Raw genomic sequence first — 229,097 nt, 5'->3', positions numbered from 1 at the left:
TTATCACCGCAGCAGGGGCCGAAATCAGCCCCGCCGCCTGCATCCGTTCCAATCGCCGCCAGCAGGTCGCCGCCGTCACACCCGCCCGTTCGGCCAGTTGCGCGTTGGGCAAGGCCGGATTGGCCAGCAAATGGCGCAAGATGCGTTTATCGGTATCGTCAACTTGCATGATTTATTCACTTTTTCTAAACTCACGCATGATCTTTCGCATACCGCATGAAATTCGTCAAATAATGCAGGATACACGCCCCAAAAACCCCTATTCTGCCCCCATCAAAGGCGAAAGCCCAAACCAAAGGATAAAACCATGCGCGTTTATTATGACCGTGATGCCGACATCAACCTGATCAAAGACAAGAAAGTAGCGATCCTCGGCTACGGTTCCCAAGGCCATGCCCATGCGCTGAACCTGCGCGATTCTGGCGCGAAAAACCTTGTGGTTGCCCTGCGCGAAGGCTCGCCTTCGGCCAAGAAAGCCGAAGCCGAAGGTCTGAAAGTTATGGGCATCGCCGAAGCGGCCGCTTGGTGCGACCTGATCATGTTCACCATGCCCGACGAATTGCAGGCCGAAACCTACAAGAAATACGTGCATGACAACCTGAAAGAAGGCGCTGCCATGGCATTCGCCCACGGCCTGAACGTACATTTCGGCTTGATCGAACCAAAGCCCGGCGTTGACGTCATCATGATGGCGCCCAAAGGCCCCGGCCATACCGTGCGCGGCGAATACACCAAAGGCGGCGGCGTGCCGTGCCTTGTTGCGGTTCACCAAGATGCGACTGGCAAAGCGATGGAAATCGGCCTGTCCTATTGCTCGGGCATCGGTGGCGGTCGTTCCGGCATCATCGAGACCAACTTCCGTCAGGAATGTGAAACCGACCTGTTTGGCGAACAGGCTGTTCTGTGTGGCGGCTTGGTTGAACTGATCCGCATGGGCTTTGAGACGCTGGTAGAGGCTGGTTACGAGCCTGAAATGGCGTATTTTGAGTGCTTGCACGAAGTAAAGCTGATCGTCGACCTGATCTATGAAGGCGGCATCGCCAACATGGACTATTCGATCTCCAACACCGCCGAATACGGCCAATACGTCTCCGGCCCGCGCATTCTGCCCTACGATGAAACCAAAGCCCGCATGAAAGCCGTCCTGTCCGACATCCAGTCCGGCAAGTTCGTCCGCGACTTTATGCTGGAAAACGCTGTTGGCCAGCCAACGATCAAAGCGTCGCGTCGGTCCAACGACGAACATCAGATCGAACTGGTCGGCCAAAAGCTGCGCGACATGATGCCTTGGATTTCTAAAGGCAAAATGGTCGACAAGGCCCGCAACTGATCTTATAAAAATCGAACTTTCGGGGGGCCGTTCTGGCCCCCCTTTTGTTTTGGGATTGCACAATGACAACACCAACCCGCCGCGACTGGCTGTCTATCCTCTTCCTCGGCGTGGTCTGGGGCGGTACGTTTATGGTCGTGTCCTTTGCGTTGCGCGGCGATGGCCCTGTAACGGTGGCAACGGCGCGTGTGGTCTTGGGGGCCCTAGCGCTCGTGGCGCTTGCCGCTGTTTTGGGTCGCCCCTTGCCCGCACGCGATGCACGGCTTTGGGCGCATCTTATCCCCATCGGCCTTTTGTCCTCGGCGCTCCCGTTCTCGCTGCTCAGCTGGGGCCAAAGCTTTGTTCCATCGGCATTTGCGGGGTTGTCGATGGCTGCCGTGCCCTTGTTCGTATTGCCGTTGGCTTACCTGTTCACAGGCGAAACCCTGACCAAAAACAAGGTGATGGGCTTTGGTCTTGGCTTTGTCGGCACGCTTATCCTGCTCGGCCCCGAGATCGTGACGGGCGGCGCGCTGGTTCTGCCGCGCCTTGCCTGTATCGGGGCCGCACTCTGCTATGCCTTTGCATCCATCCTGACCCGCCGCTGCCCCAAGATTGACCCGATCACCCTTGCGGCCATCTCTTTGGTCATCGGGGCCATTCCCCTGATCCCGATTATGTTGCTGACCGAAGGGATGCCCGTTTGGCAAGGCGGCATTCCCAGCACGGCGATTATCGTTCTGGGCCTTGTCCCCACAGCCCTTGCGGCGCTTTTGCGCGTGTCGGTCATCCGCAGCGCGGGGTCTGGGTTCATGACCCTGACCAGCTATCAGGTGCCTGTGTGGTCGGTCCTCTTCGGGGTCATCATTCTGGGCGAAGATCTGCCCCTGCGGTTTTTCGCAGCTCTGGCCTTCATTCTGACAGGGCTTTTGCTGTCACAACGCCGCCCTGCCCCATCGGCCTAAAGCGGTTTGGCCAAGGTAATGGCCCGCCACAGCGCCAAGGCCTGTGCGGTTTCCGGCACATCATGGACGCGCAAAATATGCACGCCCATCGCGGCCCCGTGCAGCGCCACCGCAATCGACCCAGGCATCCGGTCTTTTGCCACCTCGGCCCCGCCAATCGTCCCGATGAATTTCTTGCGCGATGCCCCCAACAAAACGGGCGCGCCCAGATCATGCAGCCTTGGCAATTCCGCCAGCAGCGCCAAGTTATGCGCCAGCGTCTTGCCAAACCCGATACCGGGGTCAAGGATCACACCCGCGCGCGCAATGCCGCGTGAGGCCGCAAATTCCAGACGTTCGGCCAGATGATCCATCACCTCTTGCACCACATCCACATAATGCGGATCGTGCTGCATGGTCGCAGGGTCGCCCTTGGAATGCATCAAGCACACGGGCACACCGCGCGCGGCCACCAGATCGGCCAATTCGGGGTCATAGCGAAAGGCCGACACATCATTGACCATATCCGCGCCAGCCTCGAGCGCGGCCTCGGCTACCGCGGCCTTGCGGGTGTCGATGCTGATCGGGGTGATGATGCCTGCATCACGGATGGCACGAATGGCGGGGGCGACACGGCTAATCTCTTCGGCCATGCTTACGGTTTCGGCACCGGGCCGCGTGCTTTCGCCACCAATGTCCAGGATATCGGCCGCCTGCATCGCGGCCGCCCGGGCCACGGCCGCCTGTACCGTGGTCACATCGCCGCCATCGGAAAAACTGTCGGGCGTGACGTTCACAATACCCATGATGCGGGGGCGGTCCAACGTCAGACCGCAAATTGCTGGGTATACCGGTTGCATGGCCTAGGCCTCCACCATCCGCACGGGTACGGGCACGGGTGACACAGGGCTTTGCGCGCCAATCACCGCCAATTCCACTGCATCCATCTGCGCGGCCAGCCAAACCGCCAGCGCCAAACCGTCGCCTTGCGGCGGACGCACCGCATCCGTCACCATGCGCGACGGCGCCCAAACACTGATCTGGCCGTTTTTCATCGCCCAATCCAGCTCGGTCCGCGTGCCAACCACAAAACAGCGGGCATCTTGCCCCGCAAGCGCCAAGGCGGCTTGGTCGATCGCCAACAGGTCAATGCGCCGTTGCACCGTGGCATCCGCGCTGTGCGGCACAGGCAAGGACAGCGAGCCACCGGTCAGGATAAGCGGCGCGTCATGGCCCAACTGCGTAATCCATTTCGGCAACTCAGACATGGCCTGCGGGGCAATAAAGGCCACGCGCGGGCGGGGTGCAGGTTCGGCCGTGGCGGGCACAGCGGTTTTGCTCCGCACAATCTCGACCCCCAAATCATAGGGGCCACGGTCAATTTTCTCGATCCGGACAAAGGCGCGCATCGCCTGGGGTTCGCGCAAAATGCGCACGGCAACCCGTTCGGCCAAGGTTTCCAACAGGTTAATCCGCTCGGCACGCAGCTCGTGGCCCACGGCCTCGGTCAGGCGGTCATAGGACAGGATCAAATCAACATCATCGTCCAAAGGCTGCGGCACGGGGGCCACCTCGGCCACAATGTTAAAGCGAACCTTTTGCAGCAACCCGCGTTCCTGCGCAAAAGCCCCGATTTCAACCGACACCACATAATCGCGCACAGAAATGCGGTCAAACGGGTCATCGCCCGCTATGGCAGCGGCGCGGTCGGTCAAAGGGCCAAAAGCAGGGCCGGAATTCAGGGTCATAGCCACTCCGCAGGCAACCTATGTGCCTTGCGGCAATAGCATGTGCCCAAGGTTGCGGCCATGCCTGATCGCGCCCCTTGCAGGACGGGACCCGACATTGCCACCCCTTAAGACGGTTGGCGGTAAAACAGGTGGCTGCCGAATTTCGCGGTATTGGGGAAACGGCGTGCCCATTTCGGGTTCACATTGGTGGTGTGAAAATGCGTGGCCCCTTTGGTCAATCCACGCGGCGCGCCATCCAGCATCAAGCGCGCGATCTTGGCCACTTGGCTGTAGGCCGCTTTTTCGCGGATCGTATCGGCGCGACCGTCACAGGCATACGAAAACTGGCAGCCCTTTACGTTGTCATTGGCACCTTGGCTCACAACGCCGCAAACCGAATTCGGATAGCGGCCACTGTCAACGCGGTTCAAAATCACTTCGGCCACAGCGAACTGGCCTTTGACTGTTTCGCCCCGCGCTTCAAAATACAGCGCCTTGGCAAGGCAGGCAAGCTGGTCGCCGCCCTTCGCACTTGGCTGGGCCGCAATCCAACCACGGTCATAATTAATACGTGTGCCGGTGGCTTTTTGACGACCGTCGACAATCATCTCTTCAGGAAGGGATGCAAGTGCACTTTGCTCGGCCCCGATCAGAGTTCCAAGCTTTTCCGTTGGGCTGTTAGACCGGCTAACAGTCGTTTCGGCTGCCGAAGCGCCAGCCAAAGCAACCAATAGGGCCAACCCGCCCAAGCAGCTTAATCGCACGTTCATTGGTATCGTCCTGGTATCGTTTCAATGCCGTCCCCGCTGCCAGACAAACCAGGCTCCCTCGGGTAACAGGGCGGACTCCTAGACAAAATAATCCCAAGAGTCCACTCCTTGTGGTATTTTTGCCACATTCATAGGCGGAAAATGGAGCATGTCGCGGCAAGAGACAACAGCAAGTCATTGATTAATCAGACTTATCATCCAATGGATCAAGCAGGGCCAAATGGGCTGCGGCAAGCCGTGCAAGGGGCACACGGTACGATGAGCAAGACACATAGTCGAACCCTGCCCTGCGACAAAAGGCGATTGATTCGGGGTTGCCGCCATGCTCGCCACAGATTGAAAGGGTCAGCTTCTCGCGGGTCTGGCGACCCCTCTCGGCGCCGATCAACAGCAATTCGCCCACACCTTCGACGTCAAGAATATGGAACGGGTCCTCGGGGTACACTCCTTGCTGAACATAGGTGTTCATGAACCGGCCCGCGTCATCGCGCGACAAGCCATAGGTCATTTGCGTCAGGTCATTTGTGCCAAAGGACAGGAAGGTCGCATGCTGCGCGATATCGCCCGCCCGCAAAGCCGCACGCGGGGTTTCGACCATGACACCCAGTTTATACGCAAAATCGACGCCCTTGGCATCGCGCACACGCGCCGCCACAGCATCCATCCGCATCTTGACCAGTTCCACCTCACGCTTGGCCGACACCAGCGGGATCATAATCTCGGGCACAATCGACCCGCCGCGCCGCGCCACTTCGACCACGGCCTCGAATATCGCCTGCGCTTGCATGTCGTAAATTTCGGGCAGGACAATGCCCAAACGCACGCCCCGCATCCCCAGCATCGGGTTGAACTCGGCCAGCGCCTCGGCGCGGCGGGTCACATCCGACAAGGGGCGGTCCAGCGCCTCGGCCAATTCGCGCAGACCTTCGCGGGAATGGGGCAAAAATTCGTGCAAAGGCGGGTCGAACAGACGAATACAAACCGGCAAACCCTGCATGATTTCAAAAAGTTGCACGAAATCTTCACGCTGCATCGGCAACAGGCGGGCAAGCGCCGTGGCCCGGTCGGCAGGCGTGTCGGCAAAGATCATCTCGCGCATGGCGACCAGCCGCGCCTCTTCGAAAAACATATGCTCGGTGCGGCACAACCCAATCCCTTGCGCCTCAAAATTCCGCGCGGTTTGGGCATCGGCGGGCGTGTCAGCATTGGCGCGAATGCCAATATCGCGCACATCATCGGCCCAAGACAGCAAGGTCCGGAAGGCATCATCCAGCGCAGGCGGCAGCATTTCAGCGGCCCCCGCCAGCACCTCACCCGTCGTGCCATCGACGGTAATCAAATCACCTTCGACAAAGACACGACCGGATTTCGTAACGAGTCTAAGGTCTTTCGCGTCAAAGCTAAGGTCAGACGCCCCCACAATGCACGGCAGGCCCAAGCCGCGGCCAATCACTGCCGCATGGCTGGTCATGCCGCCGCGTTCGGTCAAGACCCCAACGGCGGAATGCATGCCGCGAATGTCTTCGGGCGCGGTTTCACGCCGCACAAGGATGCAAGGTTCGCCCCGCGACGCGCTTGCTTGCGCCGCAGCGGATGAAAACACGATCACGCCAGTTGCCCCGCCGGGGCTGGCCGCGATTCCCCGCCCCACCACATCGCGGGGCGCGCGCGGATCGACTTGCGGGTGCAAAAGTTCCGACAGTGCGCGCGGTTCAACCCGCAAAATCGCCTCTTCGCGGGTAATGATACCGTCCTTGGCCAGATCCACCGCAATGCGCAGGCCAGCACGGCTGGACCGTGGCACACGCACCGCATCAATTACAGCTAACTTACTGTCATCAATGGTAAATTCGATCTGCATCTCTTCGCGCAGCTTGGCGCGGCAGGCCGATCCTTGGCGTGCAAGGCTTTCAAACACATCGGGCGCAAGATCCTCTAGCGAGGGGCCGCGCGGGTCATGGGTCAGGTAAATCGCATCCTCGCCGCGCGCCTTGATATCGCTGCCTTGGCTTTGGCCCAAAAACCGTCCCGTGACCTGTTCAAGACCCGTGACCGGATCGACAAACTGGATCATCCCGCTGCCGGAAACCCCCTGCCCGATCCCTTGCGCCATACCTTGCACGACCAGCCCCAGTGCCGCATCGGCCGGCGCACCCTTGGACTGGCGCAGCAGGCGCGCGGACGTGCCTTCCCATGCGCGCGCCATGGACCGCAACACATCGGCAAGCTGCTGGGCGGGGTCTTCAGGGAAATTTGCGTCCATCTCATCGCGGTAGGCACGCAAGGCATCGCGCAAAGCCGCAGCCGAAGGTTCGGCAATTTCGAACATATCGGGGTCAAGCCGGGCGACATTAACCGCATATCCTTGCACAAACCGAAGGTAGAGCGCATCTGCCGCCGCTTGGCCCTGCGTTTCAACCAAGGCCGCATGCCGCGCCGCATTCATCCCGATATTCAGCACTGTCGACGGACCGCCCCAATCAGGATTGGCCGGACTTGGCCGGACCGACACCAAGGGGCTATCGCCGAAATGGGCCAAAACCCCATTACAATCGAGCGACCGCCCCGAAGCAATGCCCCGCACCGTTGCCGACGGCAGCGCCACCGTGCGCGGCACAGGCATATCCAGCCGCACCAGCCGCTGCAGGCATTTCGCCCGCCAGCCGTGGCTTTCGGTGGCGATAGTGGCCGAAGGGGTGATTTCGGTGAAGTCGGTGATCGGCTCAAGTTTCTGCACTGCGGCAATCCTGCTTTATTCAGGCGCAGCATACGCGGAATGGGATGTCACGCAAGCGTTTAGGGTGGTTAGCGGGGCCAGCGCCGAGGGTTTCACACCCCCGGACCCAAACCAACCGCCGGGGGTTTCACACCCCCGGACCCCCGTGGGATATTTTTGCCGAAAAGAATGCGGGCAGCAGGTTAGCCTTCGATTTTGGTCAGGTCGGCCACGGGGGCGCAAGCGGCGCGGATGCGGTGCAGCAGGTTGAGGCGGTTGCGGCGGATAACCTCTGAGTCGGCGTTCACCTGCACCGTGTCAAAGAACGCGTCGATGGGGGCGCGGAGTTTGGCGAGTTCTTGCATGGCGGTGGCGAAATCTTCGGCCTCCATCGCGGGTTTGATGGTGTATTCGGCGGCATCGAGGGCATGGAACAGGCCGCGTTCGGCATCGGTTTCCGCGAATTTGATATCGGCCCCGTAGGAATATTCGACGCCGTCCTTGGTTTCCGCTTGGGTCAGGATGTTGTTGGCGCGCTTAAAACCTTGGAGGAGATTGGTGCCGTCGTCAGATGTGATGAAGGCATTGAGCGCGCGGGCGCGGTTGACGAGGAGGGTTAGGTCGTCGTTATTTGGCATTGCGATGCAGGCGTCGATGATGTCGTGGCGGATGCCTTCGTCTTTGAGGAAGACTTTGAGGCGGTCGTGGAAGAAAGCGAGGAGGTCGATTGTATAGGGGAGCATAGTTCTCGCCACACGTTCATCGATGCCCGTATCGGCCAGCAATTCTGGCCTTTCCGCTTGAAGTTTTCTTTTGTCGGCTTCCATCTTAAGTCGCTCAACTTCAAATGGGCTAATACCCAATTCTGACGCGGCTTCAGCAATACCAGACCTGCGCTGTAGGCTTAGCTCACGGTAAAGTCGGTGGTAGTGGTCGATCATGCTTGTTGCGATTAGTGATGCCAATGACAAGCGGGCATTCCCCAGCACCAATCGAATAACCCCCAGTGCCGCCCGCCGCAGCGCATAGGGGTCTTTCGACCCCGTCGGTTTCTCGTCAATCGCCCAGAACCCTGTCAGCGTGTCGATCTTATCGGCCAGCGCCACGGCAACCGACACGGGGTCAGATGGCACATCATCGGTTGGACCCAGCGGCGAATAATGCGCTTTGCAGGCCGCCGCCACAGCCTCGGGCAAGCCAGCTGCCCGAGCGTAATAGCCGCCCATTGTGCCTTGCAGTTCGGGGAATTCGCCGACCATGGCCGATTGCAGATCGGCCTTGGCGACATTTGCGGCTTGTTCGGCCATGTCCGCATCAGCCCCCACAATCGGTGCAATTTCGCGTGCCAAGGCGGCGATCCGCGTGATGCGGTCGGCTTGGCTTCCGAGTTTGTTATGGAAGGTCACGTTCGCCAGTCCCGCGCCCATGCCGTCAAGGCCCACGGCCCCGACAGTGCGCAGATCATTTTCCCAAAAGAATTTCGCGTCCGACAGGCGCGCCGACAGCACCTTGTTGTTGCCTGCCAGAATGGTAGCGCCATAGTCGGCAGTTTCACGGTTGGCGACGGTCACGAACCCTTCGATCCGGCCCGTTTTCGGGTTTTTGACCGAGAAAAACTTTTGATGTTCGCGCATCGAGGTTTGCAGCACTTCCGCAGGCAGGCCCAAAAACGCCTCGCCAATCCGGCCCATCAGCACGACGGGCCATTCGACCAGCCCTGCCACCTCGGCCAGCAACCCCGCATCCGGCACAATTTCCAACCCCGCCGCGAACGCTTGGTTCTGCGCATCTTGCCAAATCGCGGCTTCACGCTCACCTGCGTCCAGCATCACAAAGGCGCGGCGCAGCTTGGCGGTGTAATCCTCAAAACCAGTCACCGTAAGGCGGGCGGGGGCCATAAAGCGGTGGCCATAGGTCGTGTTCCCTGACGTCAGGTGATCGACGGTGATCGGCACAACCTCATTCCCGCCTTCATCCGACAGCACGCAGAGGATGGAATGCAGCGGCCGCACCCAGCGCAACGTCCCCGTGCCCCAGCGCATCGACTTTGGCCATGGAAAATTGCGGATAGCCGCCTCGACCACTTCGGCAATAATCGCAGGGGCCGAACGGCCCGGCTTTTCCAGCACGGCAAAGAACACTTGGCCCTTTTTATCGTCACGAACTTCCAACTGCTCGCGCGTCAAACCCGTTGAGCGTAAAAACCCCTGCAAGGCCGCATCGGGCGCATCGGCTTTTGGCCCTTTGCGCTCCTCGCGCACGGGTTTACTCTCGGCCAGCAGCCCCTCAATCGTCAGAACCAAGCGGCGCGGGGTGGAGAACGCACCCGCCGACGCATAGGTCAGCCCCGCCTCGACCAACCCATCCATCACCAGCTTTTTCAAATCGGCAGCGGCGCGGGCCTGCATGCGGGCGGGGATTTCCTCGGAAAACAGTTCCAACAGCATATCGGGCATGGGTTTATTCCTTTGGTGCGGCAGCAGGTTGAGCAGGGCAACCCTCGGGCGCGGGTTCGCCGTTAAACACAACGGCCCCGCATTTGTTGATCTGGTTCCACGCAAAGGCGCGACCATCATCCATAACGGCAATCACACGGTCGATGCCGTATTCGATGTTTTCCTCGCCCAGATAGGCCACGGCGCGGCCCTGCTCCAGCGCCTCGCCAATCGCATTGGCATCAAAACAGCCAAACCAACCGGGGGCGACCAAGGGGGTGGCGCCGTCATACACGCGGTAGGTTTCGGTCATCATCGCCATGCTTTGCGGCGTGCGGAAACAGGCGCGAAACCGGATGGGCGAACTATCGGCGTCAATCCCTTCGAACCCCTCGATCAGCACGGGTTCTGCGACCCCGTCCATCGTGGTCATGCGAATTTCGGCGGCAGGCGCGTTTGCCTTCACCTCATAATAATAGGCATACATTTGTTGATAATAGATGGCAGCGCCTGCCAATAATGCCGATATCACGATCACACCTACAAAGAGTTTGCCTATCACAGCGTTTCCAATTCGCGACTTGCGGGGGCTGCCCCCGCCGCCTCTGTACGCACAAAGGCATCCGCACAGCGTTTCGCCAAGGCCCGCACACGGCCGATATAGGCTTGCCGTTCGGTGACCGAAATCACCCCGCGCGCATCCAAAAGGTTAAACAAATGGCTGGCTTTGATGCATTGGTCATAGGCCGGATGCGCCATGATAATGCGCCGGCCTGCCGCGTCCACGTCATCCGCGCTCAAAATCCGGTCACATTCGGCCTCGGCATCGACGAAATGTTGTAGCAACATCGCCGTGTCGGCTTGGTCGAAATTCCAGCGCGAATATTCCTGCTCGGTCTGGCGGAACACATCCCCATAGGTCAGCGCAATCGGCGCGTCAGGGTCATTATAGGGCATGTCCATGACGTGATCGACGCCAAGAATATACATCGCAAGGCGTTCCAACCCGTATGTCAGCTCGCCTGAAACCGGATGGCAGTCATGCCCGCCAACCTGTTGAAAATAGGTGAACTGGCTGACTTCCATGCCATCACACCACACTTCCCACCCAAGCCCCCACGCGCCAAGGGTCGGGCTTTCCCAATCATCCTCGACAAAGCGGATATCATGCAGGTCCATATCAATGCCGATGGCCGCCAGAGAGCCGAGGTACAGCGCCTGCAAATCCGGCGGGCTGGGTTTTATCAACACCTGATACTGATAGTAATGCTGCAAACGGTTCGGGTTTTCGCCGTAGCGCCCATCGGTCGGGCGGCGCGACGGCTGCACATAGGCCGCCGCCCAAGGTTTCGCGCCCAAAGACCGCAAGGTGGTTGCGGGGTGAAACGTCCCTGCCCCCACCTCCATGTCATAGGGTTGCAGCACCGCACAGCCCTTGGCCGCCCAATAGGACATCAAGCGCAAGATGATCTCTTGAAAACTGCGGGGCGCATCGGGCATCTGGGTCATGGCAATCCCTTTAGGGGTAGGGCCGTGGCGGCCACGGTCATAGGCATAGGTTTGCGCCCGTTTACAGGCAAAGCCGTGCATAGGCAAAAGGGGGCAAAGGGTCAATGGACCGAAATGCGCTCAAGTGCCACGAAACCTTGCGAAATACGGCCAAAAACGCGTCACACTCTGGTAAAATGTGAAAATTTGTGCTTTCGGACAAGGGTTGCCAATTGTTTTCACCATAACGGGTCCCTCATGCGCCATTTTCTTGCCCTTTTCGCCCTTGTAATCACTTGCCTCAACGGGGGTATCGCTGCGGCACAAGACCGCGCTTGGGTGCAAATAGAGGCACAGCCCACGCTGACTAAAGCCGAAGAGCGCGCCCGCGCCTATGCCGCGGCCTTTGGTGATGTAGCAGGGTTTCAAATGGGGTCGGGTTGGTATGCCATTGCCCTTGGACCCTATGATCCGGACGCAGCCATTGCCCGCCTGCGCGAATTGCGCCGCGACAATTTGATCCCGCGCGACAGCTTTATCGCCTCGGGTGATCAGTTTCGCACAGCCTTTTGGCCGGTTGGCCAAGACCCTGCCCCAGCATCCCTAAATGCGGCACCTGTGATCGCGGCACCCGTGATCGCTGAACCTGGGGCGGCCGTTCCCGAAACCGTCACAACCGAGGCGTTGACGCCTGCGCCCGATGCTGTGGCCCCCGATACATCAACCAGCGCCGCGGTCACCGCCCCAGACGCGGGCCCTGCAACACCCCCAGAAGCGCCTGCAACAGAAACAGTGGTCGTGATCGAACCCCAAGCCGAGACCTTGGCCGAATCGCAACGCGCCGAGGCCGCCCTATCCCGCGAGGAACGCCAAGACCTACAATCAGCCCTGCAATGGTTCGGCTTTTACGACGCCGCCATTGATGGCGCTTTTGGTCGCGGCACCCGCGCATCGATGGCCGCATGGCAAGAGGCGAATGGGTTCGAGGCGACGGGCGTTATGACCACCGCGCAGCGCGCCCAGATCATCACCACCCGCGCCACGATCATCGCCGAGCTTGGCCTTGAAACGGTGGTCGAGGAGGAGGCGGGCATCGAAGTCACCTTGCCCTTGGCAATGGTGGCATTTGACAATTACGAACCTCCCTTCGTGCATTTTGCCGAAAAAGACGGGTCTGGCCTGCGTGTAATTCTCATTTCCGAACCTGGCGACCGTGCGACCCTGCGCGGGCTCTATGACATTTTGCAAACCTTGGAAGTGGTGCCAAGCGCGGGCGACCGCAGCCTGACGGACCGCGGCTTTACCATCAATGCCGCGAATGACGCGATCGCATCCCATGCCTTTGCCGAGCTGAGCGGCGGGTTGATCAAAGGCTATATGTTGGTCTGGACCCCCGCCGCCGCCGATAAGGCAGGCCGCGCTTTGGCCGCGATGCAGGCCAGCTTTAAAACCATCGGTGGCCGTGCGCTCGACCCGGGCCTGGTGTCACTGGATGACGCACAACGCCGCAGCCTGCTGGCCGGTATGGAAGTGCGCAAACCGCGCCTGTCGCGCAGCGGGTTCTTTGTGTCTGACACAGGGGCCGTCCTGACCACGGTCGAAGCGCTGCAATCTTGTGGCCGCATCACCATTGACCGCGACATCGAGGCCAAGATTACAGCGCAAGATGCCGCAACTGGCCTTGCGCTTTTGACCCCGACCAAACCACTTGCCCCCCACCATGTCGCGGCGTTCGAGGCCGGCGCTTTGCGCATTGGCACCGAAGTGGCGCTGGCGGGTTACAGCTATGAAGACGCGCTCCCCTCGCCAACACTTACCTATGGCGCGGTTGAGGATACCAAGGGGCTGGCGGACGAGGTCGGCGTGGCACGCCTGTCGCTGGCATCCTTGCCAGGTGATGCAGGCGGCCCTGTGGTCGATGGGACGGGGGCGGTGCTGGGCATGTTGATGCCCGCCGCGGCCATTGGCAGCCGTGTGTTGCCTGCCGAGGTCTCCTTTGCCGCCGATGCCACCAGCATTCTGGCCATGCTGACTGCCGCAGGCGTTGCGCCGCAAACCGCCGTCCGCCAAGGCGCGCTGCCGCCCGAGGATCTGACCGATCTTGCGACATCGCTGACTGTATTGGTGTCGTGCTGGGAATAACCGCCACAGTACGGCTTGGCCGCGGGTTGTTTTGAGTATTTGTGCAAAGATGAAATCTGCGCGGGTCGCTTAGTTCCGCCAGAACCGCGCCAGAAACAGCACATAGACCGACAACAGTTCCAGCCGCCCCACCAACATGCCCGCAATCATGATCCAGCGTGCGGCGGCGGGAAAGCCGTCAACCGCACCCGTTGGCCCCACCTCGGGGCCAAAGGCGGGGCCGACATTGGCAACGGCGGTCCAAGCGGCCGTAAAGGCGGTTTTGGTTTCTAGCCCCGTCAGCGACAAGGCCACCGCCACCACACCGAATGTCAGAATAAACAGTGTGAAAAACACGATGACCGAGTTGATGACATCATCGCCGACCCGCCGCCCTTCATAGCGCACCTCAAGCATCGCCGAAGGGCTGTGCAACCGGCGTATTTGCACCTTGATGGCCTCAAACAAGATCAGATAGCGAAACACCTTGACCGAACAGCCTGTCGATGACGTACAGCCCCCGATCAGCCCGACCATAATCAGCACCACGAACGGGAACGGCCCCCATGTCGACAAATCCACCGATGCAAACCCAGTGCCGGAAAACGTCGATACAATGTTGAAGCTGCTTTCGCGGATCGATTCCAGAAACGGGCGGTCAAAATGGTACATTTCATACGCAGTCACCGCCAGCGCGGCATAAGCGTTCCAGCGCACATAGGCCCGCACCTGCGCATCGCGCCACAGCGGCGTAAAGTTGCCCTGCATCACCTGCACAAAGCGGATGAACGGCATCGACGCCAGCAGCATGAACACAATCGCCACCACCTCCATCGAATGTGCGAATTTGCCGAACGAGATATCCGAGCTGGAAAACCCGCCCGTCGACACCGTGGTCAGCGCATGAACCACCGCGTCAAACCCGCTCATACCCAAGGCGAAATACGCCGCAGCGCAGGCCATCGTCAGCACAATGTAAATCTGTATCAGCGCGGATGAAATATCCAGCGCGCGCGGCAGAATTTTGCCCAGCGTATCAAACCCTTCGGACCTAAAAAACTGCATCCCGCCGACCTTCATCACCGGCAGGAAAATCAAGGCCACGATCACAATCCCAAGGCCGCCCAGCCATTGCAAAATCCCGCGCCACAGATTCACCCCGGGGGGCATATCGTCCAATCCCGTAAACACCGTGGTGCCTGTCGTGGTCATGCCCGACACCGCCTCGAACACCGCATTGGTAAACGTCGCATCCGGCACACCAAAAATGAATGGCAAGGCACCGAACAGCGGCAACATCACCCATGTCCCCGTGGTCAGGACGAAACTTTGGCGCAAGGTAATTCCATCGCCGCGCTTGGTGCTATTGGCGCAAGACAGCGACAACAACGCCCCGGCAAGGCAGGTCAGGACCGCAGATTCCAGAAACGCCATCCAATTGCCATCGCCGGAAAAATAATCCAGCGCCATTGGAAACAGCATCATCGCGCCCAAAGTGGCGATCAGCAGACCAATAATATATCCAACAGGGCGAAGATCTAACATGCCGCAGACTTGGAACGGGCAGGCGCGGCTGTCAACACTTTGCCGCACCTTGCCCTGTCAACGCCGCCAAAAACTGGGCAAAACAATCACCAAAATGGCCAACAACCCAAGCCGCCCCAGCAGCATCGCCACCGTCATAATCGCAATCGCCCCTTGCGGAAAATCAATAAACGTCCCCGTGCGCAGCACCAAGGGGCCAAAGCCGTAGCCAACATTCCCAAGGCTGGTCCACACCGCAAACAGCGCCGACACCGTATCCACCCCCGTCAGCGACACCGCAACGGTCATAATCCCCAGCAGCAAAATATACCCCGTGAAAAACAGGATCAGCCCGTTCAGCACGTCGTTTTCCACCCGCCGCCCGTCATAACGCACCACCGATACCGTATTCGGGCTGGTGATCTGCGCCAAATGCGCGCGCAGCGCCGCCATCGCCACCTGCACCCGAAACACGCTTAGCCCCGCAGCAGATGATCCCGAACAGGCCCCCACCGTGCCAATCACAAAGGCCACGATCAGCATGAACCCGCCCCATGCCGGAAATGACCCTGAAAAGAACCCCGTGCTCGACATGATAGAGGTCAGGTTGAACAGGCTTTGCCGGAACGCCGGCTCCCACGCCATATCGGTGCGCGCGACCTGCCACACCGTCACCAGCAGAACCGCCACGCCCAACCAGCGCAGATAGGCCCGCGCCTGCGCATCGCGCCACAGCGGTTTCGCATCGCCCTTTATCAATTGCACATAGCGCAAATAGGGCAATGATCCCAACAGCATAAACAGCGTGCCCACATATTCGCCCGCGCCAGAATACTTTTCAAACGACAGATCCGACGGCGAAAAGCCCCCTGTCGCAATCGTCGCGGCACCGTTCACAATGGCATCCAGCGCTGTCATCCCGATCAACCCGTAACTGACTATACAGGCCACCGTCAGCAGCACATAAACCCGCGCCAACTCTACCGCCAAATCGGTCGCACGCGGCAGTTCCTTGCCAAAGGTTTCAAACCCTTCGGTGCGGAAAAACTGCATGCCGCCAACGCGCATCAAGGGCAGAAAAATCATCGCGATAAACGCAATCCCCAGGCCGCCCAACCAGTTCAGCATCCCGCGCCACAGGTTCATGCCCGCAGGCAATTCGTCCAGCCCGAATATCACTGTGGCGCCTGTGGTGGTTATGCCCGACACCGCCTCGAAATACGCGTCCGAAAACCGCAAATGCGGCGCACCCATCCAAAATGGCAGCGCACCGAACACTGGCACCAACACCCAAATTCCCGTAGTCAACAAATACGCCTGTTTCACCGAAAGATTGCCGCGCAAAGCGTTCTGAGTCGCCAAAACAACGCAAATCCCGACAAATCCCGTCACCAGCGCCGCTTCGAATATCCGAAATCCGTTGTGCAGCCCATCGCGAAAATCAACCAAGGCCGGCGCCAGCATTAAAATGGCGAGCACGATCAGGATACGCCCGATCACATAGGCAACGGGGCGTATGTCGATCATAATGCGCCAAGCGGTAATCCTGCGCCTCGGAAACGTCAATTGGCCAAATTTAAGGTCCGGTACGGGGCCTAATTAACCGACGTGAAACAAAGTCGTGAACAGCTTGGGGTCAAGGCTGGTGGCCGCAAACGTCTCGCCAATCGTCAGCACGCTTACCGCATCATGGCTGTGCAGGCTTTCTTGGTGGCTGGCCACGATTCTGAAATCACCCACGCGCGGATCGGCCTGCAATTGCGCGCAAAAACTGCGCGCCGCATCTTCCACGAAAATCGGATGGGCGGCGTTCAATTCGGCAAAGGCCTGTTCATCCTCGCGCTTGACCATCACTTGCGTTTCCGTGGGCACCGCGGCGCGGGCTAGGTCGATCAGGTCTTCAAACCACAGGCATTTGTCGCCCACCAGCTCTACCGAAATCCGCGCCACCGACCGCTGGCTGTGCGGTGTGGCCAATTGCGCCCGCGTGCGGCGCGCATGTTCCGACAGTTCCAGCGAACAGGGGCAGGTGCTGGAATAGACGTAATCCAGATGCATGATGGTTTTGCGCTGCCCGCCCAGATCGACCAGCTCTAGTGCGATGTCGTAATACTGCCAACCCGACAGGCCCGACCGCAGGCTCTCAATCTTCATCGGAAAGGAAAACCGCATCTGGATGCGCGCGTCAAAGCTATCAAGGTCACGCTTGTAATCCTCCAGCGCGCGCTCGATCACCTGGTAGCTAAAGGATTTTTCCGCATAGGCATAAAACGACCGCATGATGCGGCTCATGTTGATGCCTTTTTTCTCGGCCTCAAGACTGACCGATCCGGTGACACTGGTTTCCAGCATCACATCGGCCCCGTCGCGGGTATGATACCCGATGGGCAGGCGGAAATTCGAAATCCCCACATGCTGGATCAGGGTTTTTTCGCCCACGATCAGGCTGGATGGCCCGTTCTGCAAATCCGGCAAACCGGCCTTATACGCCGCATCCACCTTGAAATCCGCCGGATAGGTGTTTGACATTTCGGGGTATCTTACCCCCAACACATCGCCCGCCTGCAACCGCTCCGCCTCGGGCGCATTGGCCGCCCATGCGCGCAAAACCGCAAGCGCCGCTTCGGCCTCGTCGCGGGTCGGGCCCGTATCTACCTTTGGCGCATGAATATTCATTGCACGTCCCTCTTGGGTTCTTGCCCCGACAAACGGGCCATAGGGGGCGATATAGGCCCCCCCACCGAATTAGCAATGCGGGACGGCCCCCCACCCCGCATCCGCCCCGTCATTCTATCAGACCCTTCCACGCTCGGCGAGGAAATACCCGCAAGCAGCCTAAACCGCGGCCAACCCTGCCTGCAAATCCGCAATCAAATCCTCCGGATCCTCCAACCCCACCGACAACCGGATCAACCCCGGCGTAATCCCCAACGCCACCTTTTGCGCCTCGGGCAGGCGTTGGTGCGTGGTGGTATAGGGATGCGTTGCAATCGTCTTGGCATCCCCAAGGTTGTTGGAAATCTTGATAATCTCCAACGCATTCATGAACCGGAACGCCGCCGCCTTGCCGCCCTTTATATCGAACGCCAGCATCGTCCCGCCAGATCCCATCTGCCGCGCGGCCAGATCCGCCTGCGGGTGACTGTACAGCCCCGGATAGATCACCCGCTCCAGCCGCGCATCCCCCTCCAACACCGCCGCCACACGCGCCGCCGCCTCGGCCATCGCGCGACACCGCAAATCCAACGTCGCCATGCCGTTCAGCATAATCCACGCCGTAAACGGGCTCATCGACCCGCCGGTATGCTTCATATACGGCTCTACCACCTTGCGAATAAAGGCTTTCGTGCCGCAAATCACCCCGCCCAGCGCGCGGCCCTGCCCGTCTACATGCTTGGTCGTGGAATACACCACCACATCCGCGCCTTGCGCCACGGCACGCGAAAAAATCGGCGTGGCAAACACATTGTCCACCACCACAATCGCGCCCACCTTATGCGCAATCGCAGACACCGCCTCGATATCCACCAATTCCAACGTCGGGTTCGACATCGACTCAAAGAAAACAGCCTTGGTGTCAGGCACACAGGCCGCCTCCCACGCCGCCAAATCCGCCCCGTCCACAAAGGTCACGCGCACACCAAACCGCGTCAAAACCTCTTCCAGAACATACAGGCACGACCCGAACAGCGCGCGGGAACTGACAACATGGTCCCCCGCCTTCAACATGCTCGTCAGCGCCCCCGACACCGCCGCCATCCCGCTCGCGGTGGCAAAGGCATCCTCGGTCCCCTCAATCGCGGCAATCCGCTCCTCGAACATCCGCACCGTCGGGTTGCCGTAACGAGCATAGATAAACTCATCCTCGCCAGCCTCGATAAACCGCGCCTCGGCAGCCTCGGCACTGTCATAGGCAAAGCCCTGCGTCAGAAAAATCGCCTCGGCCATCTCGCCATACTGGCTGCGGCGGCTGCCCTCATGCACCAGTTGCGTGCGCGTTTTCCATTCTTTCGTCATCGGCGGTCACCCCAACAAAAAGCCCGGCTACCCATAGGTGCCGGGCCAATCCCGAACCCTTTTAGCGGTTTGTTTAACGTGGCCCGCAATCCGGTAACAAAGCGCCACACATTCTAATTACGCCCCCCTGATTAAAACGTCAACGCCCCCTTCCCCTCGCCCGCCCTTTGCGCTTTGATGCCCCAAACAGCCGGAGGCACCCATGCAAAACCCAATCGACCTTTTCTACTGGCCCACCCCCAACGGCTGGAAAATCTCCATAGCGCTTGAGGAAATGGCCCTGCCCTACACGCTGCACCTCATCAACATCGGCGCAGGCGACCAGTTCAAACCCGAATTTCTGAAAATCGCGCCCAACAACCGCATGCCCGCGATCATTGATCCAAACGGACCCGACAACCGCCCCATTTCCATCTTTGAATCCGGTGCCATCTTGCAATATCTCGCCCGTAAAACGGGACTGTTCTATGGCACCACCGAACGGGACCGCATCAGCACGGACCAATGGCTCATGTGGCAAATGGGGGGCCTTGGGCCCATGGCAGGCCAAACCCACCACTTCCTGAAATACGCCCCCGCCATGGACCCGCCCAACGACCTGCCCTATGCCAAAAACCGCTACCGGAATGAAACCGCGCGGCTTTACGGCGTGATGGACCGCCAACTTGCCAAAACAGAATACCTCGCAGGTGATTTCTTCTCGATTGCAGATATCAGTTGCTGGGGCTGGGCGTCGCTATGGGAAGGGCAGGACCAAACCATGGACGATAAGCCCAACCTCGCCCGCTGGCTCACCGCTCTGTCCGCCCGTCCGGGCGTCATCGCGGGCCGCGCCCTTGCCGCAGATTTGCGCCGCGATGTCACCAAGGACAAATCTGCGCAAACCAACATGTTCGGCAAAAAGCCCTAAAACCAATCGGGGGGCCCTCTCGGCGCCCCCCCCCTTTCTGTTCGGTAAAAATATCCCCGCCGGAGGCTCCGCCCCCCGCCCCAAGAACAGCACCGCAAAACCTCAGCGCGGTCGCCGCAAATCCGCATCCTGGTCCGGTTCCGGCGTCAACCAAAACACCGTCCGGAACATCGCCGTCAACAGCACAAGATGCACGATCGGCAAAAACGCATAATACACCATCCACCCCTCAACCGACGTGGCCTTGATCACCGTCTCATTCAGCAAAATATATACCAGATGCAGCACCAGCATCGCTTGCGTCAGCTCACGGGCATAGGGCGCAAACATCTGGCCCGGCCAATAGGCCCGCGTGGTGGAATAACTGCTGTCCAGCGCATCAATCGCAAACAGCAGCACAAAACCTGCACTGATCACGCTTGGCACATGCTGCAACAGCGCGGGGTGCTGCGCCGCAATAAGCACCGCAGCGGGAATCAAAAACGCACCCATCAAACGTTTGCGCGCCGCCCCCGCATCGCTGCGCCGCGCCTCGCGGGCAAATTGTTCGCGCCAACGCAGCGAAAACCGCGCGGCTTGGCACAGCACAAAAGCAGTCACAAACGCCATTTCGGGCGCGTCGGGCCACACCGCCATCAACACCGGATAGGCAATCAGCAATACAGCCGAAGGCAACATGCCGCGCGCCTCGATCATCGGTATTTTCACAAACAACGCTGCAAACACCTGCAACGACATCCAGATACGCCCGTCCATTCCGGCCTCCGTTTTCTGCCTTTGCCTTGGGGTAGGCCGCAAATCGGGCAGCAGTTGGGCACAATTGCGCCTGTGGTTGGGGCCCCCCACCCGCGCCGTTTTCCCTGTGCCAGGTTTTGCAGGAACCGTTTGCAGCCGCACCGTGTTGGTACACCAGCCCCCAAATTCGGGGATTTATACCACGGAGCCAAAGGAAAAGCATTTTCAATGGCGACAGGGCCCACCGCATCCCCCCTGTTCAAACCATTGATCTTGAACCCGAAAAGGCACTTGCGCAAATTGACGACTGGCTTGGCACCGCAACCGTGCTTGCACCGAACATCCTTATCGCGCTGATTTTCACGGGTGTAACGTGGTATGTCGCGCGCCTCGCAGGCTTTCTTTTGCGCAAAGCGGCGGCGACCCGCGGGCGCAGCAATCTGGGCGAGGTCTTTGGCAGTTTTGCGCGTTGGGCGGTGTTTGCCTTTGGCGCGTTGGTTGCCTTGACCATCGTTTTGCCTAACCTGAACCCCGCCGACCTGATCGCGGGTCTTGGCATCGGCACCTTGGCGATTGGTTTTGCGTTCAAGGATATCTTGCAAAACTGGCTCGCAGGGATGCTCTTGCTCCTCAACCAGCCCTTCAATGTCGGGGATGAGATTTCGGTGAACGGGCGCGAAGGAACGGTGGAACGCATCGAAAGCCGCGCCACCCTGATCCGCACCTATGCCGGCCAGCGCGTGATCATTCCCAACGCCGAGCTTTATACCGATGCTGTCCAAGTCATCACCGCCTACCCGACACGGCGCTTGGAAATGGACTTTGGCATCGGTTATGTCGACGACATCGATGCGGCCTGTCAGGTTATGCTGGATGCCGTGTCCGAAATTGAGGGGATAGAGCAAGAGCCCGCCCCCACAGCCTTACCGTGGTCGCTTGATGCGTCATGGGTCACGATCCGGCTGCGCTGGTGGGTCAAATCGAACGGCCCGATCATCGGAACCCGCGTGGCGGTTCTGAAAAAAACGGAAAATCTGCGTTTAACACGGCCGGAATCGAGATCCCGTTTCAGGTACAAACGCAACTCTTTCGCGATGAAACCCCGCCCGAACTGGTCAAACAGCGCGCCGATGTGCTGGCCTCGGGAAAGACCGTCCGCGCGTGATGTGTGCGCTTGTACGCGTTAAAATAGAGTTAATGAAAAATGGAAATCCGTTTTAAATCAAAGTGATGGAAAAATGACCGCGCGCGGACATCAGGCTTCCTCATCGGGTTTTTCAATCCCGTACTTCGCAAAAATGCGGGATTGGGTCATAAAGAACAAAAACAGCGCGGCCGTCAGCCCGAAAGTCTTGAAATTGACCCAAGCTTCGGTCGAAAACCCACGCCAAACAATCTCATTCAACACAGCAAGGGCCGCAAAAAACAAAGCCAGCCGCTTGGTCAAAATTATCCAACCTGCCTGCTCCATTGGCAAAACCTCACCCATCAGCGTTTTCAGATAGGATTCGCCCCGCCACAACCCGAACCCCAAAATCGTCGCAAAAAGGGTGTAGATCATCGTGGGTTTCATCTTGAAAAACCGCTCGTCATTCAACCAGACCGACAGCCCGCCAAAAACCACGACCAAAACCACGGTCATGACCTGCATTTTCGACAGCTTGCCCGTCAACGCCCATAAAATTCCGGTGCAAACCAGCATCAAAGGAATGAACGCCGCCGTGACCACTATGAACCCGTCATAATCGACGCCGCCAAAGGTGAACACCTCCCCCTTCAGCTTGACGTAGCCAATGAAAAACGCGGCCACCGGCCCCAGTTCCAAAAGCAGTTTCAACCCGCCACTGACTTTCCGCTCCGCCATGTACTACCCCATCATTTCCACAATCACGGCCCCCGCCGCGATCAGGGCCATCAGCCCCAGTTGCACTCGTGTTACCCGTTCTTTCAGCACCAGCCGACCAATCAATGCGGCAAAAACAGTCGAGGTTTCGCGCAGCACCGCCGCCTCGCCCACTTTATCAAGCCGCGTTGCCATTAAAATGGACCCAAAACTGAAAAAGGCCACAAACGCACCCAAAACGCCGCGCTTGAACAAAGGCCCCGCCACATCCCGCGTCAGGACCGCCAATTCGCGCCGCATCACCAATGGCATGAAAAACCCGTCCAGCATGAAAAACCACGCCAGAAACGTGAACGGATCATAGGTCGCGCGGATCCCATAGGCATCATAGGTCGTATAAAGCGCCACAAATGCCCCCGTCGCGACCGCATAGCCCAGCGCCTGGACCAAAGTTTCGCGCGCGACCACCACATAGCGCAGGTTGTAGGCGGCCAGCCCGAAAATCCCTGCCAGCAGAACGGCAAGCCCCAGCCATTGCCCCAGCGTGAAATGCTCATCGAACAAAACCATCGCGCCCAGCACCGCAAACAAGGGCCCCGTTCCCCGCACTACCGGGTAAACCACCGTATAGGCGCCGCGGCTGTAGGTCATGGCTTGCAGGTATTTATAGCCCGCATGGATCACCATCGCACCAGCAAAAATGACCCACATATGTGGTTCCGGCCAAGGCACAACAAACAGGGCAAAGGGGGTGGCGATCAGGGCGTAGCTGATATCAATCGCGGTGCGCGACATCCACGGGTCATGCTTGCCCTTTTGCAACGCCCCAAACAAGGCATGCAAGACAGCTGCGAGCAACGCCAAGGCCAAGGCCAGATTATGACCGTCGGCTGTGCCTTCTAAGGCGCGGATCCAGTCGCTCAAACCGTGAAACGCTGGGCGGCCAGCCCCCCGGGATATTTGGATCGAAAAGAAAGGGACTTCATGTATCAAGGCCTACGAGGGCTGCTGCGAAATCTTGCGGATCAAAGGGAGCCAGGTCGTCTATCTGTTCACCGACCCCAATCGCATGTATCGGCAGACCGAATTTATCGGCCAAGGCCACCAACACGCCGCCCTTGGCTGTGCCATCCAGTTTGGTCATGACAAGGCCTGACACATCAGCGAGTTTGAGGAAAATTTCGACTTGGCTGACCGCGTTTTGACCCGTCGTCGCATCCAGAACCAATAAAGTATTATGCGGGGCTTCAGGATCTTTTTTGCGAATAACGCGGACGATTTTGGTCAATTCCTCCATCAGATCCGCGCGATTTTGCAATCGGCCTGCGGTGTCGATCAGCAGCAAATCGGCCCCACTTTCCTGTGCCTTGGTCATCGCATCAAAGGCAAGGCTGGCGGGATCTGACCCTTCAGGCGCCGTCAGCACGGGCACGCCTGCACGGGTGCCCCAGACTTGCAATTGTTCCACCGCCGCCGCGCGAAACGTATCGCCGGCGGCAATGACAACCGATTTGCCTGCGGCCTTGAACTGGCTGGCCAGCTTGCCGATGGTTGTGGTTTTGCCTGAACCGTTTACCCCGACAACCAGCACCACCTGCGGGCGTTTGGCATAGATCGGCATGGGGCGGGCCACGGGTTCCATGATCCGCGCCACCTCATCCGCCAAGGCGCGTTTGATGTCATTGGCGCTGACTCGTTTACCCATCCGCCCCTCGGCGATATTGGCGGTGACGCGCAGGGCGGTATCCACGCCCATATCGGCCTCGATCAACAACTCCTCAAGGCTTTCCAGCATCGCATCGTCAAACTCGCGCTTCACCTCATCGGGGCTTTGGCCCATCAGGCGGCCAAGGATGCCCGGTTTAGGGGCCGCTTGGGGCGCGGGCGCGGGGGCCGAAGCGGGCGGTGGCATGACTGGCACCTCAACCGAGGGCGCTGCGACCTCTGGGCCCGCATCTTCGGCCACCAAAGCCTCCAGCCCATCAGAGATTTTGTCCGACGACCGGAACATCCGGTCTTTCAGCTTTTTGAAAAAGGACATCGGGCCTCCGCCTGCGCAATGGGTTTCTTGTCACCTAGTCAATTCGCGCGGCCATGGAAAGGGGTTAGCCCTTGGGAAACGCCCCATAGCCAGTTGCGCCAAGCATTAACAGGGCTTGCCCCAGCCAATAAGCCGGCCATACAGCCAGCGATAATGTCAGCTTGGCACGGCGATGTCGTCACCACAAACAGCCGCAGCGCAAGGAGCAGATCCGACAGCACAAACAGCGCAGCCCCCAGTCGCAAAACACCGCCCCCCGCGTTTTCCACCAGCAAGATCGCAACGGCTGCCATAATGCCGATCACCACAACATACCCCCGCACAGGCCAGCGCAGCGCACCTGTTTTCGGGGCCAACCACGCCTCGGTCGACAGCATCACAAGCGCCAAACCAACCAATGCGCCAATCTGCATAGGTGACAGGCCCGCCCCGCCAAACGCCCCGCCAGCATCAAGGCTCATGCCCATGATCGATTGTGTCTGCGCCCAAAGCGCCCAAGCATAAATCAGATGCCCAATCGCAAAGGCCGCCATTCCTGCCAAAAACGCGCGATCATTTCGCAGGGCCAGCGCAAAATCACCAGCAGCCCCAAAGGCCAGCCCAAGCCCCATAAGGCCCATCAAAGGGACTGCCTGATGCCAAGCCGCACCCCTCAAAACAACAAGGGCAATCAATCCCGTCGCAGCCGTTTTTACCCACGCGCCGATCACGTTGATCTGGTCAAGCGCGGCCCAACGCATCCAATAGGTCAGAAAGCAGCCAACACTACAAAGCAACAGCATGGTTTCTAAAAGCGAAGGTATCATCACGGGCCTTTCGGGCAGTATGGGCGCACGCCTTAACAAATGCCCAAATGCCACGGGCAGGGCAAGCGGTTGGCGATTTAGCTTTGGCAAAAAATGGTGTAACGTAGCAAAGACCCGATGATTTGGACCTGCCCCATGCCACGAATGCCCCTCTTTGCGATTGCCGCCCTGACCCCCCTTTGGTTGCTAACGCTTGCCGTGCCCTTTGGCGGGCTGTGGGTCGTGTTCGCATTCTTGTACATGGGGGTGTTTACCCTTTTGTTGGACCAATTCGTGCCGATGGTCCTGCCCGATGCGCCCGAAGGGGCCGAGTTTCCGGCGGCCGATGCGCTGTTGGTTGCCTTGGCCTTGGGCCATTTGATCGCCTTTCCTTTGGTCGTTTGGGCGATTGCTGGCCCCAGCGGTTTGGCAATATGGGAGCGTGTTTTGCTGGCGCTGGCAGCAGGGCAATGGTTTGGCCAAGTCTCCAACCCCTGCGCGCATGAGCTTATCCATCGGGGCAACCGCGCGCTTTATGCTTTGGGTGTAACGGTTTACGCGACGATGTTGTTTGGCCACCACGCCTCGGCGCACCGATTGGTCCATCACCGCTTTGCCGCGAGTCTGGATGACCCCAACACCGCGCGGCGCGGCGAGAGTTTTTATCAGTTCTGGCCGCGCGCTTGGGCAGGGTCGTACCTCGCGGGGTTTAGGGCGGAAAGCGCGCGGCGCGGCGGCAAGGGGCTGCACCCCTATGCGGTTTATGCGCTGATTTCGGGCGTGTCCTTGGCGGTTGGGTTTGCGATTGCGGGTGTGGCGGGGCTGTTGGTTTGGCTGGCGCTGGCGGTCTATGGCCACAGCCAGTTGCTGCTGGCCGATTATGTGCAACATTACGGGCTGTTGCGCGCCACGCGGCCGGATGGCAAGCTGGAACCCGTGGACGCGCGCCACAGCTGGAACGCGCCGCAGTGGTTTTCATCGGCCCTGATGTTGAACGCGCCCCGCCATTCCGATCACCACGCACATCCCAGCCGGCCCTATCCGGCGCTGCGATTGCCTGCACGGGGGCAGGCACCCTATCTGCCCTATCCGCTGCCCTTGTGCTGCACCATCGCGCTGGCCCCGCGCCGTTGGGAGCGGTTGATGGCGCGGCGGTTGGACAAATGGCAAACGGAGCTGTGACTGGAATTCCCCCACTGCCCGTGGCAGTCTAATACCAACCCTATCCGTCCGAAAGGCCACCCGATGCGCGCTGTGATACTGTCTTTTGCCCTTTTTGTTGCCACGACAGCCCAAGCCCAAACCACGATGACGGGTAAGGAGTTTGAGGCCTATGCCACAGGTAAAACCCTGACCTATGCCTCGAACGGGCAGGTTTACGGGGTAGAGCAATACTTGCCCAATCGCCGTGTCCGCTGGGCCTTTGTCGATGATACCTGCCGCATCGGCCATTGGTACGAAGACGCGGGCGAGATTTGTTTTGTCTATGAACATGACGCGACGCCGCAATGTTGGACGTTTCAACTGCAAGGTGGCAAGCTGATGGCGCGCTTTGTGTCCGACCTGCCAGGGACCGAGTTGAAAGAGGTAGAGCAGACCACCAATCCACTGGCCTGCACCGGGCCGGATGTGGGTGTGTAACGTCACAAATCGAACATCGGCCCGTGACTTAGTGGCCGTTACAAAACAAAACCCGTGCCTCTTTGCGCGCGAATTTTCACCAATCGAACACTGTTAAAACAGGCTGCCCTGCCCCGCAGGCGGGGCCTTTGGGGGTGTTTTCGGGGACGTGGGTTTGGGTGGCGCGGCCCCTGCGGTCATGCGCCCGTCATGGAATTCAATCTCCAACACCCCTGCGCTCTCGGCTGCGGCCTTGCTGGTAACCACCCCGCCTTCGCCGCGCACAACGGCATAGCCGCGCCGCAATGTCTCGGCATAGCCCAGCGTTTGACGGGTGCGGTCCAAGGCATCCAGCCGTTTGCCGAGATCGGCAAGCCGCAATTTTGGTGCCGCTTGCAAACGTGCATCAAGTGTTGCCAGCTTGTCGCGCGACCGCGCAATTTCGCGCCCCGCATCTGCAAAGGCGCGGTCCAGCGCGGGGGTCAGGCGGGCTGATACCTGCGCCAGCCGCTCCTCCGCGCGCTCCATGCGGCGGGTCTGTGCTTGGGTCAGGGCACGGGCCTGCACGGCCAAACCGTCACGCCTGCGCGCCACCAGATCCAGCAACAACCGTGGCCGCATGGGCCCTGCCACACGGTCCAGCGCGGTGCGCTTGGCAGATGTGGCCAAAACCAGCGCGCCACCCAGACGGCCAGACCACAGATCGAACCGCTGTGCTGCCGCTTGGGTCAGCGTATCCAAACGTGGCAAGGCACGGCCCAGATCGCGCAACCGCTGACCGCGCAGGCCCACCATTTGCACAACGGCCCGAGACAACCGCGCGCCTTGCCCGTCCAGCCCCGCAACCAATTCCATGCGCACCGGCACGGCCATTTCCGCCGCGGCCGTGGGGGTGGGCGCGCGCCTGTCGCTGGCGTAATCAATCAAGGTGGTATCGGTTTCGTGGCCCACGGCCGATATCAGCGGAATGTCACTTTCCGCCGCCGCACGCACGACGATTTCCTCGTTGAACCCCCACAAATCCTCAAGCGATCCACCGCCGCGCGCGACGATGATCAAATCAGGGCGCGGGATCGGCCCGCCCGGCGCAATCGCGTTGAACCCACGGATCGCCGCTGCCACTTCGGGCGCGCAGGCCTGCCCCTGCACGGCCACAGGCCAAATCAGCACATGGCGCGGGAACCGGTCGCGCAAACGGTGCAGAATATCGCGGATCACAGCGCCCGAGGGCGAGGTGACAACCCCGATCACGGCAGGCAAATAGGGCAGCGCACGTTTGCGGTCCGCGTCAAACAACCCTTCCGCCGCCAACGCCTTGCGCCGCGCCTCTAGCATCGCCATCAACGCTCCTGCCCCCGCAGGCGCGATATCTTCAACAATCAGCTGATATTTTGACTGGCCCGGGAAGGTGGTCATACGGCCTGTGGCCACGACCTCCATGCCTTCCTCGGGCCTCACCTGCATTTTCGAAACCTGCCCCTTCCACGAAATCGCGGCGATCACAGAACGATCATCTTTCAGGTCAAAATACATATGGCCGGACGCGGGGCGCGACACACGGCCAATTTCGCCGCGCACACGGACCAGCCCAAACTCGCCCTCGATCACCCGCTTCACGGCACCCGAAAGCTCGGACACCGTAAATTCGGGGGAATTGCCGCTGGGTGTGGCGGGGCCGTCTTCGAACATGTCTGACATCACGCGCCTTCTTGTGATCTGTGTGTCCGCACCCTAGAACGCTTGCCAACAAAGGCCAAGTGGGGCCAAGAGACGGAGGCGCGATGAATATCTTGATTTTGGGCAGCGGCGGGCGTGAACACAGCCTTGCTTGGGCGATCAAGCAAAACCCGAAATGTGACCGGATCATCGTGGCACCGGGCAATGCGGGCATCGCACAATTGGCCGAATGCGCCGACATCAACATTCTGGACGGCGCGGCGGTTGTGACGTTTTGCGAAGAAAACGCCGTAGATTTTGTCGTGGTCGGCCCCGAGGCCCCATTGGCCGAAGGCGTGGCCGATGCAACCCGCGCGGCGGGCCTGCTGACTTTTGGTCCATCAAAAGCGGCGGCGCGGCTGGAGGCATCCAAAGCCTTTACCAAGGAAATTTGCGATGCCTGCGCCGCTCCCACCGCAGGTTACGCCCGCTTTACCGATGCGGCATCGGCGCGCGACTATGTGACCAAACATGGTGCGCCCTTGGTCATCAAGGCCGATGGTTTGGCCGCAGGCAAAGGCGTTATCATGGGGATGACATTGTCCGAGGCGCTGGACGGGATTGACGAGATTTTTGGCGGGGCCTTTGGGGCGGCTGGCGCTGAAGTGGTGATCGAGGAGTTCATGGAGGGCGAGGAGGCCAGCCTGTTCATCCTGTCGGATGGCGTGACCTGTTTGCCTATCGGCACCGCCCAAGACCACAAGCGCGTGGGTGACGCTGACACTGGCCCCAATACGGGCGGCATGGGGGCCTACAGCCCCGCGCCCGTGTTGAGCGATGCGATTTTGGAACAGGCGATGGCACAAATCGTGCGCCCCACAGTGGCGGAAATGGCGCGGCGCGGGACCCCGTTTGAAGGGGTCCTTTATGCCGGATTTATGATCAAGGACGGACAGGCGCGGCTGGTGGAATATAACGTGCGCTTTGGAGACCCCGAATGTCAGGTGCTGATGATGCGGCTGGGCGCGCAGATTTTGGATCTGCTTTTGGCCTGTGCCAAGGGCGAATTGGCTGGCGCGCAGGCGAATTGGGCCGACGATCACGCGCTGTCGGTGGTGATGGCGGCAAATGGTTATCCGGGCGCTTATGCTAAGGGCAGCGTGATCGGCGGGCTGAAGGGCCTGCCCGAGGACAGTTTCAATATGGTATTTCACGCGGGCACAGCCGTGCAGAGTGGCGATATTGTTGCCACAGGCGGGCGGGTGTTGAACGTAACGGCACGGGGCGACAGCCTGCAAGCCGCCCAAGCCCGCGCCTATGCAATGGTGGATGCGATTGATTGGCCGGGCGGGTTTTGCCGCCGCGACATTGGTTGGCGGGCGCTGTGATGCCCTACCTTGGCGCTTGGGCCCTAGGTTGGATTTGAGTATTTTTGCAAAGATGAAATGGCAAGGCGGCGCGAAATGACGCAGGCCTTGCGCCTGTCGGATTTGCCGCCTAAAAGCTGCGCGAACTTTAGGGGTCGGGGGGGATATCCATGCCGCTTCTTGTAATGAAATTCGGTGGCACCTCGGTGGCCGATATGGCGCGCATCAAGAATGCGGCGCTGAAGGTCAAGCGCGAGGTCGAGCGCGGCTATGACGTGATCGTCATTGTTAGCGCAATGTCTGGCAAAACCAATGAGTTGGTGGGCTGGGTCGAAAGCACCTCGCCGCTGTATGATGCCCGCGAATATGATGCGGTTGTGTCATCGGGCGAGAATGTGACCGCTGGTCTGATGGCGCTGACCTTGCAAGAAATGGACGTGCCCGCACGCAGCTGGCAAGGGTGGCAAGTGCCGATCAACACCACATCGGCTCACGCCTCGGCGCGATTCAAGTCAATCCCTGCCGACAATATCAACGCGAAATTTGCGGAAGGCTTCAAGGTCGCCGTTGTTGCAGGCTTTCAAGGGGTTTCCCCCGAAGGCCGCATCACCACCTTGGGGCGTGGCGGGTCCGATACCACCGCCGTGGCCTTTGCCGCCGCGTTCAACGCCGAGCGCTGCGATATTTATACCGATGTTGATGGCATTTATACCACCGACCCGCGCATCACCAACAAAGCGCGCAAGTTGGATAAAATCGCGTTCGAGGAAATGCTGGAACTCGCGTCGCTTGGCGCCAAGGTTCTGCAAACCCGTTCGGTCGAACTTGCAATGCGCTATAAGGTGCGTCTGCGTGTGCTATCCTCGTTCGAGGATACCGATGAAAACTCTGGTACGCTGGTCTGTGACGAGGATGAAATCATGGAATCGAAAGTTGTGTCTGGTGTCGCCTATTCGCGCGACGAGGCAAAGATAACACTGGTCACCGTGGCCGACCGCCCCGGCATTGCAGCCGCCATTTTCGGGCCTTTGTCCGAGGCAGGGGTGAATGTCGATATGATCGTGCAGAACATTTCCGAAAAAGGCGATGTGGGTGCAGTCACCGATATGACATTCTCTTGTCCTGTCAACCAAGTGGCCCGCGCCTGCAAGGCGATGGAAGACGCCAAGACCGCAGGCCATATCAACTTTGAAGAGCTGAATGTCGACAGCGATGTCGCCAAGATTTCTGTCGTGGGCATCGGCATGCGGTCACACGCAGGGGTTGCAGCGACTATGTTTAAGGCACTTTCAAGTGAGAACGTGAATATTAAGGTCATTTCCACCTCCGAGATCAAAATCTCGGTGCTGATTGACCGGAAATATATGGAACTTGCGGTCCAAGCGCTGCATGATGCCTTTGAATTGGAAAAAGCGGGCTAATCCGCGGCGCATATACCAATTCAACGGGGGGCTATGCCAGAACGCAGTGAAAGCGACAGCCGCAAGCTCTTGAAGCGCTTGCGCGACAGTCTTGCCGAACCGGGTCAGGGCCAGGATAGGCTTGACCGCATCACCCATCTGATTGCAGATTCTATGCGGTCCGAGGTGTGTTCGATCTATCTGTTTCGCGACACCGAAACGCTGGAACTGTGTGCCACGGAAGGGTTGCTGCAAGAGTCTGTTCACCAAACCCGCTTGCGTCTGGGCGAAGGACTTGTGGGCCGTGTGGCGCTTAACGGCATTCCAATCAACACCGCCGATGCCCCGTCTGAAAAAGGCTTTCGTTTCATGCCCGAAACGGGCGAGGAAATCTATTCGTCTTTCCTTGGCGTCCCGATCCAGCGGGTTGGCGAAAAGCTGGGCGTGTTGGTCGTGCAATCGCGCGCCGCCCGCCAGTTTTCGGATGATGAGGTGTACGCGCTGGAAGTCGTGGCCATGGTTCTGGCCGAGATGACCGAGCTGGGCGCTTTTCTGGGTGAAGGCGAGGCGCTGAGTGCCTTGCACAAACAACCCGTGATGTTTCGCGGTGCCACTGGCCAAGAAGGCAGCGCCGAAGGCAATGTCTGGTTGCATGAGGCGCGCGTGGTTGTCACCAACCCCGTGGCCGATGACGCGCAGGCCGAACTGGTCCGCATCCGTGCCGCTGTTGGCGAATTGCGGGTGTCGGTTGATGACCTGCTTGCCGCACAAAGCCTTGATAAAGAACAAAAACAGGTGCTTGAGGCATATCGCATGTTCGCCCATTCGCGCGGCTGGCTGCGCCGGATGGAAGAGGATATTCAGGCGGGCCTGTCCGCCGAAGCGGCCGTGGAAAAGGAACAATCCGCCACCCGCGCCCGCCTGTCACAGGTGCCAGATGCCTATCTGCGCGACCGTTTGCATGATCTGGATGACCTGTCCAACCGCCTTTTGCGCATCCTGACAGGGCAAGGGCATGATACCGGCGCCGAAATGCCGGAAAACCCCGTGTTGGTGGCCCGCAACATCGGCCCCGCCGAATTGCTGGAATACGGCCGCAAACTGCGCGGCGTGGTCCTGTCCGAAGGGTCGGTCGGGTCACACGCCGCCATTGTCGCCCGTGCGCTGGCAATCCCGCTGGTCATCCATGCGCAAGGCGTGATCGTCGAGGCGCTGAACGGCGATCCGATCTTGGTCGATGGCGATCAAGGGATCGTCCATCTGCGCCCCGAAGAATCGGTCGCCAAGGCATTCCGCGAAAAAATCGCAATGCAAACGCAGGCGCAACAACGCTATGCAGACCTGCGCGACAAACCCGCCCTTTCGCTGGACGGTCAAACCATAAGCCTGCAAATGAATGCGGGACTTATGGCCGATTTGCCAAGTCTTGAAGGATCGGGGGCCGAAGGTGTGGGCCTGTTTCGGACCGAATTGCAGTTTCTGATCCGCAGCCGGATGCCCAAGCGCGATGAACTCGCCCAACTCTATGCCCGCGTAATGGATGCCGCCCGTGGCCGCCGCGTGGCGTTTCGCACGTTGGATATCGGATCTGACAAAGTGCTGCCCTATATGAAGCCGCAGGATGAACCCAACCCTGCGATGGGGTGGCGCGCAATCCGTGTAGGCCTTGATAAACCCGGTGTTTTGCGGATGCAGGCGCAGGCCCTGATCCGCGCCGCCGCTGGCCGCCCACTGACCATCATGTTCCCTTTCATTACCGAATACGCCGAATATATTAGCGCCCGTGCCCATATCCTGAACCAAATTGACCGTGAGTCGGCGATGGGCCACCCCGTTCCGGCCAGCCTTGAAATTGGCGCGATGCTGGAAACCCCCAGCCTCGCCTATGCCCCCCGTGCATTTTTCGAGGCGACCGATTTCATTTCCATCGGCGGCAATGACCTGAAACAGTTTTTCTTTGCCGCTGACCGTGAAAACGAACGCGTGCGCCGCCGCTATGACACGCTAAACGCGTCTTTTCTTGGCTTCATCCGCCAAATCATCGCGCGCTGCGATGAAACGGGCACGTCCCTCTCTTTTTGTGGCGAAGATGCGGGCCGCCCGGTCGAGGCGGCTGTTCTGGCAGCTATGGGTCTGAAAAACCTGTCCATGCGCCCCGCCTCGATCGGCCCGGTCAAAGCCCTGATCCGTCGCACCGACCTTACCGCCCTGCGCGCCGTCATCCTTGCCGAATGCGACAAAGGTGTCGAAACCATCCGCCCCGCGGTCATGGATTTTCTGGCCAAACAGAACTGACCCACCCCCGATTGGCGGGGTTTCGCCGCCGGTTTGGCGGCCAACCGTCATCTAATTCCCCCCTTCGGGCCGAAAACCATTGAGCATTGCCCCCGCTTTGCCCACACTCCCCTAGGATCACGCTGTTAAAGACGTGACACTTACACCTTGGAGGAGGATCCTATGTCAAAAATGACCGCAACCTTGCGTGGCCTTTTGGCCGGTGCCGTTATCGCATCTGCCCCTGTCGCATCCAATGCGCAAGAATTCATCAACGTCCTGACCGGCGGCACATCGGGCGTCTATTACCCCGTGGGGTCGGCGCTTGCGACGCTTTACGGCGAAAACATCCCCAATGTGCAGGCACAAGTCCAATCGACCAAAGCGTCGGTTGAAAACCTGAACCTGCTGCAACAGGGCAAGGGCGAACTGGCGCTGGCACTGGGCGATTCCGTCAAATTCGCTTGGGAAGGCAACGCCGATGTCGGCTTTAAGGAGCCCCTGTCCAAGCTGCGCGGTATCGCCGCCGCTTATCCTAACTTTATCCAGATCGCGGCAACCGCTGACAGTGGCATCAAAACGCTGGCAGATCTGAAAGGCAAAAGCCTGTCGGTCGGCGCGCCAAAATCGGGCACCGAGCTGAACGCCCGCGCGATTTTGGAAGCCGCCGGCATGTCCTATGACGATATGTCCAAGGTCGAATACCTGCCCTTTGCAGAATCGGTCGAACTGCAAAAGAACCGTCAGCTTGACGCGACCTTGCAATCGGCGGGTATCGGTGTGGCCTCGATCAAGGATCTGGCGACCAACATGCCAACCCAGATCGTTGCGGTCCCCTTGGAAGTTGTCGAAAAGCTGGGCGCGCCTTTCGTGCCGGGCGTGATCCCCGCAGGCACCTATGAAGGCCAGACCGAAGATGTGCCCACCGTGGCCGTGATGAACTTTTTCGTCACCCACGAGGACGTATCCGATGAAACCGCCTATCAGATGACCAAACTGATGTTTGAAAACTTGCCTACCTTGGTTGCGGCCCATAAATCGGCTTCGGCCATCTCGCTCGAAACCGCGCTGACCGGCATGCCGATCCCGCTGCACCCCGGTGCAGAGCGCTACTACCGCGAAGTTGGCGTGATCAAGTAATCTGACCACACGCTTCACGGGGCGGCCTTTGCAACCAAGGGCCGCCCCTTTTTTGACCGCTGGGGAGGGTGGGATATGAATACCAAAACCGAAGAGCCAAGCCATCACGACCCTTTATCCTCGGGGTTCCCCCCGGGCGTCGAAGGCCGCATCCTGTTCTGGATCGCAGTCGCCTTTTCCGCCTTTCAAATCGCTACTGCCGCGCATCTGATTGATTTCGCAAGCCAGATCACCCGCGCCTTTCACGTGGGTTTCCTTGCCCTGCTGGGCTTTCCGCTGCTCGCCACCCTCAAAGGCGGCTCCAAACCCGCCCGCACCTTGGGCTGGTTCATGGCCGCCCTTGGCGTCACCGTGGCACTCTATCAGTGGTGGGAATATGTGCCGCTGATCATGCGCGCAGGCGACCCAGAAACCCGTGATATCGTTATCGGCTGCATCGCCCTGTTCACTGTTTTCGCCGCCGCATGGGCGCTTATGGGCCCCGCTTTGCCCATCATCGCGGGCCTGTTCCTGTCCTATTGCCTGTTCGGCGAATACCTTCCCCGCCCGTTCAACCACCGCGGCTATGACTTTTCCCAAGTCGTCGACCACATGGCCTTTGGCACCGAAGGCATCTACGGCATCCCCGTCTATGTCTCCTCGACCTTCATTTTCCTGTTCATCCTGTTCGGCTCGTTCCTCGAAAAAGCGGGGATGATCAAACTCTTCACAGATGTCTCCCTTGGCCTTGTCGGCCATAAACAAGGCGGCCCTGCCAAGGTGTCCGTCCTGTCCTCCGGCCTCATGGGCACCATTTCCGGCTCTGGCGTGGCGAACGTCGTCACCACGGGCCAGTTCACCATCCCCCTGATGAAATCCTTCGGCTACCGCCCCGCCTTTGCAGGCGGGGTCGAGGCAACGGCCTCGATGGGCGGCCAGCTTATGCCACCCGTCATGGGCGCTGTGGCCTTCATCATGGCCGAAACCTTGGGCGTCGAATACTTTGAGGTAGTCACCGCCGCCCTCATCCCCGCCATCCTCTACTTCGCCTCCGCCTTCTGGATGGTCCACCTAGAGGCCGGCCGCGCCAAGCTGACAGGCCTTGCCGTCAGTGAACTGCCCTCCCCGATGAAAGCGATCCGCGAAGGCTGGTATCTCATCCTCCCCCTCGCCGTCCTCGTCTACCTGCTCTTCTCCGGCTACACGCCGCTCTTTTCCGGCACCATCGGCCTCGCGCTGACAGTCCTTCTGATCCTCGGTGCCGCCGCGTCGCTCAACTTGCCCGAAGGCGTATTCCGCATCATCTTCTGGATCGGCCTCGGGATCATCGCCGCCGCGTTTTTCAAGTTCGGCATCTGGGTGGTCATGTCAGCCATCATCGCCCTGATCGTCTTGAACGCCGCCACCAAAGGCGGGCGCGAAACCCTGCTCGTGTGCCGCGACGCACTGGCCGACGGTGCCAAAACCGCCCTGCCCGTGGGCATTGCCTGCGCCCTTGTCGGCATCATCATCGGCACCATGACCCTGACGGGCGTGGCCAACACCTTCGGCAGCTTCATCGTCTCGGTTGGCCAGGACAGCCTGATCCTGTCGCTGATCCTGACCATGATCACCTGCATCATCCTTGGTATGGGCATCCCCACGATCCCCAATTACATCATCACATCGGCCATCGCAGGCCCAGCCTTGCTGGAACTCGGCGTGCCGCTGATCGTCAGCCATATGTTCGTCTTCTACTTCGGCATTCTCGCCGACCTTACGCCACCCGTGGCGCTGGCCTGCTTTGCCGCCGCCCCGATTGCCAAGGAAAGCGGCCTGCGCATCTCGATCGAAGCGGTGAAAATCGCTGCCGCAGGCTTTGTCATCCCCTTCATGGCGGTCTACACCCCAGCCCTCATGCTGCAACCGGGTGGCCCCTTGGCCGAGGCGATAGGCTTTGTCCCCGCCGTGGCCTATATCGTGCTTAAGGCCGTGCTGGCCATCGGCCTTTGGGGGGCCGCAGTCATCGGCTGGCTCGGCCGTCCGCTGGCAGTCTGGGAACGCCTGCTGGCGGTCGTCGCCGCAGGCACGCTCATCGCCGCCCTCCCCATCACCGATGAAATCGGGTTTGCCCTTGTGGCCCTGTTCGCAGCCTCCCTCTGGTGGCGCAAAAAACAGGCGGCAGCATGAGCGTTTGCCTGATGGTGGGGGCAGCACTCCTGTCCCTGCCAACCCCCGATTTCACCTTGCGCTGGACCCATTCGGTCGAAAAGATCGATTGGGTGGAAAGCTGGAAAATCACCCCGCCAACCCTAACCCTGACCCGCGTGGCGATCAAAGGCTCCGGCGCAGGTATGGAACCGGCAGATGACGCGCGCCTTGAAAACGGCTGGTGGGTCTGGCACCCGATGACCCAATTCCCCAACCTCACCCTCGCCGCCTCGGGTGCCACAGGCGCAGGCTGGCATCTGTGCACCCCAACTTGCCAGGATCTCGGCACCCAATCCGGCCCGCCCATCACGATCAAACCCTGCCCAACCTCATAACCCCTTCCCCTTTCTTTTCGGCAAAAATATCCTGGGGGGAATTGGCCATAAGGCCAAGGGGGGCAAAGCCCCCGCCCCCTAACCCCGCCGCATATAAACGAGGCCAAAATGCCAACACCCACCACAGATTTCGCCATCATCGGCGGCGGCATTGTCGGCCTTGCCACCGCGCTTGACCTGCAATCGCGTCACCCCAACGCCAAAATCATCCTGCTGGAAAAAGAACCCCAACCCGCCCAGCACCAAACCGGTCACAACTCCGGCGTCATCCATGCAGGCGTCTACTACGCCCCGGGCAGCCTCAAGGCCAAATTCTGCGCCCTTGGCGTCACCGCCACCAACGCCTTTTGCGCCGAACACGCGATTCCGACCCAAACCTGCGGCAAACTCATCGTCGCAACCAACGCTGATGAACTCGCGCGCATGGCCACCCTCGAATCCCGTGCCCGCACCAACGGCATCCCCATCGAACGCCTGACAGCCGAAGACGCCCAGAAACTCGAACCCAATATCTCGGCAACAGGCGCGCTCCTGTCCCCCTCCACAGGCATCGTCGACTATGCCGTCATGGCCCGCAAAATGGCGGACATTCTCACCAGCCGCGGCGGTGAAATCCTGTTCAATACCCGCGTCACCGGCGGTATGGAAACGCCGCAAGGCATCACCCTGCACACCACAAACGGCACCCTCTCGGCGGGCAAAGCCGTGTTCTGCGCGGGTCTGCACGCCGACCGCGTGGCACGCGCCTTTGGTGCAGACATTCAGTTTCGCATCATACCGTTTCGGGGCGATTATTTCGCCATCAAGAACCAACCCGATGATCTGGTCCAACACCTCATCTACCCCATCCCTGATCCCGAACGCCCGTTCCTCGGCGTGCATCTGACCCGTAAAATGAATGGCGGGTTCACCGTGGGCCCCTCGGCCGTGCTGGCCGGCGCACGCGAAGGCTACGGCAAGTTCAGCCTCAACGCCGCCGATCTCGCCTCTGCCCTCACTTACCCCGGCTTTTGGAAACTGCTGGCCCGCAACGCAGGCTCGGCCGCCGATGAACTTGCCTCGTCCCTCTCGAAACAACGCTACCTGAAAAAGGTGCAAAAATACTGCGCCCGCATCACGCTGAATGACCTCGCCCCCTATAAATCGGGCGTGCGCGCGCAGGCCGTCGCCCCCGATGGCAAAATCATCGACGATTTCCTGTTCATAGACACCCGCCACAGCCTGCATGTCTGCAACGCGCCTTCGCCTGCTGCAACCTCGGCCATCCCAATCGCAGCCCATATCGCTGATCGCTTGCTGGCAGCACAATGACAGGGCGTCGCACTCTCCTTGCGGCCATGGCGCTGGCCCTGTGTGCCGCAGCCCTCACTTACGTCTTTACCTACCGCGCCAATGAAGTGGCCTTACGTGCGCAACTCGACCAAACGCTGATTTTGACCGCTCGCGCCGTCGAAACCGAAATCGCCCGTTTTGGCTCTCTGCCCGGTATTGCCGCCGAAGATGCCCGCATCCGCGCCGTCATCGCAGCCCCCGGCTACACCGCGAATGTGGATGAGGCGAACCGCTACCTCGCCAAAATCGGCACCTATTCCGGCGCATCCTTGCTGTTTTTGATGAATGAAAACGGCGTCACCCTTGCTGCGTCAAACTATGAAACCGACCTCAGCCTCGTGGGCCGCAACTTCAACTTTCGTCCCTATTTCAAAGCCGCGATGCAGGGCCAGAATGGCCGCTATTACGCCATCGGCACCACCACAGGCGAACCGGGTTATTTTCTGTCCACCCCTGTCACAGTGGGTTCGGCCCGCGGTGTTTTGGTGGTCAAGGTTGACCTGACACCTTTGCAGTCGACATGGCTCAGTGCAGGTCTCGCGACCGCGATCATCGACCAAGACGGTGTCGCCTTTCTGTCGGGCGCGCCCGAATGGCTCTATCGCCCCACCTTGGGTTTGTCGCCAGAACGGCTGGCCCGCATCCGTGATGCACGCACCTATAACGGGGTGGAACTGGTCGATGCCGAAGCCATCTTAATTGGCCCCGACCGTGCCAGATCGGCCAATGGCCCGATGCTGATCCGCGCGCACCCCTTGACCGATGATGGTTGGACCCTGATGGCGGGCAGCCTGATTGCGCCAGTGACAACCACGTCCATCCTTTCGGCACTCGGCGCGGCACTTTTAACCTTCCTCGCAACGGGTCTTGCGAAAATCGCCAATCAACGCCGCCAATTGGTAGCCTTACGTCTGCGCCAAAACGCCCTGCTGGAAACCCGCGTCGCCGAACGCACGCGCGACCTCGCGCATGAGGTCCAGGCCCGCCGCCAAACCGAGGCAGAGCTGCGTGCCGCCCAGGAAGGCCTGATCCATTCCGAAAAAATGGCCGCCCTTGGCCGCATGTCCGCCGCCATCGTGCATGAAATCAGCCAACCCCTCGCCGCGATGGAGGCGACACTGGCCGCCGCCGAACTCGCGCTGCCCGCAGGCGATACATCCAAACCGGACAAAACCCAAAACCGCATCGCAACCGTCCGTGGCCTTGTCCGCCGCATGCAGCGCACGACCAAACATCTCAAAAGCTTCAGCCGCAAGGAACAAGGCGAACTCTCGCTGATCGACATCGCGCAGACCGTTGAAAACGCAATAGAACTTACCGCCCCACGCGCCAAAACCGCAGGTATCGCACCGCAATTTACCCTACCAGACCCACCGCTTTATATCCGCGCGGGGGCGATCCGCATGGAACAGGTCCTCGTCAACCTGCTGCTCAACGCCTTTGACGCGGTCGATGGGCAAACAGACCCGCAGATCACCATTTCCGCCACCAGCGACGGCACAAAAACCACCCTGACGGTCACCGACACCGGCGCAGGCATCGACCCCGCCGACCTGCCCCGCGTGACAGAACCGTTCTTTTCCACAAAAATCACCGGCGAAGGGCTTGGCCTTGGCCTTTCCATCTCGCAGGCCATCGTGCAAGAATTCGGCGGCCAGATCGACATCACCTCACGCTCCGGCCAAGGCACCACCGTCACCGTCACCTTGCCCAGCCCGCAACCCATAGGCCCCGCATGACCATCTTTATCGTCGATGATGATGCCGACCACCTGACCGCCTTGTGTGATCTGGTCGACGTGGGCGGCCATGCCCCAACCGGATTTTTGCGCGCCCAAGATGCCGTTGCCGCCGCCCGCACCGCGCCGCCCGATGCCATCCTGACCGATTTGCGCATGCCAGGAATGGACGGGATGGCGCTTATCACTGCCATCACCGCGCTTGGCCACGACATCCCCATTATCATGCTGACAGGCCACGGCGATGTCACCGCGGCCGTGCAGGCCATCCAAGCAGGTGCCGAAGATTTTCTGGAAAAACCCTATGACGCCCAGCACCTGCTGTCCGTCCTGAACCGCACCCTGCGCGCCAAGGCCACACGGGATGAGGTGGCGCGCCTGCAAACGGAACTTGCCCGCAAATCCGAAACGATTTTGGGCGAAAGCCCCGCCCTTGTGGCCTTGCGAAACCAGCTTTCGGCTCTTGCGCCCCTCAACGTCGATGTCATCCTGACCGGTGAAACCGGCACGGGCAAGGAACTGTCGGCCCGCGCGCTGCACGCAGCCTCGCCCCGCGCGCACGGCCCCTATGTCGCGCTGAACTGCGCCGCCCTCCCCGAAAGCCTGTTTGAGCTTGAGGTGTTCGGCCACGCCGCCGCCGCCTTTCCGGGGGCGCAGGAAAAACCAGGCAAGCTTGAGGCCGCGAATGGTGGCACGCTGGTGCTGGACGAGGTGGAATCGATGCCCTTGCCCGTGCAGGCCAAGTTTTTGCGCACGTTGCAGGAACGCCAAGTCGAACGCTTGGGTGAAAACCACCTCCGCCCACTGGATCTGCGCATCGTCACCACGTCCAAAACCGATCTCCGGCAATGCATCGCTGACAAAACCTTTCGCGCCGATCTGTTTTACCGCCTTGCAGGGGCCGAACTCCGCCTGCCCCCCCTGCGCGGCCTTGGCCCCGATATCGCGCTGATATTTGCCCATTACGCCACGCTCGCCGCCCGTCTCTATGGCCGCGCCGCCCCCGATATCACCATATCGCTGCGCCGTGATCTGCAACGCCACGACTGGCCCGGCAATATCCGCGAGTTGAAAACCGCCGCCGAACGCTTTGCCCTTGGGCTTGGCCTGTCGCTGCCAGATGATGCGCCCAAAGGTGACACCCTGCCCGACCGCGTGGCGGAATATGAGGTTCGTGAAATCACCGCAGCCCTTGCGCGCTATCCGCAATCGGTGGAACGCGCGGCGCAGTCACTGGGCATCCCGCGCCGCACTTTGGCCGACAAAATGACCCGCTACGGGATCAAGGGTTAGGTTTTTCCGATCTTCAGCGTCTTCATTTCCGCTTCAAACGCGCGGCGCACAGGCTCTGCGCCATGCAGCACCGTCAGCCGCAACAGGCCAAAGCGGATATGCGCCAGCTCGCGGTAATGGGTTAAAAACGCTGCATTCAGCCCCGCCCCCGTCAAGGCACCTAAAACCGGCACCGTCTGCGCCGCCAGTTTCTGCCCCAAAACAGCGGCAAACCCCGGCACAATTTTCGCCAGCAACTTGTGCAGTGCAGGCCCCGTCAGGGTCATCCGCGCGCCGATAAAGGACGTGTTAATCCCGTCATCATCGGCCAAAGGCCCGCCGGCCATAAGCACGCGCAGCGCCTCGGCCCGCACTTCGGGCAAGGTGGTGTCAAACCCCTCCTCCTCGGCCGCGCGCAAAATGGCGTGCAAAATCACAGTGATGGTGATCGGCAATTCGGCCAATGCGGTCACAATCCCCCCCGCACCACCAACCGCCCCCGTCAGCGCCGCCAGTGCAGGCGCGCCCTTGGGTCCAAAATCGGGCGCATGGCGCCCATGTTCTGCAACCTTCACAGCGCGGGTCAGCGCATCGGCGGTGATCCGTTCAATCTGGGCCCGAACCCCATCGGGCAAATGTGCCATCTGCCCTTCGATTTTGCCCCCAAACTTGTTGATAATCCGCATCAGCGGCCCATGCGCCTTTAACTGCCGCGCGGCCAACACAGCAATCTCCAACCCCGGATCAGGGGTGGGCAAGGCAGGCAAAGGGTGGGTCACATCTTGGTCCATCCCCCAAAGATAATGCGCCCCAATCGCCAAAACAAGCGGTCAAGCCATCGCGCGCACCACCTCGCCCGCAACTCCGTTCCACGCACCCGTTTGCAATTCAATCCCCAACACACGGTCGGGGTTGGTTGGGGCAGGCATCACCACGCCCTCCAGCTTGGCAAAACCGAACCGCTTGTAATAGGGCGCATCCCCCACCAACAAAACCCGCGCCCAACCCAAATTCCGCGCCCGCTCCAGCGTCTCAGTGATCAAAAGCGCGCCCAAACCTTCGCCTTGCCGTGTCGGATGCACTGCAATCGGCCCCAAAAGCAATATGTCCAAACCGCCAACCTTGGCAGGCCAAAACCGGATGGCGGCGGCCAAAACACCGTCTGCATCCCGCAACACCACACACAAGGGCCCAATTGTTGGCACCCCGTCTCGCAAACGGTACGATGACAACGCCGTCCGCCCCGGCGCAAAGCACAGGTCATAAAGCGCCTCGACCTCCCACAAGTCCGCTTCGGTCTCGTCGTGCATTTGGTACAAGGGCGCCACCCTCCGCTATGCGAAAATCACCCGTTTGACCATCCAAAGGGCTTTGCATCAAAACCCCAAACCCGCACCATTCGCAACCCGTTTTTGCCCTTTCGCAACCGCAACTTGCCGCCTATCCTGCATGTCGGCGCGCAACAGGGGGCTGCGATGAAAACCATGATCGGCGTGATTGGCAGCTCGGGCCTTTATGACATCGACGGGCTGCAAGATGCGTCTTGGGTCACGGTCACAACCCCGTGGGGCCAACCGTCCGATGACATTTTGGTGGGCCGCTTGCATGCCATGCCAATTGCCTTTTTGCCCCGCCACGGACGCGGTCACCGCCTGTCGCCAACCGATGTGCCCTACCGCGCCAATATTGATGCGCTGAAACGGCTGGGCTGCACCGATGTCATCTCTGTCTCGGCCTGCGGGTCGCTGCGCGAAGACTACGCGCCCGGTGATTTTGTGATCGTTGACCAATTCATTGACCGCACCTTTGCCCGCGAGAAATCCTTCTTCGGTGCAGGCTGCGTGGCACATGTGTCGGTCGCCCACCCCACCTGCCCCCGCCTTGGGGCGGCTTGCGCGCAAGCGGCCACAGGCGTGCGCGTCCACAAGAGCGGCACCTATCTGGCCATGGAAGGACCGCAATTTTCCACCCTCGCAGAATCGCAGATGTACCGCGCGTGGGGCGCCGATGTGATCGGCATGACCAATATGCCCGAGGCGAAATTGGCCCGCGAGGCCGAACTCTGCTATGCCTCGATCGCGATGGTCACCGATTTCGACTGCTGGCACCCCGACCACGGCGCGGTCGATGTGGCCCAGGTCATCGCCACACTTACCGCCAACTCCGGCCACGCCAAAGCGATGATCGCAGGCTTGCCTGCGCTGCTCGACCATACCCGCGCGCCTTGCCCCCACGGCTGCGACCGCGCGCTGGACCACGCCATCATGACAGCCCCCACCGCCCGCGACACCGATCTTCTGGCCAAGCTGGATGTCGTCGCAGGGCGGGTATTATAACTCACAGGCCCAACCAATGGACAGCACAATTACCGAGTTCTTTGCCAGCATGTTTGGCAGCCGCGCCATTGAAATCATCGCCGCTACTTGCGGGTTTATCAATGTCGCCCTGATCATCCGGCGTAGCATCTGGAACTATCCATTCGGCATCCTCATGGTCATCCTCTATGCATGGATCTTCTATGACTACCGCCTCTACAGCGATGCGCTGTTGCAAGTATTCTTTTTGGTTATTCAGGTGTTTGGCCTGTTTTGGTGGCTGTCGGGCCGCAATGCCCAAGGCCAGGTTATCGTCCGCTCTATGCCGCCCGCGCAGTTCGGAATGGTCCTTGCCGCAGGGACAGTTGGCGCGGGCATCCTTGGCCTGTTGATGCACCGTTATACCGATGCAAGCCTGCCCTTCGCCGATGCCAGCGTGGCCGCCCTCAGTGTGGTGGCGCAAACCTTGCTCGCCCGCCGCTTCTTGCAAAACTGGTATGTCTGGATTGCGGTTGATGTGCTGGCAATCGGGGTCTTTGCCACCAAAAGCTTGGTCCCCACGGCCACGCTTTACGCGCTGTTCCTCGTGCTGGCCGTGACGGGTTTGCTCACGTGGCAGCGCGCATGGCGAAACGGTACGGCCGTCGCATGACACGCGGGTTCTTGCTGGGCAAATTCATGCCGCCGCATCAGGGGCACCTGTTCATGTGCCAAACCGCAGCGGCTTTGGTCGATCACCTCACCGTGCTGGTCTGCACCTTGCCCGATGATCCGGTCCCTGGCCCTGCCCGCGCGGCATGGATGATGCAACTGCTGCCACACGCCCGCATCATCCATTTTGACAAGGTCGTCCCCCAAGCCCCCGCCGATCACCCCGATTTCTGGCCCATCTGGCAAAACATCTGCCAAACCGCCCACCCCGAGCCTTTGGATTTCGTCTTTGGCTCGGAACCCTATGTTACCCGGCTTGCAGCCTGTCTGAAGACGCGACCGGTAATTCTAGACGCCGACCGGCTGGCCTTTCCCACCTCAGCCACCGCCATCCGCACCGATCCCGCCGCCCATTGGGCGATGATCCCCGGCCCTGTGCGCGCATACTACCAAAAGCGGATTGCGGTGGTTGGCGCGGAAAGCACGGGAAAAACCACGCTGACCGCTGCACTGGCCACGCATTTTGGCACGGTCTACATGCCCGAATATGGCCGCAGCTATGATACCATGCAGCGCCATATCGGCTGGCAACCCCATGATTTCCAACGTATCGCGACCGTTCACACCGCCATGCGCAACGCCCTTGCGCCCCAAGCTGGCCCCTTGCTGATTGAAGACACTGATCCGCTGCAAACCGGCATCTGGGAACAAACCTTGCTGAACACCGACCAGATCACGACCACCCCCTTGCCCTTGGCAGATCTGTACCTGCTGCTTGACACGGGGCTAGCATGGCAAGATGACGGCACCCGCTATCTGGGCGATCCGGTGGCGCGCGAGGCCTTCCAAACCCGCTTGACCGCGCAACTGACAGCGCAAAACGCCAATGTCATCCCGATCACCGACACCGGCCCTGCGCGCCTGAAAACCGCCATCGCCGCCATTACATTCGCTTTCCCCACCTTGTCCGCACCCCAAAGGAGCGTGTTATGAAAACCGTCAAAGACTACATCCGCACCATCGTTGATTTCCCGCACGAAGGGATCCTGTTTCGCGATGTGACCACCCTGTTTGCCGACCCGCGCGGCTTTCGCATGGCGATTGACCAACTGTTATCGCCCTATGCTGGCCTGCGGATTGACAAGGTGACGGGCCTTGAGGCGCGGGGTTTTATCCTTGGCGGGGCGGTGGCGCATCAACTTTCCACAGGCTTTGTGCCAATACGTAAAAAGGGCAAATTGCCGGGCCGCACCATCGCGCAGGATTACAAGCTGGAATACGGCGAGGCGGTGGTCGAGGTCCATGACGACGCGTTTTTGGCCGGTGAAAAGGTGCTGTTGGTTGATGACCTCTTGGCCACCGGCGGCACGGCCGAAGCAGGGATCAAGCTGATCGAACGCTTGGGCGCCGAGGTGGTCGGCTGCGCTTTTGTCGTCGATCTGCCCGATCTGGGCGGGCGCACCAAGCTTGAAAAGATGGGGATGGAGGTTCATGCCCTGTGTTCCTTTGAAGGCTTTTGAGATTTTGCCAGAAACAGGATGGACGGTAACCATTTAGTAACGGATTCGCCCTAAACGTATGGAACCGGGATAACCGGTCGCTGCTTGCGAAACACGTGACCACTTTACCCCAGACCCCAGCCCCGCCGGTTCACCCCGGTGGGGCTAACTTTTTTGGTCTTATGATTGCGCGCGCCAATGTTTGCCGCACAGGCTGGATTAGGCATTTTTGTTAAGATTAAATCAGCGGGCGGCGCGCAAAACAGCACCGGGGTTCATAATGCCATGCGGATCAAGGGCTGATTTGATCGCGCGCATCGCCGCCAGTTTCGCCGGATCGCCGTATTTTTCCAGATCATCCACCTTCAGCCGCCCAATTCCATGCTCGGCGCTGACAGACCCACCGCGCGCGTGGGCCATGTCATGCACCAAGGTTTTTATCGCCGCGCGGCTGTTTTCATGCTGTGCGCGGGCTTCGCCGGGCATCGGGAACACGTTGTAATGCAGGTTGCCATCGCCCAAATGCCCGAAACAATTGATCCGCCAATCCCCCAAACCTGCCAGTGCAGGGCCTGCATCAGTGATAAATCCAGCCACCTCGCCCAAGGGCAGCGAAATATCATGGCTGGAAATCGCACCGATCCGGCGGTTCGCTTCGGGGATGTTTTCGCGCAAGGCCCAAAATTCGGCCCGCTGCGCCTGTGATTGCGCGATCACCCCATCCAGCACCAAACCCGCCTCGGCCCCCGCTTCAAACACCGCTGCCAGCGCCTGCTGCGGGTCCAAACCATCGGGCAGACCCACGTCGATCAGCACCATCCAATCCGGTGCTTCAGCAAAGGGTTGGCGCTGTTCAGGCATCTTTTCTGCCAGAAACGCCAACCCCATCTTTGCAATGAGCTCAAACGCAGAAACAAGCCCGCCCAACTGCGCCTGAGCCAAGGCTAGCAACTCGAGCGCCGCGGCAGGGCTCGGAACCACCATAAACGCCGTGCCCATCGCCGCCGGAATAGGCGCAAGTTTAAGGCTCGCCGCCGTAATCACCCCCAGCGTCCCTTCGGACCCCACCAATAGATTGCGCAAATCATAGCCTGTATTGTCTTTGCGCAGCCGTTTCAGCCCGTGCCAAATGCTACCGTCAGGCAAAACCGCCTCTAGCCCCAGGCACAAATCGCGCGCGTTGCCATAGCGCAGCACATTCGCCCCGCCCGCATTGGTCGCCAAATTGCCGCCAATCCGTGCGGTTCCCTGACTGGCCAGCGACAACGGAAACAACCGCCCCACGCTATCCGCCGCCGCCTGCACCTCGGCCAAGGTCGCGCCCGCCTCAACCACCACAACATTCTCGGATGGATGAACCGACCGCACCGCCCGCATTCGTTCCAGCGACAGGACTAACGGCATCGGCCCTCCATCCATCACCTGCCCCAGCACCAGCCCCGTACCGCCGCCAAAGGGCACAACGCCCACGCGCGCCGCATGACAGGCCGCAATAACCTGCGAGACCTCCGCCACCGAACGCGGCCGCGCTACACCACCGGCATGGCCGCCAACCCGCCCGCGCGGATCGGCCAGATAGCGGGGTTCCACCGCCCCTATCGTGCCGTCTGGCAAAGCGGCGGCCAGCGTTTCCAAAAATGCGGTATCAGCGGGGTTCAGCATGGCGCCTCCTGTTATCACCCCATGTTACCCCGCCCTGTCCTTCCTGTTCTAGGGCAAATACTCCGGCTCCAGCACAATGATCGTTGGCGTTTTCGGCAGGCGCGCCAAGGACAGATCAATCTGGCTGATCCCGGGTTCCACCACCTGAAATTGATCCCCCATCTCGGCCAAAAATGCCGACAGGGACGCGCCTGAAAACCAATGCATCGGGAACACGACCGATGACCGCAACCGCCGCACCACCGTCATCATGGATGGCAAATCAAGGGTATAGCCGCCATCCACCGGCACCATCAGCACGTCCAGCCGCCCAATAGCCGCAAATTGCGCGGCATCGGGAATATGATGCAAATGGCCCAAATGCCCGATGCACAGGCCCGCCACCTCAAAGATAAAAATCGAGTTGCCGTCCTTGCGCAAAACCCCGCGATTCATCACATCGGTCGGCACATTGCGCACCAACACCTCGCCCAGATCCAGATAATGCTCGGCCGCCGCCCCATCGCCCCAACCGGGCAAGACATGCGGCACGCGCGGATCGGGGCGCGCGGTCCAATGCGTGCCATGCGCATTGTTCATCGTCACCACATCGGGCACCGTATCATCGCCACCGATAAATCCGGTGTAATCGGTCACCAACACCTTACCTTGCGGCGTGCGCAGCGCGAAACTTGCATGATCCAGATAGCGGATACGCACGTCGCCCATTGCCACCGGATCTGCAAAGGCCACCCGATGCACAGGCGTGCCCGCATCGGCCAACGCAATGCAATGGCTTGGGACGCGGTCTTGCGCCATCGCAGGCGTGGCAAGCATCAACAGCAAAATATAGCGGATCATTAGCAGCCCCCAATTTCCCAGTGGAAATAAGACTAGCGCCGCCAAACCAAAAGTCACGCGCCTAGCCGACTGCCGTGCGCCCCCGCCGGTCATGGCGCAAATTGGCATACAGCACATGGTTGCGCCACCGCCCCGAGATTTGCAAATAGCTTTGCGCAACACCTTCGTATTTGAAACCCGTCTTTTCCAGCACCCCGCGCGATGCCGTGTTTTCCGGCAAACAAGCCGCCTCGACCCGACTTAGGTCCAGATGGGTAAAGGCATGATGCACCATGGCCTGTATCGCCTCGCGCATATATCCATGCCGCGCAAAAGGTTGGCCGATCCAATAGCCCACAGTTGCCGCCTGCGCAGGGCCACGGCGCACGTTATCCAGCGTGATCGCGCCCAAAAGCTGTGCATCCGACCGCCGGATCATCAACATCGGCAAGGCCGTCCCTTGGGTCTGCGCCCGCGCGGCCCAATAAACACGGTTGGTGAACGACCGCCGTGACAAATGATCATCTGACCAAACAGGTTCCCAAGGGGTCAAAAACGCGGCACTTTCCTCGCGCAACTCGGCCCAAGGATGCCAGTCGCCATGCATGGGCAGGCGCAGCGTCATCCGCTCGGTTTCAATCCGGATCTTGCGGCGAAAGCCCAGCATCAGGCAACAAGCCCGCGCCGGATCTCCTCAAGGCTCGGCGCTTGGGCGACCGGACCGTACAACGCCAGCGCCACATCGGCGCCGATCATTTCACCGGCATAGCGGCGCACATCGGCGGTGGTCACGGCATCAATCTTGGCAACAGCTTCTTCGGGTGATGGCACACGGCCCCAAATCGCCAGCAGCCGCGCAAGGCGTTCCGCACGGCTCGACGGGCTTTCCAGCCCCATCAGCATCCCCGCCTTTAGCTGCACACGCGCACGCGCCACTTCGGCCTCGGCCATATCGCCGCTGGCCCGCTTCAATTCTTCCACCGTGATCGCTGTCAAATCGCCGATTTCTTCCTCGGATGTGCCAGCATAAATCGTGATCTGCCCTGCATCCTCATAGGCCCCCGATTGCGCGAAAATCGTATAGCACAGCCCGCGTTCCTCACGGATTTTCTGGAACAATCGGCTCGACATGCCGCCGCCCAACGCCATCGCGTAAATCTGCGCGATATACACATCGGCAGACCGATACCCCGGCGCGTCAAAGGCCAGCGCGAAATGCACCTGCTCCAGCGTCTTCGTCTCGCGGCGTTCCGAGCCTTTGAATTGCGCAGGCTGGATCAACCCACCAACGCCTGCGCGGCGGTCGCCAAACAGCGCTTCGGCCTGCGCCACAATCGCATCATGGTCCACAGCCCCCGCCGCCGACAGGATCATCCGGTCAGGGCTGTAATGTTCCGCCACAAATCCCGTCAAATCGGCACGGCTAAAGCTGCTCACGCGTTCCGCAGGCCCCAAAATCGTGCGGCCAAAGGGTTGGTCAGGATAGCACGCCTCTTGCAGCCAATCGAATACGATGTCATCGGGCGTGTCCAAGGCCTGCCCGATTTCTTGCAAAATCACATGGCGTTCGGTCTCAATTTCCTTTGGGTCGAACACGGGGTTCAACACAATATCGCCAATCACATCCAGCGCCAGCGCCACGTCATCTTGCAGCACACGCGCGTAATAGGCGGTCATCTCGCGGGATGTATAGGCGTTGATATAGCCACCAACATCCTCAATTTCCTCGGCAATTCGCAGGCTGCTGCGCTTTTCCGTGCCTTTAAACGCCATATGCTCCAGAAAATGCGCAATGCCGTTCTGCTCGGCCCGTTCATGCCGCCCGCCCGCCGTGATCCAGATACCGACGCTGGCCGATTTAAGGCCGGGCATCGCCTCGGTCACAATGCGAAATCCGTTTGGCAAGGTCGTCAGGCGGCTGGTCAATTGGCAATCCCTTCGCGGATATGGGCTTGAAGTGCGGCAAGATCATTGGGCATACGCGTCACACGCTCAGGGCGGTCAAACAAGTCGGCCATACGGTCCGGCAAACCGGGGCGGGTGCCCATCGCCGCCTCAACCGCATCGGGGAATTTCGCCGGATGTGCGGTGGCCAGCGTGATCATCGGGACCGTGCCCAAATGCCCCTCGGCCACCTTCACGCCAACAGCCGAATGCGGGCACAACACTTCGCCCGTATCTGCAAACGCACTGCGAATCGTGGCCTGTGTCTCTGCCTCGGAACAGCGACCCGACGCAAAAGTATCACGCAACATCTCCAACGCACCTTGAGAGATATTGAACCCACCGCCGCGCAATTCAGCCATCAACGCCGAAACGGCCGCCCCATCACGCCCATAGGCATCAAACAAAACCCGCTCGAAATTCGACGACACCTGAATATCCATCGACGGGCTGATCGACGGTTTTACCCCATCCGTCCGGTATTCCCCCGACCGCAAAGCGCGGTCCAGAATGTCGTTCTGGTTCGTCGCGATCACCAATTGCGCAATCGGCAACCCCATCGCCCTCGCAATATAGCCTGCGAAAATGTCACCGAAATTACCCGTCGGCACAGTGAAACTCACCTCACGCTGCGGCGCGCCCAAGGACACCGCGGACGAGAAATAATACACCACCTGCGACAAAATCCTCGCCCAGTTGATGCTGTTCACCCCTGCCAGCCGCACCTCATCGCGGAACGCCAAGTCGTTGAACATATCCTTCACGCGCGCCTGACAATCATCAAAATCGCCGTCCATCGCAATCGCCCGCACATTTGCCTCAGCCGGTGTGGTCATCTGGCGGCGCTGCACCTCGGACACGCGGCCATGCGGATACAGGATAAACAGATCCACATTCGACAACCCGCGAAACGCCTCCATTGCGGCCGACCCTGTATCGCCGCTGGTCGCGCCCACAATCGTGATCCGCTCACCCGATTTGGCCAAGGCGGCCTGCATCATCTGGCCAATCAACTGCATGGCAAAATCCTTGAACGCCAAGGTCGGCCCGTGAAACAGCTCCAGCAAAAAGTGGTTCGGCCCCAACTGCACCAAAGGCGCGCGCGCCGCATGGCCGAACCCCGCATAGGCCTTGGCAATCAACCCGCGAAACTCATCCTTGGAAAAGGTGTCGCCCAAAAACGGCCACATCACCCGAAACGCCACCTCTTCATAGGGCAATCCGGCCAGCGCCGCGATGTCGGCCTGCGTCATCACCGGCACGGATTCGGGCACATACAGGCCGCCATCGCGCGCTAGCCCCGTCATCATCGCCTCGGAAAAGCTCAAAACCGGGGCCTGACCCCGTGTCGAGATATAGCGCATCGTCACGCCCCCCTTATTCAACATTCCGCCTCATACGCCACAGCAAGAGGCCTGTCATCCCCGCCCAGACGAAGGCCAGCAAAAACCACGTGATCGCATAGTTCATATGATCATTCGGCACCGCCGAACTGTCCACCGGCATCGGCTCGATTCCATCTCCGGTCAGCGACCGCGCCACAATCAGCACAGGCTCGGTGTTCAATGCCTCGGCCATCGCGGGCACATCACGGGCAAACCACATGCCGCGCCCCAAATCCGGCGCGGGTGTAAACCCGTCCACCTCTTCGGGCCACACCAGATTGCCCGTCACCTCGACTACCACAACATCCCGCGGCAGGCCCCGCGCCTCATCAGTCAAAAAACCGCGGTCTACCATCACACGGCGGCCTGCATCGGTTTCCAGCACGGCAATCACCCGAAAGCCGGGGCCAATTTGCTTGCGGCTCACCAAAACATCCAACTGATCGCCGGTAAAGCGGCCCGCTACCACGACAGGCAAAAACTTGTCCGCTTCTGCATCCGGCATGGCAGGCAATCCCACAGGCGCTGACCCGATCCGCGCGTCAATCTCGGCCAGAACCGACTCTTTCCACGCCAGCCGCTGCAACTGCCAAACCCCAAGCGACACCAGCACAGCCATCCCGCACAATCCAAACAGTACAGGCACAATCATCCGCCGCATCGTCAAACCCATTTCATCCCGTCCAATACCAAAGGCGCGGCCCTTTCGACCCGCGCCCTGTGTCATTTTGCCTTCATCCAAGTCGGATCAGATTATTGGCCCCAGACATAGATTGAAGCAAACAAGAACAGCCACACAACATCCACAAAGTGCCAGTACCACGATGCCGCCTCAAAGCCGATATGCTGCTGCGGGGTAAAGTGGCCCTTATAGACACGCGCCAAACAGATCAGCAAAAAGATCGTACCGATAAGCACGTGGAACCCGTGGAACCCCGTCGCCATAAAGAAGTTTGCGCCATAGATATTGCCCGCAAACCCGAATGCCGCGTGGCTATACTCATAGATCTGCAACAAGGTAAAGAACGCGCCCAAGACAACCGCCAAAATCAGGCCGTTCTTCATGTCCTTGCGGTTGTTTTCATGTACCAGCGCGTGGTGCGCCCAAGTTGCTGCTGCACCGGAACATAGCAAAATCAGAGTGTTGATCAGCGGCAGGTGCCACGGGTCAAACGTCTCAATTCCAACAGGTGGCCAAGGACCGTCAACCGCTGGCGACAGTGGCCCCATCGGGTACATCGCGTGTTTGAAAAACGACCAGAACCATGCGGCAAAGAACATGACTTCGGACATGATGAACATGATGAACCCGTACCGCAGGCCAATCTGCACCACCGGCGTATGGTCTCCAACCATGCTTTCATGCACCACATCCGACCACCATGCGAACATGACATACAGCACCATCGCAAGGCCGATCAGGCCCATCCAGGGTCCGGAACCGTGCATCCACAGCACCGCGCCAAACAGCATGATAAACGCCCCAACAGCAGCCATGAACGGCCAGACGGATGGCGGTAGAATATGATAATCGTGGTTCTTGGCGTGGGCCATGGTGGTCGTTCCCTCGTTTTTGGTATACCGCGCTTTGCGCTTGGCAGCTTTCTTAGTTTAGTGTCTTGGGTGTGGCTGGGGCAAGCGCTGCTTGCTCGCCTGCCGGAATATCGGTCACGTGAAAGGTATACGACAGCGTGATTTCACGCACATACTTGCCTTCGCGGTCGTTAATAATGTCTGGATCGACGAAAAACGTAACAGGCATCTGGATCCGCTCACCTGGCTGCAGCACTTGCATGGTAAAGCAGAAACAGGCGATCTTGGTAAAATATCCACCAGCGCTGTCAGGCGTAACGTTATAGCTGGCAGTGCCTGCAATCGGTTGGTCGGTCGGGTTATAGGCCTCGTAAAACGCAAGGCCGGTCTCGCCGATCCGCACGTCCATCGTGTTTTGCATCGGCGTGAATTTCCACGGCATCCCGCGTTCCAACGATGCATCGAACCGGATTTTCATGGTGCGGTCCAAAATTTGGTCGGGCGCGGTTGCGGCAACTTGCGTAGTTCCGCCAAAGCCGGTTACGCGGCAAAACCAGTCATAAAACGGCACTGCCGCAAAAGACAAAGAGGCCATCGTTGCCGCCACAAAGCAAAGCTGAGCTGCGGTTTTCTGAATCGGAGTCATGGTTTTGTCCCCACGGTTGTTTGCGCGTCTAATGGAACCAATTCTGGCCGTAGCACGTGGTCAAACCCCTGCATCTGGCCCACATCGGTCACTTTGACCACCGTCAGCCCAAACACCAAGGCGATAAATGCCACCAGCACAGCGCCAAGGCCCACATTGCGGCCCAAACGGCGCTTGTGCAGCTCATGTTCTACGTCAAACGCCATGTTACCAGCCCCCAAGCCCATAAGGTTTCAGCGCGGCCTCGGCCAAAAACGCCCCAAAATGCAAGAACAGATATAGCAGCGAGAATTTGAAAACCTGCCGCTCAACCGCGTATTTATCCGCCTCGGCCTGCACTTCATCGCGCCGCCAAATCTTCCACGCGCCCCACAGAAACCCTGCGTTCAACACTACGGAAACCGTCAGATACAGCGGCCCGCCAATCGACGTAAACCCAGCCGCCAGCGCGAACGGCACCAAGGCGATCGTATAGACCAAAATGTGGTTCCGCGTCACCTTCTTGCCGTGCGTCACGGTCAGCATCGGCACACCGGCCTTGCTGTAATCCTCGTTCATGAACAAGGCCAACGCCCAGAAATGCGGCGGCGTCCACATGAAAATCAGCATGAACATCAGCACCGCTTCAATCGAAACGCTGCCGGTCATCGCAACCCAACCGATCATCGGGGGGAACGCACCTGCCGCCCCGCCAATCACGATATTCTGCGGTGTCGACCGTTTAAGCCACATCGAATAGACCACGGCATAGAAAAAGATCGTAAACGCCAGCAAGGCCGCCGCCAGCATATTTGCCGTCAGCGCCAGCATCACAACCGAAATTCCAGACAGCGCCGCACCAAACCCCAGCGCCTCACCGGGCTGCACACGCCCAGCAGGGATGGGCCGCTTGGCGGTCCGCTTCATGATCACGTCAATATCGGCATCCCACCACATGTTCAGCGCCCCCGAGGCCCCAGCCCCCAGCGCAATGAACAAAATCGACGTCATGGCAATAAACGGATGCACAGCCCCGGGCGCCACCAAAACGCCGACCAGCGCTGTAAACACCACCAGCGACATGACACGCGGCTTCAACAGGGCGACGTAATCGCCGAACCCCGCCTCACCTGCTTGCCCGATAGTATCCGTGTCGCTCATCACATGTCTTCCCAAGCCAGAACGGCAGGGGCCAATTACGGTCCCCACCTAAAAAATTAGTCCGCCGCCGCCACTTGAACAGGGGCCGCACCAATCAAAGCAGCAGTCTTTTCACCCGCCAACCACGTATCATAGGCTTCTTGCGAAACCACCTTCACGGTGATCGGCATATAGGCATGGTCCTTGCCGCACAGCGTGGTGCACTGGCCAAAGAATGTGCCTTCAACCTCGGCCTTGAACCACAACGTGTTCAAACGACCGGGAACTGCCGATTTCTGCACCCCAAACGCGGGCACCATCCAGGCATGAATAACATCCGCCGCCGACAGCTGCACAACAATCACCTTGCCGACAGGGATCACCATCGCCGTATCCGTCGCCAACAAGAAATCTTCCTTGGTGTAACCGGCATCAACCAGCTCGGCCTCAACCTCGGCATTCATAACCTTGCCATCGCCGATCAGAAAACTATCAAACGCCACACCCTCATCAGGGTATTCATAGCTCCAGTACCACTGGTTGCCAGTCACCTTAATAGTGATATCCGCTTCGGGAATTTCCAACTGCTTAAACAAAACCGGCAAAGAAAACGCGCCTATGAACACCAAGATTACGATCGGCACAATCGTCCAAGCGACCTCCAGCGGGCTGTTATGGGTGAATGTCGCAGGCACCTTGTTACGCTTTTCGTTAAAGCGCCACAAAACATACAGCAGCAACCCCGTTACAAACACGGTGATCGCAGTGATGATCACCAGAATAAACTGATCCAGCCAATGGATGTCACGCGCCAATTCCGTTGCTGCCACCTGAAATCCGGTCGCCCCGTCCACAGGCCGCCCCGAGGCCGCGTCTTGCGCAAGGGCCAAACCGGCCCCCATCACTGTTCCAAAACCTGCGGTGATACCGAAAAAACCCGTCTTCATGCGCATGTGCAAATCCCGTTCGTTACGCGGCTCTTTCAGCCTGCATTTTAGGTTTGCCCGACTCTTGGGCAGAATCCCGTTGTTTCTACTCTTGGTGAAACCATATTAAGACCGTAACGACAAGAGAAACCATTGCGGCAAACCGACGCCGTTTGATGTAAATCAAGGACTTTTACATGACCGATGCCCCGTTCCGCCCGTTTGACTCGCATCTCGACGAACAACGCGCCCTTGATTTGCTGCGCCAGGCCACACATGGCGCCGATGACGGAGAGCTGTTTTTGGAACGAAAACGCTCCGAAGCCATCGTTTTGGATGATGGCCGCGTCAAAACCGCCAGCTATGACGCCTCCGAAGGGTTTGGCCTGCGCGCCGTGCGCGGCGAGGTGGCAGGTTATGCCCATTCGACCGAAATTTCCGAATCCGCCCTCAAACGCGCGATGGACACTACCCGCCTTGCCGTGGGCGCAGGCGGCGGCACCTTGGCCGATGCCCCCAAAGGCACCAACCAGAAACTCTACACCGATGCCGACCCAATGGCAGATGCCACATTTGCAGGCAAAATCGACCTTCTGCGCGAAATTGATGCCTATACCCGCGCGCTTGATCCGCGCATCGTGCAAGTCAGCGCCACCATCGCCGCAGGCCTGCAAGAGGTGGAAATTTTGCGCCCCGAAGGGCTGCGCCTGTCCGACATCCGCCCCATGGCGCGGTTGAACATCTCGGTCATCATCGAACAGAACGGCCGCCGCGAACAAGGCGGCATGGGCGGCGGTGGCCGCTACGGTCTTGCCCGACTGATGGACCCCGCCCATTGGCAAGGCCTTGCGCGTGAGGCTCTGCGCATCGCCCTTGTTAACCTTGATGCCGTCCCTGCCCCCGCAGGCATGATGGATGTCGTTCTTGGTGCAGGCTGGCCAGGCATTTTGCTGCATGAGGCGATTGGTCACGGGTTGGAAGGCGATTTCAACCGCAAGAAAACATCGGCGTTCGCGGGTCTTATGGGCCAACAAATCGCGGCCAAAGGCGTCACCGTGCTGGATGATGGCACCATGCCCGACCGGCGCGGATCGATCAGCTTCGATGACGAAGGCACCCCTTCCCAACGCAACGTACTGATCGAAGACGGAAAACTCGTCCGCTACATGCAAGACCGCCAGAATGCGCGCCTGATGGGTGTCGCCCCCACCGGCAACGGCCGCCGCGAAAGCCACGCGCATATCCCCATGCCCCGTATGACCAACACCTATATGCTGGGCGGCAACACCGACCCGCAAGAAATCGTGGCGTCCCTCAAAGACGGTATCTATGCCGTAGGCTTTGGCGGCGGCCAAGTCGACATCACTAACGGCAAATTCGTGTTTTCCTGCACCGAGGCCTACCGCGTCCAAAACGGCAAAATCGGCGCCCCAGTCAAAGGTGCTACCCTGATCGGTGACGGGGCCACCGCCCTGCAACACATCCGCGCCATCGGCAACGACATGGCCATGGACCCCGGCATCGGCAATTGCGGCAAGGCAGGCCAATGGGTGCCGGTCGGTGTGGGGCAACCTACGTTGCTAATCGGGGGGCTGACGGTGGGCGGCTCGGCGGCATAAGCCGCCGCAGCCCCGACCGTGCCAAAATAACCGCTTTTCTGCCGCGCCAAACACCCCAGAGCGGCCGCTCGCGGCGACGTGCATGACCTTCCGCTTGGCGGACTTTGCGGTCAATAGCAATCTTAACTCGGATGTCCGGTTCAACTCTTGCGACGAACGAAGGCACGCTCCACTTTTTCATAAAAGCGCGCCTTCAGTGTTTCAAACTTCGAGAGGTGAAGCGCTGCGCTCCCATTTCAACGGGTGGAACACTTCGTCAACTGGCGTTACCGCCACATGGTTAATATAATTGGACATCGTTTTCTGGGCGATGCCCAAGATGACATCTAACACAGCGCGATGGCTGTAACCGGCAGCAAAGAAAGTTTCGATCTGAGCATCAGCGGCGTTTCCGCGCTCGCGCACCATCTGGATTGTGAAAGATCGCAGAGCCTCAAGCTTTGCCGTTGGCAGCGGCGTCTCGTTGCGCAGGGCATCTGTGATATCGTCCGAAACCTTCATCATCTTTGCGATGCCTGTGTGGGCCGGTACGCAGTAATGGCATGAATGCTCAACATTGATTGCTTGCCACACAACAGTTAGCTCGTCGGCGTCAAAGTCTGTTTCAGTGAAGAGTTTATGAAGAAGTTGATATGCCTCGTACGCCTGTGGGCTTTCCGCCAGAACTTTGTGCAACCCGGGCAAACGGCCAAAGGCTTTTTGCGACGTCTCCAAAAGCGGCTTGGAGGCTTCTGGAGCCGTGTCCAGATCATGCGAAGGGAAATTCATATCGGTGCGTCCTTTTTTTAAACTGCAATATGTGTCTTTTAGGCTTTCTTGATCAATCACTCAAGTATATAATTGAATGTTCATTCAAGAACTGGTGATCCAATGCCACCCAAACCGAATTATGACCGAGATGAACTGATCGAACGCGCCCGCGATTTATTTTGGAAACGTGGATGGGCGGGTACTTCGCTGAAAGACCTCGAAGCTGTGTTGCAGGTGAAGCCGGGCAGCTTTTATGCTGCGTTTGGCTCTAAAGATGCTCTGTTTGCACTGGCCATGGAAAAGTATGCGACTGACGGGCGGGAACGCCTGAAAACGTTGGCGGAAAAACACGGCCCGATCAAAGCCCTTCAGCGTTTCCCGGAGATGGTCGTCGGGAACGATGCCGCTCCCGCCAAGGCCTGCATGCTATCAAAGACGCTTCTTGAACTTCACGCACACAACCACCCTTTAGCGCACGAAGCGAATCTGCATCTTTTAAAGATGGAGGCACATTTTGCAGACCTATTTCAGCAGGCTCAATACGCGGGCGACATTGATGTTTCGCATGATCCTAAGGTGCTTGCCCGCAGGTATCAGTCTGATCTTTTGGGTTTAAGGGTCTCTGCCGAACGCGAGGGTGTCGACGCCAAGGCAATCGCAGCAGAGATAGCAGACGGTTTGACTAAGCTTTGACACGACCTGCTTAGCCGTCGTTCCTGCGTCAGGCAGCTTTGTGCACTTTGGGCTCAAACCAGACCGTTCATGCAAGACCCACGAACGGCAGCTTTGAAAAGGCGCAGCGCCACAAATCCTCCCTTCTAGGCAGAGGCAAAAAACTCCGAAGGGTCCGCGCCCAAAAAAACGTCGCCAAACCAAAGCCGGTGTTGAAGGGGTTTTGCAATCTCGGCGACGGACGGACGCCCAGCACCTCAAATCCGGTCCCATCGCCCAATCACAAAGCAGATCGCGGCCTAGGGGAACGAAAATCGCCACCTGTCCACGTTAAAATTTGGTTAAGAAAAAACGGAGTATCAATAAATATCAGATGCTTACACAAATGTTCGCACGCGGACATTCTGCGAGCACGGGGGGCCTTGCTTTACCCCCCCTCAAGCCCTATCTTTCAGAAAGGCGGGTTCTGCTCGGTTCGTGCGTCGCACATTTCCAGTGGCCCATAAGCATCTCCGAGGGAGCTGGCTCTGTTTGGATCCTGGTCCAAGTACCTGGCGACCACCTGAAAACTCAGGCTCTCGGGAAATTCACGCAAACACGGCTGCTGCGGTTCCCGCCACCTTTACCGCCGCTTGGCGCCCACATGAACAGGGGCCAGTTCAGCCGTAACACCTTGCTTTTTGCCGCCCTTCGGTTCGTCATCCGGCGCGGCCAGGCTCATCACCGCATAGGCAAATTGAACGCCAGCAAAGACCACGCCATTGAAAACAACCATCATCGTAAAGGCAAGCCAGCCCATTTCCGTTTCGGTCACAAGATGGCGCAACCCACCCACATCCAGCCAGACAATCAGCGACACAAAAGCGAGGGCCAAGGCAAAGCCAATGGCGACATTGATAATATAAAGACGGATCAGTTTTGGCATGGCGGCCCCCAGATGCTATTCAACCCAACGTAGCACGCGAAGAACAGTTTACGACACGGTTTTTTTGTCGCAACCCTAAAACGCCTCGGGCTTGGCCTCGCGCGCCATGTGGTCCAAAACCGCGTTCACGAATTTCGGTTCCTTGCCGTCCGGAAAAAAGGCTTTGGCGAGGTCCACATATTCATTGATCACCACCTTGGGCGGCGTCACCATCTCCACCAATTCAGCCCCCGCCGCGCGGAAAAGCGCGCGCAAAACCGGATCGATCCGGTCAATCGGCCAAGCCGCCGCCAACGCACGGTCGGTCATCTGGTCGATCCGCGCCTGCCGGTTCACGGCATGGTTCAGCACGGCCCGAAAATGGGTCGCGTCCCCTTCGGCCATCTCGTCGCCATCATAAACGGCACCAAAACGATGGGTTTCAAACTCGGCCTGCACGGCCTCTACCGTTTGGCCTGAGCTTTCCATTTGAAACAGCGCCTGTACCGCATAAAGCCGCGCCGCGGATTTCATTTGCTTTTTCAGGTCTTTTTTGGGGTCAGGCTTGGTCATGCGCGAAAGCTATCCTCGGGCGGGCGAAAACCGATGCCTTTGCGGGCGCTGGACCAGCGGCGCGACAAGGCGATCAGATGAAGGGCGGCGGCAGCGGCACCGCCACCTTTGTTCTGGGCAGCAGGATTGGCACGCACTTGCGCCTGATCCATGTTTTCAACGGTCAAAATGCCATTGCCGATGCAAGCCCCTTGCAGCCCCATCAAGGACAAGGCGCGGCTGCTGTCATTGCAGACCGTATCGTAATGCGTGGTTTCACCGCGGATGATGCAGCCAAGGGCAACATAACCGTCAAAATTACTTTGACGTTCGGCCATCGCAATCGCGGTCGGCACTTCCAAAGCGCCTGGAACCTCGACAATTTCAAAACTCGCGCCGCACGCCTCGGCGGTGGCGGTGGCCCCTGCGATCATCTGATCGGCAATGGCGCGGTAATAAGGGGCGACCACGATCAACAGCTTTACCGGCTTGTCAAACTCTGGCAGTGGCAAGGTGTAGTGTGACTCTAAACTGGCCATATTTTACCCTTTCGGAATGGCACGGGTGCCAGTGATGGTCAGACCGTAAGCATCAAGGCCAACGACCTTCGGACGGGGGGAGTTGGTCAACAAAACCAAGTCCTTGATCCCAAGACTTGACAGAATTTGTGCGCCCAAGCCGTATTGCCGCAAGGTTTGCGGGCTGGCCTCGGTATCCGAAACCATCTTGGAATGGAGATCACGCAAAAGCACCAACACACCGCGCCCCTCGGCCGCGATAAGGCGCATGGCATCGCCAAATTCGCCCGTCCGGCCAACGGGACCAAGGCCCACAACATCCAAAAGTGGGTCCATCGTATGCATCCGCACCAAAACCGGACCAGTCGTCGACAGATCGCCTTTGATCAGCACCACATGCTCGGCGCCTTCGGTATCATCGGTGTAAACCCGCATGACCCAATCGCCACCAAATTCAGATGTCACGGTCGCCTCGGAACTGACGCGCACAAGGTTGTCATTGCGGCGGCGATAGGCGATCAAATCGGAAATCGTGCCGATTTTCATCTGATGCTTTTTGGCGAAACCGATAAGGTCTGGCAAACGCGCCATCGTGCCATCATCGTTCATAATCTCGCAAATCACACCCGACGGGTCGAGGCCTGCAAGGCGCGACACGTCCACCGCCGCCTCGGTATGTCCTGCCCGCACCAAAACGCCACCATTGCGGGCGCGCAGGGGGAACACATGGCCAGGTGTAGCTATATCTTGCGGACCCTTGGCAGGATCAATCGCCACGGCCACAGTCAGCGCGCGGTCAGCAGCCGAAATGCCTGTGGACACACCATCGCGCGCCTCGATCGAGGTGGTAAAGGCGGTTTCATGGCGGCTGGAGTTTTTGGGGCTCATCAAGGTCAAACCGAGCGCGTCGATGCGCGCCTCGGTCAATGTCAGGCAAATCAGGCCACGCCCGTGGGTCGCCATAAAATTCACCGCAGCAGGAGTGCATTTCTGCGCGGGGATCACCAGATCGCCCTCATTCTCGCGGTCTTCGTGATCGACCAGAATAAACATGCGGCCTGCGCGCGCATCCGCGATAATCTCCTCAATCGAAGATATGTCTTTGGAATATTCGGTATCGGTCATCTCTTGGCCTCGTGCTTGCTTGCCCAGCCCATACCGCGCCTTGCAGATGAATGCCAGAGGCCGCGACAGCGACCCGTTAGATGAGCGCGGCGCGAACCCGTGCCGAAACCCATTCTGAAATAACCACCGTTATCAGGATCAAAAGCAAGATCGTGGTGACCTGTGGCCAGGACAAGACATTGAGGGACGCTTGCAGCTTTAGCCCCAAACCGCCCGCACCGACCAAGCCCAAGATCGCGCTTTCACGGATATTGATATCCCAGCGAAACACCGTAATGCCCCAGAATGCCGGCATAATTTGCGGGACGATGGCATAGTTCAGCACCTGTGCAGGGCTTGCCCCCGTGGCGCGGATCGCCTCAATTTGCGTGACATCGGTTTCTTCAATCGCCTCATACAGCAGCTTGCCGACAAAGCCGATCGACCGCAGGCCAATCGCGATAATGCCCGCCAAAATGCCCGGCCCAAGGATGGCGACCAGCAAAAGTGCCCAGATCAACGAATTGATCGACCGGGACGCCACGATGATGAACAGCGCAAGCGGGCGCAGGAATGTCGCAGAAGGCGTGGTGTTGCGCGCGGCCATAAACGCGACAGGCACCGCCAGAATGACACCCAGCATGGTGCCTAGCGTGGCCATATTCAGCGTATCCCACAGCGGGATCATCAATTCCGGCACATAAGACAGCTTTGGCGGCCACATCCGCCCGCCAATATCGGCGGCTTGGCGCGGCGCATCCTGCACGAAATACCAAATCGTGCCTTCGGTCATCACCTGCCAGCAATAGACAAATCCAGCCACCATACACAGCCAAAAAGCCCAGATCAGCAGCTTGGTTTTCGGTGTACGGTACTGCCACTCTTTCGGAAAATCACCCGTCATTGCAAAAACTTCCGCAGATAAGAGGAGCCATATTCAGCGATCAGAACGATGCCGATAATGATCAGCAAAATCGCGCCTGCACTGTCATATTCATAACGGTCAATCGCGGTGTTCAGCGTGGCACCAATGCCGCCCGCACCCACAATCCCGATTACAGCACTTTCCCGAAAGTTGATGTCGAACCGATAAAGCGACAGGCCAATCAAGCGTGGCATGACCTGCGGCTGCACGGCGTAATTGATCAATTGCAACCAGCTTGCGCCTGTGGCCCGCACGGCTTCGGCTTGGGATTCATCAATGCCTTCAATATCTTCGGCCAATAGTTTGGCGATAAAGCCGATGGTCGCAAAGGTCAGCGTCAGAAAGCCTGCAAAGGGACCAAAGCCGAACATGGCGACAAAGAAGATCGCCACAATCACCTCTTGCAGCGCACGGCTGACGGCGATGATGGACCGGCAAACGTAATAAACGGGGCGGGGCGCAAGGTTGCGGGCGGCCCCGATGCCGATAGGAATGGAAATGGCGATACCGACGATGGTGGATGTAAACGTCATCGTCAGGCTTTCGATCAGCCCGCCGCGAATATCCGACCAACGCGAGGTGAAGTCCGGTTGCAAGAACCCTTGAACAAAGCGTAGGCCGCGCTCGCCGCCCGCAATGATGCGTTCCCAATTGGCGTCAATGCTGCCAATTGCCAGTACAAACCAGGCCAGTACGGCAATTTGCAAGCCAATGCGCCAGCCTCGGTGCTTGAAAATCTGCGGCGGGCGCTTCCATGTGGTCGGATAGCTGGTCATGCGCCAAGCCTTGCCATTTCGCGCGCGGCGTCACGTTCGGCCTGTTCGTCTTCTGCGGCACCTGTGCGCATCGCGGTCCAATCTTCGGCACCGTAAATCGTGGTCAGCACGTCTTCGGTCAACTGGTCGGGGGTGCCGTCAAACACCACGGCCCCAGCGCGCAACCCAATGATCCGCTGCATAAATTGCTGGGCCAGTGGCACGTCATGGATGTTCACAATCGCGGGCAAATCGCGTTCTTGGCAAATCTCGATCAAAAGGCGCATGATCTGGCGGCTGGTTTTGGGGTCAAGGCTGGCGGTCGGTTCATCGACCAACAAAAGCTCGGGTTCTTGGCTTAACGCGCGCGCAATCCCCACACGCTGACGCTGCCCACCCGACAGCGCATCGGCGCGCTTGTCTGCGTGGTCAATAAGACCAACGCGGTCCAGCAAGCGGTAAGCACGTTCCACATCGGTGGCAGGATAACGTCTTGAAAAACTTTGCCAAAACGACACATAACCCAGCCGTCCCGACAGCACGTTTTCCATAACCGTCAGCCGTTCAACAAGCGCGTATTCCTGAAAAATCATTCCAATGCGGCGGCGTGCGCGGCGCAGATCCCCTGCCCCCAGACCAACCAAATTAGTGCCGTTCAGTTTGATCGCGCCTGATGTAGGTTCCACCAGCCGGTTCACACAACGGATAAGCGACGATTTCCCCGCCCCCGATGGCCCGATCAGCCCGACAACCTGACCCTTTTCCACGGTAAAGGACACGTCCGACAACGCTTTGTCGCCGGTCTTGTAGGTTTTGGTCAAATGTTCGACGCTTAACATGGCATCTCCGCACAATAAGGGTATCCGGGGCCAAAGATTGGCCCCGGTTTCAGTGTGTTTTCAGATGCTTACTGGCAAGCGTAGGAAACGCCGTTCGCCTCATCAATCTGGCGGATGACGGCCCAGTTGTCCTTAAACGTGATCGGAATAAATGATTCCTCACCCGATTTGGAAAACTCGGTCTGCAAGGTCGTGCCTTCCCAATCGAAATTGTAGAACGCATTCTTGATCTTTTCCTGCAATTCCGGCGTCAGGTTATAGGCCGTGCCAAACCCTGTGGTCGGAAAAGTTTGCGAGGTATACAGCACCTTGAACTGATCGGCCTTAACCACATCGCGGTCAATCATTCGGGTTTTCACCGAATTGGCGATTGCTGCGGCGTCATAGTCTTTGTTCGCCACACCAAGAATCGAATTGTCGTGCTTGCCCGAAAACACAGGCTCAAAATCCGTACCTGCAACCATGCCAAATTCCGCCTTCAGCAGTGCCGAAGGGGCCTTGAAGCCTGAGTTGGATGTCTCGGACGTAAAGGCCATTTTGCGGCCCTTGATGCCTGCGACATCGTCAATCCCCGAACCAGGATAGGTGATAATCTCCATCTCATAGCCAAAGCTACCATCCTTGGCGGCCATGATCGTAAAGGGGCGAAAGCCCGCACACGCCACGGCCAAGGGGTTGGAGCCTGTGTTAAAGCCCGCGATATGCAGACGGCCCGCACGCATTGCTTCAATCTGGGCGGCGTTGTTACCAACTGGGAAAAACTGCACCTTTTTGCCGGTTTCCTTTTCCATATGGGTCAGGAAATCGGACCAAGCGGTCGCATAAACCGCCGGATCTTCGACAGGGGTATAGGCAAAAATCAGGGTGTCAGGGTCGACCAACTGCGCCGGATCGGTTGGAATATCGGCAATCATATCGCCGTCTGCATCGGTATAGCGGCTGTCGAGCGTAAACTCCGCCTGCGCCGCAGTGGCACACAAAACCACGGCCGCAGCCGAAAGCATAAAATGTTTCATAATGTCTTCTCCCTTGTTTCTGTCGGACACAGTTTTTTCCCTATGTCGGTCACGTCATTTTTTTTGCGACAGGTTTATAACAAGTTTAAGACTGGGCGATAAAAGACCACCCCGTCAACTGCTTTGACTAACTGATTGAATTTTAAACAAACGCAGAAATCTGCGCGCGACTATTCAGCGAAAAACACCTGTGTGGGCACGTATCCGGCCAAGCGAGCCGTGGCGCACCACTCGGCCTCGGCACCATACGCGCCGACAAGAATCGTCTCATCACTGGCAAAACCGCTCAGCGCTTGCTGTAACGCGAGCCTTTGAACGCGAAACGGCGCGAAAGCCGCTGGCGCTGCGCTTGCGCCGTCCAAAGGTGCGGCGCGCAGCATGTCACAAGGTTGCAAAGGTTGCGTGGCAAGTCCTTGGCGCCAAGCCTCTGTTTGCATAAGCTTTTCGATTTTCTTAGCGGCAAATTCCAACTGCCCTTTGCGCAATTCCAAAGCGTTGGACGAAAACAAAACCGCCACGATATCGCGCCCCGTTGTGGCCCGAATGCCGGCATAGGTGCGGTAATCCAGCCCCAATTCACCCGCCCGTTTCAACCGCCCCCGCAGCACCTCAATCGGCAGATGTGGCAACAGCGCCTTGCGGGCAGCGCCCCAGCAATGGGTCCGCCAAGCGCCCCCAGCGTCCATCGTCGGGCCGTTATTATGCCCAATCATCATTGTTATTCCCGCGACCAATCGCGCAACCGCGCCACATAGCGGGCCATTGTATCAATTTCCAAATTCACACGGTCGCCCAGCGCCACCTCACCCCAAGTGGTCGCGACTTGGGTATGGGGAATGAAATTGATCCCAAAATCAGTCCCGTCCACCTCATTCACCGTCAGCGATGTGCCGTTCAGCGCAACCGACCCCTTGGGGGCTATAAAACCCGCCAAAGCATGCGGTGCGCGAAAGGTCACGCGTGTGCTGTCGCCTTCGCGGCGCAGACCCACCACCTCGGCCAGCCCATCGACATGGCCTGACACAATATGCCCGCCCAATTCATCACCCACCTTCAACGCCCGTTCAAGGTTAAGCCGTTTGCCCAAAGCCCAGCGACTGATATTGGTCTTACTGACCGATTCCGCGCTGATTTGTACGTCAAACCAGTTTTGCGGCGCCGCACCCAAGGCGATAACCGTCAAACACACCCCGTCACAGGCAATCGACGCCCCAATGTCTATGCCCGCAACATCATAGCTGGTGCCTATACGGGCCCGCAAATCGCCCTTTTGCTCCAACTCCAACACGCGGCCAATGTCTGTAACGATACCCGTAAACATGCGCATTCCCCTTTTTTGGTCGCCAAAGGCCTAGCCGCGCCGCACGCGCCTTGCAAGCGACCAGCATCGGCACACTGCCATATTTTAGCCAGCCTTTAGCGTCATAAGAAACCTAGCAGATGATTTCCCCTTTACCAAAGGCGCAAAATGCACTGCAAAGGCCAAAAAGGGTTGTGATGCGCGTATCTGGTGAAAATCGTCGGTTTTTATTGCTGCAAGGCCCGCATGGCCCGTTCTTTGGGCAATTGGGCGCAATGTTGGGGCAATCGGGCGCGCAGGTCTGGCGTGTAGGCTTTAACCGCGGCGACCGTGCGTTTTGGCCCAATCCGGCCAATTACATCCCCTACAAAGGCACCGCCGAGGAATGGCCCGCCACCTTTTCCGCCTTGATCGACACAATGCAGATCACGGATATCGTGCTTTATGGCGATACGCGCCCGATCCATGCCTATGCGGTCCATATCGCCAAAAAAGCAGGCATTTGTGTGCATGTGTTTGAAGAGGGTTACATGCGCCCGCATTGGGTGACGTATGAACGCGGCGGGTCCAATGGCAACTCGCGCCTGATGGACCTGACACTGGCCCAAATGCAAACCGACCTTGCCCATTGTGATATGGATCTGCCCGATGCCCCGGCCCGATGGGGCGACATGCGCCAGCACATGACATGGGGCGCGCTTTACCATTGGTTCGTGATGACCGGCTTTTGGGATTACCGCACCTATCGCCCCCACCGCGCGCTGACCGTGGGGCAAGAGTTCATGCTCTATTGCAAACGCCTGCTTCTGCTCCCCTTTCACCGCTGGGAACGGATGCTGGCCAGCTTTCGCATCAAACATGGTGGTTTTCCCTACCATCTTGTGCTTTTGCAACTAGAACATGACAGCAGCTTTCAAATGCACTCGCCCTTTTCCACAATGACCGAATTTCTGGCACTTGTGATGGACGGTTTTGCCAAAGGTGCCGCGCCCCATCACCACCTCGTGTTCAAGGCGCACCCGCTGGAAGATGGTCGTGTTCCCGTAGCCCGTGAAATCCAGCGTCTGGCGAAATTGCATGGCGTAACAGGCCGCGTGCATTTCGTGCGGGGGGGCAAATTGGCCGCCCTTTTGAACCACGCGCGGTCTGCCGTGACCGTGAACTCGACCGCTGCCCAGCAGGTTCTGTGGCGCGGCTTGCCGCTAAAAGTGTTCGGCGCCGCAGTCTATGCCAAGCCGGAATTTGTGTCTTCTCAGCCACTCGACGCGTTTTTTTCGCATCCTACCCGCCCTGACAGCCGCGCTTACCGCGATTATCGGCACTACCTGCTGGAAACCAGCCAAGTGCCCGGCGGCTTCTACTCCTCGCGTGGCAGACGCGAGCTCCTACGACAGGTAGTAGATATGATGCTTTTACCCGACGATCCCTACGACGCCCTAACCAAAGGAAGCGCGGCACCACGGCAACAGTTGCGCGTCGTAAACTGATAAAGGTCCGGAAAGCTGGAATTTTCTGACATGCGCATATAGCGTTGTAAAAAAATTCTGAGGCAATATCCAAAAAAGGAGCCCGGGCAGTGAAACTATCGGTATCAAAAGGGGCCAAAGGCTTGGCCCTTGTTATTCTTGTTGGGGCATTGGCAGCCTGCGGCTTGCCGCGATCTGGTCCTAACAAAAAAGAAATCTTCGCAGGCTCGGTTCTCAAAGAAGGTGACGCATATATCGTCTCGGTGAACAGCCGCGTGACGCGCGCAACTTCGGTGACCCCTGCACTGGGCTTTGGGTCCAACTTCCGCAACGCGGGCGTTGTAGGCTCTGACACCATTTCTCCTGGCGATACATTGGCATTGACCGTGTTTGAAAACGTCAAGGATGATCCGCTTTTAGGCAATACGGGGCAACGTGTCTCGGCACTAGAACAAGTGCAAGTCGATGGATCCGGCTTTATCTTTGTGCCCTATGCAGGGCGCATCAAGGCCGCAGGCCAAACCCCTGACGGCCTGCGCCGCGCCATCACCCGCAAACTTGATACACAGACCCCTGACCCACAAGTCAGCGTGCAGCGTGTCGCAGGTGACGGCTCTACCGTGTCGGTTTCGGGGGCGGTTTCCGGCCAAGGCGTCTATCCAATTGAACGCCCGACCCGTACTTTGACGGCTATGATCGCACGGGCTGGCGGCGTGGCAATTGAACCCGCCGTTGCAATTGTGCGTGTAACACGTGGTAGTAAAACCGGAAAAATCTGGCTAGAAGACCTATATGCAAACCCGTCGCTGGACATCGCTTTGCGCGGCGGTGACCGGATTGTAGTGGAAAATGACACACGCGCCTTTGTCGCTTTGGGTGCGACGGGCGCTCAAAACCGCGTGCCATTTGAAACGCAAAATCTGTCCGCGATTGAGGCGATTGCGCAGGTTGGCGGCCTTAACAGCACCTTGGCCGATCCGACCGGCGTTTTCGTGTTCCGCAACGAACCTGCGGAAATCGCAAATTCCGTCTTGGGGCGCTCGGATCTGACGGGGGATCAGCGCTTTGTCTATGTGCTGGACTTGACCCAACCAACGGGCATGTTTGAGGCCCGCGATTTCTTGATCCGCGATGGCGATACGGTTTACGTGACCGAAGCACCGTTCGTTCAATGGCAAAGAACCATTTCGGCCGTGACAGGTACAGCCGGTGCCGCGACATCGCTGTCCTCGGCCGCCACGACCGAATAACGGTTACATGACCGAACAGGTCCAAACTCTTCAAGCCGCCGGGGCACACCCTCGGCGGCTTTTCTATTACAACGCGGGCTTTCTGCGCGGCCGCCGTTTGCGCCGCATTCTACGGCTTGCGGGCTTTGACCTTACGCTAGGCGTGCCCTCGGCTGGTGATTCCGTCGTCGTTTGGGGGCGCAGCCCCTTCGCGTGGCGCGGTGAAACGGTGGCACGGCGGCGTGGTGCCAACCTGCTTCGCATTGAGGACGCGTTCTTGCGGTCCGTCCGGCCAGGTCGCGCAGGTGATGCCCCGCTCGGCTTGCTGATTGACCCGACAGGCATCCATTTTGATGCGGGCAGCCCATCGCTTTTGGAAACCCTGTTGGAAACCTCTGATCTGGATGGTTCAACCCTTTTGGCCCGCGCCTCCGCTGGTATCGCGCGGCTCACGGCGCTGAATTTGTCTAAATACAACATGCACCAAACGGGGCTTGCCGCGCCCGCGCCCGGCTATGTCTTGGTGATTGACCAGACCAAAGGCGATGCGTCCGTGCGCTATAGTGGTGCTGGTCCCGATGTTTTTGACCGGATGCTTGTCTCTGCCAAGGCTGAACATCCCGGCAAACGCATCATCGTCAAATCCCACCCTGAAACCACCTTGAACCTGCGCGCCGGTCATTTCGGCGCAGGCGAAGGTTATGCGTTGCTGACCGATCCCGTGTCGCCTTGGGCCCTTTTGGAAAACGCTGCCGCCGTTTACACCGTATCGTCGCAACTGGGGTTCGAGGCGATTTTGGCAGGCCACCGCCCCCGAGTTTTTGGCCTGCCCTTTTACGCAGGCTGGGGCTTGTCCGACGATGATTTACCAGCACCCCGTCGCACCCGCACGCGCACCCCTGAACAGCTTTTCGCCGCTGCAATGATTCTTGCCCCTACTTGGTATGACCCTTGCCGTGACCAATTGTGCAGCTTTGAACAGGCCGTGGATCAGCTTGAGGCGGAAACCCGCGCCTACCGCGAGGATTATGCGGGACATATCGCGCTTGGCATGCGGCTGTGGAAACGCGGGCGGTTGCAAAAGGTCTTTGGCCGCTACGCACCGCTGCGCTTTGCAAGCACCGCCGCGCAGGTCGAGGGCAAGTCAGCAGGCAAAGGCCTGCTGGTTTGGGCAGGCAAAGAGGCGCAGGTGCTTTCTGCTCCGTTCGAACATTCCGGCCCCATCCGACGGGTAGAGGATGGCTTTCTTCGCTCGCGCGGGCTTGGCGCAGATCTTATTCCGCCGCTCAGCCTTGTGACCGATGATCTTGGGATCTACTATGACCCGACCCGCGAAAGTCGCCTCGAACAGCTTATCCTTAGTCCTGCCCCGCCCGGCGGCCTTGAAAGAACCTGCGCCTTGGTTGCGGCAATCATTCAGAGCCGTTTGTCAAAATACAATCTCGGCGGCGCGGCGCTGCCCGACTTGCCCGCAGGCCATCGCATTCTGATCCCCGGTCAGGTCGAGGATGACGCCTCGATCAAACTCGGCGCGGGCGATGTGCGCACCAATCTTGGCCTGATCCGCGCCGTGCGAGCCGCCAATCCCGATGCCATACTGATTTACAAACCCCACCCCGATGTCGAGGTGGGGCTGAGGCCAGGCAGAATTGACTCTGCAACCCTCGCCCCGTTGGTCCAGCACGTCGCGATCCATGCTGACCCCATCGCGTTGCTCGACGCAGTTGATGCCGTGTGGACCATGACATCGCTATTGGGGTTCGAGGCGCTGCTTCGCGGCAAGGCCGTTACCTGCCTTGGCGCGCCGTTTTATTCAGGCTGGGGCCTGACCCACGATTTGGGCCCAATTCCCCAACGCCGCCTCAAACGCCCGGATGACACGCCGCAAATCCGCCCAACGCTCACCGACCTCGCCTATGCGACGCTGATCGCCTATCCGCGCTACTTCGATCCGATCAGCGCCCTGCCTTGCCCGCCCGAGGTAGTGCTGGACCGCTTGCGTGATGGCACGGTCCCGCAGGCTTCGCTTGCCAACCGCCTGCTTGCAAAACTGCAAGGCCAACTCGCAAGCTATGCCGGTTTGTGGCGCTGACAGAGATCAGTAAATATAGCGGATCTGGTCTGCCCAATACCGTTCCATCCGCTTCAGCGATTGGTTGATATCTTCCATGCCAGTCGCATCAATAATTCCGCGTTTTTCAAAGCCTTCGGTATGGCGTGCGAACAGATCATTCAGCAATGTGCGCACATTGCGTCCCTTTTCCGTCAGCCGCACCCGCACGGACCGGCGGTCAATTTCAGACCGCTGATGGTGCATATAGCCCAGTTCCACAAGCTTTTTCAGGTTATAGCTGACGTTGGATCCTTGATAATAGCCACGCGATTTCAACTCGCCCGCCGTTACCTCATTCTCGCCGATATTGAACAGCAGCAGCGCCTGAACCGAGTTGATCTCTAGCACGCCCACACGCTCAAACTCATCCTTGACCACATCCAGCAGCAATCTGTGCAGCCGTTCGACCAGCGCAAGGCTTTCCAGATAACTGGCCATAAGTGCCTTGTGCGAGCCATCGAGTAGGTTTGTATGTACTGTCATTGTCGTCTCCGCCCCAAGAATTGATAGGGACAGAATCAGCACAAAACACAAACATTCCGTAAACTCACGGCAGTTTCGTCACGAATTTGTCAAAATAAGCTGTGCGGGGGTCAGGCTTGCAACCGCGCACGGGCGAAAGCCCCGATCTCGGCAATCAGCTCGTCATAGGCAGGGGGCGGTGCGACCTGGCCCAAAACCCAAGGCAACAGCTCTTGATCATTTTCCCATAGCAGCTGATCGTAAAGATCAAGTGTCTGCGGGCCCATCCCGGCCAGATGCAGATCACCAAAGGGACCAAGAATCATATCCATTTCCTTGGTGCCACGCCGCCAAGACCGCATTGCCATGCGCTTCAACCGCGCCTCTGCTGTTTCGCTCATACTGTGGTCTCTCGCATCAATGCCCGCATCCTCTTTTCCAGATGCCCCATATCTTGAGACAACGCCAGCATTTGTGCGCGCATCCGCGACATTTCGGCAAGAGCCTTCAGCAGATCACCGCTGCCCGCCTCAACTGGGCTTTCGATTCCGTCACCTTCGCCGGTCAGCAGCCAGCGCATGGATACGTTCAACATGCCAGAAACCATCTGCAACTTGTTGGCACGCGGCTCGGAATGATCGTTTTCCCAATTCTGGATAGTCACCAGCTTAACGCCCAAACGCCGCGCCAGCGCCTCTTGGGTCAGATTTGCCGCCTCGCGCGCGCCGGCCAAACGGTCGCCAAAGGTTGCGGCTTCAGCGCTGTACCAATCAGACATGTCCATATCGGTCATTCCATCACTCCTTTGGGATTCTTAGTACTTGATCGCACTTGCAGCGCACCCTAAGACAAACTGCCGCAAAGTTCAAACCGGGGGCCCCGGCGGCAAATCGCCCCCAATGATCCGGAGCCGCCAATGGCCTTTCTGTCCGATACCCTTGCCCGCGTAAAACCGTCACCCACCATTGCAGTGACCACCAAAGCGAATGAGCTGAAAGCCGCAGGCAAGGATGTGATTGGCCTTGGCGCAGGCGAGCCGGATTTTGACACGCCCCAAAACATCAAAGACGCGGCCAAGGCGGCGATTGATGCGGGCAAAACCAAATACACCGCGGTCGATGGTATCCCTGAATTGAAAAAGGCGATCTGCGCCAAATTCGCGCGCGAAAACGGCCTGACCTATCAACCGAGCCAAGTGACGGTCGGCACGGGCGGCAAGCAGATTTTGTATAATGCCTTGATGGCAACCTGCAATCCCGGTGATGAAGTCATCATCCCTGCGCCTTATTGGGTGTCTTACCCTGACATGGTGTTGCTTGCGGGTGGCACCCCCGTTTGCATCGCCGCAGGCATTGAAACCCAGTTCAAACTGCAACCCGCCCAGCTTGAGGCGGCGATCACGCCAAAAACCAAATGGTTCATCTTCAACTCGCCCTCCAACCCAACCGGCGCTGGCTATACCCGCGCGGAATTGAAGGCGCTGACCGATGTTCTAATGCGCCACCCGCATGTTTGGGTGATGACCGATGATATGTATGAACACCTCGTGTTCGACGATTTCGAATTCTGCACCCCTGCGCAGGTTGAGCCCGGCCTTTACGACCGCACATTGACCTGTAACGGCGTGTCCAAAGCCTATGCCATGACCGGCTGGCGCATTGGCTATGCCGCGGGCCCTGTTGCTTTGATCAAGGCGATGGGTACGATCCAGTCGCAATCCACCTCGAACCCTTCCTCGGTCAGCCAGTACGCGGCGTTGGAGGGGTTGAACGGCCCGCAAGAGTTCCTCGCCGAAAACCGCGCCCTGTTCCAACGCCGCCGCGACCTTGTGGTCGGCATGCTGAACCAGGCCAAAGGTGTGACCTGCCCCAACCCCGAAGGCGCGTTTTATGTTTATCCCGACATCGCGGGCTGCATCGGAAAAACCAGCGCGGGCGGGACCAAAATCACGAATGACGAGGTGTTTGCCACCGCTTTGCTGGAAGAAACAGGGGTCGCCGTGGTGTTCGGGGCGGCCTTTGGCCTATCGCCAAACTTCCGCGTCAGCTACGCTACATCCGACGCAGCGTTGAAAGAGGCCTGCACTCGCATTCAAACGTTCTGCGCAGGCTTGGTTTAACGGGGGCATTATGGCGGGCGATCTGCCGGATTATTACTTCAGGATCCGCGAAAATGGCGCGTTGGTGTTTCGGGTTGATACCGAGAATCGCCAACGCCGCATTGAAATGGACCAGATCGCCACCATCAACATCCGTAACGGCGAGGTAAAGCCGCATGGCGACCGCGCCTTGACCGCCGAAGATCTGGCCGAAATCCAAGGCTGGATCGCGCACCGGTCCCACCAATTGGCCGAGCGCGAGGTAGACGACATCTTACGCGCCGTCGACCATATGAACCTGACGGCCCAATGGGTGCAAACCCGCGCTAATGAAGAACAATTAGACCAGGTCACAGACACCTTGCTGCTGGCAATGCATGATCTGCGCACCGTTCTTGTCCGCAAAAAGGCTGATCGCCTGATGAAAGCGGCTGGCGGCGAAGAGTGAGCGGCGTGCCCGCAAATATTCTACGCATGTCACGCCGAAATCGCATCTTCGTTCGAATATTCCCCTGCCATTCCCAAAAACAGAGCAATATTCTATCGCAGCTCTCTCTGACACGCTGCATCCATTGGTGTCTGCTTACATCTAACAACAAAGACAGGTTGAAGCGGGCCCAAAAACAATGTCAAATCAGCAAAATTTCCAATCGGGGTGACGATGATGTTGAATGCAGAAGTGGCCAAGCGGCGGGACGAGGCGATTTCGCGTGGTGTGGGTATGATGACCCAGATCTACGCCGACCGCGCCCTGAACGCCGAGGTCTGGGATATCGAAGGCAACCGCTATATCGACTTTGCCGCAGGCATCGCCGTGGTCAACACAGGCCATTGCCACCCCAAAGTGATGGCGGCCGTCACCGAACAGCTGGGCCGTTTTACCCACACCTGCCATCAGGTGATGCCCTATGAACCCTATGTGCGCTTGGCCGAACGCCTGAACGAACTGGTCCCCGGCGATTTCCCGAAAAAGACGATCTTTGTCACCACGGGCGCGGAATCTGTTGAAAATGCGATTAAAATTGCCCGCATTGCGACCAATCGTCCCGCAATCATCGCCTTTGGCGGCGCGTTCCACGGCCGTACCTTCATGGGCATGTCCCTGACGGGCAAGGTTGAACCCTATAAAAAGGGCTTTGGCGCGATGATGCCCGATGTCTATCACGTCCCCTTCCCGCAAGATGTCCACGGCATTTCAACCGCCGATGCAATGTCATCGCTGAACAAACTGTTCAAATCCGACCTCGACCCAGACCGCGTGGCTGCCATCATCTTTGAACCTGTCCAAGGCGAAGGCGGCTTTTACCCTGCGCCGCCGGATCTGCTACGCAGCTTGCGGGCGTTCTGCAATGAACATGGCATCCTGATGATCGCGGATGAAGTGCAGACAGGTTTTGCCCGCACCGGCACGATGTTTGCAATGCATGGATATGACGTGGCCGCCGATATGACCTGCATGGCCAAAGGCTTGGCTGGTGGCTTGCCACTTGCTGCTGTAACTGGTCGCGCCGATCTGATGGACGCCGCCCGCCCCGGTGGGCTTGGTGGCACCTATGCCGGCAACCCGCTTGGCATTGCAGCGGCCAATGCCGTGCTTGATGTGATCGAGGAAGAACAACTTTGTGACCGCGCCAATGAACTGGGCAGCCGTCTGCGCCAAAAGCTGGAGGCGATCCGGTCCATCACGCCCGAGGTAATTGATATCCGCGGCCCCGGCTTTATGGTCGCGGTCGAATTCGGCAATCCCAACACACATGAACCAGACGCCGATTTCACCAACCGCGTGCGGTTGGAGGCGTTGAAGCGCAATCTGATTTTGCTGACCTGTGGTGTCTACGGCAACGTCATCCGCTTCCTCGCGCCGATCACCATTCCCGATGACCATTTTGCCGAAGCAATGGATATCCTCGAAGCCTCTGTCGCCGCAGCCCGCAAGGCATGAAGCAATAAAGCACTGATACAGAAAGGGGCTGAAAGGCCCCTTTTTTCTCATCCCCCCCCACGCGGGCAGAAAAAAACCGCATCGAACGGGAACCTTTTGATCAGCGCCAGCGTTTCCTCCTCGAAATCACATAATGCGAGGATAAAATGACAAAGCTGCTATACGTTCTTCCCCTTGCCGCGCTCGCACTTTCTGGGTGCCAAACCGGTAATCAAAACGCTGCGGCCGGTGCCGTTGCTGGTGGCGTTCTCGGTGCTGCTGTCTCTGACAGCGACAACCGTCTTGCAGGGGCCGCTTTGGGAGCCGCCGCAGGCGTTGCCGCATCGACCTTGATCGGTACAGCCCCCCGTCCAAACCAATGCTACTACCGCAACAGCCGTGGCGAACGTTTCATCGCCGCCTGCTAAGTGCGCCTGACGATTAAGTCCTGTTGTTCCCTCTCGACACATTTCCCCGTGTCCCACTTGGCCGGATCCTCTCAAATCGGGGCGATCCGGCCTTTTTTATGCTTGCTTGACAGCGCGGCGCGAACCCGCTAAAAGCGCGCAACGCGTTCCTTTATTTGCGAGCCTATGCCAGATAGCCCCCCCTTTGCCGATATCGACGGCCCTGTGCTGGTGAATGCAGGCTATGCCGTTGCTAGCCGGCCCATTCTGTCGGGATTGGATTTGCATTTGGTTGAACGCCGCATCGGCATTATCGGACGCAACGGGTCGGGCAAGTCTACATTCCTGCGGCTGGTGGCGGGGTTGATTGCCCCCACAACAGGCACTGTGCGGCTGGGCAGCCATGTGCCTGCAAGCGACCGCAAGGCCATGCTGTCGCGCATCGGGATCTTGTTTCAAAACCCCGACCATCAGATCATCTTTCCAACTGTCGCCGAGGAACTGGCCTTTGGCCTGCGCCAACAAGGCATGGACAAAGTGGCCTCTGCCCAAGCCGTTACAGACCTTTTGGCCCGTCACGGTCGCAGCCACTGGGAGGACCATTCTGTCACCGCCCTTTCGCAAGGCCAGCGGCATTTCCTGTGCCTTTTGGCCGTTCTTGCGATGCAGCCGCAAACGATCTTGCTGGACGAACCCTTTGCAGGTCTTGATTTGCCAACCCAGGCCCGTCTAGCACGCGAATTGGCGGCTTTGCCGCAGCGCCTGATTTTGATCACCCATGATCCAAAGACATTGGCTGGCTATGATCGTGTGATCTGGATTGAAGGAGGGCGCGTGCGGGCCGATGGGCACGCGGGGCCGATTGTTGAGGCGTTCACGGCCGAGATGGCCCGATTGGGGGGCACTGATGCTGACACTGACCTCACCAACTGAAACGCCCTTGCACAAGCTGGGTGCGGGGCCGAAACTGGCGGCCCTTGCGGGGCTGAGCGTTGTCATCTTCAGCTTGCAGAACCTTTGGTTCATCTTGGGTGCGGGCGCGTTGGTGTGCGGTGTCTATCTTGCTTTTGGACTGACCTTCGCCCGCTATGGTGCCGCCATGCTGCGCCCGCTTTGGCCGTTTTTGGCGATCTTGGTGCTGTGGCATGCTTGGACCAGCGACTGGGCGCTTGGGGCGGCGATTGGTGGTAAGATGATGGTCGCGGTGGCGCTGGCAAATCTGGTCACTATGACCACGCGGCTGGATGATATGATTGGCGTGGTCGAACGGCTCGCCGTCCCTTTGGCACGGTTCGGGGTTAAGCCGCGGGTGTTGGCGGTGGCGGTGGCTTTGGTGATCCGGTTCACCCCGGTTTTGATGGACAAGGCGGGGCAGTTGGGGCAGGCATGGCGGGCAAGATCGGCACGGCGGGTGAACTGGCGGATTGTGCTGCCAATCAGTTTGATGGCGCTGGATGATGCCGACCGCGTGGCCGAGGCTATTCGGGCGCGGGGCGGGTTATAACAGGAATGGAACGGAACTGATGGAAAAAAATGTAACCTATATCGCGCTGTTTGCGGCCTTGATCGCGGTGCTGGGTTTGGTGCCACAAATCAGCCTTGCCAGCGGGGTGCCGATCACGGCGCAAAGTTTGGGTGTGATGCTGTGTGGGACGGTTTTGGGGGCGAAACGCGGGTTTCTTGCCGCGCTTTTGTTTGTTGGATTGGTTGCCCTTGGCCTGCCCTTGCTCAGCGGCGGGCGTGGTGGGTTGGGGGTGTTTTCCAGCCCGACTGTTGGCTTTGTGATCGGCTTTCCAATCGCGGCTTTTGTGGCAGGATTGATCGTCGAAAAGACCCGCGCGGCGATTGGGGTCGCGGCCTTTGGCGGCGCTTTGATTGGTGGGGTTTTGGTGCTGTATCTGTTCGGAATCACCGGCATGGCGCTGGTTCTGGGCAAAGGCTGGGTTGCGGCATCTTTGCTGGTTGGGGCCTATATTCCCGGCGATTTGATCAAGGCAGGGATGGCCGGATTCATCACCCAAGGGCTGGCAAAACTGCGGCCCGAGGCGGTTTTATCGCGGGGCTGAAACAGCGCGATTTAAGCGATTTGTCCGCGCGTGTTCGCGCGCGGACATTTTCGCAAACCACTGATTCTAATATATTTTGCTGTTTTTGTTAACCAAATTTTAACGCGGACGCAGGGCAACGCCTTGCCACAAGCAAGGGGAAAGGGACACGCCAGCATGATTGCCTATGTCACTGTCGGCGCCGATGATATTGCCCGCGCGAAACGGTTTTATACGGCCTTTCTGCCCGCGCTTGGCTATGGGCTGACCGAAGGGGCCGAGGGGCTTAGTTTTGCGGTGCCAGTTGCGGTTGGCCAGCGCGCCGTTTCGCCTGATTTCTATGTGAAACCGACGTTTGACGGGCATCCCGCCTCATCCGGCAATGGCGCGATGGTGGCCTTTGAGGCTGGCAGCCAAAACGAGGTCCGCAGGCTGCACACCGCCGCAGTGGCCGCAGGCGGGTTGGATGAGGGAAAACCCGGCTTTCGCGCAGCGTATGGGCCGCAGTTTTACGTGGGTTATTTGCGCGACCCAACGGGCAACAAGATTGCGTTGTTTTCGAGTGATCCGAATGAGCCGGGGCGGGACGGATAGGGAGGAGTCGGGGGTGAACCCCGACCTACGAATTTTATGACCGATACAAAATGGAGCGGCGCGATGTGGAACCAGCGATATGACCGGACGGATTATCTGTTTGGCACCGAACCTGCACAGTTTTTGCTGGACCAGCGCCAGCATCTGACTGCCGGACAATCGGCCTTGGTGGTTGCCGATGGCGAAGGGCGCAATTCGGTTTGGTTGGCGCAGCAGGGCTTGCACGTCACGGCGATGGATGCGGCGGAAAACGGGTTGGCCAAGGCGCGTGCGCTGGCTGACAGCCGCAACGTTAGCCTGACCTTACAGCTGGCAGATTTGCGGGCGTGGGACTGGCAGGAGGCGGCGTTTGACGTGGTGGTCGCGGTGTTTATCCAATTTGCCGAACCTGAATTTCGTGCGGCGATTTTTGAGGGGATGAAGCGGACGGTGAAACCGGGCGGCCTTATCTTGCTGCACGGGTTTACGCCTGCGCAAATGCACTACACATCTGGCGGGCCGCGGATTGAGGCGCATCTGTATACCCCAGAAATGTTGGCAGGGGCGTTTGACGATTTTGAGATTTTGCGGCTGGAGGCGTACGAGGCAGATCTAACAGAGGGACCGGGGCATCACGGGGCAGCGGCCTTGATAGATTTGGTGGCGCGCAGACCCGTATAGGGCCGCACATAGAAAAACGGCGGGCCATGACAGCCCGGCGTTTCAACAGATCACTGGTTACAAAACCACGGGCGCTTCAGTGAAAGCGCTTGATCTCACCCGAACGCAGACGGGTCAGGTAGCTGTTCAATTCCCGCTTTACGATTGGCATCAGGAAGTAGAGCGCGGTGATATTCACCACGGCCATCGCAAAGATTGCCGCATCCGAAAAGTCGATGACGGGGCCAAGATTGGCCGAGGCACCGATGACGATGAACAGGCAGAACAGGATCTTGAACGACAGTTCCTGATTTTTGCCTTCGCCGAACATATAGGTCCATGCCTTTAGCCCGTAGTAGGACCAAGACAGCATGGTGGAAAAGGCGAACAGCAACACGGCAACCATCAGCACATATGGGAACCATGAGAAGGCCGATGCAAAGGCTGCCGAGGTCAGGCCAACGCCAGAGGAGCCGTCGAGGGTGACGATGCGGCCCGCCTCATTCAGGATATAGTCGCCGGTTGTTGGATCAATCATCAACTGACCTGTGATGATGATCACCAGCGCCGTCATGGTGCAGATGACGACCGTGTCGATGAAGGGTTCCAAAAGCGATACGAAACCTTCGGTGATGGGTTCCTTGGTGCGCACTGCCGAGTGGGCGATGGCGGCGGAACCAACGCCAGCCTCGTTTGAAAAGGCCGCGCGTTTGAAGCCTTGGATCAACGCGCCAACCACGCCGCCCGCCACGCCTGCGCCGGTAAAGGCACCGTCGATGATTTGGCCAAAAGCCGGGCCGATGTGTTGGACGTTCATCAGCAGGATGACCAAAGCTGTGCCAACGTACAGGATGCCCATGAAGGGGACGACCTTTTCGGTGACTTGGGCGATGGATTTCAGACCGCCGACGATGACCGCAAACACGATGCCCGCAAAGACAACGCCTGTGATCCAGCCAGGATATGCACCAAAGACACCTGCGAGTTGTTCATGCGCTTGGTTGGCTTGAAACATATTGCCGCCGCCCAATGCGCCCAAGACGCAGAAGATGGAGAACAGAATGGCAAGGAATTTGCCACCCGGCAGGCCGCGTTCGGCAAAGCCTTTGGTCATGTAATACATCGGGCCACCGGACACGGTGCCATTGGCGAATTCGTTGCGGTATTTCACACCCAAGGTACATTCGGTGAATTTCGACGCCATGCCCAAAAGGCCTGCGAGGATCATCCAGAAGGTTGCCCCTGCACCGCCGATGCCAACGGCCACGGCCACGCCTGCGATGTTGCCAAGACCCACGGTGCCCGAAAGGGCTGTCGCAAGCGCTTGGAAATGGGAAACTTCGCCGGCATCATTCGGGTCGGAGTATTTGCCCGACACGATTTGCAGCGAATGGCGGATCACGCGGAACTGGATAAAGCCGAAATAGAGGGTGAACAGGCTGGCCGCGATGACAAGCCATGCCACGATCCACGGAAAACCGGTGCCGGGGATCGGGGCAAAGATAAAGTTGACGAACCAGCCGGTCGAGCTGGCAAAGACAGCGTTGACGGTTTCGTCGATGGATTGGGCACTTGCGCTGGATGCAGCAGCCAGTGCCGCCAGCGTGGTGGCCACGCGGGGTATGATTTTCATTCTACTCTCCCTGTAGGATTACTTATGGAACGATGGTGCAAGGCACTGGCGAGACTTGGGCCAAGGTGCCCGCGACCGAGCCGAAGACCCGTGTCATCACGCCCGAATTGCCGGTACGCCCCGAGATGATTTCGACCGCATTGGCGGTTGTTGCCGCGTCGATCAGCGTGTCAATGACATGGCCGTATTTGACCGCTGTTTCAATTTTCACGCCTTTGTCTTTGTATTTGGCGATGATCGGGCCGATGATCGCGGCATCGGCGCGGGCCAGTTCCTCTTTGCGGCGCACATGGCGTTCGGCGATTTCATCGGGGGTCAGGAAGCTGTAGGGCGACCATTCCAAGACATGAACAACGAGCAGGTCGCCGCCGATTTGCTTGGCCCTTGCATGGGCAAAATCAAGCGCGCGGGCGGATGCATCCGAGCCATCACAGGCCACGACGATTGTGTCAGGCATTTTTCTCTCCCTCTTTTGGTCTGGCCGGTTTGGCCGGTTTTGTGGGGGCGCGTGGTGCCGCCCCTACGACTTAAATATGCGCGGCATCTGGTCGCAGGTGGTCCTTTATCTGGCGGGGACATCGAAGAAAAACAGGATTTATTCGACATTTTACGCCATTATGCGAAGAATTACTATAAAGAGTGCTTTATGGCGCAACTTTCCACCAATTAGCGGCAGGCATACAGTGAGTCTTTCCCTTTGCGGTGGGGCTACGTGTTTTCGGCAAGGCCCATAGGTAGCGAATTTCCGCCTTTCGGCCTGCCTGCGACATAATGCGCCATTTCAGAAAGGAATATCGACCGAATTTGTGGATTGAAACGATTATTATAACCTCATTTTCACATGCTTTAGGTCTATTCGGCCAATCTGATGCAGGGACACCCCATTTCGCCCTGCAGGCAGTGCCGCATGGGCGGCGCGGGCTGCCCCCCCTTGGCATCCGGTCGGGCCGCGCGTATAGGCTTTGGCCGGACACGAATGGAGCCACGGCATGCAAGGCAGCGCGAACCTCAACCTGATGAAGAAGGCAGCCCGCAAAGTTGGGCGGGCGTTGGTCAAGGATTTCCGCGAGGTGGAAAACCTTCAGGTTTCCGCCAAGGGGCCCGGAGATTTTGTGACGCGCGCCGACCGCGAGGCGGAAAAAGTGCTGCGCGAGGAATTGCTGGGCGGGCGCCCAACCTATGGATTTTTGGGCGAAGAGAGTGCCGAAACCGAAGGGTCCGACCCGACACGCCGCTGGATTGTGGACCCGCTGGACGGGACCACAAACTTTTTGCACGGTTTGCCGCATTGGGCTGTATCAATCGCGCTGGAGCATAAGGGCGAGATTATTGCCGGTGTGATCTTTGACGCGGCCAAGGACGAGATGTTCTGGGCCGAAAAAGGCGGCGGCGCCTGGATGAACGAAAGCCGCTTGCGCGTGTCAGGGCGTGGCCGGATGATTGAGAGCATTTTTGCCACGGCTATTCCGTTTGGTGGCAAAGGCACTTTGCCCGCGACGCTGCAAGATTTGGCGCGTTTGTCGCCGGTCACGGCGGGCGTGCGCAGCTGGGGATCGGCTGCGCTGAACATGGCCTATGTCGCCGCAGGGCGGTTTGACGGTTATTGGGCGCGCGGTGTGCAGCCTTGGGACATCGCGGCAGGCATCGTTTTGGTGCGTGAAGCGGGCGGTCAGGTTTCGGGTATTCGCGAGGGCGACGAGCCTTTGGAAAAAGGGTCTATTGTTTGCGCCAATACGCCGCTGTTTGACGGGTTCCGCAAGGTTATTCGCGGGGAATGATCTTGCTGCGGCGGGCCCTTTGCGCCGCTGGCGGGTTTTGAGTATTTGAGCAAAGATGAAATCTGCGGTGTAATTAGGCCTTGCGAGGAGCGGCTGGATGGACGGGTTTCGCTGGCATTCTGAGGCAAGGGTTTTTGGAAGTGAGGGCGTAGCGCTGCTGCGCCCTTTTGACGTTTTGGGGGTATGTGCGGACAGGCCTGTGGCGGCGGCACTGGAGGCAGCGTTTGGCGCGGGGCCGTTTCGGATTGGCGCGGTAGAGGCCCCTGCCCCATTGGCGGGGTTTGAGACTCTAACGTCAGGCAGTACGGGGGTGCCGCGCCGGATTGCGCGGGATGTTTTGTCGTGGCAGCGCAGTTTTGCAGTGAATGCGGGTTTGTTCGGTATTGGGCCGGGGGTGGGTGTCGCCGTGTTAGGGCGGTTGGTGCAATCCTTGTCGCTGTATGGTGCGGTCGAGGGATTGAGCCTTGGGGCGGATGTTCATGTGTTGGACGGGATGCGGCCGGACCGGCAGCGCGCGGCTTTGGCGGTGCGGCGCGTGCAGGTTTTATGGGCGTCGCCGCCGCAGGTGCAGTTGTTGGTTGAGGCGGGCGGTGCGGACTTGCCCGACTTGCGGTTTGTGCTGGTGGGCGGGGCCAAGCTGGATGCAGGTTTGCGCGCGGGGCTGGCCGCGCTGTGCCCTGCCGCCGTGGTGCGCGAGTTTTACGGGGCGGCAGAGGCGAGCTTTATCACTTTGGCCGATGATGCCACGCCTGCGCATGCTGTGGGGCGCGCCTATCCCGGGGTTGAGATCGGGATTGGCGGGCCGTTTGGCACAGAGGCCGAGGGGCGGGTTTGGGTGCGCAGCCCATATCTGTTCGCGGGCTATGCCGGCGCCGATGCGGGTGTGGCCGAATGGCGGGATGGCTGGTTGGGGCTGGGCGAGGTTGGCCGGATAGAGGCCGGCCAATTGGTGCTGCGGGGCCGTATTGACCGGATGGTGACAGTGGCGGGGCAAAACGCCTATCCTGAAGCGATGGAGCTGTTTTTATTGGGCCTGAGGGGTGTGGCACGGGCGGCAGTGGTGCCGCGCGCAGACGCATTGCGCGGGCAAGTCTTGGAGGCAGTTGTGATGGGATCTGGCGCTGCGGATGTGCTGGGGGCGTTGCGGGCACAGTTTGGGCCGCTGATTGCACCGAAGCGGGTGCATTGGCGCGAGGATTGGCCGGTTTTGCCATCGGGCAAGGTGGATTTGGCGGCGATTGCGCAGGGGACTGCATGAGCGGAGCGTTTATTATTGCCGCGCGGCGGACGGCGGTGATGCCTGCGGGCGGGGCCTTTGCGGGGCTGGAGGTGCACGCGTTGGCGGCGCCCGTGATGCTGGCCTGTTTGGCGGATGCGGGGATTGATGCGGCCCAGGTCGATGAGGTGATTTTATCCAACGCTTTAGGCGCGGGCGGCAACCCTGCGCGGGTGGCGGCCCTTGCGGCGGGATTGCCAGAGCATGTGGCGGGGCTGAGTATTGACCGGCAATGTGCGGGTGGTTTGGACGCGGTGATTTTGGCGCGCGCGCTGGTAGAAAGCGGCGCGGCGCAAGTGGTGTTGGCGGGTGGGGCGGAAAGCTATTCCCGCCGCCCGTTGCGGTTGCGGACGGACCCTGCGGGCGGGGCGGCGGTGGCCTATGATGCGCCGCCGTTTACGCCTTGGCGTGACAGGGACCCCGACATGCACATGGCGGCGGCGGCGTTGGCGGATCGGTTGGGGATTACGCGGGCCGCGCAGGATGCCTTTGCCGTGGCATCGCACGCGCGGGCGCGGGCGGCGGTGCATCGCGAGATTGTAGGAATTGAGGGCGTGCTGCGGGACGGGTTCACGCGGGGCCTGACGCCTGCGGTGGCGGCGCGGGCGCGCGCGATTGTGGGAACTGTCACCCCGGCCAATGCGGCAGTGGCGGCCGATGGGGCTGCGTTTTGCCTTGTGGTATCGGCGCAGGTCGCCGCACGGGCCACAAGGGCCATGCGGATTATTGCGGGGGCCACCCTTGGGGCCAACCCACAAGAACCCGGGCTTGCCCCTTTAGGGGCGATTGCCCGGGTTCTTTCCCCCCCGTTGGTATTGGACCGGTCCGAGATTATGGAGGCTTATGCGGTGCAAGCGATGGCCTGCATTCAAGGCGCAGGGTTGGACCCCGCGCGGGTTAATATTGGCGGGGGCGCTTTGGCGCGCGGGCATCCGGTGGGGGCATCGGGTGCTGTACTGGTGGCGCGGCTGTTTGCCGATCTGCAGCGCGGTCACGGGTTGTGTGCAATTGCGGCGGCAGGGGGGATCGGGTCGGCCTTGGTGTTAGAGGCTTAAACCCCCGCCTCCTTCACCGATTCCATCGCCACATGGGTGGAAGTTGACGCCACATGCGGCAGCGCCGAAATCCGTTCGCCCAAGACGCGGCGGTAATCTTGGATATCGCCTGTGCGCACCTTGAGCAGATAGTCAAAACGGCTGGCCATCATGTGGCATTGTTCCACCTCGGGGATCGCCAGCACCGCCTTGTTGAAGGCTTGCAACGCCGCCTCGCGGGTGTCTGACAGCCGCACCTCGACAAAGGCCACATGGGCCTGACCCATTTTGATCGGGTCAAGTTGGGCGCGGTAGGCGGTGATAACACCGGTTTCTTCCAGCCGCTTCATCCGCGCTTGGGTGGGCGATTTGGACAGGCCGATGCGGCGCGCCAGTTCGGTCGCGGAAATGCGCCCTTCGGTGGCCAGCACCCGCAAAATCGCTTGATCAAAGCGGTCCAGATCAAATGGTTCTGACGACATGCGGTTTTCCCCCTGCAATCGGCCAAAACGACTGCCGATTACCGTTAATCGGGACGAATGGCTTTTGATTCCAGCATATATTAGGAGAAAGAGGAGAGTTTGCCCATGCCCCGCGATTCCATTGACACTGCTTGGACGATTGTTGACCGTGATGCGCTGCGCCCCGAGGCCGATCTGGTCCGCGCCCTGATCGCCGAGGCTGGGTTAAATGCGCAAGACCGCGCGCGCATCGCCGCCAGCGGGGCCGATCTGGTGCGCGCCATTCGCGCCAGTGCCAAACCCGGGCTGATGGAGGTTTTCCTTGCCGAATACGGGTTGTCGACCGATGAAGGCATTTCCTTGATGTGTCTGGCCGAGGCGCTGTTGCGCGTGCCGGATGCCGAGACGATGGATGCGTTGATCGAGGACAAGATCGCGCCGAGCAATTGGGGCAAGCATTTGGGGCAGTCGGCGTCCAGCCTTGTCAACGCCTCGACTTGGGCGTTGATGCTGACGGGCAAGGTGCTGGACGACCGCAAGCCGAGCATAGTCTCAAGCCTACGGGGTGCGGTGAAACGCTTGGGCGAGCCGGTGATCCGCACGGCTGTTTCGCGTGCCATGAAGGAAATGGGCAAGCAGTTCGTTCTGGGCGAAACCATTGAAAATGCCATGAAGCGCGCGCGGGAGTTGGAGGGCAAGGGTTTCACCTATTCCTATGACATGCTGGGCGAGGCTGCACGGACCGAACATGATGCCCGCCGCTATCATCTGGCCTATACTGCCGCGATCACGGCGATTGCCAAGGCGGCCAAATCCAAGGACATTCGCGAAAACCCCGGCATTTCGGTGAAACTGTCGGCGCTGCATCCGCGCTATGAGGTGGCAAAACGTGAGCGGGTGATGGAAGAGCTGGTGCCACGTGTGCGTGCGTTGGCAGCGTTGGCCAAGGCGGCTGGTTTGGGGTTCAATGTTGATGCCGAAGAAGCCGACCGTCTGGCGCTGTCCTTGCAAGTGATCGAGGCGGTTTTGGCGGATAAGGCGCTGAAGGGCTGGGATGGTTTTGGCGTGGTTGTGCAGGCCTACGGGCGCCGCGCGGGCGCGGTGATTGACTGGCTTTATGGCACCGCCGAACGGCTGGACCGCAAGATCATGGTGCGTTTGGTCAAAGGCGCCTATTGGGACGCCGAGGTGAAACGCGCGCAGGTCATGGGGTTGGAAAGTTTCCCCGTGTTCACCCGCAAGCAGGCGACCGACGTGTCCTACATGGCCTGCGCCAAGAAATTGCTTGCTATGACTGACCGGATTTACCCGCAATTTGCCACGCATAACGCGCATACCGTTGCCGCCGTGCTGGACATGGCCACCGATAAGCGCGCCTTTGAATTTCAGCGCCTGCACGGCATGGGCGAACGCCTGCATGACATTGTTTTGGAAGAAAAAGGCACGCGTTGCCGGATTTATGCCCCCGTGGGCGCGCACCGCGATTTGCTGGCCTATCTTGTGCGCCGCTTGCTGGAAAACGGCGCAAACTCCAGCTTTGTGAACCAGATTGTGGATGAGGCTGTGCCGCCGGAGGTGGTCGCCGCCTGCCCGCTGGACGCGATGGAGGCAATGCAACCGATTGAAAGCCACATTCTGCGCGCGCCACCACGCCTGTTTGGCAAACGCACCAACAGCCGTGGTTGGGATTTGACCGATGCCGGCGATTTGGCGGCGATTGAGGCCGCACGCGGGCCGTTCTTGGAGCATTTGTTCGAGGCACGGCCCATGTTGGCGGGCCCCGTTGCCGGTGGCAAACGCTGGGCAGTGAACAACCCTGCAACGGGTGCTGTGGTGGGGCATATTCTGCCTGCATCGGCCCCCGACATTGAAACGGCGCTGAACGCGGCGGCCCCGTGGGATGCCGCCCCCGCACAGCGGGCGCAAGTGCTGCGCCGTGCGGCGGATTTATATGAGGCCGAGTTTGGCCCGATCTTTGCGCTGCTGGCGCGCGAGGCCGGCAAAACCCTGCTGGATGCGGTGGGTGAATTGCGCGAAGCCGTTGATTTCTTGCGCTATTATGCCGATCAGGCCGAGGGTTTGACAGCGCCCGCGCGCGGCGTGTTTACCTGCATCAGCCCATGGAACTTCCCCTTGGCGATTTTCTCGGGGCAAATCGCGGCGGCTTTGGGCGCGGGCAATGCGGTGCTGGCAAAGCCTGCCGAACAAACAGGGTTAATCGCGGCCTTTGCGGTGGACTTGCTGCATAAGGCGGGCGTGCCTGCCACGGCGCTGCAACTGCTGCCTGGCGAAGGGGCGGTTGTGGGCGCAGGGCTGACAGGGGATGCCCGCGTCAATGGCGTATGTTTTACCGGATCGACCGCCACAGCGATGCGCATCCGTCAGAATATGGCGGCGCATATGGACCCAACGGCGCCGCTGATCGCGGAAACCGGCGGTTTGAACGCAATGGTTGTGGACAGCACTGCGCTGCCCGAACAGGCCGTGCGCGATGTGCTGGCGTCCAGTTTCCAATCAGCGGGACAACGCTGTTCGGCGCTGCGCTGTTTGTATTTGCAGGATGATATTTCTGATACTGTTAAGGACATGTTATTCGGCGCGATGGATGATCTGGAGGCGGGCAACCCTTGGGATTTGGTCACCGATGTGGGGCCGGTTATTGACGCCCGCGCGCAGGCCGATATTCGGGCGTATATCGAGGCGGCGCGTGCCGAGGGCCGCGTGTTGAAAGAAGGCACAGTGCCGAGTGGTGGCACGTTTATTCCGCCCACGGTGATCGCGGTACGGGGCATTGCCGATATGCCGCGCGAAATCTTTGGCCCTGTTTTGCACATTGCCCCGTGGCGTGCAGGCGGGTTGAACAAGGTGATCGAGGATGTGAACGCGATGGGCTATGGCCTGACCTTTGGTTTGCACAGCCGGATTGATGACCGCGTGGAACGGGTGGTGGCAAAGATAAACGTGGGCAATACCTATGTGAACCGCAACCAGATTGGTGCCGTTGTCGGCAGCCAACCCTTTGGCGGCGAAGGGCTTTCCGGGACTGGCCCCAAGGCGGGCGGGCCCGACTATATGGTGCGGTTTGCGCGGGTGGATGCGCCCGTTTTGGCGGGGGATGCAGGGACCAGCTCGGTTGCCGATGTGACGCGGACCTTGGCGGCCGAGACGGTCCCGCGCCGTGTGGTGCATGTGATGGACCTGCCGGGGCCAACGGGCGAAAGCAACCGCCTGTCGGCCTATGCCCGCCCGCCGCTGTTGTGCCTTGGGCCAAGCCCCGCGCAAGCGCTGGCACAGGCCGAGGCGGTGCGGGGCTTGGGCGGTGAGGCGGTTGAAGCGACCTGCCTGATTGCCTCGGCCCTGACCAAACTGGACGGGTTTTCGGGGGCGATCTGGTGGGGGGATGCCGATCAGGGCCGCGCCTATGCGCTGGCCTTGGCCGCGCGCGATGGGGCCATTTTATCGCTGATTGGCGGGATGCCCGATGCGGCGCATGTGCGGCTGGAACGCCATGTCTGCATTGATACCACGGCATCGGGCGGCAATGCCGAGCTGTTGGCTGAAATGGGCGAGGCCTGAAAGGGTCTTGACGCCTAAGCGCGGATCGGGAAGCGTGTAGCGATGTTCCCGATCCGCGATCATAACCCTTCGGGGCGTGTGCCTTATGTGACCTATGGGCTGATCCTGTTCAATATCGGGATTTTTGCCAGCTATTGGTGGGCGATTCCCGATGAAGCCGTGCTGTCGATGTTCTTTGTCGACTGGGGTGTGGTGCCGCGCAATGTGCTGGCGGGCACGGGGTGGGAGACGCTGTTCACGTCGATGTTCCTGCATGCAGGATTTATGCATCTGGCTGGCAACATGCTGTTTTTATGGATTTTTGGCGACAACCTAGAGGATGTGCTGGGGCATGTCCGGTATTTGGGGTTTTACCTGCTGTCAGGCTTGGCCGCGGCGGGGTTGCAGGTGTTTGCCGACCCGTCATCGGGGGTGCCGATGGTCGGGGCATCGGGTGCGATTGCAGGGGTGATGGGCGGGTATTTGCTGCTATTCCCGCGCGCCAAGGTCGATATTTTGATCATCATCGTGATCTTTTTCCGCATTTTCCCGATTCCAGCTTGGGTGATGCTGGGGGTTTGGTTTGCGATGCAGCTGTTCAGCGGCTTTTCCACGCCCGGCGATGGCGGCGGTGTGGCCTATTGGGCGCATGCGGGCGGGTTTATCGCGGGGATGTTGATGATGGTTCCGGTGCTGTTGGGCTTGGGTGGCACGGCGTTTTGGAGCCGCACACATGGGGTGCCGCCGCATCCGGTGGCCACCTATCCGCTGGCCCCGTCGGGTATTCCGCGCGTGGGCAGGCGCAAATAAAAAACGGGCGGATTGCGCCGCCCGAGTTGGAGATATTCTGTCGCCTTGGCCCTAGGCCACGTTTTGCAAGGCGACATTCGGAGTAACGCCCAGCGCATGGCACACTTCGCGGGTCAAATGCGGTTTGTTGAGGGTGTAGAAATGCAGATCCTCGACCCCTTCACCGATCAACGTGTCGCAAAGTTCGGTGCACAGGGCCGTTGCCAACAGCTCCTCTCGCCCGTCACGCTTGGCGGCCATGAAAGCATCATCGAGCCATGCAGGAACAGTTGTGCCGCAACGGGCCGCGAATTTCTTGGTGCCGTCCCACGACTGGATCGGCAGGATGCCGGGCAGGATGGGCGCGGTGATACCTTCGCGCACGCAGGCATCGCGGAAACGCAGAAAGGTTTCGGCCTCAAAGAAAAACTGGGTCATGGCGCTGGTCGCACCGGCGTCAATCTTGCGCTTTAGGAAGCGGACATCGGCCAAGGTATCGGCCGAATCTGGGTGCGGTTCGGGGTAGGCCCCAACGCGGATTTTGAATTTGCCGGTTTTGGCCAGCGCCTCGACCAATTCCACCGAAGATGCGAAACCGTCTGCATGAGGGGTAAACCGCTGCGCCCCCTTTGGGGCATCGCCACGCAGTGCGACGATTTCGGTCACGCCAGCGGCGGCATAGCTTTCGGCGATTTCCATAGTTTCCGCGCGTGTCGCATCAACGCAGGTCAGGTGCGCGGCCACGTTCAGCCCGTAGTTATTGGCGATTGCGCCCACGGCCTCATGCGTCAGCTTGCGGGTGGTGCCGCCTGCGCCGTAGGTCACGGACACGAAACTCGGGTTCAGGGGCGCCAAGGTTTGCACCGTATCCCACAGCCGAAAAGACGCATCCAAAGTTTGCGGGGGAAAAAATTCAAAAGAAATATTCGGTGTCTTGGTCATTTTGCAAACTCCTGCGTTGCCCTCTTGTCGCCGATTTCGCGATGTGAGACAAATTCATAATACTAATCATGTTTATGAGGTTGACCGCATAATGCACATCGAGTTTCGCCACCTGCGGACCATTCGCGCCATTCATCAGGCGGGGGGGCTGGCCCGCGCCGCCGATATTTTGAACATGACCCAATCGGCGCTGTCGCATCAGGTAAAGGGGCTAGAGGAGCAGGCGGGCGTGGAATTGTTCGTACGCCGGTCCAAACCGCTGAAACTGTCTGCGGCGGGGATACGGATGCTGCGGCTGGCCGAGCGGATTTTGCCCGAAATGGACGCGCTGGAGGAGGAATTTCGCGGGTTGCGGTCGGGCAAATCGGGGCGGCTGCATATTGCGATTGAATGCCACGCCTGTTTTGAATGGCTGTTTCCGGTGCTGGAACTGTTTCGCAGGGCGTGGCCGGAAATTGATGTGGATATTCGTGCGGGGTTGGCATTTGAGGCGCTGCCAGCCCTGCAACGCGAAGAGGTGGATTTGGTGATTTCCTCTGATCCTGCCCCCTTGGCCAATGTCGTGTTTAACCCCTTGTTTGATTACCACCCGATGTTTGTGGCCAGCGCGCAAAACCCCTTGGCCGAAAAAGCGATGATTGAAGCCGAGGATTTCAAGGACCAAATGCTGATCACCTATCCGGTGACGCGCGACAAGCTGGATGTGTTTACCGAGCTTTTGACCCCCGCCAAGGTAGAGCCGCGCGGCACGCGGGCAGTGGAGCTGACGGCGGTGATCTTGATGCTGGTCGGGTCCAATCGCGGGGTGTCGGTGTTGCCCGATTGGGTGCTGCGGGATTTGCGCAGCAACGCCGATTATGTGACGCGGCCCTTGGGGCCCGAAGTGATTACCAAGCGGCTTTATGCGGCCACGCGTGAGGAGGATGCGACCAAACCGTTCATGGCGCATTTCCTGAAACTGGGGCGGTCCGAGCCGGTAAAATTGCAGCGGGGTTAACCCAAAACACCCAGATGCAGGTTCAACGCGATCAAGATCAGGATGACCCCGCCGACCCATGCCAGGCCCGTGCGAAAGGCCTGTTTGCCGTTGATTGCGCGGGTCATGCTGCCGCCTAGGAACGCGACGACCACATCAGACGGCAACGCCGTGAGTGGCACCAGCGCGCCAAGGATAAGTAATTGAAATTGTGCGCCGCTTTCAGCAAATTGTGCGCCGCTTGCATGCACAAACGGTGGCAGGAACAGCGCGAAAAACAGCACGGTTTTGGGGTTCAACACCTCGACCACCATACCTTGCCAGATGATTTTTGACAGGCTGGAATGTGACACACGCTGGGCCGCCAGCGTCACGGCGGCGTTGTGCTGCGCGCTGCGAATCATATCCAGCCCCAGCCACACCAGATAAGCTGATCCCGCATAGCGCAGCACCGTGACCAGCCAGCCGAACTGGGCAAAAACCGCCGCCAGACCAAGGGCCGTGGCGACGGCCAGTATCATCCCCCCCAATGCAAGCCCAAGGGCCGAAGCCAGCCCCGCCGCACGGCTTTGCCCCACGCTGCGCGACAGGACGTAAAGCATGGACGGGCCCGGGGTTGCGCTAAGGACAAACCCGGCAAAGGCGACGGCGATAAGGGAGTCTAGGGGGGGCATAGGTTAGGGCACACTTTGGGTTAATCGACCCTCGAAAGGGTTACGGGTTACGGATGGAATAATCGCGGGGTGCTGGCGTGCCTGATGGCGGAAATAGGGGAAATCACGCATCAGCATACGCTCCAGATGCGCGCCCGCCAAGAACGGCTCGTACTGGGCCGGACGGTCGGGGGTGACCAGCTGTGGGAACGGTTCGATCAGCGTGTCATGATTGGCCGCCACGAAATAGGGCAACGAGAACCGTTCGGGGCTGGCGTTGACCACGCGGTGCGGGGTGGATCGCAACAGGCCATTGCTCCACGCCTCGAGCATGTCGCCGATGTTGCAGACAAGGGCTGTGGGGTCGACAGGCACGTCGATCCATTCATCCCGTGCGGTCATCACCTGAAGCCCCTGATTGCGGGTGTGCAGCAGGGTCAGGCATTCATAATCGGTATGCGCGCCCATGTTGACCGAGCGGTGGTCGGATGTGTGGGCTTGGCGGACATAGTGCAAAAGGCGCAGCTGCGAGATGGGTTTGGTCATATGGTTGGTCATGGCCCCCTTGGGCAGGCCAAGGTGCAATTCCAGCGCGCCACAAATCAAGCGCCCCAGCGCCGAGACATGGCCATAGTATTGCGACACGGTGCTTTTGAAGCCCGGGAAATCGGGCCAGACATTCGGGCCCAAAACACGGTTGCCCGCCAGAAAATCGGGGTCGTTGCGCGGCAAATCGAGGCCAAGATCAAAGGCCTCATAGCTGCGGTGCACCTCATCGGGGTAATCGCCTTTTTCGGTGAAAGGGACATAGCCACGATGGTTGGGGCTGGCGCCGATGTAATAGCGCCGCTTTTGTGCATCGGACAGCGCGAAAAAGCCTTTGGCGGTGTGATAAACCGCCTCGATCAGGTCAAGGTCGATGCCGTGATCGCAGATTCGGAAAAATCCGTATTCACGGGCCGCCAGCCCTATCGCATCGGCTACGGCACTTATTTTCAAAGGATCGCCCGATGATAAATCCGCAATGCTGATAAGTGGCAGGCGCGGTGCGTCAGTGGTGTGTGTGTTTGAAAAGCTAGCCATGATCCCCTCCAGTTGATCTGAACCTTTGGTTAACGATCTATGGTTAACAAATCGTTTTTCTCGATCTGCGCGATTGGGAAGTAAAGCCTGAAACGGCTGCCTTCGTGCAGCTTGGATGTCACCGAAACACTGCCCCGCGATTGCTGCATAAAGCCCAAGATCATTGACAAACCAAGCCCCGCGCCCTGCCCCACGGGTTTGGTGGTATAAAACGGATCAAAAAGTTGCGGCAGGCTGTCTTCGGGAATACCGGTGCCGCTGTCTTGGACGCTTATGCACACATAAGCGCCGGGGGCCAGCGGGGTGACAAGGCTGGCATTTTCGTGCCAGCTATGGGTCACCATTTCGGTCCAAATATGCAAAATGCCTCCCCCCGACATCGCGTCGCGCGCATTCGATATCAGGTTGCGCAGGGCATTGACTGTTTCACGGATATCGACGGCAACAAGCGCCAGACTGTCAGATAGCGATTTTGTCAGCGTGATACTCGCAGGCAAAGTTGGAGCTGCGTGGGTCATGACATTCGCCGCAATCTCGTTCAAATCGGCCAGTTCGGGGGCCAGACGGGTGCGTTGGGAAAAGGCCAGCATATCGCGGATAAGTTTGGCCCCCCGCCCCGCCGCCGTTTGCGCATCGGCAAGGCTGGCTTGGCCATCCGCACTGGTCACATCTGCCGCCAAAAATTCAAGGTTGCCGGAAATGACAGTCAGCAGATTGTTGAAATCATGTGCAAAACGGCCTGTTAGCCGGCCAATCGCCTCAAGCTTGCGGGCCGCGAACAGTTTGGATTCGAGCGCCCTGCGGTTTGCGGTTTCCTGACTGAGCTGCACATGAGAGGTGGCGAGATCAAGGTAACGCTGATGCGAGCGTTCCGCCTCGGCCAGCAGTTCCAACTTGGCGCTGGTCATGGCGGCGACGGTGGTCAAAATATCCAATTCGGCCTGCCCAAAGGCACCGCTGTCGGGGTGTTCGCTGTCAATCACGCCAACAACCCGCCCCTTTATCAGCAAAGGCACGCAAATTTCTGAACGTGCGGGCTGCATGTCGGGGATATAGTTTCTCTGCTGCAAAAGGTCATCCACGATCATCGGCTTGCCGCTTTGCGCGACTTGGCCGGTGATGCCTTGACCAAAGGGAATATGAAGCGGGTTCAGGATGCTGCGGTCATAGGGGTTTTTTTCCCCCAAAGCGGCCACTTGGGCCAGATTTGTGCCGGCCTCGTTAGCCTGATAAATCACGCAATCGACAAAGCCCAGCGGCCCCACGACGTTTTGGGCGACATACCAGAACAAATCGTCGACGCTGGGAATGGTAATCACATCAACGGCAAACGCATTGAGCGTGCGCAAAATCGCCGCTTCATTCAACGCGGATTGCCTTTGACGGCTTCCATGATCTAATTCAATCAACCTTAATACCCACATTACCGATACATTAATACAAGGCTAACCCAAAATCGCCCTTTGGTATAGAACTATCGACGCCCGCAACCGCAAGTTATATGGCCCCACGCGGGGTTCACGGGCGGGCAATGTGCGGTTTTTCGCTTATTTGCGGGCGGGTTGGGCATCGGCGGATCGCAAAGTTTGTTTCTCGGCCATCCATGCCGTGGCATGTGGGTGATAGGCCGACAGTTCGGCAGCAACACAGGGCAAGCTGTCCAAACCGGCGCGATAATCGCGCACGGCGGGGGGCCAATCTAGCGACAGGCCCATGTCTTTGGTCAAAAGATCAATCCACAAAAACGTGGGCGCATAGCCGCAATCACCGAGGCCGAACGGCAAAGGGTGGCTTAGCAAGATCGCCAGTTGCGCCAAGCGCTGTGTGATGGCGGTGGCGGCCTGTGCGGCGGCGTTTGGATTAGGGGCGGCAACCAAGGGAAACAGCGCGCGCACGGCAGGTTCCAGCCGTGTATCGTGAAAACGGCCGCGTTCGCGCATACGGGCGCGGGCGGCGGGCGCGTCGGGCAGCATCGGCGGTGTGGGATAGGCCTCGTTCAGGTACTCGGCAATCGCCTCGCTGTCGCTTAGGGCAAAGTCCCCGTCGAGGATGGCGGGCAAATTGCCAAAAGGGGACGCTTTGGCAAAGAGGTCGCGGTCCGCGCTTGGCGGTTGTTCGTGCCAGTCAAGGCCTTTGGCCCGCAACAGGATACGGGTTTTGGCGCAGTAAAGGCTGTGGGGGACGGAAAACAGGATCATCTGGCCGCCTGTAACCACGCGGCCAGAATGGGACGGTACGCGCCAAGTTCGGCGGCCACAGCGGGTTCGGCGTTGATGCGGCGGCGGTAGCCCTGCACCGCGTGGGGCCAGTCGATTGCTAGCCCCAGCACCGACGTCAGCGCCTCAATCCATGCGAAGGTAATGGCAAAACCGCAATCGCCAAGACCAAAGGGCAAATCATCAAGGCCCATCTGTGCCAGTTGCGCCAAATGCGCGGTGATCTTGGCCGATTGGGCAGCGCTGAGCGCGGGATCAGGCGACGAGATCGACCCGAACAATGCGCGCACGGCAGGTTCCAACCGCGTATCATGAAACCGCCCGCGTTCGCGCATACGGGCGCGGGCGGCAGGCGTGGCGGGCAGCATCGGCGGGTTTGGGTGAATGTCGTTCAGGTACTCCGCGATTGCCTCGCTATCGGCCAACAGCAAGTCGCCATCGCGCAGGGCGGGCAGGTTGCCTGAAGGCACCACGGTTTTGTAATCTGCCGACCCATAGCCCCCCGGCGGCGGAATTTCCTGCCATTGCAAACCCTTGGCGCGCAAGGTGATGCGCAGCTTGGCGCAGTAGAGGCTGACGGGAATGGCATACAGGGTTAGCATGTCAGGGGTCCGGATATGAAAAAGGGGGCGCACAGGGCGCCCCTCAATTTAGGCCGTAGTCAGGTCAGTTGGAAAGCTGCCATTTCACGGCCAGCTCGTCAAACAGGCCGGCTTCTTGCTTCAGCGTGATCCATGTGTTGACGTAGTTGATCCAAACCTGATCGCCTTGTGGCATCAGCATCGCCACGGGTGTTTTGGCGCGGGGGGCCGATACGGGCACGATCATCAGCTCGAGGTATTGCGCGACCAGCTTGTTCGCCTCGACATTCGAGGTGATGTGCGCTGTGGCGCGGCCAGACAGCACCTCTTGGAAATCACGCGCAGGCGCTTCGACAATGCTGTATTTCGCATTGGGGAAGAATTCCTTGACTTGCTTTTCCTGCGTGGTCCCAAGGGTTGCGGCGACTGTCACCTCGGGCTTGTCCAGATCGGCCCAATCCTTGAACAATTCCGCGTCTTTTTTGTTGATCAATGGCACGGTCGCAAGGCTGAAATAGCTGTTGGAATAACCTGCCGCCTTGGCGCGCGCCGGACTGATCGAGGCAGAGCCTGTGATGTGATAGGTGCCTGCGGTCACACCGGCCACAAGGGTTTTCCAATCGGTTGGCACAAACTCGACGGTCACACCCAGATCGGTGGCAAGCGCCGTCATTACGTCAATATCATAGCCGGTATAGGTGTTGGTCGCGACATCCTTCATCGACATCGGGTTCCAATCGCCCGTGGTGCCAACCTTCAACACGCCAGAGGAGAGGACATCGTTCAAAATAGACTGCGCGGATGCAGCGATCGGGGCGGTGGCTAGCGTAACGGCCAGCATCATAGATTTCATAAAGGTCATTTTCGTCTCTCCTGGGGGTCTTATCGGTGTAAAAGCTGATCCTTGCTGTTGCCAGCGGGGGATGCAAGGTTAGGTAGGGCCTTTTGACACGTGTCAAGGTTGGCGCAGAACAAAGGGCAAAACATGAACCAAACCGCGGGCGCACAAGGCCCCTTTATTCAGTTTGCACAGGTTTCCAAGCATTACGATGCGTTTCAAGTGCTGAAAAACATCAATTTGGACGTGGCCAAGGGCGAACGGATCGTGATTTGCGGGCCGTCGGGTTCGGGCAAGTCCACGCTGATCCGCTGCATAAACGGGCTGGAGGCCTATGGCAGTGGTGACATTATTGTGAACGGGCTGCGGGTTGGTGTGGACCGCGCCAGCCTTGCGGCGGTTCGCGGGCGGGTCGGGATGGTGTTTCAGCAGTTCAACCTGTTTCCGCATTTGACCGTGATCGAAAACCTGATGCTGGGGCCGATGCGCGGGCGGGGCATGTCTGCCACTGCGGCGCGCGAGATTGCGCTGCGCTATCTGGCGCGCGTGCGCATTCCCGAACAAGCCGATAAATACCCGCGCCAACTGTCGGGTGGCCAGCAGCAGCGGGTGGCAATTGCGCGGTCTTTGTGCATGGAACCCGAGATTATGCTGTTTGACGAACCCACCAGCGCCCTTGACCCCGAGATGATTTCCGAGGTGCTGGACGTGATGGCGGAACTGGCGGAAACGGGGATGACCATGCTGGTGGTCACGCATGAAATGGGTTTCGCGCGCCGTGTGGCCGACCGCATGGTGTTCATGGATTTCGGCGAGATTGTCGAGGTGGCCCCGCCCGAGACGTTTTTCACCGCGCCTAAATCTGCGCGGGCGCAGGATTTCCTGCAAAAAATTCTGAACCACTAAGGGGGCGGTCATGCGCATTTTCACATTGCTGTCGTCGCTTTTGTTATTGTCGGGCTGTTCGGGCAATTGGGGCTGGTATGTGGTCAACCCCGCAACGCCGCAGGGGTGGATAAACCTGAAATTCATGCTGTCGGGGTTGGTGTATACCGTGCAGCTTTCGGCCACGGCGATTGCCATTTCGATTGTGGTGGGGTTGCTCGTGGCCTTGCCCGGCCTGTCGCCGAACAAATGGTTGCGAGGGTTAAGCCGATCTTATGTCGAGGTGGTGCGGTCGGTGCCGATTTTGGTGCTGATCTTGTGGGTTTACTACGGGTTGCCGCCGGTGACAGGCATCACGATTGGCGTGTTTTGGGCGGGTGTGCTGGCGCTCGCGCTGTCAGACAGTGCCTTTCAGGCGGAAATTTTCCGCGCGGGCATTCAAAGCATTTCGCGCGGGCAGTATGAGGCGGCCTATTCCGTCAGCTTGGGCTACCGCGATACGATGCGCTATGTGATCTTGCCCCAAGCGATCCGGCGCATTCTGCCCGCGTTGGGCAACCAATTGGTTTATATGCTGAAAATGTCGTCTCTGGTGTCGGTGATCGGCATGCAGGAATTGACGCGCAAGGCGAATGAACTGGTCGTATCCGAATACCGCCCGTTGGAAATTTACACAGTTTTGGTGCTGGAATATCTGGTGCTGATCCTGATCGTGTCGGCTGGGGTGCGCTGGCTGGAACGGCGTATGAAAACGGACGAGCGGGGGTAACGGCAGCCGTCAAAACCCTTGCGGGATGCGGCGGGCCGTGCGTGCGGGCAGGCCCGCATCTTGCAGCAGATCATCCGCCATCGCATCGGCATTTGGCCCGATATCCATCAGCATTTGCCAGATATGGCGCACGGGCGGAGCAATGCGGGGTTCGGTAATGGCACGGGCAGTATGAAGCCAGACGGCCAGCCCATCGCTGCTATCATAGTCCCGTTTTTTGCGCAGGGCTTCGATTTTGGTTTCGGCGGCGCGAATGAATTTCTTCAAAACGTCCGATTTCCAAAGGCTTAGGGTGTAAAGATCCTGATCTTTCAAAAGATACGTCGCTGCCCAAACCTGCGCAAAGGCCGCATGGCTTTCGGTGAAATGCGGCTTCGAGGTTTCCAACTTGTCCGCCATCGCCTGTGCGGCGTCGATCAAAGCCGATGTTGCTTTTTCTTGCTGCCAGTTTTTGAACATGAGGTCCTCTTGGGGCTGTTGCGGCAAAGCTGCGGCTGGGTTGGTCGCGGCATCAGGCAGGCCTATTGCGGCCAGCGTCAAGGGGCATCCCACCCTTTCACAGGCTGTCGCGATTTCTGGCCCCCAGAAAAGACCATAACGACCGCGCAATCAAGGTGTTACCACCACGTTTTGGGTGGTGGCGTCAGCCGTCAAGGGCACAACAGCGGTATCGCCAAGGCGCGCGCCGTGCCATACAGCACCCCTCGGGCCAGATGAGGACAGACGCTATGGCAAAAATTCCAACCTCTCGCGTGGACAAGCTTTTGTCCTCAATGGGCTATGGGTCACGTAATGAGGTGGCACGGCTGGGCAAATCGGGCAGGATCCGGCTGGATGGGAACAGGCTGATGGATGCCACCAAGCGTATCCCTGTGACGCCAGATTTGCCGACCCGCATGACCATCGAGGGGGAACCGCTGGACCCGATCGCAGGCCTGTACATTTTGCTGAACAAACCCTTGGGCATGACCTGTTCGCACAAAGAGGTCGGCGCGCTGGTTTATGATATTTTGCCCTTGCGCTGGCGGTCGCGCACGCCTGCAATTTCGACCATCGGGCGTTTGGACAAGCAGACCTCGGGGCTTTTGCTGCTGACCGATGATGGCGACCTTTTGCACCGCGTCATCAGCCCCAAGCGCCATGTCACAAAGACCTACCGCGCCAAACTGGCCCGCCCCCTGACGGGCAACGAGGCCGCGCTGTTTGCCACGGGCGATATGATGCTGGAGGGTGAAGAAAAACCGCTGGCCCCTGCCACATTGCAAGTCGTATCAGACACCGAAGCCCTGCTGTCGGTGACCGAAGGCCGTTACCACCAAGTGCGCCGGATGTTTGCGGCCACGGGCAACCATGTCGAGGACCTGCACCGTGAAAGTTTGGGAGGGCTTTCGTTACCAGATGACCTGGCCCCCGGTCAGTGGAAACTGCTGAACGACGACGAAATTGCCTTGATCTTTCAGTAGCGCGTCCGGTTCTGGCCGGGCCTGCGCCCGATCTTGGCTGCGTGTCGCCAGCTGCAGTCTTTGCTATCGATTGTTACTAGCGTCAGGACTTCGGTAACGGGGTCGTCCCAGTCAAGCGCTTTTTGGCATAGGCAGCCGACCGCCTGATTGTGCATTTGATCACAGTTTTTTCTGTGCCGTTCTGCTATCTCTGCTGCCCTCTTCTGAGATCACCCCAAGTGCATGCTTCGGTCCGTGGCCTGCGCGTTGGCTGCCAACATGATGCTGGTTCAAGAGCAATTCCGCTGTGCCCATCTCGTAGGCGTGCTCGATCTGGATCGGCAACAGTCCAGAGCACCGCTGCCCGGCAGTGGTTTGCAGGCAAACCATGAGTATCCGTATCGATCAGGGACGCATATCGACCCATTTTCTGCGATCTCGCAGGAGTGAATTTGCCATAACGAGAAGCTTGCGCATGATTGCAGTTATCGCCAGTTTCTTGCACGTTCCTGATGCAACGAACTGATCATATTTCACCTTCATATCGGGGTTGAAGCGTGTTGCGACCACTGCCGGAAAATATAAGGATCGTCGCATTACTGCGCGACCACCGCGAATGTGCTCGCGTCCCTGCCAAGTTCCAGATTGGCGAGACATAGGAACCCAGCCAGCCAGAGATGCCGCCTGCTTGCCTGAAATCGTCCCGAGTTCGGGCATCTCTGTCAGCATCGCGCAGGCAGTCACTGTAGCAACCCCACGAATGCTGCTGAGGATTTTCGTGCTTTCTGACAGGCCTTCATCCTGTGCAATTACGCTCAGAACGGCCGCAGCGACTTGCACGAGATCGCGCTCAACCTGCTTCAGGCGCTTGCGGAACGGGGCTTTGAGCAGAGGAATGAACTGCGCCGCGTTTACCGGAGACCAATTAGTTCGTGTTACGCGACCATATCGAGTGTGTTCAGGTTTGCAAAGAAGGCCTCCTCTGCTTCGGCCGGTGGGATGTTTCCGACAGGCTCAAGCAGGCGGCGGTTGTTGAACCAGTCGACCTGTTAACCGGTGGGCGATGCTTGTATCCGTTGCCCGGCAGGTGGATTTGGCCTAGCCAAATCTGCCGAGTGGGGCCGTAAGGCCATTTGAGGGATTACAAGGCGACCTGCTCCATTGTTTTCCATGAACTGCGCCGCCGGATGACCTCGGTTTTGTAAAGGCCGTTGATGGTCTCGGCCAAAGCCCTCGCCAGTGGTCTTGAACCAATGGCGTCCACTGGCTCGATCATAGGCGTCGCCGACGCTGCCAACGGATGGGTCAATGCCCACTTTTCCCAAACGCTCGGCATATCGGATCGAGACGCATTGGCTTCCCCTGTCGCTGTGGTGGATCAACCCGCCCTGATGAGACGGACGGCGGGCGTAAAGTGCCTGTTCAAGTGCATCCATTGCCCTCTCATCGCTGCTTGCAGCGATGAGAGGGGAGAACGAAGTCGGTCTTTGCAGACCGCGACGCCCTCCATGCTGTTACACGGAAGGAATTTGCGTGCAAATCACGCAGGCGACAATGCGGTTGGCGAAGGTGTCGATCATCGAGCCATTGAAGGCGCCATTGGTTCGAGCCCAATGGCGAGAGGCAACGTAAACGAAGCCCTGCCATGTTGAGACGTAGGTGTCCTTTTCGGCCTGCCGAACCCAGACCCTTAATACCTCAAGGATGCAGCCAATCGTCCCCTCCGCGCATGTAAACATACGCTGCAGGGCAGCGGGGCCAATCGCAGCGGCCGCCGCAGATCGCGTTTCTTAGGAGCCTTGATGCTCCAGCACCATGCGAACGGCACGCGCCCGCATTTCAGGTGAATAGCGGTTTGATGTCTTACTCTTTTCCATAGCCCTCATCCTTAATCAGCTTGAACGTCTCCGGTAAACCCGGGGCGTGTGTGGATGCCCCCTGTTTTGCAAGTTGATTTTTCGACATTTCTGCTGGGCTTCAATCGGTCGTGTGTCAGGCCTCAAAATTGTGGCCTTTATGACGCCACGGGCCAGTATGCTGTTCGGAAGACTGGACCCACATCGGTTCAGAGAGCTGTAACGCTCGAGCCCCGGGCCTGGGTTTTCCTGTCTTGAACTTTGAAGTCCGTGTCGCTTACTCCGTCTGTCGATCACCTTGCCCAGGCCTTGCGGCCTACAGCGTAACCCCGCGCCTCGCGACTCGGGGTTACGCTATTCTATAGTCCTCGCCTTTCGTCGTCATGGCCCAAACCATCCGGGCCATCTTGTTGGCCAAAGCAACTGCGGCAACCATTCGAGGCTTGCGCGCGACGATATTGGCCAGCCACCGGCTAGTGCTGCCGCCTCTACGCACAACCCAGCGGATCACGCTCATGGCCCCGACGATTAGCAGCTTACGGATGTCACATTGACCCATTTTACTGACAGCGCCAAGGCGGGTCTTACCGCCGGTCGAGTGTTGTCGCGGCACCAAACCCAACCATGCAGCAAAGTTCCGGCCACTGTCGAAGGTCTCAAGGTTTGGGGCGAACGCCGCGATGGCACCAGCGGTTACTGGACCGATGCCCGGCACGGTGCAAAGGCGCCGCAACTCGCAATCGGTTTTTGTCGCGGCTTCCAGTTCATCGGCCAGACGCGTGATAATCTCTGTCAGTTGATCTATTTGCCGCAGATAAAGCTGCCCCATCTCGCGCACGACTGTGGGCAAATCAACCTGCGGCCCATTCAAGGCTGATTGCAGAACCTTCAAATAAGCAGGACCTTTTGGCGCGACCAAACCGAACTCGGCCAGATGGCCCCTGAGCGCATTGATCAGCTGCGTGCGTTACCGCACAAAGCTTTGATGCGTCCTGAATGCCACGGCTCGCCCTTGCTTCTCGGCACTCTTCACCGCCACGAAACTCATGCTGGGGCGGGACGCGGCCTCCGCAATTGCCGCTGCGTCGGCAAAATCGTTCTTCTGCCGTTTCACGAAGGGTTTGACATAAATCGCGGGGATAATACGCACTTCATGGCCATGTGCCTGTGCCATCCGCCCCCAGTAATGCGACGTGGCACACGCTTCCATCGCCACAATACAGGCCTTCTGATCCGACAAAAGCTGGATCAGCCGCGTTCTCGACACTGATCTGTTGAAAACGGCGACGCCATCGGCCTTGACGCCGCAAACCTGAAAACTGTTCTTGGCAAGATCGATCGCCAATATGCTAATCTCCGACATGGATGCCTCCCTCTTGGTGGTTACAACAAAACCATCTTGGCACAATTGATGCCGTTGGGTGGGGGCATCCACCGCATCAGTTCACTCCTTATCGAAAATTACTTCGGCAAACTGAAGGAAAACAGAGGGAGAGCGATGCGTTCCTGCAAAACAGACCAGAGCTTCAAAGCCTTCATTCCAATCGCGGCAACAATCATTCAGACAAGGTTAACGTCAACAGCCCCTAGGTGTCACATCCCGATGGCTGGGTTGTTCCTGACCGCTGGCGTCGTTGTGCAAATGGATCAGATCTAGGTCAATATCTGGGCCTAGGGCCGTGGCTTGGAGTCTTGGCTTGTCGATCATATCTTGATTGCTGGCGGCCCCGACGATCCAGCCTGCTGGGACATGGGTGAGCCTTTCGTTCCGGCGTCGCACAAGGCGGCGTCAAGTCACCGCGCTTTTGGTGCAGGTGATGAGGTTGGTGTGAAAAGACCCGGGTCTGTCGTGTACCTGCCGGGGTTGGGCGTCCCAGTCAATGGGAGCGGGTCGCGCTAGCCGCTCGTTCGGGCATCTGGCGATCGCGTCTGCGATAATCAATTAAGCCTATGATTATAAAATAAAACGCCCGCCAGGACGGCGGGCGATGGCAGTTTTTATGTGCCCCAATGGCAGAAAAGTGGGGTTAATGGCAGTTATTTACAGTGTCTGACAGTAAGCCACCTACCCGTCACCCGCATTTCGAGAATCCACAATCCGCACAGGTCATGCAACCTTCGACCATCCGCAATTCATAGCTGCCGCAAGATGAACAGGATTTGCCCCGTAACGCGCCCATTGACACAATTTCGGCCTGCGGGTCGGATTTCAACCCCATACCTTCGCCTGCGATGAACCCGATCGCGACCAAATGCCGTTCAATAACCCCACCGATCGCCGCCAAAATCGACGGGATGTAACGCCCTTCAACCCATGCCCCGCCACGCGGATCAAACACGGCTTTCAGCTCCTCCACCACGAACGAAACATCGCCCCCACGCCGGAACACCGCCGAAATCATGCGGGTCAGGGCCACGGTCCAGGCGAAATGCTCCATATTCTTGGAGTTGATAAACACCTCGAACGGGCGGCGATGGTTTGAGATTATGATGTCATTGATGGTGATATACAGCGCATGTTCCGACCCCGGCCATTTCACCTTATAGGTCGCGCCTTCCAGCGATGCGGGGCGGTCCAAGGGTTCCGTCAAATAGACCACTTCGGCGCCGTCATCGACCTCGGGGGCCGAATCCGACGCGGAATTGACCGACAGAACCGACCCTGTCACATCATTGGGGCGGTAAGTGGTGCAGCCTTTGCAGCCACTATCCCACGCCTCCATATAGACCTCTTTGAAATCCTCAAAGCTGATGTCTTCGGGGCAATTGATGGTCTTGGAAATGCTGCTGTCGATCCATTTTTGCGCCGCCGCCTGCATGCGCACATGGTCCAAAGGTGGCAAGGTTTGCGCGTTGACGAAATAATCCGGCAAAGGCGCATCGCCCTTCAGCTCGCGCCACAAACGCACGGCGTAATCAACCACTTCTTCCTCGGTCCGGCTGCCATCCTTTTGCAAAACCTTGCGGGTATAGGCATAGGCAAATACCGGCTCGATCCCCGAACTGACATTGCCCGCATACAGGCTGATTGTGCCGGTCGGCGCGATGGACGTCAGCAAAGCGTTGCGAATACCATGCGTGCGAATGGCATCGCGCACGTCATCATCCATCGCCATCATATTGCCGGATGCCAGATACTTATCCGCATCAAACAACGGAAACGCGCCCTTTTCGCGCGCCAAATCCACGCTCGCCAAATAGGCCGCCCGCGCAATCGCCTTCATCCACGCCTCGGTTTGCGCCGCCGCTGGGGCCGACCCATAGCGCTGGCCCAGCATCAACAACGCATCGGCAAGGCCCGTGACCCCCAGCCCGATCCGCCGCTTGTTGCGCGCCTCTTCGGCCTGTTGGGGCAAGGGGAAACGGCTGGCATCCACCACATTGTCCATCATCCGCACGGCAAGGCGCACAAGGCTGTCCAACGCCGCAGGGTCCAGCCGCGCCCCTGCCTCAAACGGGTCGGTGACCAGCGTGGCAAGGTTGATCGACCCCAGCAAACACGCCCCATAAGGCGGCAAGGGTTGCTCGCCACACGGGTTCGTCGCGGCAATCGTTTCCACATAATTCAGGTTGTTGGCCGTGTTGATCCGGTCAATGAAAATCACCCCCGGTTCGGCAAAATCAAACGTGTTGCGCATGATCTTGTTCCACAGATCGCGGGCTTGCACGGTTTGGTACACGCGGCCCGCAAACACCAAATCCCACGCGCCATCCGCCTTGACCGCATCCATGAACGGGTCGGTCACCAGCACCGAAAGGTTGAACATCCGCAGCCGTGCGGGGTCTTTTTTCGCCGCAATAAACGCCTCGATATCGGGGTGATCGCAGCGCATGGTGGCCATCATGGCCCCCCTGCGCGACCCCGCCGACATGATCGTGCGGCACATCGCATCCCAAACATCCATGAACGACAAGGGCCCCGAAGCATCGGCCGCCACGCCCTTCACTTCCGCCCCTTTGGGCCGGATCGTGCTGAAATCGTAACCAATGCCGCCGCCTTGCTGCATGGTCAGCGCGGCCTCTTTCAGCATCTCGAAAATCCCGCCCATATCATCGGGCACCGTGCCCATGACAAAGCAGTTGAACAGCGTCACCGAACGGTCCGTCCCTGCCCCTGCCGTAATCCGGCCTGCTGGCAAATATTTGAACCCGTCCAAGGCGTTATAAAACGCCTCTTCCCATTTTGCAGGCTCGGCCTCGGGCGCGGCCAGCGCGCGGGCAATACGGCGCCATGTATCCTCGACCGACCCGTCAATGGGCGTGCCGTCTTGGGCTTTCAGGCGATATTTCATATCCCAAATGGCCTCGGCGATGGGGGCAGAAAAACGGGACATAGGGCGGTCCTTTTAGGCAGAATGATGTGTATATTGGGGGTGCTCACGCGCGAATACACAAGATAGGCCGGTAGGGCACCAAGGTCAACGCAGGCTTTTGTGGCCCGCCCCTTGTCCCGCCCACCCAAAAGGTTAAATTCGGGTTAACACACATGGGGTGGCCCAAGGGGGAATCGTGGCAGATACCGTTAACCTGTTGAAACTCTGCGTCGGCACCGAAACCGTCGAGGAACTGGCCACGTGGCAAGATATGCGCCGCAAGCTGTGGCCTGACAATTTGCCGCGCCACATCACCCGCATGTGGCCGAAACGTGAGGCCGAGGTGCTGAACGGCGGCTCGCTCTATTGGGTATTCAAAGGCGTCATTCTGGCGCGCCAAAACATCACGAACTTTGAGGAACGGCGCGGCGAGGATGGCATTTTGCGCTGTGCATTGGTGCTGAACCCCGAAATCCACCGCACCGAACCCGCCCCTCGCCGCCCGTTCCAAGGCTGGCGCTATCTGACGGTCGAGGATGCCCCCCGCGACCTGCCCAAAGGCCGCAAAGCCGAAGAGGCGCTGCCCCCCGAACTCGCCCGTGCTTTGGCAGATATAGGGCTGCGTTAACTGTCAATCCGACCGCGTTATGGTTTTCAGAAGTTTCGCAGCGCTTGCGCTTTAGGTTTTACCAATTTTGAGGCGATGGGCCAAAGGCCCGTCAACGAATGGCGGGAGAAGCCCTTGTGCGGCGCCTTAAACCTCGGCCACCACACCCAATTGCGCCGCCAAAACCGCCAGCGTCGTCCGCGTGTCGGCATCCCACTCCGCCCCGCGCGCCGCAAACAAAGTCGCTTGGCTGGCATGCACCAACCCGTCAGATAAAATCTTCAAATGGTTGGCCCGCAACGTCTCGCCCGATGATGTAATATCGGCAATCGCTTCCGCTGTCAGGTTTTTCACCGTACCCTCGGTCGCCCCTTGGCTGTCCACCAATTGGTAATCGGCCACACCCTGTTCGGTCAAAAACTCGCGCACAAGCCGATGGTATTTCGTCGCAATCCGTAACCGAAACCCATGCGCACGCCGAAACGCCGCCGCCGCCGCGTCCAAATCATCGACCGTATCCACATCAATCCACGCCACAGGCACCGCGATAATCAGGTCGGCATGGCCAAACCCAAGGCCCGCCAGTTCCACCACCTGCGCCTCCCAATCCGCCAGCTTGTCGCGCACAAGGTCCGACCCCGTGACCCCCAAATGAATGCGCCCCGCCGCCAATTCACGCGGAATTTCCCCCGCCGACAGCAGCACCAGCTCCACGCCCGCAATACCTTCAACCGCGCCCGCATATTCGCGGTCCGACCCCGACCGCGCCATTACCACGCCGCGCGCACCAAACCAGTCAAAGGTCTTTTCCATCAGCCGCCCCTTGGACGGCACCCCGATTTTCAGGCTCATACCAACCCCTCGCGCACAGCCGCCACCAGCGCGGGGCGAATGATCCCCCCCACTGCCGGAATGGACCGCCCTTGCCCCAGCACCGCCGTCAGCGCGTCATAGCGCCCGCCTGTGGCCACCGCAGGCCCATCCCCAGCCCCGTGAAAACTGAACACGAACCCATCGTAATATTCCATCGAGGTCCGCCCATGGCTTGCCGCAAACGGCAGGTCAGACGGGTTAATCCCGTGCCGTTCCAGCGCATCCAGCCGCGTGGCAAAACGGTCCACCGCAGGTTCAATCGCGGGCATCATAAAGGTAATTCCGCGCAGATGTGACAGCGCCGCCCGCGCCGGCGCTTGCAACGTCAGCAAATCATACAGCAACGCCGCCTCGGGTGCCTTCAGCGCAGGCGTCTCGGCATCCTCGATCAGCCCTGCCACCCGCGCGGCAATCTCATCCTCCGACCGCAAGCCGGTCATCGGCCCCGCCGCCGCGATCAACGCATCCGGCGTGTCCGACCCCAAGCGAGCCAGCATATCCGCCCGCGCCTGTGGCACCGCCGCGCGCCCCGAAAATCGGTCCAACAGCTTGCGAAACCGCGCGGGCCGCCAGATATGGCGCAACAGCGCGGCCTTGCGACGATCCGTCGTTGTCAGCCCGTTCACCGCCGCCATCAAAATCCCGATATCGCCCGTTGCAGGCCGCAACCCCAACGGGGCAAGCAAGCCATGAAACAGCGCAAACAGTTCCGCATCCGCCGCCTCGGGGGCCACGCGGTCAAACAGCTCAAACCCCACTTGCAAATACTCGCTCGCGCGCGGTCCAAGGTGGTCTTGTTTGCGGTAAACCTCGCCAATATAGCAGTACCGCGCAGGCTCGGCTCCGCCGTTCATATGCGCCTGCACCACAGGCACAGTGAAATCGGGCCGCAGCATCATTTCACCGCGCAACGGGTCCGATGTTACATAGGCCCGCGCGCGAATATCCTCGCCGTAAAGGTCCAGCAGCGTTTCGGCAGGCAGCAGCGTATCCGCCTCTACTGCCTGCGCCCCTGCCGCCTTGAACGCGGTAAACAGCGCCTCGGCTTCGGCCCGTATCGCCGCGCGATTAATCGTCATTCTTGCTCGCATTGCTCAAGATGCTTTTCAAAGACCCAATTTCTTGCAACATTTTTTGGACAGCCGCCACAAGGTCAACGACTTTGACAGTCTCCTGAGCGGGACGGTCCTTCCATTCTTCAAGCGTTGCGCTTTTCGCAATAACTGCGCCAAGAACAAGGTTTTTTAAGTCAACCACGCCCTTTGCCGCCTCATCCCCGCCTTGGATAATCGCAATCGGACTGCCGCGTTTATCGGCGTATTTCAACTGGTTGCCGAAATTCTTGGGGTTGCCCAGATACATTTCCGCGCGAATACCCGCGCGGCGCAAATCGCCCACCATCGCCATGTAATCCGCCATCCGGTCGCGGTCCATCACGGTCACAACCACAGGACCCGCGGCCACGGTTTCCGCCTCACCGCGTTCCAGCTTTTTGGCGCGCAGGGCTGCGAGCAACCGATCAACGCCAATGGAAACGCCGGTGGCTGGCACCGCTTGTCCGGTAAAGCGCTTGACCAAATCATCATAGCGCCCCCCGCCCGCAACCGAGCCGAATTGGCGCTTGCGGCCCTTTTCGTCAAGGATTTCAAAGGTCAGTTCAGCCTCATAAACGGGGCCAGTGTAATAGCCGAGGCCGCGCACGACTGAGGGGTCGATGGAGAAGCGCGCATCGGTGTAACCTTGCGCACAAAGAATATCGTATATCTCTGAAAGTTCATTTACGCCTTCCCAACCGGCATCAGTCCCGCCAACTAAATCGCGCAAATGGTCAATCATCCGTCGATTCCAAATGTGTCTTGCGTAAGAATAGTCCCCAGAAGACTTGGTCGGACCGGCAACCGAGTATCGCGCGTGATGAAGGCGATTGGCCCGTTCCTCATCACCTTCATCGCTTGCGCGGAGCGCCTCACGACCGAGACGGTCGTAGACCAAATCGAAGGCTCCAACGAAGCCCATTATTTTTTCAATTTGCAGTTCATTGAGCCCGGCGCCCTTAGTAAAGTCGCCGCTAATATCTTTCCTGCCGGGTCCCAAAAGCTCCCGAACACCGTTTATTCCTAGCCTATCGAGTTTATCGATTGCCCGAAGTACGATGCCACGCTCTGCCTCAAAGAGATTGGGATCTGCAGGGGTCAACAGTTCCGCAGCTTGCAGAACGCCGTTCAACACTTTGCGGTTGTTTATCTTAATCTCATAGTCGCCCCGCTCAATCCCCACCTCTTCCAGCGCATCCGACAGCATCGCGCAAATCTCGGCGTCCGCGGCCACAGATGGCGCGCCAACCGTATCGGCATCGCATTGATAAAACTGCCTAAACCGCCCCGGACCGGGTTTTTCATTGCGCCACACGGGGCCAAAGGCATAGCGGCGGTACGGCGTGGGCAGATCATTGCGAAACTGTGCTGCCACCCGCGCCAAAGGGGCGGTCAGGTCGTAACGCAGCGCCAGCCAATCGCCATCCTCATCCTGCCAACCAAACACGCCCTCGTTCGGGCGGTCCACATCGGGCAGAAACTTGCCCAGCGCCTCGACCGTCTCCACTGCACTGGTTTCCAGCGGATCAAACCCATAGCGCTCATACACGTCAGAGATTTTCGCCAGCATATCGCGGCGCTCAATCACATCCGCACCGAAATAATCGCGAAAGCCCTTGGGCGTTTCAGCGCGCGGTTTACGGGGTTGTTTGTCTTTGGCCATCGGGAAACCCTTTGCAGCTTATGCCCGCGCGGTGTAGCGGATGGATGCAGGCGCGGCAAGGAGAGGAGTGGCAGATGACCGAACGGATTGACGCAATCGAGGAACGCGTGGCGCATCTGACCCGCACGGTCGAGGATTTGTCCGACATCGTGGCGCGCCAAGCGGATGAGATTGACCGCCTGACCCGCCGCATGGCGCATATGCTGGACCGCATGTCCGGCCCCGATGAAGGCGGTGCCGTGCTGACCGACCAGCGCCCCCCGCATTGGTGACGCCGGTGGCGCGCTTTCGTTTATGGCTCTGGCGGTTTGCCATGCTGGCCACCACCATCCTTACCCTGTTTTTCGCGGCAACAGCCGTGGCCCCATTCACCACGGTGGGCGAGCCGGTGTTTGACACCGTGATCTTGCGCGCAAGGTGGTGGCAAGACGGCGGCTTTGCCCTTGTGCAACTGTTCGGCGTGGCTCTTTGGCTGATCACCGCCCTCACCGCTGGGGCATGGGCACGCGGGTTCAAGGCATTGGCGGCGGGTGCGGTGCTGTTCGCCTGCCTTATTGCCATGGCCAGCGAATATGACAGCCTTACCCAATTCGGCGATCTGCGCGACCCAATCGCCGTGGCCGCACATAAGTTGATGGTCAGCCGTGGCATCACATTAACCTTAGCCTTGGCAAGCCTTGCCTTGGGCTGGTGGGCGCGGCCCAAACCGTAAACGTCGCATCTTGGGGCTTGTCTTTTCGCCCTGCGGGTGGTCCTTTTGGGACAAACAAGATCAGGCCCATGAAACCCATCCAAATCGGCAAAACCACACTTCTCCCTATCCCCTTGGCCGCGACCATCGCCCTTGGGCTTGCAGGCGGCATGGCGGGGCACGCGCTGGGGTTGCCTTTGGGCTACCTGCTCGGCTCCCTCCTCGTTGTGGCGTTCTGGGCAATCATGGGGTGGCGCGTTCTGGGCCAACCCATTCACCTGCCCCAACCCCTACGGATGTCCTTTATTCCCATCATCGGCGTCGCCATCGGCGGGGCCTTCACCCCCGAAATTTTCCGCGACGCAGCGGGCTGGTGGCCCAGCTTGCTGGCGTTGGTGGTCTTTGTCCCTGTGGCGCAGTTCAGCGGCTATGCTATCTACCGCAAAGGCGGGATGACGCCTGCAACCGCCTATTTCGGCGCAGTTCCGGGCGGTTTGATGGAAATGGTCACATTGGGCGAAGAGGCGGGGGCCGATGTCGCCCTGCTGGTCCTTTTGCAATTCCTGCGCCTGATCCTGACCATCGTTTTTGTGCCCGTCCTCTTTGCCTTTCTGACAGGCCATGCCGTCGGGTCCAGCGCGGGCGTGGCCATGACAGGGGCTGACAACCCGCTCGAGGCATGGGACATAGCGGCCCTGCTGCTCGCCGCCATTGGCGGATATTTCGCAGGCCGCGCCTTGCGCTTTCCCGCCGCCATCATGACGGGGCCACTGGCGGCATCCGCCATTTTTCACCTGACGGGTGTGACCGATGCCGTCCCCCCCGCATGGACCATTGCGATGACGCAAATCGTGGTCGGCACCGGCCTTGGCGCGCGGTTTGCGGGCATGGCGGCGGCCACCTTGCGGCGCGGCAGCTTGCTTGCGCTGGTGTCCACCGCCGCCTCGCTGTTCATCGCTTTTGTCTTTGCCGAAGCGTTGCACCTGACCATCGGTCTGCCACTCACCGCCGTTTTTCTGGCCTTTGCACCGGGTGGCATCACGGAAATGAGCCTGATTGCCCTCAGCCTGCAAATCAGCGTGGTCTTTGTCACCCTGCACCATGTCTTGCGCATCGTGCTGGCGATCAGCATCGCGAAACTCTTCGCACGGCGCGTCTTGGGGCCTTAAAGCTCTTCGACCATCACCACGCCACCCATCGCCTTTAGCGCACCTTTGACCTGCGGCGTCACGGGGTATTCCTGCGGCAATTCCAGATCAATTTCCTGCCCCGTCTCGGCATCGGGCACACAAATCGTCACGGCCCCACGGTTGCGCCCACCGTCCTTGGCCACACGGGCCAGCAAGGCCGCCACAGACGCCGCCGCCTCGATCCGGTCAATGTGAATGCGCACACCCACACCGCCCGCCTCGGCCGCCACCGAATCAATCGGTTGCGCGCCGCGTGCCAGCAGCTTCAGCGTCTCGCCTTCCAGCGTCGCCTCGACCGTCAGCACCACGTTCATGCCAGGTTCCAGCATATCGCGCGCCGCTTCCAGCGTATCGGAAAATACCGTCACCTCATACAGGCCTGTGGGGTCCGACAGTTGCACAAAGGCAAAGCGGTTGCCCCGCGCCGATTTGCGCTCCTGTTTCGACGACACCGACCCCGCGATTTTGGCCACCATTGCCCCGCCTTCGGCCCGCGCGGTTATTTCGGCCAGCGTGGACACGCCTTTTCGTTTCAACGGCGCCATATAGTCATCCAGCGGATGCCCCGACAAATAGAACCCAATCGCCTTATGCTCTTCGGTCAGGCGTTCCACTGGCAACCAGTCATCACGCGACCCGATGCGCGGTTCCGGCACATCCTCGCCCGCGTCGCCAAACAAGCTGACTTGGTTCGACGTTTTCGCCTCATGGATCGCAGCGGAATAGGCCGCAAGCCCGTCCAGCGCGTCAAACACCCGCGCGCGGTTCGGATCAAGACAATCAAACGCCCCCGCCCGCGCCAGCATTTCCAACGGCCGCTTGCCCACCCGCTTCAAATCCACACGGCGGGCAAGGTCGAACAAGGTCGCATAGGGTTTTTCGCCTTGGTCGGTCATCCGCCCCGCCACGATCATCTTCATCGCCTCGACGCCCACGTTTTTCAACGCGCCCAGCGCATAAACCAGCGCACCCTCGCGCACCGTGAACGTCGCCAAGGATGCATTCACCGACGGCGCAATCGTCGCAATCCCCAGCTTGTCCACTTCGCGCTTATACACCGCCAGTTTATCCGTCAGATGGATATCGCAGTTCATCACACCGGCCATAAATTCAACCGGATAATTCGCCTTCAGATACCCCGTCTGGTAACTGACCACCGCATAGGCCGCCGCGTGGGATTTGTTGAACCCGTAGTTGGCGAATTTTTCCAGCAGGTCGAACACCTCGCCTGCCTTCTTCGCGTCAACACCATGGGTCGCCTTGGCCCCCTCGATAAACTTGGGCCGCTCCTTGGCCATTTCGGCGGCAATCTTTTTACCCATCGCACGGCGCAACAGGTCGGCACCGCCAAGGCTATACCCGCCCATAACCTGCGCAATCTGCATAACCTGTTCTTGGTAAACGATAATCCCTTGGGTTTCCGCCAACAGATGGTCAATCGTCGGATGCACAGATTCAATCTCGCGCAGCCCGTTCTTAACCTCACAGTAAACCGGAATATTCTCCATCGGGCCGGGGCGGTACAGCGCCACAAGTGCCACGATATCCTCAATACAGGTGGGTTTCATGCGCCGCAGCGCATCCATCATCCCAGAACTTTCCACCTGAAACACCGCAACCGTCTTGGCGGCGGCATAAAGCTCATAGGTCTTGGCATCATCCAAGGGGATCATGGCAATATCCAGATCCACCCCCCGCAAGCGCAGCAAATCCAGCGCCGATTGAATAACCGTCAGGGTTTTCAAACCCAAAAAGTCAAACTTGACCAGCCCCGCCGCCTCCACCCATTTCATGTTGAACTGGGTCGCGGGCATGTCCGATTTCGGGTCTTGGTACAGGGGCACCAATTCATCCAGCGGTCGGTCGCCAATCACCACCCCCGCCGCGTGGGTCGACGCGTTGCGCAGCAACCCTTCAACCTGCTGGCCATAATCCAGCAAGCGCGCCACCACCTCTTCCTTGGCCGCCTCTCGCAGTCGCGGCTCATCCGCCAGCGCCTTGGTAATCGACACAGGTTTGACCCCTTCAACAGGGATCATTTTCGACAGGCGGTCCACCTGCATATAGGACATCTGCAAAACCCGACCCACATCGCGGATCGCAGCCTTGGACAAAAGCGCGCCAAAGGTGATGATCTGCCCCACCTTGTCGCGCCCGTATTTTCCTTGGACATATTGGATAACCTCCTCGCGGCGATCCATGCAAAAGTCGATGTCAAAGTCGGGCATGGAAACCCGTTCGGGGTTCAAAAACCGCTCGAACAGCAAACTGTACCGCAACGGGTCCAGATCGGTAATCGTCAAAGCATAGGCCACCAGAGACCCCGCCCCCGAACCCCGCCCCGGCCCCACCGGAATCCCCTGATCCTTGGCCCATTTGATAAAATCCGCCACGATCAGGAAATACCCCGGAAACTGCATCCCGATGATGATATCCAGCTCGAAATCCAGCCGCGCCTGATACTCCTCCACGCTGACAGCATGAGGGATCACCGCCAACCGTGCCTGCAACCCCGCATTGGCCTGACGGCGCAGTTCGTTCACCTCATCATCGGCAAATTTCGGCAAAATCGGCGCGTGTTTCGGCACCTTGAACGCACAGCGCCGCGCAATCTCAACCGTATTTTCCAACGCTTCCGGCAGGTCGGCGAACAGCGTGGCCATCTCGGCCTCGGTCTTGAAATAATGCTGGGGCGTCAAGCGTCTGCGCGGTTGTTGCTGGTCAACATAGGCGCCCTCGGCAATGCAAATCAGCGCGTCATGCGCCTCATACATCTTGGCCTTGGGGAAATAGACATCATTGGTCGCCACCAACGGCAGGCCCAGCGCATAGGCCATCTCGATAAACCCGCGCTCGGTCGCCTGCTCGGCCTCGGTCAACCGCCCACCCGCCCCCGGATGGCGCTGCAATTCCACATATAAACGGCCTTCAAACGCCGCCGCCAACCGCTCCATCAACGCGCGCGCTTTCGGCATTTGGGCGGTTTGCAACAACTTGCCCACCGGCCCCTCAGCCCCGCCCGTCAGGCAAATAAGCCCCAGCGAATGCGCCTCCAACTGTTCCAGCGACACCTGCGGCAATTGCCCACCCGCCCCCACATACAGGCAGCTGTTCAGCTTCATCAGGTTCATGTACCCCGCCTGAGTCTGCGCCAGCAGCACGACAGGCGCAGGGATGCGCGGTTTTTCCCCGGGTTGCGGCGGGTCATAAGCAAGCGTGACCTGACAGCCCACAATCGGCTGCAACCCCGCCCCCGCCGCATAGGTCGAAAACTCCAACGCGCCGAACATATTATTGCTATCGGTCACGGCCACGGCAGGCATTTTTTGTTCGACACACAGCTTGATAAGCGCCTGCAATGGCACAGCACCTTCCAACAAGGAATATTCAGTATGGGTGCGAAGATGAATGAATCGGGGTGCTGACATGGCCAAACCCTAGACCAGCCAGACAAGCAGGGAAAGACCACCGTTGCTGCGATGGCGCGTCTTTGTGCAGGTACGCGCGGCGCGTATCACAAAAAGGGCAAAGACAATTTCAAACAAAACGAAAAGCATTTATCGAGATTAACTGAAAAATTCTGTTTGCTATTTTGTCGCAGCACGGGCTTGATGCTCCCCAAGACAGGGCGCGTGGCCCGCTTTACGCCGCATCGGGCGGGCACGCATAAACCCAGATGCAAAGACCGCGGCGGATTATGACATGACAGATATCGCGTTTCACCTGAACGGAACGCCGGTCTGCCTTTCGGATGTGCCCGCAACGCAAACCCTGCTCGATTGGCTGCGCGACACCCGCGCCCTGACCGGCACCAAGGAAGGCTGCAACGAAGGCGATTGCGGGGCCTGCACCGTGATGGTGACAGACGCAGACGGCCCAAAGGCGCTGAACGCCTGCATCCTGTTCATGCCGCAACTGCACGGCAAATCGGTCCGTACCGTCGAAGGGCTGATCGCCCCCGATGGCACACCCCATCCCGTGCAAACCGCCATGGTCACCCATCACGGCTCGCAATGCGGCTTTTGCACACCCGGCTTTGTCGTCTCAATGGTCGCTGCCCACACCGCAGGCCGCACCGACCATGACACGGTGCTTGCTGGCAACCTCTGCCGCTGCACCGGATACGCCCCCATCATCCGTGCCGCAAAGGCCGCAGAATCCGCCCCGATCCCTGACTGGCTGGCCCAAGATGCTGCTCCCGCTTTCTTTTCGGCCCAAATATCCTCGGGGGGTCCGGGGGGCAGACAGCCCCCCGGCGCCTACCGCCCGACCACCACCGACGAATTCGCAAACTGGTACGCCGCCAACCCCGACGCCACCCTGATTGCAGGCGCCACCGATGTCGGCCTCTGGGTCACAAAACAGCTGCGCGACCTGGGCCAGGTGGCCTTTCTTGGCGGCATCCCCGACCTTAAAACCATCGACAAAACCGAAACCGGCCTAAAAGTCGGCGCAGGCGTGACCATCAACGCGCTGATGGCCGCCGTGGCCCCTACGCTGCCGTCATTTGCCGAAATGCTGCGCCGCTATGCCAGCGACCAGATCCGCAACGCGGCCACCATCGGTGGCAATATCGCCAACGGCTCGCCCATCGGCGATGGCCCACCTGCCCTCATCGCCCTCGGCGCCACGTTGCACCTGCGCCACGGCGATACCCGCCGCGACATGGCGCTTGAAGATTTCTTCCTTGAATACCGCAAACAAGACCGCCACCCCGGCGAGTTTGTCGAAGCCGTCACCTTCCCCACCAACGCCCCCAATTTGCGGTGCTACAAACTGTCGAAACGCTTTGACCAGGATATCTCGGCCGTCTGCGGCTGCTTCAATATCACCCTTGAAAACGGCAAAGTCACCGCCGCCCGCATCGCCTTTGGCGGCATGGCAGGCACTCCGAAACGCAGCGCAGGTGCCGAGGCCGCCCTGATTGGCAAAGACTGGACCATCGACACGATCCACAAGGCCCGCGCGGCGATGGCCCGCGATTTCACGCCCCTCAGCGATATGCGTGCCAGCGCGCAGTACCGCAGTACAACTGCCGGCAATATGCTGATCCGCTATTTCCATGATCTGAATGGCACCCCCGTCGACCTGATGGAGGTGACAGCATGAGCCTTAAGTCACAAAGCATTGGAAACGCCCTTCCCCATGATGCCGCCCCCCTGCATGTGACAGGCAGCGCCCGTTACGTCGATGACATCCCCTTGCCTGCAGGCGCGCTGCATCTGGCCTTTGGCCTATCCACAATAGCCCATGGCGATATCACGGGTCTGGATCTTTCGACCGTGCGCAGTGCTGCCGGCGTGGTCGCGGTTTACGCCGCCGATGATTTCACCGACATGCCCGATTGCTCTCCCTCGGCCCATGATGAACCCTTGCTTGCCACAGGCCGTGTGCATTACATCGGCCAGCCGGTGTTTCTGGTGGTTGCCACCAGCCATCTGGCCGCGCGCAAAGCCGCCCGTCTGGGGCGCGTCGACTATGCCCCGCTGCCCGCGATTTTGACGGTGGATGACGCGCTTGCCGCCAACAGCCGCTTTGAATCCGGCCCTGTGGTCTGGACCAAAGGCGATGCCAGTGCCGCCCTCGCCAACGCCCCCCGCATGGTAACAGGCGAGATGGAGGTTGGCGGGCAAGAACATTTCTACCTTGAAGGTCAAATCGCTGCCGCCATCCCACAAGAAGGCGGGGATATGCTGATCCATTCCTCGACCCAGCACCCGACCGAAATACAGCACAAAGTCGCCCACGCCTTGCATGTGCCCATGCACGGCGTGCGGGTTGAAACACGGCGTATGGGCGGCGGGTTTGGTGGCAAGGAAAGCCAAGGCAACGCGCTGGCCATTGCCTGTGCCATTGCCGCCCGTGACACGGGACTGCCGTGCAAAATGCGCTATGACCGCGATGACGACATGATGATCACCGGCAAGCGCCACGACCTGCGCATCCGCTACCGCGCGGGGTTTGACGATACGGGGCGGGTGACGGGCGTTGAGTTTACCCATCTGTTTCGCTGCGGCTGGGCGCTGGACCTGTCGATCCCTGTGGCCGACCGCGCCATGCTGCATTCCGACAATTGCTATCACCTGACTGATGTGCGGCTTGAGAGTCACCGCCTGCGCACCAACACCCAAAGCGCCACCGCCTTTCGCGGCTTTGGCGGGCCGCAAGGCATGGTGGGGATTGAACGGGTGATGGACCATATCGCCTTTGATCTCGGCGCTGATCCGTTGGATGTGCGGCGCGTGAATTTTTATGACGCGATGCTTGAACCAGTGGGGGGGCTGTCTGCCCCCCCGACGGGTTTGCAAGGCAAACCCTCCCCCCCCGAGGATATTTTTGAACAGAAAAAGCTTGGTGACGATCTCGCCTCTCGTGGGGCTGTGAGCACGGCACACGGGCGGGACTTACCTGTGCCGAAGGGTGTGCAAACCACGCCCTTCCATATGCCGGTCGAGGATTTTATCGGCGACCGGATTGTTGACGCGTTGGAGCAAAGTTCAAGCTATGCGGCTCGGCGGGCGGCGATTGATGTATGGAATGCAGGCAGCCCGCTGTTGAAGCGCGGAATTGCGCTGACGCCCGTGAAGTTCGGGATTTCCTTTACGCTGACCCATTTGAACCAAGCGGGTGCTTTGGTGCATGTCTATCAAGACGGGTCGATCCATTTGAACCACGGCGGCACAGAAATGGGCCAAGGCTTGTTCCTAAAGGTGGCGCAGGTGGCGGCATCGGTGTTTGGCGTTGGGGTGGATCTGATTAAAATCACCGCCACCGATACGGCCAAGGTGCCCAATACCAGTGCCACGGCGGCGTCGTCGGGGTCAGATCTGAACGGGATGGCGGCACAGGCCGCTTGTTTGACCATCCGCGACAGGATGGCGGCGTTTTTGGCGGAAAAGCATCAGGCGCAGGTTACCGATGTGCAGTTTGCAGCTGGCCGCGTAACCGTGGGTGCGGCCGATTACAGCTTTGCCGAGGCGGCGGCGCTGGCCTATATGGGGCGGGTATCGCTGTCTTCAACTGGGTTTTATAGCACCCCCAAAATCACTTGGGACCGCGCGGCGGGGCGCGGGCGACCCTTCCTTTATTTTGCGTATGGGGCGGCGGTGACCGAAGTAGTGATCGACACACTGACCGGCGAAAACCGCATTTTGCGGGCAGATTTGCTGCATGATACGGGGGCAAGCCTGAACCCTGCGTTGGACATTGGGCAGATCGAAGGCGCCTATGTCCAAGGTGCGGGCTGGCTGACGATGGAAGAACTGGTCTGGGACGATAAAGGCGCTTTGCGTACCCATGCCCCCAGCACCTATAAAATCCCTGCCTGTTCCGACCGCCCGCCTGTGTTCAACGTAGCACTTTGGGGACGCGACAACCCCGAAGCCACCGTTGGCCGGTCCAAGGCCGTGGGGGAGCCGCCGTTCATGCTGGGGATTTCCGCGCTGATGGCCTTGTCGGATGCGGTGGCAGCTTGCGGCGATGGCACGGTTTATCCCGCGCTTGATGCGCCCGCCACGCCCGAACGGATTTTGGCCGCCGTGCAAAGGCAGCGCGATGTTTGATCTGGCCGCGGCACGCGCCGCCATCACCGCCCACGGCCCCATCGCCCGCGTGGTGATTGCCGCAGTCGCAGGGTCATCCCCTCGCGAGGTGGGGGCGTCGATGCTGGTTTGGCCTGCGGGACAATCAGGCACTATCGGCGGCGGCGCGCTGGAGTATCAGGCCGCAGCGCGGGCGCGCGACATGCTTGCCAAGGGCCAAAGCCAAACCCTGACGCGCGAGGCACTGGGCCCAAGCCTTGGCCAATGCTGTGGCGGCACCGTTACCTTGCTGACCGAACTCTTTGACACAAACACCTTGCCCAATACCGAGGTTTTCGCCCGCGCCACAGATGCAAGCCCTATGCCACTTGCCATCTCACGCCTGCTGGCGAGCGCACGTAACCAAGGCCGACCGCCCGCATCCGGCCTGACCCAAGGCTGGATGGTGGAACCGATTGCCAAACCCACCCGCCCGCTTTGGGTTTGGGGCGCGGGGCATGTGGGCCGCGCGCTGGTGCAAACCCTTGCTCCCTTGCCGGATTTCGCGATCACTTGGGTCGATGTTCATGCCGACCGCTTTCCGCCGGACAGCCCCGAAGGCGTCACCATGTTGCCTGCTACAGACCCCGCGCAGGTCCTGAAACATGCGCCTGAAAATGCAGAACACCTGATCCTCACCTATTCCCACACGCTTGACCTTGCCCTTTGCCATGCCGCCCTAAGCCACGGCTTTGGCGCATGCGGGCTGATCGGGTCCAAAACCAAATGGGCCAGATTTCGCAACCGCCTTGCCACCCTTGGCCACGCGCCCACAACCATCGCCCGCATCACTTGCCCCATCGGCGACCCTGCCCTTGGCAAACACCCGCAAGCCATTGCCATCGGGGTCGCGGGCCAGCTACTCCTTCCCCACCGCATTGGCCTACGACAGGAGACGGCGATATGACCACCGAACTTTTGCGCATTGACGGCGTGACCAAGGCCTATCCTGGTGTGGTTGCCAATTCCGATGTGTCTTTTGCGATATCCAAAGGCGAAATCCACGCGCTTTTGGGCGAAAACGGCGCGGGCAAATCGACCTTGGTCAAAATGATCTACGGCTTGGTGAAACCCGACAGCGGCAGCATGGCGCTGCACGGCCAACCCTATGCCCCCGCCCGCCCCAGTGCCGCCCGCAATTCTGGGGTTGCGATGGTGTTCCAGCATTTCAGCCTGTTTGAAGCCCTGAATGTCGCCGAAAACGTGGCGCTTGGCATGGAAAACCCACCACCCATGCGGACGCTGGCCGAAAAAATCAGCGCCGTTTCCACCGAATACGGCTTGCCCTTGGACCCCACGCGCCGGGTTGGAGATTTGTCGGCAGGCGAACGGCAGCGCGTCGAAATTGTGCGCTGCTTGCTGCAAGACCCAAAACTTTTGATCATGGACGAACCGACCAGCGTGCTGACCCCGCAAGAGGTGGACATCTTGTTCCAAACCCTGCGCCAACTGTCGGCCGAAGGCACCGCGATCTTGTACATCAGCCACAAGCTGGAGGAAATCCGCGCCCTGTGTGACGAGGCAACCATCCTGCGCCGCGGCAAAGTTGTGGGCACCTGCACCCCGCGTGACGTGTCGGCCCGCGACATGGCCGAAATGATGGTGGGCGCGGTGCTGACCCCGCCCGCAAGATCGGCGCGCAAGGATTGGGGCGATGCGCATGCCGCGTTAGAAGTAACGGGCCTAAGCGCTGCATCGCCAATTCCTTTTGGGACATCCTTGAAAGATATCACATTTTCCGTACAACGCGGCGAGGTATTGGGCATCGCAGGCGTTGCAGGCAATGGTCAGGACGAGCTGCTTTTGGCGCTGTCGGGTGAGCTGCGCTCTGCCCCAGAAATGGTGAAATGCTTTGGCAGCCCGATTGGCGACACCCCCCCGAATGCACGGCGCGCCTTGGGCTTTGTCGCGGCCCCCGAAGACCGCTTGGGCCATGCCGCAGCACCGGATATGAGCCTTGTGGAAAACGCTTTTCTGTCGGGGGCCGTGCGCAAAACCCTGACCCGAAACGGCTTTATCGACTGGTCCAAAACCAAGCGATGGGCCGAAGAGGTGGTGGCGCAATATGATGTGCGCACGCCGGGCACATGGGTCGCCGCCCGGGCGCTGTCGGGCGGCAATCTGCAAAAATTCCTGATCGGGCGCGAATTAAGCCAAGCGCCGGAAGTGGTGATCATCAACCAACCGACATGGGGCGTTGATGCCGCCGCCGCCGCCTTTATCCGGCAAGAGATTTTGGACCGCGCCCAAGACGGTGCCGCCGTTGTCGTGATCAGTCAGGACTTGGATGATTTGTTGGAAGTGTCCGACCGTTTTGCCGCGCTGAACGAAGGGCGGCTGACACCGGCGCGCCCGACCGAAGGGCTGACGGTGGACGAAATCGGCCTGATGATGGGCGGCGCGCATGGCATGGAGGTGGCGCATCATGGGTAAGGATTTATCGGCCGTGACGCGGCGCGATTGCGGGGCGGATTGTATGAGTATTTGGACAAAGATGAAATCAGGCAGCTGCTTGGAGGTAACACATGTTTGTACTTGAAAAGCGCCCGTCACCGTCGCAGTTCTGGACCTATGCGACGCCGGTTTTGGCTGTTATCCTGACCATGATTGCAGGCGGCGCGATGTTTGCGCTGTTGGGCAAAGATCCGTTCATCGCCATTCGCACGATTTTCTGGGACCCGCTGTTTGGCGAATTCGCGTTTTATCTGCGCGGGCAATTGCTGGTTAAGGCCGGGCCTTTGATATTGATAGCCGTGGGGCTGTCACTAGGCTTTCGCGCCGGCATCTGGAACATCGGGGCCGAGGGGCAATATATCATCGGGGCGATTTTCGGTGCAGGCGTAGGCTTGGCCGTGTTTCCAACGGAAACCCGCTGGATTTTTCCGGTGATGATTGTGGCAGGCGCTTTTGGGGGCTGGCTTTGGGCCATGATCCCCGCGATTTTGAAAACGCGGTTCAACACGAATGAAATTCTGGTGTCCTTGATGCTGGTTTATGTCGCCCAAACCATTCTGTCCAAAGCGGCCACGGGGTTCTTGCGCAACCCGCAAGGCATGGGCTTTCCGGGCAGCCGCAACTTCTCTACCTATCCGGCGGCGCGGAATGTGGAACTGATCCAGGAGTCGGGTATGCATTGGGGTGTCGTCGCGGCCTTCATCGCGGTGATCGCAGCCTATGTTTTGCTGCAACGCCATATGCTTGGGTTTCAGATCAAACTGGCGGGCCAAGCGCCGCGCGCCGCGCGGTTTGCAGGCGTGCAACCCACGCGTTTGGTCGTGCTGTGCATGGGCATTTCGGGCGCTTTGGCAGGCCTTGCGGGGATGTTCGAAGTGTCGGGACCAGCGGGGCAAATCAGCATTGATTTCGCCTCCGGCTACGGGTTCACCGCAATTATCGTTGCCTTCCTTGGCCGTTTAAACCCCTTGGGCATTTTGCTGGCAGGCCTTGTCATGGCGCTGACCTATGTGGGCGGCGAGATGGCCTCGACCAACTTGAACCTGCCATCTGCCGCCATTCAGGCGTTTCAGGGGATGCTGCTGTTTTTCCTGCTGGCGGTGGATTTGCTGTCCAATTACCGGATCAGATTGTTGAATGGGAGGGCGGTGTGATGGATTTTGGTGGTATCAATCCGGCGGTTCTGGTGGCGTCCCTTATGGTGGCATCGGTTCCGATCATGCTGGCCGCTATTGGCGAATTGGTGGTGGAAAAGGCCGGTGTCCTGAACCTCGGGGTCGAGGGGATGATGATAATGGGCGCGATTTGCGGTTTCATCACGGCTGTGCAAACCGGCAGCCCGTTTTTGGGCTTTGTTGGTGGGGCCGTGGGCGCCGCAGGCCTTTCCTTGGTCTTTGCCGTTCTGACCCAAGTGTTACAGGCCAACCAGGTGGCAACCGGCCTTGCACTCACGCTTTTCGGGTTGGGGCTGTCCAGCCTGATGGGTCAAGGCTATGTCGGGATAAAACCGCCGCTGACCAGCCAAGTCCCCTTTGGCCCCTTGGCCGATCTCCCTGTGCTCGGCCGGATTTTGTTCAACCATGACCCGATGGTGTACCTGTCGATCATCATCATCGCCGCTGTTTGGGCCGTGCTGAAGTTCAGCCGCATGGGTTTGGTTTTGCGCGCGGTTGGCGAAAGCCACGATGCGGCCCATGCGCTGGGCTATAAGGTCACACGCATCCGCATCCTCGCCATTCTGTTCGGGGGTGCAATGGCGGGATTGGGCGGGGCCTACCTTTCCCTTGTGCGGGTGCCGCAATGGACCGATGGAATCACCGCAGGCGCGGGCTGGATTGCGCTGGCAATTGTGGTCTTTGCCAGCTGGAAACCGTGGCGCGTGCTGATCGGCGCCTATCTTTTTGGCGGAATCTCGGTGTTGCAGCTTAATCTTCAAGCGGCGGGGGCGCGGATTCCGGTCGAGTACTTGTCGATGTCGCCTTATGTGATAACCATCATCGTGCTTGTGATCATGTCGTCCGGCAAAGGCCGTGCCTCGATGAACGCGCCCGCCGCCTTGGGCCAGAATTTCCACGCCTCCCGCTAGGGAGGGATTATTCCATGCTTCTCGGTGACGAGGGGCCAAACCTAACCGGGCCAAAAATGGCCCATCTAACAGGGAGACGATAATGAACCGCAGAACTTTGATGGCTACTGCCGCACTGGGCCTTGGCCTTGTCTTTGGCGGCACCGTAAACGCCGCAGGCATGGACAAGGTGAAAGCCTGTTTTGTCTATGTTGGCCCCGTCGGCGATGGCGGCTGGACCTATCAGCACGATCAGGGTCGTCTGGCTGTGATTGAGGCGTTCGGCGACAAGGTCGATGCCACCACTTACCAGGAAAACGTACCAGAAGGGGCGGATGCCGAGCGCGTTCTGACTCAGATGGCGCTGTCGGGCTGTAATATCATTTTCACAACATCCTTCGGCTATATGGATGCAACGAATGCGGTTGCCGCCAAGTTCCCCGATATCAAATTCGAACATGCAACGGGTTACAAGCGTGACAGCGACAACGTGTCGACCTATGGCGCACGCTTCTATGAAGGCCGCGCTGTGATTGGCACAATCGCGGGTCGCATGACCAAGTCGAACAAGATCGGCTACATTGCGTCCTTCCCAATTCCGGAAGTGATCCGTGGCATCAACTCGACCTTCCTGCATGCCAAAAAGGTCAACCCCGATGCGACGCTTTCCGTTGTTTGGGCCTATACATGGTTTGACCCCGCGAAAGAGGCCGATGCTGCCAAAGCGCTCATCGAACAAGGCGTGGATGTGATCGTGCAGCACACAGATTCCACCGCACCTTTGGCCGAAGCCGCCAAAACCCCCGGCGTGATCGGCTTTGGCCAAGCGTCCGATATGGCGGCGTACAAGCCAAGCCCGCGCGTGTCGTCGATCATCGACAACTGGGCACCTTACTATGTAAAACGTATCGGTGCCTTGCTGGACGGCAGCTATGCCCAGGTTGACAGCTGGGAAGGTATCAGCGCAGGCGAAGTGGAAATCGGCGAGATCACCGATGCCGTTCCTGCCGACGTAAAGGCCGAAGCTGAAGCGCTGCGTGACGCGATTGGCGCTGGCACCTATCACCCCTTCACCGGCCCGATCAACAAGCAAGACGGCTCGGCTTGGTTGGCGGATGGCGTGACGGCACCTGACGGCGATTTGCTGGGCATGAACTTTTATGTCGAAGGCATTGTTGGCGACATTCCGCAGTAAACTTGCGCTGGTCTGTGACAAAGAACCGGGGGGCTGTCTGCCCCCCGGACCCCCCGAGGATATTTTTGCCGAAAAGAAAGCCGGACAGCATGGCGACATGTGTTTCGGCTTTGTCATTTGTGAAACAGCGTTTGAATAGGGATGACTATGGACTACGACTTTTTGATCATCGGCGGCGGGATCGCAGGAATTTCCTGTGCGGCACGCCTGTCGCATGCGGGAAAGGTTTTGGTACTCGAGGCCGAGGATGCATTAGCGCATCACGCGTCGGGTCGATCCGCTGCCCTATACGAGCCGCGTTATGGTTTGGGGCCTGTGGTCGCACTATCGATGGCATCGGGCGATTACTTTCGGAGTGCAAAGGATGTGCTAAGCCCGCGCGGCATGATGATTGTCGGCCAAGCGCATGAGGCGGCGCAGTTTGAAGCCGATGCGACAGATATGGACCTTGTGCCCATTTCACTGGATGCCGCGCGCGCGATTGTGCCGATCCTGAACCCTGACACGGTGGCCCATGTGGCGCTGGCCGATCACGCTTGGGACATTGACACCGATTTGTTGCTGCAAGGCTTTGCCCGCCAAGCCCGCGCGCAAGGGGCCGAGATTCTGACCAAGGCCCCCGTCACCGCGATTGCGCGTGACGGCGCCGGTTGGCGCGTGACCACGGCGCAAGGTGATTTTTCGGCGCGAATTTTGGTCAACGCATCCGGCGCTTGGGCCGATATGGTGGCGGGCATGGCAGGCGTGGCTCCGTTGGGGTTCACGCCGTTGCGCCGATCGATGGCGCGCATCCCCGCCCCTGGCGGCCTTGATATCAGCCGCTGGCCGATGATTTTTGGCGCGGGTGAAACATGGTATTCCAAACCTGATGCAGGCGCGCTGATCGTCTCGCCCGCCGAAGAGCATCTGACCACCCCGCATGACGCCTTTGCCGATGATATGGTCTTGGCCGAAGGCCTGGCGCGGTACGAGGAAATGGTCACAGAACCCGTCACACGGATGCTGGCGAACTGGGCCGGTCTGCGCACCTTTTCGCCTGACCGTGTTCCCGTAATAGGTTTTGACCGCCACAGCCCCGGCTTTTTCTGGCTGGCGGGTCAAGGCGGCTACGGCTTTCAATCCGCGCCTGCCGCATCGCAATTGGCGGCTGATCTGCTGACCGGCACAGCCAGCGCGATGGACCCCGATGTTATCGCGACCCTATCGCCCAACCGCTTTGCATGACCAATCGCCGCACCGCCCCCGCAGCCGAGCGTAACCTTGCCCCTATCATGCATGCCCTTGGCCGCCACGCCCCCACCACGGGCCGCGCCTTGGAAATCGCCAGCGGCAGCGGCCAGCAAATTGTGCATTTCGCCGCCGCCCATCCGGGGTTGACATGGCAGGCCTCGGATCTTGACCCTGAAAACCTGCCCTCGATCACCGCTTGGGCGCAGTTTGCCCCTGCGCCGAACCTGTTGCCGCCGGTGGTCCTTAACGCGGCCCAACAGGGCTGGTCGAAAATCCACACAGACTTGTCGCTGATCTTGATGGTCAATGTCTTGCATCTTGTGTCCGCCCCCGCCGCGCAAACCATCCTGCGCGAAAGCCTGCAAGCCTTGGCCACAAGGGGCACGCTGTTGGTTTATGGCCCCTTCCTGCGCGATGACCGCACGACCAGCGCTGGCGACGCGCAGTTTGACGCCGACCTGCGCGCACGCGACCCAAGCGTTGGCTATAAAGACCTGCATTGGGTCACCACGCAACTGACCGCCAACGGCCTGACCTGCCAGACCGAAGCTATGCCCGCCAATAATCTGCTGCTGGTGGCCCAAAAACCTTGATGCAAATCAAGGCACGCCCCGCCGCGCCATGCGACCCCTGCCCAAACAGTAAGGACAGGAGACCCCGATGGATTGGAAAACCAAAAACGCCGATATGCGCGACCAGCTGCGCGTGATGAATCGCACCATCCCCGAGGTGGCAAAAGGCTTTGGCGCGCTGTCCAAAGCCGCCAAAGAGGCACAGGTTCTTGACGTAAAAACCCTTGAATTCATAGCCCTCGGCATCGCCATCGCCGATCGCTGCGAGGCCTGCATCGGCTTTCACGTCGAAGCCTTGGCCAAAGCAGGCGGCACCCGCGCCGAATTGGGCGATGTGTTGGGCATGGCCGTGCAAATGGGCGGCGGCCCGTCGCTTATGTATGCCGCCAAGGCGCTGGCCGCGTGGGATGATCTAACCGCAGAATAAATGCGCAACCTTGCGACGGAACCACGGCGGCAAGCCGTTATACACATGCATCAATTCAAATATATAGGATATCGCAATGAAAACCCTGTTCCTTCTGACCACTGCCATCACCTTGACTGCGGGCCTTGCCCTTGCCCAACAAGGCACCCCAGGGGCCTATTTCATTGAACAATGGGATATGGACGGCAATGGCGAAGTGACCCTTGCCGAGGCCGAAGAAAAGCGCACGGAAGTGTTTGTCATGTTCGACAAGGCCGAAGATGGCGTGCTTGATGCGACCGATTGGGCGGCCATTGCCGAACATCTGGCCGCCGAGACAGGCGAAAAGGGCCCCGCCGCGGGCATGGGCCACGGCCCCGGCAAGTTCATCCACGACTCGATGACCCAAACCTATAATGACGCTAACAGCGATGGCACGGTGACGCTGGACGAATTTGTCGCCGCCACCAAAACCGTGTTCACCCAGATTGACCGCGATGGCGACGGGCGCATGACCCCCGCCGATTTCGGCAAAATGTAAAACAGTCGGTTTCGGCAAAATGTAAAACAGCCGATTTCGGTGAAATCCACCCACCAAGGCACTCACACCCCGATTGGCTGGTGACAAAACCCGCCCCGGCTGCCACATTGGCCGCCGGGGCTTTTAGGGGTTGGTTACGTGCGAATTTGGGCAGGTCTATTGATGGCGGCGCTGGTTGTCGCAGGCTGCGGCGGTGGCCAAGACCGCAAGCGTGAACGCGCGGGCCACCATGCCTCTGCCACCGTAAACCACCCCCAATTCGGGGATGCCGACCCGCATGATTGGGACGGCCGCGCCCCTCAAACCTATCCTGTTCACGGCATCGACGCCTCGCGCTGGCAGGGCGATATTGATTGGCAAACCGCCCGCGCCAACGGCGTTTCTTTCGCCTTCTTCAAAGCGACCGAAGGCGGCGACATTATCGACCCCGCCTTTGACACCTATTGGAACGGCGCAGGCCCCGCTGGCATCCCGCGCGGAGCGTACCATTTCTTCTACTTCTGCCGCCCTGCAATCGAACAGGCGCGCTGGTACATCCGCCACGTTCCCCGCAGCAAAAACGCGCTGCCCCCCGTGCTGGACATGGAATGGAACGCCCATTCCCCCACCTGCACAACCCGCCCCGATGCCGCCCATGTCCGGCGAGAGGCCCGCATCTTCATGGACGCACTTGAACGCCACTACGGCCAACGCCCGATCATCTATACCACCGTCGATTTTTTTACCGACAACCAGATGGGCCGCCTGTCGGGCTATGACTTCTGGCTCCGTTCGGTCGCGGGCCACCCGTCCAAGGTTTACCCCGGCCAATCATGGCGGTTCTGGCAATACAGCGGCACAGGGCTGGTGCCCGGCATCAAAGGCAAGGTTGACCTGAACACCTTCTCCGGCTCTCGTGGCGATTGGCAAAACTGGCTGAACGCCCGCGCGCGCTAACCAGCCGTTGTTCTGGAAAGGAACCCCCTTCGATGATTGCCAATCTGATGATGTATGAACGGCCGCAACTGGCGGATGCCCATGATCGGTATTGGGCGCTGATCAGTCAAAACCTGACGGCCGCAGGCATGAACAACCCCGAAACCCTGTCACAAACCGCTGAAGAATTCTTTGTCTGGAACCATCCCGATCTGGTCCTAAGCCAGACCTGCGGCATGCCGTACCGCACATGGCTTCATCACAAGGTGCAGCTTGTCGGCACCCCCGATTACGGCTTGGCGGATTGTCCGGCGGGGTATTACCGCAGCGCGATCATCGTGCGCGCCGATGATCCCCGAACGCAAATAGCGGCGTTCAAGGATGCGGTCTTTGCCTATAATCAAACCTTTTCGCAATCGGGCTATGCGGCGCCGTTTTACCATCTAAAACCCCAAGGCATTTGGTTTGAAAACCGTTTTCAGACCCATCAGCATGTCGGATCGGCGCGCGCAGTTGCAACAGGTCAGGCCGACATCGCGTCAATTGATGCCGTCACATGGCGCAATATCGAAAAGTTTGAACCTTTTGCCACGGGATTGCGGGTGCTGGATTGGACCACACCAACGCCGGGATTGCCGCTCATCACCGCGTCGGGCAACAACGCGGATCTCGTCTTTAACGCGGTCCGCGCGGCGATTGCCGCGTTGGAGGATCAAGACAAGGCGCTGCTTGGGATCACAGGTATCGTGAAAATCCCAAAGGCAGATTACCTTAAGTATAGCAATCCAGATTGATCAGGCTCTGCCCCTTCGGGCGTAACGCGGCCCTGTGCTGCACGAAGTGGAATAGGGCGGGGCGCTGTGGCAGCGCCCCGAAATCAACTTGCGTTCGCAGGTTAATATAAGGTTAACAAAAAACCTGTTATCCATATATTTCAAATCGTTACAGGTTTGTCCGCGCGCGGTCAAATCCCAAAACCCGCCTCAAAAATCAGTCGGTGCCCCACCTTCTTGTTTTCTCTTGGCCACAAATCGGGCCAAATCCTCACGGTGATCCCCGTTCATTTCAGGCGGCTCAAACTCGGCCATGATCTGCTTGAAAATCCCGTGTGCCCTCTCATGGGTCCAAACCGCGCCATCCTGTTCCCAAGCCTCATAATTGCGCCAATCCGAAACCATCGGGGCATAAAAGGCGTTCTGATAGCGATCTTGGGTATGCTGGCAGCCAAAATAATGCCCCCCCGCGCCGACCTCTTTGATCGCCTCAAAGGCAAGATCATCGTCTGTGGTCGCAAAGGTCGCCTCTTCAAAATAGCGCTGGATCATCTGAAGAACTTCGCAATCCATGATGAACTTTTCAGGGGATGCAATCAGCCCCCCCTCCAGCCAGCCCGCCGCGTGATAGACCATATTAGTCCCCGATTGCACGGCGGCCCACAAGCTGTTCGATGTTTCCCACATCGCCTGACCGTCCGGCACGTTGGCGGCGCACACACCAGACGACCGCAACGGCAGCTTATAAAACCGCGCCATCTGTCCCGTCATCTGCGTGGCCCGCATATATTCGGGCGTCCCGAATGCCGGCGCGCCCGATTTCATATCCACATTGCTGGTAAACGTCCCAATCGCAACGGGACAGCCCGGATTGATATACTGAAGCAAAGCAATCGCAGCCAAAGCCTCGGCAATGCTCAACGCCACCGCCCCCGCCATCGTAACGGGTGCCATTGCCCCCGCCAGCGTGAACGGCGTCACCACCACCGGTTGCCCTCGTTTCGCCAACCGCATCGCCCCGTCCAACATCGGATAATCATGCTTTAATGGGCTGACCGAGTTGATGTTGGTATACATCCGCGGCTTGGCATCAAATTCCGCCTGTGACAGCCCCCCCGCCAGCCGCGTCATCTCCATCACATCTTCCACCCGCTCGGCCCCAAGCGAATAGGCATGCACCACCTTATCGGTGATCGTCAGCTTCTCATAAAGACAGTCCAAGTGCCGCACGGCGGGGTGAATATCAATCGGCTCTACCGGATAGCCGCCCGCGATATGGATGCAGTTGAAATACTGCGTCAGCTTCATGAATTCCTTGAACGTCTCAAAATCACCCGACCGTTTGCCCCGCTCCATATCCCAGGCATTAGGGGGCGAGGAGACGTTGACAAACACCATATGCTTGCCACCGATAATCAGCTCACGGTCCGGATTGCGCGGGGTGATGGTAAAGGTTTCGGGCGCGTGGCCCAGCATTTCCATGACAAAATCTTCGTCCATCCGGACGTTTTCGCCGTTCACCACACAACCCGCTTTTTGCAGAATGGCCACGGCGTCGGGGTTCAGAAACTCGATCCCGATTTCCGACAAAATTCGCATGGCTGATCGGTGAATCGCCTGCACGCCATCGGCATCCAACGGCTCTACGGGTCGGTCAGGGTTTATCGGCACCCGCCACGGCATCTGGTCCACAGCCGCCGTCCCTGCCCGCACCTTATTGCCCGCGCGCCCCCCCGCCCTGCGGCGCCGTCCAGCTTCTTCGGTCATCGAAACACTCCGTAAATCCTTGTCCCGCAAAGCATGACTGATGGGAACGGAAAATGTGCACTCAGCCGACGACATAAAATGGTCGTTTTTGGCACACACTTGCAGTTACGCGGCGGACAGACCGTCAATCCAAGCGCCCAAAGCGCCGATATCGGCCAAAACGACATCGGCATGGGGGGCCAAAGCCTCGGCATTGGCAATACCGGTCAACACGGCGACGCAGCGCATACCCGCCGCGCGCCCTGCAATCAGGTCATGCGTGCTGTCGCCCACCATCACCGCACGCGCGGGGTCAATCCCAACCTGACGCGCAAAGGCAAGGCACATCCCCGGCGCGGGTTTTGCCCCGTGGCCGGAATCGCAGCCCGCCACGAAGTCAAACAAATCCAACACCCCATGCGCCGACAAATGTGCCCGCGCAGGCGCTTCGGTGTCGTTGGTGGCAACCCCCAATTTCAGCCCGCGGTCGCGCAACGCCCCCAAGACAGGGCGCAGCGGCACGGCCGGTGCCATCACCGCATCTTGGGCAAATGCATTCAACCGCGCGGCCAAATCTGCCTGACTGAAGCCTTGCATATGCGGCAGCATCACCTCGGCAATGTCCTGCGCCGTTCCTGCGATAACAGGGCTTTCGGGGGCGAAATCGCGGCGGTCGGGGAAAAATCCTATGGCTGCAGCAATGGTCGCGGCATGGGCCGGATCTGTCGCCAACTGGTCCAACATCCGCGCGGCCCAAACGCCCCAGCTTTGACGAAAATCAAACAGTGTCCCGTCCTTGTCAAACACTACGCCGTCAATCATCGCTTGCTCCCCATCGCTTGCGCCCAAGATGCCAAGGCCGGTGCGCAATGTCACGTCCAATTGAATTGCTCGCCACCGGGCAATGCGGCGCGGGCCTGCATCGGGGCCTGATACGGCAAACCCGCCGCATCGCAAAACGCCACGACCCAAGCGTCATCCATCACCAGAAAATCCAGAACCGACCCCAAAAAGGCCGGTTGCCTGGCGCTGCTGGCCAAATCCCCAACAGACGCACCCGTCGCCCCCAGAAACACCGGCAACAAGTCTTCGTTGCCAACCAGCCAGCCCAAGGCCTGCAAGGCAATCGTTTCGGCGCTTTCATGCTTAGTCATCGGCGGATTCTCTCTCTTTTGGCGGGCGCATCACCCAAATGCCCCCTGTTTGTGTCGATTGTTCTCAAATTGGAAAGGGTTTCTTAACCAAATCAAAGCAAAGTTAATCATATTATTAATCGTCCGAGTGTAGGGTCACAACAAATGTCTGGCAAAATCTTGATCGTGGATGATGTTGCGACCAATCGCATCGTGTACAAGGTCAAACTTGGCGCTGCATGCTATGCCCCTATCTTGGCGGCTGATGGGGAAAGCTGCCTTGTGATGGCGCAGCAAACAAAACCCGACCTTATTTTACTGGATCTGATTCTGCCCGACATGCACGGCACCGAGGTGCTGCGCCGGCTGCGGGCCGACCCCGCGACAGCCGCGATTCCTGTTGTCGTTTTTTCGGCCGAAGATGATGCCGCCTCGCGGCTGGGTGCGCTTGCCGCTGGCGCTGACGAATATTTGAGAAAATCGGTTGATGACCAAACCTTGCTGGCCCGCCTGCGCAACCTGCTGCGCGAACGCGAAGCGATTGCCGAGTTGGAAAGCGGTGGGGCCCCCATTCGGGCGCTGGGATTTGCCGAACCCGCGTCAGGGTTTCAACTGCCCGGCACAGTCGCACTCGTCACCCACCGGCCCGAAACGGCCTTGCTTTGGCGGCGCGATCTGGCAGGGCAGCTTTCGGACAAGATGGTGATGCTGTCACGCGAAGCAGCTTTGTCCGATGCCGCACTGATGCCTGTGCCGGATGTGTTTGTCATTGAATATGAACTGGCCGATCCGATGGGTGGTTTACGCCTGATGTCGGAACTGCGCAGCCGTGCCGAAACGCGCCACGCCGCAATTTGTATCGTCAAACAAAGTCGCGGCAACGGGGCAAGCGCTATGGCGTTTGACCTTGGTGCGAATGATGTCGTCGCCGCAACGGATGACCCGCGCGAATTTGGCATGCGGATCAAGCGGTTGCTGCAACGCAAACGGGCCGCAGACACGCTGCGTGCGTCTGTGCGCAACGGGTTGCGGCTGGCGGTGATTGACCCGCTGACAGGTCTGTTCAACCGCCGCTATGCCGTCAGCCAACTTGCAGAAATCGCCGCGCAATCTGACGTGTCGGGGCGTCCTTTTGCCGTGATGGTTGTCGATCTTGACCGTTTTAAGGATGTGAACGACCGCTTTGGCCATCCCGCAGGCGACGCCGTGTTGACCGAGGTCGCGCGACGTATGGCGGCCAACATCCGGCATGGCGATTTGCTGGCGCGGATTGGGGGCGAAGAATTTCTGATCGCCTTGCCCGAAACGGATTTGGCGATGGCCACCCCGATTGCAGAACGTATTTGCTGCGCCGTGCATGACGCCGCGTTTGATATTCCGGGCTTTGCACCGCTGGCCTTGACGGCCTCGATCGGGTTGGCGATTGGCGAAGCGAAAACAGGGTGGTCCGAACAGCCCGTGACCGCTGTCATTGACCGCGCCGATCAGGCGCTGCTCGTCGCCAAATCGGCTGGCCGCAACCAGGTCACGATCAGCCGGACTGCCGCTTAATCGTCGCTATCATTGCGCGGGCGCTTGGGCCCACGCGCGCGCCGTTTCAACGACTCTTCCAATCGATCTGCCACCACGGCACGTTCGGCCTGCGACAGCGTCGCCAGATAGTCCAGCACGACCGTTTGGCCTTGTTCCTGCCGCTCGGTGATCCGCGCGGCTCCCGCCTCAAGCGCTTGGCGCAATGGAGCCACCTCAAACGGATCGGCCCGCAGCATCACCAAAACAGATTGCAAATCATCCCGCATCTTTTGCCGATCCGCACGGATATCGGGGTTCATTTGCGCATAGGCGCGGCGCAGGGCCTTGCGGTCTTCTTTGCTCAACGCGTCGTTGAACAGACCAAAGCCTACGTCACGCGCCGCAATATCGTGGCGATCCGGACCAAACCGCCCCAGCACCGCGCCGCCCACAACACCCGCCACCGCCAAATTCAGTGCAAGTGAGACAAACAGAACCACCCGCCCCCAACGAAAAGGCGGCTTTGGTGCGCGCAGCGAGATAGGGTTCGCATCAGACATTATTTATCCTTCAACCAAGAATGCGTCAAAATCGGGAAAAACATCGAACGTGTCCGTCACAAGGTCGCCGGTCAAAAAAGCGTCCGTCACAGCCGTCAGCGCGGTTGGTTGGGCAAAGCCAATCCAAACCCCTGCGACCGCCGCCGTAGACAGGCCCGCCACACCGGCAACGCCACCGATTGCCGCCCAAAACCCGGCCCAAAGACCTGTACCGCGGCTGACCCGCACCACCGGACGCCCCGAAAATTGCATAGCATCCGCGTCGGCCAGCACCCGCGCCATCAAGGCGCTAGGCACCGCAACAGGTGCGCGCGCCGCCCCAAAAAGGTCGTCCAGATCGCTGTCTTGCATCTCAGCTTCCCTCCTCGTTATATCCCAATTCCGCGCGCCGCCCGGCCATTGCCTGGGCCAAAGCCCGCTTGCCGCGCGCCGTCAAACTTTCAACCGCTTCGACCCCGATGTCCATCACCTCGGCAATTTCGGGGTTCGACAGCCCTTCGATATGGCGCAGCACCACGGCTTGGCGCTGCCGGTCCGGCAACAGGTCCAACGCGGCGTTCAAGGCGGTCATCCGGTCATTTTCAACCATCACCGCAAGGGCGCTTTGCGCGCCATCTGCCACATCTGGCGCATCGTCCAGCCCCACCGCACGGCGGCGTTTTGTGCCGCGCAAACGATCGGTGCACAGGTTCGTCACCACACGGTAAAGCCAGGTCGATACCTTCGCCTCGCCCGTCCGCCAGTCGGGTGCTATCCGCCACAGCCGCAACATCGCCTCTTGTGCAACATCCTCGGCTTCGGCCCGATCACCGCCCAACATACGGGTGGCAAAGCCCAAAACCCGTGGCAGATGCCGCGCCGCCAATTCTTGCGCGGCCGCAGGGTCCCCGTTGGCATACAGCACCAACAGGGCCTCGTCGGGCGTATCATAAATGGCGTCAAAGGGCATGGTCATCCTAGCGGAACTATATCGGCGCACCTGCACATGCAATCCTGCCCGCAGCCAAGGATATGGCGGCGGGCAAGCTTATCAAACGCAGCTTAGCCCTTGTCACGATCGCCGCGGCCACCACGATCGTGCTTGCCTTTACCGCGGTGCTCGCCGTCACGACCCTTGCCACGCTTGCCCATCTTATCGCCCATCGTATCGGCTTCTGCCTTAGAAATCGCGCCATCGCCATCGGCGTCAATCCGGTCAAACATCTTGTCGCCACGGCCCGCTGGTGGGGTCATTTCCTCAACCGACAAAACACCATCCTTGTTGGCATCCTGCCGTTCCATCATGCGCTGGACCATCTTGGCGCCACGTTCGGCTTGCCGCGCGGCGTCCCGCGCAACCTGACCCGCAATCAGTTCCGCCGCAGACAGATTGCCGTCTTTATCGGTATCCATCGCGGCGATCTTGGCAGCATGATAGGCGGTAATTTCTTCTTTGGTCACATTGCCGTCCGCATTTGCGTCCGTTTCGACAAAGTTAAACATCGGCCCACCCCGATCGCCACCACGATCACCTCCGCGCCCACCAGCATCGGCCTGCGCCACGGTGGAAAAACTTGCGGCAACCAAGGCTGCCAAGGTAACTGCGCTCAAAACTGTTTTCATCTTCATGCTCAATCTCCGGTCTGCTGTGACGGGCTGTTTCGTCCGCCTTCATGTACAGTCAAACGGAGCAAGCGTAGGTTTCCGTCGCAACACCTCAAACTTTTTTGCGACATCGCGCCGCAAGTGGCATCTTGTACTCTACTTTTGTGCAAAGACGGTCTATCACAAAGGTTCGCACCGACACGATCAGATGCAGGAACCCCCATGACCGACCAAGCCTTGCCTATGGAAGAAGAACGCAACGTAGGCCAGGCCTTGCGCAGGGGGTGGCGCTGCCGTTGCCCAAATTGCGGGTCGGGCCCGATGATGCGCGGCTATCTGACCGTTCGCGACAGTTGCCCTGTGTGCAATGAGGACCTGTCGCATCACCGCGCCGACGATGGGCCTGCCTATCTGACCATCCTGATCGTCGGGCATTTGATGGCCCCAATGATCTTGTGGGTATTCACCGCTTACCGCCCCGATCCGTGGCTTCTGGCGACAGGGTTTTCGATCGGCACTGTGGCGCTGTCGTTGTTTTTGCTGCCCCGCCTGAAAGGGGCCGTGGTTGCGATGCAATGGGCCAAAGAGATGCACGGCTTTGGCAAAAAGACCTGAGGCGGTGACAACGCCGGTTGATAAAACCGCCCTGCGCCATGCCGCCACCGTTGTGCTGTGGCGCAACGGGTCGGATGGCGCGCCGCAGGTTTTGATGGGCCAACGCGGCGACAAGGCCGCCTTTATGCCGTCAAAATACGTCTTTCCAGGCGGGGCGGTTGACCCTGCCGATGCCGATGTCGCCCTTGGCGTGGGGCTGCCTGCGGGATGTGCCGCGCGCCTGGCCGTCGATGGCAGTTTGCCCCCCGAAACCCTCGCCGCCGCCGCAATACGAGAGTTGTGGGAGGAAACCGGCCTTGCCCTTGGCACCCCCGGCACATGGTCCGCGCCGCCCACCGATGTGGGGCATGATTGGGCTGGATTTGCGGCGCGCGGCCTTTTGCCAGCAGCGGGTGCGATGGAATTTATCTTTCGCGCCATCACCCCGCCCGGCCGTCCGCGCCGCTTTGATGCGCGTTTTTTCCTTGTCCCCGCCACCCAGATCGCGGGCGATATAGACGACTTCAGCGCCGCATCGGATGAGCTGTCGCATCTGCACTGGATCGACCTTGCGCAAACCCGCACCCTTGATCTGCCCTTTATAACCGAGGTGGTGCTGGCCGAGGTGGCCGCTGTGCTGCGCACGGGCCTGCCGCCCCAAGGTGTGCCATTTTTCGACAATTCCGGCACGCGCCCGCAGTTTCGCCGCCTCCTTTGACAGATTGGTTTAGGCAACCGCCACGATCAAAATGATCGACACCGCCAGCAGCCCCATGCCCGCCACCTCGCGCGCTTTGGGTTTTTCGCCGAACACCAGCATGGACACGAGTATCGAAAAGATCAGCTCGACCTGCCCGACCGACCGTACATAGGCCGCGTTTTGCAGGGCAAAGGCCGTGAACCAACCCAGCGACCCCAACACACCCGTGACCCCCACAGGCAAGGTCGCGCGCCATGCGCCCAACACGCGGCCAATCTCGCCCGCCTCGCGCCAGCGCAGCCACAAAGCCATCGCAACCGATTGAAACGCGGTCACGCAGGCCAGCGCCAGCATCGCCCGAAACAGCGGGTCGTCATTGGCAATTTCCAACGTGGCCCCACGATAGCCAATCGCCGAAACACCGAAAAACGCCCCCGCCAACAGGCCCAAAACAGTGGCGCGGTTGAAAATCTTGCCCGCGATCCAGCCTTGTTCGGGGCGTGACAGCATCAAAACCCCTGCCAGCCCAATCAGAATGGCAACAATCCCAAGCCCCGACACCGCCTCGGCCAGAAACACCGCCGAAAACAGCGCAACCTGCACAGTTTCGGTTTTGGTAAAGGCGATCCCCACGGCAAAGCTGCGTTCCGAAAACAGCGCCACGGTGCAGAACGTCGCAATGATCTGCCCCACCCCGCCAGCGATGGCAAAGGTCCAGAACGTCAGGCCCAGCGGCGGGATGCTATACCCGCGCAAGCCCACCAGAACTGCGACCCCGAAACAAGCCAACGGCACGGCGAATAAAAACCGCGAAAACGTGGCCCCACCCGTTGACAGCCCAATCTCCTTCAGCCGCTTTTGCAGCATAAAGCGGACGGTCTGCACGGCGGCAGCGGCGATTGTGGCAATGACCCAAAGTTCCATCCGCCCTCATCGCACGCAGATTACCGGCTGTCGAGCGGTTCTGCGGCAGGGTACAAAGGATGCGGCACAGGGTCTTTGGCCCGCAGGAAATAGCGGGCAAATACCTCGCGATAACTCGTATACGCATAGCCGTCATTGCGCGCCAAAAAACCGTCGCGGTTGGCGCTATAGGTTTGGGGCAAACGATACCACGGCACACCAGGATGGGCATGGTGCACCGAATGGTAATTATTGTTCAAAAACAACAAGGCCAAGGGACCACGATCCTCAACCACCACCGTTCGCGCCAACGCATCCACATGGGCGCGATGTTCCAGAAACGTGCGGATTTTCAACAGTCCGTGGCCAATCCACGCCGCCAGCAGATAACCCCATAATGGCATTGCACCCCACCAAAGCCACGCCACGACAGGGACCATCCCCAACAGATGAAGCCCCCAATCGCGCCGCACCCCCGGCGCGTTTCGGGCAAACAGCCGCGCCTCGGCCAGCAGCCACATCACATTGCCAATCAACGGGCCCAGCACCATCCGCCCCAGCAATGTATTGTTCGCCCGAAACAGGGTTTGAACCAACCAAGGGGTCCGTGCCCAGACCGTAGGGTCAAAGAAATTGCTTTCAGGATCATCATAAGGGTCGGTCAAAATCGGGTCATGGTGATGCGCCAGATGCGTATCGCGAAACCGCCCATACGGCACAGTCAGCGTTAAAGCAGGCGACACCACCGCCTCATTCAACCAGCGCTGCCGGAACGGATGGCCATGCAGCGCCTCATGTTGCAGCGACGAAAACTGTGTGATCGCAAGGCCTGTCAACACAATCGCAACCATCGGCGACCACGCATAAACCACGGTCGTCCCCAAGGCCCAAACGCCATAGGTGGCCAGTAGCAGCAGCAATGTCGGCCATTCAACCCGCGCGATTTTCGTCATTCAACCGTCTTCTTTCCCCAAGTGATCTGCGCCCAAACCCGTTCATGCAGCAGATAGGCCACAAACCCCACACTCACATTTGCCACAGCCAATCCACCCGCCAAGCCGAAAGATCCGGTCACAAACCAACCAATTGCAATCATCGATATCAGGCCAAGGCCTTGCCAAACAAAGGCTTTTACCAAACTGCGGCTACGGGTTTCCATGTGCTATCCTCTTTCGAAAAAGGATTAGCGCGGCAGCACATGTTGCGATAGCTTACATATGCGCAATATTAATAGAACAATGTTTAAAAAATTCACCAATGCAGACTAAACCCGACAAACGCATCCGCGCCGCCCTGTTTCGCGACAGGCTGGGCCTCGCGATGACCCAGACGGCGATGTCCCAAGCTGCACTTGCGCGGCATGTCGGCGTCGATCGCTCGACCATCTCGCAGCTTTTGGCGGCAGACAGCAGCCGATTGCCCAACGCCCAGGTGGTTGCCGAATGCGCCCGCGTCTTGCAGGTCAGCGCCGACTGGCTGTTGGGCCTGACGGACCGTCCTGAAAGGGGGGCTGAACTGCTTGCGGCCTCGCTTGCCATGACCGAGGCCCCGCGCGCATTGGTCGATGACCAGATCTTTCGGTGGCACCTTGAGGCGGCGGGGTACAAAATCCGCCATGTGCCCGCCACCCTGCCCGACATGTTGAAAACCGATGCGATGCTGCGCTGGGAATATGACCCCCATCTTGGCAAATCAACGGAACAGGCCATCGGCGCATCGCGCGACCGGCTGAACTGGATGCAAAATGCGCGGTCAGATTATGAAATCGCCATGCCCTTGCATGAACTCACGGCTTTTGCGCAGGCAAGCGGCTATTACACGGGCTTGCCCTTGGACCTGCGCGTTCAGCAATTGGACCATTTGATCGCCCTTGCGGATACACTTTACCCCTCGTTGCGGCTGTATCTGTTTGATGCGCGGCGGGTGTTTTCGGCCCCTGTTAGCGTGTTTGGGCCATTGCTGGCCGTGGTCTATTTGGGCCGCCACTACATGGCGTTCCGCGATTCCGCGCGTGTCGAAACCTTGACCGAACATTTTGACTGGTTGGTGCGTGAAGCGGCCTTTGGCGCGCGCGACGCCGCCGCGCATTTGCGGCAGTTACGCGCAACGCTTTAGCGCAGCCGCGCCAGAGTATAGCCGTTCCAATCCAACACCTCACGCGCGGCGCGCATCCGGTCGGCCGGCAAATCACCACCACGGTTCAGGATAAACCCGAACCGCCCTGACGGCGTGCCAATCACCAAGGTGCGATAGCCGACATCCGCCCAAAGCACCCACCATGCCTCGCCTTTTGGCGGGGTAAAGCGGCCTGGCCCCGCCCCAGCCAAGGGACCGGAAAACGCGACCCGTTCCCCACCAAGACACAGTTGCGCCACAAGCGTCAGGCCCGCGGCCCCGCGCCCAATCTCGGCGCCGCCCAGTTTACACTCTGGCGCAGCTATGGGTGCGAATTCGGCAACCTGCGCCCAACGCCCCACCAGCTTGTCATTTTCCAAAACGGCATTTGAATAAATCTGTTTGGCTGGGTCCCGAAACCCCGCCACCGTTGCAGGCGCTTTGGCCACACAACCCGCCAGCAAAACCAGCACGATCAGTCGATACACAGCTCCACCCTCCGCCCGTCATCTTGCAAGATGGATTGGCACCCAAATAGCGGCTTTACCGGCGCGCAAGTATTGGACCGCGCTAGACAAACACCATCACAATCGCTTTCGCGTTTGCATTGCTTGCCACCGTCCCGCGTAGGTTTTTGGCAGGTCATCGCACCGGACCTACCAATGACCACAAAATTGCCGCCCGTTTTTTCGCACGCCACTTGGCTTGGCGATTTCACGATCACGGGCGTTGGTGGTGCCGCAGCTACTGGCGCTTCGGATGGCACATCCACTGGTGCAGCAGCACTTGGCGCGCCGCTTGCAGGCTCCACGCTGCCCAAAGGGGCCAAAGCCGTCACTTCAACCGCTGGTCCCGTAATGGCACTTGGGGCGGCCACATCGGTTGGCGCGGCACCGCCCCCCCCGAACTGGCACCCTGCCAACCCCATCATCAAAACGGCTGCGCGCCACATGATGTGCATGTCAAAACGGCTGCGGATAGGCACGGTGTGCCGCGTCAATTTCGGCCAACACCTCATCCGACAGCACCACATCCGCAGCACCCAGATTGACCCGCAACTGATCCAGCGACGATGCGCCCATGATCGGAATCACCGGAAACGGGCGCTGCCGCACAAAGGCCAGCGCCATCTGGTTCGGGTCCAACCCGTGCCGCGCCGCAATGCCCAGATAGGCCGCCACCGCCTCAAACACATAAGGCGTCACACGCCCCCCCAAATCGGGTGAATTGACACGGCGAGAGCCATCGGGCACCACGCCACCCGCATATTTCCCGCTTAGCAACCCCGTTGCAAGCGGCGAAAACGCAAGCAGCGGCATGTCTTCCATCGCGGAAAATTCGGCCCAGTCACTGTCAAACTGGCGGCACAGCAACGAATATTCGTTCTGGACCGTCGCCATACGCGGCAGGCCCATCGCTTGGGCCAAACGCAGCCAGTTGGCCGCCCCCCACACGCTTTCATTCGACAGGCCAATCGCGCGAATTTTACCCTCGGCCACCAGCTCGGCCGCAGTTTGCAGCACATCGGTCATATCGGCAAACACATCCGCTGCAGGCACAACACTGGGGGCAAAACCCCAGATTTTTCGGAAATGATACGACCCGCGATTGGGCCAATGCAGTTGGAACAGATCGATATAATCGGTTTTCAACCGCCGCAAAGACGCCTCGACCCCATCGCGCAACACCGCCCCCGTAATCGGCGCACCGTCACGCATAAAACCGTTGCCTTCGCCCATCACCTTGGTCGCCAGCACCACCTTATCGCGCCCGCCACTGCGCGCAAACCAGTTGCCAATCACCTCTTCGGTGCCGCCAATCGTTTCTGCGCGCACCGGGTTGGTCGGGTACATTTCGGCCGTGTCCCAAAAATTCATCCCATGTTCCAACGCCAAGGCGATCTGGTCATGCCCTTCACGCTCGGTGTTCTGCGCCCCCCAAGTCATCGTCCCAAGGCAGTATTCCGACACCATAAGGCCCGTTGACCCAAGCGGTATGTGTTTCATAAATCAGCCTTTCATGGGGTATTTCGGCACAAAGACTCGCATCATTTCCGGCGTGGTGCAAGCGGCGACAGCTAGCCTTGGCGCACAACCACGTCAGCGGCCACAGACCCCGCCACAACGCGGCGTGCATTGGGAATGTCATTGCCCAACGCCCGTGCCCGCGCCGCATCTTGCGTCAACCCATGATCGCGCCAGCGTTGGATCAATCGCGCCTCCAGCACCTCAATCGGCACCTCAATGGCTATCGTCACATCCCAATGCGCGGCCAATCCCCGCCACGGCGCTTCATTCAGCAACAGGTAATTGCCTTCAATCAGCAACACCCGCGCCTCGGGCCCGATCACCCGCGCACCGGCCACCGCAATATCGCGGCTACGGTCAAAGACAGGGATCACAACCTCATCCGCTCCGCGCAATCGCGAAACCAGCGCGGTAAAGCCCGCCACGTCAAAAGTCTCGGGCGCGCCTTTGCGGGGCAGCAATCCGCGCGCCTCTAACACGCGATTGTCCAGATGAAACCCGTCCATCGGCACCACAACTGCGCCGTCAATCTGCACAGCCAAGGCCTCGGCCAAGGTCGATTTGCCTGCCCCCGGCGGCCCCGCAATCGCTATCAGCAACCGCCCCTGCCCAGCCTGCGCCGCAATGGCCGCCTTGATCCGGTCCAACGCCTCGTTCATGCCATTCCCTTTAACAACGCCGCCACATCCAACATACGGTTGGAAAATCCCCATTCATTATCATACCAGCCAAACACGCGCAGCATACCCCCTGCCGTAATCCGTGTTTCAGGGCAGGCCATCACAATGCTTTCCCGCCGCGCCCGCATATCGGTCGACACCAGCGCGCGGTCCGTCGACCCGATCACGCCTCCCTCCGTTTGGGCTACCGCACGAAACGCCGCATTGACGCCCGCAACCGTCGCAGGCCGCGCCGTCATCACCACCAAATCAACCGCCGAAACGCTGACCACCGGCACACGCACCGCCGACGCTTCGATCCGCCCTGCTAGGGCCGGCAAAATCTGATCCAGCAAGCGCTGCGCCGATGTCGTCGTGGGCACCATCGACACCGCCGCAGCCCGACTGCGGGCAAAATCGGCAGCAGGCGCATCCACCGTGGGCTGGCTACCGGTATAACAGTGGATCGTCGTCATCGACCCCGTGACCACGCCCCATTCGGCATCAATCAACGCCACCAAAGGGGCCAAAGCATTTGTCGTGCAGGACGCATTCGATAAAATCTTGTGGTCGCGCAGCGAAATCCCATCCTCGTTCGCGCCCAGCACAACCGTATAATCCGCCGCGCGTGATGGCCCCGAAACCAGCACCTTTGCCGCCCCCGCGCGCAACCCCCGCGCGGCCATTTCATGCCCGTCCGCACGGCCCGTGCATTCCATCACCAAATCCACACCGCGCAGATCAAGGGTGGAAATATCGCGCGCGCAGTGCAGCGGAATGCGCCGCCCATCGATCACCAGCGCGCCGCCGTCCATCCCGACAGTCCCGCGCCACGGGCCAAAGATGCTGTCAAACTCAAATAGATAGGCACACATATCGGGGGCGGCGATGTCATTCACGCCCACCACCTCCAACCCCTGCCAACGGTCTGGGCTTTGCAAATAGGCCCGCAGCACCGACCGCCCGATCCGCCCGAACCCGTTGATGAAAATCCGCATGACCCAAGCCCCCCGTTTGCGGCAGTCTGACCACGCCACTGCGCGCGGATCAATGGGCCACGGGGCGGAATTTTGTACCAGTCACAATCGACTGAAATATGTGGCGTTTAGGATCGGACGCGTAAAGAAGGTTACGCAATCAGCTGGACTTGGCTGACATGCGGAAGCAGTTTAACGGATGATACGGCGCGCACTAACAAGCGCAAGGTGGCTGCCCCCCACAAAGACAGCATTCAGCAGCGCCGGAACAATGGCCAGCGTCCGCGACCATTCAAAGGCGCGTTCCAGCGCGCGCCCGCGCGTGCTCATTAATCTGCAAGATCTGGACAGGGCCATCCGTGGGCAGACCTGCTGCCGAAATGACGTCGGTCGGATCGCCTTTAAACGAATAGAGATTGGCCTTTGCCAAAAATCGCGTTTGCCGCACAGCCCCGGAACCTTCTTGGGGAAACCCCTCTTTTGCACGCGCATCGGCCAAAGACTGCGCATCTGTCCCAGCCCCCATACCAATTCGGGATGATATAAACGTGAACAGAATCCCCCGCTTTTCAGTCAGTCGAGGTTACTGGGATTAAGAGTATTTCTTGCACCGATATCCTAACGGATCTCGGAAACCTCACCTTAACCGCTTGATCCTGCCGGAAATACCCGTCGATCAGAACCTCATCCAACGGCCCTGTAAAATCGGCGTCGGAAAACTCGGTAACCGCGACCACCTTGTCGGCCGGAACGCTTGCCATCACAATCCCGCGCCGCCCCCAGATATAAAACGCGGTGGCACAGATCAGCATGAAAAGCCCCACAAAGCGCCAGACCGGTGTCGCGCGCAAAAACAATCAGCGTCACAAGAATTGCCGCAAACAGAACCCACATTCACCAAGACCTTATCTCAAAAGACGCCACCACCTACTCGGCCAGCCCCAGCGCTGCAAGATTGACGGCACCGCGCGTTACATTGCGCAGATCATTCACCTCTAAAATCAAGCGCGGCATCTGTGGCAACGCCCGCAAGGCTGCAAAGATCGCAAGCCAGTTCAGCGGCCCATCGCCCGGGTGCCAATGGCGGTCGGCAAAACCATCACTGTCTTGCAAATGCACATGGCTCAGGCGCTTGCCCGCCGCCATTACATAGGCATCCACCGGCGGCGCACCCGCCATCACATGCGCGTATTGCGCGTGGCCCGTATCCAGTGACACGGTCAGCGCCGGTGATTTCAGCGCATCGACCATCCGGCACCGCGCCAACGGGTCCACATCCTCGATATTCTCCAACACCAAGCCCACGCCAGTGTCTTCGGCCCGTTTCAAAACCGGCCCAAGGGTGTAACGGACCCGTTCGATCTGGCTCATCGCGTCATAGGGGCTGACCTGCTGGTTGCCATGATCCCACATCGTCACAGGCGAATGGATCACCATTTGCGTGGCCCCTAACGCCTCACACACCTCCAGCGCCTTAAGCATCCGCGCCTGCGCAATCAGCGCGACATCGGGGTCAGGGGTATCAAGGCTGAACCCGACATAGGGACCATGCAAACCGATCCGCCCCGTCAGCCCGTCAATCAACTGCTTGGCGCGCGCAATAAGCGGCGCCAAATCGCCGTTCAACGCATGCGGCAGGCAAAAGCTTTGGATCTCCAGATCGCGCGGGGCCGACAGCATCCAGTCCCGCTGCAAGGCCAGCATGTCGAGCGTCAGCGCCGCGCCCAAAACAGGTTTCACCAACGGCTTCATATCGCCTCCCCTTTCATCCGCGCATGGTGAATGGCGGCCACCGCACAAGACGCCAGCCGCGCCATAGAACTGTCGGACCGCGAATTCAAAATCACGGGAACACGGGCCCCCATCACCAGGCCCGCAGCCTCGGCATGGCTGATATAGGCCAGTTGTTTGGCCAGCATATTCCCTGCATCAATCCCGGGAACCACCAAAACCTCAGCGCGGCCTGCCACTTCGGACGTGATGCCTTTGGTCCGCGCGGCGGCCATCGACACCGCATTGTCCATCGCCAACGGCCCATCGACAAAGCCGCCCATGATTTGCCCACGTTCCGCCATTTTCGACAAAAGCGCCGCATCGATGGATGACGGTATCGCCGGGTTCACCGTTTCCACTGCCGACAAAACCCCCACACGCGGCTGCGCAATCCCGATGGAAATCGCGAGGTCTATCGCGTTTTGCACAATATCCACCTTGGTCGCCAAATCGGGGGCGATGTTGATCGCGGCATCCGTTACCAGCAACGGATGCTCCAACCCCGGGACATCCATCACGAAAATATGGGTCAACCGGCGACCAATCCGCAGGCCTTTGTCGCGGTCCACCATCGGGCGCAGCATGTCATCGGTGTGCAAATTGCCCTTCATCAGCGCATCGACCCGACCTTCATGCACCAGCGCCACAGCGCGGACTGCCGCATCAACATGCACGGGGCAATCAATCACCTCGACCCCGGCCAAATCCGCACCCAATTCCGCCGCCGCTGCGGCAATCTTGCCCGCATGCCCCACCAGAATGGGCGTGATGATGGTATGCTTCAGTGCCAGCAACGCGCCCCCCAATGACGCTGCATTTTCGGGGCAGATCACAGCGGTTCGCAAAGGGGGCAAGGGTTCCGCCCGCGCCAACAGCGCCTCAAAATGCCGATGCCGCCGCACCGTCAATCCGGGCAATGTGGAACTGTCCACACGATAGGTTTTAACCGGTGCCTGCACCCGCACAACCCCCGACAGAATAAGGGTCTTATCCATTTCGCGCGTCACTTGCGCCGACAAGGTGACAACGCCCGCATCCAAGCTCGTCACGGTCACAACCGTCACCAACTCATCCCCCGCATGGGCCCGCGCGTGAAAGTCATAGCTTTGTGACAAGGTCACAATCCCCGGCCCCGGCAATTGCGTGCCCAAAATCGCCGCCACCAAAGACGCGGCAAAGGCCGAAGGCACCATCGCCTCGGCCTGCCCGTCACCGTCACCGTCCAACCCCGGTAAATGCAACGGGTTGTGGTTGCCCGTCGCCGACGCGAAAATATACAAATCATCTGCCGTACACAGCCGCGTGGCCTGCGCCGTATCGCCCAGTTTCAACGCCTCAAACAGCCGGTTCTCAAGGATCATGACATGCTCCGCTTAGGTCGCGGGCATTCTGGCCTGCCCGCCCCTTGGGGGCAAGCCGCCTTAAACCGCCTGTGCGGGAAACCCTACGGCATTCAAGGCGTTCATCAAGGCTTCATCCGGCTCGGTCGACATCACATCGGCGCGGCGGGCCTGTAGGTCCACCACAACACTCGCAGCGGGGTCCAGCTTCAAAATCGCCGCCTCCACGGATGCTTTGCAATGGCCGCAGCTCATATCGGGAATCGAAAACGTAGTCATACCGGCTCCTTTTGTTTTGCCCAGCCTAGGGGGTTCGGCAGGGGGAAGGTCAAGCGCGAAATTAAGCGCCTCGGGGGCTTGACCTTCCAGTGACTAGAACCCCTATGTAGGTGTTGAAAGCGAGGGCGCAATGGCCGGATATGTATTTGAAGTCGAGGGCATGACCTGTGGTGCCTGCGTGGGTCGCGTCGAACGGATCCTTTCATCCGTTGATGGCGCAGGCCCCGCGACAGCAAACCTTGCCAACAACAGCGCCAGTGTTGCAGGCGGGTCGGCTGCGGCCATTGCCGCCGCCTTGTCCAATGCCGGTTTCGGTGCGCGCGAAACCACGCTGACCCTGACTGTCGAAGGCATGACCTGCGCGTCCTGCGTCGGCCGTGTGGAACGCGGGCTGGCCGCGATTAACGGCGTGACAAGCGCGCAGGTAAATCTTGCCCTAGAAACGGCCGAGGTTCGATTTCTGACAGGATCGCTGACCGCCGACACCTTGATGTCCGCAATTTCCAACATGGGCTATGTTGCAAAACCACAAACCGCCCCCGTCGAAGAGGACAGACGGGCCGATGAGACAACCGCTCTTCGCAAACAATTGCTCATCGCTTTGGCCCTTACCCTGCCGGTGTTCATATTGGAAATGGGCGGGCATCTGTTTCCCGCCTTTCACCACTACATCGCCCGCACCATCGGTCTGCAAACCAGCTGGTATATCCAGTTCGCCCTGACCAGCGCCGTGTTGGCAGGCCCTGGCCGCGTATTCTACACCCGTGGCTGGGCCGCCCTGCGCCACCGCGCCCCCGATATGAACGCGCTGGTGATGATCGGCACCGCCGCCGCGTATACTTTTTCCACCGTGGCCACCTTTGCCCCCGCCCTGCTGCCCGCCACCGCCCGCGCCGTGTATTTTGAAGCAGCAGCAGTTATCGTCGCCCTGATCCTGTTGGGTCGCTGGTTTGAGGCCCGCGCCAAAGGCCGCACAGGGGCCGCCATCGCGCGGCTGGTGGGCCTTGCCCCCAAAACCGCAAGAGTCGAACGGGATGGCGTGGTGACAGACCTGCCCTTGGACCAAGTTATCGTCGGCGACATCCTCCACCTGCGGCCCGGTGAAAAAATCGGCGTCGATGGCACGGTCACAGACGGGCAAAGCTATGTCGATGAAAGCATGATCACCGGCGAACCCGCACCCGTGGCCAAAACCATCGGTGCCACGGTCACAGGTGGCACCGTCAACGGCACAGGGGCGCTGCAATACCGCGCGCAGGCCGTGGGGGCCGACACCATGCTGGCCCAGATCATCCGCATGGTCGGCGCCGCCCAAGGTGCGCGCTTGCCGGTGCAGGATCTGGTCAATAAAATCACCGGTTGGTTCGTCCCCGCCGTTCTGGCCGCAGCCGCCCTGACCGTTCTGGTCTGGTTGGTCTTTGGCCCCGACCCCGCGCTCACCCACGCGCTTGTCGCAGGTGTGGCCGTGCTGATCATCGCCTGCCCCTGCGCAATGGGCCTTGCCGTGCCCGTGTCGATCATGGTCGGCACTGGCCGCGCCGCCGAACTGGGCGTGCTGTTTCGCAAAGGCGCCGCCCTGCAATCGCTGCAATCCATCGGCACCATCGCGCTGGATAAAACCGGCACCCTGACCGCGGGCCGCCCCGAACTGACCGACCTGATCCTTGCCAAAGGGTTTGATACCAACACCGTGCTTGCCCGCATCGCCGCTGTTGAGGCCAAGTCCGAACATCCCATAGCAAGTGCTATCCTGCGCGCCGCCGCCGAACGCGGGCTAGAATTGCCTCCAGCCTTTGATTTCACCTCGCACACCGGCCACGGGATCGAGGCCCAAGTCGCAGGCCAGCGCGTCCTTATCGGCTCTGCCCGCTTTGTGACGCAGCAAAACGTCGATATTGGCGCGCTGAACAAGGCCGGCGACACGCTAGCCCACACAGGTAAAACCCCGCTTTACGCCGCCTTGAACGGCCAAATCGCCGCTGTGATCGGCGTGGCAGACCCCATCAAACCCGGCACCCCCGCCGCCATTGCCGCGCTCAAGGCGATGGGCCTGCGGGTGGTGATGATTTCGGGCGATAATGCCGAAACCGCCCGCGTTATCGCCGCCGAACTGGGCATCCGCGATGTGGTGGCCGAGGTGCTACCCGATGGCAAAGTCGCCGCCTTGAATGACCTGCGCGCCGATGGCACGAAACTCGCCTTTGTCGGCGACGGTATCAATGACGCCCCCGCCCTTGCCACCGCCGATGTCGGCATTGCCATTGGCACCGGCACCGATGTCGCGATCGAGGCGGCGGACGTGGTGCTGATGTCGGGCGATCTGCGCGGCGTGGTGTCTGCCCTGACCATCAGCCACGCGACACTGCGCAATATCAAACAAAACCTGTTCTGGGCCTTTGGCTATAACGCCGCCCTGATCCCTGTGGCCGCAGGCGCGCTCTACCCGATCTGGGGTGTGCAACTGTCACCCATGCTGGCGGCGGGGGCGATGGCCATGTCCTCGGTGTTCGTTCTAACCAACGCCTTGCGCCTGCGCTGGGTCACCCCGCAAATCCCCAAGGACACGCTATGAACATCAAAGAAGCCGGCAAACGTGCCAACCTCCCCGCCAAAACCATCCGCTACTATGAGGAGGTGGGCCTGATCCGCCCCTTGCGCGATACCAACGGCTACCGCGCCTTTCGCCCGCAAGACGTGCATAAACTCGGCTTTCTGGGCCGCGCCCGCGCCTTGGGCTTTACGATTGAAGATTGCCGCGTCCTGCTGTCACTGTACGAAGATCAAAGCCGCGCCAGCGCCGATGTGAAAGAAATCGCTCAACGCCACCTAACCCAAATCGCCGAAAAAATCGCAGCCCTAAAGGCCATGCAAGACACCCTGTCGCATCTGGTCACCTGCTGCCACGGCGACGACCGGCCCGATTGCCCGATACTGGCCGACCTTGCGCCACCCAGCTAACTCAGGCGGACAAGCGGCAATCGACACTGCGGGCAGGCGACATGTCCAACAGCGCCGACAACCCGCAATTGCCTTGCACCAAATCGGCCAAAGTCACCTGATCCAATTCATGGTAAAATGCCTCAACTGCACGGGTCAGATAACCTTTCAACCGGCAGGTTGCGGTCAACGGGCAGGTATTCGTCCCCTCATCAAAACATTCAGCAAAGGGCATCCCCCCCTCAAACACCCGAAAGACCGCGCCGACAGAGATGTCTTCCATCGGGCGCGTCAGCCGCAAGCCGCCCGCACGGCCGCGCAGCGTGTCAATAAATCCGTTGTTTTGCAAAAGGTTCACGACCTGCAAAAGATGATTAACCGATGCGTTGCACCGTTTGGCAATGTCCGCTGTACGCACCGTAACGCCCTGATTGACGGCGCAGAACACCAAAACACGGGTGGCTAGGTTAGTGCGTGTGGTCAGGCGCATAAAAGTCGCTTTCAAGATCAGAGTTTCCCAACCCTAGCCCCAAAAACCGGTTTTGGGATTGATCCAGATCAGATCACCCAAAACCGCTGCACCACAGCCCTAAACCGCAACCACGGCCCCCGTCGCACCCCGCACAAAGGCGGCCCCGTTCGGCCCAAGCGCCAACACCGCACCGACAAGCACCGCATTTTGACACGGCCCAATCAACACCCCCTGCCCTGTCAGCGTGACAGTGACCGCTTTCGGCGACAGGTTGTAAACGCACATCACATCCGCGCGCAGAAAGCCCAAAACCGGCTCTGGCAGGTCAAGGAAAACGGTCCCCGCCTCGCGCAGCGCAGGCGTGTCACGGCGAAAGGCCAGCGCCGCGCGGTAGGCCGCCAGCACCGACCCCTCGCCCTGATCCGCCACATTCCGCGCCTTTTGCGCAGGCTTGATCGGCAACCACGGCACCCCCACGGTAAACCCCGCCTGCGCGCTATCATCCCAAACCATCGGCGTGCGGCACCCGTCACGGCCCTTGTAATCGGGCCAAAACTTGAACCCCGGCGGGTCGGTCAATTCGGAATACAAAATATCCGTCTCTGTCTGGCCCAACTCCTCACCCTGATAAATACAAAGCGAGCCTTGGAACCCCACCAGCATTGCAACCGCCTGTTTAGCCAAAACATCCGCTTCGCCAAATTCCTCCCAACGCGAGACATGGCGGATCACATCATGGTTGGAAAAGCTCCAACAGGGGCAACCATTCGGGGCGGCGGCATAGAACGCTTCGATCTTTTGGCGAAAATGCTCGGCGGTAAATTCGGGGCCAAGCATATCAAAAGAATAGGCCATGTGCAGGCGGCTGGTGCCCGCCGTATAGGCCGCCATAATCTCGCCCGCACGGCGCGACTCGCCCACCTCACCCACCATCGCGCGACCCTCAAATTCATCCGTCAGGCTGCGCAGTCGTTCCAGAAAGGCCAGATTTTCGGGGCGGTTCTTGGAATACAGATGGTCTTGCATGTCATAGGGATTGACCTTGGGCGCGACCGTATTGCGCGGATCTGGCGGGTTCGACCGCAGCTTTTGGTCATGGAAATAAAAGTTGACGGTATCAAGTCGGAACCCGTCCACCCCACGCTCCAACCAAAACCGCATGGTCGACAAAAGCCAATCCTGAACATCGGGGTTATGAAAGTTGAAATCCGGCTGCGATGTCAGGAAGTTGTGCAAGTAATACTGGCGGCGGCACGCGTCCCACTCCCACGCCGATCCGCCAAAGACCGACACCCAATTGTTGGGTGGGCTGCCATCGGGGTTCGGATCGACCCAAACATACCAATCGGCCCGCGGATTATCGCGGCTGGACCGGCTTTCGATAAAGAACGGATGCTGATCCGACGAATGGCTGATCACCTGATCGACAATCACCTTCAACCCCAACGCATGCGCCCGCGCCAGCATCACATCAAACTCGGCCAAGGTGCCAAACAGCGGGTCAATGTCGGTATAGTTTGAGACATCATAGCCCATATCGGCCATAGGCGACGGGAACACGGGCGAAAGCCAGATCGCGTCAACCCCCAATGCGGCGACGTGATCCAGCCGCGCGGTGATCCCTGCAATATCCCCGATCCCGTTTCCCGAACTGTCCTGAAACGAGCGGGGATAGATTTGATAGGTTACCGAATTGCGCCACCAGTCTTGCATGTCTTGTCCCTTTGATTTCGACTGTCAAACGACCCCAAAGGCGCGCTACGCGCAAGGCTTATTCTTCAAACAAAGGGGGGCGCTGCCCCCCTGACCCTCCGGAGGTATTTGGACCAAGATGAAGGGACAAGGACGCCTTACCATTTCATCTTTGCCTAAATACTCATTCAACCCTCAGCCTCCGCGCACAGCCTCGATCATGCGCGTGACATTGTCGGGGTCGGCATCGGGTGTAATCCCGTGCCCTAGGTTAAAGATGTGCGGCCCACCCGAAAACGCTTTCACAATCCGCCGCGTCTCATTCACCAACGCTTGCCCGCCGGTGACCATGTGATGCGACGCCAGATTTCCTTGCACACACCCGTCGATTTGCACATGTTCTGCCGCCCATTCCGGCGTCACCGAATTGTCCAGCGCCACACAATCGGCCCCTGTTGCCTTGGCGAAACCGACATAGCCATCGCCGCCTTCGCGCGGAAAAGCGATGATCGGCAAGGTCGGGTGGCGTCTTTTCAACTCTGCGATGATCCGCTTGGCGGGCAGGACAGCGAAATCCTGAAAATCCTGCCCCTTCAGGCTGCCTGCCCAAGAGTCGAACAGTTTCACCACCTCGGCGCCAGCCTGCACTTGCGCATCAAGATATTCGATCGTGCCTTCCGTAATCCGGTCAATCAGCGCCACAAACGCCGCGCGGTCGGTGTCTTTCAACTTGTGCGCGGGGGCTTGGTCGGGCGTCCCGCGGCCTGCAACCATATAGGTCGCAACCGTCCAGGGCGCTCCGGCAAAACCGATCAACGTGGTTTCGGGCGGCAGCGCGCGGGCCAAAATCTTGACCGTTTCATAGATCGGCGACAGGGTCTCATGGATATCCGTCGTGGGTCGCAACGCCGTGACCCCCGCCATATCAGTGATCGTCGACAGGCGCGGGCCTTCGCCCGTTACAAACCACAAATCGGCACCAAGCGCCTGTGGCAACAGCAAAATATCGGCAAACAGGATCGCCGCGTCAAACCCGTAGCGCCGGATCGGTTGCAACGTCACCTCGGCCGCCAAATCGGGATTGTAACACAGCTTCAGAAAATCCCCCGCCTGTTCGCGGGTCGCGCGGTATTCCGGCAAATAGCGCCCAGCCTGACGCATCATCCAAATCGGGGGCGTGGCCAAGGTTTCGCCGCGCAGCGCACGCAAGATGGTCTTATCGGTCATCGGGCTCTCCATATCAAACTGACCCCCTGCCTTCCAAGATAGGGCGGGCTTGTCAATATGACACATCATCGCCAGTTGCCCCCGAAACCCATCGGCGCTAAGACTGTCGCCATGAAAATCGCACCCCCTTCCCCCGCCCAACCCTTGCGGATTGGCACCCGTGGCTCTCCGCTTGCTCTTTGGCAGGCGCATGAGGTGCGGCGCTGCCTGATGGCCGCGCATGGCTTGCCAGAAACTGCCTTCACGGTGGTCGTGATCAAGGTCAGCGGCGATGATCGCAGCATGATTGATGCCGACCGCCCGCTCAAGGAAATCGGCAACAAAGGCCTGTTCACGCGGGAAATCGAAGAGGCGCTGCTGGACGGGTCCATCGACATCGCCGTCCATTCGATGAAGGACATGCCAACCCTGCAACCGGACGGGCTGATCCTAAATTGCTATTTACCGCGCGAGGATGTGCGCGATGCCTTTGTGTCGCCCGCCATCAACAGCTTGGCCGATTTGCCACACGGGGCTGTCGTGGGCTCGTCCAGCCTGCGCCGCCGTGCGCAATTGGCGCTGCGGCGCCCCGACCTTAATCTGGTCGAATTTCGCGGCAACGTCCAAACCCGCATGAAAAAGCTAGAGGATGGCGTGGCCGCAGCCACCTTCCTTGCGATGGCAGGGCTGAACCGCCTGGGCATGGCTCATATGGCGAAATGCGCGATTGAACCCGAAGACATGCTGCCCGCCGTGGCCCAAGGGGCCATTGGCATCGAACGCCGCATCGATGACCCGCGCGTCCAAGCGCTGCTCAATGCCATCCACTGCACGGCCACCGGCCACCGCGTGAACGCCGAACGCGCGTTTTTGCGCGAATTGGACGGGTCATGTGAAACACCTATCGCGGCGTTGGCGATGCTAGACGGTGACACGCTTTGGCTGCGCGGTGAAATCCTGCGCCCCGATGGCACACAATCCTTGGCCGATGATATTCGCGGCCCTGCTGCCGATGGCCTTGAGATGGGCCGCGACCTTGCCCGCCGCCTGAAATCCCGCGCGCCCGCAGATTTTTTTGACTGGCTTTGACATGGCGGGCATTGATGCCCCCTTGCAGGCTGCAATCGATGCGGCTTTGGCAGGGCCTTACTGCCGTGTGACGGGAATTGATCTGCAAGATGGCCGTAAGGTTTGGCTGAAACGGGCCGAACAGCTTTCAGGCAGAATGCGCCTCCAGAAAGGTAATGGTGCCCGCGCCTTTGCACGCGAACGCGACGGGTTGTTGTTGCTGGACGACTTGGGCCTGCCCGTGCCGCCCGTGCTGGCAATGGGTGACGATTGGTTTATCACCCCCGATCTTGGGCCAACCTTGCGCCATCTGTTGTGGACAACCACCGACACCGCCACCCTAACCCCGATATTCACCGCCGCAGGCACCGCTTTGGCCAATCTGCACCTGCACAGCTATCGCCACGGCCGCCCTGCAATTCGTGACATCTGCTGGGATGGAAACGCCGTGCACTTCATTGATCTGGAACGCTTTTCCACCGTCAAATCCGATCCGCGCGGGCTGGCGCTGGATTTGATGGTCTTTGTGCACAGCCTGATGGGCGACGGGCTGCGCGCGCCCCAAACCGCCCCCGCATTGCAAGAAGCCGCGATCACCGCCTACCGCGCCCTTGCCCCCGGCATCTGGGCGCAGGCACGGGTCACTGCAGGCTGGCTGGGCTGGTTGCCGCCCTTGGCACGGCTCGCAAAAGGCTCGCGCGATTGGGCCGCACTGGCCCCCACCTTGGCGCGCTTCAGGTCAGATCGGGAATAATCTTGCCAGGGTTCATGCGGTTGTCAGGGTCGAGCGCGGCCTTGACCGACCGCATCACGGCCAGCGCCACAGGGTCCTTGCGCCGCGCCATCGACGCGCGTTTGGACAGACCCACGCCATGCTCGGCTGAAAAGCTCCCTCGCAAGGCTTGCACCTCATCCTCCACTGCCTCAACCACGCGGTCATAAAGGCCTGCGTCATCAAGGGTCGGGAACACGGTGTAATGCACGTTCCCATCCCCAAGGTGGGCAACGCAGAGATCCTCGGCACCCGGATCCAGCAAGGGCAACCGTGCCGCCATACGGCGCAAAAACGCATCGACCTTATCGACGGGCAAGGCCACATCCGTATCAATCGCAGGCGTGCGGGCAAAGGTGATCTCGGCCGCCAGTTCGCGCCGTTCCCACATCGCGCGGCGCTGGCCCTCGGACTGGGCGATCTCGGCGTCCAGCACGGCACCCTCCTCCATCATCTCGGCCAAAACCTCTTGCAACAGCAGTGTCACAGGCACCTCGCCTGCGGCATTTGGCACAGCATCACGCGGCGCTGTCGCCCCGATTTCCACCAGAATGTTCACGGCTTGGCGGGGCGTGAACGGCTGGCGAATATCGGGCCGCGCCTCTGCCAACCGGCGCATATAGCTTTCGGGCATATATTCAAACGCCTCGACCGCGCCCCCCGTCGCCTCTCGCAAACGGTTCAACAACACCAACGCATCGGGCAAGGACCGCGCCGCCAGCGTGGCGGTGGCATAGGCCTTGGGGCGCGGCACCAGTTTCATCACCGCCGCCGTGATAATCCCCAGCGTGCCTTCGGCCCCGATAAACAGATTGCGCAGGTCGTAACCCGAGTTGTCCTTGTGCAATTCCGACATCAAGTTCAAAACCTGCCCATCGGCCAAAACCACCTCTAGCCCCAAACACAGCGCGCGGGTGGACCCATAGCGCAGCACGTTCGACCCGCCTGCATTCGTGGACAACACGCCACCAATCATCGCCGACCCCCGCGCGCCAAACCACAGCGGAAAATACAGCCCCTCGGCCTCGGCCGCCGCGTGCAGGCGGTCCAAAATCACGCCTGCCTCGACCACCGCAATCCGCGCCTCGGGCCGGATTTCGCGGATCTTATTCATCCGCTCGACCGAAATCATCAGCCCCCCGCGCGTCATCGCCCCGCCCACAAGCCCAGTGCGCCCCGAAATCGGCACCACGGCCACGCCATGCGATGCGACAATGCGCAAACAGGCCGCAACCTCAGCCGTATTGGCGGGCCGCACCACGGCCACAGGATCGGCCGTATATTTGCCTGTCCAATCGCCAATATGCCCCGCGCGATCTGTGCCTGTCAGCACATGGGCCGGTCCCAAAACTTCGGTCAAATCGGCAATCAATGTCATGCGGCCCTCGCGTAAAAATGGTATACCAACTTGTTGCCCAACTTTGGCGCTGCAGCAAGCCTCAGATCAGTCTTTCACTTGCGCCAGCAAGTCCAACACCACAGGCCCCATCGCAGCAACAATCTTTGCAACGCCCTCACGGTTCGGGTGAATGCCATCGGGTTGCATGAACGCAGGGTCCAGCGCCAAATCCGACGTCGCAATCGGCGCGAAATACGCTGGCAACAACAGCGCCCCATATTCGGCAGCCAGATCAGGGTAAATCGCGTCGAATTCAGTCTTATAATCGGCCCCAAAATTCCCGGGTGCCAACATTCCCACCAACAAAACAGGCAAATCCCGCCCGCGCGCCGCCTCTAAAATCTGCGTCAAATTCGCACGCGCTTGCGCAGGGGGCAAACCGCGCAGCATATCATTACCACCCAAACTTACGATCATCGCATCGGCCCCGCCCGCCAGCGACCAGTCCAGCCGCGCGGCCCCCCCCGCTGTCGTATCCCCGGAAACGCCGGCATTAATAACCTCAACCGCCGCACCATTCTCGGCCAGCCAAGCGGTCAACTGCGGCACGAACCCGTCTTCGGGCACCAAACCGTACCCTGCTGTTAAACTGTCCCCCAGCGCCAAAACCTTTGGCATATCCTGCGCATTTGCCCCCATAACGGCGGAAATCCCGACAACAGTCGTAAAAACAACATTGCGGATCCCCCGCGCCGCCCCATATCCAAGGGTAAGACAAAAAGACCAAAGGGCAGATTTCATGACGACACCTATTCTGGCGCTGAACAACGCAGCGCTTACGCTTGCGGGCAATGCAGGCCCCGTTTCCATTTTGCGCGGGATCACACTGAACGTCCAGCGCGGTGAAAGTTTGGGGCTGATCGGGCCTTCGGGGTCGGGCAAATCGTCTCTCCTTATGGTCATGGGCGGGCTGGAACGGGCCAGCTCGGGCACTGTCCACGCCCTTGGCCATGACATGACCGCGATGGACGAAGACCAACTTGCGCGCTTTCGTAGGGATCATATGGGGGTGGTGTTTCAATCTTTCCACCTTATCCCCACAATGACCGCGCTGGAAAACGTGGCCCTTCCCTTGGAACTGGGCGGCGTGCAAGATGCCTTTACCCGCGCGCAGGCCGAACTGGAAACCGTTGGCCTTGGCACGCGGATGGATCATTACCCCAGCCAGCTTTCAGGTGGCGAACAACAACGCGTGGCCCTTGCCCGCGCCGCAGCCCCCCGCCCCGCGATTTTGCTGGCCGATGAACCCACCGGCAACCTTGACGGCAAAAACGGTGCCGCGATCATGGACCTGCTGTTTGGCCTGCGCGACCGCCATGATGCCACCTTGATCATGGTCACCCATGCCCCCGAATTGGCCCAGCGCTGCTCTCGCATCATCCGCCTGAAAGACGGAAAAATCGACACCGAAGCCGAAGCCGAAAAAGGTGCCGCATGAGCCTGCGTCTCGCCGCCAAACTCGCCCGCCGTGAATTGCGCGGCGGCCTCAAGGGCTTTCGCGTCTTCCTTGCCTGCCTTGCGCTTGGCGTGGCCGCAATCGCCGCCGTGGGCATGGTCCGCGCGGCGATTGAAGGCGGCTTGGAACAACAAGGCGCGTCCCTTTTGGGCGGCGATGCGCAGATGGAGTTTACCTACCGCACCGCCACCCCCGATGAGCGCGCCTTTATGGATAATCTGGCCACCGCGACATCCGAAATCATCGACTTTCGCTCTATGGCCGTGGTCGGCGACGACCGCGCGCTGACCCAGGTCAAAGCGGTCGACAGCGCCTATCCCCTGATCGGCAGCGTCGAGCTTGACCCCGCCATTCCGCTGGCCGATGCACTGTCCACCCAAAACGATCTGCCGGGTGCGGTGATGGACCGTGTGCTGGTTGACCGCTTGGGCCTTGCCCTTGGCGACAGCTTCAAAATGGGCACCCAAAGTTTCCACTTGTCTGCCGTTCTGGTCAAAGAACCCGACAGCGCCACAGGCGGTTTCGGCCTTGGCCCCCGCACCATCGTGCCCACTACGGGCCTTGCCAATTCCGGCCTGATCGGCGCGGGCAGCCTGTTTGAATCGCAATACCGCCTGCTGCTGCCCGCAGATACCGACCTAGAATCCGCCAAAACCCGTGCCGAAACAGCCTTCCGTGACAAGGGCTTGCGGTGGTCCGACAGTCGCCGCGCCACCCCCGGCGTCGCCCGTTTTGTCGAACGGATCGGGTCATTTCTGGTGCTGGTCGGCCTTGCAGGCCTTGCCGTGGGCGGGGTCGGTGTCTCCGCCGCCGTGCGCGCCTATCTCGACGGCAAAATCGCCACCATCGCCACGCTGAAAACCCTCGGCGCCAGCGGCCGGATGATCTTTCAAACCTACCTGATCCAGATCGGTGTGCTGACCTTGCTCGGCGTCACCCTTGGCCTGATCCTCGGGGCCGGCGTGCCCCTCGCACTCTCGCCCCTTATCAAGGCCTCCCTCCCCTTCCCCGTCGCCTTCGGCCTTTATCCCGCACCACTGTTTGAGGCAGCGTTTTACGGCATCGTCACCGCCCTTTTGTTCACCATCTGGCCGCTGGCCCGTGTGCAAAACGTCCGCGCGGCGGTGCTCTATCGTGGCGGCGCGGGCCGTGTTGCTTGGCCCAATTGGGTGCATTGGCTGGCGCTTGCGGTGCTTGTCACCTTGCTGATCGGCGGGGCAGCATGGCTGTCGGGGCTGGCCTTCCTTGCCCTTTGGTCGGCGGCAGGCATCGTTACAGCACTCGCAATCTTGCTCGCAACCGCCTATGGCCTGCGCCTTGGCGCCCGTGCGCTGGCCCGCTCTCGGATCGCCCGTGGCCGCGTTGGCCTGCGCGCAGCCCTTGCCGCCATCGGTGGCCCAAAGGATGAGGCGGCCTCGGTCATCCTTTCCCTCGGCCTCGGCCTGACCGTCCTTGCCGCCGTGGGCCAAATTGACGCCAACCTGCGCGCCGCAATTGACCGCGATTTACCTGCCATCGCGCCATCGTATTTTTTCGTCGATATCCAGAATGACCAGATCGACGGCTTCATCACCCGCAGCACCGCCGAACCGGGCGTCACAAAGGTTGATACAGCCCCCATGCTACGCGGCGTGGTAACCAAAATTAACGGCACAGATGCGCGCGAGGTTGCTGGCGAACATTGGGTCGTGCGCGGCGACCGTGGTGTGACCTATGCAGCCACCGTGCCGGACGGCACCAAGCTGACAGGCGGCACCTTTTGGGCCGCCGATTACACAGGCCCACCGCAACTGTCCTTTGCGCAGGAAGAAGCGGATGAGATTGGCCTGAAACTCGGCGATACGATGACCGTCAACATCCTTGGCCGCGACATCGACGCCACGATCACCAGCTTTCGCGAGGTTGATTTTTCCACCGGCGGCATGGGTTTTGTGATGATGCTGAACCCCGCCGCCGTGGCAGGTGCGCCCCACACCCATATCGCCACGGTGTACGCCGATGAGGCGTCCGAGGCGAAACTGCTGCGCGATGTCGCAGGCGCCTATCCCAACATCACCGCCGTGCGGGTGCGCGATGCGATCAACCGCGTGTCCGATGCGCTGACCGCCATCGCCACCGCCACCGCTTGGGCCGCAGGCGCAACCTTGCTGACCGGATTCGTGGTGCTGATCGGGGCCGCTGCCGCAGGAGAACGCGCACGGGTGTATGAGGCGGCAATACTGAAAACCCTTGGGGCAAGCCGTGCGCAAATCATGGGCAGCTTTGCCCTGCGTGCCGCCTTGACAGGGGCCGCTGCTGGCGTGGTGGCCATTGCCGCAGGTGGCCTTGCCGCATGGGGGGTGATGCGGTTCGTGATGGAAACCGATTTCGTATTTGAACCCGTTTCTGCCTTTGCCATCGTTGTGGGCGGCGTGCTGGCCACCTTGCTTGCAGGCCTCGTCTTTGTCTGGCGGCCCCTTGCGGCCCGTCCGGCCCAAGTGTTGCGGGCACAAGAATAGCCAAGTTGGGGGTGCCAAACGGTGCCCCCATACGCTACACCAAAGGTGATGAAACCGGAGCCAACCCATGCAAATGCGCGCCATCCTTGACCGCCTGATCGCCTTTGAAACCGTCAGCCATATGACCAACCTCCCCCTCATGCGCTTTGTCCAAGGGGTGCTGGCAGAGGGTGGCATCGACAGCACGCTGATCTTTGATGAAACGGGAACAAAGGCCAATCTGTTTGCCATCGCTGGCCCCCGCGATGTGCCGGGCGTGGTCCTGTCCGGCCATGTCGATGTGGTGCCCGTCGAAGGGCAAACATGGACAAAGCCCCCGTTCGCGTTGACCCAAGACGGCACCCGCCTTTATGGCCGCGGCACCACCGATATGAAAGGCTTTGACGCCTGCGCCATCGCGTGCATGCTGGATGCCGCCAAACGCGATTTGAAAGTCCCGCTGATTTTGGCCCTGTCTTATGATGAGGAAGTCGGCTGTCGCGGTGTCGGGTCCATGATCGACGCAATGGCCGATTGGCCCGTGCGCCCCCGCCTGTGCATCGTCGGCGAACCCACCAGCATGGAGGCGGCGATCGGGCACAAAGGCAAGGTCGCCTTGCGCGTAACCTGTACAGGCCGCGCAGGCCATTCCTCGATGGCCCCCATGGCGCTGAACGCGATCCATCTGGCGATGGATTTCGGCGCGGCGGTGCGGGCGTTGCAGGCCGATGTGGCCGCCAATGGCCCGTTCGACCCCGATTATGACGTGCCCTATTCCACCTTGCACCTTGGCAAAATCAATGGCGGCGTGCAGGTGAATGTGGTCGCGCATAGCTGCGTGATCGACATGGAAATCCGCACCCTTGCGGGCCATGACCCCGCTACCCTGATCGCCCAACTGGAAACGGCGGCCAAGGAAATCCTCACCCCCTTGCGCGCAGATTTCCCCGAAGCCGCGATTGAGATTGAGCGTCTGTGGGATTACCCCGGCCTTGGCACAGCACCGGATGCCGATGTGGTCAGCTTTGTCAAAGGCCTGACCGGCGGCAACGCGCATCTGAAAGTCGCTTACGGCACCGAAGGCGGCATGTTCGCCCAACGTCTTGGCCTGCCCACCGTGGTTTGCGGCCCGGGCGCAATGGCCCAAGGGCACATGCCGGATGAATTTGTTGAACTGGCCCAACTGGCGCGGTGTGAGGCGATGCTGGACGCGTTGCTGGCGCGGTGCGAAGCTGGGTATTGACCGTTTGCTTTGCAGCCGCTTTTTTTGAGTATTTTTGCAAAGATGAAATGCAAGTACGGTCACGCGGCCCCGCAATGGTGGCTTTCGGCCCGCTACCAACTGGCGTAGAGAGGCTGCATCATGGCCCTAACCCTCACCTCTCTTGCGCAGATTGCAGCCCTTGGCTTTGACGACATCATTGATGTGCGCAGCCCTGACGAGTTTGACGAAGATCATATCCCCGGCGCAATAAACCTGCCCGTGCTGGACAATGCCGAACGCGCGCAGGTTGGCACGATTTACAAGCAAGACAGCCCGTTTCGCGCCCGCAAAATCGGGGCCGCCCTTGTGGCCGCCAATGCGGCGCGCCATTTGCAAGGGGCGCTGGCCGACAAGCCGGGCGGCTGGCAACCCTTGGTCTATTGCTGGCGCGGCGGGCAAAGGTCAGGGTCTTTCGCGTCAATCCTGTCCCAAATCGGCTGGCGGGTTGACCTGATCGATGGTGGCTACAAAGCCTACCGCGCGCTGGTCGCAACCGCCCTTTATGACACGCCCTTTCCCTGCCCCGTCGTTTTGCTGGATGGCAACACAGGTTCGGCCAAAACCGACTTGTTGCACCGCTTGGCCGCGCGCGATGTGCAAGTACTGGATCTGGAAGGGCTGGCCCATCACCGTGGCAGCCTGTTTGGCGCCATGCCGGGCGGCCAACCCAGCCAAAAGGCGTTCGAATCCGCCCTTGCCGCCGCGATCAGCCAGTTGGACCCGACCCGCGTGGTGGTCGTCGAGGCGGAAAGTTCCAAAGTTGGCAATTGCCGCCTGCCGCCGATGCTGTGGAAGGCGATGGCGGCGGCCAAACGGCTGGAAATTGTGGCCCCCGTCACCGCCCGCGCGCGATATTTGGTCACCGCCTATGCCGATTTGGTATCGGATACAGCCCGCCTTGCCGCTGTCATCGACCGCCTGCGCGCCGCCCATTCCGCCGATCAAATCGCTACGTGGCAAGGTATGGCGGCAACGGGCGCGTTTGAATCCCTCGCCGCCAGCCTAATGGCCGAACACTACGACCCCCGCTATGACAAACACCGCGCCCGGCTGGAACACGGGGTGCAGGCCTTTGAAACCGACAGCCTGAACGATGCCGCACTGGAACGGCTTGCAGATAGGCTGGCTGTGCGGGTGCAAGACATCCGCTGATCCAACCTTTTCCTGCATCCGACACGATACTGGACAAATTGGACCGCATGGGTGATGCTGAACTCATTGTATTCGCACATTTCAGGAATAATCCATGACGCGTTCAGCCCAAGCTGTCGCCGATATGGCGCAGGCATATACCAAAGCATGGAATTCTCTTTCTTCTAACGCTGTTGCGTCTTTTTACGCTCAGGATAGAGAAATCATAATCAACAATGGTGACCCGTGGTCGGGCAGCGCCCGCGTGGCGGATATGGCCGCAGGGTTTTATGCCGATGTCCCCGATCTATCACTGACCTGCGATGATATACGTCTGTCTGAAAACCATGCCGTTTATGTCTGGACCTTTACAGGCCATGACGCGGCAACGGGCCCCCCCGTTAAACATAAGGGGATGGGAATAATGGGAGATTGGGCCTGACCTGAAAATCAAGGCCTCGCGCGGATGGTTCGATGCGGTCGATTACGCGAAACAAGCGTCGCGAAGCTGAGCGCACGTCGCACAGGAAAGGTTTGGTTATGAAGTTTCAAAGGCTTTATGCAGATTCGGCGGGTGACAGCCGTTGGCAAGACGTAAGGGTGGACATGACAGAGCGTGTCTTTGCCCCACCTGTACAGGCCATTGAAATTTCAGAGCCGGAAACAGCCAAGCAAATGATGTTTCTGCGGCTTCGCGCCGGGTGGAATGAACCTATTCACCCCACACCTGTGCCGCAAAAGCCAATTTCCGTGGCCGGTCGCGTACACGTGACCGCAAGCGACGGCGAGGCCCGCGATATGGGCCTCAGTGATGTTTGGCATATGGAGGACTGTCACGGCAAAGGGCACCAAGCGCAGGTAACCAGCACTGAGGATTTTGAAGCGGTGATCATCCAGCTTGAATGACGCGTTCCAAGTCCCCACGGCATGCGCGATTCGTCTGATAAAAGGCGGCCCTAGTCCCGCACCCCCGCAAACCGCGCGGCCCAGTCCACCCGTTCCTCATCCGTGATCTTGCGGAACAGCACCTCGGGCACCTCGAACACATGGCCCACGGGCAACGCGCCCAACGCGGCCCGCACATCGGTTGGCCAAGTCCAATCGTCGGTTTTCATCCCCGCCATCATCGACGCGGCAGCGGCTGGGATAAAGGGTTGCGAAATTACGGCGTAAATCCGGATCAGGTTCAGCGCCAAACGAATTTGCGCCGCCGCCTGTGCGGGGTCGGTTTTCACCACGGTCCAGGGGGCGGCAGCCTGCAAATACTCGTTGCCGGCCACCCAAATGCTGCGCAGCTCGATCGCCGCTTTGCGCACCTCCATCGCCTCCATGAACCCTTCATAGGCGCGCAGACGCCCCTCGATCTCGGCAATCAGCGCGTCCTCGGCCACGCCCCAGTCGCCGCCTTCGGGCACCACTTCGCCAAATTTTGACCGGCAGAATTTCGTCACACGCGAAACAAGGTTCCCCAACACATCCGCCAAATCCTTATTGGCCGATTGCTGGAAATTCTCCCACGTAAACTCGGCATCCGAAGATTCCGGCGCGTGGGATAGCAACCACCAGCGCCAGTAATCGGCAGGCAACAGCCCCAAGGCTTGGTCCATAAACACCCCCCGCCCGCGAGAGGTGGAAAACTGCCCGCCGTCATAGTTCAGATAGTTAAACGACTTGATGTAATCGACCAGCTTCCACGGCTCATCCGACCCCAAGATGGTCGCCGGAAAGCTAAGCGTATGAAACGGCACGTTATCCTTGCCCATAAACTGGGTATAGGTCACGTCCTCCGCGCCCTTGTCGGTCCGCCACCAGCGCTCCCAATCGCCCCCCGTGGCCGCCGCCCATTCCTGCGCGCAGGCGATATATTCGATGGGTGCATCGAACCAGACATAGAAAACCTTGCCCTCCATCCCCGCCCAAGGCGCACCTTCAAACTGCGCAGGCACCCCCCATTTCAGATCGCGCGTGATGCCACGGTCTTGCAACCCGTCGCCATCATTCAGCCATTTCTTGGCAATGGATGTCGTCAAAATCGGCCAATCGGCCTTACTCTCGATCCACTCCGACAACGCACCCTTCATTTCCGACTGGCGCAAATACAAATGCTTGGTGTCGCGCAGCTCCAACTCGGTTGACCCCGAAACAGTGGACCGCGGGTTTATCAAATCCACAGGGTCCAACTGCTTGGTGCAATTGTCGCACTGGTCGCCGCGCGCAGACTCAAACCCGCAATTCGGGCAGGTGCCTTCGATATAGCGGTCGGGCAAAAACCGCCCGTCCACCACCGAATACATCTGCTTTTCCACCACCTCACGGATCAACCCTTGGTCTGCCAAGCGTTTGGCAAAACTCTGCGTCAGCGCACGGTTTTCCGCACTCGACGACCGCCCGAAATGGTCAAACGACAAATCAAACCCGCGCGCAATCTCGGCCTGCACCGCATGCATTTCAGCACAATAATCGGCCACAGGTTTGCCCGCTTTGGCCGCCGCCAATTCCGCAGGCGTACCATGCTCGTCCGTGGCGCACAAAAACAACACCTCGTGCCCCCGCGCCCGCAAATACCGCGCATACAAATCCGCAGGCAGCTGGCTGCCCACAAGGTTACCCAAGTGTTTGATCCCGTTGATATAGGGAATAGCAGAGGTGATCAAATGTCTGGCCATGGGGGCGCCCTTCTTACAGTGTTTGCGCAGGTTTACCCCAAGCCCGCGCCAATCGCCAGAAGGCGCGTGCAGCAATGCCCCGTTAATGCGCGCCACGCCCCGCACAAGACGAAACCACCGCCTTGACGCCCACACACACCCGTTGCATCAAGCACCGTTCAATAGGAAAGCCCGCCCCATGCCCCCGCATCTCCGCACCGACCTGCCCAAAGGCGTCCGCGACATCATGCCCCTCGCGCTGGGTGCCGCTCTCTACGGCACGGCATTTGGCCTGCTCGCGGCCCAAGCTGGCATGTCCACCCTTCAAACCGGCGTTATGGGCGCCTTCGTCTTTTCCGGCTCGGCCCAATTCGTCGCGGTTGAACGGCTGGCGGCAGGCGCAGGGGCCATCACAGCCCTGATCGCAGGCATCGCCTTGAACCTGCGCATGCTGCTCATGACCGCCTCCTTGCGCGACGTGCTGGCAGACCGTCCCTTGTGGCAAAAGATCCTCGGGGTGCATATGACCACCGATGAAAGCTGGGCGCTGTTCCACGCCACCCGCGCCAAAGGCCAAACCACCAGCTATTGGTATCTTGTCGGCGCAGGGCTTGGCATGTGGCTCCTTTGGCTCGCCTCCACCCTCGCAGGCGTCAGCTTTGCCGCCTCTCTGCCCGAACCGCGCGCCTTGGGCATCGACTTTGCGTTCACCGCCGCCTTCATCGCCATCCTGCGCGGCATGTGGTCGGGCAACCGCGACCTCGCGCCTTGGGCCGTCAGCGCGGCCACCGTCGCTGGCCTGAACACCTTCACCCCGATGGAACCGTCATGGGCCCTTGTCATCGGCGGCATCTTGGGCGCGCTCACCGCCGCAATCGGGGGCAAACATGCCACCCTTTAACCTTGTCATCGCAGGCCTGATCGTGGCCAACCTCGTCATCCGCTTGGGTGGCTATTACCTCGGCGCGGCCTTGCCCCAATCCGGCCCTTGGGCGCGCGGCCTCAAGGCGCTGCCGGGCACGCTCATCACCGCTCTTGTCACATTGCAACTGATGCAAGGCGGTGCAAACGAATGGATCGCGGCCAGCGCCGCCTTCGCCACAGCAATTGCCACCCGCAGCCTGCCCCTCACCATGATCGCGGGCATCCTTGCGATCTATGCCTTGCGAAACTGGGCCTGAAACCGCCTCAACTCAACACATGCTTTAGAGGGGCCAAGGGCGCAGGAGCCGCCCGCCCCATCGCTTCACAGGCCGAAATCTCGATCACCCGGCACATCGCATCCAGCGGCAACCCGTTTTGCACATTGCGAAACGGGTGTTCCAGCTCATTCGTCACCGCTTGCAGCCCGAAAAACACATAGGCCACCACGGCCACAAACAGCGGCATCCCCCAGCCCGCATCCCCCATCAGGGCAAAGGGCAGCAACCAGCAATATAAATAGGTCGTGCGCCGCACCAACAAGGAATAGACAAAAGGTAATGGCGTGGTGGCGATCCTCTCGCACCCCGCCTGCGCCAACCCGAACGAGGCGAGAACCTGCGACACGGCCATCTGCCCAAAGCCTGAAACCGCGTCGCGATCCACCAGCCCGCGCAGCTGCTCCGCAATCGCGCGCAAGGCCGCATCCGCCGGGTTCTGATACTCCGTCAACGCGCCGTCACCGACCCACGGCTCCACATCCGCACGCGCATCCACCCCGCGCAGGAAACCACGATGCAAATGGGCAAATGCAACGGCATGCGACAGCATCTTGTCCCGCTCGGCCCCCGCGCCCACAAACACCTCGGTTTGCCGCGCCAAATTGCGCATATCGGCGATCATGCCCCCCCACAGCTTGCGCGCCTCCCACCAGCGGTCATAGGCGGCATTGTTGCGAAACCCCAAAAACAGTGACAGCGCCACGCCAAACACCCCCATCGCCGCCAAGGGCACACGCGGCAAGGGCAGGACAAAACGGTCCAACAGCAAAACACCCAAAGAAAAGGCGGTGATCCCCAGAATTTTGGAAATAATCTTGGGCACAATGGACCCCTGCATCACGAAAAACAGGTGCAAGGCTGACGGTTGGTCACGAAGGATCATGGGAATGCTCTGCCAAATAGGGGCCTGCCATCTGCTCGCCCCATCGCAGCGCAAAGTCAACCCAGCCCTTTTGGGGCGTGTCAGCCCTCAGCGGGCCTTGCCCAAAACCGCCCCATCCCAGACCATCAAGATAGTGTCCGATTTCCAAAGCAGCCCCGCACCGATCAACCCGCCAGCCTCAACCCCGCCCATGCGGGCAAAGGTCGCCCGCGCGCCCACGTCCTGCGCCACAACCGCAAGGCCAAGACGTGGCATCCCCGCCGCTGCCAACGCCGCAATCGCCGCCGCACCCCCATGCTCTGCCGCCCGAAACATCAAGACGACCCCCCCTTAATCTAGTCATAAATATCCACTCTGCCCCATCCCACAAGCGCGGACGGATAGTCGACGCACAAGCCGCGTCCGCATTAAAATTTGGTTAACAAAAAACGCAATATATAATAATATCAGATGGTTGTAAAAATGTCCGCGCGCGAACATCCCGTCATTTTCGCGGGCGTTCGCGCCCCTTGCCCAGCAACCGCCCCACCCAAAACGACGTGCGCGGCTCATAGGTATAGGCCGTCTTTTCCCCCGGGGCAGGCCGCGCGCCCATCCGGACAATTCCGAATAAAATCAGAAAAACATGGGCCAAAGCGATCATCAAAAACATGCCCGATGGCCCGTATCCTTCAATCACCAAAGACGCCAAAAACGGGCTCGCAATTGCCCCCACAGCGTATAAAAACATCAAAGCGGCAGACAATTCCACCCGCTCGGACGACACGGCAAAATCATGGGCATGGGCAGTGGAAACCGAATAGATCGGCATGGTCGCAAAGCCGAAAATCGCAGCCGAGGTAAACACCGCTACCGTGCCCGCCCCCGCCAGCAAAATCGTCACGCCGCAGGCCATGATCCCCGCCACCGACAACCCGATCAACACGCCCCTACGGTCATATTTATCCGCCAGCCACCCCACCGGATATTGCGACGCGGCCCCCCCCACCACAAAAGCCGCCAAAAACAGCGCGATCTGATCGGCCCGCAGCCCCACCTCGATCCCATACACCGGCCCCACCATCCGAAACGCAGCCCCCGACACCCCTGATACAATCACCCCCGCCGCCGCCAAAGGCGACCTTTCCCACGCAAGCCGTGGCCGCAAACGGGGCGTCAACGGGGTTTCCGGCGGCTCGGCCTTGGTCAGGGTCAGCGGAAACAGGGCCGCGCAGCACAGCAGGGCCAAAAGGTTGTAGGAAACATAATTGGCAGGCTCTAGCACCGCGATCATCAACTGCGCGCCCAAAGACCCACAGATATCCACGACCCGGTAGGTCCCCATCGCGCGGCCTCGGGTTTCGTTGGTGACCTTGGCCTGCAACCACGCCTCGATAATCGTATAGCACCCCGCAATACAAATCCCGCTCGCGACCCGCATCAAAGCCCAGGCATAAGGATTGATGACCAGCATATGCGCCAATATCCCGATCGTTCCCGCCGCAATCAGCGCCGCAAAGGCACGGGAATGCCCGACCTCGCCCATCAAACGCGGAGCCCACCAGCAGCCGATAAAGAACCCGACAAAATGGGCCGACCCCAGAATGCCGATTTGCGAGGTGGTGAAATTCAGCGCCGCCCCCGATATGGCATCCAACGGCGCCACCCCACCCGATCCCAGCTGCAACAGAACGACCGACAAAAACAGGGCTGCAAAGGAAATGAGAAGGCGCATAAATAAACGGCTTTCCGACGGGGTATATGCAACCACCTTCGGTCATTTTCATCAATCGCGTCCAGTGTGTTTCTTCGGTCAGCGGCATGACAGGCCTGTGACATGCAAAAAGGGCGGCACCCAGGATGCCGCCCCCAATATTTAGCAAGGCTTGACGCCAGCGGGATCAATCGTCGTTCAGGTTTTCTGGCAAAACCAAATTCAGCACGATCGCGATAAACGCCGCGGGCAACAGGCCCGAGGTCAGCAGGATTTGTGCCGTTTTGCCCACGTGCTGCAACGCCGAGGGTTCCAACTGCAAGCCAAGGCTGACCGACAGCGCGGTCGCAAATATGACCATGTTGCGGCGGTTCCATTTCACGTCCGACAGCATGTTGACGCCCGAAGCACAAACCATGCCGAACATCACAATCACACCGCCGCCCAGCACGTTGATCGGCACCGTGTTGATGACTGCGCCGATTTTTGGCACAAAACCACAAAGGATCAAAAAGATCGCCCCGATGGTCACGACATGGCGGCTCATCACACCTGTCATGGCAATCAGGCCGACGTTCTGGCTAAACGAGGTGTTCGGCAAGCCGCCAAACACGCCTGCAATGGCCGTACCCGCGCCGTCGGCAAAGGTCGCACCCGAGATTTCCTTGTCGGTTGCTTCACGTCCAGCACCGCCTTTGGTGATCCCCGACACGTCGCCTACGGTTTCGATGGCCGATACGATCGCCATAAAGCACATGCCGATAACGATTGCGGCGTTAAACTCGAACCCCCATTTGAACGGCATCGGCGCCGCGAAAACCGAGGCCCGTCCGACGTTTGCAAAGCTGACCTGGCCCATCAGATAGGCCACAATATAGCCCGCGATGATGCCGACAAGAACAGCGGCCACAGCCATGAACCCACGGGCAAAAAACTTGATGGCCAATGTCACGACGACCACGACCAATGCCGGTGTCCACATTGCAAGGCTGCCAAAATCAGGGGTGCCCATTTTTGGCACGCCACCTGCCGCGTATTGGATGCCGACCTTTACCAGCGCCAAACCGATCATCAAGACGATCAGACCTGTGACCAGCGGCGGCAGCGCATAGCGAATGCGGCCCACAACAAAGCCGAGACAGAAGTGAAAGACCCCGCCCAGCATCACGCCGGTCATAAGCCCTGCAAGACCGGCTGTGCCCAGCCCCGCCACGGCCGGAATCATGACCGGCACAAAGGCAAAGGATGTGCCCTGTACGATTGGCAGGCGTGCGCCCATAGGGCCCATGCCGATGGTTTGAAACAAGGTCGCGATGCCTGCAAACAGCATCGACATCTGGATCATGTAGTTCATATCAGGAAAGCCCAAAGCCCCCTGATCCGACCCAAAACCGATGCCTGCGGCACCGCAGACGATGATCGCAGGGGTCACGTTCGAGACGAACATCGCCAAGACATGCTGGATCCCGAGCGGGACCGCGTTGCCCAAAGGCGGCATATAATTTGGATCGCGCAACTGTTCTGGCGTTCCGAGGGTTGTATCGGCCATTTTACTGTCCTTCCGTGTTGGATTGATGGGAAAACACCGCTTCTTGCTGGCGGTTGCTTTGGTCTTCGTGCCGCACCTCCCATGGGGTGGTGAACATGAATTCTTCTAGGTTCGCCGAAGGACCGATCCGGTCCACTACGGCAAAAAGGCCGGGGGCGTGCAGCGGCGTCAAGACGCCATGCCATGTACCCCGGTGAAAGTTTATGCCCTGCCTGCCGTTTGTCAAAAATGCGCGGGGCTTTGCTTGACAATCGGGCGCCACGATAACAAGGAACGGGTGTTCCGACATCGGCAAGAAGGCTTGCGATCCTTCAGGGTGACGTTCGATCAGGCCCAGTGTGTAGGGCAAGCTGCGCGGCTGTGCCTGAAAGATGGAAATACCCGCGCGGGCCCCACCTGAAGCGGAGCCAAAATCAAGCTTGGCGCGGTCATGGAAGCGGCCGCACAGGCCTTGATTGATGATCTTATCCGACGCACCAACAGCCTCGATCACATCGCCGAAAGGAGTAAAGGCAGTAGCGGTGAGCGGTTCAGTGTAGAGGGTTCTTGTCATTCTGACCTTTGGGTTTTGGGGCAAGTGCTGGGGGTTTCACACCCCCGGACACCCGTGGAATATTTGTACAAAGATGAACGCAGTTAGCGCGGGTTCAGGGGGCCGCGCAGGTTCGCGTGGCGGTTCACGTCTTTGTAAAGCAGATAGCGGAACGGGCCGGGGCCAGCTGCGTAGCAGGCTTGCGGGCAAAAGGCGCGCAGCCACATGAAATCGCCTGCCTCGACCTCGACCCAGTCTTGGTTTAGCTTGTAGACGGCCTTGCCCTCTAGCACATAAAGCCCGTGTTCCATGACATGCGTTTCTTCAAACGGGATAACGCCGCCGGGCTGGAACGTGACGATCGTGACGTGCATATCGTGGGACAGGTCTGTGGTATCGACAAAACGGGTGGTGGCCCAAGCGCCGTTGGTATCGGGCATCGGCGTTGGTTTTACATCCTTGTCACTGGTCACAAACGCTTTGGGCGCGGGGATACCATGGGCGGGTTCATAGATCTTGCGGACCCAGTGGAAGCGGGCAGGCGTTTTATGCGCATTTTTCAGCTGCCAGGGGGTATGGGGCGGGATATAGGCGTAACCGCCGGGGCCAAGGTCGTGTTCGACACCATCGATGGACAGCCAGACCTCGCCTTCGGTGACAAATAGCACCGACTGGGCGCTTGGGTCGTTATCGGGCGCATTGGACCCACCTCCCGGGGCGACCTCCATCACGTATTGGCTGAAGGTTTCGGAAAAACCGGTCATGGGCCGCGCAATCAACCAAAGGCGGGTTTTATCCCAACCTGGCAGGAAGCTGGTGACGATATCGGAAAACACGCCCTTTGGGATGAAAGCATAGGCATCGGTAAACACCGCGCGGCCTGTCATCAACTGGGTTTGCGGCGGCAGGCCGCCTTTGGGGGCGTAGTAATTGGTCATGGCAGCATGTCCTTTAGGCGCAGTTCGGCGATACGTTCGACTTGGGCGCAGGCGGTGGCGAATTCAGTTTCCGTGTCATTGCCGATGCGGGTTTGAAAGGCGGCAAGAATGCTGTCGCGTGAGTTGTCCCGCACCGCGATGATGAAAGGAAAGCCGTGCTTGGCGACATAAGCCGTATTCAGCTGCTCAAACTGTGCGCGTTCGGTATCGGTTAACGCATCAAGGGCTGCGCTGGCTTGTTCGGCGGTGCTCTCGGCCGTTAACCGTTTGGCGGCGGCAAGTTTGCCTGCAAGATCGGGGTGGGCGGTCAGCACGCCCATCCGTTCTGTTTGATTGGCCGAGCGGAACATCCGGGTCAGAGCACTGTGCAGCCCTGTGGCGCTATCATGCGCGGGGCCGAGTTCCAGCGCATGGGCCCGCGACGCGATCCATGGAGAGTGTTCAAAAATAGAGCCGTAGCGCGCGACGAATGTGTCATGGTCCATCTGGCTGGGGCGCATCCGGCGCGTGTGCGGATGTTTGGCGGCCCAATGCGCGGCAATATCCATGCGGCGCGGGAACCAGACATCGGCGTGGCCTTGGGCATAGTCCAAAAACCGCATCAGGCCCGCGATTTTGCCGGGGCGACCAATCAGGCGGCAATGCAGACCGACGGAAAACATCTTGGCCGCACCCGCCTGCCCCTCGGCGTAAAGCACATCAAAGCTGTCTTTGAGGTATTGAAAGAATTGCTCGCCTTCGATGTAGCCCGGGGCCGTGGCGAAACGCATGTCGTTGGCTTCCAGCGTGTAGGGGATGATCAGTTGGTCGCGGGCGGCCACCTCAACCCAATAAGGCAAATCATCGTCATAAGTGTCGGAAATCCAGTCAAACCCGTCCTCTTCGGCCACCAGACGCACGGTGTTGCAAGAGCATCGGCCCGTGTACCATCCCCTCGGACGGCTGCCCACAACTTCGGTATGCAAACGCACAGCCTCGGCAATCGCGGCACGTTCCTCGTCTTCTGGCATGTCCTTGTGTTCGACCCATTTCAACCCGTGGCTGGCGATTTCCCAGCCTGCCGATTTCATCGCAGCGACCTGTTCGGGATTGCGGGCAAGGGCGGATGCCACGCCGTAAATCGTGACGGGGATGTCGCGGCTGGTGAACAAGCGGTGCAAGCGCCAAAAACCAGCCCGCGCGCCGTAGTCGTAAAGCGATTCCATGTTCCAATGGCGCTTGCCCGGCCAAGACGCGGCTCCTGCGATATCGGACAAGAACGCCTCGGACCCCGCATCGCCGTGCAAGACGTTGTTTTCGCCACCCTCCTCATAGTTCAGCACCAGAGAAATAGCGATTTTCGCGTTGTCCGGCCAAGCAGCATCGGGTGGATTTGCACCATAGCCAGTCATATCACGTGGGTATCGATTCACGAAAAGCCCCTTTTTTCGTCCATTTTTCCACCGATCAGTATTTGTTGTTTATTACGAAAAGTGGCCAAGTATTAACAAAAAAATCATGAATGACTTATCTTATAAGATGATGGTCGCGCAGGGCTGGGAAATCCGCAGCAGGGCCAACGATTTGGCGTTTCGGGTGGCGAAAATGTACAATTCAAAACAGCAAAAGCCATGACCAAAGCCAATAGGCGGACGGATCCGCCTACTTACACCTGCATGACACCTTGGCCAGCATCATCCGCGGCCGTTGGTGCCAACCATTTTCTTGTTCGCCGTATAATGGCTCCAAAGGTTAGAATCATTCCAAACCTTGACTTACAGCGCGCAACGGCGCATATCTGACTAGAACTGTCGGAGATAGAAAATGTTCATCCAGACCGAATCTACGCCAAACCCCGCCACGCTGAAGTTCCTGCCCGGGCAAACCGTGCTGGATATGGGCACCGCAGATTTCCCGTCGGCCACGGCGGCGGATAAATCACCACTGGCCAAGCGCATCTTTGCAGTGGGCGATGTGGCGGGTGTGTTTTTTGGCAATGATTTCGTTACCGTGACCAAGGTTGAGGGCGCGGAATGGGACCATATCAAACCCGCAATTCTGGGCGCGATTATGGAGCATTACCAGTCGGGCGCTGCGGTGATTGAGGGCGAGCAAGCGGCATCTGGCCATGCCGAACATACCGGCGAAGATGGTGACATTGTTGCCCAGATCAAAGAGTTGCTGGACACCCGCGTGCGCCCTGCCGTGGCCCAAGATGGAGGAGATATCACCTTTCACGGCTTTGATCGGGGTATCGTTTATCTGCATATGCAAGGTGCCTGTGCGGGGTGCCCATCGTCAACTCTGACGCTGAAGATGGGAATCGAAAACCTGCTGCGCCACTACATCCCCGAGGTGTTGGAGGTACGGCCCGTTGCCGCCTGATCTGCCCCTTTTGGCATTCGACACATCGGCCGCGCATTGCGCGGCCGCTTTGGTCTTGCGCGGGGTCATCCTTGCGCAAACCCGCGAAGATATGGCAAAAGGCCAATCCGAACGCCTGATGCCCATGATCGAAAGCATGCTAACGGGTGCGGGCCTCTGCTGGCGCGATCTGGGTGCCGTTGCTGTGGGTGTGGGCCCGGGCAACTTTACCGGTATCCGCATATCGGTGGCCGCCGCGCGTGGCTTGGCGCTGGGGCTGGGGGTGCCTGCTGTGGGGGTCACGGGGTTGGAGGTTTTGGCATTTGGCGCCACAGGCCGCAACCGTGTGGCGCTGCCCGCCCCGCGCGGAGCATTTTACCTACAGGATTTTGACGGCGAAAACGCCATTACCGAACCGTTTGACGCAACATTAGATAACCCGAACCTTTGGCCTGCCGACCCGTCAGTAGGCATGATCGGCGATTGGCCCGAAACTGCCAAGGTGCTGCGCCCCGACACCGATGCCCGCCTGCGCGCATTGGCCCATCTTGGTGTGAGGCATGTGGCGAATGGGGCCCACTTGCCCAAACCTTTTTATATGCGCGCCGCCGATGCGGCACCGCCCAGCGACCCGCCCCCCGTCATTCTGGACCTTTAGACATGACACCCGATGCCCTGTCAGCCTTGCATCACAGCGCCTTCACCACCCCGCGCCCGTGGTCTGCCGCCGAAGTTGCAGCCCTACTGTCAGGCACTGGCGTGTTTTGGCATGGCGATGCCAACGGCTTTGTGATGGGCCGTTCCGTCGCGGGCGAAGCCGAGATTTTGACACTTGCCGTCGCCCCGAACCAGCGGCGCAAAGGGCTTGCCCGTACCCTGATGCAGCAATTCGAAGCCCATGCGTGCGAAACGGGGGCAGACACCGCCTTTCTGGAAGTTGCCGAAAATAATGCAGCTGCCGCAGCGCTTTATCTTTCATTGGGTTATGCGCAGGTTGGACGCAGACGCGGGTACTTTGAGACGCCGCAAGGCCACCACATTGACGCATTGGTGATGAGCAAATTACTACATCCCGGGATTTGACATAACGATAGCCCGCCGCTTTCGTGCAAAACTTGACCAATTGGCCAGATCACCGGACGGGATTGTCGAAATACCTATTGACCCCTTGATCCAAACCCGCACTAAATTGGCAACGCCCCACCCCCCCCTGCCACAGGGGATTCTTGCGGTGGCAAAAATCCAAACGGGAGACGATAGTATGACCCTCATGAAACACCTCGCCGCTGCCACGGCGTCCCTTGCGCTAACCGCGGGCATGGCCGCAGCTGACCCTGCCTTGATCTTTGACCTTGGCGGCAAATTTGACAAATCATTCAACGAATCCGCCTATGAAGGCGCGCAGCGTTGGGCCAAAGAAACCGGCGGCTCTTACAAAGAGCTGGAAATCCAGTCCGAAGCACAGCGGGAACAGGCGATCCGCCGCCTTGCTGAAAGCGGCGCAAATCCGATTGTTGTGATGTCATTTTCCAACATTGAAACGCTGAACACCGTTGCGCCGGATTTCCCCGAGACGAAATTTGTCTTGATTGACGGTGTGGTCGAACAACCCAACGTCCGGTCCATCGTTTTTGCCGAACATGAAGGGTCGTACCTTGTCGGGATGCTGGCCGCGATGGCAAGCAAATCCGGCACTGCTGGGTTTATTGGCGGCATGGATATTCCGCTGATCCGCCAGTTTGGGTGCGGATACGCCCAAGGCGTGAAGGCAGTGAACCCTGATGCAACCGTATTGACCAACATGACCGGCAGCACAGGCGCTGCATGGAATGACCCTGTAAAAGGTGGTGAATTGGCAAAATCGCAAATCAGCCAAGGTGCAGATGTGATTTTCGCAGCCGCCGGCGGCACCGGACTTGGTGTATTGCAAGCAGCAGCCGATGCAGGAGTTTTGTCGATTGGCGTCGACAGCAACCAGAACTATCTGCACCCAGGCAAAGTTCTGACCTCCATGCTCAAGCGGGTCGACAATGCCGTGTATGAATCGTTCAAAGCGGGTGAGGCGTTGGAGCCGGGCATGATCAACATGAACCTTTCGTTGCAAGGTGTTGGCTATGCTTTGGATGACAACAACAAAGATCTGATCACCGACGAGATGAAGGCCAAGGTCGATGAGGCTGCAGCCAAGATTGCCTCGGGTGAGCTGAAGATCCATGATTACCATTCGGACAACACCTGCCCTGCGGTAACGTTCTAAGGATGGCCGCGATGCAAACTTCGGGGCGGCAGGCAACTGCCGCCCCCACCGCCGCACCGCTTGCGATCGAATTGCGTGGCATATCCAAGGCTTTCGGGCCGGTTCAGGCCAACAAGGATATATCTATCGAGGTTGCCAAAGGGTCGATCCACGGCATCATTGGCGAAAACGGTGCAGGGAAATCGACTTTGATGTCGATCCTGTACGGATTCTACAAAGCGGACGCAGGCGAGATTTATATTAGCGGCAATCTGACCCCGATCCCCGACAGCCAAAGCGCCATTCGCGCAGGCATCGGCATGGTGTTTCAGCATTTCAAACTCGTGCAAAACTTTACCGTGCTGGAAAACGTGATCCTTGGGGCCGAAGGGGGCGCCATGTTGCGCGGTGCTATGGCCAAAGCGCGTGAAACGCTGACCAATCTGGCGCGGGAATATGAGCTGGACATAGACCCGGACGCGGTGGTCGAGGATCTGTCAGTGGGCCACCAACAGCGCTTGGAAATCCTGAAAGCGTTGTACCGTCAGGCCGATATTCTGATTCTGGACGAACCGACAGGCGTGCTGACCCCAGCCGAAGCTGACCAACTGTTCCGCATTTTGAATGGTTTAAAAGATCAGGGCAAGACTGTGATCCTGATCACCCACAAACTGCGCGAGATCATGGAGATTACCGACACTGTGTCCGTGATGCGGCGCGGGCAAATGACAGCCACCATCAAAACAGCCGATACCAGCCCCGAGGAATTGGCCGAGCTGATGGTGGGCCGCAAGGTGCTGCTGTCGGTCGACAAACGCCCCGCCACACCGGGCGATATGGTACTCGAGGTAGAAAACCTGCGCGTGCGTGATGAGGCAGGGGTTGAGCGCCTAAAAGGCGTGTCCCTGACCATCCGCGCAGGCGAAATTCTGGGCATTGCAGGCGTTGCAGGCAATGGCCAATCCGAACTGCTGGAGGTGTTGGGCGGCATTGCGCGCGGCACCGGCACCGTGCGGCTGAACGGGCAGGAAATTGCGCTGACTGCCGCAGCCGATGGCCAAACCCGCCGTGCGCGCGGCATCGCACATGTGCCCGAAGACCGCCAGCATCTGGGCCTGATCATGGATTTCACCGCGTGGGAAAACGTGGCCTTTGGCTATCACCACGCGCCCGAATACCAAAAATCGGCCCTTTTTATGGATAATGACGCGATCCGCGCCGACGCCGCGTCCAAGATGGAACGCTATGACGTGCGACCCCCGATCCCCACACTAGCCGCCAAGAACTTTTCCGGCGGCAACCAGCAAAAGATCGTTGTCGCCCGCGAAATGGACCGCAACCCTAACCTGTTGCTTGTGGGACAGCCCACCCGTGGCGTCGACATTGGCGCGATCGAATTTATCCATAAGCAAATCATCGCCCTGCGCGATGCGGGCAAGGCCGTTCTGCTTGTGTCCGTAGAACTGGACGAGATTATGAGCCTTTCCGACCGCATTGCCGTGATGTTTGACGGCGAGATCATGGGCGAACGCGACCCCGCGACCACGGATGAACGCGAACTTGGCCTGCTGATGGCAGGGGTGGTAAAATGACCGCAATGCCAAAATGGGCCGATGCGGTGCTGGTGCCGTTGATCAGCCTGCTGATTGCCTTTGTTATCTCGGGTTTGGTTATTTTGGCGATTGGCGAAGATCCGATTGCCGCCATGAAACTGATGATCACCGGTGCACTTGGGTCGACCTATGGTTGGGGGTATACGCTGTATTATTCCACCAATTTCATCTTTACCGGCCTTGCCGTATCGGTCGCCTTTCAGGCGGGACTGTTCAACATCGGCAGCGAGGGGCAAGCTAGTCTTGGCGGTCTTGGCGTGGCACTGGCATGTCTGTTTGTGCCGTGGCCGCATTGGTCACTGGCGCTGATCGGAGCGGCCACAATGGCGGCGCTGTTTGGTGCGGCTTGGGCGGCGATACCAGCTTATTTGCAGGCCAAGCGCGGCAGCCATGTGGTTATTACCACCATCATGTTCAACTATATCGCCGCCGCCTTGATGATCTATGTGTTGGTCACGTTGCTGCGGCCCACAGGCTCTATGGACACCGCCTCTGCCCGCTTTGACCCCGCGCTGAAACTGCCGCGTTTGGGTGATATTTTAGGGCTGGTTGGGATCCCGTTCAACAACCGCAACCCCGCCAATATCAGCCTGCTGATTGCACTTGCGTCCTGCGTGGGCGTGTGGCTTTTGATGGGACGCACCCGGCTTGGGTACCAGCTGCGCGCCTTTGGCAAATCAGAAAAGGCCAGTGTTTACGCCGGCATCAACCCGGTGCGCATAACCATGTATGCCATGCTGATTTCTGGCGGATTGTCAGGAATGATGGCAATCAACACGGTGATGGGAGAGGCGAACAGGCTTTTGCTCAATTCGGTCGAAGGGGCGGGGTTTATCGGCATTGCAGTTGCCTTGATGGGGCGCAGCCATCCGGTGGGTGTGCTTTTGGCGGCTATCCTATTCGGATTCTTGTATCAAGGCGGCGCCGAATTGGCGCTGTGGACGACGATCCCGCGTGAGTTGATCATCGTCATTCAGGCGTTGGTTATTCTGTTCACGGGTGCGATGGACAATATGGTCCGCAAGCCGGTTGAGAGCCTGTTTTTGCTGCTGCGAAAGGGGAAAGCGTGATGGATTTCGCCACCCTTATCCAAATTCTCGACAGCACCGTCCGCCTTGCAACCCCTTTGCTGTTCGCCTGTCTTGCGGGCCTGTTTTCTGAACGCGCCGGCGTGTTCGACATCGGGCTAGAGGGTAAGATGCTGGCCGCTGCCTTCCTGTCGGCTGCGGTTGCAGCCCTGACTGGATCGGTTTGGCTGGGCGTACTGGCGGGAATATTCGCATCCTTGCTGCTGTCAGGCATTCATGGCCTTGCCGCGATCACGTTTCGCGGCAACCAGCTTATTTCCGGCGTGGCGATCAACTTTTTGGCCTCGGGGTTAACCGTGCTACTTGGACAAAAATGGTTCGGGCTTGGCGGGCGCACCCCATCGTTAACGGATGGCGGGCGGTTTGAGCCAATCACCCTGCCCTTTGCCGATGCCATTGCGCCCTTGCCCATCATCGGCCCCATCTATGCCGAACTGATTTCCGGCCACTCTATCCTTGTTTATCTCGCCATCGCTTGCGTTCCGGCCTCGGCTTGGGTGCTGTACCGCACACGCTTTGGACTGCGCCTGCGGGCTGTGGGCGAAAATCCGGCTGCTGTGGATACGGCTGGCGTTTCGGTGACCGGCATCCGCTATGCTGCGGTTGCGATTTGCGGCGTGCTGTGCGGGCTGGCGGGGGCTTATTTGGCGCTTGGCCTTGCCGCAGGGTTTGGCAAGGAAATGACGGCGGGGCGCGGGTTTATCGCCCTTGCCGCCCTGATCTTTGCCAAGTGGCGGCCGTGGTACGCCCTCGGGGCCACCATGCTGTTCGGGTTCCTAGAAGCTGTCGGCAACCGCTTTCCCAGCATCGACCTTGGCCTGTTCGCCATTCCATCGCAGTTTGTGCAAGCCTTGCCCTATATCATCACCGTCGTGATCCTCGCGGGTTTTATCGGCAAAGCCAGACCACCGCGCGCCGGAGGGGAACCCTATGTCAAAGAGCGTTGATGACCTTGCATCCCTGATCCGCGCGCGCGCAGGCGATGCACCCGTGCAACTTGGGTTGATCCTTGGGTCAGGCCTTGGGCATTTGGCCGGTGCCGTAACAGGCACGCCCATTCCATACAGCGACCTGCCCGGTTTTCCGCATGCGGGCGTTTCGGGGCATAACCCCAACCTTGTGATCGGCGATCTTGAAGGTGTGCGCGTTGCGGTGTTTGGCGGTCGCGCGCATTACTATGAAAAAGGCGACCCAGCGGCGATGCGCCTGCCGCTAGAGGTGCTGCGCGCTTTGGGGGCAAAGGCCGTGATTGCGACCAATGCAGCAGGGTCCATGCGCCCCGACATCCAACCCGGCGATTTGATGCTGCTGTCAGATCACATCAACTTTTCCGGCCTGAACCCGTTGATAGGCGAGGCAACAGACGCCCGCTTTGTGCCGATGAAAGACGCGCATGACCCTGCTTTGCGGGCCGCGTTGAAAGACGCAGCAAAGGCCGAAGGCATCGCCTTGCCCGAAGGCGTTTATGCGTGGTACTCTGGTCCCAGTTTCGAGACTCCCGCCGAAATTCGAGCAATCAAAATTCTGGGCGGCGATGCCGTTGGGATGAGCACGGTGCCCGAAGTGATCCTCGCGCGGTTCTTGGGGCTAAAGGTGGCCGCGATTTCCACCGTTACGAACATGGCGGCGGGGCTTTCGGATGAGAACATCAGCCATGAACACACCAAGGCGATGGCACCTTTGGGTGCTGCCAAGCTGGAAAAAATTCTGCGCCGCATGTTGCGCGACATGACCTACAGCGGCTTCAGCTAAGACCAGTTTCGCAGGGTTTTTAGCGCCAATTGTGCGGCTTTGTGCATTGCCCCCCCCAACAGGGTTTGACATAGCAGTCCAAGCAGCGCAATTTTGGGTTATGCTGCCCCCGCCCATCGCATCGCACCTCCAACGCGATGCATATTCCGTTTGAAAACCCCGCGTTGATTGCCCAGACATGCAGCTTTACCTGCCCATCGCAGAACTTTCGGTAAACGCCTTTGCCCTTTTGGGCTTGGGCGGCATTGTTGGCATTTTGTCGGGTATGTTCGGCGTTGGCGGCGGCTTCATCATCACGCCGCTGTTGTTCTTTATGGGCATCCCGCCTGCTGTTGCCGTGGCCACTGGGGCCAATCTGGTTGTCGCCTCGTCCGTGTCGGGCGTGTTGGCCCAGTTAAAACGTAAGGCGGTCGACTTTCGCATGGGCCTTGTCCTGCTGGCAGGTGGTCTTATCGGGTCCGCCATCGGGATTTGGGTGTTTGCATGGCTGACGACTTTAGGCCAGATCGACCTGTTTGTGCAGCTGTCCTATGTCCTGTTTTTGGGCCTTGTTGGCGCAATGATGTTCAAGGAAAGCCTTGGCGCCCTGCTGCGTGCGCGCAAACCGGGTGCGCCGATCCGGCGGGCGCATGTGCATTATGCCGTCCATAAACTGCCGCTGAAAATGAAGTTCCGCGCATCTGGCCTTTATATCTCGGTGATCCCGCCCATGCTGGCAGGCGCTTCCGTAGGGTTCTTGTCAGCAATCATGGGGGTTGGCGGCGGGTTTATCATGGTGCCTGCCATGATCTACCTTTTGGGCATGCCGACCAAAGTTGTGGTCGGCACCTCGCTGTTTCAGATCCTGTTTGTTACCGCCTTTACAACAGTCATGCATGCCGTAACGAGCCAAACCGTCGATATGGTTCTGGCGCTATTGCTGATCATCGGCGGCGTGATCGGCGCGCAGATCGGGTCCAAGATTGGGGTTAAACTGCGGGCAGAACAGCTTCGGATTTTACTGGCTCTTATGGTGCTGGCGGTTTGCCTGCGCATCGCACTTGGCCTGCTACTGACCCCGGATGAGCTTTACTCTATCGCACCAGGGAGGCTGCCATGATCCGCATCCTCTTGTGCCTCTTGGCACTAGCCCTTCCCACATCCGCGCAAGAGGCTCCAAACCCGACCGGTGAAACCATCGTTGCGGGCCTAAGCCAAAACCTGATCGCGATCACCACGAATTTTACAGGTTCGGAGATCCTGATTTACGGTGCCGTGCGCCGCGAACAGCCCATCCCGGGTGGTGCCCCGCTTGAGGTGATTGCCACCGTCCAAGGCCCGTCCGGCCCGCTGACCGTTCGCCGTAAGGAGCGCAAGTTTGGCATCTGGATGAACACAGACGCGGTCACGATCAGCCGCGCCCCCACCTTTTACGCCATCGCCTCCTCGGCTCCACTCAGCGAGGCACTGTCCGAAACTGAGAACCTGCGCCACGAGGTGACGATCCCCAGTGCGATACGCGCCGTCGGCATCTCTGCCGAGGCCGAGGATGCGCCGGTGTTTCTGGACGCCCTTATCCGGCTGCGGCGCGAACAAAACAATTATGTGCTGAGTGAAAAAACGGTCAAGCTGCTGGAATCAACACTGTTTCGGGCCGATGTGGCCTTGCCCGCCAACCTGACCGAAGGCGAATATCGGGTGCGCCTGTTCATTACCCGTGACGGTGTGGTGATCGACAAGCACGAAGAGATTATTTCCGTCAACAAGGACGGGTTAGAACGCTGGATCTATAACCTCGCGCATGAACAACCATTGATCTACGGGCTGTTGTCGCTATTGCTGGCTGTAGCGGCGGGCTGGGGGGCTTCTGCCGCTTTTGGGTTGCTGCGCCGCTAAAACCAAAACGGCGCGAGGTTGCCCCCGCGCCGCTGGTCATCTTTAAACCCCTTCAGGCCTTGGGTTCGGCACGCAAGCCTTGCACAACGGCATAACACGCCGCCAGTAAGACGATGGTGAACGGCAACCCCGTTGACACCGCCATGGCTTGCAGCGCGGCAAGCCCGCCCCCCAGCAACAACGCAATCGCCACAAGCCCCTCGAACGAGGCCCAGAAGATACGCTGTGGCAAGGGTGCATTCACCTTGCCGCCTGCTGCAATCGTGTCGATCACAAGGCTACCACTGTCAGACGAGGTAACAAAAAACACCACGACCAGAATGATCCCGATGAAGGATGTAATCGCTGTCAACGGTAGCTGCGTCAGCATCTGGAACAGCTTCAGCTCCAACGCCGCATCTTGCACACCGGTAAAGCCAGCGGTGACCAACTGGTCAATCGCGGTTCCACCAAGCGCCGTCATCCACAGTACCGACAGGATGGTCGGCACGATCAGCACAGCAATCAGAAATTCCCGCACAGTCCGGCCACGGCTCACACGGGCGATAAACATGCCGACGAAAGGCGACCAGCTGATCCACCACGCCCAGTAAAACGCCGTCCAGCCCGAAGCAAAGTTGGCATCTTCACGCCCGAACGGCATTGAAAGCGCAGGCAGATATTCAGCATAGGCCAGCAGGTTGCTGAAGAAATCCTTGATGATCGTCATCGTCGGGCCAAACACGATGATGAACAGCAACAAAAGCGCCGCCAAGCCGATGTTCAGCTCGGACAGAATTTTCACCCCGCCATCAAGACCGCGCACCACCGATACAATCGCAATCAGCGTGATAAAGATGATCAGGAAAATCATCATCCCGTTCGACGTGCCAAACCCGAATAGGAAATCAAGGCCCGCCGCCGCCTGTTGCGCGCCCACACCCAAGGATGTGGCAAGGCCAAAGATTGTGGCAAACACGGCCAGAATATCAACAATATGCCCGGGCCAACCCCAAATCTTTTCGCCAAAAATTGGGTAGAAACAACTGCGCAACGTCAGCGGCAAGCCCTTATTGTAGGAAAACAAGGCCAGTGCAAGCGCCACAACCGCATAGATCGCCCATGGGTGTAGGCCCCAATGGAAAATCGTCGCCGCCATGCCCAAACGCTTGGACCCTTCGACATCACCGACAGCCCCGCCAAGCGGTGCCCAGTCAGTCCGAACCCCGTTTTCGCCAACAACCACACCGCCAAAGGACGTAGAATAATGCGACATCGGTTCCGACACGCCATAAAACATCAACCCGATGCCCATACCAGCCGCAAACAACATCGCGAACCAGCCGAAATAGCCATAATCCGGTGTCGCCAACGGCCCGCCAAGGCGGACCTTGCCAAGCGGCGAGACAATCAGGAACAGGCACAGCAGCACAAACACATTGCCCGCCAGCAGGAAAAACCAATCGAGGCTGCCCGTTAGCCCATCGCGCAACGCGGTGAACATCGGCTCAAGCTGCGTTTGAAACACCATCGTCGCAAAAGTAAACGCAATAATGGTCAGCGCTGACAGCGGGAAAACCGGATTGTGAATGTCAAAATCAAAGCTCAGAATGCGGTTTGACACATTGTTCTGCCCGATTTCAAAATCCGTTTCGATAATCTCGGTTGGCCCTTCAGGAACCGGTATTTCTTCGACATCGGGCGTGTCGGTTTGATCTTCTTGCGGTGACGTCATCGCATCCTCCTTGGTTTTGTCTGTCCATCGCAAAGTCTAGGCGCCGCTTGCCAAACGGCTGGCGCAGCTTGCGGTGGATAAGGCCTATTTGCGACCTTTTGCCAGAAAACGACATAAACTATAACCCCCGAAGCGGCTTTCCCTTCCTTTTGCACGGAAAGGCTGGATGCCTATGGGTTATTGTGGCTTCAGGGTTTAGCGCCAGCGGCCTTTTGTTCCACCATCGACCATTTGCGCCCCATGGTGATGCCGCGCGTAATGTTCAGCACCATCAGCGCCGCCCACAGCCCGTGATTGCCCCAAATCGGCACCAAAACCAGCAACGCCGCACCATAGGCCAGAACAGACAGCAACATCGTTTGCCGCATTTCCCGTGTCAGCGTGGCGCCGATGAAGATCCCGTCCAGCATCCACGCCCAAACGCCCACAATCGGGGCCGCCACCAGCCACGGCAAATAATCCCGCGCCACCAGCCGCACATTGGGCGCAGTGGTCATCAGATCAATCAGCGCAGGCCCCGCAACAAGGTAGACCAGGGACAAGCAAAGAACCGCCCCCACCCCCCATTGCGTGCTGACCAATGACGCCCGCCGCGCCGCAATCACCGACCGCGCGCCCACCGCTTGGCCCACCAGTGCCTCGGCCGCAAAGGCGAAACCATCAAGGAAAAATGCCGCAATCGTCAGAAATTGCATCAGCACCTGATTGGCGGCCAAGGTCACATCGCCCTGCCCCGCACCCAGAAACAAAAAGCTGGTAAAGCTGATTTGCAGCAACACCGACCGGATCATAATGTCACCATTGACCACCGCCATATGCCGCAACGCAGCCGCATCCCGCAGTCGCGCCAACGCGGGGGCCAGCGCCGCCCCAAACGCCGCGCGGCACAACCACAACCCGAACGCCAACCCGGTCCATTCCGCAATCAGCGTGGCAATCGCCACCCCTTCGACGCCCCAGCCAAGGCCCAACACGAACCACAAATCCAACCCGATATTGACCCCGTTGATCCAGATCTGCAAAATCAACACCGACCGCGTGCGTTCGGTCGCAATCAACCACCCCGTGACCGCATAAAGCGCAATCGTTGCAGGCGCGCCCCAAATCCGCAGTTGCAGATACTCCTGCGCAAGGCTTTCTACGGCCTCACTGCCCGGCGACACCCACAAAGCCCCCCAAAACAACGGCACTTGCACCAGAATGAAAAACACCCCCGCCGCCGCCCCGATCATCAAGGCCCGCAGCAAAATCGCGGTCCCTTCGGCGTGGTCGTCTGCACCAAAGGCTTGCGATGCCAGCCCCGTGGTGCCCATCCGCAAAAACCCGAATATCCAATAGACCGACGACAGGATAATCGCCCCCAACCCCACTGCGCCAATCGGGGCAGGCAGCCCCATTTGGCCCACCACAGCCGTATCCACCGCGCCCAACAGCGGCACGGTCACATTGGCCAAAACAATAGGCACCGCGACCCGCATCACGCGGGCATGGGTGATTCCGGCCAACTGCATCAGGTGGCCAGCAACCCCGTGGAGCCCGCCTCATCCTCGCGCGCGGGCATCAGGAAATGGCCCGTGGCTTGGGCAAACAAACGGCTGCGATTGTCTTGCCACGCCTCCACATGCACGCTTGCATAACGCCGCCCCGATCGGTTGATCCGCGCCCGCGCATAAGCATCACGAGGCAGACCGGATCGCAGGTAATCCACCGTAAAATCGATGGTTTTCGGCAGGCGTACCTGGGCCACGGCATCGGATGCCGCCGCATCAAACCGGCCCTGCTCCATATCCTCCCACAGCATCGACCAACTCAACTCGATAATAGCCGCCACTTCCAGAAACGCCGCTGTCACCCCGCCGTGAATCGCAGGCAACATCGGGTTGCCGATCAGCTTTTCATCAAAGGGCAGAACGGCGGTCAATTCATCCCCGCGCCGATCAAACTTGATGCCCAGAAACTGGATATAGGGCACCCCGTCCACCAAACGGTGCAAGGCCGCATCGCGGCGCTGCTTGATCACTTGCACGGGTTCAGGGCGGGGCCGCTTGGGTGCATCGCGTGTCATGCCTTGGCTCCCTTCATAGGTTCGATGGTAAAGGCGCCGGTGGCCGTGGCCACGGGCCGCGCGCTATCCTCATCCGTGGTTGTCACCCGCACAAAGGCCACAGACCGCGTGACATGGTAACATTCCGCCCGCGCAGTAATCCGTTGGCCGGGGGTCGCAGGGCGCATATAATCAATACGCAGGTCAATCGTCGCGGTCGATGCCGGTTGCGACGGATGGCACATCACCGCCGCTCCCGACGCCGTATCCATCAACGCCGAAACGGCACCTCCATGAATAACCCCCGTCGCCGGATCCCCGATAAAGCGGGTGTCATAGGGCATGGCGACCACAGCCACGCCGTCCTTTAGCATTTCCAGTTCCATCCCCAAGGCCTGACTATGCGGCAGTGCCTCGATGAATTGGCGCACGAATTTTTTGCTATCAATCATTTCAGCCCATCCTTTGTTACCGCCATAGTCCCGATTGACCGCCCGCCTGCAAGCCCCCTCGCGTCGATGCTACCAGCGATTGCACTGCGGGCAACATCGGCTTAGTCTTTGCCCCAAGGGAGAAACTGAAATGTCCGACACGCGTCTCAGCTTTAAAGAAATGTGCGCCAAGTTTGACGTAACACCGCGCACCTTGCGCTATTACGAATATATTGAATTGATTGAGCCGGAAAAAGAAGGCCGCGCCCGTTGGTACACCTCTCGTGAAATTGCACGCATGACCCTTATTTTGCGCGGCAGGCGGTTCGGTTTCAGTCTGGAAGAAATCCGCCAATGGCTGATGATCTACCGCCAAAAAGGCGACAAGTCGCAATTGCAGGCATGGCTTGCCCTTGCCGACCGCCAATTGGCCGAACTTGACCGCCAGCGCTGCGAATTGGACGTGACAATCGCCGACTTGCGCGCCTTGCGTGACACCGCCGCCAAAGAAATCTGACCCCCGTTTTTAGCTATATCTGGCCTGACACAGCGTCACCTTTTGATCTGACGTGACGTCACGGTGACGTTAACGTCAATTGCTCTGGTAAGCTAATCTCAACATTACCATGTGACCTAACGGAAGGGGCTGCATGCCCCACAATTGCCCTTGGGAGCTGTGAGACACGTGATGACCGCCAATGACCTGCTAACAATCCGCGACATGTGTGACGCGTTTGATGTAACCCCGCGCACCCTGCGCTTTTACGAGGCGAAAGAATTGATCTTTCCAAAGCGCGAAGGAACCAAGCGCCTCTATAACCGCCGCGACCGCGCGCGCCTGAAACTGATCCTGCGTGGCAAGCGTTTTGGCTTCAGCCTCGAAGATATCCGGCAATTGCTGGACATGTATGACCTCGAAGGCTCCGAGCGTTCGCAATACTTGCGCACCTATGCGCTGGCCCAAGAACGGCTGGTCCAAATGGAACAGCAGCGCGACGAACTGACCGAGGCGATTGCCGAGTTAAAGACCGAATTGGCGGGTGGGGCTGACATGTTCCAAACCTATTCCGCCGAAAACAAGACCCAATCCGCGGCCTGATCCGGCCGCATCAAGACCAATTTCAGGGAGAGTCCGATGCCCATCTATAATGCCCCCGTCCAAGACATTCAGTTCTTGTTGCAAGACGTGCTGAACGTCACCGAAACCGGCGTGCCGGGGTATGAGGATCTGGAAGCAGACTTTACCAGCGCCGTGCTGGAAGAGGCGGGCAAAGTGGCACGCGACGTGCTGGCCCCCTTGAACCTGTCGGGCGATCAAGAAGGCTGCACACTGGAAAACGGTGTGGTGCGCACGCCAAAAGGGTTCGACAAGGCCTTTGCAGCGATGAAAGACGGCGGCTGGACCGCCCTTGATTGTGACCCCGAATACGGTGGCCAAGGCCTGCCATATCTGATGGGCACCGCGGTGGGTGAGATTTTAGTCTCGGCCAACATGGCCTTCAACATGTACCAAGGCCTGACCCACGGCGCCTATTCTGCGATCCACGCGCATGGCACGGATGAGCAAAAGGCCAAATACCTGCCCAAGATGGTTTCGTGTGACTGGACCGGCACAATGAACCTGACCGAACCGCATTGCGGCACCGATCTGGGCCTGATGCGCACCAAAGCCGACCCGCAAGATGATGGCTCCTACGCCATCACCGGCCAAAAGATCTTTATCTCGGCAGGCGAACATGATCTGGCCGAGAATATCATCCATCTGGTGCTGGCCAAGGCCGCCGGCGGGCCGGATGGTATCAAAGGCGTGTCGCTGTTCATCGTGCCCAAGTTTTTGGTCAATGACGATGGCTCGCTTGGGGATCGTAACGGCGTCACGGTCGGGTCTATCGAACATAAAATGGGCATCCACGGCAACGCGACCTGCGTGATGAACTATGACGGGGCCAAAGGCTGGCTGCTGGGCGATCTGCACAAGGGCATGAAGGCCATGTTCACCATGATGAACGAGGCGCGTTTGGGCGTCGGCCTGCAAGGCTATGCCGTGGCCGAAGCTGCGTATCAAAACGCCGTCGCCTATGCGAATGACCGCCTGCAAGGCCGCGCAGTGACAGGCGCCGAAAACCCATCGGGTCCCGCTGATCCGCTGATCGTCCACCCCGACATTCGGCGCAATTTGATGGACCAGAAAAGCTTTGTCGAAGGCGCGCGCGCGTTTACGTTCTGGGGCGCGCATCTGATCGACCGTTCTGTCCGCATGGATGACGCCGATGCCGAAGGGCTGATTTCCCTGATGACCCCCGTCATCAAAGGGTTCCAAACCGACAAAGGGTTTGAAATGGCCGTGAATGCGCAGCAAGTCTGGGGCGGCCATGGCTATATCGAAGAAAATGGCATGTCGCAGTTCGTCCGCGATGCCCGTATTGCCCAGATCTATGAAGGCGCGAACGGCATCCAGTCGCTTGACCTTGTGGGACGCAAGCTGGCGCAGGATGGCGGCAAGCATGTGATGGCGTTCTTTGAGATGATCAAAAGCTTCATCAAAGAAAACAGCGAAGATGAGCGGATGAAACCGTTCAATGACGCCCTGAAAGCAGGTTCCAAAGACCTGCAAGCAGCCGCGATGTATTTCATGCAAAACGGTATGAAAAACCCGAACAATGCGCTGTCAGGGTCCTATGATTTTATGCACATGATGGGCCATGTCTGCCTTGGCTTCATGTGGGCACGTATGGCCAAAGCCGCCTTTGCGGCACAAGATGCAGGCACGGGCGACGCCACGTTCCTTGCCACCAAAATCGCCACAGGCCGATATTATATGGCCCGCCACATGCCCGCGACAGGCATGCACCTGGCCCGTATCGAAAGCGGAGCGGAGCCTGTGATGGCACTCGCCGCCGAGGCGTTCTAAGGTAAGGTGGGTTATCACCCACCCTACCCCTGCTTTCCAAACGGAGCCTGCCCATGCCAAAACGTTTTCGCCTCACCCGCCGCTTTCCGGTCGCCATGACCGAAGACGGTTATCGCCGCCTCAGACGGTTCGCGGGTGAAGCAGGGCTGGACGAAGGCGAGGCGCTGTCGTTCTTGTTTGAAAACTTTAACTCGGTAATCGATCACAACACGATGACCCACCGCCTGCGATTGTTCAATTCGGAATTAGAGGAGCGTAAAACCTAAGCCGCTCACATGAGGAACCGTTTTTAGGTATTTTTGCCAAGATGAAATACCAAAGAATGCGCCCCGGTTCAGGGGATCGGTCCAATCCATGCGAGAGCTTCACATCAAGACCGGGGCGACTTCACCTTGGGCGGTCATCGGCTCCTCAGCCTGTACCGCAAAACAATCGATACATCAGGATGGTTAACAAACCCTTATTCATCTTGGCGCATACACCTCACGGGGGTGCGGGGGTGTGAAACCCCCGCCCTGCCCCTCAATAAGGAGACCGATCTTATGACCGCGAAACTCTATTGCTTTGGCGAAAGCGGCAATGCTTACAAGGCCGCGCTGGCCCTCACCCTTGCCGATATGGACTGGGATCCAGTCTTTGTCGACTTCTTCAGCGGCGAGGCACGCAGCCCGGAATTCCGCGCCATCAACGAAATGGGTGAAGTGCCTGTCTTGGTCGATGGCGATACGACGCTGACGCAATCGGGCGTCATCCTTGATTATATCAGCTCGAAAACCGGCAAATTGGGGGGGCGTTCTGCGGCCGAGCGGCGCGAGGTTTTGCGCTGGATGTTTTGGGACAATCACAAGCTCTCCGGCGTTGCAGGCACGACCCGGTTCTTGATGAACTTCCTTCCTGCAGACAAGCGCCCCGAGGCCGTGATTGCGTTTAATCAGGCACGCCTGAAAGCGTCTTACACAATTCTGAACGACCACCTTGCCACATCCGATTGGATCGTGGGTGATCAAGTCTCCATCGCAGACTTGTCGTGCTGTGGTTACCTTTACTACCCCGAACCCTTCGGCTTTGACCGTGCCGACTGGCCCCATATCACCCGCTGGCTTGATCAGATAGCAGAGCTTCCGGGTTGGAAAGCCCCCTATGACATGATGCCGGGCAACCCCTCTGACCGTGCCAAAACCTAGCCCCACCCTTCGCATCCAATACCCAAAGACCGGGAGACACCCAATGACCGAAGCCTATATCTATGACGCCGTTCGCGCGCCCCGTGGCAAAGGCCGCCCCGATGGCAGCCTGCATGAACTGACCTCGGTCGCGCTGTCGGCCAAGGTGTTGAACGCCGTCAAATCGCGCAACGGGCTCGAAGGCCACGCGGTCGAAGATGTAATTTGGGGCAACGTCACCCAAGTCGGTGAACAGGGCGGTTGCCTTGCACGCTCGGCTGTGCTGGCCTCGGACCTTGATGAACGCATCCCCGGCCTTGCCATCAACCGCTTTTGTGCCAGCGGGATGGAGGCGGTGAATATCGCCGCCAACCAGATCCGTGGCGGCGCGGGCATGGGCTACATCGCGGGCGGCGTGGAAATGATGGGCCGTGTGGCGATGGGGTCTGACGGGGCGGCCATTGCGGTCGATCCCAGCCTTGCCATGAAAACCTATTTCGTACCGCAAGGGATTTCCGCCGATATCATCGCCACCGAATACGGTTTTACCCGCGATATGGCCGATGCTTTGGCGGTGGAAAGCCAGAAGCGCGCCGCCCAAGCCTGGGCCGAAAACCGCTTTGCCAAATCCATCATCACAATCACCGATCAAAACGGCCTGACCATTCTGGACCGTGACGAATACATGCGCCCCGGCACCGATATGCAAAGCCTTGGCAGCCTGAAACCCGCGTTCAAGGATATGGGCGAGGTGATGCCCGGTTTCGATAAAATCGCGATGATGAAATACCCGCACCTGTCGCACATCAACCACATCCACCACGCCGGCAATTCCAGCGGCATCGTCGATGGGGCCGCCGCCGTGCTGATCGGCAACAAGGAATTTGGCGAACGCTTCGGCCTAAAACCCCGCGCGCGCATCCGCGCCACTGCCAAAATCGGCACTGACCCCACGATCATGCTGACGGGCCCCGTGCCCGTCACCCATAAAATCCTTGCCGACCATGGCATGACCATCGGCGATATTGATCTGTTCGAGGTAAACGAAGCCTTTGCCTCGGTCGTGCTGCGCTTTCAACAAGCCTTCAACGTAGACCCTGCACGCGTCAACGTGAACGGCGGCTCCATCGCAATGGGCCACCCTTTGGGGGCCACGGGGGCCATCATCATTGGTGCGCTGCTGGATGAGCTGGAACGCTCGGACAAAGAAGTGGGCCTTGCCACCCTTTGCATCGCATCCGGCATGGGTGCTGCCACGATCATCGAACGGGTTTAACGCCATGGCCGCCTTTTGCACCAATACACGGGCCGCTGGCGTATCTACTTTCCAAAGGAACCACCCAAATGACTGATTTTATATCGAAAACAGACGCCGATGGGGTCGCCACGATTACTTGGGATGTGGCCGATAAATCCATGAACGTGATGTCGCTGGCAGGCTTTGCCTTGCTGGACAGCTTGATTGACGCGGCACTCGCGGATGCGGCCGTCAAAGGTATCATCATCACATCCGCGAAGAAAGATTTCGCAGGCGGGATGGACCTGAACGTCATCGCCAAAATGCGCGAGGATGGCGGGGCCAAGGGCATCTTTGACGGCGTGATGAACATGCATGCCATTTTGCGCAAGATCGAACGCGCTGGCATGGACCCAAAAACCCTGAAAGGCGGCAAGCCGATTGTCGCGGCGCTGCCCGGTACCGCGCTTGGGATTGGTCTGGAAATCCCGCTGGCCTGCCACCGCATCATCGCCGCCGACAATCCGAAAGCCAAGATCGGCTTGCCGGAAATCATGGTTGGTATCTTCCCCGGCGCGGGCGGCACCACCCGCCTTGTCCGCAAAATGGGCGCGATGATGGCCGCACCCTTTTTGCTGGAAGGCAAGCTGTCTGATCCCAAAACGGCGAAATCCGCAGGTATCATTGACGAAGTCGTCGCCCCTGAGGACCTGCTGACCCGCGCCAAGGAATGGGTGCTGGCGGCCAAAGATGTCGATATGGTGAAACCTTGGGATGCCAAGGGCTATAAAATGCCCGGCGGCGCGCCCTATCATCCGGCGGGGTTCATGACCTTTGTGGGCGCAAGCGCGATGGTCCACTCCAAAACCATGGGCGTTTATCCTGCGGCCAAGGCTTTGCTCTCGGCAGTCTATGAGGGCGCAATGGTGCCCTTTGACGTGGCCCTGAAAATTGAGGCGCGCTGGTTTACATCCGTTTTGATGAACCCGTCCTCCAGTGCGATGATCCGTAGCCTGTTCATCAACAAAGAGGCGTTGGAAAAAGGGGCCGTGCGCCCTGCTGCCCCTGACCAGACCGTCAAAAAACTCGGCATCATCGGGGCTGGCATGATGGGGGCGGGCATCGCCTATGTCTCGGCAAATGCGGGGATAGAAGTGGTGTTGATCGATGCCGCCCAAGACGCTGCCGACCGTGGCAAATCCTATTCTGCGGGCATCTTGGACAAAGGCATCAGCCGCAAGAAAGTGACCGAGGACAAGAAAGCCGAAGTATTGGCCCGCATCACTGCCACCACAGATTACGCAGCCCTAGCCGGCTGTGATCTGATCGTCGAAGCAGTGTTTGAAGATATGGGCGTCAAAGCCGAGGTGACGAAAAAGGTTGAGGCGGTCGTCGGCCCCGATTGTATTTTCGCCACCAACACCTCGACGCTGCCGATCACCGATCTGGCCAAGGCAAGTGCCCGCCAAGACCAATTTATCGGCATCCACTTCTTTTCGCCTGTGGATAAAATGCTGCTTGTGGAAATCATTCGCGGCAAGGCAACAGGCGACCGTGCTGTGGCGAAGGCGCTGGATTTCGTGCGCCAAATCCGCAAAACGCCGATTGTGGTCAATGATGCCCGTTTTTTCTATGCCAACCGCTGCATCATTCCCTACATCAACGAAGGCATTCGCATGCTGGCCGAAGGCGTCGAACCCGTGCTGATCGAAAACGCGGCCAAGCTGGTGGGTATGCCCTTGGGGCCGCTGCAACTGGTCGATGAAACCTCGATTGATCTGGGCGTGAAAATCGCCAAGGCCACGCGTCTGGCAATGGGCGATGCTTATCCCGACGGCGCGGTGGATGCGGTGTTGTTTGCGATGGCCGATCAGGGCCGTTTGGGCAAAAAGTCGAACGCGGGGTTCTACAGCTATGACGAAAAAGGCAAGCGCGCCGACCTGTGGGACGGCTTGGCAACCGCCTATCCCGTGGCAGATGACCAGCCGGACCTGACGCTGGTCCAGCACCGCTTGCTGATGGCGCAGGTTTTGGAAGCCGTGCGCGCGCTGGAAGATGGCGTGTTGATGGACATCCGCGAAGGCGATGTCGGCGCGATCCTTGGCTGGGGCTTTGCGCCGTGGTCGGGTGGCCCGCTGTCGTGGCTGGATATGATCGGGGCACCGCGCGCGGTAGAGATTTGCGATGCATTGACCGCCGAATTTGGCGACCGTTTCAAAACGCCTGCCCTGCTGCGCGATATGGCGGCAAAAGGTGACGGGTTCTACACACGCTTTGCCCCGCAACAAAAAGCGGCCTGACGCCCGCGCCGATTGCGAACATAAAAGGGCGGCATCCTAATCGGTGCCGCCCTTTTTGATATCGTCAAACCCATAGCCAAACCGTGCGATATCCTCGGCGCAAAGATCGGCCAAAAGGGCTGCATCGGCATCGGAATAATACCCCCGCCAATCGCGCTGCCGTGTAGAGGCATTGGCGCGTTCCAAAGGTGTAAGCCGGAACCCCAAATGCGCCTCAAACGGGGCGATATCTTGGTCCAGATGTTCAAGGCGCAGATAGGCTGTGCAATGCTCACCCCCATCCGCACCCCGCATATAGGCGCTTGCAGGCCAGGCGCGAAAGCTGCTTTGGGTTTGCGAATGGTGCAGGAAATCCCCGAAACTCAATTGCTTGGACAAGGCCACTGCGGGGTGGTCAAAGCCTTGGCCTTGCAGCCAGTGGTAATAGCTGACGGCCTTGTCCCAAGGGTTGCGCACCAATGTTAAGGTGAACATCGCGGCCAAATCCTCAGCCGTCACCACCACGTCAATATCCGCCAAAGTCGAATGTTTCCAAAGCCGCCCTGCGGCCTTCAACCCCTTGAGCCGCCCCTTACGCGCCTGCGCCTTGGGCGTGTCCCCGATCAGAATATCATCCTTCATCGCCCGCGCCTCTAGCGCCAGGGTCAGCGCCGTGCCCCCCGTTTTGGGGATGTGGACAAAAATATAATTGCGGCCATGGGATATGATCATGGCAGGGAGGAGCCGCCATTGGGGGCATCGAGCCCCCGCAGGCGGCGTTGGCCCTTGTGCCTGTCAGGGCCGTGTTTACGCCCGGACAGTGCCTTCGGCGAGGATATTTGGACCGAAAAGAAAGCCATGGTCAGACAACATTCGGCAAGGGTTTGCCCTCAAAAAACGCAAGCAGGTTATCTACCGCCATCAGGCCCATCGCCTCGCGCACCTCTAGTGCCGCCGTGCCCAGATGGGGCAACAGGGTAACATTTTCCCGTGCTATTAAACCTGCAGCGACCTTTGGTTCATGTTCATAGACATCAAGGCCAGCGCCGGCGATGATGCCTGCGTCCAAGGCCGCGATCAAAGCTGCCTCATCCACAATATCGCCGCGAGCAATGTTGATCAGGAAGGCGTGCAGCGGCATTTTTTCAAGGGCGTCTGCGTCGATCAAATGGCGGGTCGCAGGGCCACCGGGTACGGCGATGACAACAAAGTCCGCCGCCAGAGCCTCGTCAAAGGCCACCTGTTCAGCGGGCACACCGGGGTTTGCCACGGGCGAGCGGTTGTAAAACCGCACCGGCATGCCAAAGCCGTAATGCGCGCGTTTGGCAATAGCCTTACCAATCCGCCCCATGCCGATGATACCAAGGCTTTTGCCCGACATATGCGCGCCCAGCATTTGGGTCGGGTGCCAGCCTTGCCATGCACCTGCCCGCAGCATGCGTTCGCCTTCGCCTGCCCGCCGCGCGGTCATCAGCATCAAGGTCAGCGCAATATCAGCCGTGGCATCGGTTACAGCCCCTGGCGTATTGGTGACAATCACACCCGCCGCTTTGGCCGCCGCCACGTCGATATGGTTATAGCCCACGCCGAAATTGGCCAGCAACCGGCAGCGCGGCGCGTGGTTTTTGGCAAATACGCCAGCGGCGAAAGGGTCGCCCAAGGTTGGCAAAATCGCATCATATTGGTGCAGCATTGCGCCGCATTCCTCGGGCGTCAGGGGCGTCGTGTCTTCGCGGATCGTAAGGGAAAAATGCCGGATCGCCTCGGCGATGACTTTGCCGGGCATCGGGCGGGTGATGTAAACTTCGGGTTTCAAAACAGTTTTCCTCCATCTGGTACGGGCAGGCTGGGACCGATCAGCACCACTTCACCTGCCGCATCCGGCACGCCCAGCACCAACACCTCAGACATAACCTTGCCAATCTGGCGCGGCGGAAAGTTCACCACAGCGAGCACTTGCCGCCCGACCAACTCTTCGGGTGTGTAATGCGCCGTGATCTGGGCCGAAGACCGTTTTTCGCCAATATCCCCGCCAAAATCGACCCACAGCTTGATCGCCGGTTTGCGCGCCTCAGGGAAAGGTTCGGCGCGGGTTATGGTGCCGACGCGAATATCGACCGCCTCGAACTGGTCATAGGTTATCATTTTCCCAACTCCTTGCCGCGGTTGGTGGCCGCAGCCACAGTCCGCGTCATCAAGGCGGGCAATTCCGCCATCAACACGGCCAAACCTGCCGCAGTGGTGCCACCGGGCGAGGTGACGTTGATCCGCAGCTGCTCTGCACTCTCATGCGCCTGATGCGCCAGTTCGCCTGCACCGCACACCGTAGCGCGCGCTAGGGTCATGGCCAGATCGGGCGCAAGGCCAACCGCCTCGCCCGCTTTTGCCATGGCTTCGATCATATGAAACACATAGGCGGGCCCGGACCCTGACAACCCCGTGACAGCATCCATCTGATGCTCGCCCTCCAGCCGCACGACCTGCCCCACGGCACGCAACAGCGCCTCGGCCAATGCCATATGCGCCGCAGTCGCAACCGAATTGCCGCAAATCGCCGTAATGCCGCGCGACACGGCGGCTGGCGTATTGGGCATGGCGCGGATGATCGGCGTTTGCGCCCCCAAAATCCGTTCATAAAACGCAATTGTCGTGCCCGCCGCGACCGACACAAACAGCGTCGTCCCATTGCCAAGCGCGGCCAAGGTCGGCAGCGCCTCGGCCATCATCTGCGGTTTGACAGCGATCAGCACAATCGCGGGCAAATCAGGCAAAGTTACATTCAGGTTCACCCCTGTGCCACGCAGCCAATCGCTCGGAAACGGATCATTGACCCAAACCGACCCCGCCTGCACCCCCTGCGCCAACCAGCCTTGCAGCATAGCCGACCCCATTTTACCGCAGCCCAGCAGCACCAAGCCACGCGCGTTTACATCCGTCAAATCCATAAGACCCCCTGCATTTCCCCAAACCTAACGCGAAACGCCGCAAAGCTGAATCACTTTCTTTTCCGCCACCGCCCCTTGTTTCCCCATGTCTCCACGCCTTAGGTTGCACCCAGCCACAAAGGAAACACCATGCCGCAAAACGCCCAAACAAACCGCCGTATCGTTCTGGCCCAGCGCCCCAAGGGTGCCCCCGATGCGAACACCTTGCGCATGGACACGACGGCCATTCCATCCCCCGGACCAGGGCAAATGCTGCTGCGCTCGGCCTATCTGTCGCTGGACCCTTACATGCGCGGCCGGATGAATGATGCGAAATCCTATGCCGAACCCGTGGCGATTGGCGGCGTGATGACAGGGCAAGTGGTGGCCGAGGTGATGCTGTCCAACCTCGACGCCTTTACCCCTGGCGACTATGTGCTGGCGGGGAATGGCTGGCAAGATTACGCGCTGTCAGACGGGGTGGATGTGCTGAACCTTGGGCCAAACCCCGCCAACCCGTCGTGGGCGTTGGGGATCATGGGGATGCCAGGGTACACCGCCTATGCGGGCCTGCTGAAAATAGCCGAGCCTCAACCAGGTGAAACCGTCGTGGTCGCCGCCGCCACTGGCCCTGTGGGGGCCACCGTGGGCCAGATTGCCAAGATCAAAGGCTGCCGCGTGGTGGGCATCGCGGGCGGGCCCGAAAAATGCGCGCATGTGGTGGATGTGCTGGGCTTTGACGCCTGCATCGACCACAAAGCCCCTGATTTTGCGGCGCAGTTAAAGGCGGCCTGTCCATCGGGTATTGATGTCTATTTCGAAAACGTCGGCGGCAAGGTGCTCTATGCCGTGCTGCCCTTGCTCAACGCCTTCGCCCGCATCCCGGTGTGTGGCGTGGTGTCATGGTACAACCTGCCCGGCCTGCTTGATGGTCCCGACATGGGCCCCGCGATCATGGGCACCATTCTGCGGATGAAGGTGAAAATGCAAGGCTTCATCATCTTCGACAGCTTCCCACGCAGCCTTTATGCCGAGTTTGCACGCGACATGACGGGTTGGTTGCAGGCGGGCAAAATGCACTACACCGAACAAATGATCGACGGGCTGGAGGCAGCGCCCCAAGCCTTTTACGACCTGTTGGAAGGGCGGAGCTTTGGCAAAATGGTCGTGAAGGTTTGACGCGAAAGCCTTGCATTTTGGGACAGAGCGGTTTTGCTGAGTTGAAAAAATGGCGGAAAAAGCGGGCGTAACATGCAAATCCTAAAGAGGCATTGGCAACTTCTCACCCTTACGGGACTTGTCTTCATGCTTTGGAATACGCCCGTCGTCCTCCCTTTCAAAATACTCGTGGTGTTCATGCATGAACTCTCGCACGGGCTAGCGGCCATCTTGACCGGCGGTTCCATCGCCGAAATTTCACTGTCCCCGCAACAGGGCGGACAAGCCATGTTACAGGGTGGAAATCGGTTTTTAACCCTGTCCGCTGGTTATCTTGGCTCACTCCTGCTTGGCGCGATGCTGCTGCTGATCGCGCTGCGCACCCATGCCGATCGCGCGGTTATGGCAGGCTGCGGCCTTGTCACACTTTTGATAGCAGGCTTCTATATCCGAGACTTTTTTCCATTGGTGTTTTGCACACTGACTGGGACCGCGATGCTGGCAACAGCGCGTTACCTCAACCGAAATATCAGTGACCTAATCCTGCGCGTCATCGGGCTGTGCAGCCTGATCTATGTTCCATATGACATATTCAGCGACACCATCGCCCGATCAAACGAACGCTCTGACGCCTACATGCTTGCCGAAGAGTTTGGCGGCCCAACGCTGTTCTGGGGCGGGCTTTGGCTGATACTGAGCGTCATCGTGATCGCTTTTTGCATGCGCTACATCTTTGGCCAAAGCAGCAACATCCTCTTTGACAGGTCGGGTTTGGACTAAACCCGCCAACAGCCGACCATCACGCCCGCCCGTAAGCCTCGGCAATCGCAACCTTCATCGCCGCTTCGGGCGTGTGATCGGCCCAAGTAACCAATTGGAACGCCGGATAAAACCGCTCCGCTGCCATCACCGCACTGGAAATAAGGCGGTCAATCTGTTCAGGTCCGGCGATCTGCCCACCCGCAAGGCACAACCCATAGCGCCATACCATCAGCTTTTGGTCGCCCCACCACGTAAACGCGCCGGTCCAAACCATATCGTTGCAGCGGTTCATCACATCATACAACGCCGAGATTCGCCCCTCTGGCGGTTCCATCTCAAACGTGCAAATCAGGCGCAAGGTTTCATCCTGCGCCGACCAAGCCAGCGTCAGAGAATAGGTGCGCCACTGCCCTTCGACAGACATCGCAATCTGGTCATCGGTGACGCGGTCAAATTCCCACGCATGGTTCTGTGCCAGCGTTTCCACGATGTCGATCGGATGGATATCATCCGACAGATAGTCCTCAGAAAGTGACATTGCCCAGCCTCGTTTTTATACCCCTTGCCGCTATGCCCATACTCTATGCGCGCACCACAAGAAGCTGTGTGTTCAGCAAGAAACAGCGTTCCGCTAACAAACCCCTTACTAAATATAGTGTGCCCGGAACGAAACCCTGTAAAGGAAAATTTGCGAATTCTTCTGTGGACAAGTGTATATTGCTGTGGCTCTCCTGCCTGAAACGGGAAAAAGGCGGGCGAAATGGCGGCGACGTTAAAGGATGTGGCAATTCGGGCGGGGGTTTCCACCTCGGCTGTGTCGCGCACCTTTACCGATGGTGCGTCTGTGTCGCCGAAAATGCGCCAAAAAGTCGAAAGTGCCGCGGCTGAACTCGGATACAGCCCCAACTTTCTGGCCCGCAGCCTGACCACGCGGCGCACCCAGTTGATCGGCCTGATCAGCAACAACTTTCACAACCCGATCTTTCTGCAAGTCTTCGACCTGTTTACCCGCGGCTTGCAAGACCGCGGCCTGCGCCCGCTTCTGGTCAACCTCAGCGATGAAACCCAGCCCGAACATTCCCTGCAAATGCTTCAGCAATATTCGGTCGATGGCGCAATCGTTGCGTCTTCCACCCTGCCCCCCGTGTTTTCCAAGGCCTACCGCGAACAGGGCCTGCCCGTGGTCCACACCTTTGGCCGCTATACCAGCAACCCCGATGTGCATGTCGTGGGTATCGACAACGTCGAGGCGGGGCGCATGGCCGCCCGCGAACTGGTGGCGCGCGGCTATAGGCACGTAGCTTTCCTTGGCGGCCCCAAAGCCGCCACCTCAACCCAAGACCGCCTCAAAGGCTTTGCCGAAGAAATCGCCCAACACCCCCACATCGCCTGCACCCACAGCTTTGCCGATGCCTATTCCTTTGTCGCGGGCCGCGCGGAAATGCAGCGCCTGCTCGCGCACCCCCGCGCCGAGGCGTATTTTTGTGGCGACGATGTGCTGTCCATCGGCGCCCTCAGCGCGATTAAGGATGCGGGCCTGAACGTGCCTACGGATATCGGCATCATTGGCCTGAACGATATGGAAATGGCCGCGTGGCAGAACATCAACCTGACCACGATCCACCAACCCATCAAGCCCATCGTCAAGGCATCCGTCGAACTGATGGTCGGTTTGCTCAGCGAACCCGACCGCTACCCCGAGGCGCGGCTGTTTCCGTGCAAAGTGATCGAGCGGGGCACATTACGGCCCCGCTCAAAGCCATAGATCTTACCGAAACATCGGTGGCCGCGCATCCATCCACTTGCCGTCAGCTTTGGCCGAGGCCACAGCCGTATGCACCGCCGCCATGGACCGCACCCCGTCCGATGCCGTTGGCAAACCGTCGCGCGCCTCACCCCGAATGGCATCGGCCAAATCGCAGTAAATATTTGCCACGGCCAGCGGGAACCCTTCGGGATGGGCAATCGACACGCGGCTCAGGCGCTGCGCATCGGCATGCAAACCGCCCTCACCCTTTTCGATAATCTGCGTGCGCCCGTTCACGGGAGTATAGATCAGCTGGTTCGGCTGCTCGGACGCCCAGCGAAAGCCGCCCGTCTCGCCAAACACCTGAATCTCAAACCCATGCTGCCGCCCGATCGCCACCGAAGATGTCCAAAGCCGTCCAACCGTACCGCCCGCCATCCGGAAATTAACCATCGCGTCATCTTCCAACTGGCGGCTTGGGATGGTCGAGGCGAAATCAGCAGACAGTTTTTCCACCTGATCGTCGCAGATAAAACTCGCCATATGCAGCGCATGAATACCGCAATCGGCAAACTGCCCCGACACCCCCGCCATGGCCGGGTCATAGCGCCAGCGCACGCGCGGATTGTCGGCATTCCCCGCATCGCCGTGGTGGCCGTGGCTGAAATTGGTCACGACAAGACGGATTTTGCCCAACTCGCCCGCCCGCACCATTGCGCGCGCTTGGCGCACCATCGGATAAGCGGAATAGCAGTAGTTCACGGCACAGATCTTGCCCGTGGCCTCTGCGACCCGGACAATCTCTTCGCCCTCTTCCACCGTCATCGTCATCGGCTTTTCGCACAGCACGTTGAATCCGGCCTCAAGAAACGCCTTGGTAATCTCAAAATGCGTGGCGTTGGGCGTGGCAACCGTGACCAGATCACAACGATCCGCCCGCCCCTTTTCGCCCGCCAACATTTCACGCCAATCGCCATAGGCGCGGTCCGCCGCAACCCCCAACCGTTGGGCATAGTCGCGCCCTGCATCGGCGCGGTGATCCAGCGCGCCTGCCGCAAATTCAAACAGCCCGTCAGCTTGCGCACCCAAACGGTGGGCGGGGCCAATCTGGCTCCCTTCACCGCCACCAATCATGCCCCATTTCAGTTTTGCCATGTCAAATGCCCCTTAAAACCCAATAGATTGCAGGTATTCGCGGTTCGCCCGCGCGTCTTCCATCGGCGTGCCGGGCTTGGATGGGTCGCAATCTTGCTCCACCGTGCACCACCCTTCAAACCCTGCATCGAGCAGGCGTTGGCGCACAGCTGGAAAATCCACATCGCCCTTGCCCAGATTGCAGAAAATCCCTTGTCCGCAGGCGGTATAGAAATCGGTACGCTTGGCCACCACATCGGCCTTGACCACCGGATCGATGTCTTTGAAATGCATATAGGAAATGCGCTTGATATGGCGGTCCATAAACGCCACAGGGTCAAACCCCGCATAGGAATGGTGGCCGGTATCAAAGCAAATCTTCAAGATGCTTTCGTCCACCTCGTCCAGCAACCGCTCCAATTCCGGCTCAAAATCCATGAACCCCGCCGCATGGGCGTGGATGCCCACGGTCAGGCCATATTCCTCGGCGCCCATCCGCGCGATGGTGGCAATCCGGTCGCGAAACGCGGTCCATTCCGCGCGGTCCATCTGCTCGGCCTCACCTGCCCGCCCGGCAGTCGGCGCGCGGCGGGGCGAAATGCTATCGATCAACACCAGATGCTTGGCCCCATGTGCGACCAGCGCCTTGCAGGTGCGTACAGACGCATCCATCACATCGTCCCATTTGGCCGCATCATGAAACGCCCGAAACACCACGCCACCGATAATCTCCAAACCACGCTCGGCCAAGGCAGGTGCTAACACCTTTGGATCCTCGGGCATAAAGCCAATGGGGCCAAGTTCGATCCCTTTATAACCCGCGCCTGCACACTGATCCAACACGGACTGCCATGTCGGATAGGACGGGTCGCTGGCGAATTCGATGCCCCAGGAACAGGGCGCGTTACCGATTTTGATGGTCATGTCAGTGCCTTTCGCAAACCTAAAATGCAGCCACGTCGACCCATGCTTTCGCACGGGATGACGCAAGCGCCGCGGTGACAACTTGGGTCACGTCCAGCCCATCTTGAAAGGTGGGCCAAACGGGAGTTTTCGTTTCAATCGCGCGCAGAAAATCCCGCGCCTCGATGATAATCTGGTCTTGGTATCCCGTGCCATGACCGGGACCTTGGCAAAACGGCAAGTAATCAGGATGCGCAGGCCCCATCAGAATTTTACGAAAGCCGCGCGTCGCCTCTGGCTCATCCATCGAATACAGCCACAGCGCGTTCTGGTCCTCTTGGTCAAACTTGATCGCGCCCTTTGTACCTGTAATTTCATAGGCATAGCCCATCTTGCGCCCATGGCTGATCCGGCTGAAATACATCTGCCCCATCGCGCCATTCGCAAAACGGCACATCATTTGCGCGTGGTCATCATTGGTCACAACCCCACCGGGGCGCGTGGGATGGACCGTTTCCACCTCGGCAATTAACGACCCGATTGGCCCGATCAGCGCAAGGGCTGCGTTAATCATATGCGGGGCCAAATCGCCCATCGTGCCATTCGCATCGCCCAGCGTGCGCCACGTCGCGGGGCTGTTCGGGTCGGCCATGAAATCTTCGGTATGCTCCCCCCGAAACCACGTCACATCGCCAATCGCACCACTTGCCACCAACTGCCGCGCAAACTGGCTGGCAGGGGTGCGGATATAGTTAAACCCCGTCATGCTGATCTGGCCTTTGGCCGCCGCCGCCATCGCGCGGCTGTCGTCCAATGACGCGCCCAAGGGCTTTTCGCAAAACACCGGCTTGCCCAGCGCGAATGCCGCCAAGGCTATCTCGCGGTGGGTTTCTTGCGGCGAGGCGATCACGATCGCCTCTACCTTCGGGTCACGCACCAACACGGCCCAATCCGCCGTTGCACGGGCAAACCCGAACGCCTTGCGATAGCGTTCCGCACTCGCATCCGTACTGGCGCAAACCATCTCCAACCGTGGCCGCAATGCGGTGTCAAACACCGCCCCCACCGCCGCCATCGCCACCGCATGCGCCTTGCCCATATAGCCGCCGCCGATGATCCCGATACCAATTTCTGCCATGGTGCCCTCCGCGGATTGAATCTGTTTGCAACCGGTTGCAAAACTTGTATCCTTGCCATGATACACGCGCAAGCGGCATTTGCAGCGCAGGCTTTGGGGAACACTGACATGACCGATAAAACCATTACGCTGACGACAGCGCAGGCGATTATTCGCTACCTGTCCAACCAGTATATCGAGATTGACGGGATGGAACGGCGCATCTGCGGTGGCGGTTTTGGCATCTTTGGCCACGGCAACGTGACCTGTCTGGGCGAGGCCCTCTATGACGCCCGCGATGCGCTGCCGCTCTATCGCGGCCAGAACGAACAAAGCATGGGATTTGCCGCCGCCGGATACGCCAAACAATGGCTGCGTCAGCGCTTCATGTTCTGCACGGCCAGCGCGGGGCCAGGAACGGCCAACCTGCTCACCAGCGCCGCCCTTGCCCATGCCAACCGTTTGCCCATGCTGATGCTCTGCGGTGACAGCTATCTGACCCGCCTGCCCGATCCCGTGCTGCAACAGCTTGAACATTTCGGCAATCCAACCCTCGGCGTGAATGACGCGTTCAAGGCCGTGACGCGGTTTTGGGACCGCATCACCCACCCCGCGCAAATCCTGCAATCCTTGCCCGCCGCCCTTGCCACCATGCTCGACCCCGCCGATTGCGGCCCCGCCTTCATCGGCCTGCCCCAAGATGTGCAGGGCTGGACCTATGACTACCCCGAAAGCTTTTTCGCCAAACGCACCCACCGCATCCGCCGCCAAGCCCCTGATGCGCTGGAAATCAACGATGCCGCCGCCCTACTGAAAACCGCCAAACGCCCGATGATCATCGCAGGCGGCGGCGTGCAATATTCCGGCGCCGTGGCAGACCTCACCGCCTTTGCCGTGGCGCATAACATCCCCGTGGTCGAAACCATCGCAGGCCGTGCCAACCTGATCCAAACCCACCCGCTGAACATCGGCCCCGTGGGCGTCACCGGATCCGACAGCGCCAATACCATTGCCGAACAGGCCGATGTTATCCTTGCTGTCGGCACCCGTTTGCAAGATTTCACCACGGGGTCGTGGACCGCATTCGCCAAGGATGCCCAGATCATCGGCCTGAACGTGGGCCGCCATGACGCGATGAAGCACCTCTCGCTCCCCGTGGTGGGCGATGCGAAACTGGCGCTTGCCGCCTTGACCGCCGCCCTCAAATCCCACCGCGCCCCCGCTACTTGGACAGACTTCGCACAAACCGAACGCACCAAATGGGTTGCCTATACCAATGACATAACAACCCCCTCGAACGGCCCCAATTCCTATGCCAAGGCCATTCGCGCTGTAAACGACCTCTGCCACCCCCGCGACCGCGTTGTCGCCGCCGCAGGGGGCCTGCCCGCCGAAGTCACGGCCCACTGGCAAACCAAAGATATCGGCACCGTCGATGTCGAGTTCGGCTTTTCCTGCATGGGCTATGAAATCGCCGGCGGCTGGGGTGCACGCATTGCACAATTCGAACGCGAACCCGACCGTGACACCATAGTTTTCACCGGCGACGGCTCCTATCTTTTGATGAATTCCGACATCTACTCCTCGGTCCTGACCAACCGCAAGCTGATCATCTGCTTGCTGGATAACGGCGGTTTTGCGGTCATCAACAAGCTGCAAAACAACACCGGCAACGAGAGTTTCAACAACCTGATCGCCGATTGCCCTACCGTCCCCGCCCCTTTTACTGTCGATTTCGCGGCCCATGCAGCCGCTATGGGCGCACAAACCGAAACCGCATCGAACCCCGCCGAATTTGCAGCCGCGTTCAAACGCGCCCAAGCCGCCGACAAAACCTGCGTCATTGTCATGCAGGTCGATGCCTATGACGGCTGGACCACCCAAGGTCACACATGGTGGGAGGTGGGCACGCCCCATACCACCCAAAACCCGAAAGTCGCTGCAAAACACCGCGAGGTGGAATCAAGCCGCGCCAAACAGCGAAAGGGCGTGTGATGGACGTCCGCCAAGGCATCGCCAAAAACCGTTTTATCATCGTCGGTCGCGTGGGGATGGATCTGTTCCCCGCCCCTGGTGAAGCTGTCGAGACCGCCGATCAATTCACCGCCGATATGGGCGGCTCATCCGCCAATATCGCGGCGGGCATCGTCAAACTCGGCGGGCAAGCAGCGCTTGTCACGCGCGTGTCCGATGATGCCGTGGGCCGCTTTTGCGTGAACAAACTCCACCACTACGGCGTTGATACCACCCATGTAAAACCCATCGGCGGCGAGGCGCGCAATTCCCTCGCGCTCTACGAAAGCCGCGTCCAAGGCCACCAATCCGTGATTTACCGCAACGGTGCCGCCGATTTCCAAATGACCATCGAGGATGTCGAGGCCATCGATTACACCGCTTACGGCGCCCTCGTCACCGCAGGCACGGTCTTCGCAGCCGAACCCTCTCGCACCGCCGCCTTTCGCGCGTTTGAACTGGCCCGCGCCGCTGGCCTGCCCATCATCTTTGACGTCGATTACCGCCCCTATTCCTGGCCCTCGCCCCAAGTCGCCGCCGATGTGCTGTCACGCGCAGGCGCTATGTCAGACGTGATCGTCGGCAATGATGATGAGTTCGGCTTTATGGCGGGCGGCAAAGACCGCGGCCTCGCAAAGGCCCGCGACCTTGCCAAAACCGCCGCCATCGTCGTCTATAAAATGGGCGAATTCGGCGCGATCACCTTTGCCGAAAACGCCGAGATCAAAACCGGCATCTACCCCGTCTCCGCCCTGAAACCCACAGGCGCGGGTGACAGCTTCATGGCGGGCCTGCTGTCTGGCATCGCGGCGGGCCAAGATATCCACACAGCGGTCCTGCGCGGCTCGGCCTGCGCGGCCATTGTCGTGGCGAAACCCGGCTGCGCCCCCGCCATGCCCTACCCTGCCGACCTTACCAAATTCTTCGCCGCACACCCCGGCCCGACCCAACCGAAATAGGATAAATCATGCATTACGCCCCCCATGACAACCACAACAAACCCATCGTAGACGCAGATGACGCCTCGGTCCCCTTGAACTATTTCAACATCGTCAAGCTAAAGGCAGGCGAGGCGTTTGAATACCAAGTGCCGGGGTATGAAACCTGCATCGTCCCCGCCACAGGCACCGTCGATGTGCAGGTCGAAGGCATCACCTACAAAGCCCTCGGCACCCGCACCGCAGATGTCTGGGACGGTGAACCCGAAGGCGTCTACATCCCTGTCGGTGCAAAGGTCACAATCATCGCCACCCGCGACACCGAAACCTTCATCGCCGGCGCACGCTATGACAAGGTGCTCGACCCATTCGAGGTGCGCGTGGCCGATATCGATAAGGTTCAATACGGATCAGACGAGACCAAAACCCACCGCAAGATCAAGCATATCCTAGGCACCAAATACCACGGCAAAGTCGGCCGCTTGCTGGTCAGCGAACTCTTCACCGTCGGTCAAGGCGGCTGGTCCGGCTTTCCCGCACACAAGCATGACACCGACCGCAAAGATGCCGCTGGCAACATCATTGAAACCCGCCACGATGAAACCTACAACTTCCGCTTTCGCCCCAATCACGGCTCGGGTGTGCAGATCATCCAACACGAAGAGGGCAAGCCGGGCGACGCCTATCAGCTCATGGACCGATCCACCATCACCCTCAAAAGCGGCTATCATCCCTGCGTCGTGATGCCCGGCTACGAGATGTATTATTTCACCATCCTCGGCGGTCTGACCCAGCGCAGCCTGATCCAGTATTTCCAACCCACACATGCCTATCAGATCGAAACGATCCCCGGCATCAAAGACATGATTGCAAAGTTCAAATGACCCTCGCCACCCTTGCACAGGTCTTGCAACCAGCCCTGTCTGGCCGTTATGCAGTGGCCGGTCTGGTCACATTGGGCTGGGAAGATATGCGCGCCTTCGTGGCCGCAGCCGAGGCCGAAGGCTGCCCCGTCATCCTTCAGGCAGGCCCATCCTGCCGCGCCCATACGCCCTTGCCCATCCTTGGCAAAATGTTCCGCCATCTGGCCGAACACGCCTCGGTTCCCGTGGTCGCCCATCTTGACCACGGCTATACCTATGACGAATGCCGCGAGGCACTCGACAGCGGTTTCACCTCGCTCATGTTCGACGGGTCGCGCAAACCGCTTGCCCAAAACATCGCGGAAACCGCACAAATCGCCGAAATGGCCCATGCGGCAGGTATTTCCTGCGAAGGTGAAATCGGCTTTGTCGGCTATGCCAATGGCGAAAACTCGGCAGGCACCGACCCCGAAGAAGCGGCAAAGTTTGCCCGTGAAACCGGCGTGGACGCGATGGCGATTTCCGTTGGCAACGTCCATTTGCAACAGGATAAAGAGGGTGGTCTTGATATCGCCCGCATCCGCGCGATCGAGGCGCTGACCGATGTGCCCCTCGTCATTCACGGCGGATCAGGCGTGCCAGTTGACCAACGCCGCCTGCTGGCGACCACCTCGAATATCTGCAAGTTCAACATCGGCACCGAACTGCGCATGGCCTTTGGCGCGGCCCTGCGCACAGCCGTTAACAGTGATCCCGCCCGCTTTGACCGCGTGACGATCTTGAAAGAAACCCACGATCCGATGGTCGCCGCCACACGGCAGGTCTTGCGCGCCTTCGCCCCTTAATCCGCGTCAAAACACAGCGCCTCAAACAAGAATTGTACACCCCTCCCCGCCGCGCTAGGGTGCTTGAAACGACACTCAAATTTTAAGGCAGGCGACCCCTTATGCAGACGTTTTCGACACGGTTAGGCGTGGATATCGGCGGCACTTTTACCGATGTGGTGCTGGAACATAACGGCACGTCCCATTCGACCAAGGTGCTGACCACCTACGCCGCCCCCGAAAACGCCATCATCGACGGCATGCATCAGGTCTGTGCCAAGGCGGGCATTACCCCAGCCGCCATTGGCCAGATCATCCACGGCACCACCCTTGCCACCAACGCCCTGATCGAACGGCGCGGTGCAAAAACCGCCCTTATCACCACGCAAGGCTTTCGCGATGTGATTGAAATGCGCACCGAAAGCCGGTTTGAACAGTATGACCTGAACCTGACGCTGCCCGAACCCCTGTTGCCCCGCCAATCGCGCTTTACCGTGACCGAACGCGTTGATGCTTCGGGCGACATCCTGATCCCACTAGACCGCGCCGATATTGAAACAGTTGCCGACCAAATCGCGCAAGGCGGCTATACATCCGTTGCCGTTGGCCTGATCCATTCCTACCTGAACGGCGCGCATGAACGCATGGTCCGCGATGTGCTGGCCCAGCGCCTGCCCGATGTCATGGCCTCCATCTCGTGCGAAGTATCACCCCAAATGCGGGAATACGAACGCTTCAACACCGTAGTCGCCAACGCCTATATCAAACCCTTGATGAAGTCCTATCTTGACCGCCTCGCAGGCCGCCTGAAAACCGAAGGTGTCGCCTGCAACATCTTCCTCATGCACTCCGGTGGCGGGATTATTTCAATCGAAAGCGCCGCCGATTTCCCCGTCCGCTTGGTCGAATCCGGCCCCGCAGGCGGCGCAGTTTTTGCCGCCAACATCGCCGCCCGCCATGGGCTGGATAAGGTGCTGTCGTTCGATATGGGCGGCACCACCGCCAAAATTTGCCTGATCAAAAACCAAACCCCCAAAACCAGCCGCGTGTTCGAAGTCGCCCGCACCTACCGCTTCAAAAAAGGCTCGGGCATGCCCATTTCCATCCCTGTGATTGATATGGTCGAAATCGGCGCAGGCGGCGGCTCTCTGGCCCATATCGACGCCCTGAACCAAATCCGTGTCGGCCCCGAAAGCGCGGGGTCCGAACCGGGGCCTGCCTGCTATGGCCGTGGCGGCACGAAACCCGCCGTGACCGATGCCGACCTTGTGCTTGGCAAACTTGATCCTGACGGTTTTGCAGGCGGCACCATCGCGCTGGATACGAATGCCGCAAAAACCGCTCTCATCACCACCCTCGGCACCCCTTTGGGCATGGACGCCACAACCGCCGCCTTTGGTCTGGCCGAGGTGGTGGATGAAAACATGGCCAACGCCGCCCGCGTCCATGCCGTTGAAAACGGCGAGGATTTGTCAGACTACACCATGATCGCCTTTGGCGGCGCCGCCCCCCTCCACGCTGGCCGCCTGTGCGAAAAACTGGGCATCCAGCGCCTGCTCGTCCCGCCGGGCGCAGGCGTAGGCTCTGCCATCGGCTTCCTGCGCGCGCCCTTCAGCTTTGAGGCAAACCGCTCGGTCTACATGCAGCTATCCCATTTTGACCCCGCCAAAATCACCGCGCTTCTGGCCGATCTGAAATCCGAGGCAACAGGCTTTGTCCGCAATTGCGATGCCAAAGCGACCATAAATTCCGAATACAAAACCTACATGCGCTACACCGGCCAAGGCTGGGAAATTCCGATTGTGCTAACCGAAGCCCAAGCCACCACCCCCGATGCCGCCACCTTCACCACCCTGTTCAAAACCGAATACACCAAACTTTTCGGCCGCGTGGTAGAAGGCCTCGATATCGAAATCACCGTCTGGTCGGTCAACGCCACAACCCCGCCCGAAACCGTGGCGCAAGTTGCAGAACTGCAAGAAACCACCCCCGCCGCCAGCCATTCCAGCCGCGCGATGTTCGATCCGGCCTTGTCCGCCTTTGTCGACGCAAAAATCATCCACCGCGCCGACATGGCCACCGGCCAATATATCATCGGCCCCGCCATCATAACCGAGGATGAAACCACCATCATCCTCCCCTCCAGCCGCCGCGCGATCTGCCAACCCGATGGCTGCATCGACATCACCGCACAAGGGGCCAAGCCATGACCAGAAACCCCTCAACCGTCGCCTATCAGGTCATGTGGAACCGCCTCATCTCGGTGGTCGAAGAACAGGCCCAAGCCCTCGTGCGCACCGCCTTTTCCACCTCCGTGCGCGAGGCAGGCGATCTGTCGGCAGGCGTCTATGACGCCCAAGGCCGCATGCTCGCCCAAGCCGTGACCGGCACCCCCGGGCATGTGAATGCGATGGCCGATGCTTTGGCCCATTTCATCCGCCGCATCGGGCCTGATAATATTTTCGAAGGCGATGTCTACATCACCAACGACCCGTGGGAAGGCACCGGCCACCTGCATGATTTCACCGTCGTCACCCCCTCTTTCCACAAAGGTCAGCTCGCCGGTTTTTTCGCGTGCACCGCCCATGTGGTTGATATCGGCGGCCGCGGTTTCGGCGCCGATGCGGCCAGCGTGTTCGAAGAAGGCCTCTATCTGCCCATCATGAAATTCGCCGAACGCGGCACGGTTGATAAAACCTTGCTGCAAATCCTGCGCGCCAATGTCCGCCAACCCGATCAATTGGTTGGCGACCTCTACGCACTCGCCACCTGTAATGAAATCGGCCACCGCCGCCTGCACGATATGATGACCGAATTTGGCCTTGATGACCTGACAGGCATCGCCGCCTTCATCTTTGAAAACTCGCGCCGCGCCACGATTGCCCGCATCAATGCCTTGCCACAAATACAGGCCAGCGGGTCTATGACTGTCGATGGTTTCGACACACCCATCACCATCGCCGTGCAACTGACCGTGGCTGGCGACCACATCCTGACCGATTTTGCAGGCACCAGCGGCGTCGATAAAAAGGGCATCAACTGTCCGCTGGTCTATGCCAAGGCCTATGCCTGCTATGCCCTGAAATGCGCGATTGCCCCGGAAATTCCCAACAACGCCGCGTCTTTGGAACCCTTCCGCGTCACCGCCCCCGAAAATTCCATCGTCAACGCCGTCCACCCCGCCCCCGTGGCCCTGCGCCATATCATCGGCCATTTCGTCCCCGATGCGGTCTATGCCGCGCTTGATAAAATCATCCCCGGCGTGGTCCCAGCCGAAGGCGCGGGGTGCCTTTGCAACTTCCAACTCTCGCTCCACCCTGCCCCGAACAGCCCCCACAAAACACGGGCCGAGGTGCTGACCTTCAATTCCGGCGGTGCAGGCGCGCGGCCCCATCATGACGGCCTCAACGCCACCGCCTTCCCCTCTGGCGTGATGACCATGCCGATCGAGGCAACCGAACACGCCGGCCCCGTCATCATCTGGCGCAAGGAATTGCGCCCCGACAGCGGCGGCGCAGGCGCCACGCGCGGCGGCTTGGGGCAGTATATGGAGGTCGGCGCGCGCGACGGTTATGAATTCGACTTTTCCGCCATGTTCGACCGCGTCCATCACCCCGCCCGTGGCCGCCAAGGCGGGCATGCAGGCGCGCCCACGACCATCGCCCAAGATGACGGCACAAAAATGCAAGGCAAAGGCAAGCAATTCGTCCCCGCAGGTCGCCGCGTGATGCTGGCCTTGCCGGGGGGCGCGGGCTACGGCGACCCCAGCGCGCGCCCTGTGGATGCCGTGAAACGCGACCTTGCGCGCGGCTATATCACGCCTGAAGCCGCCGCCCGCGACTATGGTTTAAGCGCCGATGCCATCGCGCAAGTGCAAGATAGGGTCCGCAAGGGCGAAACGATCTGATACAAGGAACAAACCCATGAAAAAACTCGTCCTCACCGGTGCCGCCGGCCGCCTCGGCTCTTACCTGCGCGAACCCCTGTCGCAGATGTGCGACGAACTCGTCACCACCGACCGTATCGCCGATATCGGCAAACTCTACCCCAACGAACGCTATGTGCAGGCCGATCTTGCCGAACTCGCGCCCATGGTAGACCTGCTGCAAGACGCTGATATGGTTGTCCACTTCGGTGCCATCGGGGACGAAGCACCGTGGGATCAGATCCTGCCCTCGAACATCATCGGCGCCTATAACATCTGGGAAGCCGCCTATCAAAACAAGGTCCGCCGCGTGGTCTATGCCTCGTCGATCCACGCGGTCGGCATGTATCCGAAAAACCAGTTCATCGGCACCGATGTCCCCCACCGCCCCGATACGTTCTACGGCCTCGCCAAATGCTTTGCCGAAGATTTGGCCAGCCTGTATTGGGAAAAGCGCGGCGTGGAATCCGTCTGCATGCGCATCCTGAGCGCGGCCAAAGTCGGCAATCCCCGCGCGCTCGGCTCATGGCTCAGCTATGATGACCTGATCCACCTCGTCACCCGCGCCATCGACACCCCCGTCACCGGCTTTACCGTGGTCTACGGCGTGTCCAACAACGACCGCGCGCCGGTCGATAACAGCCTCGCCCACTACCTCGGCTACCGCCCCAAGGATAACGCCGAACAATTCGCCGCCGAGATACTGGGCCAAGCCGCCCCCCTCAACCCCCAAGACCCCACCGATATGTGCCACGGCGGCCCCTTCGCTGCGATCCCCTTGGGTGAAAGCGGCGTGGCAAAACTGAACATCGTAGACGACGCCAAGAAAATCTAAACCCAAGGGCTGGTGTGGCACCCAACGCTTGCACCGCCGACATCAAAACACCGCTTCAAAATCGACCAAGGCCCCCTCTATCGCAGTCCTGCGGTCAAGGGGGCCGAAGCGACGGCCCAAAAATCGGACACTGACCTAAACAGTGATTTGCAGTTTGCTGATCTGCAACTGGGCGCAGATAAAAGATGTCGCACCAAAAGCAATAGTGGGTTTGGCCCCCCCTTTTGACAGGATGCCTGCACCATAGGCCTAGACCCACAACCCATCCCGTCTGACATTTCCCAGCACCACCCGACCGGTCAGAGGCGCGTGCTTGCAGTCCCGGCATGTGGATCGAAAGCGATCAATTCGCCGGTTTCGCTGGCATAGGCGATAACGGCCAAGGTTAATGTCCCGGCCTTATGGCCTGAAAAAAGCGCAGTCTTACGGTTTCACCTGCACCCAAAAGGTCCCTAAGCCTAAGGCGCTTTGCCATTTCTTATCTCCTTCAGCGCAAACATTGCGCGAATAAGATCGGCACTAAAACAGGTCAAAACCAGCCTGCGGGGGGCGGCGGGGAAAGCCGTGGGCGCAGGGCCTATAATGGCTAAGGCGATCGGCCGCCCAAAGGGCGCCCGCCACCGTAAGCCACCGTAAGGGTGTTTGTCAGTCTGTGTTATGTGCTGCCAACGCGTCGCGACGCAGACGGGCGCAAACCTCGGGCGATACACCAAGGGTTTGGCGGACCAAGGCAACCATATCATCCTCGGTTTCATGCACTTGCCCGTCCGAGAACACCACCTGCCAAAGGGCGAACAAGGTCGCCTCTCGCTCTTTGACGTCAATCGCGTCGTGCAGCACGGCGATCAGCGCCTCGGTTTCGGGCATGTCTTCGGACAAACGCTCACATCCCGCGCGCATTTTTGCGGCCTCTAGCGGGTTCAGGTCAAACCGCTTGGCAAGAATGCGGTCGATGCGTTCGACTTCTTGAAACAGATAGGCGCGGTCGGCCTGCGCCACACGCACCAAAAGCGCGCCCAGCGCATGTTTGGCATCGGCTTCGGGTAAAGGCGTGCGGTAGCTGCTGACGGGCGAGAAAAGCTGCAGGATACGTTCAAACATTGGAGCGGCCTGTTGGTTGTTCTGGTTAAGGTTTGAGGCTACGGGCCGTGGGTCTGCGCTGCAAGGGGATTGGAACGGCGACCTTGCCCTTGCAATTGCGGGCACAAGCCCCTATGTGAGCACAGCAACGCTTTCTTTTTCGACCTTCTGTTTCCCTAACGGCTTCAGTTTTTTCGATCTTGATCTGACTGAGCCGGGCTGCCGCGTTATGTGGGCGGCGAAACACTAGGAGTATACACGATGGCCAATGGCACCGTGAAATGGTTCAACGCAACCAAAGGTTTTGGATTTATCGCGCCAGAAGGCGGAAACCGTGACGTATTCGTTCACGTGTCCGCGCTGGAACGCGCTGGCATCCGCCAGTTGGACGATGGTCAGGCTGTGACCTTTGATATCGAATCCGGCCGTGATGGTCGTGAGTCGGCAACGAACCTTGCACTGGCATAATCTGCCCTTTGCATGATTTGGGACGGGGGTGGCCAGCGATGGCCGCCCCCGTTTTCGTTTCACCCTAGCAGCGCGTCATACACGCGGTAGGCACCGGACGAGGATGCGAGTGCTTGTTGCTTGCCGGCCTTGCGGGCGAACTCATAAACAGCTTGGTGGGTGCGCGGGCCAAAGCTGCCATCCAGAGTGCCGGAGTAATAGCCAAAGCGCGCCAATTGCCGCTGGATAGCAATACGTTCGGCATAGGAATAGCGGTTGAAGACACGGGCGGCGGTGGTGTCATTCACGCCCGAACCATAGGGCGAAGTTTGGCCAATTACCCGCCCGGTTTTGACCTTTGGCTCTTGATAGCGCGGCTGGTGCTGGCGGGTTTGCCGAGGGGCAGGCTCTTGATAAACCGGCTGGCGATAGGTTTGTTTTGGCGCGGTCTGCGGCGCGTTGCGCGTTTTTTGTCCCTCATGCACGATGGCGCCAACGATCAGGGCCGCAGCAACACCTTTCAAAAAATTCTGCTCATTACGGCCCCAGGCATGGGCAGGAACGGCGGCGCCAAGCGTCAAGGACAGGGCAGTGGCAAAGGCGATGGTTTTGGATGTCAGCAGCATGGTCGGTTTCCTTTTGACTTTGGCCCCGAGCAGTCGAGGCGATAGGGAAACCATGGGCACAAGTGCCGTGTTAGGCAAAATCAACGGGTCGATATGCGATAGCAATAACTCAAGATACCGATTTTGTTTGGTATTTTATATAAGCGTTGGTTTGGGGAATCCGCACTTATTTCTGAGTGGGTTGGTTTGGTCCCGCTCTAACCAGCTAGTGCTTAAAGCAGTTCTGGTGGTGCCACGCCACAAACTCTGCCCTTGGGCGATCCGCGGGCCTGATTGGGGCGATCAAGGCGCCGGTTTTATTAAGGATAGTTCGAATGGCATCGGGATCATTGGCGTGACGCGATACAAGAATATTCAGGTTCTGATCCAGCCCCACCAGACCGCGATCAAACATCCAATGCGCTGTGCCCGAGAGGGCGATGCCATTGCTGACAATATCGGGGCCATCTTTTTCAACCGGACGGATATGCGCCGCCTCCACCTCGGCCCGCCCGCCGCCATTGATCAGCCGCAGGCCAGTAATGGCACACCGCTCGCCATAGGCGCGCAGCACGGTTTTGCGAAAATTCCGATCCCGCAGCGCGCGGTTCGTCAGCTGGGCCACACGGTCGCGGGCCGTCAGGTGCATAAACAGCGCCGGAGCATCGGAAAAGCCTGGGGGGGCTTGGTCGGTTCGCGGCAAAATGCTTTCATCTTGCCCCAGCCCGCGTTCGACAATTCGGGCGAAATCGGATGGGGACAGCGGCCTGACCGCCGCTTGGGCACGGCCCGAGATTTGGCCGTGTTCATTCAGGATGCCGCGCTCAACGACGCCGTTGTCATCGCCCCGAAAGGGTACAACGTCGCCAAAATCAAGGTAAGTGCCCGGCGCGATAACAGCCAGAAACATATCGCTGTGCCGTGGATCGGGGATGATCTGCTGAACCCGCGCCACGGCAAAATAGCCTTTGGTATTTCGCACTTTGCTGGGTTCAAGGTAGATCACCCAGTCGCCTTCGCATGCTTTGGCACGGGTCAGGTACTGCTTGGGGAATTGATACTGCTCGGATGGCACGTCATCGTAAATCGAATCTGTCCTGTGGATGAAGATACCGAATGCCATGAACCGCCCGCGTTATTGACCGCATCACGCGGCGGTCGCCTGATCAACTGTCACATGCAAAGGAGGCGGCGATCAACAAAAAATGCTGTGGCGGGTCTAACGGTTTTCGCATTTTATCGGTTTAGGGGGCGCGCGATTGTGCAATGCTTGCCAAACCCGCGCGCGCCCATAGGTTTTGTGACTTAGGCTGAACGACAGATGAATTTTTATTTCGAACGAGCTTGTTTCGATAAGGATTATTCGACAAGCCATTCCACCTAAAATATTGATTATATTATAATAATATTTTTGTATTTTGAAATTTTGCCGCCCTACGGCAATGAGACTTGTTCCAATAGCGTTCCAATAGTGGCGTAAGATTGTTCCAATAAGGGTTGATCAGATGGGCACTTTTGCTTGGGACACAAAGCCACGGGCCACATCTTCAAATCGCTTGGTCACAACAGGCAAGCCGTGGTTGGCGCGGAATTTGTAGTCCAGATACTGTTCGCGGGCCACGTTCTTGGCTTCTTCCAGATCACGTTTGCCCGTGCTGATGCCTACCCAATGGCCTTCGATCTGAAACGTTGCCTGCCAGCGCTTGGTGTTGCTGCGCTTTTACACTTTGCCAGCACCGTCCAGCAGAACGTGGGCATCTGACTCCAATGTGGCTATGGATGTTATCCTTCCAACTTCATCACACAGTAAGTTTGCGTGTTTGTGATATCATTCAAGTGAATAGCCCCTAAATTTTTAGGCGCCTTGCTTGGTAATTTTGGCAGCGAGGAGGACGATATGTCCGGAGCTAAATTCACAGATGAGTTCAAGCGCGATGCGGTGGCCCAAGTCGAGGATCGGGGCTATCCGGTGCGCGAGGTGGCCGAGCGATTGGGTGCCCGTTGGCTGACAGGCGCATTGCGAATGCAATCGCCGAGAAGCAGCACCAAGTCGATCTACAGTTGGCAAAAGCTGTTTTCGCGGCCCGCAAAGGCGGTCAAAGAGGTCCATGCGCAAGCGAATGAGATCCGCCGCCTCAAGCGCGATTTGGCGCGGGTTACGAAGGAGCGGGACATCCTAAAAAAGCGACCGCATACTTCGCCAGGAAGTCCCCCGCCGAAGGCCGCTGACGTGCCCTATTGTTCAAACGGGTTTTGGAACTGCCTTTGGTTTGCGGGGTTTTGGGGTCCACTTTTTGGCGAGGCGCTCGAAGTTGTCGAGGATGCGACCGATCTCGGCCTCTTCAGGGTCGAACTTTTCCCCATACCATTCCAGCATTCGATGGTGTTCTTCGTGTTTGGGGGCGGCCATGGCGTCAACGAAGTCGGCGTATCCGGGGAAGCCACCCACATCTTCAGGGGGGCATGCCCCGATGGCCCTGACAAGGCGCGGGTATGCAGCACCCGGGATGGCGTCGTCGATTTTCTCGACCTTGATCACATGGTGCCAGTTGTCGCCAAAGTCATAGATGTAATGGATGGTCTTGGTGCCGACATCTTCGATGACATCCAGCAGGCTGGATTTGTTCGCGGGCAGCGGGCCATCGTAATAGCCGTCAGGATCTGGCGCGCCCCAGCCAACACCGCCGGCCCGGAACTCATAAAGGTGGCTGTCGGTCCATCCCATCGCGGCCTGGATCACGTCGTGCAGGCGGTTCAGTTTGATCTTGAGTGGCACATCGAAGCGCCGCAGCACCTGAGGCTCTATATCGGATAATGTCACCTTGAGACGTGCGACCAGCGTCATGCGGCAATCCTTTTCAATTCTGTTGCGGTCTTCCAATGCCACTGTGTTCAGTGACTATGTTTGAAAAGTATGGGCGAAAACTGTGTTTTTACACATGTTCTGAAGACTGTGTTCAACATACCAAATCACCCAGCCAAATCAGGTACCAACGCAGAAAAAAACTGTGCGATGACTGTGCAACGCACGAAGTCTAAACTGTGCGATACCTAACTATATGATAATATTGGTAAAAGTGTTGCCCGAAGACGGATTTGAACCGCCGACACGCGGATTTTCAATACTTGCGTTGAAAATAAGCCATTGATATAAAACCATAAATCCACAATATTTTCTTATGTGTGAAAAACTGTGTGATGGCCATCTCCACTTTCACAGATGCAATCACTGTGGTCAACACAGTAAACCAAACACAGTCTCAGAACACACTGCTTTGAAAAACACACTGTCATCATTCAGTTTGCTGCACAGCACTTCTTATCTTTACGTCCGCTGCCGCAAAGGCAGGGATCATTTCTACCAACCTTCCTGTTCTGCTTGTCACCATCACCTAAGAATTCCGCTAAAGCTATCAATCAAGGCGCTGTAGTCGGTGTCACCCGAAAAAATGCCTTGCAAGGCATCCGACAGCCAAGCCAGCATGCCACTTGGGGAATGTCGGCTGCAACCCTTGACCGGCATTGCTTTTGCAGCGATAGTTGAGGGTGTGAATTGGTTCCGGATCTGCTTAGCGCAGCCCCGTGACATGCGTTCACGGGGGAGTGCTAATTCGGTGCGTGAAACGGGAAGCTTAATGAGAATTTCAATTGTTCTACCAAACCTGAATTGTAAAAAATACCTGAAAGAATGCATCGAAGCTTTCGAAGCACAGGATTACGAGAACAAACGCCTGATTATTGTGGATTCTGCGTCCTCTGATGGGTCACATGATATAATCAGGAGTTTTTCTGAGCGTAACTCGGATATATTATGGATACAGGAGGCAGATAGGGGAATCTCAGATGCGCTCAATATAGGGCTTAAGCATATTGGAGATGGAGAGATATTTGGATATCTAGGTGCTGACGATATTATTTTGCCGGGAACATTACGAAATGTTTTCAGAGCCCTAGATGAGCGGCCCTTAGCGATTGGGGTTTTTTTCGATAGTTATTCCCAGAACGCAATGGGTCAACGCAAGCTCAGACTATGCCCTTGTAAGGCAATGACCCTTCCATTGTTAATGAAGCATCGAACCATTGCGGGAATGCAGAACACCTACATCCGATCTGACATTGTCAAACGGTATGGTTTCAACCTGTCGGCACGGTATTCGATGGACTATGAACTCTATCTGAGACTCGCAAAAGACGAGTTAGGTGAGAGGATTTTTCACATCGCCACACCTTCCACCGTGAATATCAATGACGGGAACATTTCAACACGTTTCCGCAAGCTTTCCAGACGAGAAGCCTACAGGTTCGCTTTCCGGATTGCCCCCTTTGGGTGGAAGAAAATCATGGTAGGCTTGCGCTCATTACGATAAGTACGTCCAAATCTTCGGACCGTATGATGGCCTCAAAGACCGCAACCCAAATGACCCAGACCATCGAGACAGTGCTGAAATTCAATGCGCTGGGAGAAAAGTTTTGCCGACTTCAGTCGTCTGATCGAAGTTTTCAAAATAAAGTGGATTGGTGCACGCATATTTCGATTGAGAAAGTTATGCCAGCCGACAGGTGGAACCTTTATGGCCCAGCCTTGTTGGCAGAAGCGTCCAGAGCGGCGATGACATCCGATGAACGGTGCGCCCAGTCATCTTCATGTAAGAACCAGTCACAGCTCAGCGTTTCCTTCGCAGCTTTTGGCTTATCCACCGCATCAAACCCACGCTGTTTGATCTCGGCAGGTGTGAGCAAACAGCGCACAAATACCGCCTGCTTGCGTGATTGCCAGTGCAACGTGGCAGTAACCCGTTTGCCTTCTGTACCATCGGCTTTTTTCCAAAACGCCCAGATGCGCATCTGGCCTTTGCGACCATAGCTCATTGGAAAACGTATAGGCCACAAAAGTATCGCCCCTTTTGCGAAAATGCCCAGCCAGCTGATCAAAGAACGTTTTGAGTAGCACGGGCGCATTGGCGATGCTGGCGTAGAAAACAGCTTCAGCAGCAGGATTGTAGGTAACTGGCATTCTGAGGTCCTCAAGCATTTGCGCTATGCAAGAGCATGGTCGGGTCAAACTTTTGCCTTGTCCATATGTTTTTGATGCAGGTCGCCCAGAAAGAGTGCAGAAACCTACAGCCTGATTGGCGGGGGTGTTGGCGCACAACGATGCGAACTGCCCATCAGCAGCTCTGTCTGAGCGTGGTCAGCTAAGATTGTCAGACTTGGTTTGATTGAATGGCACAGGCTTGGACTTGCGGACTGGTCGCGGCTTGCTTTTGGTTGGTGCGGGTATGGGCAGCGGGCGGGGCCGTCTCTGACAGCGAGCACAGTCGCATTTTGCAACGACTTCGCAAATCAACAAGACAGCTCTCCCGGTTGGGGGCGGGCGAAAACAGCCCCCTGAAACTGTAAGTACTGGTCCCCAGAAAACTGGGCGTCAGCGATCTTTCCCTCGCAAAACCCTTTTGGCATCACAGCCCCATCCTCGTGGGTGTCATCCATTTGCTTTTGCCCTGACGTTCAATGGTGTCAAAGCAAATACCGCGAAGACGCAAGAAGCGCTCCACCCAATCCAGATGTTCAGGTTTGTCGCTGTGGCGCAGGTGGTAGGCATAGTAGCCCAGTTTGCTGGCACAGGTTCCCAGAGCGTCTGCACTGGGTGCTAGGCCATGAAAGCGTAACACACGCAGGTAGCTTTCGTCCTTGGCAAGCCAACCTTCACAAAACTCCCTGTTGGATGACACGGCACGGCAGTCCAGTAATTCTTGCCTGATCTGTTCCAGCACTATTATTGACATTGTTGATCTCCCCGTATGGCAGCGGGCCTGTGCCCTGCCCATGTATTTATCCACGGCAGGGGAAAAGGTTGTGGTCTGACAGCGTGTTTGAAGACTGTGTTTTGAAAACGATGTTCAAAGAGTATGTTCCCAGACACTCTGCCCTATTCGTCGCGCAATCGCAGAATTGTTGCTTTGTACTGCGCAGCCCGCTCTGGGTCATCTGCGTGGATTTTATCCAACCACACCGCCAGATCGTTTTCTGAAATCTCAGCCCTGTCATCAGCCCAGTCAGCATCGTCGACACATTGATTGTTCTGGGCTTGAGCGAATTGTTTGGCGTTCGTGATGGGGAACAGGCCATGCCCAGCCTGTTCAATGATGACGTCAGCTTCCTTGATGCAGCGACTAGCCGTAGCCGCCAGCACTCGTTTTACGTCTGGATCGTCTTCTGGTCCATTTGCTGGAATACCCGCCAGTAACGCGACCTCATGCAGCTTGAGTTCGGGGTTATCCCTGCGTGCCCGCCAAACAGCATAGCGTCGGTGCAAGGCATAAAGCGGTGTTGTGACTTGCACAGGGTATCTTGCGCGGCTTGGTCCCAATTCCAGCTGCATATCTTTGAATGCGGGCGTAAGGATCGAGCGCAATTCTGCCAAGGTGCGATCCACATCGCCATTGAAGGGGATGGATACCAGCACGCGACCCAATCGGTCGGCAGGGCTGGGCACGCCTTTGACGACCTGAATGCCACCTGCGGCAGGTTCACGAAACAATTCCCTGCCATGGCTGATCCACCAGTTTGGGAAGTTCATCTGATGAATGCCACGAAAATCCCGTGCCACCCGTCCTTGTGGGCCATCGGCATCCCGATATCGGCCTGATTTGAGGTCGTGGTTCTCTTTGAGAAAGCGCCACCAGTAATAGTAGACGCTGCATTGCCAGCCTTTTGCGTCCTTGAAGGGGGGCTGTGGGCGTTTGGCTGGATAGCTTTGGATGTCGAAGTTGCGGGTCAACAACGGCGGTGCGTGCCTGAAATAGAATAGGCCCTGCGCTTGATCAGCCAATCGTTCTTGTTCGTACACGCTGCATCCTCCTGCTCGTCACTGAGCCTGCCGCAATGTCACCGTGCTGCCAAGTGATGATCTGCCCAATGTTAACAACCTCAGTCAGGGGGTGCGCGGGCCAGTCAAGTTTGAGGGCTCAATCCGGCATGTTTGGTTCACGGCAATGATGCCGCACAACATAAAGGAACTACAAATGACGAACGTTTTCAAAGCAAACTTTGACGCAGAAATCGCTGAGCTCGTAGCACAGCGCAAAAAGTGGGAGCTGGGCACCTACGCTTCCAGCAACACTGAGCTGTACGCAATCCTTGCGCGGTGCTTGGAACTTTACCAGCAGGCCGCCAAAGAGCCCCATGTCGCAGATGCGATCAAGGATGTGCTCAAGGGGCTTGGCATCAAGGGCAACAGCGGGACTTCGCTTGCAACCAAAGTTGTGCGCATCGTTTTTGCCACGCCAGCAACTTACACGAAGATCAAGCAGCGCCTTTACGGGTATGCTCGTGTGATTGCGGTTGCTCATGCAGAAGACCAAACGCCCCAGACACTGGCCGCGTTTATTGAGCACAAAGGCGGCATTGACGAAATCCGCCGTGCCAGCAGCACCACCCCCGCGAATGCCCCTGAAGCCATTCAGAGCATCGCAAAGGCTGAGTTTGCAAAGGCAGATCGCCCCACCCTCTACGATGCTTTCGAGCTCAAACCTGAGCTGATGCCTGCGGATGGGGAGCGCTACTCGCTGGCCTTGGTGCGCAAGAATGCAGACGGCACAGGCTCGATTATCTTCGGCACCAAAAAAGCCAGCATTGTGAACAGCGTTTTGACGGAAGCGGGCAAGGCGCTCCAAAGCACTGCTGCCAAGGTGGCTGTTAGTGATCTGCACCAGAGTGCGGAGGATCAAAAGCGGGCGAACCTCGCGGCATTGAGCAAGAAGATGTTGCAGCCCTCTGCACCTGCTGTCGTTGAGGCCGAGCAGGCACCTGCTGTCGAAACCGCGCAGGAAACCCCTGAGCCTGCATTTGCCTAAACCGCCAAGCAAGTATGGGCAGCGTTTGATGCGCTGCCCACTCACTACCCCAAAAAGTCAATTAAAAGGAGAACACCATGACTTTTCGTAATACCCACCAGCCCAAGTCCATCAACGATCTGGTCTTCAAAGACCCCAATGTGGAACAAACGATCCGCGACTATGCTGCGGGCAAAGCCACCAAGCACCTGATTTTGCATGGCCCTATTGGGTCTGGCAAATCCAGTGCCGCCAAAATGATTGTCGCTGAGCGGTGCGGACAGCCCTTTGATGAATTGCCAAACATCACTGTCAATGGTCGCATCGACAAAGATCGCAAAGACTGGGCAGACATTGAGCGCGATTGGGATTTGCAGCGCATGGTGAATAGTGCAGGTCGCGCCTACACGATCATCGATGAAGTTGACGAATGCAGCCCGAAACTGCGTGGACAACTGGACGCCCTGATTGAAACGGATCGCAAGGGCACTGTGATTATGACCACCAATAATTTGCATGATCTGCCGGATTGGTTTTGTGATCGCTGTGCGGTCGTCCGTGTTGACCTGCCAGGTATCAGCGATATTGAGCAGCGTGTTCAGGACATTTTGCGGGCAGAGGGTCTGCCTTGCTCGCCTGCTGCTGTGCAGACGCTGTTGACCAACTTTAACGGCAGTTTGCGTCAGATGATCGATTGGGTCGAGGGGTATGTACGTCATGCCGCCCCTCCCAGTGTGGGCATTGTGGCCAGTTCGGGGCGGATCATTCGGCCCAGCTCGCCAAAGGTGTCGATCAACGGCACCTCGATCTGATTGACGCGTGGAAAGCCCTGACTGGGCTTTCCACACTCTCGTGCTTGAAACCACGGACCGCCAAACAAAAGGCATTGATGGCTAACCTTCTGGTCGGCCATCATTTTTTCTGGCGCTAGGCTGGCTGGTGAATGCAGCACAAGGAGCAAGCGCATGACACATCTCAGCAAGTTTACCTTCAAATCGGTGACACGGCATATCCAGCAGCCCGATCCTGTGGCGACACGTCGTACAAAGATCGTGGCCGCAATTGATCAGCAAAAGCTGGTGCTGGCCGCTGCCGTCAAAGGCGAAACCTACACCATTGCGCAAAAGCGCACCGTCACCAATGACACTGGTGAAGCGGTGCAGCTGATCAAGCCGCGCACCATCCGTCCTTGGTTTTTTGTGCAAGACGATGGCTGGTATGTGCAATGCCGTTATGGGCTGCGGGTGCTGCTGATTGACGGCAAACATAACGCAGTTTTTGCCAAAAACTTAGCCCAAGTGGCTGAGGTATTGGACGCCCTGCGCGACGCCACCCTTGCAGGTGATCTGGATCAGGCATTGGCACTGACCATCAAGTCGGGCAAGCGCCATGACGGATAATCGCATTCGTGACTTAAACGACCAAGCACGGCAGACCTTTACAGGCTGCCGCGTTGTGCTCACACCCAGCATTCAGGCACTGGACGGTTTACATGACCTGCTGGATCGGGTGCGCTGGTTTGATGCCTTTACCCCTGACAATGATCCCTATGGCGAGCACGACTTTGGGTCATTGGTGCACGCAGCAGCCACCATCTTCTGGAAGTTCGATTATTACGACCTGGACTTGCAGATGCATTCCCCTGATCCCAGCGATCCAGATGTCACCTGCCGCGTGCTCACCATCATGCTTGGCGAGGAATATTGAGCCATCCAACCCACATTCATTCAGGCAGACATGCCCTTAATGGTAACACTGATATTTTTGATTATCCGACATATCTGCTACGCATCTATGTGTCCCTCGGATTGCCGGCTCGCATTCGCTTCGTCCTTCAATCCTTCAGAACTTCCGCTAACTCGAATAAAAGACTGAACTTTTCTTGTATTATTAGGGCCTTGCAAGGAGCGATCAGACCAGAGCCGATGAAGGCTCTGATCTAAAATCGCTCATGCACTTTGCATATCGCTTATCATCCCGTACCACCAAACCCTTCGCAGGGGAGAGCAGGTTTTGCTATCATCTCTATTATTGGCGTATCATACGCATCTGTAGGACCCATACGGTCAGGCAACCCTACAAAACGGCGGGCATTGTTTCCAACTCTGTCATCCGCCTCACTTCCGTAAGCATATATTTCTCCGCTCTGCGGCCTATATACTCACGTTACCAAACACCATTCCGACAAGTGAAGCTGCTGGCTGGATAAACATTTATTCCCTTGCAACTTTAGGCATCCCACCGACGAGGATGGGGTAGTCACTTGAAGCGGGCAACGAGCAGCCCATTTGCTTACCGTCACACATCAGAACGGGTTCGCAGCACTATATCATTCGGCGTGCCAGCCTTGGTCTCGTTTGTGGTGCCTAAGTTGAGCCTTTTCTGCCTTCATCGTTATTTATCAACTTGCGCAAATAACGGCGTCAAATGTGGCCTGACCAGCAGGATATGCAGCGGGCCAAAACCTAATGTAACCAGCATTACCTTAGGTCTTAGCCGAACCAATTGATGGCCTTGATGGAATTGCTGTTCGGCTTCTGATCGACGTCCCCAGACCTAATATTATACAGTCAAGCAACTGATAAGGTTATCTTTTAGGGGAAACAGCATGCGCCAAGCCATTACACTCAATGAAGCTCAACTGCGCCGTGTTCTACAATACACCGCCACAAGACGTCACGCCCTTCGTGACCGCACAATCGTCATGGTCAGCTTTTATGCCGGATTGCGTGCCAAGGAAATTGCAGGGCTCAAAATCGGCGATGTGTTTGAGCAGTCAGGGGCGGTGCGTAGCGAGTTCATCTTGTCAGCGGAACAAAGCAAGGGCGGTCATCGCAGAACAGTTTATTTGAACCAACGCTTGCGCCGTGCCCTTGCTGAATATGCAGAACTGGTGGATTTTGATCAGCCTGATGCGCCCCTGTTGCCCAGTCAGAAGGGCGGGCATTTTAGCCCCAATACTGTTGATTGTCACTGAGAACTGACCCGGCATTGTCACCGCGATTTGACCCACCCATTAGTTATGTTCTCTATGTCATGATGGCGTCAATGCTGTT

General features: G+C 59.1%; 225 protein-coding genes, 4 pseudogenes and 1 riboswitch (1 of these 230 running past the window's edge). Of the genes and pseudogenes, 112 read left to right on the top strand and 117 right to left on the bottom strand.

Going from position 1 to position 229,097, the window contains the following annotated elements; all coding sequences use genetic code 11:
• Positions 1-169, bottom strand: the 5' end (the start) of a protein-coding gene (locus G560_RS0102855) for an Lrp/AsnC family transcriptional regulator (protein WP_022702808.1). Its footprint begins 290 nt before the window's first position; only the first 169 of its 459 coding nucleotides appear in the window; it begins with the start codon at positions 167-169; its stop codon lies beyond the left edge, outside the window.
• Between the two features lie 138 nt (positions 170-307).
• Between G560_RS0102855 and ilvC the strand changes: the two genes are divergently transcribed.
• Both ilvC and G560_RS0102845 read left to right on the top strand, forming a co-directional pair.
• On the top strand, positions 308-1,330 hold the full coding sequence (ilvC, locus tag G560_RS0102850; RefSeq protein WP_022702807.1) for a ketol-acid reductoisomerase: 1,023 nt from the start codon (positions 308-310) through the stop codon (positions 1,328-1,330).
• 62 nt (positions 1,331-1,392) lie between these two features.
• Entirely contained in the window at positions 1,393-2,274 is an 882-nt protein-coding gene (locus tag G560_RS0102845; protein ID WP_028913649.1) for a DMT family transporter, read from the top strand.
• On the opposite strand, the gene folP is transcribed toward G560_RS0102845, so the two are convergent.
• The 7 genes from folP to G560_RS0102810 form a co-directional block, all read right to left on the bottom strand.
• Entirely contained in the window at positions 2,271-3,113 is an 843-nt protein-coding gene (gene folP / locus G560_RS18350) for a dihydropteroate synthase (protein WP_022702805.1), read from the bottom strand. The two genes, G560_RS0102845 and folP, sit on opposite strands and share 4 nt — an antisense overlap.
• 3 nt (positions 3,114-3,116) lie before the next feature.
• Positions 3,117-4,001, bottom strand: coding sequence for a dihydroneopterin aldolase (locus G560_RS0102835; protein WP_022702804.1), 885 nt, complete (start codon positions 3,999-4,001; stop codon positions 3,117-3,119).
• Between the two features lie 107 nt (positions 4,002-4,108).
• Positions 4,109-4,753 carry a cell wall hydrolase gene (locus tag G560_RS0102830; RefSeq protein ID WP_022702803.1) on the bottom strand — a complete coding sequence of 215 codons (645 nt, stop codon included), beginning with the start codon at positions 4,751-4,753 and terminating at the stop codon, positions 4,109-4,111.
• A 181-nt stretch (positions 4,754-4,934) separates the two neighbouring features.
• Positions 4,935-7,490 carry a putative PEP-binding protein gene (locus tag G560_RS0102825; RefSeq protein WP_022702802.1) on the bottom strand — a complete coding sequence of 852 codons (2,556 nt, stop codon included), beginning with the start codon at positions 7,488-7,490 and terminating at the stop codon, positions 4,935-4,937.
• A 182-nt stretch (positions 7,491-7,672) separates the two neighbouring features.
• Positions 7,673-9,925: a glycine--tRNA ligase subunit beta gene (gene glyS, locus G560_RS0102820; protein WP_022702801.1), complete on the bottom strand. Its 2,253-nt coding sequence runs from the start codon at positions 9,923-9,925 to the stop codon at positions 7,673-7,675.
• Positions 9,926-9,929: 4 nt separating this feature from the next.
• Entirely contained in the window at positions 9,930-10,466 is a 537-nt protein-coding gene (locus tag G560_RS0102815; RefSeq protein WP_022702800.1) for a DUF6446 family protein, read from the bottom strand.
• Positions 10,463-11,413: a glycine--tRNA ligase subunit alpha gene (locus tag G560_RS0102810; RefSeq protein WP_028913646.1), complete on the bottom strand. Its 951-nt coding sequence runs from the start codon at positions 11,411-11,413 to the stop codon at positions 10,463-10,465. Before G560_RS0102810 ends, G560_RS0102815 begins: the two co-directional genes overlap by 4 nt.
• 237 nt (positions 11,414-11,650) lie before the next feature.
• Here G560_RS0102810 and G560_RS0102805 point away from each other — a divergent pair, with 237 nt between their 5' ends.
• Complete coding sequence (locus tag G560_RS0102805) at positions 11,651-13,534, top strand: serine protease (RefSeq protein ID WP_022702798.1); 1,884 nt, start codon at positions 11,651-11,653, stop codon at positions 13,532-13,534.
• A gap of 69 nt (positions 13,535-13,603) precedes the next feature.
• On the opposite strand, the gene G560_RS0102800 is transcribed toward G560_RS0102805, so the two are convergent.
• From G560_RS0102800 to metZ, 4 genes are all read right to left on the bottom strand, one after another.
• The gene (locus tag G560_RS0102800; protein ID WP_022702797.1) at positions 13,604-15,058 is read right to left on the bottom strand and encodes a TrkH family potassium uptake protein; all 1,455 of its coding nucleotides are present in this window, start codon (positions 15,056-15,058) and stop codon (positions 13,604-13,606) included.
• A gap of 57 nt (positions 15,059-15,115) precedes the next feature.
• Positions 15,116-16,564 carry a TrkH family potassium uptake protein gene (locus tag G560_RS0102795; protein WP_022702796.1) on the bottom strand — a complete coding sequence of 483 codons (1,449 nt, stop codon included), beginning with the start codon at positions 16,562-16,564 and terminating at the stop codon, positions 15,116-15,118.
• Between the two features lie 72 nt (positions 16,565-16,636).
• Entirely contained in the window at positions 16,637-17,713 is a 1,077-nt protein-coding gene (folE2, locus tag G560_RS0102790; protein WP_022702795.1) for a GTP cyclohydrolase FolE2, read from the bottom strand.
• Positions 17,714-17,872: 159 nt separating this feature from the next.
• Positions 17,873-19,054, bottom strand: coding sequence for an O-succinylhomoserine sulfhydrylase (gene metZ, locus G560_RS0102785; RefSeq protein ID WP_022702794.1), 1,182 nt, complete (start codon positions 19,052-19,054; stop codon positions 17,873-17,875).
• A gap of 40 nt (positions 19,055-19,094) precedes the next feature.
• Positions 19,095-19,172: riboswitch (SAM riboswitch) on the bottom strand.
• 84 nt (positions 19,173-19,256) lie between these two features.
• Here metZ and G560_RS0102780 point away from each other — a divergent pair.
• Positions 19,257-19,964 (top strand): glutathione S-transferase N-terminal domain-containing protein, encoded by a 708-nt coding sequence (locus G560_RS0102780; RefSeq protein ID WP_022702793.1) that lies wholly within the window; start codon positions 19,257-19,259, stop codon positions 19,962-19,964.
• A gap of 102 nt (positions 19,965-20,066) precedes the next feature.
• On the opposite strand, the gene G560_RS0102775 is transcribed toward G560_RS0102780, so the two are convergent.
• Positions 20,067-20,720, bottom strand: a complete 654-nt coding sequence (locus tag G560_RS0102775; RefSeq protein ID WP_022702792.1) for a hypothetical protein — start codon at positions 20,718-20,720, stop codon at positions 20,067-20,069.
• Positions 20,721-21,025: 305 nt separating this feature from the next.
• On the opposite strand from G560_RS0102775, the gene G560_RS18345 reads away from it, so the two are divergent.
• On the top strand, positions 21,026-21,886 hold the full coding sequence (locus G560_RS18345; RefSeq protein WP_162140847.1) for a mechanosensitive ion channel family protein: 861 nt from the start codon (positions 21,026-21,028) through the stop codon (positions 21,884-21,886).
• A 68-nt stretch (positions 21,887-21,954) separates the two neighbouring features.
• Here the strand turns inward: G560_RS18345 and G560_RS0102765 are convergent, their stop codons facing one another.
• The 4 genes from G560_RS0102765 to G560_RS0102750 are packed head-to-tail and all read right to left on the bottom strand — an operon-like array spanning position 21,955 to position 25,365.
• On the bottom strand, positions 21,955-22,563 hold the full coding sequence (locus G560_RS0102765; protein ID WP_022702790.1) for an inner membrane-spanning protein YciB: 609 nt from the start codon (positions 22,561-22,563) through the stop codon (positions 21,955-21,957).
• A 3-nt stretch (positions 22,564-22,566) separates the two neighbouring features.
• The gene (locus G560_RS0102760) at positions 22,567-23,466 is read right to left on the bottom strand and encodes a DMT family transporter (protein ID WP_022702789.1); all 900 of its coding nucleotides are present in this window, start codon (positions 23,464-23,466) and stop codon (positions 22,567-22,569) included.
• A gap of 58 nt (positions 23,467-23,524) precedes the next feature.
• Entirely contained in the window at positions 23,525-24,583 is a 1,059-nt protein-coding gene (ftsY, locus tag G560_RS0102755; protein WP_022702788.1) for a signal recognition particle-docking protein FtsY, read from the bottom strand.
• Positions 24,584-24,621: 38 nt separating this feature from the next.
• Positions 24,622-25,365 (bottom strand): lysoplasmalogenase family protein, encoded by a 744-nt coding sequence (locus G560_RS0102750; RefSeq protein WP_022702787.1) that lies wholly within the window; start codon positions 25,363-25,365, stop codon positions 24,622-24,624.
• 168 nt (positions 25,366-25,533) lie between these two features.
• Here G560_RS0102750 and G560_RS0102745 point away from each other — a divergent pair, with 168 nt between their 5' ends.
• Complete coding sequence (locus G560_RS0102745; protein ID WP_022702786.1) at positions 25,534-26,550, top strand: alkane 1-monooxygenase; 1,017 nt, start codon at positions 25,534-25,536, stop codon at positions 26,548-26,550.
• Positions 26,551-26,613: 63 nt separating this feature from the next.
• Complete coding sequence (locus tag G560_RS0102740; protein WP_022702785.1) at positions 26,614-27,009, top strand: hypothetical protein; 396 nt, start codon at positions 26,614-26,616, stop codon at positions 27,007-27,009.
• Between the two features lie 93 nt (positions 27,010-27,102).
• On the opposite strand, the gene xseA is transcribed toward G560_RS0102740, so the two are convergent.
• Positions 27,103-28,686 carry an exodeoxyribonuclease VII large subunit gene (gene xseA, locus G560_RS0102735; protein ID WP_022702784.1) on the bottom strand — a complete coding sequence of 528 codons (1,584 nt, stop codon included), beginning with the start codon at positions 28,684-28,686 and terminating at the stop codon, positions 27,103-27,105.
• A gap of 83 nt (positions 28,687-28,769) precedes the next feature.
• Between xseA and purD the strand changes: the two genes are divergently transcribed.
• The 9 genes from purD to G560_RS0102690 all read left to right on the top strand — a co-directional run bounded on the left by purD (position 28,770) and on the right by G560_RS0102690 (position 41,692).
• Positions 28,770-30,032, top strand: a complete 1,263-nt coding sequence (purD, locus tag G560_RS0102730; protein WP_022702783.1) for a phosphoribosylamine--glycine ligase — start codon at positions 28,770-28,772, stop codon at positions 30,030-30,032.
• Positions 30,033-30,181: 149 nt separating this feature from the next.
• Positions 30,182-31,432, top strand: a complete 1,251-nt coding sequence (locus G560_RS0102725) for an aspartate kinase (protein WP_022702782.1) — start codon at positions 30,182-30,184, stop codon at positions 31,430-31,432.
• Positions 31,433-31,465: 33 nt separating this feature from the next.
• The gene (gene ptsP / locus G560_RS0102720; RefSeq protein ID WP_022702781.1) at positions 31,466-33,706 is read left to right on the top strand and encodes a phosphoenolpyruvate--protein phosphotransferase; all 2,241 of its coding nucleotides are present in this window, start codon (positions 31,466-31,468) and stop codon (positions 33,704-33,706) included.
• A gap of 162 nt (positions 33,707-33,868) precedes the next feature.
• On the top strand, positions 33,869-34,825 hold the full coding sequence (locus G560_RS0102715) for a TAXI family TRAP transporter solute-binding subunit (RefSeq protein ID WP_022702780.1): 957 nt from the start codon (positions 33,869-33,871) through the stop codon (positions 34,823-34,825).
• A 75-nt stretch (positions 34,826-34,900) separates the two neighbouring features.
• Positions 34,901-36,973, top strand: a complete 2,073-nt coding sequence (locus G560_RS0102710) for a TRAP transporter permease (RefSeq protein WP_022702779.1) — start codon at positions 34,901-34,903, stop codon at positions 36,971-36,973.
• Positions 36,970-37,329, top strand: coding sequence for a DUF1850 domain-containing protein (locus G560_RS0102705; RefSeq protein WP_022702778.1), 360 nt, complete (start codon positions 36,970-36,972; stop codon positions 37,327-37,329). The genes G560_RS0102710 and G560_RS0102705 overlap by 4 nt, the downstream gene beginning before the upstream one ends.
• Before the next feature lie 108 nt (positions 37,330-37,437).
• Positions 37,438-38,640, top strand: coding sequence for an L-2-hydroxyglutarate oxidase (gene lhgO / locus G560_RS0102700; protein WP_022702777.1), 1,203 nt, complete (start codon positions 37,438-37,440; stop codon positions 38,638-38,640).
• 26 nt (positions 38,641-38,666) lie between these two features.
• Positions 38,667-40,400, top strand: a complete 1,734-nt coding sequence (locus G560_RS18340; RefSeq protein ID WP_022702776.1) for a sensor histidine kinase — start codon at positions 38,667-38,669, stop codon at positions 40,398-40,400.
• Positions 40,397-41,692 (top strand): sigma-54-dependent transcriptional regulator, encoded by a 1,296-nt coding sequence (locus tag G560_RS0102690; RefSeq protein WP_022702775.1) that lies wholly within the window; start codon positions 40,397-40,399, stop codon positions 41,690-41,692. Before G560_RS18340 ends, G560_RS0102690 begins: the two co-directional genes overlap by 4 nt.
• Here G560_RS0102690 and G560_RS0102685 read toward each other — a convergent pair.
• Together G560_RS0102685 and G560_RS0102680 are read right to left on the bottom strand one after the other, a co-directional pair.
• Complete coding sequence (locus tag G560_RS0102685) at positions 41,689-42,450, bottom strand: EcsC family protein (RefSeq protein ID WP_231575863.1); 762 nt, start codon at positions 42,448-42,450, stop codon at positions 41,689-41,691. The two genes, G560_RS0102690 and G560_RS0102685, sit on opposite strands and share 4 nt — an antisense overlap.
• 51 nt (positions 42,451-42,501) lie before the next feature.
• Positions 42,502-42,981, bottom strand: a complete 480-nt coding sequence (locus tag G560_RS0102680) for a GNAT family N-acetyltransferase (RefSeq protein WP_420835074.1) — start codon at positions 42,979-42,981, stop codon at positions 42,502-42,504.
• Between the two features lie 165 nt (positions 42,982-43,146).
• On the opposite strand from G560_RS0102680, the gene G560_RS0102675 reads away from it, so the two are divergent.
• The 4 genes from G560_RS0102675 to G560_RS0102660 are packed head-to-tail and all read left to right on the top strand — an operon-like array spanning position 43,147 to position 46,157.
• Positions 43,147-44,007 carry an S-methyl-5'-thioadenosine phosphorylase gene (locus G560_RS0102675; protein ID WP_028913642.1) on the top strand — a complete coding sequence of 287 codons (861 nt, stop codon included), beginning with the start codon at positions 43,147-43,149 and terminating at the stop codon, positions 44,005-44,007.
• Between the two features lie 16 nt (positions 44,008-44,023).
• Positions 44,024-44,638: a nicotinamide riboside transporter PnuC gene (pnuC, locus tag G560_RS0102670; RefSeq protein ID WP_022702771.1), complete on the top strand. Its 615-nt coding sequence runs from the start codon at positions 44,024-44,026 to the stop codon at positions 44,636-44,638.
• Complete coding sequence (locus tag G560_RS18335) at positions 44,635-45,630, top strand: AAA family ATPase (RefSeq protein WP_022702770.1); 996 nt, start codon at positions 44,635-44,637, stop codon at positions 45,628-45,630. The genes pnuC and G560_RS18335 overlap by 4 nt, the downstream gene beginning before the upstream one ends.
• The gene (locus G560_RS0102660; protein WP_022702769.1) at positions 45,627-46,157 is read left to right on the top strand and encodes an adenine phosphoribosyltransferase; all 531 of its coding nucleotides are present in this window, start codon (positions 45,627-45,629) and stop codon (positions 46,155-46,157) included. Before G560_RS18335 ends, G560_RS0102660 begins: the two co-directional genes overlap by 4 nt.
• A gap of 222 nt (positions 46,158-46,379) precedes the next feature.
• Here G560_RS0102660 and G560_RS0102655 read toward each other — a convergent pair whose 3' ends face one another.
• The 11 genes from G560_RS0102655 to coxB all read right to left on the bottom strand — a co-directional run bounded on the left by G560_RS0102655 (position 46,380) and on the right by coxB (position 56,197).
• Positions 46,380-47,798 (bottom strand): FAD-binding oxidoreductase, encoded by a 1,419-nt coding sequence (locus G560_RS0102655; RefSeq protein ID WP_022702768.1) that lies wholly within the window; start codon positions 47,796-47,798, stop codon positions 46,380-46,382.
• Positions 47,799-47,846: 48 nt separating this feature from the next.
• Entirely contained in the window at positions 47,847-48,638 is a 792-nt protein-coding gene (locus tag G560_RS0102650; RefSeq protein ID WP_022702767.1) for an MBL fold metallo-hydrolase, read from the bottom strand.
• A gap of 61 nt (positions 48,639-48,699) precedes the next feature.
• Positions 48,700-49,284 (bottom strand): GNAT family N-acetyltransferase, encoded by a 585-nt coding sequence (locus G560_RS0102645; RefSeq protein ID WP_022702766.1) that lies wholly within the window; start codon positions 49,282-49,284, stop codon positions 48,700-48,702.
• A complete protein-coding gene (locus tag G560_RS0102640) occupies positions 49,284-50,543 on the bottom strand; it encodes a M16 family metallopeptidase (protein WP_022702765.1) in 1,260 nt (419 codons plus the stop codon). Before G560_RS0102640 ends, G560_RS0102645 begins: the two co-directional genes overlap by 1 nt.
• Positions 50,540-51,925 carry a threonine synthase gene (gene thrC, locus G560_RS0102635; RefSeq protein WP_028913640.1) on the bottom strand — a complete coding sequence of 462 codons (1,386 nt, stop codon included), beginning with the start codon at positions 51,923-51,925 and terminating at the stop codon, positions 50,540-50,542. Before thrC ends, G560_RS0102640 begins: the two co-directional genes overlap by 4 nt.
• Positions 51,926-51,938: 13 nt before the next feature.
• A complete protein-coding gene (locus G560_RS0102630) occupies positions 51,939-52,607 on the bottom strand; it encodes an SURF1 family protein (protein WP_028913639.1) in 669 nt (222 codons plus the stop codon).
• A gap of 92 nt (positions 52,608-52,699) precedes the next feature.
• Positions 52,700-53,500, bottom strand: coding sequence for a cytochrome c oxidase subunit 3 (locus tag G560_RS0102625; protein WP_022702762.1), 801 nt, complete (start codon positions 53,498-53,500; stop codon positions 52,700-52,702).
• 52 nt (positions 53,501-53,552) lie between these two features.
• Positions 53,553-54,125, bottom strand: coding sequence for a cytochrome c oxidase assembly protein (locus G560_RS0102620; protein WP_022702761.1), 573 nt, complete (start codon positions 54,123-54,125; stop codon positions 53,553-53,555).
• On the bottom strand, positions 54,122-54,331 hold the full coding sequence (locus G560_RS0102615) for a hypothetical protein (RefSeq protein WP_028913638.1): 210 nt from the start codon (positions 54,329-54,331) through the stop codon (positions 54,122-54,124). Before G560_RS0102615 ends, G560_RS0102620 begins: the two co-directional genes overlap by 4 nt.
• A 1-nt stretch (position 54,332) precedes the next feature.
• Positions 54,333-55,265, bottom strand: coding sequence for a heme o synthase (cyoE, locus tag G560_RS0102610; RefSeq protein ID WP_022702759.1), 933 nt, complete (start codon positions 55,263-55,265; stop codon positions 54,333-54,335).
• Between the two features lie 56 nt (positions 55,266-55,321).
• Positions 55,322-56,197, bottom strand: coding sequence for a cytochrome c oxidase subunit II (gene coxB, locus G560_RS0102605; RefSeq protein ID WP_022702758.1), 876 nt, complete (start codon positions 56,195-56,197; stop codon positions 55,322-55,324).
• 170 nt (positions 56,198-56,367) lie between these two features.
• Between coxB and tldD the strand changes: the two genes are divergently transcribed.
• On the top strand, positions 56,368-57,789 hold the full coding sequence (gene tldD, locus G560_RS0102600) for a metalloprotease TldD (RefSeq protein WP_022702757.1): 1,422 nt from the start codon (positions 56,368-56,370) through the stop codon (positions 57,787-57,789).
• 201 nt (positions 57,790-57,990) lie between these two features.
• Here tldD and G560_RS0102595 read toward each other — a convergent pair whose 3' ends face one another.
• Positions 57,991-58,557, bottom strand: a complete 567-nt coding sequence (locus G560_RS0102595; RefSeq protein ID WP_022702756.1) for a carboxymuconolactone decarboxylase family protein — start codon at positions 58,555-58,557, stop codon at positions 57,991-57,993.
• A 102-nt stretch (positions 58,558-58,659) separates the two neighbouring features.
• Between G560_RS0102595 and G560_RS0102590 the strand changes: the two genes are divergently transcribed.
• A complete protein-coding gene (locus G560_RS0102590; protein ID WP_022702755.1) occupies positions 58,660-59,232 on the top strand; it encodes a TetR/AcrR family transcriptional regulator in 573 nt (190 codons plus the stop codon).
• 601 nt (positions 59,233-59,833) lie between these two features.
• On the opposite strand, the gene G560_RS0102585 is transcribed toward G560_RS0102590, so the two are convergent.
• The 10 genes from G560_RS0102585 to G560_RS0102540 form a co-directional block, all read right to left on the bottom strand.
• Positions 59,834-60,136: a hypothetical protein gene (locus G560_RS0102585; RefSeq protein ID WP_022702754.1), complete on the bottom strand. Its 303-nt coding sequence runs from the start codon at positions 60,134-60,136 to the stop codon at positions 59,834-59,836.
• Positions 60,137-60,211: 75 nt separating this feature from the next.
• The gene (gene nusB / locus G560_RS0102580) at positions 60,212-60,688 is read right to left on the bottom strand and encodes a transcription antitermination factor NusB (RefSeq protein ID WP_022702753.1); all 477 of its coding nucleotides are present in this window, start codon (positions 60,686-60,688) and stop codon (positions 60,212-60,214) included.
• The gene (locus G560_RS0102575; RefSeq protein ID WP_022702752.1) at positions 60,685-61,206 is read right to left on the bottom strand and encodes a 6,7-dimethyl-8-ribityllumazine synthase; all 522 of its coding nucleotides are present in this window, start codon (positions 61,204-61,206) and stop codon (positions 60,685-60,687) included. Before G560_RS0102575 ends, nusB begins: the two co-directional genes overlap by 4 nt.
• Positions 61,207-61,209: 3 nt before the next feature.
• The gene (gene ribB / locus G560_RS0102570) at positions 61,210-62,310 is read right to left on the bottom strand and encodes a 3,4-dihydroxy-2-butanone-4-phosphate synthase (protein WP_022702751.1); all 1,101 of its coding nucleotides are present in this window, start codon (positions 62,308-62,310) and stop codon (positions 61,210-61,212) included.
• Between the two features lie 76 nt (positions 62,311-62,386).
• Positions 62,387-63,193, bottom strand: coding sequence for a phosphonate ABC transporter, permease protein PhnE (phnE, locus tag G560_RS0102565; protein ID WP_022702750.1), 807 nt, complete (start codon positions 63,191-63,193; stop codon positions 62,387-62,389).
• Complete coding sequence (gene phnE / locus G560_RS0102560) at positions 63,190-63,990, bottom strand: phosphonate ABC transporter, permease protein PhnE (protein ID WP_022702749.1); 801 nt, start codon at positions 63,988-63,990, stop codon at positions 63,190-63,192. The genes phnE (G560_RS0102565) and phnE (G560_RS0102560) overlap by 4 nt, the downstream gene beginning before the upstream one ends.
• Entirely contained in the window at positions 63,987-64,808 is an 822-nt protein-coding gene (gene phnC, locus G560_RS0102555) for a phosphonate ABC transporter ATP-binding protein (protein ID WP_022702748.1), read from the bottom strand. The genes phnE (G560_RS0102560) and phnC overlap by 4 nt, the downstream gene beginning before the upstream one ends.
• Before the next feature lie 68 nt (positions 64,809-64,876).
• On the bottom strand, positions 64,877-65,824 hold the full coding sequence (phnD, locus tag G560_RS0102550; protein WP_022702747.1) for a phosphate/phosphite/phosphonate ABC transporter substrate-binding protein: 948 nt from the start codon (positions 65,822-65,824) through the stop codon (positions 64,877-64,879).
• A gap of 170 nt (positions 65,825-65,994) precedes the next feature.
• Positions 65,995-66,540, bottom strand: coding sequence for a hypothetical protein (locus G560_RS0102545; RefSeq protein ID WP_050525196.1), 546 nt, complete (start codon positions 66,538-66,540; stop codon positions 65,995-65,997).
• A gap of 2 nt (positions 66,541-66,542) precedes the next feature.
• Positions 66,543-67,145 carry a riboflavin synthase gene (locus G560_RS0102540; protein ID WP_028913636.1) on the bottom strand — a complete coding sequence of 201 codons (603 nt, stop codon included), beginning with the start codon at positions 67,143-67,145 and terminating at the stop codon, positions 66,543-66,545.
• Positions 67,146-67,321: 176 nt separating this feature from the next.
• Here G560_RS0102540 and G560_RS0102535 point away from each other — a divergent pair, with 176 nt between their 5' ends.
• From G560_RS0102535 to G560_RS0102525, 3 genes are all read left to right on the top strand, one after another.
• Positions 67,322-68,611: a capsule biosynthesis protein gene (locus tag G560_RS0102535; protein WP_022702744.1), complete on the top strand. Its 1,290-nt coding sequence runs from the start codon at positions 67,322-67,324 to the stop codon at positions 68,609-68,611.
• An 89-nt stretch (positions 68,612-68,700) separates the two neighbouring features.
• The gene (locus G560_RS0102530) at positions 68,701-69,840 is read left to right on the top strand and encodes a polysaccharide biosynthesis/export family protein (RefSeq protein ID WP_022702743.1); all 1,140 of its coding nucleotides are present in this window, start codon (positions 68,701-68,703) and stop codon (positions 69,838-69,840) included.
• A 7-nt stretch (positions 69,841-69,847) separates the two neighbouring features.
• Positions 69,848-71,911: a capsular polysaccharide biosynthesis protein gene (locus G560_RS0102525; protein WP_022702742.1), complete on the top strand. Its 2,064-nt coding sequence runs from the start codon at positions 69,848-69,850 to the stop codon at positions 71,909-71,911.
• Positions 71,912-71,917: 6 nt separating this feature from the next.
• On the opposite strand, the gene G560_RS0102520 is transcribed toward G560_RS0102525, so the two are convergent.
• The 3 genes from G560_RS0102520 to G560_RS0102510 form a co-directional block, all read right to left on the bottom strand.
• Positions 71,918-72,415, bottom strand: coding sequence for a MarR family winged helix-turn-helix transcriptional regulator (locus G560_RS0102520; protein ID WP_028913635.1), 498 nt, complete (start codon positions 72,413-72,415; stop codon positions 71,918-71,920).
• A gap of 110 nt (positions 72,416-72,525) precedes the next feature.
• Entirely contained in the window at positions 72,526-72,795 is a 270-nt protein-coding gene (locus G560_RS0102515) for an FAD assembly factor SdhE (RefSeq protein WP_022702740.1), read from the bottom strand.
• Positions 72,792-73,187, bottom strand: coding sequence for a helix-turn-helix domain-containing protein (locus G560_RS0102510; RefSeq protein WP_022702739.1), 396 nt, complete (start codon positions 73,185-73,187; stop codon positions 72,792-72,794). The genes G560_RS0102515 and G560_RS0102510 overlap by 4 nt, the downstream gene beginning before the upstream one ends.
• A 123-nt stretch (positions 73,188-73,310) precedes the next feature.
• Between G560_RS0102510 and G560_RS0102505 the strand changes: the two genes are divergently transcribed.
• The 9 genes from G560_RS0102505 (at position 73,311) to G560_RS0102465 (ending at position 80,119) form a co-directional block, all read left to right on the top strand.
• On the top strand, positions 73,311-74,513 hold the full coding sequence (locus G560_RS0102505; protein ID WP_022702738.1) for a pyridoxal phosphate-dependent aminotransferase: 1,203 nt from the start codon (positions 73,311-73,313) through the stop codon (positions 74,511-74,513).
• Positions 74,514-74,523: 10 nt separating this feature from the next.
• Positions 74,524-74,940: a hypothetical protein gene (locus tag G560_RS0102500; protein WP_022702737.1), complete on the top strand. Its 417-nt coding sequence runs from the start codon at positions 74,524-74,526 to the stop codon at positions 74,938-74,940.
• A 216-nt stretch (positions 74,941-75,156) separates the two neighbouring features.
• Positions 75,157-76,434 carry a 4-aminobutyrate--2-oxoglutarate transaminase gene (locus tag G560_RS0102495; protein ID WP_028913634.1) on the top strand — a complete coding sequence of 426 codons (1,278 nt, stop codon included), beginning with the start codon at positions 75,157-75,159 and terminating at the stop codon, positions 76,432-76,434.
• Positions 76,435-76,580: 146 nt separating this feature from the next.
• Positions 76,581-76,841, top strand: coding sequence for a glycine zipper 2TM domain-containing protein (locus G560_RS0102490; protein WP_022702735.1), 261 nt, complete (start codon positions 76,581-76,583; stop codon positions 76,839-76,841).
• A 165-nt stretch (positions 76,842-77,006) separates the two neighbouring features.
• Complete coding sequence (locus tag G560_RS0102485) at positions 77,007-77,753, top strand: energy-coupling factor ABC transporter ATP-binding protein (RefSeq protein ID WP_022702734.1); 747 nt, start codon at positions 77,007-77,009, stop codon at positions 77,751-77,753.
• Positions 77,728-78,324 (top strand): energy-coupling factor transporter transmembrane component T family protein, encoded by a 597-nt coding sequence (locus G560_RS0102480; RefSeq protein ID WP_022702733.1) that lies wholly within the window; start codon positions 77,728-77,730, stop codon positions 78,322-78,324. Before G560_RS0102485 ends, G560_RS0102480 begins: the two co-directional genes overlap by 26 nt.
• Positions 78,325-78,343: 19 nt before the next feature.
• Positions 78,344-78,886: a biotin transporter BioY gene (locus G560_RS0102475; protein WP_022702732.1), complete on the top strand. Its 543-nt coding sequence runs from the start codon at positions 78,344-78,346 to the stop codon at positions 78,884-78,886.
• Positions 78,887-79,042: 156 nt separating this feature from the next.
• On the top strand, positions 79,043-79,459 hold the full coding sequence (locus G560_RS0102470) for a VOC family protein (RefSeq protein WP_022702731.1): 417 nt from the start codon (positions 79,043-79,045) through the stop codon (positions 79,457-79,459).
• A gap of 36 nt (positions 79,460-79,495) precedes the next feature.
• Positions 79,496-80,119, top strand: a complete 624-nt coding sequence (locus G560_RS0102465) for a class I SAM-dependent methyltransferase (RefSeq protein ID WP_231575864.1) — start codon at positions 79,496-79,498, stop codon at positions 80,117-80,119.
• Positions 80,120-80,195: 76 nt separating this feature from the next.
• Here the strand turns inward: G560_RS0102465 and G560_RS0102460 are convergent, their stop codons facing one another.
• On the bottom strand, positions 80,196-81,731 hold the full coding sequence (locus tag G560_RS0102460; protein WP_022702729.1) for an alanine/glycine:cation symporter family protein: 1,536 nt from the start codon (positions 81,729-81,731) through the stop codon (positions 80,196-80,198).
• 22 nt (positions 81,732-81,753) lie between these two features.
• The gene (locus G560_RS0102455; protein WP_022702728.1) at positions 81,754-82,188 is read right to left on the bottom strand and encodes a universal stress protein; all 435 of its coding nucleotides are present in this window, start codon (positions 82,186-82,188) and stop codon (positions 81,754-81,756) included.
• Between the two features lie 532 nt (positions 82,189-82,720).
• On the opposite strand from G560_RS0102455, the gene G560_RS0102450 reads away from it, so the two are divergent.
• From G560_RS0102450 to G560_RS0102440, 3 genes are all read left to right on the top strand, one after another.
• Positions 82,721-83,509, top strand: a complete 789-nt coding sequence (locus G560_RS0102450) for an inositol monophosphatase family protein (protein ID WP_022702727.1) — start codon at positions 82,721-82,723, stop codon at positions 83,507-83,509.
• 97 nt (positions 83,510-83,606) lie between these two features.
• Entirely contained in the window at positions 83,607-84,767 is a 1,161-nt protein-coding gene (locus G560_RS18330; protein WP_022702726.1) for an AMP-binding protein, read from the top strand.
• Complete coding sequence (locus tag G560_RS0102440) at positions 84,764-85,840, top strand: thiolase family protein (RefSeq protein WP_022702725.1); 1,077 nt, start codon at positions 84,764-84,766, stop codon at positions 85,838-85,840. The genes G560_RS18330 and G560_RS0102440 overlap by 4 nt, the downstream gene beginning before the upstream one ends.
• Here G560_RS0102440 and G560_RS0102435 read toward each other — a convergent pair.
• A complete protein-coding gene (locus tag G560_RS0102435; protein ID WP_022702724.1) occupies positions 85,837-86,301 on the bottom strand; it encodes an Lrp/AsnC family transcriptional regulator in 465 nt (154 codons plus the stop codon). The two genes, G560_RS0102440 and G560_RS0102435, sit on opposite strands and share 4 nt — an antisense overlap.
• Positions 86,302-86,406: 105 nt before the next feature.
• Here G560_RS0102435 and putA point away from each other — a divergent pair, with 105 nt between their 5' ends.
• Both putA and G560_RS0102425 read left to right on the top strand, forming a co-directional pair.
• Positions 86,407-89,856, top strand: coding sequence for a bifunctional proline dehydrogenase/L-glutamate gamma-semialdehyde dehydrogenase PutA (gene putA / locus G560_RS0102430; protein WP_022702723.1), 3,450 nt, complete (start codon positions 86,407-86,409; stop codon positions 89,854-89,856).
• Between the two features lie 42 nt (positions 89,857-89,898).
• On the top strand, positions 89,899-90,645 hold the full coding sequence (locus tag G560_RS0102425; RefSeq protein WP_022702722.1) for a rhomboid family intramembrane serine protease: 747 nt from the start codon (positions 89,899-89,901) through the stop codon (positions 90,643-90,645).
• A gap of 51 nt (positions 90,646-90,696) precedes the next feature.
• Here the strand turns inward: G560_RS0102425 and metF are convergent, their stop codons facing one another.
• On the bottom strand, positions 90,697-91,566 hold the full coding sequence (metF, locus tag G560_RS0102420) for a methylenetetrahydrofolate reductase [NAD(P)H] (RefSeq protein WP_022702721.1): 870 nt from the start codon (positions 91,564-91,566) through the stop codon (positions 90,697-90,699).
• Between the two features lie 91 nt (positions 91,567-91,657).
• Between metF and G560_RS0102415 the strand changes: the two genes are divergently transcribed.
• Complete coding sequence (locus G560_RS0102415) at positions 91,658-92,563, top strand: LysR family transcriptional regulator (protein WP_022702720.1); 906 nt, start codon at positions 91,658-91,660, stop codon at positions 92,561-92,563.
• Here G560_RS0102415 and G560_RS0102410 read toward each other — a convergent pair.
• The 6 genes from G560_RS0102410 to G560_RS0102385 all read right to left on the bottom strand — a co-directional run bounded on the left by G560_RS0102410 (position 92,560) and on the right by G560_RS0102385 (position 97,937).
• Positions 92,560-93,216, bottom strand: coding sequence for a LysE family translocator (locus tag G560_RS0102410; protein WP_028913631.1), 657 nt, complete (start codon positions 93,214-93,216; stop codon positions 92,560-92,562). The two genes, G560_RS0102415 and G560_RS0102410, sit on opposite strands and share 4 nt — an antisense overlap.
• 3 nt (positions 93,217-93,219) lie before the next feature.
• Entirely contained in the window at positions 93,220-94,278 is a 1,059-nt protein-coding gene (locus tag G560_RS18325; RefSeq protein WP_081647577.1) for an isopenicillin N synthase family dioxygenase, read from the bottom strand.
• Positions 94,279-94,307: 29 nt separating this feature from the next.
• Complete coding sequence (locus G560_RS20190; RefSeq protein WP_022702719.1) at positions 94,308-95,645, bottom strand: ATP-binding protein; 1,338 nt, start codon at positions 95,643-95,645, stop codon at positions 94,308-94,310.
• 180 nt (positions 95,646-95,825) lie between these two features.
• On the bottom strand, positions 95,826-96,476 hold the full coding sequence (locus tag G560_RS20185) for a glutathione S-transferase family protein (RefSeq protein ID WP_022702718.1): 651 nt from the start codon (positions 96,474-96,476) through the stop codon (positions 95,826-95,828).
• The gene (locus tag G560_RS0102390; protein ID WP_022702717.1) at positions 96,473-97,129 is read right to left on the bottom strand and encodes a glutathione S-transferase family protein; all 657 of its coding nucleotides are present in this window, start codon (positions 97,127-97,129) and stop codon (positions 96,473-96,475) included. The genes G560_RS20185 and G560_RS0102390 overlap by 4 nt, the downstream gene beginning before the upstream one ends.
• A 31-nt stretch (positions 97,130-97,160) precedes the next feature.
• Positions 97,161-97,937, bottom strand: a complete 777-nt coding sequence (locus G560_RS0102385) for a transporter substrate-binding domain-containing protein (protein ID WP_022702716.1) — start codon at positions 97,935-97,937, stop codon at positions 97,161-97,163.
• 123 nt (positions 97,938-98,060) lie between these two features.
• Between G560_RS0102385 and G560_RS0102380 the strand changes: the two genes are divergently transcribed.
• Both G560_RS0102380 and G560_RS0102375 read left to right on the top strand, forming a co-directional pair.
• Entirely contained in the window at positions 98,061-98,819 is a 759-nt protein-coding gene (locus G560_RS0102380; RefSeq protein ID WP_022702715.1) for an amino acid ABC transporter ATP-binding protein, read from the top strand.
• A gap of 10 nt (positions 98,820-98,829) precedes the next feature.
• The gene (locus G560_RS0102375; protein WP_022702714.1) at positions 98,830-99,567 is read left to right on the top strand and encodes an amino acid ABC transporter permease; all 738 of its coding nucleotides are present in this window, start codon (positions 98,830-98,832) and stop codon (positions 99,565-99,567) included.
• Positions 99,568-99,576: 9 nt separating this feature from the next.
• On the opposite strand, the gene G560_RS0102370 is transcribed toward G560_RS0102375, so the two are convergent.
• Entirely contained in the window at positions 99,577-100,107 is a 531-nt protein-coding gene (locus tag G560_RS0102370; RefSeq protein WP_022702713.1) for a hypothetical protein, read from the bottom strand.
• 188 nt (positions 100,108-100,295) lie between these two features.
• Here G560_RS0102370 and G560_RS0102365 point away from each other — a divergent pair, with 188 nt between their 5' ends.
• Entirely contained in the window at positions 100,296-101,030 is a 735-nt protein-coding gene (locus G560_RS0102365; RefSeq protein ID WP_022702712.1) for a pseudouridine synthase, read from the top strand.
• Positions 101,031-101,414: 384 nt separating this feature from the next.
• Here G560_RS0102365 and G560_RS18310 read toward each other — a convergent pair whose 3' ends face one another.
• From G560_RS18310 to G560_RS19855, 3 genes and pseudogenes are all read right to left on the bottom strand, one after another.
• Positions 101,415-101,849, bottom strand: coding sequence for an IS110 family transposase (locus tag G560_RS18310; protein WP_022702709.1), 435 nt, complete (start codon positions 101,847-101,849; stop codon positions 101,415-101,417).
• A 95-nt stretch (positions 101,850-101,944) separates the two neighbouring features.
• Positions 101,945-102,670: pseudogene (locus tag G560_RS20515) on the bottom strand (hypothetical protein); the annotation flags it as partial.
• Positions 102,671-103,214: 544 nt separating this feature from the next.
• Positions 103,215-104,228 (bottom strand): annotated as a pseudogene (locus tag G560_RS19855) (IS110 family RNA-guided transposase).
• A 234-nt stretch (positions 104,229-104,462) separates the two neighbouring features.
• On the opposite strand from G560_RS19855, the pseudogene G560_RS21415 reads away from it, so the two are divergent.
• A pseudogene (locus G560_RS21415) lies at positions 104,463-104,615 on the top strand (terminase gpA endonuclease subunit); the annotation flags it as partial.
• Positions 104,616-104,937: 322 nt separating this feature from the next.
• Here the strand turns inward: G560_RS21415 and G560_RS0102330 are convergent.
• The gene (locus G560_RS0102330; RefSeq protein WP_022702707.1) at positions 104,938-107,199 is read right to left on the bottom strand and encodes an adenosylcobalamin-dependent ribonucleoside-diphosphate reductase; all 2,262 of its coding nucleotides are present in this window, start codon (positions 107,197-107,199) and stop codon (positions 104,938-104,940) included.
• 175 nt (positions 107,200-107,374) lie between these two features.
• Here G560_RS0102330 and G560_RS0102325 point away from each other — a divergent pair, with 175 nt between their 5' ends.
• The gene (locus tag G560_RS0102325) at positions 107,375-107,806 is read left to right on the top strand and encodes a DUF1489 family protein (RefSeq protein WP_028913626.1); all 432 of its coding nucleotides are present in this window, start codon (positions 107,375-107,377) and stop codon (positions 107,804-107,806) included.
• Positions 107,807-107,932: 126 nt separating this feature from the next.
• On the opposite strand, the gene hisG is transcribed toward G560_RS0102325, so the two are convergent.
• The 3 genes from hisG to G560_RS18290 are packed head-to-tail and all read right to left on the bottom strand — an operon-like array spanning position 107,933 to position 111,415.
• Positions 107,933-108,637, bottom strand: coding sequence for an ATP phosphoribosyltransferase (gene hisG, locus G560_RS0102320; protein WP_022702705.1), 705 nt, complete (start codon positions 108,635-108,637; stop codon positions 107,933-107,935).
• Positions 108,634-109,731 carry an ATP phosphoribosyltransferase regulatory subunit gene (locus tag G560_RS0102315; protein ID WP_028913625.1) on the bottom strand — a complete coding sequence of 366 codons (1,098 nt, stop codon included), beginning with the start codon at positions 109,729-109,731 and terminating at the stop codon, positions 108,634-108,636. The genes hisG and G560_RS0102315 overlap by 4 nt, the downstream gene beginning before the upstream one ends.
• The gene (locus G560_RS18290; RefSeq protein ID WP_022702703.1) at positions 109,727-111,415 is read right to left on the bottom strand and encodes a histidine--tRNA ligase; all 1,689 of its coding nucleotides are present in this window, start codon (positions 111,413-111,415) and stop codon (positions 109,727-109,729) included. Before G560_RS18290 ends, G560_RS0102315 begins: the two co-directional genes overlap by 5 nt.
• Positions 111,416-111,489: 74 nt before the next feature.
• Between G560_RS18290 and G560_RS0102305 the strand changes: the two genes are divergently transcribed.
• From G560_RS0102305 to G560_RS18285, 3 genes are all read left to right on the top strand, one after another.
• Complete coding sequence (locus G560_RS0102305) at positions 111,490-111,687, top strand: SlyX family protein (RefSeq protein WP_022702702.1); 198 nt, start codon at positions 111,490-111,492, stop codon at positions 111,685-111,687.
• A gap of 41 nt (positions 111,688-111,728) precedes the next feature.
• Positions 111,729-112,127 carry a hypothetical protein gene (locus G560_RS0102300; protein WP_155947111.1) on the top strand — a complete coding sequence of 133 codons (399 nt, stop codon included), beginning with the start codon at positions 111,729-111,731 and terminating at the stop codon, positions 112,125-112,127.
• Between the two features lie 68 nt (positions 112,128-112,195).
• Positions 112,196-113,275 (top strand): AbrB family transcriptional regulator, encoded by a 1,080-nt coding sequence (locus G560_RS18285; RefSeq protein WP_155947109.1) that lies wholly within the window; start codon positions 112,196-112,198, stop codon positions 113,273-113,275.
• Here G560_RS18285 and dnaE read toward each other — a convergent pair.
• A complete protein-coding gene (gene dnaE / locus G560_RS0102290; RefSeq protein WP_022702699.1) occupies positions 113,272-116,724 on the bottom strand; it encodes a DNA polymerase III subunit alpha in 3,453 nt (1,150 codons plus the stop codon). The two genes, G560_RS18285 and dnaE, sit on opposite strands and share 4 nt — an antisense overlap.
• Positions 116,725-116,998: 274 nt before the next feature.
• Here dnaE and xdhA point away from each other — a divergent pair, with 274 nt between their 5' ends.
• The 13 genes from xdhA to G560_RS0102220 all read left to right on the top strand — a co-directional run bounded on the left by xdhA (position 116,999) and on the right by G560_RS0102220 (position 131,048).
• A complete protein-coding gene (gene xdhA / locus G560_RS0102280; RefSeq protein ID WP_022702697.1) occupies positions 116,999-118,405 on the top strand; it encodes a xanthine dehydrogenase small subunit in 1,407 nt (468 codons plus the stop codon).
• Entirely contained in the window at positions 118,402-120,858 is a 2,457-nt protein-coding gene (gene xdhB, locus G560_RS0102275) for a xanthine dehydrogenase molybdopterin binding subunit (RefSeq protein WP_022702696.1), read from the top strand. Before xdhA ends, xdhB begins: the two co-directional genes overlap by 4 nt.
• Positions 120,851-121,783 carry a xanthine dehydrogenase accessory protein XdhC gene (gene xdhC, locus G560_RS0102270; RefSeq protein WP_022702695.1) on the top strand — a complete coding sequence of 311 codons (933 nt, stop codon included), beginning with the start codon at positions 120,851-120,853 and terminating at the stop codon, positions 121,781-121,783. Before xdhB ends, xdhC begins: the two co-directional genes overlap by 8 nt.
• Complete coding sequence (locus tag G560_RS0102265; RefSeq protein WP_022702694.1) at positions 121,780-123,309, top strand: ABC transporter ATP-binding protein; 1,530 nt, start codon at positions 121,780-121,782, stop codon at positions 123,307-123,309. Before xdhC ends, G560_RS0102265 begins: the two co-directional genes overlap by 4 nt.
• A 92-nt stretch (positions 123,310-123,401) precedes the next feature.
• Positions 123,402-124,484 (top strand): ABC transporter permease, encoded by a 1,083-nt coding sequence (locus G560_RS0102260; protein WP_022702693.1) that lies wholly within the window; start codon positions 123,402-123,404, stop codon positions 124,482-124,484.
• Positions 124,484-125,416, top strand: coding sequence for an ABC transporter permease (locus tag G560_RS0102255; protein WP_022702692.1), 933 nt, complete (start codon positions 124,484-124,486; stop codon positions 125,414-125,416). The genes G560_RS0102260 and G560_RS0102255 overlap by 1 nt, the downstream gene beginning before the upstream one ends.
• Before the next feature lie 82 nt (positions 125,417-125,498).
• Positions 125,499-126,590 (top strand): BMP family ABC transporter substrate-binding protein, encoded by a 1,092-nt coding sequence (locus tag G560_RS0102250; RefSeq protein WP_022702691.1) that lies wholly within the window; start codon positions 125,499-125,501, stop codon positions 126,588-126,590.
• A 147-nt stretch (positions 126,591-126,737) separates the two neighbouring features.
• Entirely contained in the window at positions 126,738-127,814 is a 1,077-nt protein-coding gene (locus tag G560_RS0102245) for an NAD(P)/FAD-dependent oxidoreductase (RefSeq protein ID WP_022702690.1), read from the top strand.
• Positions 127,811-128,413 (top strand): DUF938 domain-containing protein, encoded by a 603-nt coding sequence (locus G560_RS0102240; RefSeq protein WP_022702689.1) that lies wholly within the window; start codon positions 127,811-127,813, stop codon positions 128,411-128,413. The genes G560_RS0102245 and G560_RS0102240 overlap by 4 nt, the downstream gene beginning before the upstream one ends.
• A gap of 67 nt (positions 128,414-128,480) precedes the next feature.
• A complete protein-coding gene (locus G560_RS0102235; protein WP_022702688.1) occupies positions 128,481-128,819 on the top strand; it encodes a carboxymuconolactone decarboxylase family protein in 339 nt (112 codons plus the stop codon).
• 76 nt (positions 128,820-128,895) lie between these two features.
• The gene (locus G560_RS0102230) at positions 128,896-129,339 is read left to right on the top strand and encodes an EF-hand domain-containing protein (protein ID WP_022702687.1); all 444 of its coding nucleotides are present in this window, start codon (positions 128,896-128,898) and stop codon (positions 129,337-129,339) included.
• Between the two features lie 162 nt (positions 129,340-129,501).
• Positions 129,502-130,275, top strand: coding sequence for a glycoside hydrolase family 25 protein (locus G560_RS18280; RefSeq protein ID WP_022702686.1), 774 nt, complete (start codon positions 129,502-129,504; stop codon positions 130,273-130,275).
• A 32-nt stretch (positions 130,276-130,307) separates the two neighbouring features.
• Positions 130,308-131,048 carry a phosphate/phosphite/phosphonate ABC transporter substrate-binding protein gene (locus G560_RS0102220; protein WP_022702685.1) on the top strand — a complete coding sequence of 247 codons (741 nt, stop codon included), beginning with the start codon at positions 130,308-130,310 and terminating at the stop codon, positions 131,046-131,048.
• 189 nt (positions 131,049-131,237) lie between these two features.
• Here the strand turns inward: G560_RS0102220 and G560_RS0102215 are convergent, their stop codons facing one another.
• The 3 genes from G560_RS0102215 to G560_RS0102205 all read right to left on the bottom strand — a co-directional run bounded on the left by G560_RS0102215 (position 131,238) and on the right by G560_RS0102205 (position 133,927).
• Complete coding sequence (locus tag G560_RS0102215; RefSeq protein WP_022702684.1) at positions 131,238-132,794, bottom strand: trimethylamine methyltransferase family protein; 1,557 nt, start codon at positions 132,792-132,794, stop codon at positions 131,238-131,240.
• Between the two features lie 105 nt (positions 132,795-132,899).
• On the bottom strand, positions 132,900-133,595 hold the full coding sequence (locus G560_RS0102210) for an HAD family hydrolase (protein ID WP_028913620.1): 696 nt from the start codon (positions 133,593-133,595) through the stop codon (positions 132,900-132,902).
• A gap of 50 nt (positions 133,596-133,645) precedes the next feature.
• Entirely contained in the window at positions 133,646-133,927 is a 282-nt protein-coding gene (locus tag G560_RS0102205) for a DUF3572 domain-containing protein (protein ID WP_022702682.1), read from the bottom strand.
• Positions 133,928-134,071: 144 nt separating this feature from the next.
• Here G560_RS0102205 and G560_RS0102200 point away from each other — a divergent pair, with 144 nt between their 5' ends.
• The gene (locus G560_RS0102200) at positions 134,072-135,457 is read left to right on the top strand and encodes a diguanylate cyclase (protein ID WP_022702681.1); all 1,386 of its coding nucleotides are present in this window, start codon (positions 134,072-134,074) and stop codon (positions 135,455-135,457) included.
• Here G560_RS0102200 and G560_RS0102195 read toward each other — a convergent pair.
• The 4 genes from G560_RS0102195 to G560_RS18275 all read right to left on the bottom strand — a co-directional run bounded on the left by G560_RS0102195 (position 135,454) and on the right by G560_RS18275 (position 137,586).
• Positions 135,454-135,978: a periplasmic heavy metal sensor gene (locus G560_RS0102195; protein ID WP_022702680.1), complete on the bottom strand. Its 525-nt coding sequence runs from the start codon at positions 135,976-135,978 to the stop codon at positions 135,454-135,456. The two genes, G560_RS0102200 and G560_RS0102195, sit on opposite strands and share 4 nt — an antisense overlap.
• A gap of 3 nt (positions 135,979-135,981) precedes the next feature.
• Positions 135,982-136,329: a hypothetical protein gene (locus G560_RS0102190; protein WP_022702679.1), complete on the bottom strand. Its 348-nt coding sequence runs from the start codon at positions 136,327-136,329 to the stop codon at positions 135,982-135,984.
• A gap of 1 nt (position 136,330) precedes the next feature.
• Positions 136,331-136,933, bottom strand: a complete 603-nt coding sequence (locus G560_RS0102185) for an RNA polymerase sigma factor (protein WP_022702678.1) — start codon at positions 136,931-136,933, stop codon at positions 136,331-136,333.
• Positions 136,934-137,019: 86 nt separating this feature from the next.
• Positions 137,020-137,586 (bottom strand): EF-hand domain-containing protein, encoded by a 567-nt coding sequence (locus G560_RS18275; RefSeq protein WP_022702677.1) that lies wholly within the window; start codon positions 137,584-137,586, stop codon positions 137,020-137,022.
• Between the two features lie 198 nt (positions 137,587-137,784).
• Between G560_RS18275 and G560_RS0102175 the strand changes: the two genes are divergently transcribed.
• A complete protein-coding gene (locus tag G560_RS0102175) occupies positions 137,785-138,177 on the top strand; it encodes a DUF983 domain-containing protein (RefSeq protein WP_022702676.1) in 393 nt (130 codons plus the stop codon).
• A 4-nt stretch (positions 138,178-138,181) separates the two neighbouring features.
• Complete coding sequence (locus G560_RS0102170; RefSeq protein WP_022702675.1) at positions 138,182-138,874, top strand: NUDIX hydrolase; 693 nt, start codon at positions 138,182-138,184, stop codon at positions 138,872-138,874.
• A gap of 9 nt (positions 138,875-138,883) precedes the next feature.
• On the opposite strand, the gene G560_RS0102165 is transcribed toward G560_RS0102170, so the two are convergent.
• Genes G560_RS0102165 through G560_RS0102155 form a run of 3 tightly spaced genes read right to left on the bottom strand, consistent with a single transcriptional unit; the run spans position 138,884 to position 140,918 of the window.
• Positions 138,884-139,780 carry a DMT family transporter gene (locus G560_RS0102165; protein ID WP_022702674.1) on the bottom strand — a complete coding sequence of 299 codons (897 nt, stop codon included), beginning with the start codon at positions 139,778-139,780 and terminating at the stop codon, positions 138,884-138,886.
• 20 nt (positions 139,781-139,800) lie between these two features.
• Entirely contained in the window at positions 139,801-140,712 is a 912-nt protein-coding gene (locus tag G560_RS0102160) for a fatty acid desaturase (protein ID WP_022702673.1), read from the bottom strand.
• A complete protein-coding gene (locus G560_RS0102155; RefSeq protein ID WP_022702672.1) occupies positions 140,709-140,918 on the bottom strand; it encodes a DUF2061 domain-containing protein in 210 nt (69 codons plus the stop codon). Before G560_RS0102155 ends, G560_RS0102160 begins: the two co-directional genes overlap by 4 nt.
• A gap of 98 nt (positions 140,919-141,016) precedes the next feature.
• Between G560_RS0102155 and G560_RS0102150 the strand changes: the two genes are divergently transcribed.
• The gene (locus G560_RS0102150; protein WP_022702671.1) at positions 141,017-141,874 is read left to right on the top strand and encodes a helix-turn-helix domain-containing protein; all 858 of its coding nucleotides are present in this window, start codon (positions 141,017-141,019) and stop codon (positions 141,872-141,874) included.
• Here the strand turns inward: G560_RS0102150 and G560_RS0102145 are convergent.
• The 10 genes from G560_RS0102145 to G560_RS0102095 form a co-directional block, all read right to left on the bottom strand.
• Entirely contained in the window at positions 141,871-142,362 is a 492-nt protein-coding gene (locus G560_RS0102145) for a lipocalin family protein (RefSeq protein WP_022702670.1), read from the bottom strand. The two genes, G560_RS0102150 and G560_RS0102145, sit on opposite strands and share 4 nt — an antisense overlap.
• Positions 142,350-142,826, bottom strand: a complete 477-nt coding sequence (locus tag G560_RS0102140) for a hypothetical protein (protein WP_028913619.1) — start codon at positions 142,824-142,826, stop codon at positions 142,350-142,352. The genes G560_RS0102145 and G560_RS0102140 overlap by 13 nt, the downstream gene beginning before the upstream one ends.
• Before the next feature lie 10 nt (positions 142,827-142,836).
• Entirely contained in the window at positions 142,837-143,880 is a 1,044-nt protein-coding gene (locus G560_RS0102135; protein WP_022702668.1) for an aldo/keto reductase, read from the bottom strand.
• A 71-nt stretch (positions 143,881-143,951) separates the two neighbouring features.
• Positions 143,952-144,560, bottom strand: a complete 609-nt coding sequence (locus G560_RS0102130) for a nucleoside triphosphate hydrolase (RefSeq protein ID WP_022702667.1) — start codon at positions 144,558-144,560, stop codon at positions 143,952-143,954.
• A complete protein-coding gene (locus G560_RS0102125; protein ID WP_022702666.1) occupies positions 144,557-145,558 on the bottom strand; it encodes a type I glyceraldehyde-3-phosphate dehydrogenase in 1,002 nt (333 codons plus the stop codon). Before G560_RS0102125 ends, G560_RS0102130 begins: the two co-directional genes overlap by 4 nt.
• A gap of 171 nt (positions 145,559-145,729) precedes the next feature.
• Positions 145,730-145,867: a hypothetical protein gene (locus G560_RS20925; protein WP_022702665.1), complete on the bottom strand. Its 138-nt coding sequence runs from the start codon at positions 145,865-145,867 to the stop codon at positions 145,730-145,732.
• A 239-nt stretch (positions 145,868-146,106) separates the two neighbouring features.
• Positions 146,107-146,349, bottom strand: coding sequence for a hypothetical protein (locus G560_RS0102110; RefSeq protein ID WP_155947105.1), 243 nt, complete (start codon positions 146,347-146,349; stop codon positions 146,107-146,109).
• A gap of 115 nt (positions 146,350-146,464) precedes the next feature.
• On the bottom strand, positions 146,465-147,289 hold the full coding sequence (locus tag G560_RS0102105; RefSeq protein ID WP_022702662.1) for a sugar phosphate isomerase/epimerase family protein: 825 nt from the start codon (positions 147,287-147,289) through the stop codon (positions 146,465-146,467).
• Positions 147,286-148,671, bottom strand: a complete 1,386-nt coding sequence (locus G560_RS0102100; protein WP_022702661.1) for a bifunctional enoyl-CoA hydratase/phosphate acetyltransferase — start codon at positions 148,669-148,671, stop codon at positions 147,286-147,288. The genes G560_RS0102105 and G560_RS0102100 overlap by 4 nt, the downstream gene beginning before the upstream one ends.
• 60 nt (positions 148,672-148,731) lie before the next feature.
• Positions 148,732-148,929, bottom strand: coding sequence for a heavy-metal-associated domain-containing protein (locus tag G560_RS0102095; RefSeq protein ID WP_022702660.1), 198 nt, complete (start codon positions 148,927-148,929; stop codon positions 148,732-148,734).
• Between the two features lie 130 nt (positions 148,930-149,059).
• Between G560_RS0102095 and G560_RS0102090 the strand changes: the two genes are divergently transcribed.
• Positions 149,060-151,501 carry a heavy metal translocating P-type ATPase gene (locus G560_RS0102090; RefSeq protein WP_022702659.1) on the top strand — a complete coding sequence of 814 codons (2,442 nt, stop codon included), beginning with the start codon at positions 149,060-149,062 and terminating at the stop codon, positions 151,499-151,501.
• The gene (gene cueR / locus G560_RS0102085) at positions 151,498-151,887 is read left to right on the top strand and encodes a Cu(I)-responsive transcriptional regulator (RefSeq protein ID WP_022702658.1); all 390 of its coding nucleotides are present in this window, start codon (positions 151,498-151,500) and stop codon (positions 151,885-151,887) included. Before G560_RS0102090 ends, cueR begins: the two co-directional genes overlap by 4 nt.
• A gap of 1 nt (position 151,888) precedes the next feature.
• Here cueR and G560_RS18270 read toward each other — a convergent pair whose 3' ends face one another.
• The 3 genes from G560_RS18270 to hemE all read right to left on the bottom strand — a co-directional run bounded on the left by G560_RS18270 (position 151,889) and on the right by hemE (position 155,257).
• Positions 151,889-152,356 carry an RrF2 family transcriptional regulator gene (locus G560_RS18270; protein WP_022702657.1) on the bottom strand — a complete coding sequence of 156 codons (468 nt, stop codon included), beginning with the start codon at positions 152,354-152,356 and terminating at the stop codon, positions 151,889-151,891.
• Positions 152,357-152,455: 99 nt separating this feature from the next.
• Complete coding sequence (locus tag G560_RS0102075) at positions 152,456-154,051, bottom strand: alpha-amylase family glycosyl hydrolase (RefSeq protein WP_022702656.1); 1,596 nt, start codon at positions 154,049-154,051, stop codon at positions 152,456-152,458.
• 174 nt (positions 154,052-154,225) lie between these two features.
• Positions 154,226-155,257: a uroporphyrinogen decarboxylase gene (hemE, locus tag G560_RS0102070; protein WP_022702655.1), complete on the bottom strand. Its 1,032-nt coding sequence runs from the start codon at positions 155,255-155,257 to the stop codon at positions 154,226-154,228.
• 111 nt (positions 155,258-155,368) lie between these two features.
• Between hemE and hemC the strand changes: the two genes are divergently transcribed.
• Positions 155,369-156,325, top strand: coding sequence for a hydroxymethylbilane synthase (gene hemC / locus G560_RS0102065; RefSeq protein WP_022702654.1), 957 nt, complete (start codon positions 155,369-155,371; stop codon positions 156,323-156,325).
• On the top strand, positions 156,312-157,058 hold the full coding sequence (locus G560_RS0102060) for a BUD32 family EKC/KEOPS complex subunit (protein ID WP_022702653.1): 747 nt from the start codon (positions 156,312-156,314) through the stop codon (positions 157,056-157,058). The genes hemC and G560_RS0102060 overlap by 14 nt, the downstream gene beginning before the upstream one ends.
• Here G560_RS0102060 and G560_RS0102055 read toward each other — a convergent pair.
• Together G560_RS0102055 and G560_RS0102050 are read right to left on the bottom strand one after the other, a co-directional pair.
• Positions 157,039-158,454 (bottom strand): FAD-binding oxidoreductase, encoded by a 1,416-nt coding sequence (locus G560_RS0102055; protein ID WP_022702652.1) that lies wholly within the window; start codon positions 158,452-158,454, stop codon positions 157,039-157,041. The genes G560_RS0102060 and G560_RS0102055 overlap by 20 nt on opposite strands.
• Positions 158,455-158,520: 66 nt before the next feature.
• Entirely contained in the window at positions 158,521-159,216 is a 696-nt protein-coding gene (locus tag G560_RS0102050; protein WP_022702651.1) for an arylesterase, read from the bottom strand.
• Here G560_RS0102050 and G560_RS0102045 point away from each other — a divergent pair.
• From G560_RS0102045 to G560_RS0102020, 6 genes are all read left to right on the top strand, one after another.
• Positions 159,215-159,913 carry an ABC transporter ATP-binding protein gene (locus G560_RS0102045; RefSeq protein ID WP_022702650.1) on the top strand — a complete coding sequence of 233 codons (699 nt, stop codon included), beginning with the start codon at positions 159,215-159,217 and terminating at the stop codon, positions 159,911-159,913. The two genes, G560_RS0102050 and G560_RS0102045, sit on opposite strands and share 2 nt — an antisense overlap.
• Entirely contained in the window at positions 159,910-162,429 is a 2,520-nt protein-coding gene (locus tag G560_RS0102040; protein WP_022702649.1) for an ABC transporter permease, read from the top strand. Before G560_RS0102045 ends, G560_RS0102040 begins: the two co-directional genes overlap by 4 nt.
• Before the next feature lie 67 nt (positions 162,430-162,496).
• Positions 162,497-163,651, top strand: a complete 1,155-nt coding sequence (argE, locus tag G560_RS0102035; RefSeq protein ID WP_022702648.1) for an acetylornithine deacetylase — start codon at positions 162,497-162,499, stop codon at positions 163,649-163,651.
• Between the two features lie 120 nt (positions 163,652-163,771).
• Positions 163,772-164,824: a tRNA 2-selenouridine(34) synthase MnmH gene (gene mnmH, locus G560_RS0102030; RefSeq protein ID WP_022702647.1), complete on the top strand. Its 1,053-nt coding sequence runs from the start codon at positions 163,772-163,774 to the stop codon at positions 164,822-164,824.
• A gap of 94 nt (positions 164,825-164,918) precedes the next feature.
• Positions 164,919-165,245, top strand: a complete 327-nt coding sequence (locus G560_RS19850; RefSeq protein WP_051134581.1) for a nuclear transport factor 2 family protein — start codon at positions 164,919-164,921, stop codon at positions 165,243-165,245.
• Between the two features lie 32 nt (positions 165,246-165,277).
• Positions 165,278-165,709, top strand: a complete 432-nt coding sequence (locus G560_RS0102020) for a cupin domain-containing protein (protein ID WP_244870030.1) — start codon at positions 165,278-165,280, stop codon at positions 165,707-165,709.
• 50 nt (positions 165,710-165,759) lie between these two features.
• Here G560_RS0102020 and metG read toward each other — a convergent pair whose 3' ends face one another.
• Positions 165,760-167,469 carry a methionine--tRNA ligase gene (gene metG / locus G560_RS0102015; RefSeq protein WP_028913614.1) on the bottom strand — a complete coding sequence of 570 codons (1,710 nt, stop codon included), beginning with the start codon at positions 167,467-167,469 and terminating at the stop codon, positions 165,760-165,762.
• A 178-nt stretch (positions 167,470-167,647) separates the two neighbouring features.
• On the opposite strand from metG, the gene G560_RS18260 reads away from it, so the two are divergent.
• Both G560_RS18260 and G560_RS0102005 read left to right on the top strand, forming a co-directional pair.
• The gene (locus G560_RS18260) at positions 167,648-168,349 is read left to right on the top strand and encodes an AzlC family ABC transporter permease (RefSeq protein ID WP_022702644.1); all 702 of its coding nucleotides are present in this window, start codon (positions 167,648-167,650) and stop codon (positions 168,347-168,349) included.
• Positions 168,336-168,629 (top strand): AzlD family protein, encoded by a 294-nt coding sequence (locus G560_RS0102005; RefSeq protein WP_022702643.1) that lies wholly within the window; start codon positions 168,336-168,338, stop codon positions 168,627-168,629. The genes G560_RS18260 and G560_RS0102005 overlap by 14 nt, the downstream gene beginning before the upstream one ends.
• Positions 168,630-168,636: 7 nt before the next feature.
• Here the strand turns inward: G560_RS0102005 and G560_RS0102000 are convergent, their stop codons facing one another.
• From G560_RS0102000 to puuE, 7 genes are all read right to left on the bottom strand, one after another.
• Positions 168,637-169,533 (bottom strand): bestrophin family protein, encoded by an 897-nt coding sequence (locus tag G560_RS0102000; protein ID WP_022702642.1) that lies wholly within the window; start codon positions 169,531-169,533, stop codon positions 168,637-168,639.
• Positions 169,534-169,620: 87 nt separating this feature from the next.
• On the bottom strand, positions 169,621-169,851 hold the full coding sequence (locus G560_RS0101995; RefSeq protein WP_155947103.1) for a hypothetical protein: 231 nt from the start codon (positions 169,849-169,851) through the stop codon (positions 169,621-169,623).
• Positions 169,852-170,017: 166 nt separating this feature from the next.
• Positions 170,018-171,247 carry an MFS transporter gene (locus G560_RS0101990; RefSeq protein WP_022702640.1) on the bottom strand — a complete coding sequence of 410 codons (1,230 nt, stop codon included), beginning with the start codon at positions 171,245-171,247 and terminating at the stop codon, positions 170,018-170,020.
• Between the two features lie 166 nt (positions 171,248-171,413).
• Positions 171,414-172,775, bottom strand: coding sequence for a uracil-xanthine permease family protein (locus G560_RS18255; protein ID WP_022702639.1), 1,362 nt, complete (start codon positions 172,773-172,775; stop codon positions 171,414-171,416).
• A gap of 1 nt (position 172,776) precedes the next feature.
• Positions 172,777-173,328: an ureidoglycolate lyase gene (locus tag G560_RS18250; RefSeq protein ID WP_022702638.1), complete on the bottom strand. Its 552-nt coding sequence runs from the start codon at positions 173,326-173,328 to the stop codon at positions 172,777-172,779.
• A gap of 83 nt (positions 173,329-173,411) precedes the next feature.
• Positions 173,412-174,245 (bottom strand): bifunctional allantoicase/(S)-ureidoglycine aminohydrolase, encoded by an 834-nt coding sequence (locus tag G560_RS0101975; RefSeq protein WP_022702637.1) that lies wholly within the window; start codon positions 174,243-174,245, stop codon positions 173,412-173,414.
• Positions 174,242-175,657 carry an allantoinase PuuE gene (puuE, locus tag G560_RS0101970; protein WP_022702636.1) on the bottom strand — a complete coding sequence of 472 codons (1,416 nt, stop codon included), beginning with the start codon at positions 175,655-175,657 and terminating at the stop codon, positions 174,242-174,244. The genes G560_RS0101975 and puuE overlap by 4 nt, the downstream gene beginning before the upstream one ends.
• A gap of 391 nt (positions 175,658-176,048) precedes the next feature.
• Between puuE and G560_RS0101960 the strand changes: the two genes are divergently transcribed.
• The 10 genes from G560_RS0101960 (at position 176,049) to G560_RS0101915 (ending at position 185,152) form a co-directional block, all read left to right on the top strand.
• Entirely contained in the window at positions 176,049-176,609 is a 561-nt protein-coding gene (locus G560_RS0101960) for a NifU family protein (protein WP_022702634.1), read from the top strand.
• Positions 176,599-177,246 (top strand): tRNA (adenosine(37)-N6)-threonylcarbamoyltransferase complex dimerization subunit type 1 TsaB, encoded by a 648-nt coding sequence (tsaB, locus tag G560_RS0101955; RefSeq protein ID WP_022702633.1) that lies wholly within the window; start codon positions 176,599-176,601, stop codon positions 177,244-177,246. The genes G560_RS0101960 and tsaB overlap by 11 nt, the downstream gene beginning before the upstream one ends.
• 2 nt (positions 177,247-177,248) lie before the next feature.
• On the top strand, positions 177,249-177,671 hold the full coding sequence (locus tag G560_RS0101950) for a GNAT family N-acetyltransferase (protein WP_022702632.1): 423 nt from the start codon (positions 177,249-177,251) through the stop codon (positions 177,669-177,671).
• A gap of 178 nt (positions 177,672-177,849) precedes the next feature.
• Positions 177,850-178,845, top strand: a complete 996-nt coding sequence (locus G560_RS0101945; RefSeq protein WP_028913613.1) for a BMP family lipoprotein — start codon at positions 177,850-177,852, stop codon at positions 178,843-178,845.
• Between the two features lie 2 nt (positions 178,846-178,847).
• Positions 178,848-180,416 carry an ABC transporter ATP-binding protein gene (locus tag G560_RS0101940; RefSeq protein ID WP_022702630.1) on the top strand — a complete coding sequence of 523 codons (1,569 nt, stop codon included), beginning with the start codon at positions 178,848-178,850 and terminating at the stop codon, positions 180,414-180,416.
• On the top strand, positions 180,413-181,507 hold the full coding sequence (locus G560_RS0101935; RefSeq protein WP_022702629.1) for an ABC transporter permease: 1,095 nt from the start codon (positions 180,413-180,415) through the stop codon (positions 181,505-181,507). Before G560_RS0101940 ends, G560_RS0101935 begins: the two co-directional genes overlap by 4 nt.
• Positions 181,507-182,472, top strand: a complete 966-nt coding sequence (locus G560_RS0101930) for an ABC transporter permease (RefSeq protein ID WP_022702628.1) — start codon at positions 181,507-181,509, stop codon at positions 182,470-182,472. The genes G560_RS0101935 and G560_RS0101930 overlap by 1 nt, the downstream gene beginning before the upstream one ends.
• The gene (locus tag G560_RS0101925) at positions 182,456-183,277 is read left to right on the top strand and encodes a purine-nucleoside phosphorylase (protein WP_022702627.1); all 822 of its coding nucleotides are present in this window, start codon (positions 182,456-182,458) and stop codon (positions 183,275-183,277) included. Before G560_RS0101930 ends, G560_RS0101925 begins: the two co-directional genes overlap by 17 nt.
• A 178-nt stretch (positions 183,278-183,455) precedes the next feature.
• The gene (locus G560_RS0101920) at positions 183,456-184,376 is read left to right on the top strand and encodes a sulfite exporter TauE/SafE family protein (RefSeq protein WP_022702626.1); all 921 of its coding nucleotides are present in this window, start codon (positions 183,456-183,458) and stop codon (positions 184,374-184,376) included.
• Positions 184,373-185,152: a TIGR02186 family protein gene (locus tag G560_RS0101915; RefSeq protein WP_022702625.1), complete on the top strand. Its 780-nt coding sequence runs from the start codon at positions 184,373-184,375 to the stop codon at positions 185,150-185,152. Before G560_RS0101920 ends, G560_RS0101915 begins: the two co-directional genes overlap by 4 nt.
• A 52-nt stretch (positions 185,153-185,204) precedes the next feature.
• Here G560_RS0101915 and G560_RS0101910 read toward each other — a convergent pair whose 3' ends face one another.
• The 4 genes from G560_RS0101910 to G560_RS0101895 all read right to left on the bottom strand — a co-directional run bounded on the left by G560_RS0101910 (position 185,205) and on the right by G560_RS0101895 (position 189,362).
• Positions 185,205-186,866 carry a BCCT family transporter gene (locus G560_RS0101910; protein ID WP_022702624.1) on the bottom strand — a complete coding sequence of 554 codons (1,662 nt, stop codon included), beginning with the start codon at positions 186,864-186,866 and terminating at the stop codon, positions 185,205-185,207.
• Positions 186,867-187,054: 188 nt separating this feature from the next.
• Entirely contained in the window at positions 187,055-188,377 is a 1,323-nt protein-coding gene (locus tag G560_RS0101905) for an MATE family efflux transporter (RefSeq protein WP_022702623.1), read from the bottom strand.
• Positions 188,377-188,931 carry a PaaI family thioesterase gene (locus G560_RS0101900; protein WP_022702622.1) on the bottom strand — a complete coding sequence of 185 codons (555 nt, stop codon included), beginning with the start codon at positions 188,929-188,931 and terminating at the stop codon, positions 188,377-188,379. The genes G560_RS0101905 and G560_RS0101900 overlap by 1 nt, the downstream gene beginning before the upstream one ends.
• Positions 188,928-189,362 carry a PaaI family thioesterase gene (locus tag G560_RS0101895; RefSeq protein ID WP_022702621.1) on the bottom strand — a complete coding sequence of 145 codons (435 nt, stop codon included), beginning with the start codon at positions 189,360-189,362 and terminating at the stop codon, positions 188,928-188,930. The genes G560_RS0101900 and G560_RS0101895 overlap by 4 nt, the downstream gene beginning before the upstream one ends.
• Positions 189,363-189,492: 130 nt before the next feature.
• Here G560_RS0101895 and G560_RS0101890 point away from each other — a divergent pair, with 130 nt between their 5' ends.
• The 7 genes from G560_RS0101890 to G560_RS0101860 all read left to right on the top strand — a co-directional run bounded on the left by G560_RS0101890 (position 189,493) and on the right by G560_RS0101860 (position 196,952).
• The gene (locus G560_RS0101890; protein WP_022702620.1) at positions 189,493-189,858 is read left to right on the top strand and encodes a MerR family transcriptional regulator; all 366 of its coding nucleotides are present in this window, start codon (positions 189,493-189,495) and stop codon (positions 189,856-189,858) included.
• Positions 189,859-190,029: 171 nt separating this feature from the next.
• On the top strand, positions 190,030-190,440 hold the full coding sequence (locus G560_RS0101885) for a MerR family transcriptional regulator (protein ID WP_022702619.1): 411 nt from the start codon (positions 190,030-190,032) through the stop codon (positions 190,438-190,440).
• A 36-nt stretch (positions 190,441-190,476) separates the two neighbouring features.
• The gene (locus tag G560_RS0101880) at positions 190,477-192,252 is read left to right on the top strand and encodes an acyl-CoA dehydrogenase C-terminal domain-containing protein (RefSeq protein ID WP_022702618.1); all 1,776 of its coding nucleotides are present in this window, start codon (positions 190,477-190,479) and stop codon (positions 192,250-192,252) included.
• Between the two features lie 53 nt (positions 192,253-192,305).
• Positions 192,306-192,518, top strand: a complete 213-nt coding sequence (locus G560_RS0101875) for a hypothetical protein (protein ID WP_022702617.1) — start codon at positions 192,306-192,308, stop codon at positions 192,516-192,518.
• 276 nt (positions 192,519-192,794) lie between these two features.
• On the top strand, positions 192,795-193,436 hold the full coding sequence (locus tag G560_RS0101870; protein ID WP_022702616.1) for a glutathione S-transferase family protein: 642 nt from the start codon (positions 192,795-192,797) through the stop codon (positions 193,434-193,436).
• Between the two features lie 43 nt (positions 193,437-193,479).
• Positions 193,480-194,691: an acetyl-CoA C-acetyltransferase gene (locus G560_RS0101865; protein ID WP_022702615.1), complete on the top strand. Its 1,212-nt coding sequence runs from the start codon at positions 193,480-193,482 to the stop codon at positions 194,689-194,691.
• 68 nt (positions 194,692-194,759) lie between these two features.
• Positions 194,760-196,952: an FAD-dependent oxidoreductase gene (locus G560_RS0101860; protein ID WP_022702614.1), complete on the top strand. Its 2,193-nt coding sequence runs from the start codon at positions 194,760-194,762 to the stop codon at positions 196,950-196,952.
• 36 nt (positions 196,953-196,988) lie between these two features.
• Here the strand turns inward: G560_RS0101860 and G560_RS0101855 are convergent, their stop codons facing one another.
• From G560_RS0101855 to proC, 4 genes are all read right to left on the bottom strand, one after another.
• Complete coding sequence (locus G560_RS0101855) at positions 196,989-197,663, bottom strand: sulfotransferase family protein (RefSeq protein ID WP_022702613.1); 675 nt, start codon at positions 197,661-197,663, stop codon at positions 196,989-196,991.
• A 130-nt stretch (positions 197,664-197,793) separates the two neighbouring features.
• Positions 197,794-198,717, bottom strand: a complete 924-nt coding sequence (locus G560_RS0101850; RefSeq protein ID WP_033419204.1) for a 2-hydroxyacid dehydrogenase — start codon at positions 198,715-198,717, stop codon at positions 197,794-197,796.
• 26 nt (positions 198,718-198,743) lie between these two features.
• On the bottom strand, positions 198,744-199,076 hold the full coding sequence (locus G560_RS0101845) for a tRNA-binding protein (protein WP_022702611.1): 333 nt from the start codon (positions 199,074-199,076) through the stop codon (positions 198,744-198,746).
• A complete protein-coding gene (gene proC, locus G560_RS0101840) occupies positions 199,073-199,876 on the bottom strand; it encodes a pyrroline-5-carboxylate reductase (RefSeq protein WP_022702610.1) in 804 nt (267 codons plus the stop codon). The genes G560_RS0101845 and proC overlap by 4 nt, the downstream gene beginning before the upstream one ends.
• 129 nt (positions 199,877-200,005) lie before the next feature.
• Between proC and G560_RS0101835 the strand changes: the two genes are divergently transcribed.
• Together G560_RS0101835 and G560_RS0101830 are read left to right on the top strand one after the other, a co-directional pair.
• Positions 200,006-201,034: an NADP-dependent oxidoreductase gene (locus G560_RS0101835; protein WP_022702609.1), complete on the top strand. Its 1,029-nt coding sequence runs from the start codon at positions 200,006-200,008 to the stop codon at positions 201,032-201,034.
• 72 nt (positions 201,035-201,106) lie between these two features.
• On the top strand, positions 201,107-201,793 hold the full coding sequence (locus G560_RS0101830) for a M50 family metallopeptidase (protein WP_022702608.1): 687 nt from the start codon (positions 201,107-201,109) through the stop codon (positions 201,791-201,793).
• 19 nt (positions 201,794-201,812) lie between these two features.
• On the opposite strand, the gene G560_RS0101825 is transcribed toward G560_RS0101830, so the two are convergent.
• The gene (locus G560_RS0101825) at positions 201,813-202,313 is read right to left on the bottom strand and encodes a type III secretion system chaperone family protein (protein ID WP_022702607.1); all 501 of its coding nucleotides are present in this window, start codon (positions 202,311-202,313) and stop codon (positions 201,813-201,815) included.
• 222 nt (positions 202,314-202,535) lie between these two features.
• Between G560_RS0101825 and G560_RS0101820 the strand changes: the two genes are divergently transcribed.
• Positions 202,536-203,540 carry a LacI family DNA-binding transcriptional regulator gene (locus G560_RS0101820; RefSeq protein WP_022702606.1) on the top strand — a complete coding sequence of 335 codons (1,005 nt, stop codon included), beginning with the start codon at positions 202,536-202,538 and terminating at the stop codon, positions 203,538-203,540.
• A gap of 3 nt (positions 203,541-203,543) precedes the next feature.
• Here G560_RS0101820 and G560_RS0101815 read toward each other — a convergent pair whose 3' ends face one another.
• Genes G560_RS0101815 through G560_RS0101805 form a run of 3 tightly spaced genes read right to left on the bottom strand, consistent with a single transcriptional unit; the run spans position 203,544 to position 206,697 of the window.
• The gene (locus G560_RS0101815) at positions 203,544-204,677 is read right to left on the bottom strand and encodes a Gfo/Idh/MocA family protein (protein ID WP_022702605.1); all 1,134 of its coding nucleotides are present in this window, start codon (positions 204,675-204,677) and stop codon (positions 203,544-203,546) included.
• A gap of 12 nt (positions 204,678-204,689) precedes the next feature.
• Positions 204,690-205,580 (bottom strand): sugar phosphate isomerase/epimerase family protein, encoded by an 891-nt coding sequence (locus tag G560_RS0101810; protein WP_022702604.1) that lies wholly within the window; start codon positions 205,578-205,580, stop codon positions 204,690-204,692.
• A 19-nt stretch (positions 205,581-205,599) separates the two neighbouring features.
• Positions 205,600-206,697, bottom strand: coding sequence for a Gfo/Idh/MocA family protein (locus G560_RS0101805; RefSeq protein ID WP_028913612.1), 1,098 nt, complete (start codon positions 206,695-206,697; stop codon positions 205,600-205,602).
• A 108-nt stretch (positions 206,698-206,805) separates the two neighbouring features.
• Between G560_RS0101805 and iolD the strand changes: the two genes are divergently transcribed.
• The 7 genes from iolD to G560_RS0101770 all read left to right on the top strand — a co-directional run bounded on the left by iolD (position 206,806) and on the right by G560_RS0101770 (position 216,074).
• The gene (gene iolD / locus G560_RS0101800) at positions 206,806-208,671 is read left to right on the top strand and encodes a 3D-(3,5/4)-trihydroxycyclohexane-1,2-dione acylhydrolase (decyclizing) (protein WP_022702602.1); all 1,866 of its coding nucleotides are present in this window, start codon (positions 206,806-206,808) and stop codon (positions 208,669-208,671) included.
• Complete coding sequence (gene iolC, locus G560_RS0101795) at positions 208,671-209,648, top strand: 5-dehydro-2-deoxygluconokinase (protein WP_022702601.1); 978 nt, start codon at positions 208,671-208,673, stop codon at positions 209,646-209,648. The genes iolD and iolC overlap by 1 nt, the downstream gene beginning before the upstream one ends.
• Before the next feature lie 8 nt (positions 209,649-209,656).
• Positions 209,657-210,511 (top strand): 5-deoxy-glucuronate isomerase, encoded by an 855-nt coding sequence (locus tag G560_RS0101790; RefSeq protein ID WP_022702600.1) that lies wholly within the window; start codon positions 209,657-209,659, stop codon positions 210,509-210,511.
• Positions 210,508-211,335: a class II fructose-bisphosphate aldolase gene (locus G560_RS0101785; RefSeq protein WP_022702599.1), complete on the top strand. Its 828-nt coding sequence runs from the start codon at positions 210,508-210,510 to the stop codon at positions 211,333-211,335. Before G560_RS0101790 ends, G560_RS0101785 begins: the two co-directional genes overlap by 4 nt.
• A 101-nt stretch (positions 211,336-211,436) precedes the next feature.
• Positions 211,437-213,524, top strand: coding sequence for a hydantoinase/oxoprolinase family protein (locus G560_RS0101780; protein ID WP_022702598.1), 2,088 nt, complete (start codon positions 211,437-211,439; stop codon positions 213,522-213,524).
• Positions 213,521-215,221 carry a hydantoinase B/oxoprolinase family protein gene (locus G560_RS0101775; protein WP_022702597.1) on the top strand — a complete coding sequence of 567 codons (1,701 nt, stop codon included), beginning with the start codon at positions 213,521-213,523 and terminating at the stop codon, positions 215,219-215,221. Before G560_RS0101780 ends, G560_RS0101775 begins: the two co-directional genes overlap by 4 nt.
• 16 nt (positions 215,222-215,237) lie before the next feature.
• Positions 215,238-216,074: an NAD-dependent epimerase/dehydratase family protein gene (locus G560_RS0101770; protein WP_022702596.1), complete on the top strand. Its 837-nt coding sequence runs from the start codon at positions 215,238-215,240 to the stop codon at positions 216,072-216,074.
• Between the two features lie 645 nt (positions 216,075-216,719).
• Here G560_RS0101770 and G560_RS0101760 read toward each other — a convergent pair.
• Entirely contained in the window at positions 216,720-217,175 is a 456-nt protein-coding gene (locus G560_RS0101760) for a tellurite resistance TerB family protein (protein ID WP_022702594.1), read from the bottom strand.
• A gap of 240 nt (positions 217,176-217,415) precedes the next feature.
• Between G560_RS0101760 and G560_RS0101750 the strand changes: the two genes are divergently transcribed.
• The gene (locus tag G560_RS0101750; protein WP_022702592.1) at positions 217,416-217,622 is read left to right on the top strand and encodes a cold-shock protein; all 207 of its coding nucleotides are present in this window, start codon (positions 217,416-217,418) and stop codon (positions 217,620-217,622) included.
• Positions 217,623-217,681: 59 nt separating this feature from the next.
• Here G560_RS0101750 and G560_RS0101745 read toward each other — a convergent pair whose 3' ends face one another.
• Both G560_RS0101745 and G560_RS0101740 read right to left on the bottom strand, forming a co-directional pair.
• The gene (locus tag G560_RS0101745; protein ID WP_022702591.1) at positions 217,682-218,227 is read right to left on the bottom strand and encodes a peptidoglycan-binding domain-containing protein; all 546 of its coding nucleotides are present in this window, start codon (positions 218,225-218,227) and stop codon (positions 217,682-217,684) included.
• A gap of 205 nt (positions 218,228-218,432) precedes the next feature.
• Positions 218,433-219,329 carry an HNH endonuclease gene (locus G560_RS0101740; RefSeq protein ID WP_022702590.1) on the bottom strand — a complete coding sequence of 299 codons (897 nt, stop codon included), beginning with the start codon at positions 219,327-219,329 and terminating at the stop codon, positions 218,433-218,435.
• A 774-nt stretch (positions 219,330-220,103) separates the two neighbouring features.
• Between G560_RS0101740 and G560_RS21410 the strand changes: the two are divergent.
• Positions 220,104-220,391, top strand: a pseudogene (locus G560_RS21410) (transposase); the annotation flags it as partial.
• A 57-nt stretch (positions 220,392-220,448) separates the two neighbouring features.
• Here the strand turns inward: G560_RS21410 and G560_RS0101730 are convergent.
• Together G560_RS0101730 and G560_RS21740 are read right to left on the bottom strand one after the other, a co-directional pair.
• On the bottom strand, positions 220,449-221,051 hold the full coding sequence (locus G560_RS0101730; RefSeq protein WP_022702588.1) for a plasmid pRiA4b ORF-3 family protein: 603 nt from the start codon (positions 221,049-221,051) through the stop codon (positions 220,449-220,451).
• Positions 221,052-221,503: 452 nt separating this feature from the next.
• The gene (locus G560_RS21740; RefSeq protein ID WP_081647573.1) at positions 221,504-221,623 is read right to left on the bottom strand and encodes an SEC-C metal-binding domain-containing protein; all 120 of its coding nucleotides are present in this window, start codon (positions 221,621-221,623) and stop codon (positions 221,504-221,506) included.
• A 17-nt stretch (positions 221,624-221,640) separates the two neighbouring features.
• On the opposite strand from G560_RS21740, the gene G560_RS0101710 reads away from it, so the two are divergent.
• A complete protein-coding gene (locus G560_RS0101710; protein WP_155947096.1) occupies positions 221,641-222,573 on the top strand; it encodes a glycosyltransferase in 933 nt (310 codons plus the stop codon).
• A gap of 202 nt (positions 222,574-222,775) precedes the next feature.
• Here G560_RS0101710 and G560_RS0101705 read toward each other — a convergent pair whose 3' ends face one another.
• From G560_RS0101705 to G560_RS0101690, 3 genes are all read right to left on the bottom strand, one after another.
• Complete coding sequence (locus G560_RS0101705; protein ID WP_155947094.1) at positions 222,776-223,138, bottom strand: hypothetical protein; 363 nt, start codon at positions 223,136-223,138, stop codon at positions 222,776-222,778.
• A gap of 527 nt (positions 223,139-223,665) precedes the next feature.
• Positions 223,666-223,980 carry a DUF6626 family protein gene (locus G560_RS0101695; protein ID WP_244870029.1) on the bottom strand — a complete coding sequence of 105 codons (315 nt, stop codon included), beginning with the start codon at positions 223,978-223,980 and terminating at the stop codon, positions 223,666-223,668.
• A gap of 155 nt (positions 223,981-224,135) precedes the next feature.
• Entirely contained in the window at positions 224,136-224,987 is an 852-nt protein-coding gene (locus tag G560_RS0101690; RefSeq protein WP_162140846.1) for a hypothetical protein, read from the bottom strand.
• A 244-nt stretch (positions 224,988-225,231) separates the two neighbouring features.
• On the opposite strand from G560_RS0101690, the gene G560_RS0101685 reads away from it, so the two are divergent.
• The 5 genes from G560_RS0101685 (at position 225,232) to G560_RS18240 (ending at position 229,018) form a co-directional block, all read left to right on the top strand.
• On the top strand, positions 225,232-226,062 hold the full coding sequence (locus G560_RS0101685) for a hypothetical protein (protein ID WP_155947092.1): 831 nt from the start codon (positions 225,232-225,234) through the stop codon (positions 226,060-226,062).
• A 77-nt stretch (positions 226,063-226,139) separates the two neighbouring features.
• Positions 226,140-226,853, top strand: a complete 714-nt coding sequence (locus tag G560_RS0101680; protein WP_022702578.1) for an AAA family ATPase — start codon at positions 226,140-226,142, stop codon at positions 226,851-226,853.
• A 153-nt stretch (positions 226,854-227,006) separates the two neighbouring features.
• Positions 227,007-227,441, top strand: a complete 435-nt coding sequence (locus G560_RS21405; RefSeq protein WP_022702577.1) for a hypothetical protein — start codon at positions 227,007-227,009, stop codon at positions 227,439-227,441.
• Positions 227,431-227,748, top strand: a complete 318-nt coding sequence (locus G560_RS0101670) for a DUF3768 domain-containing protein (RefSeq protein WP_022702576.1) — start codon at positions 227,431-227,433, stop codon at positions 227,746-227,748. Before G560_RS21405 ends, G560_RS0101670 begins: the two co-directional genes overlap by 11 nt.
• Positions 227,749-228,649: 901 nt before the next feature.
• Positions 228,650-229,018, top strand: a complete 369-nt coding sequence (locus tag G560_RS18240; RefSeq protein ID WP_022702575.1) for a tyrosine-type recombinase/integrase — start codon at positions 228,650-228,652, stop codon at positions 229,016-229,018.
• Positions 229,019-229,097: the final 79 nt, after the last annotated feature.

This window comes from Pseudorhodobacter ferrugineus DSM 5888 (assembly GCF_000420745.1).
Taxonomy (GTDB): domain Bacteria; phylum Pseudomonadota; class Alphaproteobacteria; order Rhodobacterales; family Rhodobacteraceae; genus Pseudorhodobacter; species Pseudorhodobacter ferrugineus.
This window is presented reverse-complemented; position numbering and strand designations above follow the sequence as displayed.

Bases quoted from the DNA above. Each gene is read 5' to 3' on its own strand.
- G560_RS0102680 (WP_420835074.1), bottom strand. From the start codon at position 42,981: ATGCACGACGAGACCGAAGCGGACTTGTGGGAGGTCGAGGCGCTTTAT.
- G560_RS0101730 (WP_022702588.1), bottom strand. From the start codon at position 221,051: ATGACGCTGGTCGCACGTCTCAAGGTGACATTATCCGATATAGAGCCT.
- thrC (WP_028913640.1), bottom strand. From the start codon at position 51,925: ATGCGCTATATCTCGACACGGGGTCAGGCCCCGGTTTTGAGCTTTTCC.
- G560_RS0102140 (WP_028913619.1), bottom strand. From the start codon at position 142,826: ATGTGGCGCGCAGCCGTTTTGATGATGGGGTTGGCAGGGTGCCAGTTC.
- G560_RS0102020 (WP_244870030.1), top strand. From the start codon at position 165,278: ATGCGGTCGATTACGCGAAACAAGCGTCGCGAAGCTGAGCGCACGTCG.
- G560_RS0102245 (WP_022702690.1), top strand. From the start codon at position 126,738: ATGGACTACGACTTTTTGATCATCGGCGGCGGGATCGCAGGAATTTCC.
- G560_RS0102300 (WP_155947111.1), top strand. From the start codon at position 111,729: ATGCTGGCCACCACCATCCTTACCCTGTTTTTCGCGGCAACAGCCGTG.
- dnaE (WP_022702699.1), bottom strand. From the start codon at position 116,724: ATGTCAGCACCCCGATTCATTCATCTTCGCACCCATACTGAATATTCC.
- G560_RS0101910 (WP_022702624.1), bottom strand. From the start codon at position 186,866: ATGACGTCACCGCAAGAAGATCAAACCGACACGCCCGATGTCGAAGAA.
- G560_RS0101875 (WP_022702617.1), top strand. From the start codon at position 192,306: ATGCCAAAACGTTTTCGCCTCACCCGCCGCTTTCCGGTCGCCATGACC.
- G560_RS0102540 (WP_028913636.1), bottom strand. From the start codon at position 67,145: ATGTTTACGGGTATCGTTACAGACATTGGCCGCGTGTTGGAGTTGGAG.
- G560_RS18280 (WP_022702686.1), top strand. From the start codon at position 129,502: ATGGCGGCGCTGGTTGTCGCAGGCTGCGGCGGTGGCCAAGACCGCAAG.
- G560_RS0102055 (WP_022702652.1), bottom strand. From the start codon at position 158,454: ATGACATTGATTGCCGATTTGACCGAAGTTTTGGGACCGGCCCATGTG.
- G560_RS0102800 (WP_022702797.1), bottom strand. From the start codon at position 15,058: ATGTTAGATCTTCGCCCTGTTGGATATATTATTGGTCTGCTGATCGCC.
- metZ (WP_022702794.1), bottom strand. From the start codon at position 19,054: ATGACGAAAGAATGGAAAACGCGCACGCAACTGGTGCATGAGGGCAGC.
- G560_RS0102110 (WP_155947105.1), bottom strand. From the start codon at position 146,349: ATGCTGATCTGTGCCACCGCGTTTTATATCTGGGGGCGGCGCGGGATT.
- G560_RS0102135 (WP_022702668.1), bottom strand. From the start codon at position 143,880: ATGAAACACATACCGCTTGGGTCAACGGGCCTTATGGTGTCGGAATAC.
- G560_RS0102090 (WP_022702659.1), top strand. From the start codon at position 149,060: ATGGCCGGATATGTATTTGAAGTCGAGGGCATGACCTGTGGTGCCTGC.
- cueR (WP_022702658.1), top strand. From the start codon at position 151,498: ATGAACATCAAAGAAGCCGGCAAACGTGCCAACCTCCCCGCCAAAACC.
- G560_RS0102045 (WP_022702650.1), top strand. From the start codon at position 159,215: ATGACGACACCTATTCTGGCGCTGAACAACGCAGCGCTTACGCTTGCG.
- G560_RS0102745 (WP_022702786.1), top strand. From the start codon at position 25,534: ATGCCCCTCTTTGCGATTGCCGCCCTGACCCCCCTTTGGTTGCTAACG.
- iolC (WP_022702601.1), top strand. From the start codon at position 208,671: ATGGACGTCCGCCAAGGCATCGCCAAAAACCGTTTTATCATCGTCGGT.
- G560_RS0101790 (WP_022702600.1), top strand. From the start codon at position 209,657: ATGCATTACGCCCCCCATGACAACCACAACAAACCCATCGTAGACGCA.
- G560_RS0102075 (WP_022702656.1), bottom strand. From the start codon at position 154,051: ATGCAAGACTGGTGGCGCAATTCGGTAACCTATCAAATCTATCCCCGC.
- G560_RS0102620 (WP_022702761.1), bottom strand. From the start codon at position 54,125: ATGACTCCGATTCAGAAAACCGCAGCTCAGCTTTGCTTTGTGGCGGCA.
- G560_RS0101870 (WP_022702616.1), top strand. From the start codon at position 192,795: ATGACCGCGAAACTCTATTGCTTTGGCGAAAGCGGCAATGCTTACAAG.
- metG (WP_028913614.1), bottom strand. From the start codon at position 167,469: ATGGCCAGACATTTGATCACCTCTGCTATTCCCTATATCAACGGGATC.
- G560_RS0102200 (WP_022702681.1), top strand. From the start codon at position 134,072: ATGTCTGGCAAAATCTTGATCGTGGATGATGTTGCGACCAATCGCATC.
- G560_RS0101760 (WP_022702594.1), bottom strand. From the start codon at position 217,175: ATGTTTGAACGTATCCTGCAGCTTTTCTCGCCCGTCAGCAGCTACCGC.
- G560_RS0102475 (WP_022702732.1), top strand. From the start codon at position 78,344: ATGGAAAAAAATGTAACCTATATCGCGCTGTTTGCGGCCTTGATCGCG.
- G560_RS0102810 (WP_028913646.1), bottom strand. From the start codon at position 11,413: ATGACCCAGATGCCCGATGCGCCCCGCAGTTTTCAAGAGATCATCTTG.
- G560_RS0102705 (WP_022702778.1), top strand. From the start codon at position 36,970: ATGAGCGTTTGCCTGATGGTGGGGGCAGCACTCCTGTCCCTGCCAACC.
- G560_RS18325 (WP_081647577.1), bottom strand. From the start codon at position 94,278: ATGGCTAGCTTTTCAAACACACACACCACTGACGCACCGCGCCTGCCA.
- mnmH (WP_022702647.1), top strand. From the start codon at position 163,772: ATGGCCCTAACCCTCACCTCTCTTGCGCAGATTGCAGCCCTTGGCTTT.
- G560_RS0102105 (WP_022702662.1), bottom strand. From the start codon at position 147,289: ATGAAGCCGTTGGTGAAACCTGTTTTGGGCGCGGCGCTGACGCTCGAC.
- G560_RS0102175 (WP_022702676.1), top strand. From the start codon at position 137,785: ATGACCGACCAAGCCTTGCCTATGGAAGAAGAACGCAACGTAGGCCAG.
- G560_RS0102830 (WP_022702803.1), bottom strand. From the start codon at position 4,753: ATGAACGTGCGATTAAGCTGCTTGGGCGGGTTGGCCCTATTGGTTGCT.
- G560_RS0102435 (WP_022702724.1), bottom strand. From the start codon at position 86,301: ATGTCGTCAGAACCATTTGATCTGGACCGCTTTGATCAAGCGATTTTG.
- hemE (WP_022702655.1), bottom strand. From the start codon at position 155,257: ATGACCGATAAGACCATCTTGCGTGCGCTGCGCGGCGAAACCTTGGCC.
- G560_RS0101805 (WP_028913612.1), bottom strand. From the start codon at position 206,697: ATGGCAGAAATTGGTATCGGGATCATCGGCGGCGGCTATATGGGCAAG.
- G560_RS0102590 (WP_022702755.1), top strand. From the start codon at position 58,660: ATGCCACCCAAACCGAATTATGACCGAGATGAACTGATCGAACGCGCC.
- G560_RS0102630 (WP_028913639.1), bottom strand. From the start codon at position 52,607: ATGCGGCGGATGATTGTGCCTGTACTGTTTGGATTGTGCGGGATGGCT.
- G560_RS0102440 (WP_022702725.1), top strand. From the start codon at position 84,764: ATGAGCGGAGCGTTTATTATTGCCGCGCGGCGGACGGCGGTGATGCCT.
- G560_RS0101670 (WP_022702576.1), top strand. From the start codon at position 227,431: ATGACGGATAATCGCATTCGTGACTTAAACGACCAAGCACGGCAGACC.
- G560_RS0102130 (WP_022702667.1), bottom strand. From the start codon at position 144,560: ATGAACGAGGCGTTGGACCGGATCAAGGCGGCCATTGCGGCGCAGGCT.
- G560_RS0102725 (WP_022702782.1), top strand. From the start codon at position 30,182: ATGCCGCTTCTTGTAATGAAATTCGGTGGCACCTCGGTGGCCGATATG.
- glyS (WP_022702801.1), bottom strand. From the start codon at position 9,925: ATGCCCGATATGCTGTTGGAACTGTTTTCCGAGGAAATCCCCGCCCGC.
- G560_RS0101830 (WP_022702608.1), top strand. From the start codon at position 201,107: ATGCAAATCCTAAAGAGGCATTGGCAACTTCTCACCCTTACGGGACTT.
- G560_RS0102490 (WP_022702735.1), top strand. From the start codon at position 76,581: ATGACAAAGCTGCTATACGTTCTTCCCCTTGCCGCGCTCGCACTTTCT.
- G560_RS0101890 (WP_022702620.1), top strand. From the start codon at position 189,493: ATGTCCGACACGCGTCTCAGCTTTAAAGAAATGTGCGCCAAGTTTGAC.
- G560_RS0102455 (WP_022702728.1), bottom strand. From the start codon at position 82,188: ATGCCTGACACAATCGTCGTGGCCTGTGATGGCTCGGATGCATCCGCC.
- putA (WP_022702723.1), top strand. From the start codon at position 86,407: ATGCCCCGCGATTCCATTGACACTGCTTGGACGATTGTTGACCGTGAT.
- G560_RS0102595 (WP_022702756.1), bottom strand. From the start codon at position 58,557: ATGAATTTCCCTTCGCATGATCTGGACACGGCTCCAGAAGCCTCCAAG.
- G560_RS0101780 (WP_022702598.1), top strand. From the start codon at position 211,437: ATGCAGACGTTTTCGACACGGTTAGGCGTGGATATCGGCGGCACTTTT.
- G560_RS0102470 (WP_022702731.1), top strand. From the start codon at position 79,043: ATGATTGCCTATGTCACTGTCGGCGCCGATGATATTGCCCGCGCGAAA.
- G560_RS0102775 (WP_022702792.1), bottom strand. From the start codon at position 20,720: ATGGACGGGCGTATCTGGATGTCGTTGCAGGTGTTTGCAGCGTTGTTT.
- G560_RS0102575 (WP_022702752.1), bottom strand. From the start codon at position 61,206: ATGGCCAGTTTAGAGTCACACTACACCTTGCCACTGCCAGAGTTTGAC.
- G560_RS18285 (WP_155947109.1), top strand. From the start codon at position 112,196: ATGAAACCCATCCAAATCGGCAAAACCACACTTCTCCCTATCCCCTTG.
- G560_RS0102260 (WP_022702693.1), top strand. From the start codon at position 123,402: ATGTTTGTACTTGAAAAGCGCCCGTCACCGTCGCAGTTCTGGACCTAT.
- folE2 (WP_022702795.1), bottom strand. From the start codon at position 17,713: ATGAATATTCATGCGCCAAAGGTAGATACGGGCCCGACCCGCGACGAG.
- G560_RS0101895 (WP_022702621.1), bottom strand. From the start codon at position 189,362: ATGATTGATAGCAAAAAATTCGTGCGCCAATTCATCGAGGCACTGCCG.
- G560_RS0101815 (WP_022702605.1), bottom strand. From the start codon at position 204,677: ATGGCAAAACTGAAATGGGGCATGATTGGTGGCGGTGAAGGGAGCCAG.
- G560_RS0101810 (WP_022702604.1), bottom strand. From the start codon at position 205,580: ATGACCATCAAAATCGGTAACGCGCCCTGTTCCTGGGGCATCGAATTC.
- G560_RS0102690 (WP_022702775.1), top strand. From the start codon at position 40,397: ATGACCATCTTTATCGTCGATGATGATGCCGACCACCTGACCGCCTTG.
- ptsP (WP_022702781.1), top strand. From the start codon at position 31,466: ATGCCAGAACGCAGTGAAAGCGACAGCCGCAAGCTCTTGAAGCGCTTG.
- G560_RS0102220 (WP_022702685.1), top strand. From the start codon at position 130,308: ATGATTGCCAATCTGATGATGTATGAACGGCCGCAACTGGCGGATGCC.
- G560_RS0102100 (WP_022702661.1), bottom strand. From the start codon at position 148,671: ATGATCCTTGAGAACCGGCTGTTTGAGGCGTTGAAACTGGGCGATACG.
- G560_RS0102835 (WP_022702804.1), bottom strand. From the start codon at position 4,001: ATGACCCTGAATTCCGGCCCTGCTTTTGGCCCTTTGACCGACCGCGCC.
- G560_RS18255 (WP_022702639.1), bottom strand. From the start codon at position 172,775: ATGGCCGATACAACCCTCGGAACGCCAGAACAGTTGCGCGATCCAAAT.
- G560_RS0102765 (WP_022702790.1), bottom strand. From the start codon at position 22,563: ATGGCGGAGCGGAAAGTCAGTGGCGGGTTGAAACTGCTTTTGGAACTG.
- proC (WP_022702610.1), bottom strand. From the start codon at position 199,876: ATGGATTTGACGGATGTAAACGCGCGTGGCTTGGTGCTGCTGGGCTGC.
- G560_RS0101990 (WP_022702640.1), bottom strand. From the start codon at position 171,247: ATGCGCCTTCTCATTTCCTTTGCAGCCCTGTTTTTGTCGGTCGTTCTG.
- G560_RS0102740 (WP_022702785.1), top strand. From the start codon at position 26,614: ATGCGCGCTGTGATACTGTCTTTTGCCCTTTTTGTTGCCACGACAGCC.
- G560_RS18250 (WP_022702638.1), bottom strand. From the start codon at position 173,328: ATGACAAGAACCCTCTACACTGAACCGCTCACCGCTACTGCCTTTACT.
- G560_RS0102005 (WP_022702643.1), top strand. From the start codon at position 168,336: ATGCCACCCTTTAACCTTGTCATCGCAGGCCTGATCGTGGCCAACCTC.
- G560_RS0102650 (WP_022702767.1), bottom strand. From the start codon at position 48,638: ATGATCCGCTATATTTTGCTGTTGATGCTTGCCACGCCTGCGATGGCG.
- phnE (WP_022702749.1), bottom strand. From the start codon at position 63,990: ATGACCAGCTATCCGACCACATGGAAGCGCCCGCCGCAGATTTTCAAG.
- G560_RS0101975 (WP_022702637.1), bottom strand. From the start codon at position 174,245: ATGACCAATTACTACGCCCCCAAAGGCGGCCTGCCGCCGCAAACCCAG.
- xseA (WP_022702784.1), bottom strand. From the start codon at position 28,686: ATGTCAGACATGTTCGAAGACGGCCCCGCCACACCCAGCGGCAATTCC.
- G560_RS0101950 (WP_022702632.1), top strand. From the start codon at position 177,249: ATGACACCCGATGCCCTGTCAGCCTTGCATCACAGCGCCTTCACCACC.
- cyoE (WP_022702759.1), bottom strand. From the start codon at position 55,265: ATGAGCGACACGGATACTATCGGGCAAGCAGGTGAGGCGGGGTTCGGC.
- G560_RS0101940 (WP_022702630.1), top strand. From the start codon at position 178,848: ATGGCCGCGATGCAAACTTCGGGGCGGCAGGCAACTGCCGCCCCCACC.
- G560_RS21405 (WP_022702577.1), top strand. From the start codon at position 227,007: ATGACACATCTCAGCAAGTTTACCTTCAAATCGGTGACACGGCATATC.
- G560_RS0102235 (WP_022702688.1), top strand. From the start codon at position 128,481: ATGGATTGGAAAACCAAAAACGCCGATATGCGCGACCAGCTGCGCGTG.
- G560_RS0102515 (WP_022702740.1), bottom strand. From the start codon at position 72,795: ATGAGCGAAACAGCAGAGGCGCGGTTGAAGCGCATGGCAATGCGGTCT.
- G560_RS0102250 (WP_022702691.1), top strand. From the start codon at position 125,499: ATGAACCGCAGAACTTTGATGGCTACTGCCGCACTGGGCCTTGGCCTT.
- G560_RS0101850 (WP_033419204.1), bottom strand. From the start codon at position 198,717: ATGCCCGGCAAAGTCATCGCCGAGGCGATCCGGCATTTTTCCCTTACG.
- G560_RS0102675 (WP_028913642.1), top strand. From the start codon at position 43,147: ATGAAAACCATGATCGGCGTGATTGGCAGCTCGGGCCTTTATGACATC.
- G560_RS0101750 (WP_022702592.1), top strand. From the start codon at position 217,416: ATGGCCAATGGCACCGTGAAATGGTTCAACGCAACCAAAGGTTTTGGA.
- G560_RS0102750 (WP_022702787.1), bottom strand. From the start codon at position 25,365: ATGCTGTTGCTTTGTAGTGTTGGCTGCTTTCTGACCTATTGGATGCGT.
- ilvC (WP_022702807.1), top strand. From the start codon at position 308: ATGCGCGTTTATTATGACCGTGATGCCGACATCAACCTGATCAAAGAC.
- G560_RS0102205 (WP_022702682.1), bottom strand. From the start codon at position 133,927: ATGACTAAGCATGAAAGCGCCGAAACGATTGCCTTGCAGGCCTTGGGC.
- G560_RS0102375 (WP_022702714.1), top strand. From the start codon at position 98,830: ATGCGCATTTTCACATTGCTGTCGTCGCTTTTGTTATTGTCGGGCTGT.
- G560_RS18240 (WP_022702575.1), top strand. From the start codon at position 228,650: ATGCGCCAAGCCATTACACTCAATGAAGCTCAACTGCGCCGTGTTCTA.
- G560_RS0102155 (WP_022702672.1), bottom strand. From the start codon at position 140,918: ATGGAAACCCGTAGCCGCAGTTTGGTAAAAGCCTTTGTTTGGCAAGGC.
- phnE (WP_022702750.1), bottom strand. From the start codon at position 63,193: ATGACGGGTGATTTTCCGAAAGAGTGGCAGTACCGTACACCGAAAACC.
- G560_RS0101915 (WP_022702625.1), top strand. From the start codon at position 184,373: ATGATCCGCATCCTCTTGTGCCTCTTGGCACTAGCCCTTCCCACATCC.
- G560_RS0101880 (WP_022702618.1), top strand. From the start codon at position 190,477: ATGCCCATCTATAATGCCCCCGTCCAAGACATTCAGTTCTTGTTGCAA.
- G560_RS0102095 (WP_022702660.1), bottom strand. From the start codon at position 148,929: ATGACTACGTTTTCGATTCCCGATATGAGCTGCGGCCATTGCAAAGCA.
- G560_RS0102160 (WP_022702673.1), bottom strand. From the start codon at position 140,712: ATGACGAAAATCGCGCGGGTTGAATGGCCGACATTGCTGCTGCTACTG.
- G560_RS0102195 (WP_022702680.1), bottom strand. From the start codon at position 135,978: ATGTCTGATGCGAACCCTATCTCGCTGCGCGCACCAAAGCCGCCTTTT.
- purD (WP_022702783.1), top strand. From the start codon at position 28,770: ATGAATATCTTGATTTTGGGCAGCGGCGGGCGTGAACACAGCCTTGCT.
- folP (WP_022702805.1), bottom strand. From the start codon at position 3,113: ATGCAACCGGTATACCCAGCAATTTGCGGTCTGACGTTGGACCGCCCC.
- G560_RS0101860 (WP_022702614.1), top strand. From the start codon at position 194,760: ATGACTGATTTTATATCGAAAACAGACGCCGATGGGGTCGCCACGATT.
- G560_RS0101925 (WP_022702627.1), top strand. From the start codon at position 182,456: ATGTCAAAGAGCGTTGATGACCTTGCATCCCTGATCCGCGCGCGCGCA.
- G560_RS0102545 (WP_050525196.1), bottom strand. From the start codon at position 66,540: ATGATGATTGGGCATAATAACGGCCCGACGATGGACGCTGGGGGCGCT.
- xdhA (WP_022702697.1), top strand. From the start codon at position 116,999: ATGACAGATATCGCGTTTCACCTGAACGGAACGCCGGTCTGCCTTTCG.
- G560_RS0102165 (WP_022702674.1), bottom strand. From the start codon at position 139,780: ATGGAACTTTGGGTCATTGCCACAATCGCCGCTGCCGCCGTGCAGACC.
- G560_RS0102385 (WP_022702716.1), bottom strand. From the start codon at position 97,937: ATGACCTTTATGAAATCTATGATGCTGGCCGTTACGCTAGCCACCGCC.
- G560_RS0102410 (WP_028913631.1), bottom strand. From the start codon at position 93,216: ATGCCCCCCCTAGACTCCCTTATCGCCGTCGCCTTTGCCGGGTTTGTC.
- G560_RS0102380 (WP_022702715.1), top strand. From the start codon at position 98,061: ATGAACCAAACCGCGGGCGCACAAGGCCCCTTTATTCAGTTTGCACAG.
- G560_RS0102240 (WP_022702689.1), top strand. From the start codon at position 127,811: ATGACCAATCGCCGCACCGCCCCCGCAGCCGAGCGTAACCTTGCCCCT.
- ftsY (WP_022702788.1), bottom strand. From the start codon at position 24,583: ATGTCCTTTTTCAAAAAGCTGAAAGACCGGATGTTCCGGTCGTCGGAC.
- G560_RS0102645 (WP_022702766.1), bottom strand. From the start codon at position 49,284: ATGCTGGGCTTTCGCCGCAAGATCCGGATTGAAACCGAGCGGATGACG.
- G560_RS0102050 (WP_022702651.1), bottom strand. From the start codon at position 159,216: ATGAAATCTGCCCTTTGGTCTTTTTGTCTTACCCTTGGATATGGGGCG.
- G560_RS0102450 (WP_022702727.1), top strand. From the start codon at position 82,721: ATGCAAGGCAGCGCGAACCTCAACCTGATGAAGAAGGCAGCCCGCAAA.
- G560_RS0101920 (WP_022702626.1), top strand. From the start codon at position 183,456: ATGCAGCTTTACCTGCCCATCGCAGAACTTTCGGTAAACGCCTTTGCC.
- G560_RS0101745 (WP_022702591.1), bottom strand. From the start codon at position 218,227: ATGCTGCTGACATCCAAAACCATCGCCTTTGCCACTGCCCTGTCCTTG.
- G560_RS0102230 (WP_022702687.1), top strand. From the start codon at position 128,896: ATGAAAACCCTGTTCCTTCTGACCACTGCCATCACCTTGACTGCGGGC.
- G560_RS0101900 (WP_022702622.1), bottom strand. From the start codon at position 188,931: ATGACACGCGATGCACCCAAGCGGCCCCGCCCTGAACCCGTGCAAGTG.
- G560_RS0101960 (WP_022702634.1), top strand. From the start codon at position 176,049: ATGTTCATCCAGACCGAATCTACGCCAAACCCCGCCACGCTGAAGTTC.
- G560_RS0102150 (WP_022702671.1), top strand. From the start codon at position 141,017: ATGCAGACTAAACCCGACAAACGCATCCGCGCCGCCCTGTTTCGCGAC.
- G560_RS18335 (WP_022702770.1), top strand. From the start codon at position 44,635: ATGACACGCGGGTTCTTGCTGGGCAAATTCATGCCGCCGCATCAGGGG.
- G560_RS0102535 (WP_022702744.1), top strand. From the start codon at position 67,322: ATGCGCGTATCTGGTGAAAATCGTCGGTTTTTATTGCTGCAAGGCCCG.
- G560_RS0102510 (WP_022702739.1), bottom strand. From the start codon at position 73,187: ATGACCGATATGGACATGTCTGATTGGTACAGCGCTGAAGCCGCAACC.
- G560_RS0102465 (WP_231575864.1), top strand. From the start codon at position 79,496: ATGACCGATACAAAATGGAGCGGCGCGATGTGGAACCAGCGATATGAC.
- coxB (WP_022702758.1), bottom strand. From the start codon at position 56,197: ATGCGCATGAAGACGGGTTTTTTCGGTATCACCGCAGGTTTTGGAACA.
- G560_RS0102615 (WP_028913638.1), bottom strand. From the start codon at position 54,331: ATGGCGTTTGACGTAGAACATGAGCTGCACAAGCGCCGTTTGGGCCGC.
- hemC (WP_022702654.1), top strand. From the start codon at position 155,369: ATGAAAATCGCACCCCCTTCCCCCGCCCAACCCTTGCGGATTGGCACC.
- G560_RS0101930 (WP_022702628.1), top strand. From the start codon at position 181,507: ATGGATTTCGCCACCCTTATCCAAATTCTCGACAGCACCGTCCGCCTT.
- G560_RS0102660 (WP_022702769.1), top strand. From the start codon at position 45,627: ATGAAAACCGTCAAAGACTACATCCGCACCATCGTTGATTTCCCGCAC.
- G560_RS0102795 (WP_022702796.1), bottom strand. From the start codon at position 16,564: ATGATCGACATACGCCCCGTTGCCTATGTGATCGGGCGTATCCTGATC.
- G560_RS0102505 (WP_022702738.1), top strand. From the start codon at position 73,311: ATGGCCTTTCTGTCCGATACCCTTGCCCGCGTAAAACCGTCACCCACC.
- argE (WP_022702648.1), top strand. From the start codon at position 162,497: ATGCAAATGCGCGCCATCCTTGACCGCCTGATCGCCTTTGAAACCGTC.
- G560_RS0102805 (WP_022702798.1), top strand. From the start codon at position 11,651: ATGCGCCATTTTCTTGCCCTTTTCGCCCTTGTAATCACTTGCCTCAAC.
- lhgO (WP_022702777.1), top strand. From the start codon at position 37,438: ATGCCAACACCCACCACAGATTTCGCCATCATCGGCGGCGGCATTGTC.
- G560_RS0101775 (WP_022702597.1), top strand. From the start codon at position 213,521: ATGACCAGAAACCCCTCAACCGTCGCCTATCAGGTCATGTGGAACCGC.
- G560_RS0102185 (WP_022702678.1), bottom strand. From the start codon at position 136,933: ATGACCATGCCCTTTGACGCCATTTATGATACGCCCGACGAGGCCCTG.
- phnD (WP_022702747.1), bottom strand. From the start codon at position 65,824: ATGAAACATTTTATGCTTTCGGCTGCGGCCGTGGTTTTGTGTGCCACT.
- G560_RS0102495 (WP_028913634.1), top strand. From the start codon at position 75,157: ATGTTGAATGCAGAAGTGGCCAAGCGGCGGGACGAGGCGATTTCGCGT.
- tldD (WP_022702757.1), top strand. From the start codon at position 56,368: ATGACCGATGCCCCGTTCCGCCCGTTTGACTCGCATCTCGACGAACAA.
- G560_RS0102125 (WP_022702666.1), bottom strand. From the start codon at position 145,558: ATGCGGATTTTCATCAACGGGTTCGGGCGGATCGGGCGGTCGGTGCTG.
- G560_RS0102365 (WP_022702712.1), top strand. From the start codon at position 100,296: ATGGCAAAAATTCCAACCTCTCGCGTGGACAAGCTTTTGTCCTCAATG.
- G560_RS0101785 (WP_022702599.1), top strand. From the start codon at position 210,508: ATGACCCTCGCCACCCTTGCACAGGTCTTGCAACCAGCCCTGTCTGGC.
- G560_RS0102425 (WP_022702722.1), top strand. From the start codon at position 89,899: ATGTTCCCGATCCGCGATCATAACCCTTCGGGGCGTGTGCCTTATGTG.
- G560_RS18290 (WP_022702703.1), bottom strand. From the start codon at position 111,415: ATGGCCAAAGACAAACAACCCCGTAAACCGCGCGCTGAAACGCCCAAG.
- G560_RS0102255 (WP_022702692.1), top strand. From the start codon at position 124,484: ATGGATTTTGGTGGTATCAATCCGGCGGTTCTGGTGGCGTCCCTTATG.
- ribB (WP_022702751.1), bottom strand. From the start codon at position 62,310: ATGACCGATACCGAATATTCCAAAGACATATCTTCGATTGAGGAGATT.
- G560_RS0102710 (WP_022702779.1), top strand. From the start codon at position 34,901: ATGAATACCAAAACCGAAGAGCCAAGCCATCACGACCCTTTATCCTCG.
- G560_RS0101825 (WP_022702607.1), bottom strand. From the start codon at position 202,313: ATGTCACTTTCTGAGGACTATCTGTCGGATGATATCCATCCGATCGAC.
- pnuC (WP_022702771.1), top strand. From the start codon at position 44,024: ATGGACAGCACAATTACCGAGTTCTTTGCCAGCATGTTTGGCAGCCGC.
- G560_RS0101855 (WP_022702613.1), bottom strand. From the start codon at position 197,663: ATGATCATATCCCATGGCCGCAATTATATTTTTGTCCACATCCCCAAA.
- G560_RS0101935 (WP_022702629.1), top strand. From the start codon at position 180,413: ATGACCGCAATGCCAAAATGGGCCGATGCGGTGCTGGTGCCGTTGATC.
- G560_RS0102215 (WP_022702684.1), bottom strand. From the start codon at position 132,794: ATGACCGAAGAAGCTGGACGGCGCCGCAGGGCGGGGGGGCGCGCGGGC.
- G560_RS0102585 (WP_022702754.1), bottom strand. From the start codon at position 60,136: ATGCCAAAACTGATCCGTCTTTATATTATCAATGTCGCCATTGGCTTT.
- G560_RS0101680 (WP_022702578.1), top strand. From the start codon at position 226,140: ATGACTTTTCGTAATACCCACCAGCCCAAGTCCATCAACGATCTGGTC.
- G560_RS0102040 (WP_022702649.1), top strand. From the start codon at position 159,910: ATGAGCCTGCGTCTCGCCGCCAAACTCGCCCGCCGTGAATTGCGCGGC.
- G560_RS0102520 (WP_028913635.1), bottom strand. From the start codon at position 72,415: ATGACAGTACATACAAACCTACTCGATGGCTCGCACAAGGCACTTATG.
- G560_RS0101905 (WP_022702623.1), bottom strand. From the start codon at position 188,377: ATGCAGTTGGCCGGAATCACCCATGCCCGCGTGATGCGGGTCGCGGTG.
- G560_RS18270 (WP_022702657.1), bottom strand. From the start codon at position 152,356: ATGCGCCTGACCACACGCACTAACCTAGCCACCCGTGTTTTGGTGTTC.
- phnC (WP_022702748.1), bottom strand. From the start codon at position 64,808: ATGTTAAGCGTCGAACATTTGACCAAAACCTACAAGACCGGCGACAAA.
- hisG (WP_022702705.1), bottom strand. From the start codon at position 108,637: ATGAGCCTGAAAATCGGGGTGCCGTCCAAGGGGCGGCTGATGGAAAAG.
- G560_RS0101770 (WP_022702596.1), top strand. From the start codon at position 215,238: ATGAAAAAACTCGTCCTCACCGGTGCCGCCGGCCGCCTCGGCTCTTAC.
- G560_RS0102460 (WP_022702729.1), bottom strand. From the start codon at position 81,731: ATGAAAATCATACCCCGCGTGGCCACCACGCTGGCGGCACTGGCTGCT.
- G560_RS0102485 (WP_022702734.1), top strand. From the start codon at position 77,007: ATGCCAGATAGCCCCCCCTTTGCCGATATCGACGGCCCTGTGCTGGTG.
- G560_RS0102525 (WP_022702742.1), top strand. From the start codon at position 69,848: ATGACCGAACAGGTCCAAACTCTTCAAGCCGCCGGGGCACACCCTCGG.
- G560_RS0102190 (WP_022702679.1), bottom strand. From the start codon at position 136,329: ATGCAAGACAGCGATCTGGACGACCTTTTTGGGGCGGCGCGCGCACCT.
- G560_RS18260 (WP_022702644.1), top strand. From the start codon at position 167,648: ATGCCCCCGCATCTCCGCACCGACCTGCCCAAAGGCGTCCGCGACATC.
- G560_RS0102415 (WP_022702720.1), top strand. From the start codon at position 91,658: ATGCACATCGAGTTTCGCCACCTGCGGACCATTCGCGCCATTCATCAG.
- G560_RS0102780 (WP_022702793.1), top strand. From the start codon at position 19,257: ATGCAAAACCCAATCGACCTTTTCTACTGGCCCACCCCCAACGGCTGG.
- nusB (WP_022702753.1), bottom strand. From the start codon at position 60,688: ATGACCAAGCCTGACCCCAAAAAAGACCTGAAAAAGCAAATGAAATCC.
- G560_RS0102305 (WP_022702702.1), top strand. From the start codon at position 111,490: ATGACCGAACGGATTGACGCAATCGAGGAACGCGTGGCGCATCTGACC.
- G560_RS20925 (WP_022702665.1), bottom strand. From the start codon at position 145,867: ATGAGCACGCGCGGGCGCGCGCTGGAACGCGCCTTTGAATGGTCGCGG.
- G560_RS0102715 (WP_022702780.1), top strand. From the start codon at position 33,869: ATGTCAAAAATGACCGCAACCTTGCGTGGCCTTTTGGCCGGTGCCGTT.
- G560_RS0102845 (WP_028913649.1), top strand. From the start codon at position 1,393: ATGACAACACCAACCCGCCGCGACTGGCTGTCTATCCTCTTCCTCGGC.
- G560_RS18340 (WP_022702776.1), top strand. From the start codon at position 38,667: ATGGCGCTGGCCCTGTGTGCCGCAGCCCTCACTTACGTCTTTACCTAC.
- G560_RS0101835 (WP_022702609.1), top strand. From the start codon at position 200,006: ATGCCGCAAAACGCCCAAACAAACCGCCGTATCGTTCTGGCCCAGCGC.
- G560_RS18330 (WP_022702726.1), top strand. From the start codon at position 83,607: ATGGACGGGTTTCGCTGGCATTCTGAGGCAAGGGTTTTTGGAAGTGAG.
- G560_RS0102210 (WP_028913620.1), bottom strand. From the start codon at position 133,595: ATGATTGACGGCGTAGTGTTTGACAAGGACGGGACACTGTTTGATTTT.
- G560_RS0101885 (WP_022702619.1), top strand. From the start codon at position 190,030: ATGACCGCCAATGACCTGCTAACAATCCGCGACATGTGTGACGCGTTT.
- G560_RS0102330 (WP_022702707.1), bottom strand. From the start codon at position 107,199: ATGTCCCGTTTTTCTGCCCCCATCGCCGAGGCCATTTGGGATATGAAA.
- G560_RS0102265 (WP_022702694.1), top strand. From the start codon at position 121,780: ATGACCACCGAACTTTTGCGCATTGACGGCGTGACCAAGGCCTATCCT.
- G560_RS0101820 (WP_022702606.1), top strand. From the start codon at position 202,536: ATGGCGGCGACGTTAAAGGATGTGGCAATTCGGGCGGGGGTTTCCACC.
- G560_RS0102000 (WP_022702642.1), bottom strand. From the start codon at position 169,533: ATGATCCTTCGTGACCAACCGTCAGCCTTGCACCTGTTTTTCGTGATG.
- G560_RS0101865 (WP_022702615.1), top strand. From the start codon at position 193,480: ATGACCGAAGCCTATATCTATGACGCCGTTCGCGCGCCCCGTGGCAAA.
- xdhC (WP_022702695.1), top strand. From the start codon at position 120,851: ATGTTTGATCTGGCCGCGGCACGCGCCGCCATCACCGCCCACGGCCCC.
- G560_RS0101845 (WP_022702611.1), bottom strand. From the start codon at position 199,076: ATGATAACCTATGACCAGTTCGAGGCGGTCGATATTCGCGTCGGCACC.
- G560_RS0102625 (WP_022702762.1), bottom strand. From the start codon at position 53,500: ATGGCCCACGCCAAGAACCACGATTATCATATTCTACCGCCATCCGTC.
- G560_RS0101740 (WP_022702590.1), bottom strand. From the start codon at position 219,329: ATGGCATTCGGTATCTTCATCCACAGGACAGATTCGATTTACGATGAC.
- iolD (WP_022702602.1), top strand. From the start codon at position 206,806: ATGACCGATAAAACCATTACGCTGACGACAGCGCAGGCGATTATTCGC.
- G560_RS0101685 (WP_155947092.1), top strand. From the start codon at position 225,232: ATGACGAACGTTTTCAAAGCAAACTTTGACGCAGAAATCGCTGAGCTC.
- G560_RS0102500 (WP_022702737.1), top strand. From the start codon at position 74,524: ATGGCGGGCGATCTGCCGGATTATTACTTCAGGATCCGCGAAAATGGC.
- xdhB (WP_022702696.1), top strand. From the start codon at position 118,402: ATGAGCCTTAAGTCACAAAGCATTGGAAACGCCCTTCCCCATGATGCC.
- G560_RS19850 (WP_051134581.1), top strand. From the start codon at position 164,919: ATGACGCGTTCAGCCCAAGCTGTCGCCGATATGGCGCAGGCATATACC.
- G560_RS18275 (WP_022702677.1), bottom strand. From the start codon at position 137,586: ATGAAGATGAAAACAGTTTTGAGCGCAGTTACCTTGGCAGCCTTGGTT.
- G560_RS0101945 (WP_028913613.1), top strand. From the start codon at position 177,850: ATGACCCTCATGAAACACCTCGCCGCTGCCACGGCGTCCCTTGCGCTA.
- G560_RS0102480 (WP_022702733.1), top strand. From the start codon at position 77,728: ATGCTGACACTGACCTCACCAACTGAAACGCCCTTGCACAAGCTGGGT.
- metF (WP_022702721.1), bottom strand. From the start codon at position 91,566: ATGACCAAGACACCGAATATTTCTTTTGAATTTTTTCCCCCGCAAACT.
- G560_RS0102655 (WP_022702768.1), bottom strand. From the start codon at position 47,798: ATGCTGAACCCCGCTGATACCGCATTTTTGGAAACGCTGGCCGCCGCT.
- G560_RS20185 (WP_022702718.1), bottom strand. From the start codon at position 96,476: ATGATCCTGTTTTCCGTCCCCCACAGCCTTTACTGCGCCAAAACCCGT.